This window comes from Spirillospora sp. NPDC048819, assembly GCF_040650055.1.
Classification (GTDB): domain Bacteria; phylum Actinomycetota; class Actinomycetes; order Streptosporangiales; family Streptosporangiaceae; genus Spirillospora.
Genome location: NZ_JBEZGN010000002.1, coordinates 113,120 through 340,070 on the forward strand (window position 1 = coordinate 113,120; position 226,951 = coordinate 340,070).

General features: G+C 72.2%; 210 protein-coding genes, 2 tRNA genes, 1 pseudogene and 2 riboswitches (2 of these 215 cut by a window edge). Of the genes and pseudogenes, 89 read left to right on the forward strand and 124 right to left on the reverse strand.

The genetic code is table 11. The annotated features are described in order from the left end of the window. Positions 1–362 carry the start of a lysophospholipid acyltransferase family protein gene (locus tag AB0C35_RS03610; protein ID WP_358450083.1) on the reverse strand. The gene continues 373 nt to the left of window position 1, outside the view, so only the first 362 of its 735 coding nucleotides appear in the window; the start codon lies at positions 360–362; the stop codon falls past the left edge of the window. A 378-nt stretch (positions 363–740) separates the two neighbouring features. On the opposite strand from AB0C35_RS03610, the gene AB0C35_RS03615 reads away from it, so the two are divergent. After that, positions 741–1,580, forward strand: coding sequence for a hypothetical protein (locus AB0C35_RS03615; RefSeq protein ID WP_358450085.1), 840 nt, complete (start codon positions 741–743; stop codon positions 1,578–1,580). On the opposite strand, the gene AB0C35_RS03620 is transcribed toward AB0C35_RS03615, so the two are convergent. From AB0C35_RS03620 to AB0C35_RS03645, 6 genes are all read right to left on the reverse strand, one after another. After that, positions 1,577–2,281: an endonuclease/exonuclease/phosphatase family protein gene (locus AB0C35_RS03620; RefSeq protein WP_358450087.1), complete on the reverse strand. Its 705-nt coding sequence runs from the start codon at positions 2,279–2,281 to the stop codon at positions 1,577–1,579. The two genes, AB0C35_RS03615 and AB0C35_RS03620, sit on opposite strands and share 4 nt — an antisense overlap. A gap of 3 nt (positions 2,282–2,284) precedes the next feature. Further along, complete coding sequence (locus AB0C35_RS03625; RefSeq protein WP_358450089.1) at positions 2,285–3,253, reverse strand: ROK family glucokinase; 969 nt, start codon at positions 3,251–3,253, stop codon at positions 2,285–2,287. 46 nt (positions 3,254–3,299) lie between these two features. After that, positions 3,300–3,800, reverse strand: a complete 501-nt coding sequence (locus AB0C35_RS03630; protein WP_358450091.1) for a hypothetical protein — start codon at positions 3,798–3,800, stop codon at positions 3,300–3,302. Positions 3,801–3,910: 110 nt separating this feature from the next. Next, positions 3,911–4,345, reverse strand: a complete 435-nt coding sequence (locus AB0C35_RS03635; RefSeq protein ID WP_358450093.1) for an SRPBCC family protein — start codon at positions 4,343–4,345, stop codon at positions 3,911–3,913. Between the two features lie 64 nt (positions 4,346–4,409). Continuing rightward, positions 4,410–5,177 (reverse strand): metallophosphoesterase, encoded by a 768-nt coding sequence (locus AB0C35_RS03640; protein WP_358450095.1) that lies wholly within the window; start codon positions 5,175–5,177, stop codon positions 4,410–4,412. Between the two features lie 83 nt (positions 5,178–5,260). Then, a complete protein-coding gene (locus tag AB0C35_RS03645) occupies positions 5,261–5,953 on the reverse strand; it encodes a copper homeostasis protein CutC (RefSeq protein WP_358450097.1) in 693 nt (230 codons plus the stop codon). A 229-nt stretch (positions 5,954–6,182) separates the two neighbouring features. On the opposite strand from AB0C35_RS03645, the gene AB0C35_RS03650 reads away from it, so the two are divergent. Next, entirely contained in the window at positions 6,183–7,985 is a 1,803-nt protein-coding gene (locus tag AB0C35_RS03650; protein ID WP_358450099.1) for an AMP-dependent synthetase/ligase, read from the forward strand. Between the two features lie 27 nt (positions 7,986–8,012). Here the strand turns inward: AB0C35_RS03650 and AB0C35_RS03655 are convergent, their stop codons facing one another. The 13 genes from AB0C35_RS03655 to AB0C35_RS03715 all read right to left on the reverse strand — a co-directional run bounded on the left by AB0C35_RS03655 (position 8,013) and on the right by AB0C35_RS03715 (position 24,524). Further along, entirely contained in the window at positions 8,013–8,672 is a 660-nt protein-coding gene (locus AB0C35_RS03655) for an NAD(P)H-binding protein (protein WP_358450101.1), read from the reverse strand. A gap of 152 nt (positions 8,673–8,824) precedes the next feature. Then, positions 8,825–10,351: a DUF1996 domain-containing protein gene (locus AB0C35_RS03660; RefSeq protein WP_358450103.1), complete on the reverse strand. Its 1,527-nt coding sequence runs from the start codon at positions 10,349–10,351 to the stop codon at positions 8,825–8,827. 35 nt (positions 10,352–10,386) lie between these two features. Beyond that, positions 10,387–11,019, reverse strand: a complete 633-nt coding sequence (locus AB0C35_RS03665) for a DUF4142 domain-containing protein (RefSeq protein ID WP_358450105.1) — start codon at positions 11,017–11,019, stop codon at positions 10,387–10,389. A gap of 146 nt (positions 11,020–11,165) precedes the next feature. Beyond that, positions 11,166–12,677 carry a ferredoxin gene (locus AB0C35_RS03670; protein ID WP_358450107.1) on the reverse strand — a complete coding sequence of 504 codons (1,512 nt, stop codon included), beginning with the start codon at positions 12,675–12,677 and terminating at the stop codon, positions 11,166–11,168. Next, positions 12,674–13,540 (reverse strand): hypothetical protein, encoded by an 867-nt coding sequence (locus AB0C35_RS03675; RefSeq protein WP_358451130.1) that lies wholly within the window; start codon positions 13,538–13,540, stop codon positions 12,674–12,676. Before AB0C35_RS03675 ends, AB0C35_RS03670 begins: the two co-directional genes overlap by 4 nt. Next, complete coding sequence (locus AB0C35_RS03680) at positions 13,521–15,668, reverse strand: peptidoglycan DD-metalloendopeptidase family protein (protein ID WP_358450109.1); 2,148 nt, start codon at positions 15,666–15,668, stop codon at positions 13,521–13,523. Before AB0C35_RS03680 ends, AB0C35_RS03675 begins: the two co-directional genes overlap by 20 nt. 346 nt (positions 15,669–16,014) lie before the next feature. After that, positions 16,015–17,556 carry a penicillin-binding transpeptidase domain-containing protein gene (locus AB0C35_RS03685; protein ID WP_358450111.1) on the reverse strand — a complete coding sequence of 514 codons (1,542 nt, stop codon included), beginning with the start codon at positions 17,554–17,556 and terminating at the stop codon, positions 16,015–16,017. Positions 17,557–18,157: 601 nt separating this feature from the next. After that, entirely contained in the window at positions 18,158–18,949 is a 792-nt protein-coding gene (locus AB0C35_RS03690) for a hypothetical protein (protein WP_358450113.1), read from the reverse strand. A gap of 17 nt (positions 18,950–18,966) precedes the next feature. Further along, positions 18,967–20,094, reverse strand: coding sequence for a glycosyltransferase family 4 protein (locus AB0C35_RS03695; protein ID WP_358450115.1), 1,128 nt, complete (start codon positions 20,092–20,094; stop codon positions 18,967–18,969). An 88-nt stretch (positions 20,095–20,182) separates the two neighbouring features. Continuing rightward, entirely contained in the window at positions 20,183–21,799 is a 1,617-nt protein-coding gene (locus AB0C35_RS03700) for a ubiquinol-cytochrome c reductase cytochrome b subunit (protein WP_358450117.1), read from the reverse strand. Then, complete coding sequence (locus AB0C35_RS03705; protein ID WP_358450119.1) at positions 21,796–22,911, reverse strand: Rieske 2Fe-2S domain-containing protein; 1,116 nt, start codon at positions 22,909–22,911, stop codon at positions 21,796–21,798. The genes AB0C35_RS03700 and AB0C35_RS03705 overlap by 4 nt, the downstream gene beginning before the upstream one ends. Next, positions 22,908–23,816, reverse strand: a complete 909-nt coding sequence (locus AB0C35_RS03710) for a cytochrome c (protein WP_358450121.1) — start codon at positions 23,814–23,816, stop codon at positions 22,908–22,910. The genes AB0C35_RS03705 and AB0C35_RS03710 overlap by 4 nt, the downstream gene beginning before the upstream one ends. Positions 23,817–23,867: 51 nt before the next feature. Next, positions 23,868–24,524, reverse strand: coding sequence for a heme-copper oxidase subunit III (locus AB0C35_RS03715; protein WP_358450123.1), 657 nt, complete (start codon positions 24,522–24,524; stop codon positions 23,868–23,870). A gap of 95 nt (positions 24,525–24,619) precedes the next feature. Here AB0C35_RS03715 and AB0C35_RS03720 point away from each other — a divergent pair, with 95 nt between their 5' ends. Then, complete coding sequence (locus tag AB0C35_RS03720; RefSeq protein WP_358450125.1) at positions 24,620–25,042, forward strand: hypothetical protein; 423 nt, start codon at positions 24,620–24,622, stop codon at positions 25,040–25,042. A 46-nt stretch (positions 25,043–25,088) separates the two neighbouring features. Continuing rightward, positions 25,089–26,135: an anthranilate phosphoribosyltransferase gene (gene trpD, locus AB0C35_RS03725; protein WP_358450126.1), complete on the forward strand. Its 1,047-nt coding sequence runs from the start codon at positions 25,089–25,091 to the stop codon at positions 26,133–26,135. A 295-nt stretch (positions 26,136–26,430) separates the two neighbouring features. On the opposite strand, the gene AB0C35_RS03730 is transcribed toward trpD, so the two are convergent. From AB0C35_RS03730 to AB0C35_RS03740, 3 genes are read right to left on the reverse strand one after another with little or no spacing between them, the layout of a single operon-like run. Then, entirely contained in the window at positions 26,431–26,718 is a 288-nt protein-coding gene (locus tag AB0C35_RS03730; protein WP_358450128.1) for an Lrp/AsnC ligand binding domain-containing protein, read from the reverse strand. Between the two features lie 47 nt (positions 26,719–26,765). Then, entirely contained in the window at positions 26,766–27,515 is a 750-nt protein-coding gene (locus tag AB0C35_RS03735) for a rhomboid family intramembrane serine protease (protein ID WP_358450130.1), read from the reverse strand. 44 nt (positions 27,516–27,559) lie between these two features. Beyond that, complete coding sequence (locus AB0C35_RS03740) at positions 27,560–29,359, reverse strand: DEDD exonuclease domain-containing protein (protein WP_358450132.1); 1,800 nt, start codon at positions 29,357–29,359, stop codon at positions 27,560–27,562. Between the two features lie 329 nt (positions 29,360–29,688). On the opposite strand from AB0C35_RS03740, the gene AB0C35_RS03745 reads away from it, so the two are divergent. From AB0C35_RS03745 to AB0C35_RS03765, 5 genes are all read left to right on the forward strand, one after another. Continuing rightward, positions 29,689–30,966 (forward strand): NYN domain-containing protein, encoded by a 1,278-nt coding sequence (locus AB0C35_RS03745; protein WP_358450134.1) that lies wholly within the window; start codon positions 29,689–29,691, stop codon positions 30,964–30,966. A gap of 188 nt (positions 30,967–31,154) precedes the next feature. Beyond that, positions 31,155–32,198, forward strand: a complete 1,044-nt coding sequence (locus AB0C35_RS03750; RefSeq protein ID WP_358450136.1) for an NlpC/P60 family protein — start codon at positions 31,155–31,157, stop codon at positions 32,196–32,198. Between the two features lie 500 nt (positions 32,199–32,698). Beyond that, a riboswitch (cyclic di-AMP (ydaO/yuaA leader) is annotated at positions 32,699–32,898 on the forward strand. 125 nt (positions 32,899–33,023) lie between these two features. Next, a riboswitch (cyclic di-AMP (ydaO/yuaA leader) is annotated at positions 33,024–33,191 on the forward strand. Between the two features lie 8 nt (positions 33,192–33,199). Next, positions 33,200–34,048, forward strand: a complete 849-nt coding sequence (locus tag AB0C35_RS03755; protein WP_358450138.1) for a CHAP domain-containing protein — start codon at positions 33,200–33,202, stop codon at positions 34,046–34,048. Between the two features lie 38 nt (positions 34,049–34,086). Next, the gene (locus AB0C35_RS03760) at positions 34,087–35,397 is read left to right on the forward strand and encodes a hypothetical protein (RefSeq protein WP_358450140.1); all 1,311 of its coding nucleotides are present in this window, start codon (positions 34,087–34,089) and stop codon (positions 35,395–35,397) included. Next, on the forward strand, positions 35,394–36,845 hold the full coding sequence (locus AB0C35_RS03765; protein ID WP_358450142.1) for a M48 family metallopeptidase: 1,452 nt from the start codon (positions 35,394–35,396) through the stop codon (positions 36,843–36,845). The genes AB0C35_RS03760 and AB0C35_RS03765 overlap by 4 nt, the downstream gene beginning before the upstream one ends. A gap of 29 nt (positions 36,846–36,874) precedes the next feature. Here AB0C35_RS03765 and AB0C35_RS03770 read toward each other — a convergent pair whose 3' ends face one another. The 4 genes from AB0C35_RS03770 to coxB form a co-directional block, all read right to left on the reverse strand. Beyond that, positions 36,875–38,158 carry an Ig-like domain-containing protein gene (locus AB0C35_RS03770; protein ID WP_358450144.1) on the reverse strand — a complete coding sequence of 428 codons (1,284 nt, stop codon included), beginning with the start codon at positions 38,156–38,158 and terminating at the stop codon, positions 36,875–36,877. Between the two features lie 135 nt (positions 38,159–38,293). Next, positions 38,294–38,704: a cytochrome c oxidase subunit 4 gene (locus AB0C35_RS03775; RefSeq protein WP_358450146.1), complete on the reverse strand. Its 411-nt coding sequence runs from the start codon at positions 38,702–38,704 to the stop codon at positions 38,294–38,296. Between the two features lie 3 nt (positions 38,705–38,707). Next, positions 38,708–40,375 (reverse strand): cytochrome c oxidase subunit I, encoded by a 1,668-nt coding sequence (gene ctaD / locus AB0C35_RS03780; protein WP_358450148.1) that lies wholly within the window; start codon positions 40,373–40,375, stop codon positions 38,708–38,710. Then, positions 40,372–41,076, reverse strand: coding sequence for a cytochrome c oxidase subunit II (gene coxB / locus AB0C35_RS03785; protein ID WP_358450150.1), 705 nt, complete (start codon positions 41,074–41,076; stop codon positions 40,372–40,374). The genes ctaD and coxB overlap by 4 nt, the downstream gene beginning before the upstream one ends. Before the next feature lie 249 nt (positions 41,077–41,325). Between coxB and AB0C35_RS03790 the strand changes: the two genes are divergently transcribed. After that, positions 41,326–42,504 (forward strand): cysteine desulfurase family protein, encoded by a 1,179-nt coding sequence (locus AB0C35_RS03790; protein WP_358450152.1) that lies wholly within the window; start codon positions 41,326–41,328, stop codon positions 42,502–42,504. Then, entirely contained in the window at positions 42,501–42,821 is a 321-nt protein-coding gene (locus AB0C35_RS03795; RefSeq protein WP_358450154.1) for a sulfurtransferase TusA family protein, read from the forward strand. The genes AB0C35_RS03790 and AB0C35_RS03795 overlap by 4 nt, the downstream gene beginning before the upstream one ends. Positions 42,822–42,926: 105 nt before the next feature. Here the strand turns inward: AB0C35_RS03795 and AB0C35_RS03800 are convergent, their stop codons facing one another. Continuing rightward, positions 42,927–43,913 (reverse strand): carbohydrate kinase family protein, encoded by a 987-nt coding sequence (locus AB0C35_RS03800; protein ID WP_358450156.1) that lies wholly within the window; start codon positions 43,911–43,913, stop codon positions 42,927–42,929. Between the two features lie 161 nt (positions 43,914–44,074). Continuing rightward, a complete protein-coding gene (locus AB0C35_RS03805; RefSeq protein ID WP_358450158.1) occupies positions 44,075–44,437 on the reverse strand; it encodes an iron-sulfur cluster assembly accessory protein in 363 nt (120 codons plus the stop codon). 239 nt (positions 44,438–44,676) lie between these two features. Here AB0C35_RS03805 and nadA point away from each other — a divergent pair, with 239 nt between their 5' ends. Next, complete coding sequence (nadA, locus tag AB0C35_RS03810) at positions 44,677–45,831, forward strand: quinolinate synthase NadA (protein ID WP_358450160.1); 1,155 nt, start codon at positions 44,677–44,679, stop codon at positions 45,829–45,831. Between the two features lie 30 nt (positions 45,832–45,861). On the opposite strand, the gene AB0C35_RS03815 is transcribed toward nadA, so the two are convergent. The 6 genes from AB0C35_RS03815 to AB0C35_RS03840 form a co-directional block, all read right to left on the reverse strand. Next, on the reverse strand, positions 45,862–46,461 hold the full coding sequence (locus AB0C35_RS03815) for a hypothetical protein (RefSeq protein WP_358450162.1): 600 nt from the start codon (positions 46,459–46,461) through the stop codon (positions 45,862–45,864). Between the two features lies 1 nt (position 46,462). Then, positions 46,463–47,377, reverse strand: coding sequence for a M48 family metalloprotease (locus tag AB0C35_RS03820; protein WP_358450164.1), 915 nt, complete (start codon positions 47,375–47,377; stop codon positions 46,463–46,465). Between the two features lie 85 nt (positions 47,378–47,462). Beyond that, positions 47,463–48,032, reverse strand: coding sequence for a hypothetical protein (locus AB0C35_RS03825; RefSeq protein WP_358450166.1), 570 nt, complete (start codon positions 48,030–48,032; stop codon positions 47,463–47,465). Between the two features lie 3 nt (positions 48,033–48,035). Next, complete coding sequence (gene htpX / locus AB0C35_RS03830; RefSeq protein ID WP_358450168.1) at positions 48,036–48,953, reverse strand: zinc metalloprotease HtpX; 918 nt, start codon at positions 48,951–48,953, stop codon at positions 48,036–48,038. A gap of 110 nt (positions 48,954–49,063) precedes the next feature. Then, entirely contained in the window at positions 49,064–49,342 is a 279-nt protein-coding gene (locus AB0C35_RS03835; RefSeq protein WP_358450170.1) for a hypothetical protein, read from the reverse strand. Beyond that, on the reverse strand, positions 49,339–50,142 hold the full coding sequence (locus AB0C35_RS03840) for a PspA/IM30 family protein (protein ID WP_358450172.1): 804 nt from the start codon (positions 50,140–50,142) through the stop codon (positions 49,339–49,341). The genes AB0C35_RS03835 and AB0C35_RS03840 overlap by 4 nt, the downstream gene beginning before the upstream one ends. A 133-nt stretch (positions 50,143–50,275) precedes the next feature. Between AB0C35_RS03840 and AB0C35_RS03845 the strand changes: the two genes are divergently transcribed. Next, positions 50,276–50,851 carry a DUF3043 domain-containing protein gene (locus AB0C35_RS03845; protein WP_358450174.1) on the forward strand — a complete coding sequence of 192 codons (576 nt, stop codon included), beginning with the start codon at positions 50,276–50,278 and terminating at the stop codon, positions 50,849–50,851. A gap of 102 nt (positions 50,852–50,953) precedes the next feature. Beyond that, positions 50,954–51,955, forward strand: a complete 1,002-nt coding sequence (locus tag AB0C35_RS03850; RefSeq protein WP_358450176.1) for an aldo/keto reductase family protein — start codon at positions 50,954–50,956, stop codon at positions 51,953–51,955. Between the two features lie 71 nt (positions 51,956–52,026). Here the strand turns inward: AB0C35_RS03850 and AB0C35_RS03855 are convergent, their stop codons facing one another. Further along, a complete protein-coding gene (locus AB0C35_RS03855) occupies positions 52,027–52,224 on the reverse strand; it encodes a hypothetical protein (protein WP_358450178.1) in 198 nt (65 codons plus the stop codon). Between the two features lie 53 nt (positions 52,225–52,277). After that, a complete protein-coding gene (locus AB0C35_RS03860) occupies positions 52,278–53,177 on the reverse strand; it encodes a thioredoxin domain-containing protein (RefSeq protein ID WP_358450180.1) in 900 nt (299 codons plus the stop codon). 65 nt (positions 53,178–53,242) lie between these two features. Here AB0C35_RS03860 and AB0C35_RS03865 point away from each other — a divergent pair, with 65 nt between their 5' ends. From AB0C35_RS03865 to lipB, 8 genes are all read left to right on the forward strand, one after another. Further along, positions 53,243–54,187 carry a bifunctional adenosylcobinamide kinase/adenosylcobinamide-phosphate guanylyltransferase gene (locus AB0C35_RS03865; RefSeq protein WP_358450182.1) on the forward strand — a complete coding sequence of 315 codons (945 nt, stop codon included), beginning with the start codon at positions 53,243–53,245 and terminating at the stop codon, positions 54,185–54,187. Next, entirely contained in the window at positions 54,184–54,951 is a 768-nt protein-coding gene (locus AB0C35_RS03870) for an adenosylcobinamide-GDP ribazoletransferase (RefSeq protein ID WP_358450184.1), read from the forward strand. The genes AB0C35_RS03865 and AB0C35_RS03870 overlap by 4 nt, the downstream gene beginning before the upstream one ends. Before the next feature lie 70 nt (positions 54,952–55,021). Continuing rightward, complete coding sequence (locus AB0C35_RS03875; RefSeq protein ID WP_358450186.1) at positions 55,022–56,512, forward strand: leucyl aminopeptidase; 1,491 nt, start codon at positions 55,022–55,024, stop codon at positions 56,510–56,512. Between the two features lie 135 nt (positions 56,513–56,647). Beyond that, positions 56,648–58,042: a dihydrolipoyl dehydrogenase gene (lpdA, locus tag AB0C35_RS03880; RefSeq protein WP_358450188.1), complete on the forward strand. Its 1,395-nt coding sequence runs from the start codon at positions 56,648–56,650 to the stop codon at positions 58,040–58,042. 35 nt (positions 58,043–58,077) lie between these two features. Then, on the forward strand, positions 58,078–59,562 hold the full coding sequence (gene sucB, locus AB0C35_RS03885; RefSeq protein ID WP_358450190.1) for a 2-oxoglutarate dehydrogenase, E2 component, dihydrolipoamide succinyltransferase: 1,485 nt from the start codon (positions 58,078–58,080) through the stop codon (positions 59,560–59,562). A 149-nt stretch (positions 59,563–59,711) separates the two neighbouring features. Continuing rightward, on the forward strand, positions 59,712–60,599 hold the full coding sequence (locus AB0C35_RS03890; protein WP_358450192.1) for a TIGR01777 family oxidoreductase: 888 nt from the start codon (positions 59,712–59,714) through the stop codon (positions 60,597–60,599). Positions 60,600–60,684: 85 nt separating this feature from the next. Then, positions 60,685–61,422 (forward strand): peptidase E, encoded by a 738-nt coding sequence (locus AB0C35_RS03895; RefSeq protein WP_358450194.1) that lies wholly within the window; start codon positions 60,685–60,687, stop codon positions 61,420–61,422. Between the two features lie 50 nt (positions 61,423–61,472). Next, a complete protein-coding gene (gene lipB / locus AB0C35_RS03900) occupies positions 61,473–62,165 on the forward strand; it encodes a lipoyl(octanoyl) transferase LipB (RefSeq protein WP_358450196.1) in 693 nt (230 codons plus the stop codon). Between the two features lie 32 nt (positions 62,166–62,197). Here lipB and AB0C35_RS03905 read toward each other — a convergent pair whose 3' ends face one another. Further along, entirely contained in the window at positions 62,198–62,707 is a 510-nt protein-coding gene (locus tag AB0C35_RS03905) for a DUF1877 family protein (protein ID WP_358450198.1), read from the reverse strand. A 216-nt stretch (positions 62,708–62,923) separates the two neighbouring features. Here AB0C35_RS03905 and lipA point away from each other — a divergent pair, with 216 nt between their 5' ends. Together lipA and AB0C35_RS03915 are read left to right on the forward strand one after the other, a co-directional pair. Then, a complete protein-coding gene (lipA, locus tag AB0C35_RS03910; RefSeq protein ID WP_358450200.1) occupies positions 62,924–63,853 on the forward strand; it encodes a lipoyl synthase in 930 nt (309 codons plus the stop codon). A 36-nt stretch (positions 63,854–63,889) separates the two neighbouring features. Beyond that, entirely contained in the window at positions 63,890–64,585 is a 696-nt protein-coding gene (locus AB0C35_RS03915; protein ID WP_358450202.1) for a DUF4191 domain-containing protein, read from the forward strand. 39 nt (positions 64,586–64,624) lie between these two features. On the opposite strand, the gene AB0C35_RS03920 is transcribed toward AB0C35_RS03915, so the two are convergent. Further along, positions 64,625–65,107, reverse strand: coding sequence for an RDD family protein (locus AB0C35_RS03920; protein WP_358450204.1), 483 nt, complete (start codon positions 65,105–65,107; stop codon positions 64,625–64,627). Between the two features lie 151 nt (positions 65,108–65,258). On the opposite strand from AB0C35_RS03920, the gene glnA reads away from it, so the two are divergent. Continuing rightward, positions 65,259–66,683, forward strand: coding sequence for a type I glutamate--ammonia ligase (gene glnA / locus AB0C35_RS03925; protein WP_358450206.1), 1,425 nt, complete (start codon positions 65,259–65,261; stop codon positions 66,681–66,683). Positions 66,684–66,838: 155 nt separating this feature from the next. Here the strand turns inward: glnA and AB0C35_RS03930 are convergent, their stop codons facing one another. From AB0C35_RS03930 to AB0C35_RS03955, 6 genes are all read right to left on the reverse strand, one after another. After that, on the reverse strand, positions 66,839–67,312 hold the full coding sequence (locus AB0C35_RS03930) for a hypothetical protein (protein ID WP_358450208.1): 474 nt from the start codon (positions 67,310–67,312) through the stop codon (positions 66,839–66,841). Between the two features lie 120 nt (positions 67,313–67,432). Then, a complete protein-coding gene (locus AB0C35_RS03935) occupies positions 67,433–69,610 on the reverse strand; it encodes a DUF6461 domain-containing protein (protein ID WP_358450210.1) in 2,178 nt (725 codons plus the stop codon). A gap of 210 nt (positions 69,611–69,820) precedes the next feature. Then, the gene (locus AB0C35_RS03940) at positions 69,821–70,597 is read right to left on the reverse strand and encodes a methyltransferase domain-containing protein (protein WP_358450212.1); all 777 of its coding nucleotides are present in this window, start codon (positions 70,595–70,597) and stop codon (positions 69,821–69,823) included. A 55-nt stretch (positions 70,598–70,652) separates the two neighbouring features. Further along, the gene (locus AB0C35_RS03945) at positions 70,653–71,738 is read right to left on the reverse strand and encodes a hypothetical protein (RefSeq protein ID WP_358450214.1); all 1,086 of its coding nucleotides are present in this window, start codon (positions 71,736–71,738) and stop codon (positions 70,653–70,655) included. An 89-nt stretch (positions 71,739–71,827) separates the two neighbouring features. After that, positions 71,828–72,019, reverse strand: coding sequence for a hypothetical protein (locus tag AB0C35_RS03950; protein ID WP_358450216.1), 192 nt, complete (start codon positions 72,017–72,019; stop codon positions 71,828–71,830). 21 nt (positions 72,020–72,040) lie between these two features. After that, a complete protein-coding gene (locus AB0C35_RS03955) occupies positions 72,041–72,619 on the reverse strand; it encodes a hypothetical protein (RefSeq protein ID WP_358450218.1) in 579 nt (192 codons plus the stop codon). A gap of 125 nt (positions 72,620–72,744) precedes the next feature. Here AB0C35_RS03955 and AB0C35_RS03960 point away from each other — a divergent pair, with 125 nt between their 5' ends. Further along, the gene (locus tag AB0C35_RS03960) at positions 72,745–74,883 is read left to right on the forward strand and encodes a DEAD/DEAH box helicase (RefSeq protein ID WP_358450220.1); all 2,139 of its coding nucleotides are present in this window, start codon (positions 72,745–72,747) and stop codon (positions 74,881–74,883) included. 71 nt (positions 74,884–74,954) lie between these two features. Further along, the gene (locus tag AB0C35_RS03965) at positions 74,955–75,347 is read left to right on the forward strand and encodes an OsmC family protein (protein WP_358450222.1); all 393 of its coding nucleotides are present in this window, start codon (positions 74,955–74,957) and stop codon (positions 75,345–75,347) included. Here the strand turns inward: AB0C35_RS03965 and AB0C35_RS03970 are convergent. After that, positions 75,344–76,915, reverse strand: a complete 1,572-nt coding sequence (locus AB0C35_RS03970) for an alpha/beta hydrolase (RefSeq protein WP_358450224.1) — start codon at positions 76,913–76,915, stop codon at positions 75,344–75,346. The two genes, AB0C35_RS03965 and AB0C35_RS03970, sit on opposite strands and share 4 nt — an antisense overlap. Positions 76,916–77,152: 237 nt before the next feature. Between AB0C35_RS03970 and AB0C35_RS03975 the strand changes: the two genes are divergently transcribed. Beyond that, positions 77,153–78,064: a phosphatase PAP2 family protein gene (locus AB0C35_RS03975; RefSeq protein WP_358450226.1), complete on the forward strand. Its 912-nt coding sequence runs from the start codon at positions 77,153–77,155 to the stop codon at positions 78,062–78,064. Positions 78,065–78,098: 34 nt separating this feature from the next. Here the strand turns inward: AB0C35_RS03975 and AB0C35_RS03980 are convergent, their stop codons facing one another. Then, complete coding sequence (locus AB0C35_RS03980) at positions 78,099–81,125, reverse strand: bifunctional [glutamine synthetase] adenylyltransferase/[glutamine synthetase]-adenylyl-L-tyrosine phosphorylase (RefSeq protein ID WP_358450228.1); 3,027 nt, start codon at positions 81,123–81,125, stop codon at positions 78,099–78,101. A gap of 82 nt (positions 81,126–81,207) precedes the next feature. Continuing rightward, positions 81,208–82,569: a glutamine synthetase family protein gene (locus AB0C35_RS03985; protein ID WP_358450230.1), complete on the reverse strand. Its 1,362-nt coding sequence runs from the start codon at positions 82,567–82,569 to the stop codon at positions 81,208–81,210. A gap of 322 nt (positions 82,570–82,891) precedes the next feature. Between AB0C35_RS03985 and AB0C35_RS03990 the strand changes: the two genes are divergently transcribed. Together AB0C35_RS03990 and AB0C35_RS03995 are read left to right on the forward strand one after the other, a co-directional pair. Continuing rightward, entirely contained in the window at positions 82,892–83,887 is a 996-nt protein-coding gene (locus tag AB0C35_RS03990) for a terpene synthase family protein (protein WP_358450232.1), read from the forward strand. 80 nt (positions 83,888–83,967) lie between these two features. Then, on the forward strand, positions 83,968–85,749 hold the full coding sequence (locus AB0C35_RS03995) for an NAD+ synthase (protein ID WP_358450234.1): 1,782 nt from the start codon (positions 83,968–83,970) through the stop codon (positions 85,747–85,749). Between the two features lie 10 nt (positions 85,750–85,759). On the opposite strand, the gene AB0C35_RS04000 is transcribed toward AB0C35_RS03995, so the two are convergent. The 3 genes from AB0C35_RS04000 to AB0C35_RS04010 all read right to left on the reverse strand — a co-directional run bounded on the left by AB0C35_RS04000 (position 85,760) and on the right by AB0C35_RS04010 (position 90,192). After that, positions 85,760–87,886, reverse strand: a complete 2,127-nt coding sequence (locus AB0C35_RS04000) for a SpoIIE family protein phosphatase (RefSeq protein WP_358450236.1) — start codon at positions 87,884–87,886, stop codon at positions 85,760–85,762. Positions 87,887–88,009: 123 nt separating this feature from the next. Continuing rightward, on the reverse strand, positions 88,010–88,612 hold the full coding sequence (locus tag AB0C35_RS04005) for a TetR/AcrR family transcriptional regulator (protein ID WP_358450238.1): 603 nt from the start codon (positions 88,610–88,612) through the stop codon (positions 88,010–88,012). Next, complete coding sequence (locus AB0C35_RS04010) at positions 88,609–90,192, reverse strand: MFS transporter (RefSeq protein ID WP_358450240.1); 1,584 nt, start codon at positions 90,190–90,192, stop codon at positions 88,609–88,611. Before AB0C35_RS04010 ends, AB0C35_RS04005 begins: the two co-directional genes overlap by 4 nt. Before the next feature lie 164 nt (positions 90,193–90,356). On the opposite strand from AB0C35_RS04010, the gene panB reads away from it, so the two are divergent. Beyond that, positions 90,357–91,208: a 3-methyl-2-oxobutanoate hydroxymethyltransferase gene (gene panB, locus AB0C35_RS04015; protein WP_358450242.1), complete on the forward strand. Its 852-nt coding sequence runs from the start codon at positions 90,357–90,359 to the stop codon at positions 91,206–91,208. Positions 91,209–91,289: 81 nt separating this feature from the next. Here panB and AB0C35_RS04020 read toward each other — a convergent pair whose 3' ends face one another. Further along, positions 91,290–92,378, reverse strand: coding sequence for an NAD-binding protein (locus AB0C35_RS04020; protein WP_358450244.1), 1,089 nt, complete (start codon positions 92,376–92,378; stop codon positions 91,290–91,292). Between the two features lie 26 nt (positions 92,379–92,404). Beyond that, positions 92,405–93,109, reverse strand: a complete 705-nt coding sequence (npdG, locus tag AB0C35_RS04025; RefSeq protein WP_358450246.1) for an NADPH-dependent F420 reductase — start codon at positions 93,107–93,109, stop codon at positions 92,405–92,407. Between the two features lie 100 nt (positions 93,110–93,209). Between npdG and AB0C35_RS04030 the strand changes: the two genes are divergently transcribed. Next, positions 93,210–93,797 (forward strand): hypothetical protein, encoded by a 588-nt coding sequence (locus tag AB0C35_RS04030; protein ID WP_358450248.1) that lies wholly within the window; start codon positions 93,210–93,212, stop codon positions 93,795–93,797. A gap of 25 nt (positions 93,798–93,822) precedes the next feature. On the opposite strand, the gene AB0C35_RS04035 is transcribed toward AB0C35_RS04030, so the two are convergent. Further along, positions 93,823–94,002 (reverse strand): hypothetical protein, encoded by a 180-nt coding sequence (locus AB0C35_RS04035; protein ID WP_358450250.1) that lies wholly within the window; start codon positions 94,000–94,002, stop codon positions 93,823–93,825. Positions 94,003–94,073: 71 nt separating this feature from the next. Here AB0C35_RS04035 and map point away from each other — a divergent pair, with 71 nt between their 5' ends. Genes map through AB0C35_RS04050 form a run of 3 tightly spaced genes read left to right on the forward strand, consistent with a single transcriptional unit; the run spans position 94,074 to position 96,704 of the window. Continuing rightward, on the forward strand, positions 94,074–94,925 hold the full coding sequence (gene map, locus AB0C35_RS04040) for a type I methionyl aminopeptidase (protein ID WP_358450252.1): 852 nt from the start codon (positions 94,074–94,076) through the stop codon (positions 94,923–94,925). 59 nt (positions 94,926–94,984) lie between these two features. Then, positions 94,985–95,674 carry a helix-hairpin-helix domain-containing protein gene (locus AB0C35_RS04045; protein WP_358450254.1) on the forward strand — a complete coding sequence of 230 codons (690 nt, stop codon included), beginning with the start codon at positions 94,985–94,987 and terminating at the stop codon, positions 95,672–95,674. A 19-nt stretch (positions 95,675–95,693) separates the two neighbouring features. Next, entirely contained in the window at positions 95,694–96,704 is a 1,011-nt protein-coding gene (locus tag AB0C35_RS04050; protein WP_358450256.1) for a DNA polymerase ligase N-terminal domain-containing protein, read from the forward strand. A gap of 12 nt (positions 96,705–96,716) precedes the next feature. Here the strand turns inward: AB0C35_RS04050 and AB0C35_RS04055 are convergent, their stop codons facing one another. Continuing rightward, a complete protein-coding gene (locus tag AB0C35_RS04055; protein ID WP_358450258.1) occupies positions 96,717–97,340 on the reverse strand; it encodes an NAD(P)H-binding protein in 624 nt (207 codons plus the stop codon). Positions 97,341–97,423: 83 nt separating this feature from the next. Here AB0C35_RS04055 and AB0C35_RS04060 point away from each other — a divergent pair, with 83 nt between their 5' ends. Together AB0C35_RS04060 and AB0C35_RS04065 are read left to right on the forward strand one after the other, a co-directional pair. Next, the gene (locus AB0C35_RS04060; protein WP_358450260.1) at positions 97,424–97,816 is read left to right on the forward strand and encodes a helix-turn-helix domain-containing protein; all 393 of its coding nucleotides are present in this window, start codon (positions 97,424–97,426) and stop codon (positions 97,814–97,816) included. A gap of 101 nt (positions 97,817–97,917) precedes the next feature. Continuing rightward, positions 97,918–98,634 (forward strand): metal-dependent hydrolase, encoded by a 717-nt coding sequence (locus AB0C35_RS04065; protein WP_358450262.1) that lies wholly within the window; start codon positions 97,918–97,920, stop codon positions 98,632–98,634. Positions 98,635–98,652: 18 nt separating this feature from the next. Here the strand turns inward: AB0C35_RS04065 and AB0C35_RS04070 are convergent, their stop codons facing one another. From AB0C35_RS04070 to AB0C35_RS04105, 8 genes and pseudogenes are all read right to left on the reverse strand, one after another. Continuing rightward, on the reverse strand, positions 98,653–99,750 hold the full coding sequence (locus tag AB0C35_RS04070) for a hypothetical protein (RefSeq protein WP_358450264.1): 1,098 nt from the start codon (positions 99,748–99,750) through the stop codon (positions 98,653–98,655). Between the two features lie 77 nt (positions 99,751–99,827). Next, complete coding sequence (locus tag AB0C35_RS04075; protein WP_358450266.1) at positions 99,828–100,484, reverse strand: response regulator transcription factor; 657 nt, start codon at positions 100,482–100,484, stop codon at positions 99,828–99,830. Then, positions 100,481–101,707, reverse strand: coding sequence for a histidine kinase (locus AB0C35_RS04080; protein ID WP_358450268.1), 1,227 nt, complete (start codon positions 101,705–101,707; stop codon positions 100,481–100,483). Before AB0C35_RS04080 ends, AB0C35_RS04075 begins: the two co-directional genes overlap by 4 nt. Positions 101,708–101,768: 61 nt before the next feature. Beyond that, on the reverse strand, positions 101,769–103,829 hold the full coding sequence (locus tag AB0C35_RS04085; RefSeq protein ID WP_358450270.1) for a cytochrome c oxidase assembly protein: 2,061 nt from the start codon (positions 103,827–103,829) through the stop codon (positions 101,769–101,771). Beyond that, positions 103,822–104,400, reverse strand: coding sequence for a copper resistance CopC family protein (locus AB0C35_RS04090; RefSeq protein WP_358450272.1), 579 nt, complete (start codon positions 104,398–104,400; stop codon positions 103,822–103,824). The genes AB0C35_RS04085 and AB0C35_RS04090 overlap by 8 nt, the downstream gene beginning before the upstream one ends. Positions 104,401–104,501: 101 nt before the next feature. After that, positions 104,502–105,599 carry a DUF5685 family protein gene (locus AB0C35_RS04095; protein ID WP_358450274.1) on the reverse strand — a complete coding sequence of 366 codons (1,098 nt, stop codon included), beginning with the start codon at positions 105,597–105,599 and terminating at the stop codon, positions 104,502–104,504. A 65-nt stretch (positions 105,600–105,664) separates the two neighbouring features. Next, a complete protein-coding gene (locus AB0C35_RS04100; RefSeq protein ID WP_358450276.1) occupies positions 105,665–106,963 on the reverse strand; it encodes a helix-turn-helix domain-containing protein in 1,299 nt (432 codons plus the stop codon). 14 nt (positions 106,964–106,977) lie between these two features. Beyond that, positions 106,978–107,322, reverse strand: a pseudogene (locus AB0C35_RS04105) (helix-turn-helix domain-containing protein); the annotation flags it as partial. Between the two features lie 244 nt (positions 107,323–107,566). On the opposite strand from AB0C35_RS04105, the gene AB0C35_RS04110 reads away from it, so the two are divergent. The 5 genes from AB0C35_RS04110 (at position 107,567) to AB0C35_RS04130 (ending at position 112,922) form a co-directional block, all read left to right on the forward strand. Continuing rightward, positions 107,567–109,012, forward strand: coding sequence for an NCS2 family permease (locus tag AB0C35_RS04110; protein ID WP_358450279.1), 1,446 nt, complete (start codon positions 107,567–107,569; stop codon positions 109,010–109,012). Between the two features lie 138 nt (positions 109,013–109,150). Then, the gene (locus AB0C35_RS04115) at positions 109,151–110,314 is read left to right on the forward strand and encodes a glycerate kinase (protein WP_358450282.1); all 1,164 of its coding nucleotides are present in this window, start codon (positions 109,151–109,153) and stop codon (positions 110,312–110,314) included. Positions 110,315–110,429: 115 nt separating this feature from the next. Continuing rightward, positions 110,430–111,239: an SAM-dependent methyltransferase gene (locus AB0C35_RS04120; RefSeq protein WP_358450284.1), complete on the forward strand. Its 810-nt coding sequence runs from the start codon at positions 110,430–110,432 to the stop codon at positions 111,237–111,239. A gap of 181 nt (positions 111,240–111,420) precedes the next feature. Beyond that, positions 111,421–112,536 carry an alanine dehydrogenase gene (ald, locus tag AB0C35_RS04125; RefSeq protein ID WP_358450286.1) on the forward strand — a complete coding sequence of 372 codons (1,116 nt, stop codon included), beginning with the start codon at positions 111,421–111,423 and terminating at the stop codon, positions 112,534–112,536. 86 nt (positions 112,537–112,622) lie between these two features. Continuing rightward, positions 112,623–112,922, forward strand: coding sequence for a metal-sensitive transcriptional regulator (locus tag AB0C35_RS04130; RefSeq protein WP_089312530.1), 300 nt, complete (start codon positions 112,623–112,625; stop codon positions 112,920–112,922). Positions 112,923–112,926: 4 nt separating this feature from the next. On the opposite strand, the gene AB0C35_RS04135 is transcribed toward AB0C35_RS04130, so the two are convergent. Continuing rightward, entirely contained in the window at positions 112,927–113,484 is a 558-nt protein-coding gene (locus AB0C35_RS04135; protein WP_358450289.1) for a MarR family winged helix-turn-helix transcriptional regulator, read from the reverse strand. A gap of 116 nt (positions 113,485–113,600) precedes the next feature. Here AB0C35_RS04135 and AB0C35_RS04140 point away from each other — a divergent pair, with 116 nt between their 5' ends. Beyond that, the gene (locus AB0C35_RS04140; protein ID WP_358450291.1) at positions 113,601–115,133 is read left to right on the forward strand and encodes a DHA2 family efflux MFS transporter permease subunit; all 1,533 of its coding nucleotides are present in this window, start codon (positions 113,601–113,603) and stop codon (positions 115,131–115,133) included. Between the two features lie 19 nt (positions 115,134–115,152). Here AB0C35_RS04140 and AB0C35_RS04145 read toward each other — a convergent pair whose 3' ends face one another. The 3 genes from AB0C35_RS04145 to ggt form a co-directional block, all read right to left on the reverse strand. Continuing rightward, positions 115,153–116,037: an oxygenase MpaB family protein gene (locus tag AB0C35_RS04145; protein WP_358450293.1), complete on the reverse strand. Its 885-nt coding sequence runs from the start codon at positions 116,035–116,037 to the stop codon at positions 115,153–115,155. 118 nt (positions 116,038–116,155) lie between these two features. After that, entirely contained in the window at positions 116,156–116,518 is a 363-nt protein-coding gene (cutA, locus tag AB0C35_RS04150) for a divalent-cation tolerance protein CutA (RefSeq protein WP_358450295.1), read from the reverse strand. 30 nt (positions 116,519–116,548) lie between these two features. After that, on the reverse strand, positions 116,549–118,432 hold the full coding sequence (gene ggt / locus AB0C35_RS04155; RefSeq protein WP_358450325.1) for a gamma-glutamyltransferase: 1,884 nt from the start codon (positions 118,430–118,432) through the stop codon (positions 116,549–116,551). A gap of 350 nt (positions 118,433–118,782) precedes the next feature. Between ggt and AB0C35_RS04160 the strand changes: the two genes are divergently transcribed. From AB0C35_RS04160 to AB0C35_RS04190, 7 genes are all read left to right on the forward strand, one after another. Then, positions 118,783–120,792: an amino acid permease gene (locus AB0C35_RS04160; RefSeq protein ID WP_358450327.1), complete on the forward strand. Its 2,010-nt coding sequence runs from the start codon at positions 118,783–118,785 to the stop codon at positions 120,790–120,792. 205 nt (positions 120,793–120,997) lie between these two features. After that, on the forward strand, positions 120,998–121,831 hold the full coding sequence (locus AB0C35_RS04165) for an NUDIX hydrolase (protein ID WP_358450330.1): 834 nt from the start codon (positions 120,998–121,000) through the stop codon (positions 121,829–121,831). Beyond that, positions 121,828–122,859, forward strand: a complete 1,032-nt coding sequence (locus tag AB0C35_RS04170) for a molecular chaperone DnaJ (RefSeq protein ID WP_358450332.1) — start codon at positions 121,828–121,830, stop codon at positions 122,857–122,859. The genes AB0C35_RS04165 and AB0C35_RS04170 overlap by 4 nt, the downstream gene beginning before the upstream one ends. 37 nt (positions 122,860–122,896) lie before the next feature. After that, a complete protein-coding gene (locus AB0C35_RS04175) occupies positions 122,897–123,868 on the forward strand; it encodes a hypothetical protein (protein ID WP_358450334.1) in 972 nt (323 codons plus the stop codon). Positions 123,869–123,872: 4 nt separating this feature from the next. Next, on the forward strand, positions 123,873–125,141 hold the full coding sequence (locus AB0C35_RS04180; protein WP_358450336.1) for an adenylosuccinate synthetase: 1,269 nt from the start codon (positions 123,873–123,875) through the stop codon (positions 125,139–125,141). A 44-nt stretch (positions 125,142–125,185) separates the two neighbouring features. Beyond that, the gene (locus AB0C35_RS04185) at positions 125,186–127,153 is read left to right on the forward strand and encodes a hypothetical protein (protein WP_358450338.1); all 1,968 of its coding nucleotides are present in this window, start codon (positions 125,186–125,188) and stop codon (positions 127,151–127,153) included. A 23-nt stretch (positions 127,154–127,176) separates the two neighbouring features. Beyond that, positions 127,177–127,881 (forward strand): 3-keto-5-aminohexanoate cleavage protein, encoded by a 705-nt coding sequence (locus AB0C35_RS04190; protein WP_358450340.1) that lies wholly within the window; start codon positions 127,177–127,179, stop codon positions 127,879–127,881. 22 nt (positions 127,882–127,903) lie between these two features. On the opposite strand, the gene AB0C35_RS04195 is transcribed toward AB0C35_RS04190, so the two are convergent. From AB0C35_RS04195 to AB0C35_RS04205, 3 genes are read right to left on the reverse strand one after another with little or no spacing between them, the layout of a single operon-like run. Continuing rightward, positions 127,904–128,515, reverse strand: a complete 612-nt coding sequence (locus AB0C35_RS04195; RefSeq protein ID WP_358450342.1) for a hypothetical protein — start codon at positions 128,513–128,515, stop codon at positions 127,904–127,906. Positions 128,516–128,557: 42 nt separating this feature from the next. After that, positions 128,558–130,168 (reverse strand): MFS transporter, encoded by a 1,611-nt coding sequence (locus AB0C35_RS04200; protein ID WP_358450344.1) that lies wholly within the window; start codon positions 130,166–130,168, stop codon positions 128,558–128,560. After that, on the reverse strand, positions 130,165–130,851 hold the full coding sequence (locus tag AB0C35_RS04205; protein WP_358450346.1) for an LppX_LprAFG lipoprotein: 687 nt from the start codon (positions 130,849–130,851) through the stop codon (positions 130,165–130,167). Before AB0C35_RS04205 ends, AB0C35_RS04200 begins: the two co-directional genes overlap by 4 nt. Positions 130,852–131,030: 179 nt before the next feature. Here AB0C35_RS04205 and AB0C35_RS04210 point away from each other — a divergent pair. Further along, positions 131,031–131,104: transfer RNA gene (locus AB0C35_RS04210), tRNA-Ile, on the forward strand. A gap of 582 nt (positions 131,105–131,686) precedes the next feature. On the opposite strand, the gene AB0C35_RS04215 is transcribed toward AB0C35_RS04210, so the two are convergent. Continuing rightward, positions 131,687–132,460 carry an enoyl-CoA hydratase-related protein gene (locus AB0C35_RS04215; RefSeq protein WP_358450348.1) on the reverse strand — a complete coding sequence of 258 codons (774 nt, stop codon included), beginning with the start codon at positions 132,458–132,460 and terminating at the stop codon, positions 131,687–131,689. A gap of 64 nt (positions 132,461–132,524) precedes the next feature. On the opposite strand from AB0C35_RS04215, the gene AB0C35_RS04220 reads away from it, so the two are divergent. The 8 genes from AB0C35_RS04220 (at position 132,525) to AB0C35_RS04255 (ending at position 139,544) form a co-directional block, all read left to right on the forward strand. After that, positions 132,525–132,917: a hypothetical protein gene (locus tag AB0C35_RS04220; protein WP_358450350.1), complete on the forward strand. Its 393-nt coding sequence runs from the start codon at positions 132,525–132,527 to the stop codon at positions 132,915–132,917. 16 nt (positions 132,918–132,933) lie between these two features. Beyond that, positions 132,934–133,227, forward strand: a complete 294-nt coding sequence (locus AB0C35_RS04225) for an MTH1187 family thiamine-binding protein (protein WP_358450352.1) — start codon at positions 132,934–132,936, stop codon at positions 133,225–133,227. Between the two features lie 436 nt (positions 133,228–133,663). Further along, the gene (locus AB0C35_RS04230; RefSeq protein WP_358450354.1) at positions 133,664–134,476 is read left to right on the forward strand and encodes an ABC transporter ATP-binding protein; all 813 of its coding nucleotides are present in this window, start codon (positions 133,664–133,666) and stop codon (positions 134,474–134,476) included. Continuing rightward, complete coding sequence (locus AB0C35_RS04235; RefSeq protein ID WP_358450356.1) at positions 134,473–135,279, forward strand: ABC transporter ATP-binding protein; 807 nt, start codon at positions 134,473–134,475, stop codon at positions 135,277–135,279. Before AB0C35_RS04230 ends, AB0C35_RS04235 begins: the two co-directional genes overlap by 4 nt. Then, entirely contained in the window at positions 135,276–136,166 is an 891-nt protein-coding gene (locus AB0C35_RS04240; RefSeq protein ID WP_358450358.1) for a branched-chain amino acid ABC transporter permease, read from the forward strand. The genes AB0C35_RS04235 and AB0C35_RS04240 overlap by 4 nt, the downstream gene beginning before the upstream one ends. Further along, positions 136,159–137,283: a branched-chain amino acid ABC transporter permease gene (locus tag AB0C35_RS04245; RefSeq protein ID WP_358450360.1), complete on the forward strand. Its 1,125-nt coding sequence runs from the start codon at positions 136,159–136,161 to the stop codon at positions 137,281–137,283. Before AB0C35_RS04240 ends, AB0C35_RS04245 begins: the two co-directional genes overlap by 8 nt. Further along, a complete protein-coding gene (locus AB0C35_RS04250; protein WP_358450362.1) occupies positions 137,280–138,548 on the forward strand; it encodes an ABC transporter substrate-binding protein in 1,269 nt (422 codons plus the stop codon). The genes AB0C35_RS04245 and AB0C35_RS04250 overlap by 4 nt, the downstream gene beginning before the upstream one ends. Positions 138,549–138,701: 153 nt before the next feature. Continuing rightward, on the forward strand, positions 138,702–139,544 hold the full coding sequence (locus tag AB0C35_RS04255; protein ID WP_358450364.1) for a siderophore-interacting protein: 843 nt from the start codon (positions 138,702–138,704) through the stop codon (positions 139,542–139,544). Positions 139,545–139,575: 31 nt separating this feature from the next. Here AB0C35_RS04255 and mnhG read toward each other — a convergent pair whose 3' ends face one another. The 6 genes from mnhG to mbhE are packed head-to-tail and all read right to left on the reverse strand — an operon-like array spanning position 139,576 to position 145,525. Further along, on the reverse strand, positions 139,576–139,905 hold the full coding sequence (gene mnhG, locus AB0C35_RS04260; protein WP_358450366.1) for a monovalent cation/H(+) antiporter subunit G: 330 nt from the start codon (positions 139,903–139,905) through the stop codon (positions 139,576–139,578). Beyond that, positions 139,902–140,168 carry a monovalent cation/H+ antiporter complex subunit F gene (locus AB0C35_RS04265; RefSeq protein ID WP_358450368.1) on the reverse strand — a complete coding sequence of 89 codons (267 nt, stop codon included), beginning with the start codon at positions 140,166–140,168 and terminating at the stop codon, positions 139,902–139,904. Before AB0C35_RS04265 ends, mnhG begins: the two co-directional genes overlap by 4 nt. Further along, the gene (locus tag AB0C35_RS04270; RefSeq protein ID WP_358450370.1) at positions 140,165–140,701 is read right to left on the reverse strand and encodes a Na+/H+ antiporter subunit E; all 537 of its coding nucleotides are present in this window, start codon (positions 140,699–140,701) and stop codon (positions 140,165–140,167) included. The genes AB0C35_RS04265 and AB0C35_RS04270 overlap by 4 nt, the downstream gene beginning before the upstream one ends. Next, a complete protein-coding gene (locus AB0C35_RS04275) occupies positions 140,698–142,218 on the reverse strand; it encodes a Na+/H+ antiporter subunit D (RefSeq protein WP_358450372.1) in 1,521 nt (506 codons plus the stop codon). Before AB0C35_RS04275 ends, AB0C35_RS04270 begins: the two co-directional genes overlap by 4 nt. After that, positions 142,215–142,670, reverse strand: coding sequence for a Na(+)/H(+) antiporter subunit C (locus tag AB0C35_RS04280; protein WP_358450374.1), 456 nt, complete (start codon positions 142,668–142,670; stop codon positions 142,215–142,217). Before AB0C35_RS04280 ends, AB0C35_RS04275 begins: the two co-directional genes overlap by 4 nt. Next, positions 142,667–145,525: a hydrogen gas-evolving membrane-bound hydrogenase subunit E gene (gene mbhE / locus AB0C35_RS04285; protein WP_358450376.1), complete on the reverse strand. Its 2,859-nt coding sequence runs from the start codon at positions 145,523–145,525 to the stop codon at positions 142,667–142,669. The genes AB0C35_RS04280 and mbhE overlap by 4 nt, the downstream gene beginning before the upstream one ends. Before the next feature lie 146 nt (positions 145,526–145,671). Between mbhE and AB0C35_RS04290 the strand changes: the two genes are divergently transcribed. Beyond that, positions 145,672–146,070: a peptidase inhibitor family I36 protein gene (locus tag AB0C35_RS04290; protein WP_358450378.1), complete on the forward strand. Its 399-nt coding sequence runs from the start codon at positions 145,672–145,674 to the stop codon at positions 146,068–146,070. Positions 146,071–146,122: 52 nt separating this feature from the next. Here AB0C35_RS04290 and AB0C35_RS04295 read toward each other — a convergent pair whose 3' ends face one another. After that, on the reverse strand, positions 146,123–146,890 hold the full coding sequence (locus tag AB0C35_RS04295; RefSeq protein WP_358450380.1) for an AfsR/SARP family transcriptional regulator: 768 nt from the start codon (positions 146,888–146,890) through the stop codon (positions 146,123–146,125). A gap of 164 nt (positions 146,891–147,054) precedes the next feature. Between AB0C35_RS04295 and AB0C35_RS04300 the strand changes: the two genes are divergently transcribed. Both AB0C35_RS04300 and AB0C35_RS04305 read left to right on the forward strand, forming a co-directional pair. Then, positions 147,055–147,294: a hypothetical protein gene (locus tag AB0C35_RS04300; protein WP_358450382.1), complete on the forward strand. Its 240-nt coding sequence runs from the start codon at positions 147,055–147,057 to the stop codon at positions 147,292–147,294. A gap of 808 nt (positions 147,295–148,102) precedes the next feature. Beyond that, positions 148,103–148,453: a hypothetical protein gene (locus tag AB0C35_RS04305; protein ID WP_358450384.1), complete on the forward strand. Its 351-nt coding sequence runs from the start codon at positions 148,103–148,105 to the stop codon at positions 148,451–148,453. Positions 148,454–148,589: 136 nt separating this feature from the next. On the opposite strand, the gene AB0C35_RS04310 is transcribed toward AB0C35_RS04305, so the two are convergent. Beyond that, a complete protein-coding gene (locus AB0C35_RS04310; protein WP_358450386.1) occupies positions 148,590–149,657 on the reverse strand; it encodes a hypothetical protein in 1,068 nt (355 codons plus the stop codon). A 604-nt stretch (positions 149,658–150,261) separates the two neighbouring features. On the opposite strand from AB0C35_RS04310, the gene AB0C35_RS04315 reads away from it, so the two are divergent. Beyond that, on the forward strand, positions 150,262–150,822 hold the full coding sequence (locus tag AB0C35_RS04315) for a tyrosine-type recombinase/integrase (RefSeq protein WP_358450388.1): 561 nt from the start codon (positions 150,262–150,264) through the stop codon (positions 150,820–150,822). A gap of 228 nt (positions 150,823–151,050) precedes the next feature. On the opposite strand, the gene AB0C35_RS04320 is transcribed toward AB0C35_RS04315, so the two are convergent. Beyond that, positions 151,051–151,123 (reverse strand) — tRNA-Asn (locus AB0C35_RS04320). Between the two features lie 141 nt (positions 151,124–151,264). On the opposite strand from AB0C35_RS04320, the gene AB0C35_RS04325 reads away from it, so the two are divergent. Beyond that, positions 151,265–151,531 (forward strand): YtxH domain-containing protein, encoded by a 267-nt coding sequence (locus AB0C35_RS04325; RefSeq protein WP_358450390.1) that lies wholly within the window; start codon positions 151,265–151,267, stop codon positions 151,529–151,531. On the opposite strand, the gene AB0C35_RS04330 is transcribed toward AB0C35_RS04325, so the two are convergent. Together AB0C35_RS04330 and AB0C35_RS04335 are read right to left on the reverse strand one after the other, a co-directional pair. After that, a complete protein-coding gene (locus tag AB0C35_RS04330) occupies positions 151,528–152,022 on the reverse strand; it encodes a hypothetical protein (RefSeq protein ID WP_358450392.1) in 495 nt (164 codons plus the stop codon). The two genes, AB0C35_RS04325 and AB0C35_RS04330, sit on opposite strands and share 4 nt — an antisense overlap. A 17-nt stretch (positions 152,023–152,039) precedes the next feature. Then, positions 152,040–153,359, reverse strand: coding sequence for a hypothetical protein (locus AB0C35_RS04335; RefSeq protein WP_358450394.1), 1,320 nt, complete (start codon positions 153,357–153,359; stop codon positions 152,040–152,042). A gap of 160 nt (positions 153,360–153,519) precedes the next feature. Between AB0C35_RS04335 and AB0C35_RS04340 the strand changes: the two genes are divergently transcribed. Then, positions 153,520–154,767: a transposase gene (locus AB0C35_RS04340; RefSeq protein WP_358450396.1), complete on the forward strand. Its 1,248-nt coding sequence runs from the start codon at positions 153,520–153,522 to the stop codon at positions 154,765–154,767. A gap of 117 nt (positions 154,768–154,884) precedes the next feature. Here the strand turns inward: AB0C35_RS04340 and AB0C35_RS04345 are convergent, their stop codons facing one another. The 8 genes from AB0C35_RS04345 to AB0C35_RS04380 form a co-directional block, all read right to left on the reverse strand. After that, complete coding sequence (locus AB0C35_RS04345; protein WP_358450398.1) at positions 154,885–155,682, reverse strand: HAD family hydrolase; 798 nt, start codon at positions 155,680–155,682, stop codon at positions 154,885–154,887. Next, positions 155,679–156,791, reverse strand: a complete 1,113-nt coding sequence (locus AB0C35_RS04350; RefSeq protein ID WP_358450400.1) for a cysteine protease StiP family protein — start codon at positions 156,789–156,791, stop codon at positions 155,679–155,681. The genes AB0C35_RS04345 and AB0C35_RS04350 overlap by 4 nt, the downstream gene beginning before the upstream one ends. After that, a complete protein-coding gene (locus tag AB0C35_RS04355; protein ID WP_358450402.1) occupies positions 156,788–158,167 on the reverse strand; it encodes a phosphoribosyltransferase family protein in 1,380 nt (459 codons plus the stop codon). The genes AB0C35_RS04350 and AB0C35_RS04355 overlap by 4 nt, the downstream gene beginning before the upstream one ends. After that, positions 158,164–159,321 carry an HpcH/HpaI aldolase/citrate lyase family protein gene (locus AB0C35_RS04360; RefSeq protein ID WP_358450404.1) on the reverse strand — a complete coding sequence of 386 codons (1,158 nt, stop codon included), beginning with the start codon at positions 159,319–159,321 and terminating at the stop codon, positions 158,164–158,166. Before AB0C35_RS04360 ends, AB0C35_RS04355 begins: the two co-directional genes overlap by 4 nt. 65 nt (positions 159,322–159,386) lie before the next feature. Continuing rightward, positions 159,387–159,965, reverse strand: coding sequence for a TerD family protein (locus AB0C35_RS04365; protein ID WP_358450406.1), 579 nt, complete (start codon positions 159,963–159,965; stop codon positions 159,387–159,389). Between the two features lie 43 nt (positions 159,966–160,008). Continuing rightward, complete coding sequence (locus tag AB0C35_RS04370) at positions 160,009–161,169, reverse strand: DUF475 domain-containing protein (RefSeq protein ID WP_358450408.1); 1,161 nt, start codon at positions 161,167–161,169, stop codon at positions 160,009–160,011. Positions 161,170–161,229: 60 nt separating this feature from the next. After that, positions 161,230–161,808, reverse strand: a complete 579-nt coding sequence (locus tag AB0C35_RS04375) for a TerD family protein (protein ID WP_358450410.1) — start codon at positions 161,806–161,808, stop codon at positions 161,230–161,232. Positions 161,809–161,914: 106 nt separating this feature from the next. Continuing rightward, positions 161,915–162,490 (reverse strand): TerD family protein, encoded by a 576-nt coding sequence (locus AB0C35_RS04380; protein ID WP_358450412.1) that lies wholly within the window; start codon positions 162,488–162,490, stop codon positions 161,915–161,917. Between the two features lie 175 nt (positions 162,491–162,665). Between AB0C35_RS04380 and AB0C35_RS04385 the strand changes: the two genes are divergently transcribed. After that, positions 162,666–163,907, forward strand: coding sequence for a molecular chaperone DnaJ (locus tag AB0C35_RS04385; protein WP_358450414.1), 1,242 nt, complete (start codon positions 162,666–162,668; stop codon positions 163,905–163,907). A 10-nt stretch (positions 163,908–163,917) separates the two neighbouring features. On the opposite strand, the gene AB0C35_RS04390 is transcribed toward AB0C35_RS04385, so the two are convergent. From AB0C35_RS04390 to dnaG, 3 genes are all read right to left on the reverse strand, one after another. Next, complete coding sequence (locus tag AB0C35_RS04390) at positions 163,918–164,382, reverse strand: heavy metal-binding domain-containing protein (RefSeq protein WP_358450416.1); 465 nt, start codon at positions 164,380–164,382, stop codon at positions 163,918–163,920. A 204-nt stretch (positions 164,383–164,586) separates the two neighbouring features. Continuing rightward, entirely contained in the window at positions 164,587–165,732 is a 1,146-nt protein-coding gene (gene rpoD / locus AB0C35_RS04395; protein WP_358451100.1) for an RNA polymerase sigma factor RpoD, read from the reverse strand. Between the two features lie 71 nt (positions 165,733–165,803). Then, entirely contained in the window at positions 165,804–167,756 is a 1,953-nt protein-coding gene (gene dnaG / locus AB0C35_RS04400) for a DNA primase (RefSeq protein ID WP_358450418.1), read from the reverse strand. 241 nt (positions 167,757–167,997) lie between these two features. Here dnaG and AB0C35_RS04405 point away from each other — a divergent pair, with 241 nt between their 5' ends. Beyond that, positions 167,998–169,269, forward strand: a complete 1,272-nt coding sequence (locus AB0C35_RS04405) for an ABC transporter ATP-binding protein (protein ID WP_358450420.1) — start codon at positions 167,998–168,000, stop codon at positions 169,267–169,269. A 13-nt stretch (positions 169,270–169,282) separates the two neighbouring features. Here AB0C35_RS04405 and AB0C35_RS04410 read toward each other — a convergent pair whose 3' ends face one another. Further along, a complete protein-coding gene (locus AB0C35_RS04410; protein WP_358450422.1) occupies positions 169,283–170,695 on the reverse strand; it encodes a PLP-dependent aminotransferase family protein in 1,413 nt (470 codons plus the stop codon). Positions 170,696–170,789: 94 nt separating this feature from the next. Between AB0C35_RS04410 and AB0C35_RS04415 the strand changes: the two genes are divergently transcribed. After that, on the forward strand, positions 170,790–171,395 hold the full coding sequence (locus AB0C35_RS04415; protein WP_358450424.1) for a TIGR03086 family metal-binding protein: 606 nt from the start codon (positions 170,790–170,792) through the stop codon (positions 171,393–171,395). A 4-nt stretch (positions 171,396–171,399) separates the two neighbouring features. On the opposite strand, the gene AB0C35_RS04420 is transcribed toward AB0C35_RS04415, so the two are convergent. Further along, positions 171,400–171,777 (reverse strand): MerR family transcriptional regulator, encoded by a 378-nt coding sequence (locus tag AB0C35_RS04420; RefSeq protein WP_358450426.1) that lies wholly within the window; start codon positions 171,775–171,777, stop codon positions 171,400–171,402. 140 nt (positions 171,778–171,917) lie between these two features. Between AB0C35_RS04420 and AB0C35_RS04425 the strand changes: the two genes are divergently transcribed. Further along, positions 171,918–172,796 carry an LLM class F420-dependent oxidoreductase gene (locus AB0C35_RS04425; RefSeq protein ID WP_358450428.1) on the forward strand — a complete coding sequence of 293 codons (879 nt, stop codon included), beginning with the start codon at positions 171,918–171,920 and terminating at the stop codon, positions 172,794–172,796. Between the two features lie 27 nt (positions 172,797–172,823). Here AB0C35_RS04425 and AB0C35_RS04430 read toward each other — a convergent pair whose 3' ends face one another. The 6 genes from AB0C35_RS04430 to ppdK form a co-directional block, all read right to left on the reverse strand. Then, the gene (locus tag AB0C35_RS04430) at positions 172,824–173,276 is read right to left on the reverse strand and encodes a GtrA family protein (RefSeq protein WP_358451102.1); all 453 of its coding nucleotides are present in this window, start codon (positions 173,274–173,276) and stop codon (positions 172,824–172,826) included. An 81-nt stretch (positions 173,277–173,357) separates the two neighbouring features. Beyond that, positions 173,358–174,569: an MFS transporter gene (locus AB0C35_RS04435; RefSeq protein ID WP_358450430.1), complete on the reverse strand. Its 1,212-nt coding sequence runs from the start codon at positions 174,567–174,569 to the stop codon at positions 173,358–173,360. Positions 174,570–174,642: 73 nt separating this feature from the next. Then, the gene (locus AB0C35_RS04440) at positions 174,643–175,869 is read right to left on the reverse strand and encodes an FAD-dependent oxidoreductase (RefSeq protein WP_358450431.1); all 1,227 of its coding nucleotides are present in this window, start codon (positions 175,867–175,869) and stop codon (positions 174,643–174,645) included. Between the two features lie 126 nt (positions 175,870–175,995). Then, positions 175,996–177,279 carry a deoxyguanosinetriphosphate triphosphohydrolase gene (locus tag AB0C35_RS04445; RefSeq protein WP_358450433.1) on the reverse strand — a complete coding sequence of 428 codons (1,284 nt, stop codon included), beginning with the start codon at positions 177,277–177,279 and terminating at the stop codon, positions 175,996–175,998. A 62-nt stretch (positions 177,280–177,341) separates the two neighbouring features. Then, positions 177,342–178,151 carry a YdcF family protein gene (locus tag AB0C35_RS04450; protein WP_358450435.1) on the reverse strand — a complete coding sequence of 270 codons (810 nt, stop codon included), beginning with the start codon at positions 178,149–178,151 and terminating at the stop codon, positions 177,342–177,344. Positions 178,152–178,286: 135 nt separating this feature from the next. After that, entirely contained in the window at positions 178,287–180,989 is a 2,703-nt protein-coding gene (ppdK, locus tag AB0C35_RS04455) for a pyruvate, phosphate dikinase (RefSeq protein ID WP_358450437.1), read from the reverse strand. 261 nt (positions 180,990–181,250) lie between these two features. Between ppdK and AB0C35_RS04460 the strand changes: the two genes are divergently transcribed. The 3 genes from AB0C35_RS04460 (at position 181,251) to AB0C35_RS04470 (ending at position 185,658) form a co-directional block, all read left to right on the forward strand. After that, positions 181,251–183,137 (forward strand): glycoside hydrolase family 15 protein, encoded by a 1,887-nt coding sequence (locus AB0C35_RS04460; protein WP_358450439.1) that lies wholly within the window; start codon positions 181,251–181,253, stop codon positions 183,135–183,137. Between the two features lie 114 nt (positions 183,138–183,251). Continuing rightward, positions 183,252–184,454: a septum formation family protein gene (locus tag AB0C35_RS04465; protein ID WP_358450441.1), complete on the forward strand. Its 1,203-nt coding sequence runs from the start codon at positions 183,252–183,254 to the stop codon at positions 184,452–184,454. A gap of 85 nt (positions 184,455–184,539) precedes the next feature. Beyond that, positions 184,540–185,658, forward strand: coding sequence for a septum formation family protein (locus AB0C35_RS04470; protein WP_358450443.1), 1,119 nt, complete (start codon positions 184,540–184,542; stop codon positions 185,656–185,658). 49 nt (positions 185,659–185,707) lie between these two features. Here AB0C35_RS04470 and secD read toward each other — a convergent pair whose 3' ends face one another. Together secD and AB0C35_RS04480 are read right to left on the reverse strand one after the other, a co-directional pair. Next, a complete protein-coding gene (gene secD / locus AB0C35_RS04475) occupies positions 185,708–187,987 on the reverse strand; it encodes a protein translocase subunit SecD (protein ID WP_358450445.1) in 2,280 nt (759 codons plus the stop codon). Between the two features lie 63 nt (positions 187,988–188,050). Next, complete coding sequence (locus AB0C35_RS04480) at positions 188,051–188,470, reverse strand: hypothetical protein (protein ID WP_358450447.1); 420 nt, start codon at positions 188,468–188,470, stop codon at positions 188,051–188,053. Positions 188,471–188,786: 316 nt separating this feature from the next. On the opposite strand from AB0C35_RS04480, the gene AB0C35_RS04485 reads away from it, so the two are divergent. Continuing rightward, positions 188,787–189,461, forward strand: coding sequence for a hypothetical protein (locus AB0C35_RS04485; protein ID WP_358450449.1), 675 nt, complete (start codon positions 188,787–188,789; stop codon positions 189,459–189,461). Positions 189,462–189,584: 123 nt separating this feature from the next. Here AB0C35_RS04485 and AB0C35_RS04490 read toward each other — a convergent pair whose 3' ends face one another. From AB0C35_RS04490 to AB0C35_RS04500, 3 genes are all read right to left on the reverse strand, one after another. After that, the gene (locus tag AB0C35_RS04490) at positions 189,585–190,973 is read right to left on the reverse strand and encodes a glycine--tRNA ligase (protein WP_358450451.1); all 1,389 of its coding nucleotides are present in this window, start codon (positions 190,971–190,973) and stop codon (positions 189,585–189,587) included. Between the two features lie 175 nt (positions 190,974–191,148). Next, positions 191,149–192,465 carry a DUF1906 domain-containing protein gene (locus AB0C35_RS04495; protein WP_358450453.1) on the reverse strand — a complete coding sequence of 439 codons (1,317 nt, stop codon included), beginning with the start codon at positions 192,463–192,465 and terminating at the stop codon, positions 191,149–191,151. 142 nt (positions 192,466–192,607) lie between these two features. Then, positions 192,608–192,892 (reverse strand): antibiotic biosynthesis monooxygenase family protein, encoded by a 285-nt coding sequence (locus AB0C35_RS04500; protein ID WP_358450455.1) that lies wholly within the window; start codon positions 192,890–192,892, stop codon positions 192,608–192,610. A gap of 78 nt (positions 192,893–192,970) precedes the next feature. Here AB0C35_RS04500 and AB0C35_RS04505 point away from each other — a divergent pair, with 78 nt between their 5' ends. The 7 genes from AB0C35_RS04505 to AB0C35_RS04535 all read left to right on the forward strand — a co-directional run bounded on the left by AB0C35_RS04505 (position 192,971) and on the right by AB0C35_RS04535 (position 198,688). Beyond that, positions 192,971–193,300 carry a DUF6703 family protein gene (locus tag AB0C35_RS04505; RefSeq protein ID WP_358450457.1) on the forward strand — a complete coding sequence of 110 codons (330 nt, stop codon included), beginning with the start codon at positions 192,971–192,973 and terminating at the stop codon, positions 193,298–193,300. A gap of 32 nt (positions 193,301–193,332) precedes the next feature. Beyond that, positions 193,333–194,313, forward strand: coding sequence for a metal ABC transporter substrate-binding protein (locus tag AB0C35_RS04510; RefSeq protein ID WP_358450459.1), 981 nt, complete (start codon positions 193,333–193,335; stop codon positions 194,311–194,313). After that, positions 194,310–195,059 carry a metal ABC transporter ATP-binding protein gene (locus tag AB0C35_RS04515; protein WP_358450461.1) on the forward strand — a complete coding sequence of 250 codons (750 nt, stop codon included), beginning with the start codon at positions 194,310–194,312 and terminating at the stop codon, positions 195,057–195,059. Before AB0C35_RS04510 ends, AB0C35_RS04515 begins: the two co-directional genes overlap by 4 nt. After that, entirely contained in the window at positions 195,056–195,961 is a 906-nt protein-coding gene (locus AB0C35_RS04520) for a metal ABC transporter permease (RefSeq protein WP_358450463.1), read from the forward strand. The genes AB0C35_RS04515 and AB0C35_RS04520 overlap by 4 nt, the downstream gene beginning before the upstream one ends. After that, positions 195,958–196,344: a transcriptional repressor gene (locus AB0C35_RS04525; protein WP_358450465.1), complete on the forward strand. Its 387-nt coding sequence runs from the start codon at positions 195,958–195,960 to the stop codon at positions 196,342–196,344. The genes AB0C35_RS04520 and AB0C35_RS04525 overlap by 4 nt, the downstream gene beginning before the upstream one ends. Positions 196,345–196,523: 179 nt before the next feature. Then, positions 196,524–198,137, forward strand: a complete 1,614-nt coding sequence (locus AB0C35_RS04530) for a M4 family metallopeptidase (protein ID WP_358450467.1) — start codon at positions 196,524–196,526, stop codon at positions 198,135–198,137. A 125-nt stretch (positions 198,138–198,262) separates the two neighbouring features. Further along, complete coding sequence (locus AB0C35_RS04535) at positions 198,263–198,688, forward strand: OsmC family protein (protein WP_358450469.1); 426 nt, start codon at positions 198,263–198,265, stop codon at positions 198,686–198,688. Positions 198,689–198,889: 201 nt separating this feature from the next. Here AB0C35_RS04535 and AB0C35_RS04540 read toward each other — a convergent pair whose 3' ends face one another. Then, entirely contained in the window at positions 198,890–199,696 is an 807-nt protein-coding gene (locus AB0C35_RS04540; RefSeq protein WP_358450471.1) for an isoprenyl transferase, read from the reverse strand. Beyond that, positions 199,693–200,490, reverse strand: a complete 798-nt coding sequence (gene recO / locus AB0C35_RS04545; protein ID WP_358450473.1) for a DNA repair protein RecO — start codon at positions 200,488–200,490, stop codon at positions 199,693–199,695. The genes AB0C35_RS04540 and recO overlap by 4 nt, the downstream gene beginning before the upstream one ends. A 311-nt stretch (positions 200,491–200,801) precedes the next feature. Between recO and AB0C35_RS04550 the strand changes: the two genes are divergently transcribed. Beyond that, entirely contained in the window at positions 200,802–201,053 is a 252-nt protein-coding gene (locus tag AB0C35_RS04550; RefSeq protein ID WP_358450475.1) for a protealysin inhibitor emfourin, read from the forward strand. Positions 201,054–201,176: 123 nt separating this feature from the next. Here AB0C35_RS04550 and leuA read toward each other — a convergent pair whose 3' ends face one another. The 3 genes from leuA to AB0C35_RS04565 form a co-directional block, all read right to left on the reverse strand. After that, the gene (gene leuA / locus AB0C35_RS04555; protein WP_358450477.1) at positions 201,177–202,889 is read right to left on the reverse strand and encodes a 2-isopropylmalate synthase; all 1,713 of its coding nucleotides are present in this window, start codon (positions 202,887–202,889) and stop codon (positions 201,177–201,179) included. A 245-nt stretch (positions 202,890–203,134) separates the two neighbouring features. Then, positions 203,135–203,911 carry a dimethylargininase gene (gene ddaH / locus AB0C35_RS04560; RefSeq protein ID WP_358450479.1) on the reverse strand — a complete coding sequence of 259 codons (777 nt, stop codon included), beginning with the start codon at positions 203,909–203,911 and terminating at the stop codon, positions 203,135–203,137. Between the two features lies 1 nt (position 203,912). Next, positions 203,913–204,524 carry a hypothetical protein gene (locus AB0C35_RS04565; RefSeq protein ID WP_358450481.1) on the reverse strand — a complete coding sequence of 204 codons (612 nt, stop codon included), beginning with the start codon at positions 204,522–204,524 and terminating at the stop codon, positions 203,913–203,915. Positions 204,525–204,624: 100 nt separating this feature from the next. Between AB0C35_RS04565 and AB0C35_RS04570 the strand changes: the two genes are divergently transcribed. Beyond that, a complete protein-coding gene (locus AB0C35_RS04570; RefSeq protein WP_358450483.1) occupies positions 204,625–205,401 on the forward strand; it encodes a hypothetical protein in 777 nt (258 codons plus the stop codon). On the opposite strand, the gene era is transcribed toward AB0C35_RS04570, so the two are convergent. Genes era through AB0C35_RS04585 form a run of 3 tightly spaced genes read right to left on the reverse strand, consistent with a single transcriptional unit; the run spans position 205,392 to position 211,899 of the window. Continuing rightward, positions 205,392–206,315, reverse strand: coding sequence for a GTPase Era (gene era, locus AB0C35_RS04575; protein WP_358450485.1), 924 nt, complete (start codon positions 206,313–206,315; stop codon positions 205,392–205,394). The genes AB0C35_RS04570 and era overlap by 10 nt on opposite strands. 43 nt (positions 206,316–206,358) lie before the next feature. Continuing rightward, complete coding sequence (locus AB0C35_RS04580) at positions 206,359–209,712, reverse strand: BTAD domain-containing putative transcriptional regulator (RefSeq protein WP_358450487.1); 3,354 nt, start codon at positions 209,710–209,712, stop codon at positions 206,359–206,361. A gap of 54 nt (positions 209,713–209,766) precedes the next feature. Then, positions 209,767–211,899 carry an MMPL family transporter gene (locus AB0C35_RS04585; RefSeq protein ID WP_358450489.1) on the reverse strand — a complete coding sequence of 711 codons (2,133 nt, stop codon included), beginning with the start codon at positions 211,897–211,899 and terminating at the stop codon, positions 209,767–209,769. 133 nt (positions 211,900–212,032) lie between these two features. Here AB0C35_RS04585 and AB0C35_RS04590 point away from each other — a divergent pair, with 133 nt between their 5' ends. Next, positions 212,033–212,362, forward strand: a complete 330-nt coding sequence (locus AB0C35_RS04590; RefSeq protein WP_358450491.1) for a cytidine deaminase — start codon at positions 212,033–212,035, stop codon at positions 212,360–212,362. A 47-nt stretch (positions 212,363–212,409) separates the two neighbouring features. On the opposite strand, the gene AB0C35_RS04595 is transcribed toward AB0C35_RS04590, so the two are convergent. From AB0C35_RS04595 to AB0C35_RS04610, 4 genes are all read right to left on the reverse strand, one after another. Next, complete coding sequence (locus tag AB0C35_RS04595) at positions 212,410–213,756, reverse strand: hemolysin family protein (protein WP_358450493.1); 1,347 nt, start codon at positions 213,754–213,756, stop codon at positions 212,410–212,412. A 1-nt stretch (position 213,757) separates the two neighbouring features. After that, on the reverse strand, positions 213,758–214,234 hold the full coding sequence (gene ybeY, locus AB0C35_RS04600; protein ID WP_358450496.1) for an rRNA maturation RNase YbeY: 477 nt from the start codon (positions 214,232–214,234) through the stop codon (positions 213,758–213,760). Beyond that, positions 214,234–215,208 carry a PhoH family protein gene (locus tag AB0C35_RS04605; protein WP_358451103.1) on the reverse strand — a complete coding sequence of 325 codons (975 nt, stop codon included), beginning with the start codon at positions 215,206–215,208 and terminating at the stop codon, positions 214,234–214,236. Before AB0C35_RS04605 ends, ybeY begins: the two co-directional genes overlap by 1 nt. Before the next feature lie 259 nt (positions 215,209–215,467). Further along, complete coding sequence (locus AB0C35_RS04610) at positions 215,468–215,812, reverse strand: histidine triad nucleotide-binding protein (RefSeq protein WP_358450499.1); 345 nt, start codon at positions 215,810–215,812, stop codon at positions 215,468–215,470. A gap of 348 nt (positions 215,813–216,160) precedes the next feature. Between AB0C35_RS04610 and AB0C35_RS04615 the strand changes: the two genes are divergently transcribed. Both AB0C35_RS04615 and AB0C35_RS04620 read left to right on the forward strand, forming a co-directional pair. Continuing rightward, positions 216,161–216,703: a SigE family RNA polymerase sigma factor gene (locus AB0C35_RS04615; RefSeq protein ID WP_358450502.1), complete on the forward strand. Its 543-nt coding sequence runs from the start codon at positions 216,161–216,163 to the stop codon at positions 216,701–216,703. Next, positions 216,700–217,413, forward strand: a complete 714-nt coding sequence (locus AB0C35_RS04620) for a hypothetical protein (protein WP_358450505.1) — start codon at positions 216,700–216,702, stop codon at positions 217,411–217,413. Before AB0C35_RS04615 ends, AB0C35_RS04620 begins: the two co-directional genes overlap by 4 nt. A gap of 28 nt (positions 217,414–217,441) precedes the next feature. Here the strand turns inward: AB0C35_RS04620 and AB0C35_RS04625 are convergent, their stop codons facing one another. The 3 genes from AB0C35_RS04625 to hrcA all read right to left on the reverse strand — a co-directional run bounded on the left by AB0C35_RS04625 (position 217,442) and on the right by hrcA (position 220,432). Further along, a complete protein-coding gene (locus tag AB0C35_RS04625; protein WP_358450508.1) occupies positions 217,442–218,173 on the reverse strand; it encodes a 16S rRNA (uracil(1498)-N(3))-methyltransferase in 732 nt (243 codons plus the stop codon). A 111-nt stretch (positions 218,174–218,284) separates the two neighbouring features. After that, complete coding sequence (gene dnaJ / locus AB0C35_RS04630) at positions 218,285–219,418, reverse strand: molecular chaperone DnaJ (RefSeq protein ID WP_358450511.1); 1,134 nt, start codon at positions 219,416–219,418, stop codon at positions 218,285–218,287. Then, complete coding sequence (gene hrcA / locus AB0C35_RS04635; RefSeq protein ID WP_358450514.1) at positions 219,419–220,432, reverse strand: heat-inducible transcriptional repressor HrcA; 1,014 nt, start codon at positions 220,430–220,432, stop codon at positions 219,419–219,421. 213 nt (positions 220,433–220,645) lie between these two features. On the opposite strand from hrcA, the gene AB0C35_RS04640 reads away from it, so the two are divergent. Continuing rightward, the gene (locus tag AB0C35_RS04640) at positions 220,646–221,473 is read left to right on the forward strand and encodes a DUF3097 domain-containing protein (RefSeq protein WP_358450517.1); all 828 of its coding nucleotides are present in this window, start codon (positions 220,646–220,648) and stop codon (positions 221,471–221,473) included. A gap of 16 nt (positions 221,474–221,489) precedes the next feature. Here AB0C35_RS04640 and hemW read toward each other — a convergent pair whose 3' ends face one another. Then, on the reverse strand, positions 221,490–222,698 hold the full coding sequence (gene hemW / locus AB0C35_RS04645) for a radical SAM family heme chaperone HemW (RefSeq protein ID WP_358450520.1): 1,209 nt from the start codon (positions 222,696–222,698) through the stop codon (positions 221,490–221,492). A gap of 30 nt (positions 222,699–222,728) precedes the next feature. Continuing rightward, entirely contained in the window at positions 222,729–223,178 is a 450-nt protein-coding gene (locus AB0C35_RS04650; RefSeq protein ID WP_358450523.1) for a hypothetical protein, read from the reverse strand. A gap of 354 nt (positions 223,179–223,532) precedes the next feature. Here AB0C35_RS04650 and AB0C35_RS04655 point away from each other — a divergent pair, with 354 nt between their 5' ends. The 3 genes from AB0C35_RS04655 (at position 223,533) to AB0C35_RS04665 (ending at position 226,563) form a co-directional block, all read left to right on the forward strand. Beyond that, on the forward strand, positions 223,533–224,414 hold the full coding sequence (locus AB0C35_RS04655) for a hypothetical protein (RefSeq protein ID WP_358450526.1): 882 nt from the start codon (positions 223,533–223,535) through the stop codon (positions 224,412–224,414). 77 nt (positions 224,415–224,491) lie between these two features. Continuing rightward, the gene (locus tag AB0C35_RS04660) at positions 224,492–225,904 is read left to right on the forward strand and encodes a hypothetical protein (protein ID WP_358450528.1); all 1,413 of its coding nucleotides are present in this window, start codon (positions 224,492–224,494) and stop codon (positions 225,902–225,904) included. A 143-nt stretch (positions 225,905–226,047) separates the two neighbouring features. Further along, positions 226,048–226,563, forward strand: a complete 516-nt coding sequence (locus AB0C35_RS04665) for a DUF4870 domain-containing protein (RefSeq protein WP_358450531.1) — start codon at positions 226,048–226,050, stop codon at positions 226,561–226,563. A 77-nt stretch (positions 226,564–226,640) separates the two neighbouring features. On the opposite strand, the gene lepA is transcribed toward AB0C35_RS04665, so the two are convergent. Next, a protein-coding gene (lepA, locus tag AB0C35_RS04670) for a translation elongation factor 4 (RefSeq protein ID WP_358450534.1) crosses the window boundary here: on the reverse strand, positions 226,641–226,951 show its end. 1,528 nt of this gene lie beyond the right edge of the window; the window shows 311 of its 1,839 coding nt (coding positions 1,529–1,839); its start codon lies off the right edge, out of view — the gene reads right to left on this strand; its stop codon occupies positions 226,641–226,643.

Here is a 226,951-nt window from a genome sequence, read left to right on the forward strand (position 1 = left end):
CCCTCCGGGTAGATGCCGAGCAGCTTGCCCTCCGCGAGGATGCGCAGCCCGGTCTGCAGCGCCGCCTCGGCCGCCGAGCCGCCCGTCCGGTCCACCGGGACCACGCCCACCCCGGTCATGAACGCCTTGCTGATCCAGCCCTTGATCCCCTTGCCGGTGAAGTACTCGCCCTTGCCGATGAAGAAGATCGGCCGCATCAGCGGCAGCGGCCCGAAGAAGTGGTCGGCGAACGACAGGTGGTTGCCCACCAGCAGCGCCGGACCCCGCTTGGGGACGTTCTTCATCCCCCGGTTCCGCGGCCACCATCCGAGGTACATGATGGGCGAGAGAACGATCCGGAGCAGGATCCAGAACCAGAGCATGCGGGACCTTCCTCGGACCGCGCGCCCTGGATGGGCACGACCGGTCCCTGCCGTCGAGAGATGATGGGACATCTTCCCACTCCCCGTCCCATCGATCTACCGGCCGGTACACCATCGGACGCGGGCGGCCCGGGCGGTCGCGCGCCGAAGCGATGCGGCGAGCGGCGGCCGAATGAACGTAGGCTCTTAACGTAAATCTCAATCGGGTGCGCCCGGGGGCTTGTCCCGGGCGGCGCAGCGAATACCGTGGGACACACGTTTCAGGGTGTCCGGAAGTGCCGCCGCGAGCCGGGGGCGCCACCGGGCACACGTCGTTGGGGGAGCGGAGGCCGTCATGCCGGTGCTGTCGGTCACGCCGGAGTCGAAGGAGCCGGCCCCGTGAATCGCCGTGGCAATGGACTGTCGGCCGACACCTACGCCCCGCTGGTCGACCTCGCCCCGCACCTCGCCGACGCGATGCTGGCGGCGCTCGGCGAGGCGGGCGTGGCGGCGTACGCGGCCTCGCCGTCCGACCTGCCCGACCTGTCCGACCCGCCCGGCGAACCCGTCGGCGGCGACGTCCTCGACCGGCTGTACGTCGACGTTGACATGAAACCCACCGCCGAGGGCATCCTGCGCGCCCACCTCGCCCGGCTGCGCGACACATCCGCCCGCGGCCAGGACGCCGAACGACCCGAAACCGACCTCGCCGCCCCCCGCGACGCCGCCGAGACGCGCGACGCCGCCGAGAACCAGGCCCCCGCCAAGGCCAGGGACGCCGACCTTCCCGCCGAACGCGACGAGGACGCCATCTGGGCCGAGATCGTCGCCGGCTTCGACTCCGGCCCCGAGGGCGACGACGTCCCCTGGCCCGACGAGGAGAACATCCGCGAGCCCGCCGACCCGCCGCGGGAGGGCGACGACCGCACCGGACGCCTCCCCCGCGCCCGCGTCATCAAGCCCGCCGAGACTCCGGACGTCCCCCCGGACGACGACGCGGACGGCCACTACATCCCCCCGCCGCCCCCGCCGCTGCCCAGCGCCGACCCCCTCACCAAGAGCGCCTGGGTCGCCCTGATCGGCGGGCCCGTCTACCTGCTCGCCACCGTCATCCTCGACTGGGAGGTCCCCGGCTGGGCCGCCTTCCTGGCCGTCGCCGCCTTCATCGGCGGCTTCGTCACCCTCGTCCTGCGCATGGGCGACGAGCCGAGAGATCCCGACGACGGCGCCGTCGTCTAAGGGAGTTCCAGGTCGGCCGTCAGGGGGCGGTGGTCCGTGGCCTTCACGTAGTCGTCCGTGGGGGCCGTGTCCGCTGTGGGGACTCCGCAGGCGGTTATGCCGACTCCGGGATCGGCGAAGACTGCGTCGATGCGTCTGCGGGGGTTGCGGGCGGAGAAGGTGAGTTCATCGCCCCTGGGGGCGGCCGTGTAGCCGTCCTGGAAGTGGTCGGTGAGGAGCGTCCACGATGGGCCACCGGGTTCCTCGTTGAAGTCGCCGGCAAGGACGACGGGGGCCCGGTAGCGGTCGCGGGCGCGGTCCAGGTGGGTGAGGATCTCGTGGACGTGGCGCAGGCGCGGCCCGTCCGACAGGTCCAGGTGGGTGCTCGCGGCGATGAGGCGGGTTCCGCCGGTCTCCAGGACGGCGATCGCCAGGGCGCGGCGGTGCAGGCCCGGATCGGGGGTGAGCAGGTGGAACTCGCGGGCCGCCCGGTGGACGTGCGGTGCGGCGAGGACGGCGAGGCCGCAGGCCCGCCGTCCCGCCGCGATCCGCAGCCCGCACGCTCGCGCCAGGCGGCGGCGCCGCAGACGCCAGGCCCAGAAGCGCGGGACCTCCTGCAGGCACGTCACGTCCGGGCCGATGGCGCGGACGACCCGGGCCACGGCGGCCGGGTCGTCGCGCAACGACCGGATGTTGTAGCTCAGCAGGCGGACGGAGGCCATGCGCTAGACGATGACGTCCTGGAGGGGGCGGACGCGGGCCAGGTCCGCGGCGCCGACGATGCCCGCCGCCGAGCCCAGCTCGGCGATGCGGATGTCGGGCAGGGGGCGGTGGCCGCGGCCGGTCAGGGCGTCCTCGAACGCCGAGCGGATCGGGTCGAGCAGCAGGTCGCCGGCGTCCGACAGGCCGCCGCCGATGATGAACGCGCCCGGGTCGAGGATCGCGCTGAGGTCGGCGAGGCCCTGGCCCGCCCAGTGCGCGATGGTCCGGAAGCACTCCAGGGCGGCCTTGTCGCCCTCGCGGGCCGCCTGCGACACCTCCGGCCCGCTGATGCCCTCGGGGCGGCCGTCGCCGAGCTCCAGCAGGCGTCCCGCCATCGCTGGCGCCACCCGGGCCAGGTCGCGGGCCTCGTGGACGAGGGCGTTGCCGCTGGCGTACTGCTCCCAGCAGCCGCGGTTGCCGCAGCCGCAGCGGCGGCCGTCCGGGACGACCCGGAAATGGCCCATCTCGGCGCCGATGCCGAAACGGCCCCGGTACAGCTCGCCGTTGATGATGATGCCGCCGCCGATGCCGGTGCCGAGCGCCACCAGGACGAGGAAGTTCTCGCCGCGGCCGGCGCCGAAGCGCGCCTCGCCCCAGGCGGTGGCGTTGCCGTCGTTCTCCACCACGACCGGCAGTCCGACGAGGCTCTCCACCTTCTCCTTGATCGGCTCGTCCCGCCAGGCGAGGTTCGGCGCGAACAGCACGGTGGAGCGGGTCTCGTCGACGAAGCCCGCGGTGCCGAGGCCGACCGCCGACACCTCTTCGAACTTGCCCGCCAGGAGGTCGACGACCTCGGCGATGGTCTCGGCGGTCTCCTTGGGGTTGGTCGACGGAGTCGGCCTGCGCACCTTCTCCAGAATCGTCCCCCGGTCGTCGACGACCCCTGCGGCGACCTTCGTGCCGCCCACATCCACGCCGATGGTCAGGGCCATGTACCCTTCCTCCTCCTCGCGCGCCCCGGCTGGAGCCTGTACCGCACTAACCGATGTCGGCGGGGCCGCCGCCCGTGGCGGCCGACCACGCATCACCCGTCTCCGGACGTTCCGACCGCTCGGACCTACCCGCCCGCGGGCTCTTCGACGCCTCCGGCGGCCGGTTCCGGCGCGCGCGCTCGGAACGCGCGCGCTCGGACGGCCCGCGCTCGGACGGCCCGCGGTCGGGCCGCGTGCGGTCGAACGCCGCCACCACGTCCAGTGCGGCGGCGAGCAGCGACTGGCCGGCCTCGTGCAGGTGCCGGCCGACGTCGCCGCCCGCCTCGCGCTTCATCGCGATCGCCCGGCAGACCGGGCAGTCGCGGCATTCGGGGGCGCCGGTGGCGATGCGCGGCTCCTCGGCGGTGGCCCGGCCCCACACGTCCTCGCCCGTGTCCCGGTCCCGGCCGCCGCCTCCGGCTCCGGCTCCGGCTCCGCTCACCCGCTTGATCAGCGTGTCGAAAAGCTTGGCCGCCTCGTCGAGGACGTCGCCCGGCTGCTCGCTCATGGGTCCATCTTCCATCGGTCGTCGGCGTGCACGGTATCGCTTCTTCGCCGTGTTCGGCGTTCGGCGCGGTGTCCGGCGTTCGGCTCGGTGTCCTGCCTTCGGCGCGGTGTTCAGCTCTCCACGTGGCGTTTGAGGCCCTTGAGCGCGGAGTCGATGATCCGCTTCTCGCCCTTGCGCTTCACCATGCCGATCAGCGGTATGCGGACGTCCACGGCGAGCTCGTAGGTCACCTCGGTGGATCCGTCCCGCTCGTCCAGGCTGTAGGAGCCGTGCAGGCCGGTGACGACAGAGCCCTCCTCCACCAGCTTCCACGTCACGCGGTCGTCGTCCTCCCAGGTGTAGGCGAGGCCGACGGTGTCGCTGAACGGGCCGCCGTCGAAGGTCAGCCTGGCGAGGGACGCGCGGCCGTCCTCGCCGGTCTCCTGGACGGTGAACCCGCGGATGCCGCTCGCCCACCCGGGGTACGCCTCAAGGTCGGCGATCACCGCCATGATCTCGGCCTTCCCGGCCTTGACCGTGATGGTGGAACTCGTGCGGTCCGCCATCTGCGTCTCCCTCCGGCTCTCGGTGAGCCCGCGCGCGGGCCCGCTGTCCTAGAGAAAGTATCTTTCACACCGTCAGTACGTGGGGCACGCCACGGGCCCGGAAGTGGCCCACGTTCACGCATTCGGTGCGGCCGATGCGCATCCGGCTCGCGAGCGGCTGATGGACGTGCCCGAACAGCACGTACCTCGGCTGGGCCCGGTGGATCGCGTCCAGGATCGCCCTGCTCCCGCGTTCGAACCGGCGCGCCACCGTGTCGTACAGCAGTTCGGGCACGTCGGGCGGGATGTGGCAGCACAGCACGTCCACCTCGCCGACGGCCTCGACCTTGGCGGCGTACGCGTCGTCGTCCAGTTCGTAGGGGGTGCGGTACTCGGTGCGCAGGCCCCCGCCGACGAACCCGAACCGGAGCCCGCCGATCTCTGTGGTCTCACCGTCCAGGACGTGGTGGCCCTCCCGGAGGTGCGCCCCCCACATGCGCGGGACGTCCACGTTGCCGTAGGTCAGGTACGCGGGGGTCGGCATGGCCGCGAACAGTTCGGCGTACTGCCGGTCGACCGCGCGTTCGATGTGCGGCCACGCGTCGCCGTCGAGGGACGCCCACAGCCCCCGGGAGAACTCGCGGGCCTCGTCGAAGCGCTTCTCGGTGCGCAGCGCGATGAAGCGGTCGGCGTTCTCCTGCCCGAACAGGTCGGCGAAGATCCCCTGCGCGTGGTCGTCGTAGTCGATGAACAGGATCAGGTCGCCCAGGCAGATGAGCACGTCCGCGCCGTCCGCCGCGCTCGCCAGCGCGTCCGCGCGGCCATGGACGTCGCTCACCACGTGGATCCTCATGAACCGACTCTAATAGGGCACACCGCCCGCCAGAACGGCCGGGTTGCGCGTCGATCGGGCGGGGCGCCGGGCCCCGGCCCCGGTCAGCCGGTCGCGGCCGACACCAGGGAGCGCCACTCGCTCACCAGGGCGGGGTCCACCGGGGCGTCCCAGGCGCCGTCCGGGCGGACGGCGGTGCCCACGTGGAACGCGGTGACGCCCGCGGCGGCGAGGAGCGCGACGTGCTTGCGGCGCAGCCCGCCCCCGGCCATGATCACCTTGGCGGAGTCCGGGTCCTCGGCGGCACGCCGGACGAGGACGTCCACCCCGGCGTCCACGCCGCGCGCGGACCCGGCCGTGAGAACGGTGTCGAGCCCGCCGCCGAGGCGCCGGACGGCGTCCCACGCGGCGCCGGGGTCGGCGGCGTGGTCGACCGCGCGGTGGAACGTCCAAGGCAGCGGGGCGGCGTCCGCGGCGAGTTTGCCGGTCGCGGCCACGTCGACGTGGCCGAACGAGTCGAGGAAGCCGAAGACGAACCCGTCCGCGCCCGCCTCCGCGAGGCCCGCGGCGGCGCGCCGCAGCCGGTCGAGCTCGAACCCGGTCGTGCGGAACCCGGCGTTGGCCCGCAGCATCACCCGCATCGGCAGGGTGGTGACCTTCCGCACCGCCTCGACCACGTCGGGATCGGGGGTGAGGCCGTCGGCGGCCATGTCGGCGACGACCTCGAGCCGGTCGGCGCCGCCGTCCTGCGCCGCCCGCGCGTCCTCGGCCGTCAGCGCGATCACTTCGAGCAGCATGGCGATCCCCCGGAACCCGTTCGTGTGCGACCGGCTCAAGCGTAGGCGACCCCGCGGCGGACGCCGCGGGTGACGGCCGGTCTTTGCCGTGCCGTTAACCCGGGGCCTCCGGGGAAGGCCAATAGGCAGACCTCCAGGGAAAATTCCCTACTGATGGGTATCATTCGTCTGCGGAGAAGCCTCCTGGGATTTCCCCGCCGACCTCGAAGACCGACTACAGGAGCAGGCCGTGCGCGAGTTCAGCGTTCCCGTGATGGTGGAGGTCCCCGACTCCGCCACCCTGACCGACGCGCCCTTCACCCGGGCCGCCGAGGATCCTGGCACGATCGTGGCGCGCCGCAAGAGCGGCTCGGGCGAGGAGGCGGCGTGGAGCGCCGTCACCGCAGCCGAGTTCGCGGCCGAGGTGACCGCCGTCGCCAAGGGCCTCACGGCCGCCGGGATCGAGCCCGGCGACCGGGTGTGCCTGCTGTCGCGGACCCGCTATGAGTGGACCGTTCTCGACTACGCGATCTGGACCGCCGGCGCGGTCTCGGTCCCCATCTACGAGACGTCCTCCCCCGAGCAGATCGAATGGATCGTCGGCGACTCCGGCGCGAAGGCCGTGTTCGCCGAGACGGACGCGCACACGGCCTCGGTCGAGGAGGTGCGGGAACGCCTCCCCGGCCTCGCGCACGTCTGGAACATCGACGCGGGCGGCGTCGACCAGGTCCGCGAACTCGGCGCCGGCACCGGGGACGACGTCGTCGAGGAGCGCCGCCGCTCCCGCACCGCCGCGGACCTCGCCACGCTCGTCTACACCTCCGGCACCACCGGACGCCCCAAGGGCTGCGAGATCACCCACGGAAACCTCGTGGCGACGGCCCGCAACGCCGTCCAGGGCGCGATCGCCGAGGTCGCCGTGGCGGGCAGCTCCACGCTGCTGTTCCTGCCGCTGGCGCACGTGTTCGCCCGGCTCATCCAGGTCGCCACGATCGAGGGCGGCATCGTCCTCGGGCACAGCGACATCCCGGACCTGCTGCCCGACCTCGCCTCCTTCCAGCCGACCTTCCTGCTGGCCGTCCCGCGCGTCTTCGAGAAGGTCTACAACGGCGCCGAGCAGAAGGCCGCGGCCGACGGCAAGGGCAAGATCTTCAAGGCGGCCGCCGAGACCGCGATCGCCTACAGCCGGGCGCTGGACGACGGCCGGCCGGGCCTCGGCCTCAAGGCGAAGCACAAGGTCTTCGACGTGCTGGTGTACGGCAAGCTGCGCGCGGCGGTCGGCGGCAAGGTGGAGTACGCGGTGTCCGGCGGGGCCGCGCTCGGCGAACGCCTCGGGCACTTCTTCCGCGGCGTCGGCATCACGATCCTGGAAGGCTACGGCCTCACCGAGACGACCGCCCCCGCCAGCGTCAACCGCCCCACCGCCCTCAAGATCGGCACCGTGGGGCAGCCGATCCCGGGCGTGGACATCCGCATCGCCGAGGACGGCGAGGTCCTCGTCCGCGGCATCAACATCCTGCGCGGCTACTGGAACAACGAGGCCGCCACCAAGGAGGCCCTGGAGGACGGCTGGCTCCACACCGGCGACCTCGGCTCCCTCGACGACGACGGGTTCCTGCGGATCACCGGCCGCAAGAAGGAGATCCTCGTGACCGCCGCGGGCAAGAACGTCGCGCCCGCCCCGCTGGAGGACAGGCTCCGCGCGCACCCGCTGATCAGCCAGTGCCTGGTCGTGGGCGACGGCCGCAAGTTCATCAGCGCCCTCGTCACGCTGGACGAGGAGGCCCTCGGCCCGTGGAAGGACCGGCACGGCAAGCCCGAGGCGATGACGGTGGACGAGCTGCGCCTCGATCCCGACGTCATCGCCGAGATCGAGGCCGCGGTCGCCGAGGCCAACAAGTCGGTCAGCCACGCCGAGGCGATCAAGAAGTACGTGATCCTCGGCGTGGACTTCACCGAGGCGGCCGGCCACATGACGCCGAGCCTGAAGGTCAAGCGCAACGTCGTGATGAAGGACTTCGCCGACGAGATCGAGTCGCTCTACACCGGCTGACCGGGGTGCGGGCCCGTCCTTCCCCGGTCAGCGCAACGCGTTGACGGCGTCCCCGATCGGGGTGTCGCCGTTGAGGAGGTCGAGCGTGCGGCGGCGGACGTCGCCGGCGTCGAGCAGCGCCACGATGACCGCCGCGACGTCGTCGCGAGTGACCGCGTCGTGCCCGATGGGCGGCTCGGCGAGCTTCACCCTGCCGGTGGGCGGGTCGTCGGTGAGGCGGCCCGGCCGCAGGATCAGCCAGTCGAGGGCGTCCCGTCGGCGCAGGTCGTCCTCAGCCTCGCCCTTGGCCCTGATGTAGGCCTCCCACACCTCGCCGCGGCCCGGCGCGGGCGGCTCCCCCGCGCCCATCGCGGAGATCTGCACGAAGCCGCGGACGCCCGCGCGCTCCGCCGCGTCCGCCGTCAGCACCGCCGCGGCCCGGTCGACGGTGTCCTTGCGCGCCGCGCCGCTGCCCGGCCCCGCCCCGGCGGCGAACACGACCGCGCCCGCCCCGGTCAGATGGCCGGCGATCTCGCCGGCGTCCGCCGACTCCAGGTCGCACACCGCCGGCTCGGCGCCGGTTTCCCGCACGTCCGCCGCGTGGCCGGGATTGCGGATCAGGCTCAGCACGGTGTCCCCCCGCGCGGCCGCCAGCCGCGACAGCCGCAGTGCGATCTTCCCGTGCCCGCCCGCGATCACGATGTTCATGTCCCCGATCGTACGGACTCCGGCTCCCGGAATCGCGCGGGCACGCGCGGGCGCGGCCGGTGAGGCGCCGCCGAAGGTCGAAGACGGCATCCTCACCGGCCGCGCGTCCGGGTCACCCCAGGGCGGTCCGGATCACCCGGACGTCAGATGGATCAGTAGTGACGCTTGGGCCGCGTCGTGGGCTGGGCGCCGCCGTCCTGGCCGCCGCCGTCCTGGCCATCGCCGTTCTGACCGCCGCCGCCGTTCTGCCCGCCGTCCTGGCCGCCGCCGCCCTGACCGCCACCGCCGTTCTGGCCGCCGCCCTGGCCGTTGATGGTGTTGACCGCCTGCTGCATCAGCTCTTCACCCATCACGTTGATGAAGTCGCCGTGGTCGGTCACCGGGTCGTGGCCCGACTCGGGGAAGCTGTCCAGCGCGAACGCCAGCGGCTCCGCGGGCACGTCGTAGGTCAGGGTCATCCGCAGCTGCGGCACGGCCTGCGTGCCCTCCGGGCAGGCGCCCGTCCGCTCGTCGGGGAAGGCGATGTGGTCGCGGTGGTTGGCGCTGTCGGTGTTCTGGCCGTCCCAGCAGCTCGGGAAGTTCAGCACGCGCGCGACCAGGCTGCCCTCCGGGCAGAGCGGGTACTTGTCGGTGAACGCCCGCTCCTCGAATCCCGTGCAGGTCCACAGCGCCTTCGCGTTCTGCAGGCCGTTCGTCACGGCCTTCGCGTCACCGGTGGCGACGCGGATGAACTGCGGCATCGCGGTCACCTGGCTGCGCGGGTTGCCCAGGAACTCCAGGCGCGCCTCCGTCGGCTCGACGATGCTGCCGATGTTGCCGTCGATCTGGCTCTGCTCGGCCCGCTCGGAGTCGTCCTGGCCCGCGCGGAGCCGCAGCACCGGCCAGAAGTAGGCCGACTTGTCGCCGTTCTCGCAGGTCGTCCCGGCCGCGGCGAACGTCTCGTCGGTCGAGAAGGCATCGGTGTCGAGGTTGCCGACGTAGTCGTGGATGTGGTGCGCGCCGTTCACGACGCCGGGCGCCGCGAGCACGTTGTCGGGGTTGCTGTGCGCCTGGCCCTCGTTCGTACCGCAGTCCACGCTGAAGACTCCGGTGGAGGCCTGCCGGGTGTTGCGCGGCTGCCGCACGCGCGGCGCCTGCTGGATCGGGACGAACTGGTCCGGCCTCAGCTCCGGGATCTCGACTTCCTGGCCGTCGCCCTGGTCGTTGCCCTGACCTTGGTCGTTGCCCTGGCCCTGGTCGTTACCTTGGCCCTGGTCGTTGCCCTGGCCCTGGCCGTTGTCCTGACCGTCGCCCATCTGGCCGTCGCCCGGCTGCTGGCCGCCGTCCTGCTGACCGCCGTCCTGCTGACCGCCGTCCTGCTGACCGCCGCCCGGCTGCTGGCCGCCGTCCTGCTGACCTCCGTCCGGCTGTTGACCGCCGTCCGGTTGCTGGCCGCCGTCTTGGCCGCCGTCCGGTTGCTGGCCGCCGTTCGGGTAGCCGGTCGGCGTGCCGCTGGGGGCGCCCGGGTCGTTGACATCGTTGAGATTTCCGCCGCCTTCGAGGTCCGAGCCGCCGGCGGCGGCCGGCGTGCTGCGGCCCGGCAGCGGGGCCGCGGTGCCACCGGGCGTCGTCTGACAGGCCGACGCGGCAAGGGCGAGCGCCGGAATGATCACGGCGAAGGCTTTTCTCTTGCTTCCCATGGAAAGGTACTCCCTTTTGCGGGGTGGGATGTACGTCATTTCAGAGCACGCCTGGGTACCAGGCCGGTGCTCTCCAGCAGCGACATGTGCGTGTTCACGAACTTCATGGAACGTTCGGCGAACGCACGGACCTCGCTGTTCTCGGACTGCGAGCGCACCTTGGCGATGACGGTGAAAACCGCCCCGTGCGCGGCGCGCAGCCGATGCACCCAGATCTTGTCGTAATCGGCGCCGAATTTGCCTGACATCTCTCTCAGCCAGGCCTTCTGGCTCCCGTTGGGCTCGTTCGGGAGGAGCACGCCGAGCCGCTCCGCGGTCGCGCGGGCGTCCGCGTCCAGCTGGACGTGCTGCTGCCAGATGATCTCGGCGACCTCCCTCACCCGAGGGCTGGAGGCACGCTGCTGTGCCTGCTGGCCTGCGGGGATCTCCCACAGGCCGGCCTGCCGCACCGCGACAAGCAACTTTCTGTCCAAAGTGCTCAGACGTCCCCAGCGAGTGTTCACGGTGCCACCGAGGTTCGCCGCGCCGCTGGCGGGGACGCCGACCGGGTTCATGACGACCGCGAAGGCGGCCCCCACGGCCGCCACGGCCGCCAGAATCAGCAGGGTGCGGCCCAGGCGAAGGCGTGGCAGCCTGCGCATTTCGGCGATTCCGTAGGATTTCCTCAAGGGAACTTCTTCCTCCTTTCGAGGATCTCTCGACGGACCCGGCGCGGGTTCTGTGGGAGATACGCGCCACGCGGGGTGCCGGGTTCAAGAGCGCTCATCGGATTTCCTGTTTCCACCCGTCCGAATTGGCCGGCCGGGGCCGGCCGTCAGCGTCTGGACGGGATGTCGGGGACGCCGTCGACGACGCGCAGCGCCAATGCGGGGCACATCGCGACCGCCTTCTGCACGTCCTTCTCCATCCAGGAGGGAATGTCGGTGCCGAGCACCACCGGGAAGCCGTATCGGTCGAGCTGGATCAGCTCGGGGACGATGTAGGCGCAAAGGCCGTGCCCGTCGCAGCGGCTCCAGTCGATCGCCACCCGGCCCTCCGAGCCGTCGGGCACCGGCAGCGGCAGGACCCCGTACGTCGACAGGTCGCAGCCGCCGCCCCACCGGTGGGCGTCGATGTCGGCGGCGAACGCCTCCATCGCCGAGAGGACGAACCTCGCGGTCCCGTCCGGATGGGTGCAGGCGCCCCGGCCCCGGCCGATGCCGGCGGCGCGGCGGACGTCCTCCACCGTCCCCGCCCCCTCGGTGAGGGAGTTGAGGGACCGCACGACGTCGGGCAGCCCGAGCCGGCACGGCCCGCACTGCCCGGCCGACTGCGCGGCCAGGTAGGAGGCGATCCGGGTGACCTCGCCGAGCGGGCAGGTGCCCTGGCTGAGCGGCAGGACGATCCCGGCGCCCACCGTCCCGCCGACCCGGCGCATCCCCGCGCGCGAGAGCACGGCCCGCGAGACCGCCGCGGGGCCGAGCCACATCCCGTGGTAGCCGCCGACGAGCACGCCCGGCGACGGCGGCACCTGGCAGTGGTCGAGCACGGCCTGGAGCGGCGTGCCGAGCGGCGCCTCCACGACCTGGGTGCCGCCGACGGTGAGCAGCGTGGTGCCCGGCTCCTCCTCCGTCCCGGCCGACGCGTACAGGTCGGAGCCGAGGGAGATGAGCACGGCGAGCTGCGCGAACGTCTCGGTGTTGGACAGCAGCGTCGGGTAGCCGTCGACGCCGGAGTCGGACGCGCGGACCTTGACGCCCGGCGGGATCGGCGTCTCCCCGTTGATCGCGCGGACCACCGCGCCGCTCTCCCCGGAGATGAACCGCTCGGTCAGCCGGACGACCCGCGCGGGCATCCGCCGCTCGCTGATCGCGGCGCGGACCGAGCGGGCGGCCTCGTCGTCCTCGACGGCCACGACGATCCGCTGGGTGCCGAGCGCGGACGCGGCGATCTGGGCGCCGTCGAGGACGAGGTGCGGCGCCCGTTCGAGCAGGACCTTGTCCTTGGCGCTGCCGGGCTCCCCCTCGGCGCCGTTCACCACGATGACGACGTCCTCGCTGGAGCCGCGTTCGCCGCCGCTCTCACCGGGCAGCAGCGCGGTCTGGTCGGCGGTCGGGTAGTTGACCCGCGCCGCCACGGCCATCAGCTTGCGGGCGAAAGGGAAGCCCGCGCCGCCGCGCCCCCTCAGGTCGACCTGCTCGCACATGCGGACGATGTCGTCCAGGTCCGGCGCGCGGAGCCTGCCGTGCACCGCGAGGTGCCGGTCGAGGTCCAGCCGGTCGAACCGGTCGAACCCGAGGGTGAGCCGCGGACCGCCGATGCCGGAGACGGTGACGGTCGACGTCATCGGTAGACCTCGGTGTCATTTCCGCCGCCGTACACGGGCATGCCGCGCGGGTCCTGGACGGTGCCGCGCGGGTCGTCGAGGCCGTCCAGGGGATCGGCCTCCCTGGCGCGGGCCGCCGCGGCGGCGCGGGCCTCCTCGTGCTCCATCGCCGCCATCGCGCGCCGGTCGCGGCGGCGTCCGGCGCCGTCCGGCCTGGAGAACGGATCGATCTCGTCGCCGGCCCGGTTGAGCTCCCGCGGCTTGACCACCACGATCAGGCGGGTCATCAGCGCGAGCACGACCAGCACCACGCTCATCACGTAGGAGAGCACGACCCAGTTCGCCGCGGCGCGCCCGGTGATGAGGCCGTGCACGATCGCGAACGGCCAGGCGACGTAGGCGAGGGCGTGGACCGACCGCCACACCCACGCCTTGCCGCCGAAGGCGAACCGCGACCGCAGCATCCCGGTGACGACGATGACGAGCATCAGGTCGAACGCGATCGTGCCGAGGCCGACCGCCCCGCCCGTCGGGACGACGATGTTGACGGGCAACGCGAGGCCGGCCATCACCTTCACCGACACGTGCGCGAACAGCATCGCCACCGAGATGATCGCGGACGCGCGGTGCAGGGCCTGCGCGAGCACCCGGTGCCGGATCTTCAGGATCAGGCGATCGGTGGCGAGCAGGCCGCTCATCACCGCGGTGGTCAGCGCCACGAGGGCGAAGACGCCGGCGAAGAAGTTGAGGAAGTACTGCACGTTCGCGACCGCGACGGCGCCCTGCGGGGTCGCCGCGCCGACGAGCACCAGCACCGCGCCGACGAGCACGAGGCGCAGCGCCCAGGTGGGGACCATGGGATCATCACTGTTGCGAATTCGCACCGCTCGGACTCCTCTTCTTGGTTGCGCCCGCCGCCGGGGCGGGGGGCGATCCGGCGCCGTTCTCCGGCCGGGCGCCTGGGGACGGCCGTGACGACGGAGGGTCGTCCGCCGCGGGGACCGCGCCGAGGTTGGCCAGCAGACCGCCGGGAAGCACCTGGAGAACACCGCGTTCGGCGAAGCCGAGGAGGGGGTTGGCCCGCTCCCGGAACGTCCAGCCGCCGATCTGCGCGCCGTCGAGCGGGATCGGCCCGCCGCCGCGGCGCAGCCCGAACCCGACCTCGGCGCGCGGCGGGGCCGCCCCGCCGCAGGGCCGTTCGGTACCGATGCGGCCGAGCGGGTCGCCCTGCCCGACGACGCCGCCGTCGCGCACCGCCGAGGCGCCGCGGAGCCGGTAGTAGGTGGTGGCGACGCCGCTCCCGTGGACGAGCATGACCATCGCGCCGCCGGCCGAGTCGGCGCAGAAGCGGTAGAGGCGGCCGTCGCCTGCCGCGAGGACGCGCCCGTCGCCGCCGGAGAACGCCAGCGAGCCCAGCGGGCGCGGGGAGTCGTCCGAGGTCGTCATCGACCAGACCTCGCCGGTCTTCCACGGCAGCATCAGACCGTCGCCGGCGCGGGAGCCGTTGACGAGCGCGGTGGCCTGCGCGGCGGTGAGCGCCCCGTAGCGGCGCAGGGCGCGCACCTCCGCCGCCGGCATGACCTTCGCGGGGGCGGCGCCGAGCAGCGCGTTGAACTCCGTCCCGCCCGAGAGCGCGACCTGCCACTCCTCGCCCGTCCAGCGGGCCGCGTAGAACGCCACTTCAGGGGTCGCGGTGCTGCCGGTGGGGACGGGGAGCGCGGTGGTGCCGAACACCCAGCTCTTGTCGGGGCTCGTCCGGGTCGCGTCCACGATCGGACGGCCCGCCGGCGGCGCGCCGTAGGCCTGCCGGGCGGCCGCGCCGCGCTCGTCGATGGTCAGCTCCCGCACCTGCGCGGCGAGCACCCCGAGGTTCGGGGGGGACGGCGCCGCGGGCGCGCCGCTCTGCCCGGGCTGCTGCGGCTGCCCCGGCTGCGGCGGCTGTGCCGGGTCGCCGCCGGGCTTCGGCGGCGTGATCGCGCGCTGCGACCCGGCGGGGCCGGACGTCCCGCCGATGGGCCCGCCCTCCAGCAGCGCACGCTCGGCGATGCCGAGCAGGGACAGCCCGACGGCGGTGGACAGCACGATCGCGCCGATGCTCATCCGGTCAGTGGGGCGCCGCCCGCGCCGCGGCGTCGCCTTCGGCCCCGGCCGCGGCGTCGCCGGGCGCCGCGACGGCGGACCGGCCGGCTGCCGCGACCTGGCGGCCCGCTGCGGGGGACGTTCCTCCACGCGCCGCTGGGAACGTGACCGTTCCGTGCGCCGCGACCGCCCGCCGCGCGGCTGGAACTCGCGAGACCGGTCCCGGCCGCCGGTGCCGAACCCTTCGGTGCGCGCGTCGAACCGTTCCGTGCGCGGGTCGGACCGCTCGGCCCGTGCATCGAACCGCTCGGCCCGGGCGTCGAACTGGCGGGTCCGGGCGTCTGGCGGGACGTTGCGGGGGCCGAACTGGCGGGTCCGCTCGTCGGATCGGCCGTTCCGGGCGTCGAACTGGCGGGTCCGCGCATCAGGTGGGTCGTTGCGGGCATCGAACTGGCGGGTCCGCGCATCAGGTGGGTCGTTGCGGGGGCCGAACTGGCGGGTCCGCGCATCGGGCGGGTCGTTGCGAGGGCCGAACTGCCTCGTCCGGGCCTCGGGCCGGCCGTTCCGCGCGTCGAACTGGCGGGTCCGCGCATCGGACCCGTCGTCCCGGGGACGGTCGTCCCTGTCCCTGGGAGGCCTGTTCCGTGCGCCGAACTGGTCTTCCGTGCGCTTGCGGGACCGCTTGGCGCGGGCCTCGTGCCGCTTCATCTCGCGCCGGCTCGGCCCGCGGCGGGACGATCGCCGTCCGCGCTCGGTGCCGTCCGGCTGCTCGGACCACCAGGACCCTTCGGGCCACTGCGGCCGCGGCTGCGGCTCGTCGGACCATGTCCCCGGAAGGGGCTCAGGTCTCGACGAGGGACGCGCGGGCGTCTCGGCCCACGGTGAAGCATGCGTGTTGTTCCGGGACGCATGCCCGATATCGCGTCGCGCCATGCCCTCTCCTGTGGAGGAGACGGAGGGCTCGGCGAACGCCGGTCGGCTCCGGACCGCCCGGCTCGTCACCCGGCGGCCTTCCCGCTGAGACATCGGGGATCGCGGCGCGGGAGCCCGCTCGCTCCCACCGCGTTCCCCGAACGGATTCTTGACGAACCCGCTCGATCACTCCGGGAGCATACGCCCCATGAGTCACTCGTTGCGCGTTAGTGCCAAAAATCCGTACGGACCTTATCCCACGGCCCTTCTGCTCTCCCCGGGAGTACGCAAGGACGCCGCGGCACGTTCACGATGAGGCTCACTTTTTCGGACGTCCGCCCGCGAGGCCCGGCGCCCCGGGCACCGGTCAGCGGACGGCCTTCAGGAAGCGGGCGGCGAGCGGCGCCGCCACCTTCGGGCCCGAGCCCCCCGCCTCGACGAAGACCGAGAAGGCGAGATCGTCGCGGTACCCGATGAACCAGGCGTGCGACCGCCCGCCGCCGAACTCGGCCGTGCCCGTCTTGCCCGCCGTCCCGGCCGGCAGCCCGGCGCCCGCGGCGGTGCCGCCGGTGACCACGGCCCGCATCAGCGTGCCGAGCGCGGAGGCCGCGGGCACCCGGCGGGGTTCCGGCGTCGCTCCCCCGCCCTCGCGGATCAGCTTCGGCGCGAGCAGCCGCGGCGCCCGCCACGAGCCGTCCGCCACGGCCGCGGCGGCCGACGCCATCAGCAGCGGGCTCGCCTGGACGCGGCCCTGCCCGATCCCGGCCTCGGCCAGCTCCGCACCGCCCCGCGGGTCCGGGAAGTTCCCCTGCGCGGCGTCCACCCCCGGTGCGATCCGCGTGCCGAATCCGAAGCGCCGGGCGCTCGCCGCCAGCTTCGCCGCGCCGAGCCGCTCGACCGCGAGCCGCGCGAAGGTGGTGTTGCAGGACGCGGCGAACGCGTCCCGCAGCGTCGTCCGCCCGAGCGCGTGGTCCTCGTCGTTGTGGATCGTGCGCTGCGCGGTGACCACCGAGGCGGGGCAGTCGACACCGGTCCCAGGACCGGCGCCGTCCGCGATCAGCGCGCCCGCGACCACCACCTTGAACGTCGAGCCGGGCGGGTAGAGGCCGAGGAACGCGCCGAGGCCGCCGAGCCCGTCGGCCACCGCGAGGACCTCCCCGCTGGACGGGCGGACGGCGATGACCGCGGCCCGGCCCGACGTGGACGCGGCGGCCGCCTTCTCCGCCGCAGCCTGCACGCGCCGGTCCAGGGTCGTGCGGATCTTCTCGCCCTTCTCCACCCCGAACAGCTTCACGCGCTGCGGCGCTCCGCCGTCGTCGCGCAGCTCGATCGCCCATCCGGTCTGCTCGTCCTCCCTGCCGAGCCGGTCGGTGATCCCGGCGAGGTAGGGCGCGAGCGGTCCGTCCTCCGGCAGCGCCCCGCCGTCCCGCGCGACCAGCGTGACGGCGGGGACCCGCACCTGCCGCAGCGTCCACCGCCCCGCGCCCTTCAACCCCGGGTACAGCGTGCCGGGCGACCACAGCACCCGCCACCGTCCGTCCACCCGCCCGAGCCGCAGCCGCGACGTGAACGACCAGCTCCCGTGCCCGGCGACCGACCGGGTGACGGTGAAGCCCGCCTGCGCGGCGCCCTGCCCGGAGCGCACGACGGGACGCGGCTCCAGGGCGATGCTGTTGATCATGAGGCCGCGGGACAGCGCGCGGTGCTGCGCGGCGAAGTCGGGAGGCGGGTCGGCGACGAACTCGCGCATCTCCTCCAGATCCCCCTCGCTCCAGGCCGCGAAGTACCCGGCCGCGACCTCGCCGGCGTCGCCGCCACGTCCGTTCCCCAGTGCCCAGCCCGCCGTGAGCCCGGCCACCAGGACGGCCGCCAGCACCCCCGCCAGCACCACAAGGCCCTTCGACCGCATGCGCCCTCCTCCGCCCGCCCAGACGATGATCATCCCAATGCCGGATAGCGCCGTACATGCCGATGAACACGTACTTTCTGGCCAAATGTGGCGATGGGCTTAGCGATGACTGATCCGCCCCTTAAGTGCGCTTTAACGGGGACGCCAGGACCACTGACGGCCCCTACCTTCGGAAATGTCCACGACCGCGGACACATGCGGCAGGAGGTGCCCCGGATGAGTCGATCACCGCGACAGGGATCAGCCCAGGGGTGGCCCACCCCTCCCGCCCATCCGCGGACAGGCACTCTGTTCATGGCGTTTTCCTCCTCCTTCGGGCCTTGGCGGCCCTCAATCGTCGGGAAACGCGTGCGATCGCTGCATCGCTCCGACTCGCCTTACGGCTCGCTGCGCGATCAGGTTTCTCGCAAGCTCGAAACCTGCCTTCGGACGCGATCGCGACGATTTTGGTCGTTGCGTGGTTGCGGCGGTGGCCGGTGCGTCGCATCCGACGCCTCTTCAGGGCCGGGGTTGCACTCCCCGCAGACGACCGGTCCCCGGGACGGGACCCCGCCTACGGCGCGGGGGCGGGGTCCCGACCGGGGACCGGTTTCGCACACCGTCAGCGCGTCCAGGGGAGGCGGACGGCCTCCAGATCCGGGTCGGTCAGGACGGCGTCGACGAGCGCGGTGGGGCCGACGACCTTCGTCCCCCACAGGTCCCAGTCGCAGTAGACGACCCAGGAGCGGTCCTCCGCCCACAGGTCGGACGGGCAGCTCGACATCGCCGGATGGTCGTACAGGGCGGCCGCGTCGCCGAGCCGTCCCGCGAAGACCGTCTCGTCGTCCCAGTCGGCGGTGACGAGCGGGCAGTAGTACGCCAGGCACCGGGTACCCGAGCCGGACGGGCTGTGCCGCAGCAGCACCCCGATCAGCCGGTGCCAGCCCTCCCGGTCGAGGCAGCCCTCCGCGGGCGGCTGGATCGCCGCCGACCAGCTCCCCGCGGGATGCCCCTGCCGCAGGCAGCGGTTGCCGGGCAGCTCCCCCTCCGGGACGGCCTGCTCGCCGAAGCCGCGCGCGAGCTCCTTCCAGCGCAGCCGCCGCCACCCCGTGCCAGGATCGCCGCTGCGGCCGAGGTCGGTGCCGGTGACGATCGCGCCCTCCAGCAGGTCGCCCACATCGCCGGGCACGTCACCGGCCGCGTCGGTCAGGCCCGCCGCGGTCACGGACTGGTGGACATCGTCGTGGGTCGTGGTGACCAGCCCCTCCTCCCACGCGTACATCGCGTGGAGGAGCCAGACGGAGTCGGGGCGGCGCGGCGGCTCGAAGCCGGAATAGCAGTGGTCGGGATCCAGATCGTGCAGCCACCGGGCGGCCTCCCCGGGAACGCGGGCCCATGCGTCCTCGATGTCCATAGCCGAATCTTGCCATCTCAGGACGCGATCAGCCCGTCGAGGCGGGTGGCCTGGACCTCCCAGCGCCACTCGCGCTCCACCCAGGCGCGGCCCTTCTCGCCCATCGCGCGGGCACGGCCGGGGTCCGTGAGAAGCCCGGTGAGCGCCCCGGCGACGCGGGCGACCGAACGGCCGGGCACGACGATCCCGGTCTCGCCGTCCAGCACCGCGTCGGGCGCGCCGCCGGAGTCGCCCGCCACCACCGGCAGCCCGGTCGCCGACGCCTCCAGGTAGACGATCCCGAGCCCCTCCACGTCCAGGCCGCGGCGGCGGGTGCGGCACGGCATCGCGAACACGTCCCCCGCGTCGTAGTGGGCGGGCAGTTCCTCCCACGGGACGCCGCCGGTGAACACGACCGACCCGCCCACCCCGAGCGACGCGGCGAGGCGTTCCAGATCAGCCCGGTACGGCCCGCCGCCGACGATCAGCAGCACGGCGTCCGGCACCGACCGCAGAACGTGCCGCCAGGCGTGGATGAGGGCGTCCTGCCCCTTGCGCGGCACCAGCCGGGAGACGCAGACGGCCACGGGACGGTCCGCCAGGCGATGCCGTGCCCGGATCTCCGCGCCGCCGGCGCCCGCGCGGAAGAGCTTCTCGTCGACGCCGGGCGCGAGCCGCGCCATCCGCGCCGCGGCGTCCGGCGACAGCGCCCGCGCCATCCGGGACCGCGTGTACTCGCCCAGGTAGGTCAGCACGTCCACGTCGTCGCCGATGCGCCCGAGGAGGCCGCGGGCGACCGGCAGCGACGCCCAGCCCGCCTCGTGCCCGTGGGTGATGCCGACGAGCCGCCCGGCGCCGCGCCGCCGCAGCGCCGGGGCCAGCAGCCCCAGCGGCGCCGCCGCGCCGAACACCACCGAGTCGCAGCCCTCCGCGCGCAGCACGTCCGCCGCCCGGCGCAGAACGCCCGGTTCCGGCAGCATCAGCGAACCCGGATGCCGGACGACCGGGAACGGCTGCGCCGCGTCGAACTCCGCGGCGCCCTTCCATGCCGGGGCGTAGACGACCACCGAGCCGGGCGGGCGCCGCACCGCGAGGCCGTGCACGAACGCCTGGATGCCGCCCGGACGGGGCGGGAAGTCGTTGGTGACGAACAGCGTCTTGGTCATCGCCGGCCAGCATACGGACCCGGCGGGTACGCGAAGGGCCCGGCACCGCCGTGACGGTGCCGGGCCCTTCCGAGGCCGGGATGCCAGGTCAGCGCTTGACCTGCTCCGCGTCCTTGCCGCTCTCGATCGCCTCGTGCTCGCCGTGCTCCTCGACGGGAATGTCGTCGAAGGTCCACGCGCGGTTCAGCCGAGAGCGCAGGTGCCCGATCGGGCCCTTGGCGGCGGGGATGCCCTGGGCGTCCCGGTCGGGCGCCCCGGGCCGGGCGTTCTCCTTGGACAGCAGAACGGCCATCTCCTCCTCGCGCGCCGGTTCGTGCCGCTCGGAGTACTTCCCGTCCGGCGACATGAGGATCACGCCGCTCTCCACGCCGTGCCCGACGATGCCGGCGTCCTTGCGCTGCAGGCCGAGGCAGACCCGCTTGGTGATGATGAACGCCAGGACCGGGCCGAGGAAGAACATGACGCGGAAGAACCAGGTCGTGGCGAACAGCGAGATGTGGAACCGCTCGGCGAGGATGTCGTTCGCGCCGGCGAGCCACAGCAGTCCGTAGAACGTCACCGCGGCCATGCCGGTCGCGGTGCGGACCGGGGCGTTGCGCGGCCGGTCGTTGACGTGGTGCTGCCGCTTGTCGCCCGTCACCCACGCCTCGATGAACGGCCACAGGGCCGCGCCGGTCATGATGATGCCGAGCGGACCCAGGGCGGGGATCAGCACGCTCAGGCTGAGCGTGTGGCCCCAGGCGTTGATCTCCCAGGCGGGCATGATCCGCAGCGAGCCCTCGAGGAAGCCCATGTACCAGTCCGGCTGGGAACCGGACGAGATGGCCCCGGGATCGTACGGCCCGTACAGCCAGACCGGGTTGATCTGCAGGAACGCGCCGAACAGCGCGCACACGCCGAAGGTGAACAGGAAGTAGGCGCCCGTCTTGGCCATGAACACCGGGTAGAACGGGTAGCCGTACACCTGCTTCTCGGTCTGGTTCTTGACCGGCATCGCGGTGTGCTTCTGATGCCACATGATCATCATGTGCGCGGTGATCAGGCCGAGCAGCAGGCCAGGGATCAGCAGGATGTGCAGCATGTACAGCCGCGGGACGATGTCCTGGCCGGGGAACTCGCCGCCGAACAGGAACATGTAGACGTAGGTCCCGACGACGGGGACCGACTCCGCCACGCCCTGGGTGATCCGCAGGCCGGTTCCGGACAGCAGGTCGTCCGGCAGCGAGTAGCCGAACAGGCCCTCCAGGATGCCGAGGGTGAACATGCCGAGGCCGATGAGCCAGTTCAGCTCGCGCGGCTTGCGGTAGGCGCCGGTGAAGAACACCCGCAGCATGTGCGCCAGGATCGACGCCATGAACAGGATCGCCGCCCAGTGGTGGATCTGCCGCATCAGCAGGCCGCCGCGGACGTCGAAGCTGATGTGCAACGTCGAGGCGTACGCCTCGGACATCGTCACGCCCTGCAGGTTCTTGTACGAACCGTCGTACACGACCTCCACCATGCTCGGCTTGAACCAGAGCGTCAGGAACGTCCCGGTCAGCAGCAGGATGATGAAGGAGTACAGGGCGATCTCGCCCAGCATGAACGACCAGTGGTCGGGAAAGACCTTCTTGACGTTCCGCCTGAAGAAAGTGGTGGACCCTAGGCGTTCGTCGATGAAGCCGAGCGTGCCCTCGACGGCCTTCGGAGCCGTGGTGTCGCTCATCCGCGCTCCCAGAAGCTCGGTCCGACGGGCTCGTGATAGTCGCTCGTCGCGATGATGTACCCGTCCTCCACGCTCAGCGGCAACTGCGGCAGCGGCCGCGCCGCGGGGCCGAAGATGACCTTCGCCGCGTCCGTGGCGTCGAACGTGGACTGGTGGCACGGGCACAGGATGTGGTGCGTGGTCTGCTCGTACAGGGCGGCTGGGCAGCCGACGTGCGTGCACACCTTGGAGTACGCCACGACCCCGTTGATGTGCCAGTTGCCGCGGCCCTCGGCGGGCTTGAACAGGGCCTCGGGGACGTTGATCAGGATCGTGACCGCCTTGGCGGCCTCCGTCAGCACCTGGTCGTGGGGAACGTGCTCCTCAAGACCCTCGGGCAGGACGGTGATCATGCTGCCGGGCTCGGCGAAGTCGCTGACCCGCAGCGGCTTGTGGGTGCCGTCCACCACCAGGCGGACGCCCTTCTTGCCCTCTTCCTTCGCCCGCTCGACGGCGTCGGCCCAGTAGGTGCTGCGGAGCCTCTTCTCCGGCAGCGGCCCGAGGTCGCGCAGCAGCACCAGCGGGGCCAGGCCGAGCGGCGCGGCGGCCAGCAGCAGCGTGCGCCGCAGCAGCGGCCGCTTGGTGATGCCGCTGTCCTCGGCGCCCTCGACGAAGTCCCTGGCGAAGGCGGCCCGGCTCTCCTCGTCGGAGGCCAGCTCGTGACGCTCCTGGACGATCGGCTTGCTGGTCATCAGCCGCCGCACCCAGATGGTCACGCCGATGGCCATCGCGAGGAACGCCACCGCCATCGTCCCGCCGAGCCAGAAGTTGGACTCGCGGGCGTCCAGGACGCCGTGCATGCCGCCGTCGCGGCCGCTCCAGCCGATGAAGTACGCGATGAACGTCACGCTGGCGGCGAACGCGAGCAGGAAGAACGCCGCGACGATCCGCTCGGCCCGCTTGGCCGACGCCTCGTCGAGCTGCTCCCCCACGCCCGCGGGCGCCGAGATGTCGTCCTCGGCGAGGAGGGCCTTCTCCTTCGCCGGGGAGGGGGTGCCGATCACGCGTTCGGGCCGGCCGCCCTCCTCGCGCGGGTCCGTCGAGCCCGCGCTCTCCTTGTTGTCGTCGCTCATGACTTCTTCAGCTTCTTCGGCTTCTTCGCGGTGATCCACATGGCGGCCAGCACCAGCAGGCCGAGCCCGACGATCCAGCCGGCCAGGCCCTCGCTCACCGGGCCGATGCGGCCGAGGCCGTTACCGCCCGGGTTCGGCTCGCTGCGCACGTCGACCAGGTAGGCGATGATCGCCCGCTTGTCCTCCGGCGTGAGCGTGGTGTCGTTGAACACCGGCATCGCCTGCGGCCCGGTCAGCATGGCCTCGTACATCTGGGTGGGCGTGACGTCCCCCGTCAGCGGGGGCGCGTACTTGCCGCCGGTCAGCGCGCCGCCCTGGCCGGTGAAGTTGTGGCACTGGGCGCAGTTGGTCCGGAACAGCTTGCCGCCGAGCGCGACGTCACCGCCCTCGGGGTCGACGGCCGACGCCGGCGGAACCTCAGGGCCGCCGCCCAGCGACTGGATGTAGGCGTTCAGGTCGTTGACGTTCTTCTGCGCCCGGGCGACCTGCTCCTCGGCCTCCCGCCGCTTCTCCGGCTCCTCGTAGTCGGTCTTGATCGAGGTGTTGAAGGCGGGGATCGGCTCCTTGCGCGGCACCTGTGCGCCAGGATTCATCGCGGGCATCCGGCCCGTGGTGACCTGGAAGTCGACGGAGGCCGCGCCCACGCCGATCAGGCTGGGCGCGATCGGATTGCCGTCGGCGTCCTTGGAGCCCTGAGCGTTCGGCCCGTGGCAGCTCGCGCAGTTCTGCAGGAACAGCGCCTCGCCGTTCTTCAGGTCCTGCGCGGCCTGGGCGCTGCTCTGCGCCTCGGCGCGGTCGGTCTTCGGCGAGAAGCCGGCGTAGATGACGCCGATCGCCGCCAGGGCCGCCAGCACGACGGCGTAGCCCGCCCACGGGCGCCGTCGCCATGCGGTGATCCTTTTCACGGAAATCCCCGTTCGGGTCATGTCTTCTGGTTGGTCAGGGTCGTCGGGCGGTCACAGGTCGAGCAGGTAGACGACCGAGAACAGGCCGATCCACACCACGTCGACGAAATGCCAGTAGTAGGACACGACGATCGCGCTCGTCGCCTGCTCGTGCGTCCACCGCTTCGCGGCGAAGGTACGCCCGAGGATGAACAGGAACGCGACGAGGCCGCCGATGACGTGCAGGCCGTGGAAGCCGGTCGCCAGGTAGAAGACCGACCCGTAGGCCGACGACGAGAAGGTCAGCCCGTCGTGGGTCACCAGGTTGTAGTACTCGTATCCCTGGCCGGCCACGAAGTAGGCGCCCATGAGGAACGTGAGCACGTACCACTCGCGCAGCCCCCAGCGCCGGAAGTTCAGCAGGCTGCCGTCACGGCCCACCTTGCCGGCCTCCGCCTTGAACACCCCGATCTGGCACGTCACCGAGGACAGCACCAGGACGGTGGTGTTCAACGCCGAAAGCGGCAGGTCTAGCGGGGCGCCCGGCCAAGCGTCTTGCCCGGACTGGCCGATCGTCACAGAGCGGATCGTGAAGAACATCGCGAACAGCGCCGCGAAGAACATCAGCTCGGACGACAGCCAAACGATCGTCCCCACGCTGACCAGATTGGGACGGTTCGCCCGTGCGTGAGGTGTTGTCTCTATGGCGGAAGCTGTCACGGGCGACATTATTGCGCCCCCATCCCGTGAGTGACGCATGACCCCCCTTCTAGGGGGTTCCCGAGCGTGTCCCCCGCGCTCCCGACCCGGTAGCCTTCACGTCCATGAGCACCGTCCCGGAGGGCCCGATGAAGGTTCTCGTCTACAGCGACGACGCGAACACCCGCGCACAGATCCGGATGGCGATCGGGCGCCGCCCCGCCGCCGGCCTCCCGAAGGTCGAGTTCGTCGAGCGGGCGACGCAGCCCGCCCTCGTCGAGCGGCTCGACGAGGGCGACATCGACGTCCTGATCGTGGACGGCGAGGCGCAGCCCGCGGGCGGCCTCGGCGTCTGCCGGCAGGCCAAGGACGAGGTGTACGACTGCCCGCCCGTCCTCGCCGTCATCGGCCGCCGCGACGACGGCTGGCTCGCGACCTGGTCCCGCGCCGACGCCGTGGTGAGCCTGCCGCTCGACCCGATGGCCGTCGCCAAGGCCGTCGCGGACCTGATGCGCAAGCGCATCGAGACCCGCCTGCCGGTCCTGTGACCCGCCGACCCGCCCAGCCCGTCAACCGATCGACGCTGTAGGGGACATGGACGCGCGCACAACCTGGCCCGCACTCCTCAACGCCCTGCTCTCGGGCGAATCGCTGTCCAGCGAGGAGACCTCCTGGGCCATGAACAGCATCATGGCCGGTGAGGCCACCGACGTGCAGATCGCGGGCTTCGCGGTCGCGCTGCGCGCCAAGGGCGAGACGGTCGAAGAGGTCACCGGCCTCGCCGACGGCATGATGGACAACGCCACGCCCGTGGACGTGCCGGGCCCCATCGCCGACCTCGTCGGGACGGGCGGCGACCGGGCGCACACGGTCAACATCTCCACGATGGCGGCCGTCGTCGCCGCCGCCTCCGGCGTCCGGGTCGTCAAGCACGGCAACCGGGCGGCGTCGTCGTCGTGCGGCGCCGCGGACCTGCTGGAGAACCTCGGCGTCGCCATCGACCTGTCCCCCCGGGCCACCGAGCGGGTCGCGGAGGAACTCGGCATCGCCTTCTGCTTCGCGCCGCTGTACCACCCGGCGTTCAGGCACACCGCCAAACCGCGCAGCGAGCTCGGCACGCCGACGGTGTTCAACTTCCTCGGCCCGCTGACGAACCCGGCGCGTCCCACCTCGCAGGCCGTCGGGGTGTTCCACCCGCGGATGGCGGGCGTCGTCGCCGGCGTGTTCGCCGCCCGCGGCTGCTCGTCGCTGGTGTTCCGCGGCGACGACGGCCTCGACGAGCTGACGACCACCGGCACCTCGACGGTGTGGGTCGTCCGCGACGGGACGGCGACGGAGACGACGTTCGACCCGTCCGACCTCGGCATCCCGCCGGCCGACGCGGAGGACCTGCGCGGCGCCGGCCCGGACTTCAACGGCCGGGTGGCCCGCGAGACGTTCGCCGGGCGGCCGGGCCCCGTCCGCGACATGGTGCTGCTGAACGCCGCCGCGCTCATCACGGCCTACGACGGCGCGCCGGCCGTCGGCGAGCTCACCGAGGCTCTGCGGGACGGCTACGAGCGCGCCGCGGCCGCCGTCGACTCCGGCGCGGCGAGCACACTCCTGGACCGCTGGATCGACCTCTCCCAGAGGCTCGTTTAACCCAGGGGGGCGACCCCCTGGAACCCCCGTTGCGAGCCGGTCGATCCTCACGACACGGTTTCGGTTTGTTGTGACCGTCTCGGTCTGCTTCGTGTCGCTGCGGTCGCCCGGCTCGGCGGGTTGTGCGACCTCCGGCGCTGGGGCGCCTCCGGCCGCACAACCCGTGCTCCCGGGACTGGGGTCACACCTAAGTCCCGTGCTCCGGTGGCTGGGGTCGCGCCCAAGTCCCGTGTTCCGGGGGCTGGGGTTGCGCCCAAGTCGGCCTTGCGTCGAGAGGCTCTGGCGAGTGTTGCTGTCAGTCGGCGTTGGGGAGGCCTAGGGCGAAGGCCTGCTCTAGGTCGTGTTGGGAGTAGGTGCGGAATGCGATGTGGGTCTCGGTGCCGAGGACGCCCGGAACCTTGTTCAGGCGGCCCGGGATGACGTCGTTCAGCTCATCGTGGCGGCCCACACGGACCATCGCCATCAGGTCGTGCTCCCCGGTGATGGAGTAGACCTCGCTGACGCCGTCCAGGGCGGCGATCGTCTCGGCCACCTCGTGGATGCGCGCGACGTCGGCCTTGACGAACACGATCGCAGTGACCACTTCACCCTCCCCTGAGATTGCGACGCTCCGACCCTACCGGGCGCCGGTCAGCCGCGGCTCAGCGCGGCGAGGCGGCCGGCCGCGCCGGCCCGGCGGGCGAGAAGCGCGAACACCACCCCGGCGACGAAACCGTAGATGTGCGCCGTGTAGGCCACGTTGCTCGTCTCGTCGCCCAGAGACAGCCACTGCAGGACGAACCAGTACCCGAGCACCACCCACACCGGCAGCCGGATCACGATGATCGGCGGCACGAAGCTGACGACGCGGCCGCGGGGGTTGAGGATCACGTAGGCGCCCATCACCCCGGCGATGGCGCCGGACGCGCCGATGAGCGGGACGATGGAGTCCGGTGTGGTCCAGGCGAAGCCGTAGACGGCCGCGAGCCCGAAGACCAGGTAGCTGAACAGGTAGCGCCATCGTCCGAGCCGGTCCTCGACGCCCATCCCGACGACGAACAGCGCGACCAGGTTGCCGAGCAGGTGCAGCGCCCCCGAGTGCAGGAACATCGAGGTGAACGCCGCCGTCCAGGGCGCCTTGTCGAAGCCCGCGGGCCCGCACTGGCGCACGATTTCGGCCGGCATCGGCTGCTGGTCGCCGGTCGTCAGCTCCTTGGGGACGGCGCCGTACTCGTAGGTGAAGTGCGCGGCCTTGCACTCGCGGACCCGGTCCTCGCCGTACCAGGTGGCGAAGTTCGACATGGGGGTGAGCAGGAACACCACCACGTTGGCCGCGACCAGCAGGTACGTCACCCACGGGACGCGCCGCGCCGGCTGGCTGTCGTAGAGGGGCAGGGCCATGCGTGGGTTTCGTCCTCTCCGAGCGCCGGGCTTGCCCGATCACCTTAGCGGCGGCCGGGTCTGGAAGTGGACGGCTCCCGGCGCTCGTACGTCCTGTCGTAGGCGCGGTCGATCAGCTCGCGCAGGCCCTCGGCGCCGTGCGCGGGGCACGTCCAGGCGCCGTCGACCTCGACCAGGCGGACACCGGGCAGATCGAGCCACCGCAGCACGCACTCCATCTCCTCCGCCGTGGCGCCCGCCGAGGGCGGCTCGCCGAGCGCGACGCCGCCGGGCGCCTCGCCGCCGGGCGGGAAGACGGTCTCGGCGGTCGCGATGAGCGCGTCGACGTAGGGGCGGGGGTGGGCGCGGGGCGGAACGGTCCCGGCGGCGGCGAGCCGCCCGTAGCGCACGACCGACAGCTCCCAGCCGCCGTCGAAGCCGGGGCGGGCGGCCACCAGCTCGGGGAGCCGGGCCAGCGCGGCGAGCCGCTGCCCGCGCGCGGCGGCGCGGACGAACGCGGCGAGCCGGTCGCGCTGGGCGGCGGCCTCCTCGTAGCGCAGTTCGGAGGCGAGCCGGTCGATGCGCACCTGGGCGGCGGCCACGACGGGACGCACGTCGCCCTCCATCACCGCACGCGCCGTCCCGACGTGGACGGCGTAGGCGTCGGCGGACTCGCGGCCGTCGCAGGGCGCGCCGCAGCGGCCGATCTCGGCGAGCGCGCACGCGCGGGCACGGCCGCGCTCGATCAGCCGGAGCGTGAGCCGCTGGGTGCACTGGCGCAGCGGGACGGCCTCGTGCAGCGCCGCCCGCGCCTCCTCGGCCTGCCGGCGGGAGGAGATCGGCCCGAGGTAGCGGGCACCGTCGGTGCGGCACTCGCGGACGATGGACAGCCGCGGGAACGGCTCCACCGTCAGCTTCAGCCAGATCGCCCGCTCGGGGAACTTGGAGCGGCGGTTGTAGCGGGGCTTGTGCTCGGCGATCAGCCGCAGCTCGCGTACCTCGGCCTCCAGCCCGGTGGCGCACTCGATCGTGCGGACGTTCTCGGCGAGGCCGACCATCTCCCGGACGCGCCACCGCGTCTCCGAGCCGGTGAAGTAGCTGCGCACCCGCGAGCGCAGGTCGCCGCTCTTGCCGACGTAGAGCGCCTCGCCGGAGGCGTCCTCGAACAGGTAGACGCCGGGGGTGCTCGGGACGTCGTCGGCGAGGTGGCGTTTGCGGCGCTGCTCGGGCGTGGGGGCCTTGGCGAAGCCGCGCATCTCTTCGAGCGTGGTGACGTTGAAGGAGCCGAGCCGCTCGATCAGGCCGTGCAGGACCTCCACGGTGGCGCGGGCGTCGGCGAGCGCCCGGTGCGTCGGCTCGGTGGAGGTGCGGAAGAAGCGCGCGAGGGTGCCGAGCTTGCAGTTGGGCACCTCGTCCTTGGACAGGACGCGGCGAGCGAGGTCGACGGTGTCGACGACGGGGAAGGCGGGCCAGGCGTAGCCGTGCCCGGCGCAGGCGGCCTTGAGGAAGCCGATGTCGAACGAGGCGTTGTGCGCGACGAGCACGCAGCCGCGCGCGAACTCCAGGAACGCGGGCAGCACCGACTCGATGCGCGGCGCGGCCGTCACCATCGACGTGGTGATGCCGGTCAGCGCGGTGATGAACGGCGGGACGGGCCCGCCGGGGTCGACCAGCGTGCCGAGTTCGCCGAGGTCCTCTCCGCCGCGGACCTTGACCGCGCCGATCTCGGTGATGGCGGAGTCGGCGGCCGAGCCGCCCGTGGTCTCCAGGTCGACCACCACGAAGGTGACCTCGGACAATGGCGTGCCGAGGTCGTCCAGAGTTCCCTGGACTCCGGCCCCCTGGACACCGTGCGCAGCCGTCATGTGCGCGACCGTAGAGGACGCCACCGACAGAAGCCCGGCCCGCTAGGGTTGAGGGGCGCCGGCACGTCCCGCCGGGCAGGGGGCCGCGGGACGGCCCGGGGGGAGCCGGCGTGATCCGTCCGATCACACGTTCGCGCTGGTTAAGGTGCGGGCGGCTCGGGAAGACACAGAGCCCACCGGCGGCGAAGCCCGGAAGGAGCGGGATCATCGACAGCGGCCCCGAAGCGACCCCCGGTTGCGAAGAATCCGCAGAGCGGCCGCGTCGATCCGAGGGGACCGACCCTCCGCCCCGCCGGGAGACGCGGCTGAGCAGGCCGCTTCCCGAAGCCGTGCGGCAGAGCGTCGTCGAGGTCGCCGCCGAGCTGATCGGGGCGCTGCCCCCCGACGAGGTTCCCGCCCCGCTGCGCCGGTTCGCGCGGTTCGAGCGCCGCAAGCGCGCCAAGCTCGCCGGGCAGCACATCGCGGCGGTGCTGGAGAAGGACTCCGCCTTCCGGCGGCGCGTCGCCGAACCGCTGCGCGAGGCGCAGGCCGACCTGGTGGAGGCGGTGGAGGCCGGGGACGTGCCGCCGGCGGCCGATCCGGTGCGGGTCGCGGTGCTGGCCTACCTGCTGCGTCCCGAGGGCTGGACGGACCTCGTCGAGTCCGCGCGCGAGGAGCTGGACCGCTCCGCGACGGCGTCGGAGGAGGAGGCCGCCGAGCGCCGCGTCGCCGCGCTCAAGGACGAACTGGCCGCCGCCCGCAGCGCCCGCGGCGCCGAGGTGGACCGGCTGCGCGCCGAGCTGCGCGAGACCAAGGCCGAGGTGGCGGAGCTGCGCCGCAAGCTGCATGAGGCGCGCACGAGGTTCCGGGCCGCGGAGGACCGCGCCGCCGCGGTCGCGGCCGAGGCCGAGCGCGAGCAGGCGGCGGCCCGCGAGTCGACGGCCGCGTCCGAGAAGGAGCTGCGCAGGCTGCGCGCCCGCGCCGTGCAGGCCGAGGCAGCCGCCGAAGCCGCCAAGCGCGCCGCGCGGGAGGGGCGCAACGTCGACGACGTCCGGCTGCGGATGCTGCTCGACACGCTCCTGGACGCGGCGCAGGGCGTCCGCCGGGAGCTGGCGCTGCCCTCCACCATCGGCCGTCCCGCGGACGCGGTCGGCGGCCTGGAGCCCGACCGGCAGGCGCACCGCGCGCTGCCCGGCCGGGCGCTGTCCGACAGCGACCCGCAGCTGCTCGACCGGCTGCTGACCCTGCCTCGGGTGCACCTCATCGTGGACGGCTACAACGTCACCAAGACCGGGTACGGGGAGCTGCCGCTGGCGGACCAGCGCAGCCGGCTGCTGTCGGGGCTCGGCGGGCTCGTCGCGCAGACCCGCGCGGAGGTGACGTGCGTGTTCGACGGCGCGGAGCTGGACGCGCCGGTGGCCATCGCGGCGCCGCGCGGTGTCCGGGTGCTGTTCAGCCGTCCCGGGCAGACCGCCGACGAGCTGATCGGCGAGCTGGTCCGGGCGGAGCCGCAGGGCCGCGCGGTGGTGGTGGTCTCCTCCGACCGGGAGGTCGCCGACGCGGCGCGGCGCGCCGATGCCCGGCCCTGCCCGTCCACGCTGCTGCTGCGCCGCCTCGGCCGTTCCTAGCCCGCCCGGCGCGCGGCGGCGGCCATGACACCGCGATGAGGCGTTCCTCGCACTCCGTGATCTTGCCGACACGGATAGCGCATCATTTCGAATGAAGCACGCCAAAGAGTGATGAACCGGTTGTGACGGTTGTTGCGTATCGCTAATGTCATCCGCTGATGTCGTGGACGAGAGGGGCGAAACCGACCGTGGCCAATGATCTCATCGGGGAAGCGGCGCACGAGCGCGACCGGCGAGGGGGTTCGGCCAAAAGAGGCGCCTCCCGCCGCCTGGCGGCCGTCGCGTGCCTGACGCTGACGGTCTCCCTCGCGTCTCCCCCGGTGGTGGCGCACGCCGACCCCGAGCCGACCAGGGCACAGGTCCAGAAGAAGCTCGACAAGCTCGCCGAGCAGATGGACCAGAAGGTCGAGAAGTTCAACCAGCTCAACGAGAAGCTCAAGATCGCCAAGAAGAAGTACCAGGTCGCGAGCAAGTCGAGCAAGCAGGAGCAGGCCGCCTTCGAGGAGCAGCGCTCCAAGATCGCCCAGATGGCCGCCGCCGCCTACAAGAACGGCGACACGACCAACGTCACCGGCTTCGTCGGCACCGGCGACCCGCAGGCGATCCTGGACCAGGCCGCCGTCTTCTCGCACCTGTCGCAGGAGCGCAGCTCCCAGCTCAGCCAGTTCCTGGCGACCGCCCAGCGGCTCCGCCGCGAGGAGGCGCAGGCCAAGGCCGCCTACGAGGAGGTCAACGCCAAGACCACGGAGCTGAAGGAGCAGAAGAAGAAGCTCGACAAGGAGGTCGCCAAGCAGAAGGCCCTGCTGCGGCGGCTCGGCGGCGGAACCTCGTCCGGCGGCTCGGGCGGCGTCGGCGGCACCTACAACGGCCCGGCCAGCGGCCCGGCCCGCGCGGCGCTCGACTTCGCCTACGCGCAGCTCGGCAAGCCGTACTCCTACGGCGCCGAAGGCCCGAACTCCTACGACTGCTCCGGCCTGACGATGAAGGCGTGGGCCGCGGCGGGCGTCGGCATCACCCGCACCACCAACTCCCAGTACGCCGCCACCAAGCGGGTGGCCAAGAGCAACCTGCAGCCCGGCGACCTGGTGTTCTTCAGCGGCCTCGGCCACGTCGGCCTGTACGTGGGCGGCGGCAAGATGATCCACGCCCCCCGCACGGGGAAGAACGTGGAGGTCGTGAGCATCACCTCGGGCTACTACCTGAGCAATTACTACGGCGCGGGGCGCCCCTGACGCCCCGCCCCGGAGCGCCCGCGACGGGCGTGACGGAGCTCTTCTCGACAACGGACCAGGCTTGACCTGGTCCGTTGTTGATTTTGGGGGGGTTTGCCATCTGTTGGGGCTTTGGTACGTTGTCACCACTCACGACGCCCTCCAGACGCCGTGACCCCGAGGCGCCCACCAGGCGCAACGGCCCCACGCGGCACATCCAGCTGCCGCGTGACGGCGGCGCGAGCCACGTGCCGCTCCCCCCGGCGGCACGATCCACGCGCCGCCGCCGGCACCCGAAGGGTGCCGCAGACGGTCTCACAGCAGACCCGGCCGGTCCGGCCCCACCGTGCGCACGCCCGCAGCGTGCATGGCGCTGAGAGCGCTGCCACGGCGGATTCCACGGGCCAGGCCCAGGACGGTCCCCGCAAACGGGCCGCCGTCCGCACGCACAACATCAGGCGCCGCTCTTTCGCACGCGGGAGACAGGTCCCGCGCTCGGGCCCCATCACGCCCCCAGGATCGCAGCGGCAGCGCCGAATCCGCCGACGCGCGGAACCGGGGACCCACATCCGCCGGAGTCCAGGGACCGTCCCTGGACGGGCATTCCGGCACCCGGGGTGAATCGGTGCGTCTCTCGCCACCGAACGGTGAGAGCCCGCCGTAGGGCCACTTCCACGCCCGAACCCGTCAGCTAACCCGGTAGGCGTCTGGAAGAAGAAGGAGTGAAACCCGCAGCGTTACCTGGGCGTGGCCGCCCGAGTGCGGCCACGCCCTGCTCTCCCCTTCACTCCGTGCGGGCGCCCCCGCCCGGCGGAGCCCCCCATCCGAACCGGCGCGCCCGCCCCCGGGCCGCCACCGCCGAGTCCGCGGTTCACCCTGCCCAGACGCGCGGGGAACGCGGAGCCGGGGACCCACTGTGTCCTTTCGGGGTGAATCGGCCTGCCCAGCAGGCCGTAGGGCGGCTTCCACGCCCGAACCCGTCAGCTAACCCGGTAGGCGGCATGGAAGTCAGGAGATCCCCCGTGCCAGGCACGCATCGCAGAAAGTCACCGGGCAAGCACCGCAAACCCGGCACCTTCGCCATCACCTGGCGGACGACCGGCGGCGTGATCGTCGGCGCCGCCGTACTCGGCACCGCCGCCGCCACCGCGCAGGCGTCGGTCCTGCCGTTCGCCGCCGCTCCCACCCACGCCACCGCCGCCGGCCCGGCCGCCGGCGAGGACTCGGGCAAGTCCGGGTCCGGTTCCAAGTCCTCGTCCAAGGACAGGTCCGACTCCAAGGACGAGAAGCGGAACAAGTCCGGCAAGGGCGGCGAGGAAGGCGAGCGCCCCGAAAAGAACGAGCCGAAGCCCGACGCTCCCAAGAAGCCGTCCGAGGAGTCGCGGCCCACCGCCGACGAGGCCATCAAGCTCGCCAAATCGCAGGTCGGCATCACCGAGGACGGCAGCGGCGAGACCAAGTTCAACAAGTGGTACGTCGAATCCACCCGGGCCGAGGAGACCGTCGCACGCGACGGCGGCTCCGTTCAGGCGTACGACGACGCCGCATGGTGCGACATGTTCATCTCATGGATCGGCGAGCAGATCGGCCTCAGCGATCAGTTCGGCAGCGACGCCTGGACCGTCGCCCACGCCGAGTGGTTCCGGGACCAGGGGCGCTGGGGCAGCGAGCCCAAGCCAGGCGCGATCGTCTTCTACGCCTGGAACGGCGGCAAGGACATCAGCGACATCGTCCACGTCGGCATGGTGACCAAGAAGATCGACGACGGCACCATCGAGGCGGTCGAAGGGAACACCGACAACGCCGTCCGGGTCAGGGAACGCTCGACCGGCACCGTCGTCGGCTACGGCTACCCCGAGTACAAGTCCTGACGTCCCTCCTCCTCCGCCGGCTGCATAGGATCACGCGCATGGAGGACGGTCCCGGGCAGGCCGGACACGGCGGCCCCGTCACGCGCCGCAGGGCACTCGCCCTGGGCGCGGGCGGGGCCGCCGTGCTGCTGGGCGCCGGCGCGGGGCTCCTCGGCACGCGTTCCGGCGACGACGGGACGCCGGACGCCCGCGCGACCCCACCGGCCGACGCGGCGCAGGCCGCCGGATCGTTCAGCCCCGCTGACGCCGTCACCGTCCTCGCCAACCGCGCTCGGGCGGTGCGGAACGGAGACCGGACCGCCTTCCTCGCGACGGTCGCCACCGCGCCCGCCGCGTTCCAGGACGTCCAGTCCCGCCTGTACGGCAATCTCCGCAAGCTCCCGCTGGACGGCTGGGAGGAACGTGCCATCGCCACCCAGACGATGGACGAGAAGAAAGGTGTCGCGGTCATCCGCATGGAGGTGCGCTCCAGGTTGCGGGGGTTCGACCGGGGCGATGTCGTCCGCACCCGCTACCTGACGCTCGCCCTTAGCTCCGGCAGCTGGACGATCGTCGGCGACGGGTCCGCCCGCGGATTCGAGGACGACGCCGCCATCTGGGACGGCGGCCCCCTGACGGTGGTCAGGGGCCGCGCGAGCCTCGTCATCGGCGACCCCACGACCACCGGGGCCCCCGGCCTGGAAGAGATCGCGAAGCGCCTGGACGCGGCCGTCCCCGTCGTCACCGGCGTCGTCGGCCGGGGTTGGGCGCGGCGGGTCGTCGCGCTCGTGCCCGCCGACGCGGCCCTCGCCTCCGCGCTCGCCGGTCCGGATCAGAGCCTCGGCGACATCGCCGCCCTCGCCACCGTCACGCCGTCCGCGGACGGCGGCCGCGGCCAGGACCGTGTCGTCATCTCCCCCGGCACCTTCGGCCGCCTCAACGAACTCGGACGCGACGTCGTCCTGACCCACGAGCTGACCCATGTCGCCACCGGCGGCGCCCGCGACCGCACGACCCCGCTGTGGCTGATCGAGGGCTTCGCGGACTATGTCGGCTACCTCCGGGCCGATGTCGGCGTCCGGTCGGCGGCCGGCGAACTGCGCCTCGAAGTGGCCGCGGGACGGGTCCCCTCCGGGCTGCCCGCCGCGGACGCGTTCTCCGGCGGCTCCGCACGCCTCTCACAGTCCTACCAGGAGGCCTGGCTCGCCTGCCGTATGATCGCCGGCCGGTACGGTGAGGCGACGCTCGTGCGGCTCTACCGGACCGCCGGGCGCGTCCCGGAGGCCACCGCCCTGCGCGACGTGCTGGGACTCACCCGGGACCGCTTCACCGCCCTATGGCGCGACTACCTGAAGAGGGAGCTCACATGAGCGAGGCGGAGGCCGGCGCGAAGCCGGCCGAGCCCGGCGCCCGCCGGGACGGTGAGGCCGGTGGCATGCGGCGGCCCCGGGTCGCCGCCGCCGTCGCCGCCGCCGTGCTGTTCGCCGCGCTCGGCGCCGTCATCGCGCTGAGCACGCCGTGGAACCCGCTGCCCGACCATGTCCCGGGCGGGCAGGTGGAGCCCGATCCGGCGCTGGACTTCTCCCCCGCCGAGATCGCCCGCTCCCAGGCGTTCGACTCGGCCATCAACCCGCCCGCCTACGCCGGCCTCCTCACCGGCCTGGCGCTGATCCTCGCGCTGGGTCTCACCCCGCTGGGCGCACGGTTCATCGGCCGGGTCACCGCCCGCACCCGGCGGCCCCGCCGTTCGAGGGGGGACGACCCCACGCATCCGAAGCGCCTGCGGCACTGGTCGTTGAGAGTCGTCCTCGGAGCGGTCGCCTTGACGACGCTGCTGCGCGTCGCCGGGCTCCCGTTCGACATCTGGGGCGAGTCGGTGCTGCGCCGGTACGGGCTGTCGACGCAGAGCTGGCCCGCGTGGCTCGTGGACCAGCTCAAGTCCCTCGGCGTCACCTGGGTCATCTACACGGTCGCCCTGCTGCTCCTGTACGCGGTCGTGCGCCGCTTCCCGCGCTACTGGTGGACGGGCGCCGCCGCCGGCGGGTTCCTCCTCGTCGTCCTGGTCTCGTTCATCTACCCGATCGCCGTCGAACCCGTCTTCAACAAGTTCCACTCGCTGGAGCAGGGTCGCCTGCGCAGCGACCTTCTGGCGATGGCCGAACGGGACGGCGTGCCCGTCGAGGACGTCCTCGTCGCCGACGCCTCCCGCAGGACGACGGCGCTCAACGCCTACGTGTCCGGATTCGGCTCCACGCGCCGCATCGTCCTGTACGACACGCTGCTGAAGTCGCCGCCCGCGCGGATCGAGTCGATCGTCGGGCACGAACTCGGCCACGCCAAGCGCAACGACGTCCTGTGGGGCACGCTCGTGGGCGCGCTCGGCGTCGCCGGGTCCATGTGCCTGCTGCACCTCCTGATGACCTCTCCGCGCCTCCTGCGCCGCGCGGGAGTCGCCTCCGCCGCGCCGCCGGGACGGCTCCCCGGCGCCGGGGCGGCGGACCCGCGGTCCATCGCGCTCGTCCTCGCGCTCATCGCGGCGGGGACGCAGATCAGCGCTCCCGTCCAGAATCTCGTCAGCCGGCAGATCGAGACCCGGGCGGACGTGCACGCGCTGAACCTCACCCGCGACCCGTCCACGTTCGTGTCGATGCAGCACGAGCTGTCGGTGCGCAACATCTCCGACCTGGACCCCGACGCCCTTGAGCACCTGCTGTGGCTGAGCCACCCACCGGGCCCCGAAAGGATCGCCATGGCCCGCGAGTGGGCGCGCGTCAACCACGTTCAGGAGCCGCCGCCGCTGGAGACGCGGGCGGACTGACGGCAGGGGCGGCCGGGGGACGCCGGCCGTCAGTCGCCTTCCGCCTGCTGCCCGTCCTGCCCGGTCCCGGCTCGCCCGTCCTGGCCCGCGGACACCGTCGAGGCGTCCTTCTGCGGCGCCGTCTTGACCGGCCGCTTCAGGGCGCTGCCCTTCACCCAGTCCTTCCAGCCGAGCTGCCAGTAACCCCAGCCGTTGTCCGGTTCGAGCTCCCGGTCCGATCCGGTCACCACCACCGGGTCGCCGCGCTGGGTGAGGTTGAAGAACCACTTCGCGTTGGACGGGCTGATGTTGATGCAGCCGTGGCTGACGTTCTCGCTGCCCTGGCTGCCGACCGACCAGGGCGCGCTGTGGACGTACTCGCCGCTGTCGGAGATCCGCACGGACTTGTACACGGTCAGGCTGTAGCCGCCGGGGCTCCCGGGGCTGATCCCCATCCACGCGGACGTCATGACGGTGGGGTCCTCCTTCGACATCGTCAGGTGGACGCCGTTGGTGGTGGTGTACTTGCGGGCCCCTCCCTTGCCCATGCTGGTCGGGATGGTCCGGACCTTCTTGCCGTTGACCTTCACGACCATCTTGTGGGTGTCCTCGCCCACGGTGGAGACCTGCGAGTCACCGACCTTGAAGCCGAGGGAGTAGTTCTTCCCGCCGTACATGTCGCCGCCGGTCCGCACACCGCTGAGGTGGGCCTTGAACGTCACCTCGGTGTGGGCGGGCCAGTACTCCTTCGTCCGGAACACGACCTCCTGGTCGCCGAACCAGTGCCAGGCGCCCTCGACGGCCTTGTCGGACCGCACCTCCAACGCCCGCTCGACGGCCGCCCTGTCCTTCACGGGGCTGTCGAACTGCATGATGATGGGCATCCCGACGCCGACGGTCTCCTCGTTGCGCGGCGCCTCGATCTTCACCTCGTTCGTCTTCCCGACCTCGGCCGTGGTGAAGCGGCTCCGGACCGTCCGGGTCCTGCCGTCGTCGCCGAGCGCCGTCGCGTCGACCGTGTAGGCCGCCCCCGGCGTCAGTGTCCAGCGTGAGCGCCACCGGGTCCGCTCGGCGTTCAGGTCTCCCTCGACCTCGCCGCTCCCCGTAGACACCGTCACGTTCTCGATGGTGCCGCCGTGCGCCTGGACGGCGATCGGGTTCTCGGGCCCGAGCCCGCTCCCGCCGCCGACGGGCGACACGGTCAGCCGCACGTCCGTGCCGTCGCGCTCATCGCTCCCCGAGCATGCCGCGGCCCCCGCCACCATGCTCGCGCCGACGAGCACGGCGGCCGCGCGCCGTCCCCGGTCTCCCGGTCCTGAGCCACCCACCCGCATGTGGTCCCCCCCGGTCGTCGCACTGGGCGATCGGTCCGCCTGCCCAGCCCGGTCGCTGGAGCGGCGCCCAGTATGCGAAAGGGCCGGTACCCGCAAAAAAGCGGACACCGGCCCCCGATGGGGTTCTTTTACTGATCAGTGGGCGAAATGACCCCGGTAGTACTCGAAGACGAGACCGATCGTCGACAGAATCGCCGCCGCCACCCCGAGGATGAACAGCCACCAGCCGAACACGATGCCGAGCACCACAGCCGCAGCGGACAGCCCGATGTACAGCGGCCACCAGCTGTGCGGGCTGAAGAAGCCCAGCTCGCCGGCCGCGTCGGCGATGTTGCCCTGCGGGTCGTCCTCGTACAGCGGCCCTCGGTTGGCGCGCTCAAGGCGCCGGACCGTGAAGTGGACGTAGAACCCGATGAGCCCGGCGAGGCCGACGGCAAGGCCCAGCGCCGTGGTGCCCGTCCAGTCCCCGGACCAGAGCCAGTAGACGACGTCGGTGACGAGGAAGAACAGCGCGGACCCGTAGAACATGAACGCTTGGACGCGCATCGGCTACTCCCCCTTCGTCCCGGCCAGTTCGCCCTGCGCACCCACGTGCGGGTGGTGCAGGTCGAACGCCGGCCGCTCGGAACGGATCTTCGGAATGGAGTTGAAGTTGTGCCGCGGGGGCGGGCACGACGTCGCCCACTCCAGCGAGGAACCGTACCCCCAGGGGTCGTCGACCTCGACCCGCTTGCCCCGCTTCCACGTGATGTAGACGTTGTAGAAGAACGGCAGCATGGAGATGCCCAGCAGGAACGAGAAGACTGTGGAGACCTCGTTCAGCGCCTGGAACTCCGCGGCGTAGTCGGCGTACCGGCGCGGCATGCCCGCGGCGCCCAGCCAGTGCTGGACGAGGAACGTGCCGTGGAAGCCGATGAACAGCATCCAGAAGTGGATGTGGCCGAGCCGGTCGTTCAGCATCTTCCCGGTCCACTTCGGCCACCAGAAGTAGAAGCCCGCGAACATCGCGAACACCACCGTGCCGAACACGACGTAGTGGAAGTGCGCCACCACGAAGTAGGTGTCCGACACCTGGAAGTCCATCGGCGGCGACGCCAGGATGACGCCGGTCAGCCCGCCGAACAGGAACGTCACCAGGAAGCCCAGCGACCAGAGCATCGGCGACTCGAACGTCAGTTGTCCTCGCCAGATCGTCCCCACCCAGTTGAAGAACTTCACCCCCGTGGGCACGGCGATGAGGAACGACATGAAGGAGAAGAACGGCAGCAGCACCTGGCCGGTCACGAACATGTGGTGCGCCCACACGGTGACGGAAAGGCCCGTGATGCTGATGGTCGCGAAGACCAGGCCGACATAGCCGAAGACCGGTTTGCGGCTGAACACCGGGAGGATCTCCGTCACGATGCCGAAGAAGGGCAACGCGATGATGTAGACCTCCGGATGCCCGAAGAACCAGAACAGGTGCTGCCAGAGCAACGCGCCGCCGTGCGAGGCGTCGAAGATGTGCGCGCCCAGCTTGCGGTCGGCCTCCAGCGCCAGCAGCGCCGCCGCCAGGACCGGGAACGCCAGCAGAACCAGGATGGAGGTCAGCAGGGCGTTCCAGGTGAAGATCGGCATCCGGAACATCGTCATGCCGGGCGCGCGCATGCACAGGATCGTGGTGATGAAGTTGACCGCGCCCAGGATGGTGCCGAAGCCCGACATCGCCAGGCCCATCACCCACAGGTCGCCGCCGATGCCCGGGGAGCGCACCGCGTCCGACAGAGGTGCGTAGCCGGTCCAGCCGAAGCTGGCCGCGCCGTCCGGGGTGAGGAAGCCCGACAGGGCGATCAGGCTGCCGAACAGGAAGAACCAGTACGCCAGCATGTTCATCCGCGGGAACGCCACGTCGGGCGCGCCGATCTGCAGCGGCATGACGACGTTCGTGAAACCGGCGAACAGCGGCGTCGCGAACATCAGCAGCATGATGGTGCCGTGCATCGTGAACATCTGGTTGAACTGCTCGTTGCTGACGACCTGCAGACCCGGCTCGAACAGCTCGGCGCGCATCACCATGGCGAGCACGCCGCCGAACAGGAACATGAAGAACGACGTGATCAGGTAGAGGTAGCCGATCACCTTGTGGTCGGTGGACGACAACCAGGAGGCGAGGACGCGCCCCTTGCTCGTCCGCGGCGCGGCGATCGGCGCGCTCGGTGCGTGACTCGTCGTGGTCACTGCCCACCTCCCGCGGCCAGGGCGGCCTTCGAATCGGCGATGAACTTGTCGTACTGCTCGGGCGTCACGACCTTCAGCTGGAACAGCATCCGGCTGTGGTCGACGCCGCAGAGTTCGGCGCAGCGGCCCTCGTAGGTGCCGAGCTTGGTCGCCGTGAACTCGAACTCGTTGACGTAGCCCGGCATGACGTCCTTCTTGTAGATCAGCGCCGGCACCCAGAACGAGTGGATCACGTCATTGGCGTGCAGCCGCACGCGGATCGTCTCGCCCGAGGGGATCGTCATCACCGGCTTGCCGGGGGCGGGGCCGTTCGGCGCCACGGGCTGGCCGACGACGGTCGCGACCGTCGCCTCCTTGCCCGAGGCGTCCTTCTCCTTGTAGTCGAACTGCCAGCTCCACTGGAACCCGGTCACGTCGACGACGACCGAGGGGTTGTCGGTGGTCTTCTCGACGAAGTTCTCATCGCGGGCGGTGAAGTAGAACAGGACCGCGATGATGACGAACGGGACCGCCGTGTAGAGGATCTCGATCGGCATGTTGTAGCGGACCTGCGGCGGCAGATCGTCGGAGCGCTTGCGGTGGAACAGCACCGCCCAGATGATCAGGCCCCAGACGACGCCCCCGACCGCGAACGCCGCGATCCAGGAGCCCTGCCACAGCTGCAGCATGCGTTCGCCCTGGATGCTGATCGGCTCGGGCATGCCTAGGCGGCTGCCGCTGCACGCAGTGGTCGACAGGGCCAGCAGCCCTAGCGCACCGGCACTTTTCAATGCGCGGCGACTGCGCACAGGCGTACGCCGCTCCCTAGAGCGGGTCGGACTCACGGAATGCCTTCCCCACGGATGAAGCCCGGCCTGCCGGGCGGAGAGATCAGTTGTTACACGTGTGGTGGACACACTAGCGCTAGGGTCGCCCGACCCCCCGATCGGGTGCCCGGTTAGTGTTTGCGCGTGGCCGATCCCAGCGCACAGGTCGCCTACTTCGACGCCGCGTCCACCGAGCCGCCGCACCCGGCCGCCCGGTCGGCGCTGCTGGAAGCCCTGGACGCCGCCTGGGCGGACCCCGCCCGCCTCTACGGGCCGGCCCGGAGCACCCGCGTCCTGCTCGACCGCGCCCGCGCGCGTGTGGCCGCGGTCCTCGGCGCCCGCCCGGACGAGGTGTCGTTCACGTCATCGGGAACCCAGGCGGTGCATCTGGCGGTCCTCGGGGGCCTCCGGGCGCGTCGCCGGGTCGGCCGGCATCTGGTGGTCGGCGCCGTGGAGCACTCCAGCGTGCTGCACGCCGCGGAGGCGCACGAGCGCGACGGCGGCGAGGTGACGATCGTCGGCGTCGGCCGCACGGGCCGCGTCGACCCGGAGGAGTTCGCCGCCGCGCTGCGCCCGGACACCGCGCTCGCGTGCCTGCAGTCGGCCAACCACGAGGTCGGCACCGTCCAGCCCGTCGCCGAGGCCGCCGCGGCGTGCCGCGCGGCCGGGGTGCCGCTGTTCGTCGACGCCGCGCAGTCCCTCGGCCGGGACGACGTCCCGTCCGGCTGGTCGTTCCTCGCCGGGAGCGCCCACAAGTGGGGCGGCCCCGCCGGCGTCGGCGTGTTCGCCGTCCGCAAGGGCACCCGGTGGCGCTCCCCGCTGCCGGACGACGAGCGGGAGCGGCGCCGCGTCCCCGGGTTCGAGAACGTCCCCGGCATCGTGGCGGCGGCCGCGGCGCTGGAGGCGTACCGTGCGGACATGGCGGCCGACGCGCCCCGCGTCTCCGCGCTCGTGGACCGCATCCGCTCCGAGGTCCCGCGGACGGTCCCCGACGTCGAGGTGGTGGGCGACCCGGTCCGGCGGCTGCCGCACCTGGTGACGTTCTCGTGCCTGTACGTGGAGGGCGAGGCGCTGCTGACCGAACTCGACCGGCTGGGTTTCGCGGTTTCGTCCGGTAGCTCGTGCACGGCGGATACGCTGCGTCCCAGTCACGTGCTGGAGGCGATGGGAGTGATTACCCACGGGAACGTGCGGGTATCGCTGCCGCGTGGCGTCGGCTCGGCGGACGTCGACCGGTTCCTCGCCGAGCTTCCGGGCGCCGTCGCCCGCCTCCGCGGGGCGGCGATGAACACGTTCGAGACAGGGAGGCGGTCGCGCCCATGAGGTTCCGAGGCCGCACCAAGGGCGGGACGTCCCCCGGCGACGCGTCGCCGTCCCCCGCCGAGTCCCCTCCCGCGCCGGCCGGTCCGCCGCCCGTGCTCGTCATCGACGCGCTCGGCCGCAAATGCCCGATCCCGATCATCATGCTGGCCGAGCGGATCCGGGAGGTCCCGGTCGGGCAGGTCGTCGCCGTCCTCGCCGACGACGCCGCCGCCCGCACCGACGTCCCCGCCTGGTGCCGCATGAAGTCGCAGGACTTCGTCTGGGAGGAGACCCTCCAGCAGGGCGGCTGGGGCTTCCACATCCGGCGCACCTACTAGGGCGCACGTACTGGGACGCACGTACTGGGGAGCACCGGCGAGAACGCCGGAAGACACTGAGGGCCGCGCCGGGGGGCGCGGCCCTTTGACGTGGGGTATGTGCGGCTACGGGTTGGGGCAGGTGATGTGGGGGGCGATCTCGTCGGCGGCGGCGGAGCCGTAGGCGGCGGAGAAGCGGTCGAGGAACGCCTGCCGGGACAGGGTGTACTCCTGCGGACCGGCGGCTTCGAGGGCGTGCGCGGCGATGGCGTTGCCGACCTGCGCGGCGCGTTCGAGCGGGAGCCCCCAGGCGGTGGCCGTCAGGAAGCCGGCGCGGAAGGCGTCGCCGACACCGGTCGGGTCGACGATGTCGTCGACCTGGAGGCAGGGGACGTGCACGCCCTCCTCGCCCTCGCGGTCGATGACGACGCCCTTGGCGCCGAGCGTGGTGATGCGGACGCCGACGCGGGAGAGGATCTCCTCGCCGCTCCAGCCCGTCTTCTCCTCGGCGAGGGCCTTCTCGTACTCGTTGGTGAACAGGTACGCGGCGCCGTCGATGAGGCGGCGGACGTCGGGGCCGTCCATGCGGGCGAGCTGCTGGGACGGGTCCGCGGCGAACGGGATGGCGCGGGTGCGGCACTCGTCGGTGTGCCGGAGCATCGCGTCGGGGTCGTTGGGGCTGACGACGACGAGGTCGAGGCCGCCGACGCGGTCGGCGACGGGCTTGAGCTCGATGGAGCGGGCCTCGCTCATCGCGCCGGCGTAGAACGTGGCGATCTGGTTCTGTTCCTGGTCGGTGGTGCACAGGAACCGGGCGGTGTGGTGGATCTCGGACACGTGCACGGACGCGGTGTCGACCGCGTGCCGTTCGAGCCAGGAGCGGTAGTCGGCGAAGTCGTCGCCGACCGAGCCGACGAGGATCGAGGCCTTGCCGAGGCTGCCCATGCCGAAGCAGATGTTGGCGGCGATCCCGCCCCGGCGTATCTCCAGCTCGTCCACCAGGAAGGACAGCGACACCCGGGCGAGCTGGTCGGGCAGGAGCTGGTCGGTGAATCTCCCGGGGAAGGTCATCAGATGGTCGGTCGCGATGGAGCCTGTCACGGCGATGCGCACGGAGTCGCTCTCCTCGTCGTGGTCGTCCGGCTGTTCACCGGCTGTTTCGAACCCGGCAAGAGTACTTCCCCATCGCCCGGTAGATCACCGCCGGAGGGTCGCGGGCAACCGGAAAGAGGCGGCCGGGCTAGGTGTCCCGGCCGCCTCTCGCTCGGCTTCGCTCAGTTGAAGGAGTCGCCGCAGGCGCACGAGCCGCCCGCGTTCGGGTTGTCGATCGTGAAGCCCTGCTTCTCGATCGAGTCGACGAAGTCGATGACGGCGCCGCCGAGGTAGGGGGCGCTCATCCGGTCGACGCGCACGGCCAGGCCGTCGAAGTCCTGGATCTGGTCGCCGTCCTGCTCCCGCTCGTCGAAGAAGAGCTGGTAGATCAGGCCGGAGCAGCCGCCCGGCTGCACGGCGACACGCAGCGCAAGGTCATCGCGGCCCTCCTGCTCGAGCAGGCCCCTGGCCTTCTCGGCGGCGGCGTCGGTGAGGACGACGCCCTGCTGCGTGGTCTCCTGCGTGGTCTCGCCTGAAACCGTCATGTGTGTCAGCTCCCGGGTCTCGCTGCGCCGCGCGAGGCGGCGGACTGTCGCTTGTCCTCGAGGACGTCGTACGCCTCTTCCCGTAGGACAACGTACCTCGCCACATGGCCATTCCGCTCCTCGGCCATGTTTAACGCCAGGGGACGGTGCGTTCTACGTCACATCACGGCCGGGCCGTGGATGTGCCATCATTAGTCGTCAAAGCGACGATAAGCCCTCCGTCGCGAAGGGAGACCGCCGTGACCACCCCGGTAAGTGACCTTCCGCTGCTGCTGCTCGGCAGCGGCGCCGACCCCGCCACCGAACGCGGCGTCGACTGCCCCGGCGAGCTGCCGCCGGCCTCCGACCCGGCGCTGGTCGAGCGGGCCCGCGCCGCCAAGGCCGCCCTCGGCGAGAAGGTCTTCGTGCTCGGCCACCACTACCAGCGCGACGAGGTGATCCAGTTCGCCGACGTCACCGGCGACTCGTTCAAGCTGGCCCAGAAGGCGGCGGCCCGCCCCGATGCGCCCTACATCGTGTTCTGCGGCGTCCACTTCATGGCGGAGTCGGCCGACATCCTCACCGCCGGCCACCAGCGGGTCATCCTTCCCGACCTCGGCGCCGGCTGCTCGATGGCCGACATGGCCACCTTCGACCAGGTCGAGGAGTGCTGGGACGTCCTGGAGGACGCCGGTGTCGCCGACGACGTGGTCCCGGTCACGTACATGAACTCCTCGGCGGACATCAAGGCGTTCGTCGGGCGGCACGGCGGCGTGGTGTGCACCTCGTCCAACGCCAAGCGCGCCCTGGACTGGGCCTACGCCAGGGGAAAGAAGGTCCTGTTCCTGCCCGACCAGCACCTCGGCCGCAACACCGCCGTCCTGGACATGGGCTTCTCGCTGGACGACTGCGTCGTCTACAGCCCGCACCGCCGCGAGGGCGGCCTGGCCCCGCAGCAGCTCCGCGACGCCAAGATGATCCTCTGGCGCGGCCACTGCTCGGTGCACGGCCGGTTCACCACGGAGGCGGTGGACGAGGTCAGGAAGCGCGTCCCCGGCGTGAACGTCCTGGTGCACCCGGAGTGCCGGCACGAGGTCGTCACGGCCGCGGACCAGATCGGCTCGACCGAGTACATCATCAAGACGATCGAGGCCGCCGAGCCCGGCTCGTCCTGGGCCATCGGCACCGAACTGAACCTCGTCCGGCGGCTGGCGAACGCCCACCCGGACAAGAACGTCATGTTCCTCGACAAGGCCGTCTGCTACTGCTCGACGATGAACCGCATCGACCTGCCGCACCTCGTGCTGTCACTGGAGTCGCTGGTTCGCGGCGACGTGGAGAACGTCATCGAGGTGGACGAGGAGACGGCGCACCACGCCCGCGCGGCCCTCGACCGGATGCTCGCCCTTCCCTGACGAGTCCCTGACGAGGGGCGTGAGGGCGGGTCACAGGCCGGGGGCGTCCCAGACGGGGAACCACCGGCCGGTGTCCGGCTCCATGGCCAGCTCACCGGCGAGCGCGTCGCGGACGCGCATCTCCACCGTGTTGTTGCGGCGGCGGCGCGCCCCCGGCTCGCCGGGCGGGCGGGGAGCGAACGGGTAGAACGTCCCCCGGCCGGGCGAATGGACCAGCAGAAGCCGCTGCGGCTCGTCCCCCCGGCGGAAACCGGCGACCGAGCACAGCAGGTAGGGCCCGTACCCGGCGCCGGTCAGCGTGGAGCCGACCATGTGCAGGTCGGCGATCAGCCGGTCGAACGCGTCCGGCGGGCGGGTCACGTGCGCCCATCCCCAGCCGTGCGGGCCGGCGCTCAGGCCCGTCTCGCGGGTCCCGTCGCCGCGCAGCAGCCGGACGACGTCCCGCTGCGCACTGCCGAACGCGCCGAACGGCCCGCCCTCGACGAGGCGGTGGCAGACCGCGCCGGTGCCGTCCGGGGCGAAGCCCGTCGCGGCCTCGAGCGCCGGCGCGGCGGCGGGCAGGTCGAACAGCCGGTCCAGGTCGGGCAGGCCGGGCGCGGGACGGCCGAGCAGCCCGTCCAGGATCCCCATGTCAGCCGCCGCCCGTGAGCCGCCAGGAGATGGCCGACAACCGTTCCCTGCGCCGCTCCAGGGGCGGATGGCTGGACAGCAGGCCGTCCACGCCGCCGCTCGCCCCGACCACGCACAGGGCGCTCACCGGCCGCAGCGCGCGCAGATCGCGCGGGGACGCGTCCCGCAGCCCGTCACTGATCTTGCCGAGCGCGGACGCGAGATCGGTGGGACGCCCGGTCAGCAGCGCGCCCGTGGAGTCGGCGCACAGTTCCCGGTGCCGCGACAGCGCGAGCCCGACCAGCGTGCCGACGCCGTGCAGCACCGCCGCCGCCACCCCGAGCGGCAGCAGGACCACCCCGCCGGCCATGGCCGCGGCGCGTCCGGCGCCGTACCTGTCGCGGCCGGTGATGAGGCCCGTCCACCAGCCGAGGAACAGGCCGGCGCACAGGCCGGGGAACGCGGCGATCGCCCCGACGAGCACGTCCCGGTTGGCGACGTGCGCGGTCTCGTGGGCGAGGACGGCGGCGAGCTCGGCCGGTTCGAGGCGGGCGCGCAGCCCGTCGGTGACGCACACCACCGCTGAGCCGGGGCCCGACCCGGCGGCGAACGCGTTGGGCATGTCGAGGGCGGAGACGGCGAGGCGGGGCTTGGGCAGGCCGGACGACATGCACAGCCGGTCCAGGACGGCGTGCAGCTCCGGCTCCTCGTCGGCGGCCACCAGGCGGGCGTCCATCGCGTACAGGGCCAGCCGGTCCGCCGACCGCACCGAGACGACCGCGATGGCCACCGCCACGGCCGCCGCGGCCGCGCCCCAGACCGGACCGGCCAGGAACGCGGGCAGCACGGCGGCCGTGTACACGAGCGCGACCAGGACGGCCGTGGCGAGCATCCGCCAGGTCAGCCCAGAGTCGGGTGCGTCACGGGAGGGCGCCATGGCCCGACGCTAGAGCGGCTTCGGGTGACGGTAAGCGTCTCATGACACAAATCCAGGTCACGAGCCGGTGACGACTTGCCGTGGATCACAGGCCGGGCGCGCCCCAGACCGGGAACCAGCGGCCGAGATCGTCCTCGAACGGCAGGTCGGCGCCGACCGCGCCGCGCACCTGCAGTTCCAGCGCGTTGTCGCGTTTGTCGCCCGGGAGGGGGGCGAACGGGTAGAACGTCCCGCGCTTGTAGAGGTACACGAGCGCGAGGCGCTGCCCGTCGGGGCCGCGGAATCCGGCGAGGGAGCACAGCAGATGCGGGCCGAACCCGCCGGACTCCAGCGTCGCGTTCACCGCGTGCAGGTCGGTGACGAGGTCGGGCAGCTCCTCCGGCCGGTGCGTGGCGAGCAGCCACGTGTAGCCGTAGGTGTCGGTGCTGACCTCGACCGAGGGGCCCTCGTCGGCGTCGAGCAGTTCCCGGACGTCGCTCTGCAGCCGCGCGAACGCGCCGCCCTCCGCGGCGCGGAAACACACCGAGCCGAGCCCGGTCGGGGTGAACCCCGTCGCCGCCTCCAGCGTGAGGGCGGCCGTCGACAGCCCGAACAGCCGGTCGAGGTCGGGTTTGACCGGCTTGGACCGGCCGAGCAGCGTGTCCAGGAAACCCACGGATCAGACTCCCCTGCTGAGCTGGTCGGAGATCTTCGAGAGCTGGGCGAGCCGCTTGTCCAGCGTCGGGTGGGTGGAGAACAGCGACGAGACGCTGAAGCCCTTGCCGAACGCCGGGGTGAAGAAGAACGCGTTGAACGCCTGCGCGGACCGCAGGTCCTTCGTCGGGATGCGCGCGATCTCCCCGTGCACCTTGGTCAGCGCGCTGGCCAGGGCCGAGGGACGGCCGGTCAGCAGCGCGGCGGCCCGGTCGGCCGACAGTTCGCGGTAGCGCGACAGCGCCCGGGTGAGCATGAAGCTGATCGCGTAGGCCAGGGCGCTCGCCCCGACCACGGCCAGCAGGATCAGCCCGGTGTTCTGGTCGTTGCTGCGGCGCCCGAAGCCGCCCCACAGGCCGAAGTGCAGGCCGAACCGGGTGATCATGCCGGCGCAGATGCCGAGGAACGAGGCGATCGTCATGACCGCGACGTCCTTGTGGGCGACGTGCGCCATCTCGTGGGCGAGCACGCCCTCCAGTTCGACGGGGTCGAGCCGGCGCAGCAGCCCCGTGGTGACGCAGACGACGGCCTTCTTCTGGTTGCGGCCGGTGGCGAACGCGTTCGGCACGTCGGTGTCGGCGATCGCCACCCTCGGCTTGGGGGCGTCCGACATCGCGCAGATCCGGTCGATGACGCCGTGCAGTTCGGGCGCCTCCTCCGGGGAGACGACCCGGCCGTGCATGGCGAACAGCGTCATCTTGTCGGAGAAGAAGTACTGGGCGAGCAGGAACAGGCCCGCCACGGCCAGCGCGACAAAGGCCCATTCAGGCACGAAGACGAAGAAAGCCCCCACGAAGACGACGTAGACCAGCCCCAGCAGGAACATCGTCACGAGCATTCGCGACGTCAGCCCCCGGTCGGAGGCATAACGCGTTCTGGCCATGCGGCCACCCCCTGTGGTTCCCCGATTCGTTATTCACTTGTCATAACGCGTGAAACCACGGTTTTGTGCCCGACTGTCCAATTCAGACGGCCCCGCGGGGTCTCACGCGCTCAGTCGGGAATCAGCCCCTCGTCCCCCAGCATCGAACGCACCTCGTCGATGTGCGCGTCCGCCGGGGGGAGGATCAGCTCGGACGGCGCCAGGCTGTCCGGCGGAAGAGGCTTGCCCACCTTGCGGACGTTCTCCAGCAGCGCGTTCAGCGCGGAGCGGAAGCTCGTCTCGTCGCCCGACTCGATCGCCGACTCGAGTTCGGCGTCGAGCGTGTTCAGTGCGGACAGCTCCTCGTCCGCCACGTCGAGCTGGCCCTCCCCCATCAGGCGGACGATCACTGGGCACCCCCGGGATTGTTCGGCCACTGGGCCTGCTGGGGGGAGTCCTGCTGCTGCGGCTGCGCGGTCGGCGTGCCCTGGTTGAGCTCCTTGGGCGCCGGACCTTGGCCGAGTTCGGCCTTGAGCCGCTCCAGCTCCATGTCGACGCCGGGGCCGGAGCCCATCCGGTCGAGCTCGGCCTGGATGTCGTCCTTCGGACCGGAGAAGTCCTCCAGGGCGCCGGAGGCCAGCAGCTCGTCGATCGCGCCGGCGCGCGCCTTCATGGTGTCGGTCTTCTCCTCGGCGCGCTGGATCGCCAGCCCCACGTCGCCCATCTCCTCGGAGATGCCGGAGAACGCCTCGTTGATCTTCGTCTGCGCCTCGGCGGCGGTGTAGGTCGCCTTGATCGTCTCCTTGCGGGTCCGGAAGGAGTCGACCTTGGCCTGCAGCCGCTGCGAGGCGAGCGTGAGCTTCTCCTCCTCGCCCTGCAGCTGCTGGTACTGGGCGCGCAGGTCGTTCAGCTGGCCCTCCAGCCCGGACCTGCGGGTCAGGGCCTCGCGGGCGAGGTCCTCGCGGCCCACCTGCAGCGCCTTCTTGCCCTGGTCGGTCAGCTTGCCCTGCTGCTGTTCCAATTGGTTGATCTGCAGCTCGAGACGCTTGCGCGAGGTGGCGACGTCGGCGACCCCGCGACGGACCTTCTGCAGCATCTCCAGCTGTCGCTGGTAGGAGTAATCGAGGGTCTCGCGAGGATCCTCGGCCCGGTCAAGCGCCTTGTTGGCCTTGGCCTTGAAGATCATCGACATTCGTTTCATCACGCTCATCGCGCGGCGCCGGTCCCTTCGTGCTGTCGCCTCAGTCGCAAACTGGGCTCAATGACCACTGCTGGGGTTCTTATCACCCTACGCGTTAACGCGCGAGGCAGCCACGATGTTCGCAGCCCGGTAGGCTGATCCCGTGTTCAAGCGTCGTACCCAGGAGGCCCCGGCGAATCCTCCTCAGGTAGTAAAGCCGGGAGGCAAGGGCCGCCCCACGCCCAAGCGCGCGGAGGCCGAGAAGCGGCGCCGGCAGCCGATCACCGCCCCGGCCACCCGCAAGGAGGCCTACAAGAAGCTGCGGGAGAAGCAGGCCGCCGACCGCGCCAAGGTCCGCGCGGGCATGGCCAAGGGCAGCGAGGAGCACCTGCTCAAGCGGGACAAGGGCCCCGTGCGCAAGCTCGCCCGCAACTACGTCGACTCGCGCCGCACGGTCGGCTCCTACCTGATGTACGGCATGTTCGCGATCGTGCTGCTGAGCATGCTCCCGATCCCCGTCGCGCGGCTGCTGGTGCTGTTCGCGCCGCCGGTGCTGCTCCTGGCGGTGTTCGCCGAGGGCATCATGCTGAGCCGCGGCATCAAGAGGCTGGCCGCCGAGCGCTACCCCGAAGAGAACGCCAAGGGCGTCGGGATGTACGCGGCAATGCGCGCCATGCAGATCCGCCGGCTGCGCATCCCGAACCCGCAACTGAAGGTCGGCGAGAAGGAGAGGGTCTGACCGGACGGCTCGCGACGCCGTCCGGAACCAGTCCCCCCGGTCTGCCCTGTGTGCGGCTTCCGCCATGGGATTCTCGATCAACGGCGGGCTAGGGTCGGGGCCATGGAGTTCCGAAACCTGGGCCGGAGCGGTCTGAAGATCAGCGAGATCGCGTACGGCAACTGGCTCACCCACGGCTCCCAGGTCGAGGAGGACGCGGCGCGCGCATGCGTGCGTGCGGCCCTCGACGAGGGGATCACCACCTTCGACACCGCGGACGTCTACGCCGGGACGCGCGCCGAGGAGGTCCTCGGACGCGCGCTCAAGGGGCAGCGCCGCGAGGGGCTGGAGATCTTCACCAAGGTCTACTGGCCCACCGGCCCCGGCAGGAACGACCGGGGGCTGTCCCGCAAGCACATCATGGAGTCGATCAACGGCTCGCTGCGCCGTCTCGGGACCGACTACGTGGACCTCTACCAGGCCCACCGGTTCGACTACGAGTCGCCGCTGGAGGAGACGCTGCGGGCGTTCGACGACCTCGTCCGGCAGGGCAAGGTCCTCTACGTCGGGGTGTCGGAGTGGCGCGCCGACCAGATCGAGAGCGCCCTCAAGATCGCCGACGAGATGGGCTTCGACCGGATCATCTCCAGCCAGCCGCAGTACTCGATGCTGTGGCGGGTCATCGAGGAGGAGATCGTTCCGCTGTGCGAGCAGGAGGGCATCGGCCAGATCGTCTGGTCGCCGATCGCGCAGGGCGTCCTGACCGGCAAGTACAAGCCGGGGCGGCCGCTGCCCGAGGGGTCGCGCGCCACCGACGACAAGGGCGGCGCCGACATGATCAAGCGCTACCTGGACGACGACCTGCTGACCCGCGTCCAGGACCTGGAGCCGATCGCGGCCGACCTCGGGCTGTCGATGGCGCAGCTCGCCATCGCCTGGACGCTGCAGAACCCGAACGTGGCGGCGGCGATCGTGGGCGCGAGCCGCCCCGAGCAGGTCGCCGACAACGCGAAGGCCGCCGGGGTTCAGCTGGACGGCGACGTGATGAAGCGGATCGACGACATCCTCGACCCGGTCGTCATCCGCGACCCGGGCAAGACCGTCAGCCCCCGCCGGCGCCCCTGATCGGCCCGCCGGACACGGACGCGAAGGGCCGCGGAGCCTCCAGCCCCGCGGCCCGGCCGCGCATCCAGGTGTCACTCAGGGTCGTGCAGACTCATCTCGTAGACCAGAGACTCGCCGTCCAGCAAGGCCACCTTGTCGACCTCGTCGGCGCGCAGCCCCCGCCAGTTCTCCCCCAGCCAGCTCTCCGCGTCCGCCTGGGTGGAGAAGGTCTCCTCCGACATGCCGACCGTGCGCCCGTCGGCCTTCTCCAAACGCCAGCTCCACGCCATCGCGTTCGACCTCCCTCGTCGCGGTGAGACTAGCCGCGCCGTGCCCGCTCGGCTCACGACGCGGCCTCGATGGCGCGGCGCATCGCCTCCGGGCTCTCGATCTCGGACGAGCTGAGCGTGCGGCCGTTCACCTGGACGCTCGGCGTGCCCCGGACGCCGGACGATATGTAGCCCTTGCTGACCGTCTTCACGCTCTCGGCGTAGCGCTGCTCCTTGACGCACGACGAGAAGTCGCCGTCGGCCGTCACGAGGTCCGCCGCGTAAACGAGGAGGCTCTCCGTCGAGTATCCCGGCGTGTTGAGGCTCGCCGGCTGGTGGGCGTACAGGGCGTCCTGGTACGACAGCCAGCGGGCGCCGTCGCCGACGCAGCGCAGCGCGGACGCCGCCCGGAGGGAGTTGCCGTACGCAGGCTGGGTGCTCTGGCCGAAGATGACCATCGGGCGGAACACGACCTTGGCCTGTCCGGAGACCGCCAGCTCCTTGAGCATGGGGTCGTTCTTGCGGTCGAAATCGCCGCAGTGCGGGCAGGCGAAGTCCTCGTAGACCTCGACGACCGGTGACGTGACTCCCGGACGGGCCATGGCCAGGGCGCCGTCGGGGAGCGGCGTGGCCTCCGCGCCACCGGCGATCTTTCCGACCGTCAGCTCGACATCGCCACCGCCACCGCCGCCGCCGTCGTCACCCTGGACGACCAAGACGGCGGCCACGACCAGCACCACGACCAGCACCAGGCCGCCGGCGGCCAGCGCGATCACCAGACCGGCGGCGCCGCCCTTGCCCCGGGGAGGGGGCGGCGGCCCGAACGGGCCGGGCGGGCCGGGCTGCCAGCCGGAGCCTCCCGGCGGCGGGCCACCGGGAGGCGGGCCGCCGGGCGGGCCGGGCGGGGGCCCGTAGGGCGGTTGCGCTCCCGGGCCCGGCGAGCCCGGCCATGGTGCGTTCGGGGGATTGCCCACCGGGGCCTCCTAGACGGGGGACGTCGTGATCCTTCCAGGAGCGTAATCGTAGAGTTCCGGGCACGATGAACATCGAGCTTCGCGGCATCGCCGCCCCGGAGGGCTGGCCCGCACCGGGGTGCCGCTGCGCGTCCTGCAACCGGCTGCGCGCCGCCGGCGTCCGGTACGAACCGGCCAGTGTCGTCATCGACGGCGTACCGCTGGAGGCCTGCCCGCGGACTGACGTGCCCGGCGGATTCGAGGTTCGCGCCCCGCACGGGCAGCGGGCGCTGGTGGCGGCCGGGCCGGGGGCCAGGCCGGAGCCCTCCGCCGGGGCCGAGTACGACGCCGTCCTGCTGGACCTGGCCGGTTCCCCGGAACACCTCGGCCACCTTCGCCGCACCGGAGCGGCGACGTCCAGGACGGAGGTGGTGGCGATCCACGTGGACCACCGCATCTCGTCACCGGCCGAACTGGAACGCCGTATGGCCTTCTGGAACCGCCCCCGGCACGGCCCGCACCGGACCCTTCTTCTGGGCGGGGCGCGGTCGGGCAAGTCCGCCGAGGCGGAACTCCGCCTGGCCGCCTGCCCCGATGTGCTCTACGCCGCGACCGGGCCGGTCAGCGACGACGACCCGGAATGGAGGGAACGCGTCGCCGCCCACCGGCTCCGCCGTCCCGCGTGGTGGCGCACCGTCGAAACGACCGACCTGGTGGACGTCCTGGAGTCCGAGACGGGCGCGGTCCTGGTGGACGGCATCGGCACTTGGCTCACCGCGGCGATCGACGAGGCCGCCGCATGGGACGACCCCGCCCTGGCACAGCCGTCCCTGGACGATCTGGTCACTGCGTGGCGCGGCACGCGGGCGCGCGTGGTCGCCGTGAGCGACGAGGTCGGCCTGTCGCTGGTGCCGGCGACGCCGTCCGGACGGGCGTTCCGCGACATGCTCGGCCGCCTCAACCAGCGGCTCGCGGCCGAGTCCGAGGAGACGGCGCTGGTCGTGGCGGGCCGCGTCACGGAGCTCGGATGATCGCCGGTCTGCGGCTGGCCGTCACGCTGCTCACGGTCGTCCCGCTCGGGACGGACCGGGTCGACCGGGGCACCGCCCGCGCGGCCATGCTGCTCGCCCCGGCGGCCGGCCTGATCACCGGCGGCGCCGCCGCGCTGGTCCTGCTGGCGGGCGGCCTGCTCGGCCTGCCCGTTCTCCCGGCGGCGGCCCTCGCGGTGGCCGCCACGGCGGCCGTCACCCGGGCCCTGCACCTGGACGGCCTGGCCGACCTCGCCGACGGGCTGGGCAGCGGTCGTCCCGCCGCGGAGGCCATGGCGATCATGAAGCGGTCCGACATCGGCCCGTTCGGCGTCGTCACCCTGCTGCTGACCCTGCTGATCCAGGTCACCGCCCTGGCCGCTGCGCCGCATCCCGCCGTCGCCGTGCTCATCGCGGCGGTCGCCGGCCGGCTGGCGCTCCCCTGGGCCTGCCGCACCGGTGTCCCCTCCGCCCGCCCCGGCGGCCTCGGCGCCCTCGTGGCCGGCACGGTGCCCGTCCGCGCCGCGGCGGCCTCCACGGCCGCGGTCCTCGCCGGCGCCGCGGCCGCCGGGACGGCCGCCGGGGGTCTCGGCGGGGCGCTCCACGCCCTCGCGGCGGTGGCCGCAGCCCTGGTCGCGGCCCTGCTCCTGCTCCGCCACGCCGTGCGCCGCCTGGGCGGTGTGACCGGCGACGTCCTTGGCGCCCTGGTCGAGATCGCGGGCACGACCGCCTTGATCGTCCTGGCCGCCGTCCCGCCGGGCGGCTGAGCCCCAGGGCCGGGCAACGCTTGATCCAAAAGGACGAAACCGGTCACCGGGACGACTAACATCGTGCTACGTGACGACCATCAGCCTTGACAGCGCAGCCCTGGCCAGCATCGACGTCGACGCGATCGTGATCGGCGTCGCCCCCGCCGAGACGGGCCCCGCGCCTGCCGCCGGCGCCGAGGACCTCGACCGCGCGCTGGACGGGCGGCTGACGGAGGCGCTGGGCGCGCTGGGCGCCACCGGCAAGGCCGGGGAGATCACCAAGCTGCCCGCGCTCGGCGCCGTCACCGCCAAGGTCATCGTCGCCGCCGGGCTGGGCGAGGCGCCCACCGCCGAGGACGTGCGCCGCGCCGCCGGAGCCGCCGTCCGCTCCCTCGCGGGCACCGCCAGGGTCGCCGTCGCGCTGCCCGGCGGGTCCGCCGAGGACGTCGAGGCCGTCGCGCTGGGCGCGCTGCTCGGCGCCTACTCCTTCGACTCCTACCGCACCGGCGACGAGCACAAGAGCCCGGTCGAGGAGATCCGCCTGGTCTCCGCCGCGGCGGAGGACGGCGGCGCGGAGGCGGCCGTGGAGCGCGCGCGGACCCTCGCCGCCTCGGTCAAGCTGGTCCGCGACCTAGTCAACACCCCGCCGTCCCACCTGACCCCCGAGGACCTCGCCGGCGAGGCCGAGCGGGTCGCCGGGGAGACCGGCCTGTCCATCGAGGTGCTGGACGAGAAGGGCCTCGTCGAAGGCGGCTACGGCGGCATCGCGGGCGTCGGGCAGGGCTCGGTCAACCCGCCGCGGCTCGTCCGCCTCTCCTACACGCACCCGGAGGCGTCCAAGACCCTCGCCCTGGTCGGCAAGGGCATCACGTTCGACTCCGGCGGCCTGTCCCTCAAGCCCGCAGAGGCCATGGACTGGATGAAGTCCGACATGGGCGGCGCGGCGGCGGTGCTCGGCGCGCTGTCGGCCATCGCCGCGCTCGGCCCCGCGGTCAACGTGGTCGGTTACCTGGCCATCGCGGAGAACATGCCGAGCGGCACCGCCCAGCGACCGTCCGACGTCCTGCGCATCTACGGCGGCAAGACCGTCGAGGTCCTCAACACCGACGCCGAGGGACGCCTCGTCCTGGCCGACGCCCTCGTCCGCGCGGGCGAGGACTCCCCCGACCTGATCGTGGACGTGGCCACGCTGACCGGCGCGCAACTCGTCGCGCTCGGCACCCGGACCACCGGGGTCATGGCCAACGACGACGACGTCCGTGAGAAGGTGGTCGCGGCGGCCGAGCGCGCCGGGGAACCGTCGTGGGGCATGCCCCTTCCGGCGGAGCTGCGCAAGGGCCTCGACTCGGCGGTCGCCGACATCGCCAACATCAGCGGAGAGCGGTGGGGCGGCATGCTCGTCGCCGGGACCTTCCTCAAGGAGTTCGTGCCGGACGGCGTCAAGTGGGCCCACCTCGACATCGCCGGACCGTCCTTCAACAAGGGCGAGCCCTACGGCTACACCCCGAAGGGCGGCACGGGCGCCGCGGCCCGGACGCTCGTCCAGATCGCCGAGGACGTCGCCGCGGGAATTCTGTAGGGGGCCTGCCCGCTTTCCGGGTGGAGAACAGAATAGATTTTCTCGTGGCGGTGGGGGCCCGGAACCCGGTGCGCCCCGCCCCGCCCAGGGCGCCCCGAACCACGCGGCGCCACAACCGGGGAAAGGGAGCGACCAGTGGCCAACAGCGGCCCCTTCGACATCGTCGTCCTAGGTGCCGGCAGCGGCGGTTACGCGTGCGCGCTGCGCGCCGCCGAGCTCGGCAAGTCCGTCGCGCTCATCGAGCGGGACGAGTCCCTCGGCGGGACATGCCTCAACCGCGGCTGCATCCCCACCAAGGCGCTGCTGCACGCGGCAGAGGTGGCGGACCAGTCGCGCGAAGCCGCGACGTTCGGTGTGAAGACCACATTCGAGGGCATCGACGTCGCCGGCGTGAACGCCTACAAGGACAAGGTCGTCACGACGACCGTGAAGGGCCTCACCGGGCTGATCAAGGCCCGGGGCATCGAGGTCGTGCACGGCGCCGGGCGGCTCACCGGCCCGACCACGGTCGAGGTCACCACCGCCGACGGGCAGGCCCGGACGATCGAGGGACGGCACCTCGTACTCGGCACCGGATCGGAGCCGAAGACCCTGCCCGGCCTGGAGATCGACGGCGAGCGGATCATCTCCAGCGACCACGCGCTGCGGCTCGACCGCGTCCCGGGCTCGGTCGTCATCCTCGGCGGCGGCGTGATCGGCGTCGAGTTCGCCAGCGTCTGGCGCTCGTTCGGGGCCGAGGTCACCGTCGTGGAGGCTCTCCCGCATCTGCTGCCGCTTGAGGAGGAGTCCAGCTCCAAGCGGCTGGAGCGCGCGTTCCGCAAGCGCGGCATCAAGTTCGAGACCGGCACCCGCTTCGAGAGCGTCAAGACGACGCAGGGCGGCATCGCCGTCACCCTTGAGGGCGGCAAGACGGTCGACGCCGAGCTGCTGCTGGTGGCGGTGGGCCGCGCCCCGGTCTCCGACGGGATCGGCCTGGCCGAGGCCGGCGTCGAGACCGAGCGCGGGTTCGTCAAGGTCGACGAGTACTGCCGGACGAACGTCCCCACGATCTCGGCGGTCGGGGACCTGATCCCGTCGCCGCAGCTCGCCCACGTCGGCTTCGCCGAGGGAATCCTCGTCGCCGAGCGGCTCGCGGGCCTCACCCCGCCGCCGATCGACTACGACGGCGTCCCCCGCATCACCTACTCGGCTCCCGAGGTGGCCTCGGTCGGCATCACCTCCGCCGTGGCCAGGGAACGCGGCTACGAGATCAAGGAGGTCACCTACGACCTCGCGGGCAACCCCAAGAGCAAGATCCTGGGGACGCAGGGCGAGGTGAAGGTGATCGCGGCCGTGGACGGTCCCGTCCTCGGTCTCCACATGGTCGGCGCCCGCGTCGGCGAGCTCATCGCGGAGGGCCAGCTCATCTACAACTGGGAGGCCCTGCCGGGCGAGGTCGCCCAGCTGATCCACCCCCACCCGACCCAGTCCGAGGCGGTCGGCGAGGCACTTCTCGCCCTCGCCGGCAAACCACTGCACGTGCACGGCTGAACGCCGCACAAGTATTCCGAAGGAGTCGCTGAGACATGCCGGTCTCCGTCACCATGCCCCAGCTCGGCGAGAGCGTCACCGAGGGCACCGTCACCCGCTGGCTCAAGAAGGAGGGCGAGCGCGTCGAGACCGACGAGCCGCTCCTGGAAGTGTCGACCGACAAGGTCGACACCGAGATCCCGTCGCCCGCCTCGGGCGTCCTGACCAGCATCACCGTCGCCGAGGACGAGACCGTCGAGGTCGGCGCCGAACTGGCCGTCATCGGGGACGAGGGCGAGGCGCCGTCCGGCGGCGGCGCCCCCGCCGCCGGGGAGCAGGAGGCCCCGGCGCCGCAGGCCCCCGCCGAGGACGCGCCCGCCGCGCAGCAGGCCCCGCCGCCCGCCGCCTGGCCGCCGCCCGCGCAGGAGCAGCCGCCCGCGCCGCCGACCCCGGCGCCCGCCCCGGCCCAGCAGGCCCCGCCGCCCGCCGCGCCGCAGCCGGCCCCGGCGGCGCAGCAGCCGTCCGCGCCCGCCCCGGCGGGTGCGCCGGCCGGTGAGGGCCCGTACGTCACGCCGCTGGTGCGCAAGCTCGCCGCCGAGCACAGCGTGGACCTGTCCACGGTCAAGGGCACCGGCGTCGGCGGCCGCATCCGCAAGCAGGACGTCCTGGAGGCGGCCCGCGCCGCGCAGGAGGCGGCCCGGCAGGCGCCCCCGGCACCGGCTCCGGCTCCGGCCGCGGCACCGGCCGCTCCGCAGGTCCCCGGCGGCCGGCACGCCGCACCGGCGCCCGCCGGCGCCCCCGCCGAGCAGCTCGCGCTGCGCGGCCGCACCGAGAAGATGTCGCGCATGCGGCAGACGATCGCGCGCCGCATGGTGGAGTCGCTGCAGGTCTCCGCGCAGCTCACCACCGTCGTCGAGGTGGACATCACCAAGATCGCGCGGCTGCGGGAGCAGGCCAAGGCCGACTTCCAGGCCCGCGAGGGCGTCAAGCTGTCGTTCCTGCCGTTCTTCGCGATGGCGACGGTCGAGGCGCTCAAGGCGCACCCGAAGATGAACGCGCTCATCAACGGTGAGACCAACGAGGTCACCTACCACGAGGTGGAGAACCTCAGCATCGCGGTGGACGTGCCAGAGCGGGGCCTGATGGTCCCGGTCGTGCACAACGCGGGCCAGCTCAACCTGGGCGGTCTCGCGCAGCGCATCGCCGACCTCGCCGAGCGCACCCGCGCCGGCAAGGTGAGCCCGGACGAGCTGGCAGGCGGCACGTTCACGCTGACCAACACCGGCAGCCGAGGCGCGCTGTTCGACACCCCGATCCTCAACCAGCCGCAGGTCGGCATGCTCGGCACCGGCGCCGTCGTCAAGCGTCCCGCCGTCATCGACGACCCGGACCTGGGCGAGGTCATCGCGGTGCGCTCGATGGTCTACCTGGCGCTGACCTACGACCACCGGCTGATCGACGGCGCGGACGCCGCGCGCTTCCTCGCCACGATCAAGCACCGCCTGGAGGAGGGCAACTTCGAGGCCGACCTCGGCCTCTGACCGTTCCCCGCGGACCCCGGTCCGCCCGACGACCCGGGACCCCGCCGCGCCACCGGCCGGCGGGGTCCCGGCGCGTGGGGGTCCGTGAAAACCCGGGACCGGCTGAGAATCTCAGCATTCGGTGGCGTCGTCCGCCTAGGGTGGAGGACATGAGGGTCACCGTCACGGGCTCGTCGGGCCTCATCGGCTCGGCGCTGGTGCAGTCGCTGCGGGAGGACGGACACGACGTGGTCCGGCTGATACGGCGGGAGCCGTCCGGACCCGGCGAGGCCCGCTGGTCCCCCGCCGACGGGTGCGTCGAGGCGGCGGCGCTGGACGGCACGGACGCGGTGGTGCACCTGGCGGGCGCCGGGATCGGCGCCCGGCCGTGGACGAAGGCGTACAAGCGGAAGATCAGGGACAGCCGGGTGATCGGCACCCGGACGATCGCGGAGGCGATCGCGGCGGCCGGGCCGAGGCCGCCGGTGCTGGTCTGCGGGTCCGCGATCGGGTTCTACGGCGACACCGGGGGCCGGGAGGTCGACGAGAAGGACCCCGCGGGGCGCGGCTTCCTGGCGAACCTCGTCCGCGACTGGGAGGCCGCCGCGGCGCCCGCGAAGGAGGCGGGCGTCCGGGTCGTCCACCCGCGCACGGGCGTCGTCCTCACCCGCGAGGGCGGGATGCTGGGCCGCACGCTGCCGCTGTTCCGGTTCGGGCTGGGCGGCAGGCTCGGCACGGGCGGGCAGTGGATGAGCTGGATCTCCATGGCCGACCAGATCGCGGCGCTGCGGTTCCTCATCGACCACGAGATCGCCGGGCCGGTCAACCTGACCGCGCCGAACCCGGTGACCAACGAGACCTACGCGAGGACGCTCGGCCGTCTCCTGCACCGCCCGACGCGGCTGACCGTCCCCGCGTTCGCGCTGCGGGCGGCGCTGCGCGAGTTCGCCGGCGAGGGGCCGCTGGTCAGCCAGCGGGTTCTGCCGCGGCGGCTGGAGGAGGCCGGGTTCCGGTTCGCGCACCAGGACCTCGACTCCGCTCTGCGCGCCGTCCTGTGAGTCCCAAGAAACGTCAAAGTCCCGGCCGATCCCGTTCGGTAGCCATACGGTGACATTGAGACAGCTTGGCCAAAGAGGAGGGTGAATGAGCACCGACGGACAGCCGCACATCCTCGCGATCGGCGGGGGCACCTTCGTGCCCGACGGCCGGGAGGGGCTCGAACCGAGCCCGCTGCTGCGCTACGCGTTCGACCTGACCGGCCAGGACCGGCCGAGAGTCTGCTTCATGACGACGGCGATGGGCGACGGCGACCAGTACATCGCGCGCTCCTACGCCGCGTTCTCCTCGATGGACGCCGAGGTCAGCCATCTGGCGCTGTTCCCGATGCCGAACGTCGCCGACGTCCGCGCGCACCTGCTCACCCAGGACCTCATCTACGTGTCCGGTGGCAGCGTGGCGAACCTGCTGGCCCTGTGGCGGCTGCACGGTCTCGACGAGATCCTGCGGGAGGCATGGCAGGAGGGCGTGGTGCTGTCGGGGCAGAGCGCGGGCGCGCTGTGCTGGCACGTCGGCGGCAACACCGACTCGTTCGGCCCGCAGCTCCGCCCGCTGACCGACGGCCTGGGCTTCCTGCCGTTCTCGTGCGGCGTGCACTACGACAGCGACCCGCAGCGCCGCCCGCTGCTGCAGCAGCTCGTCGGCGAGGGGACCCTGCCCGGCGGGTACGCGGCCGACGAGTCCGTGGCGCTGCACTACGTGGGCACCGAGTTCGTCCAGGCCGTCTCGTACCGGCGCGAGGCCGGCGCCTACCGCGTCGAGCCGGACGGGCCGGGGACGGCGAAGGAGCACCGGCTGGAGCCCCGCCTGCTCGCCGCCCTCTGAAGTCCCGCCGCCCGCGAGGACGGCCGCCGTGAAGGCTTAAGCTTGCTCGTGTGAGCGATGTGGACGTACGCGAGCTGGTGGTGGTGCACGCGGGGTTCGGCACGGCGGCCGTCCCCTACGAGGACGGGTGGGAGCTGCAGAAGCGCACCCACGCGCTGCGGGTGGACGACGCCATCGCCGACACCGTCCTGCTGCTGGAGCATCAGCCGGTCTACACGGCGGGCAAGCGCACCGAGCCGCTCGACCGCCCCTTCGGCGACCCGGGCGCCCCGGTCATCGACGTCGACCGCGGCGGCAAGATCACCTGGCATGGTCCGGGGCAGCTCACCGGCTACCCGATCGTCCGGCTGCCCGACCCGAAGGACGTGGTCGGGTACGTGCGGCTGCTGGAGCGGATGATGATGGACGTCTGCGCCGAACTCGGCCTGGAGACCGTCACCGTCGAGGGGCACAGCGGCCTGTGGGTGCCCGGGTCCCCGAACCGCAAGATCGGCTCCATCGGGATCCGGGTGGCGCGGGGCGTGACGATGCACGGGTTCATGCTCAACTGCGACAACGACATGGGCTGGTTCGACAAGATCGTCCCCTGCGGGATCCGGGACGTCGGGTCGACCAGCCTCAGCCGCGAACTCGGCCGGGACGTCCCGGTCGCCGGGGTCGTCCCGCTGGTCGAGCGGCACCTGTCCGCGGCGCTCGGCGCGGCGGAGACGCTCCACCGCACCACGGCACAGCTCGGAGTCTGAGGGGCCGCCCCCGGGGGACCGGCCCTTGGGGATCAGCCTTCGGGGGCCATCACCTTGTAGACGGCCTGCCCCTCGGCGGCGGCGGCCGTGAAGAACTCCCCCAGCCCCTTGTAGGCGGGCTTGAAGAGCTTGTCGCGGGCGGCGGCGTCGAGCCTGCCGGCGTCCTGGACCCCGGCCTTGCCCATCGCCGCCGGGTCGTACCGCCCGGCGACCTTCGCGAACGGCGTCGAGGCCAGATGGTCGGCGGTGGGCTTGACCCGGTCCGGGGCGAGGTAGATCACGTCCATGCCGAGTTCGTCGGCGCCGTCCTCGGTGAGCAGCCGCCCCCCGCACACGACGTCGGCCTCGGGCTGCCGCCCCTCCCACGGGTCGCCGGTGACGAGGTAGTGCATCGCCTGCCACGCCCAGCCGAGATCGAACAGTTCCGCCGCGCCGCGACGGCGCCAGTCGGCGGTACCGAAGATGTGGCGGGCGATCCGGCCGGGATCCGGCTCCGCCTCCAGCACCGGCGGCACCCTGAGGTACGACATTGCCAGACCCACTGCGGTCCTCCTGCTAACGCTGTTGCGTGACGACAGGGAGTCACCCTAGAGAGATCCTCTGTTGGACATGGCGGAAACACGCGAATCCGCGAGGTGAACGGGGTACTGTCATGCGTTCGAGATCGCTCCGATACGCCTTTGAGCCCCGCCCCGCCGCCCCGGCCCCGGCGGCGGCCGGTGTGCCGCCACCGTAGATCGCGACGTACGCTGGGTCCCGTGACGACGGTGACACCTGACGGACGCAAGCTCCTGCGCATCGAGGCTCGCAACAGCGAGACCCCGATCGAGCGCAAGCCCGAATGGATCAAGACCCGGCTGAAGATGGGCCCGCAGTACCGCGAGCTCAGCGGCCTGGTGAAGTCCGAGGGCCTGCACACCGTGTGCCAGGAGGCCGGCTGCCCCAACATCTTCGAATGCTGGGAGGACCGGGAGGCCACATTCCTGATCGGCGGCGACCAGTGCACCCGGCGCTGCGACTTCTGCCAGATCGACACCGGTAAGCCCACCGCGCTCGACCGGGACGAGCCGCGCCGCGTCGCCGAGTCCGTGGCCACGATGGGCCTGAAGTACGCCACCGTCACCGGCGTCGCCCGCGACGACCTGGAGGACGGCGGCGCCTGGCTGTACGCCGAGACCGTCCGGCAGATCCACGCGGCGATCCCCGGCTGCGGCGTCGAACTGCTGATCCCCGACTTCAACGCCGTCCCCGAGCAGCTCACCGAGGTCTTCTCGTCCCGCCCGGAGGTCCTGGCGCACAACGTGGAGACCGTCCCGCGGATCTTCAAGCGGATCCGGCCCGGGTTCCGCTACGACCGTTCCCTCGACGTCCTCACCATGGCGCGCGAGGACGGCCTGGTCACCAAGTCCAACCTGATCCTCGGCATGGGCGAGACCCGCGAGGAGGTCTCGCAGGCCCTGCGCGACCTGCACGCGGCCGGCTGCGAGCTGATCACGATCACCCAGTATCTGCGGCCGAGCGCCCGCCACCACCCGGTGGAGCGGTGGGTGAAGCCCGAGGAGTTCGTCGAGTTGTCGGCCGAGGCCGAGGAGATCGGCTTCGCGGGCGTCATGTCGGGGCCGCTGGTCCGTTCCAGCTACCGCGCGGGCCGCCTGTACAAGCAGGCGATCGAGGCGCGGGAGGGCTGAACGCGCGAACGTCGCGACACCACTATCCTTGGACTTATGTCGAAGAAGCCCACGGACGGGGCCCAGGAGCGTCCGGGCCGCCTCAAGCAGATCCGCATGGTCGCCCAGGTGCTCCGCCAGGCCGACCCGAAGGCCCTGCCGATCGTGTTCGCCTCGGCGATCGCCGCCATGGTCGTCGTCATCCTCATCGGGTGGATCGTCGGCCAGCTGTGGTTCTTCCTCCCGCTGGGCGTCATGGCCGGACTGGCCGTCGGCATGATCGTCTTCGGTCAGCTGGCGCAGCGCGCCCAGTACAAGGTGATCGCCGGGCAGCCGGGCGCCGCCGCCGCGATCCTGAAGAACATGCGCGGCAATTGGACGGTCACCGAGGCGGTCAGCGGCAACCGCAACCTCGACATGGTGCACCGCGCGGTCGGCCGTCCCGGAGTGGTGCTGGTGTCGGAGGGGCCCCGCAACCGCGTCGGCCCACTGCTCGGCGCCGAGAAGAAGCGCCTCTCCCGTGCCGCGCAGCAGGTGCCGATCTACGACGTGCAGGTCGGCGACGACGACGGCCAGATCCCGGTCGACAAGCTGCAGCGCCACCTGATGAAGCTGCCCCGCAACCTGAACAAGGGCCAGGTGAGCGAGCTGAACGACCGGCTCCAGGCGCTCCCCCGGTCGATGCAGATGCCGAAGGGCCCGATCCCCAAGGGCGCGAAGATGCCCAAGGGCCCCAAGCCCAAGATGCGCTGAGAAAAGCGCCCCCGGCCGGGGCGCTTCTTCGTGCGCGGCTCAGATGTTGACGACGACCGTGTTGCTGGCGCGGTCGTGCAGGCCCCGGTAGTCCCGGTCCCAGATCAGCGCGGGGACGACCAGCAGCAGCAGGAGCGTCCTGGCCAGCGCCCAGCCGAGCCCGACGGGCCGCCCGTCCAGGCGTGCGACGTGGATGCCGCACAGCCGCTTGCCGATCGTCGTGCCGAGGAGCGCGGTCAGCACCCACACCTGGATCCCGAAGACGATCAGGGTCCACATGCTGCGCTGCGACGGGTCCCACCCGAACGAACGCGCCAGCAGGCTCGCCACCAGCATCGACAGTCCCCAGTCGACGAACAGCGCGACGAGCCGCCGCCCGTAGGACGCGACGGCGCCGCTGCCCTTGTCCGGGAGGCCGAGCCGCGCACCGGGCTCACCGAGATCGGCTCCGGCCGACCGCGCCCCGCTCAGCCACGTCTGCGTCCACCGCGGCCCGCCGGCCTTCGCCTTGCCACTGCCCATGCCCTCTAAGCTATCCCGTCCCTCCGCGGGCCCGGACCCGGCTCCCGGAGGCGCGGCGTGACGCGTAACACAGCGGAAACATATGAGACACGGCCGGGAAACGGCGCCGCCATAGCCTGCCAGAAGCCAAGTAGCGCCCCAAGGAGGCTGGATGTTCAGCAGCGCCGAAGAGGTCCTGAGCTACATCAGGAACGAAGGTGTGCGATTCGTCGACTGCCGGTTCGTGGACCTGCCGGGCAAGATGCAGCACTTCACGTTCCCCGTCGAGAGCTTCGGCGAGAGCGTCTTCACCGAGGGGCTGATGTTCGACGGCTCGTCGGTCCGCGGTTTCCAGGAGATCCACGAGTCGGACATGCTCCTGCTCCCGGACCCGTCCACCGCCGTCGTCGACCCGTTCCGCCGGCACAAGACCCTGAACCTGAACTTCTTCGTCCACGACCCGCTGACCGGCGAGCCCTACAGCCGCGACCCGCGCAACGTGGCCAAGAAGGCGCAGGACTACCTGCGCGGCACCGGCATCGCCGACACCTGCTACTTCGGCCCCGAGGCCGAGTTCTACATCTTCGACGACGTCCGGTTCGAGACGAAGCAGAACGCCGGCTACTACTACCTCGACTCGGTCGAGGGCGCCTGGAACACCGGCCGCGAGGAGCCCGGCGGCAACCTCGGCGCCAAGCCCCCCTACAAGGGCGGCTACTTCCCCGTCCCGCCGATGGACCACTACACCGACCTGCGTTCGGAGATGGTCGCCCAGCTCCTCGACGTCGGCATCCACGTCGAGATGCAGCACCACGAGGTCGGCACCGCCGGCCAGGCCGAGATCGACTTCCGCTTCGACACGCTGCTGAAGACGGCCGACCAGCTCATGCTCTACAAGTACATCGTCAAGAACGTCGCGCGGGACGCCGGCAAGACCGTGACCTTCATGCCGAAGCCGATCTTCGGCGACAACGGCTCCGGCATGCACTGCCACCAGTCCCTCTGGAAGGACGGCTCACCGCTGTTCTACGACGAGGTCGGCTACGCGGGCCTGTCCGACAACGCCCGCTACTACATCGGCGGCCTGCTCAAGCACGCCCCGTCCCTGCTGGCCTTCACGAACCCGACGGTCAACAGCTACCACCGCCTCGTCCCCGGCTTCGAGGCCCCGGTCAACCTGGTCTACTCCCAGCGCAACCGCTCCGCCTGCATCCGCATCCCGATCACCGGCTCGAACCCGAAGGCCAAGCGCGTCGAGTTCCGAGTCCCGGACCCGTCCTGCAACCCCTACCTGGCGTTCTCCGCGATGCTGATGGCCGGCCTGGACGGCATCAAGAACAAGATCGAGCCCGCGGAGCCGGTCGACAAGGACCTCTACGAACTCCCGCCCGAGGAGGCCCGCGCCATCCCGCAGGTCCCCGGCTCGCTGCCCGAGGTCCTCGCGGCCCTGGAAGCCGACCACGACTACCTCCTCGAAGGCGGCGTCTTCACCCCGGACCTCATCGAGACCTGGATCACGATGAAGAACGAGTTCGAGATCGACCCCATCCGCCTCCGCCCCCACCCCCACGAATTCGAGCTCTATTACGACATCTGAGTTCGGCGGCGCAGGGGCCCGGCGGCATGATCACCGCCGGGCCCCTGCGGCGGTGTAGGCCTCGTACCACCAGCGGGCCCAGGCGGTACGAGGCCGCCCTGACCGTCGGCGCCGTCATCCCAACAAACTCGTGCCGCATGAGAGAGCTGGGCTGGTCAGGCGGGGATCCAGTCCTCGGTGGCGCGGTGTCGTCCCAGGCCCACCGCGGCGAACTCGTCGAACTCGCGGCCGGCGTCTGCTCCGAGCTGTCGGAGTGCTTGCGAGATGGGACTGCCGAGCTTGGAGAACGGCTCATCCTCTGGCGTGTGCAGCGGCCCGAAGACCAAATGTCCCCCGTCCCAGACGGCGGCATGCTGTTCGCCGGTTCCGCCGAAGTAGTCCGCCTCGGCATACGCGACGGGGCCGGCGTGTGACCAGGCGGCCAGGGTGCGGTCGAAGCCGCCCGGCAGCATCGGGAAGCCCGGCAGCCGATCGGCGGCGGGGTCGCCGACCGCGTCGAACAGGTCGTCGGTGACCGGCAGCAGGGCGAGGCCCTGCCGCAGCGCGGCGAGCCTCGCATGGGCGAGTCCATCGGTGGCCGACCGCAGAATCTCCGCATTCGCGATGACCGCTCGCAGTACATAACCCATATCGCTCCCCTCGGGACGCTCCGCGGCATTATCGGCGCCGCGTCCCCGCTCGACCGGCCCGAAGTCTCATTCGCTGCTATTCGCCCGTATCCCGCGCTGCTCTTGAAATGGTGGGGCCCGTCATGGCGTTTCGGGTGCGGTGATCCTGGCCTGGGCGTCGTTGATCAGGTTCGCCGCGTGCGGGCCGGCGGCGAAGCGGGCGGCGTCGATGGTGTCGGCGGCTGCGGCGAGCGGGTCGGGGTTGGTGGCGCGGTGCAGGGCGAGCCAGGCCCACGGGTGTTCGCCGTCGCTGAGCTGCGAGCGGCGGGCGCGCAGGTGCGCGTCCGGGGTCAGGGTGCGGGCGGCGAGGCTGGCGGTGATGTCGGGGTCTTCGCCGAGCCCCGCGTAGCGTGCCGCCTGTGCGGCGGCCCACCAGGCCAGGTCCCGCAGCGTTGGTTCGGGCAGGGCGGTCAGTGCTTCGGCGGCGTGGCCGAGCGAGCCGCCGGGCTGCGGCCGGTGCGGGTACAGCGTCGGCAGGTCCGGCACGATCCGGAAACCGATGTCGGCGGCCTCCATGCGGGCCAGATCTTCGGCGGTCATGCCGTGGCCGGTGAACCGCTGCACCGCGAGCAGGCCCATCATGTTCGTGCGGCGGTGGTGGTCGGCGAAGTCGAGGCCGGCGAGCGCCGCGGTGATCTGTGGTGGCGCATCGAGGTCACCGAAGGGCTCCGCGGCGAACAGGACTTCGCCGTGCTCGGCGAACGACAGCCGGGTCACCGCGTTGACGTTCCAGTACATGCTGGCGGTTCGCCCGCCGGCGGATGCCCGGGTCAGCACGGGTTCGGTCGAGCCCTGCCAGCCGTTGTACTCGACGGCGAGGACGGCGCCGCCGACGTCCAGCACCGCGACCCATGGATCGATCGACTGCCGGTGCAGCAGGTCCTCGCCGATGGCCCGCAGCGACTCCGGCCGGGCCGGGTCCGCGTTGAAGGCGCGCAGCACGTCGGCGGCGTCCGCCCCGGTCACCACCGTGACCGTCGCGGCCTCGGACAGGGTGCTGTGTTGCAGCCACCGGTAGGCGGCTTCGGGGAGTTCCGGCCGTGCCGGCTCCGGTTCGCCGCGCAGCCGGTGGCCGAGCCGGTCGGTGCGGGCGTGCACGGTCTCGGGCGCGGCGGGCGCCTGCCACACCACCAGTTCGTAGGACTCGGTTCCATCGTTGACGTCGCGACCGCGGGCGTGGACCCGCAGCCGGTAGTCGCCCGGCCAGGGCGGGGTGATGCCGCGCAGGTGCGGCTCGACCGCCCGGGATCCGACCACCGAGGCGCCGCCGGCGACCGTCCGCCAGCTGACCTCGACGATCTCCTCCCAGCCGGTCGCGACATCCGGCGGTGGCTCGTCCAGGATGCTCACCAGAATCCGGACGTGTCCGTCCTCAACCCCGGTGCGGATCACCGCACCGCCCGGAACGACCGCGACCAGCCCATTGCCGCTGAAGTCGGCCTCCGGGACGCCGCCTTCCTCCAGCAACGCGAACCGGTGCCCCGACACCGGTGCCCGCCCGCTGGACCGGAGGGGCAGCCGGTACTCCTCCCGGGCTTTGGCGAGCACCGCGCCGGCGTAGCCGGGGGGCATCGGTGCTTCGCGGAGCAGCAACACCGCGGTGCCGATCGCGACGCCGAGCACCGCCGGGGGCTCGGCGGCCCAGGGCTGAATGCCCACCCGGTCCAAGACGGCGGCGGCGGTGGACACGGCCAGCGCCAGCTGTGCCGCGCCATGCGCGGCGGCCACCCCCGGCTCGTCGTTGATCCCGGGATTCACCGCCAGGAGGGAGGCCACGCGCGGGTGGGCGGCCAGCCGGCGGGCCAGCGCGGCGACCAGCGGCACCGCTCCCGGACGGATCTGGTCCAGCATGGCCGCCCCGTTGACCGCCTCGCTCGTCCCGGCCGCCCTGATCACGGCGAAGCTGCCGGTGAACGGCTCCTCCAGAAAGCCGGTCAGGTCCGGGACGCCGGCCGTGTCCAGCTCCGGGACGGTCAGTTCCAGCGCGCCGAGCAGGCGTTCGACCAGCAGCGGCGGCAGCGAGCCGAGCGCGTCCCGCACCGACGAATCGTCCGGCACCGGCAGTCCGCCGGAGTAAAGCTGCGCCACAGCCTGGTGCCCGACGGCCGATCCGCGGATCGGCCACGTGCCGTCGGCGATGGCCCTCAGCCGGCCGAGCTCGGCCGCCGGCACCTTCGGAATGCGGGCGACGACCAGCGGCATCGCCGCGGCCACCGGCCCGGCCAACTCCTCCAGGACCGCATCGGAAACGTCGACCACAGCACCCCGTCCGCCAATACCTATAAGACGGACGAAACTCTAGCCGCCGACATAGCCTCCTGTTGTCACAACAGATGCCAACGCGGACAGGGTCGGAGCGGCGCCTCTCTCCTCAACCGCTTCCGGTTCCATTCCATCCCGAATATCTGCCGGCGAACCGCGCGTTCACCGGCACGAATGCGTGACCTTCCGTCGGCGAATCACGCCGGGTCAATTTCCCTGCACTTCGTAGAACGAGTCGACGGCCGGCTGGCCGGTGTAGTTCGGCCCGGCTCGATCATCGGCTCCGAGATAGCGGTAGGAGAGCCGGACCTCCCCACCGCCATGACGCGAGATCCGGCGGCGGGCGGCGTCGTAGACGAACCCCTGCCGGCGCAGTTCGGCGGTGAGCCGGCGACCGGCCGGCGCTCCGTCCGCGCGGCGGATCGAATGGGCGTCGAAATTGGCGGCGATGAGCCCGTCCTCGGCCAGCCAGGCGGCGGCGCGCGTCAGAGCGCCGAGCTTGTCGCCGACATAGTGCAGCCCGTGTACGCACGTGATCAGGTCGAACCTGCCGTCGGGAACCCATTCGGTCACAGAGCCGGTGACCAGACGCAGTAGCGGCGGGACGGGACCCGTCACGAAGTGGTCGACCAGGTCAAGTCCGACGATCTCGACCCGTCCCGCCATATTCCGGTCGGCGAGGAGCCGAGCGGCCTCTGCCAGGGCGCGTCCACTCCCACAGCACAGGTCCAGCCACCGCACAGGGGCCGACCGCGCGCTGCGGTCCGTTAGTTCCGCCATGATGTCCAGGCCGAGCTCACGGCCATAACCGTTCGAGCCGCTGAGCGACCGCTCGCGATTCATCGCGCAGTTCGCCACTACCGCCGAACTCTCCAGGGCATCATCGTCCAGCAACCACGTCACCTGAGCATTGTGAGCCACGCACGCCGCGACCGGCACCGTTGTCGTAGCGGCACGGCGATGCGGCGGCGCGCCGCTTCGCATACTTCTGAGTGAATTTTCCCTGGTCGTCGAGCTCCGGGGCGTCGGCAAAGAATTTCTAGACTGCGTAGGGGTCCCAGTGGGCGGCGTAGCGCAGCAGCGAGCGGGCCAGGTGTGGGTGAGCCGCCGCCCACCGGGTATCGAACAGGAACCACTGATCGAAACCGAAGAAGCCGTCGATGTACCGGGCGACCTGCGTGATGTGGACATCCAACCGGGTCAGGGAGTCGGCGTGCCGCGTCGGGCGAAGCATGTCCAGCATCTCGCCGTGGATCGCCTCATGCGTGAGCGGCCGGTCGATGCCGGCGGGCGACGGGGCGTATCCGGCCAGCCGGGCGTAGCGCTCCATCGCCGGGCCGATGTCGTCCTCGCCGGGAGCGACCAGTGCCCGCAGCAGCCGGGCGTCGTGCGGCCAGCGGTGGGTGCCGGGACCGTCGGCGCCCCGCAATCGGGCGGCGAGATCCGGCAGGCGCAGACCGGGGAAGACCAGGGCGCCGACCAGGTTCAGGTTCCTATCGACGTCGGGCGATTCCCAGCACAGGCGAACCGAGAAGACCGACTCGGGCCCCGGAGGGGCAAGCCGGACGGTACGGACCGGTACGCCAGGGCTGAAGACCGCACCGGACGCGACGGCACCGGCGGGCAGCGGCCAAGTGTCGTGCAGCAGGAACGCGAGCCGATCGGGTGAGGCGGCGGCGCTCTCGTCATCGATGAAGTAGTAGGCGAGATCCACCTCGTCGTCATCGGTGCGCACTCTCAGGGCATGCTCGCCGAGCCGGATGAAGTCGGCGTCCCCCTCGACCCACAGGTGCTCGTGCAGCAGCTCGCGCAGTTCGTCAATAGTCTGCGGCTCGGGCAGGTTTCGCTTCTGGGCCTCGTCGAAGATCGAGTCGAGGCCGTAGACATCGCCGCCCAGCTCGCCGTCGATCCAGGCTCTCGGATCGTCACGGTTCCAGCCGCGGCGGAACCAACCGAGCACGGTTGCGTCGGACACCGTGACCACCCGCTTACTGAACGGCGATTCCTCCCGCCACCGAGACACGAAATACACGCGCCTGACTCTAGACCGGCGATCCGTCTCGAGTTGATTGTGCGCAGGCAACCGGCCACGACCGGCCGAGAGAATGGCGGGCAGCCGCCGCACCCCGCTCGAACCGGACCGTGGCGGTGCCCGGTCCCCCGATCCGCACCTTCATCGGCACCAGCAAGCGACCAGCGGCTAGAAAAGGATGTTCAGCGTTGATGTCGTGTGGGTTCGAATTCAGTGCGGGCGGCGAGTCTGCGCTGGTTGTCCTTCGCCCGCTGTTCGGTGCGGTCGGGCATGGTGACATGGTCGATCTCGGTGTCCGGATCGAAGTCGGGGTAGGCGGCGGCCAGCGCAGGACGGATCGACTCCAGGTGGGCGCCACGGTTGAGCAGCCGCATCGTCCATCGGGAGAGGGGCAGTCACTCCAGTTCGGGCCAATGCGCGGTGCCGTACAACGGCAGGACGCCTTTGGAGCCGCCGCGCGCGCTGGTCGGCGCAAGGCGTGCGCGCAGGACGCGGAGTCGCTCTTCGTACGGCGGCGCGCCATCGGCTTCCGCCAGTTGCAGGTATACGTGGACGTTCCTGCGGTACGGGTCGAACCAGGCGCCATCGACGTCCTGGCCGTCCTCCCTCCTCCTCGCCAGCAGGTCCTCGATCAACCCGGTGAGTGCGGCGGCCACGCCACCCTCGGGGTACACGAACTCGTCGTCGATCGTCCAGTGGACGGTCTGCCACCGTTCGGGTGAGCCGACGGGCTCCGTCAGCCAGCACAGCACCCCGCCGACCGAGTCCGATCCCCACAACACCAGTCCCCCGGGCTCCGGGTGAACGGGGTGCGGGCATTTCTCGCCGTCGTCCTGGAGAAGCAACCGCTTGTCCTTCAGCCACCCGCGGCCTTTATTGATCATCTCTTCAAGGTCGAAGCAGGAGAACTCATCGCAGAACGCGCCGCGCCCGTACCGCCGGGCGAGCTCGACGAACTCGAAGGGCAGGGTCACCCCGGATTGTCCGCCGACGTCAGCGCCTGCGTGAAACCTTGTCCCGCTGGATCGTGCCCCCTCGGGCGGGGCGCAGAATTTCGGGGGCTGGCATCATGTCCGGGGCGATGTGGTTGAGGAGCGGGATGGCGTACGACCCCAAGGACGTCCTGCGGGACGGGAACTCCCTGCTGGGTGCCGCGCGTCAGCTGCTGGCCGACCACGACCGGGCGCTCGCGGAGGTGCAGCGGGGGCTGGCGCCGCTGCGGGCCGAGGCCGCGCGGGGGCAGCTCGCGTCGATCCCGGTGGAGCGGCTGAAGGACGTCACCGGCGGGCGGCTGCGTGTCGGCGCGCTGGAGAAGGCGGGGTTCGCGACCGTCGCGGACGTTCTGGGGACGACCCGGTACCGGCTGCAGCTCGTGCCGGGGATCGGGCCGCAGACCGCGGCGCAGGTGCATGCGGCGGCGGGCAGCCTGGCTGAGGCGGCGGAGCGGTCGGCCGGGATACGGGTCGACCTGGAGCGGCAGGACGACGTGACGACGCCGCTGGTCATCGCGCTGCATCGGCTGGTGAACGCCGGGCCGGACGTTCCGCGCGCCCGCGCGGCGGCGGAGCGGCTGGCGGAGCGGCTCGGCCCGCTGACGCATGATGCCCGGCCGGCGGGATCGTGGTGGCGGAGGTTGTTCGCGCGGCCGGCCAAGCGGGAGCGTGCGGAGAAGGCGCTGACCGAGCTGGCGCAGGCCGTGGAGGCCGAGGGCTCGCGGGACACCGGACTGCTGATGTCGCAGGCGTCGGTCGATCTGCTGCGGCCGGCCGTCTCGGCGGACGAGGCGTGGATCGATTTCGAGCTGCGCGCGTCCGACTACCAGACCCTCCTGGCGGAGCTGGCGTCCTTGGAGCCCGCGCGGGAGGCCGCCGAGGGGTTCGTCCCGAGTGATCTGGCCGCCCGGGTCAAAGCGCAGCCGCTCGACGACACCTACCGGCGGGTCTCGCTGCGCGGGTACCAGTCGTTCGGGGCCCGGTTCGCGCTCGTCCAGCAGCGGGTGATCATCGGGGACGAGATGGGGCTCGGGAAGACGATCCAGGCGATCGCGGCGATCGCCCATCTGCGGGCCGAGGGCGGGACGCATTTCGTGGTGGCGTGCCCGGCGAGCGTGCTGATCAACTGGGTGCGCGAGATCGAGGCGCGCAGCACGATTCCCGCGCATCCGCTGCACGGCCCGGGCCGCGACGACGCGCTGGCCAAGTTCGTCGCCGACGGCGGTATCGGGGTCACGACCTTCGCCACGCTGCCCATGCTGGACGTCCCCCTCGACGTCGACGTGACGATGTTCGTGGTGGACGAGGCCCACTACGCCAAGAACCACGAGACCCGGCGCGCCAAGACCGTCGCGTCGTGGTGCCGCCGGGTGGACCGGGTGCTGTTCCTCACGGGAACGCCGATGGAGAACCGCGTCGAGGAGTTCCGCAGCCTGGTCGCGCACCTGCGGCCGGAGGTGGCGAAGCAGGTCAGCCCGGGCGAGGCGGTGCTCGGTGCGCAGGCGTTCCGGTCGGCGGTCGCTCCCGTCTACCTGCGGCGCAACCAGAAGGACGTGCTGGTGGAGCTGCCGGAGGTCGTGCACGTGGACGAGCTGGAGGAGTTCAGCGCGGCCGACGGGGCGGCCTACCGGCGGGCGGTGGCGGCCGGCAACTTCATGGCGATGCGCCGCGCCGCGTACGCCGTCCCGAAGAAGTCCGCCAAGCTCGACCGGCTGCTGGAGCTGGTCGAGGAGGCCGAGGCGAACGAGCTGAAGGTCGTGGTGTTCTCCTACTTCCGGGACGTGCTGGCCGCCGTCGAGGCCGCGCTCGGGCCGGACGCGCACGGGCCGCTCTCGGGCGACGTCCCGCCGGCGCGACGCCAGGAGGTGGTGGACGAGTTCACCGCCGCCCCCGGGCACGCCGTCCTGCTCGCCCAGATCCAGGCGGGCGGGGTCGGCCTCAATCTCCAGGCGGCGTCGGTGGTGATCCTGTGCGAGCCGCAGGTCAAGCCGACCATGGAGACGCAGGCGGTCGCCCGCGCCCACCGGATGGGCCAGGTGCGGACCGTGCAGGTGCACCGCCTGCTCACACCCGACAGCGTGGACGAGCGGATGCTGAAGATCCTGCGCACCAAGACCAGGCTGTTCGACCAGTACGCGCGGCGCAGCGACCTGGCGGAGCAGACCCCGGACGCGACCGACATCTCCGAGCAGACCCTCGCCCGCCAGATCGTCGCAGAGGAGCAGGAGCGCCTCGGCACGTCCTGAGCCCTGGGAAGAACGGCACCGGAGTCGCTGTTCACGTGAGCGGAGACCAGGACGATCAAAGGGGATGTGTCATGGCCGAGGTCAGGGTGGAGCGCACCGCAGATGGTTTCCAGGCCGTCAACGGCCGGGGCGCGGCGGTCGCCATCGGGGACTCCGGCACCGAGGGGGTGTTCACGCCGGTGGAGCTGCTGCTGGCGGCGCTCGGCGGGTGTGAGCTGGTCACCGTGGAGCCCCTGACCGCGCAGCGCGGGCACCGGATGGCGCGGCTCGCCGCGACCGTCCAGGCCGACAAGGTCGCGACGAGCACGCTGGGCACGATCACGGTCACCTATGACGTTGAGCTGCCCGACGGCGACGACAAGGCCGAGGACGTGCTGAAGTCCGTGGCCGCGCGGGTGCACGAGAGGTACTGCACGGTCGGCAACGCCCTCCGCGAGCCGATGAAGGTGGAGCAGGTCGTCTAGTCGCAGGTCGTGCCGGCGGCCGGGACTCGTCCGCGCAGGAGGTAGGCGTTCACGGTCTTGCGGACGCACGGGTCGCCGGTGTCGTAGGCGCCGTGGCCCTCCCCGTCGAGGGTGAGGAGCGTCGCCCGCCCGCCCAGTTCCCTGGTGAGGGCGGGGGCCCACGCGTAGGGGGTGGCCGGGTCGCCGGTGTTGCCCACGACGAGGATCGGCGCGGCGGACGGGGCGGACACCTCGCGGGCCGCGTCGTCGCCCGGCACCGGCCAGCCCGTGCATTGCAGCAGGCCCCACGCCATGGAGGTCCCGAAGATCGGTGAGGCGTTGCGGAACTTCGGCAGGAGCCGCCGGACGTCGGACGGGCTGTGGCGGTCGGTGCCGTCCGCGCAGGTGATCGCCGTGTTGGCGGCGGCGAGGTTGGTGTAGGTCCCGTCCTCGTTGCGGCCGTTCTGGACGTCGGCGAGCATGAGCAGCAGCGACCCGTCGCGGCGCTTGACCGCGTCGACGAGGCCCTGCGCGAGGTACGGCCAGGCGCTGCGCGAGTACAGCGCGGCGGCCACACCGGAGGTGCCGAGGCTCTGGGTCAGCCTGCGGTCGCCGGACGTGGGCAGGGGTTTCCGGTCGAGGCCGTCCAGGATCCGTCCGATGGACTTCACGACGGACGGGCCGTCGGCGCCCAGTGGGCAGTGCTTCCTGCCGAGCCGTGCGCAGGCGTCGCCGAAGTCGCGGAGGGCGCGCTGGAACGCGGCGGCCTGCTGGAGGGCGAGGTCCGCGCTGCCGATCCCGGTGTCGACGGCGGCGTCGAGGACGGCGCGTCCGACCTTGTCCGGGAACTGGTGCGCGTAGGCGCCGCCGAGCCAGGTGCCGTAGGAGACCCCGAAGTAGTGGAGTTTCCGTTCGCCGAGGGCGATGCGGATCATTTCCATGTCGCGGGCCGCGTTGAGGGTGCCGACATGAGGCAGGAGTTCGCCGGAGCGGGCCTCGCACCCTTGCACGTAAGCGGCGCGGCCGTCGATGTACGCCTTCTCCTCGGCGGCGGTGTCGGGGCTGTCGTCGCGGGCGGTGATCTTGTCCATGCGCCGGTCGCCGACGCAGGTCACGGGGGCGCTGCGGCCGACGCCGCGGGGGTCGAACGCGACGAGGTCGTAGCGGGTGCCGAGCTCGGCGTACTGGTCCGCGACCTGGGCGAGCGTGTCGACGCCGTCGCCGCCGGGTCCGCCGAAGTTGAACAGCAGCGAGCCGATGCGGTGCCGCCGGTCGGTCGCGGGGATCTTGATCAGCGCGATGCCGATCTTCTCGCCGGCGGGTCGCGCGTAGTCGAGGGGCACCTTCAGGGTCGCGCAGCGGAAGGCGTCCGGTGGCGTCTCGGTGTCCGCCGGCGGTTCCGGGAGGCCGGTGCAGCGCTTCCAGTCCGGTGGACGGACGGCGGCGCGGTGCACGCTCACCGCCGCGGCGGGCGTCGTCGTCTCCGTGCGCTGCACGGACGTCCCACCGAGGCAGGAGATCAGTCCGGAAACGGCCAGCGCACCCGCGCCGACCAGCAATGTGCCAGGTATCGCCCTGTGATGGGCCATTCGTCCCCCCGTTCGTTTCACGGGGGGTGACCGGGACCTACCCAGAGCCTCCTATGCTGACTCACGATCAACTTCAGAGGCTCCACGCGCGGGGGGAGGAGCAGAGGGGGAGGCAACCCCCGGGTCTCTCCCCCGAAAGTCCGGATACCGCATCAGGGTCGTACTACTCAAGTCTGAGATGAAGACCATTCGCCGCGGTGATCACAGTCAGGGGGCCGTGCGGCAAAGATAGGTACCATGGCTCAAACCGCCCCCCCAGCAGCCCGCCGAGGCCAGGCCGCCGAGGCCAGGCAGGGCGAGCAGCGAAAGCCGGCCGCGACGATGCGGCGCAGGGTGCTCGCCGCACCTCCGGTGTGGCGTGAGCTTCTCCTGGTCGTTCTCTTCTATACCGGATATACGCTGACGCGCATCGTTCTGGTTCAAGACGGGACGGGGCCGGCGTTCGCGCACGCCGACCAGATCCTGAACGTGGAGCGGGCCCTGGGGCTGGACGTCGAGCTTTACCTCAATGAGACGCTGCTGGCGATCCCCTGGCTGGCGCGCACGGCCAACGTCTTCTACGCCACGATGCACTTCATCGTGACGCTCGCCGTGGTCATCTGGCTGTACCGCTACCGGCCGCAGCACTACCGGTGGCTCCGCACGTCGATCATGGTGGCCACCGGTGTCGCGCTGATCGGGTTCTGGCTGTACCCGCTGGCGCCGCCGAGGTTCCTGCACAGCGAGGGTTTCGTCGACCCGGTGACCGCGCTGCACTCGCTCGGCCTGTACGCCAGCGACGCCTCGGGGACCCTCACCAACCAGTACGCGGCGATGCCGTCGATGCACGCGGGATGGGCCCTTTGGTGCGGGGTCATCCTGGTCAAGCTGGCCTCGCAGAAATGGGCCAAAGCTCTCGGCGCCCTGTATCCCGCGACGACCGTCGTGGTGATCCTTTCCACCGCCAACCACTACGTCCTGGACGCCGTGGCCGGGATCGCGCTGGTCAGCGGCGCGCTGTGGGTGTCGTGGGTGCTCTACATGCGGTGCCCGAAACCGCTCCTCGTCGCGCGGGCCCGCGCGTCCCACCGCCTTGCGCAGCGCACCAGCCGCCGCCCGAGCGGATCCGCGGCCGGCTCCGCCGCCACCCGGTGCGCCGGACGCACCTGACCCTCGCGTACTCCCCTGGTAGTACACCGGCCGGTCACTCCGCGCCGTAGAACACGCGGTCGACGACCGCGCGGGCGCGGCGGGTGTGGCGGCGGTGATCCTCCAGAAGGTCTCCCGCCCCCGGATAGCCGAGGACGCGGGTGACGGCGCTGCGCTCCCGGTGATGGTCGGTGGGCAGCAGGTCCGACGCGCGGCCCCGCACCAGCATGATCGCGCCCCGGATGCGGGTCGCCAGGCACCACGCCTCTTCGAGGACGGCGGCGTCCTCGGCGTCCAGGAGGCGGGCGCCGACCGCCGCGTCCAGCGCGTCCAGGGTGCGGGTGGTGCGCAGGCCGGGGATCTCGTGCGCGTGCCTGAGCTGCAGGAGCTGCGCGACCCACTCGACGTCGGCGAGGCCGCCGGGGCCGAGCTTGGTGTGCAGCCGCCGCTCGACGCCGCGCGGGAGCCGCTCGGACTCCATCCGGGCCTTCAGCCGCCGGATCTGCCGGACGGCCGCGTCGTCGACGCCGTCCTCCGGCCAGCGGACCGGGTCGATCAGGGCGCGGAACCGGTCGCGCAGTCCCGCGTCGCCGATCAGCGGGTCGGCGCGCAGCAGCGCCTGCGCCTCCCAGGGCTCCGACCAGCGGGCGTAGTAGGCGGCGTAGGACGCCAGCGTGCGGACCAGCGGGCCCTGCCGGCCCTCCGGCCGCAGGTTCGGGTCGATCTCCAGCGGCGGGTCCGGGGCGGGCAGCGCGAGGAGCCGGCGCAGTTCCTCGGCGACGGCGTGGGCGGCGCGCCCGGCCGCCCGCTCGTCCGCGCCGGGCAGCGGGTCGTGGACGAACATCACGTCGGCGTCGCTGCCGTAGCCGAGTTCGTGGCCGCCGAACCGGCCCATCGCGACGACCGCCATCCGGGTCGGCAGCGGCTCCCCCGCCGCCGCCTCGATCTTGTTGGCGGCGGCGCGGAGCGCGGCCTCGACGGTGACGGTGGCGATGCCGGTGAGGGCCTCCCCGACCGTCCGGACGTCCGCCATCCCGAGCAGGTCGGCGACCGCGACGCGGAACAGCTCCCGGCGGCGCAGCCCCCGCACCACCCCCACCGCCTCCTCCGCCGACGCCGTGTCCTCGGTGTAGCGGCGTACCGCGGCCAGGGCCTCCGAGCGGAGGGCTTCGAAGGGACGCGGGGCCAGGTCGGCGTCGCTGCCGAGGATCGCGACCGCCTCGGGGGCGCGCAGCAGCAGGTCGGTGGCGTAGCGGCTGGATCCGAGCACCCAGGCCATCCGCTCGGCGACCGTCACCTCGTCGCGCAGCAGCCGCAGATACCAGGGGGTGGTGCCGAGCGCGTCGCTGACCTGCCGGAAGCCGAGCAGGCCCGCGTCCGGGTCGGGCGCGTCGGCGAACCAGCCGAGCATGACCGGCAGCAGCGTCCGCTGGATCGCGGCGCGCCGCGACACCCCGGAGGTCAGCGCCTCGATGTGGCGGAGCGCGCCCGCCGGGTCGGCGTAGCCGAGGGCCTCCAGCCGGGTGCGGGCGGCCTCGGGGGTGAGCCGGGCCTCCTCTCCCGGCAGCCGCGCCACGGCCCGCAGCAGCGGCCGGTAGAACAGCTTCTCGTGGATGCGGCGGACCTCGCGTGCGTGCCGCCGCCACAGCGCGGTGAACTCCCCGACCGGGTCGGTGCGCAGGCCGAGGGCCCGGCCGAGGCGGCGCAGGCCGTCCTCGTCGCCGGGGACGAGATGGGTGCGGCGGAGCCGGTGCAACTGGACGAGGTGCTCCACCCGCCGCAGGAACCGGTACGCGGAGGCCAGCGCCGCCGCGTCGTCGCGTCCGACGTACCCGCCCTGCGACAGGTCGGCGAGGGCGTCCAGCGTGGTCGGGCTGCGGAGCGTCTCGTCCGCGCGGCCGTGGACGAGCTGGAGCAGCTGCACCGAGAACTCGACGTCCCGCAGCCCGCCGGGGCCGAGCTTGAGCTGGCGTTCGGAATCGGCGGTCCGCTGGTTCAGGTCGGCCTCGACGCGGCGCCGCATGGCCTGGACGTCCTCGACGAAGCTCTCCCCCTCGGCGGCCTTCCACACGATCGGGGTGATGGTGTCCAGGTACCGGGCGCCGAGGCCCGCGTCGCCGGCGACGGGACGGGCCTTCAGCAGCGCCTGGAACTCCCACGTCTTGGCCCAGCGCTCGTAGTAGGCGCGGTGGCTGGCGAGGGTCCGCACGAGCGGCCCGGCCTTGCCCTCGGGCCGCAGCGCCGCGTCCACCTCCCAGAGCGAGCCCTCCTCGGTGCTGGACGAGCAGGCCCGCATCATCGCCGACGCCAGCCGCGCCGCGGTGCGCAGCGCGGCGTCCTCGGGCTCGCCCTCGCGCGCTTCGGCGACGAAGATCACGTCGACGTCGCTGACGTAGTTCAGCTCGCCTCCCCCGCACTTGCCCATGCCGATGACGGCGAGCCGGCACGCCCCGTGCCCGGGGACCTCGGCGCGGCCGACGGCGAGGCCCGCCTCCAGCGCGGCGGCGGCGAGGCCGGCCAGCTCGGCGGCGACGTCGGCGACGTCGGCGACGCCGATCAGGTCGCGTCCCGCCAGGGCGAGGAGCCGCCTGCGGTACGCGACGCGCAGCGCGACGAGGGGCTCGGGGCCGGATCCGGACGCGACGGGCTCCGCGGCGGCCGGGTCCGCGCCGACGGCGGCCAGCAGGTCGTCGCGGGCGCTCCCGGCGGGCGGGCCCGCGCCGTCGCGCAGCACCGCCCAGTGGTCCGGATGGCGGGCCAGATGGTCGCCGAGCGCGGCGCTGACCCCGAGGACGGCGGTGAGCCGCTCCCGGGTGCCGGGCTCTCCGGCCAGGGCCTCCCGCAGCTCGCCGCCGGCACCGTGCTCGGAGGCGGCGGCGAGGAGGCGGAGCAGCCCGTCCAGCGCCAGGTCGGGGTCGGCGGTGCCGCCGAGGGCGTCGAGCAGGTCGTCGCCGACGCGGGCGCCGGTGTCCCGCTCGGCCTCAACGAGGAGCCGTTCGGCGCGGGCCACGTCGGTGAAGCCGAGCCTCGCCAGGCGCCCGGCGAGGGAGGGACGGCGGTCGGGAGTCCAGGACTCGGTCACAGGCTCCACCGTATTCCGACAGGGCACCGAGCGGAGCTCGTCCGTCGGATGGCGGCGGGTGGGGGTGGGGGCTGGAGGACGGTTAGAGGACCGCCAGCAGCCGCTTGCGCTCGAACTCGGTCACCTGGCGCCGGTAGTCCTCCCATTCCTGGCGCTTGTTGCGGAGGAAGAAGTCGAAGACGTGCTCGCCGAGGACGTCGGCCATCAGCTCGCTGCGCTCCATCGCGTGGATGGCGTCGTCCAGGTCCTGCGGGAGCGGCTCGATGCCGAGGGCGCGGCGCTCGGCCACGGTGAGCGCCCACACGTCGTCCTCCGCGCCCGGCGGCAGCTCGTAGCCCTCCTCGATGCCCTTCAGCCCGGCGCCGAGGATCGCCGCGAACGCCAGGTAGGGGTTCGCGGCCGTGTCCAGCGACCGGAACTCGATGCGGGTCGAGTGGCCCTTGTGCGGCTTGTACATCGGGACGCGGACGAGGGCGGACCGGTTGTTGTGGCCCCAGCAGATGTAGGACGGGGCCTCTCCCCCGGCGCCCGCGGCGGAGCCGACGTTGCCCCACAGCCGCTTGTAGGAGTTGACCCACTGGTTGCACACCGCGGTGATCTCCGCGGAGTGGCGCAGGAGCCCGGCGATGAACGCCCGCCCGACCTTGGACAGCTTGAACTCCGCGCCCGGCTCGTAGAAGGCGTTGCGGTCGCCTTCGAACAGCGACATGTGGGTGTGCATGCCCGAGCCGGGGTGCTCGGTGAACGGCTTCGGCATGAAGGACGCGTGGACGCCCTGCTCCAGCGCGACCTCCTTCATCACCAGCCGGAACGTCATGATGTTGTCGGCGGTGGTGAGCGCGTCGGCGTATCGGAGGTCGATCTCCTGCTGGCCGGGGGCGCCCTCGTGGTGGCTGTACTCCACCGAGATGCCCATCGCCTCCAGCATCATGATCGCGTTGCGGCGGAAGTCGTGCGCGGCGCTGTGCGGGGTGTGGTCGAAGTAGCCGCCGGAGTCGGCGGGCTCGGGCTCGCGGCCGTCCTCCGGCTTGTCGTTGAGGAGGAAGAACTCGATCTCGGGGTGGGTGTAGAAGGTGAACCCGAGGTCGGCGGCCCGCGACAGCGCCCGCTTGAGGACGTAGCGGGGGTCGGCGAAGCTCGGCGTCCCGTCCGGCATGAGGATGTCGCAGAACATCCGGCCCACGCCGGGCGACTCCGACCGCCACGGCAGCACCTGGAACGTGGACGGGTCCGGCTTGGCGATCATGTCGGCCTCGTACACGCGCGCGAAGCCCTCGATCGCCGACCCGTCGAACCCGATGCCCTCACCGAAGGCGCCCTCCAGCTCGGCCGGGGCGACGGCCACGGACTTCAGGAAGCCGAGCACGTCGGTGAACCACAGCCGGATGAAGCGGATGTCGCGCTCCTCCAGCGTGCGGAGCACGAACTCCTGCTGACGGTCCAAAGCCTTCTCCCTCGGTACTGCCCTGCAGATGACCTTGCCGTTGACCTTGCCGGTGCAGGGCCGGCAACGCGTGCCGACCGCGCTCGCCGGTCCGGCCACGCTTGCAGTATGCCCGGCCGCTGTTACCGCGACGTTACGCGTCCGGCACCGCTGAACGGAACATATCCGACTCCCCGGCCTTCCCGGTCCCGGGACGGCGGGCGGGGCACGCCCATGACGGACCCGCGCATCGGTTTCCCGAAACTTGACGTGGCGATCATGCTCGCTCTACGCAGTGATCATTAGCGTGGACGGGGTCGTGGACATCTCTCTTCTTCTCTCGATGACCGACCGGGTGCCCGCGCTGGCCACCCCGTCGGCCATGCATCCGGAGTCGTGGCAGCTGTGCGCGCAGGTGGAGACCTGGGCACGCGGCCGGGGCCTGGTGCTCGGAGATCCGGACACCTCGCCGCTCGGCCGGGCCCGCTGCGAGCGGCTCGCGGCGCGGGTCTTCCCCACCGCCGACCTGGCCGCCGTGGACCTGTTCGCCCGCTGGCTGACGTGGTCGCTCGCCCTGGACGACACCATGGACCATCCGCCGCTCGCCGACAGCGGCAGCGCCGTCCACGGGCTGTACGACGACCTGCTGCGCGCGATGCGGCGCGGCCATGCCCGGCCGGGGGCGCGGCCGCTGGAGTCGGCGCTGGTGGAGCTGTGGCACAGCACGTCCAAGGGCATGAGCCGCGACTGGCGCCGCCGGTTCATGCTGCAGCTGGAGGCGCACCGGGACGGCTGCGCCGAGGAGTCGGTCAACCGCCGCATCCGGCACGTCCCGACGGAGGCGGAGTACGCGCCGCTGCGCCGCCGGGCGTGCGGGCCGTTCCTGTACGACCTGATCGAGCCCGTCCTCGGCGTCGAGCTGCCCGCCCGGCTGCTGCGCACACCGCGGTGGAAGACGCTCGCCAACAGCGTCGCCGACGTGGTGGCCTGGTCCAACGACCTCGCCTCCCACGATCTGGAGTCGGCCCGCGGCGACGTCCACGACCTGCCCGCCGTCCTCACCAGTGCGCACGGGCTGGACCCGGCGCTGGCCGCGGCCGCGGTCGCCGACCGGATCGCGGACCGGATCGAGGAGGCCTGGACGGCGGCGCGCCGGCTCCCGGAGATGCTCGACCGGCTGGAGCTCACCGTCGCGCAGCGCGCCGCCGCCGCCCAGGTCGTCAAGGTGCTGCTGGACACGCCGCGCGCCCATGTGGACTGGCTGGCCGAGTCGGGCCGCTACGAGGCGGGCACGGGCGCGGCTCCGCTGCGCCTGGACGCCCTCGCCTCACTCCGGTGATCATCAACCGTCGGGACACGCCCCGTGCGTACTTTTCGTCATAGTGACGAAACTGGGGCCGGACACTTATCCTTGGGACCGTGGCACAGCTCAGGATCGCGCTCGCGCAGGTGAACTCGACCGTCGGCGACCTCGACGGCAACGCCGACAAGATCGTCGACTGGGTCCGGCGCGCCGCCGGCGCGAACGCGCACCTGGTCGCCTTCCCCGAGATGATGCTGACCGGCTACCCGGTGGAGGACCTCGCGCTGCGCGCGTCCTTCGTCGAGGCGTCCCAGCGCGCCCTCGACCGCCTCGCCCGCAGGCTCGCCGACGAGGGTCTCGGCGACGTGCCCGTCGTCACCGGCTACCTCGACCGCCGGCCGGTCGGGCTCGTCCGGTCCGGGCAGCCCGCCGGGGCGCCGCTCAACGCCGCCGCGTGGCTGCACGGCGGGGAGGTCCTGGTGCGGTCGGCCAAGCACCACCTGCCCAACTACGGCGTGTTCGACGAGTACCGGATCTTCGTGCGCGGCGACCGGCTGCCCGTCGTCCGCGTCCACGGCGTCGACGTCGCCACCGCCGTCTGCGAGGACCTCTGGCAGGACGGCGGCCCCGTCAGCGCCACCACCGCCTCGGGCGCCGGGCTGCTGCTCGCGATCAACGCCTCACCGTACGAGCGCGACAAGGACGACGCCCGCCTCGACCTGTGCGCCCGGCGCGCCCGCGAGGCCGGCTGCGCCCTCGCCTACGTCAACATGGTCGGCGGCCAGGACGAGCTGGTCTTCGACGGCGACTCCGTCATCGTCGGCGCCGACGGGTCGCTCCTCGCCCGCGCCCCCCGCTTCGTCGAGCACCTCCTCGTCGCCGACCTCGCGCTCCCCGCCGCCACCTCCGCCGGCCGGGACCGCACCCCGGTGGACGCCCTGGACGGCACCACGATCACCATCGACCGGCACGTCCTGTCGACCGCTCCCCTGCCGGCCTATCCGGTCGAGCCGCAGACCGTCGCCGAGCCGCTGGACGACCTCGCCGAGGTGTACGCGGCGCTCGTGCTCGGCACCCGCGACTACGTCCGCAAGAACGGGTTCCGCTCCGTCGTCCTCGGCCTGTCCGGCGGCATCGACTCCGCCCTCGTCGCCACCATCGCCTCCGACGCCATCGGCCCGGAGAACGTGCACGCCATCCTGCTGCCGAGCCGCCACTCCTCCGAGGGTTCGGTCGTCGATGCCGAGGACCTCGTCAAACGGCAGGGCGTCAACTCCCGCATCGTGCCCATCGCCGGGATGGTCGAGGCGTTCGAGGCGCAGCTCGACCTGCACGGCCTCGCCGCCGAGAACCTCCAGGCCCGCATCCGCGCCAACATCTGGATGGGCCTGTCGAACGAGCACGGCCACCTCGTCCTGACCGGCGGCAACAAGAGCGAACTCGCCACCGGCTACTCCACCCTCTACGGCGACTCCGCCGGGGGTTTCGCCCCCATCAAGGACGTCTTCAAACTCACCGTGTGGGAACTCGCCCGCTGGCGCAACGCGCAGGCCGGCGTCGACCTGCCGTTCCTGCACCCGTTCGCGGAGGAGCCGATCCCCGAGGCCGTCATCAAGAAGGAGCCGTCCGCCGAACTGCGCCCCGGCCAGCGCGACGTCGACAGCCTGCCGCCGTACACCGACCTCGACCCGGTGCTGACCGACTACGTCGAACGCGACATGGGACGCGACGCCCTGGTCTCCGCGGGCCACGACCCCGCGCTCGTCGACCGCGTCATCCGCATGGTCGACATCGCCGAGTACAAGCGGCGCCAGTACCCGCCCGGCCCCAAGATCACCCCGAAGAACTTCGGCCGGGACCGCCGCCTGCCCATCACCAACCGCTGGCGCGAGAGGTAGCCGCCCCGGCCTACTCGCGGTGGTGGTTCTCGCCGGGCCAGGTTTCGCCGGGCCAGCCGGAGACCTGTTCCGAGGCGTCGGGGTCGACGCCGGGGACGATCTGCTCGCACCAGACGACCTTGCCCGCGGCGGTGCGGCGGGTGCCCCAGCGGTGCGCGAGCTGGCTGACGACGAGGAGGCCGCGGCCGTTCTCGTCGTCGTCCTCGGCGCGGCGCAGTCGGGGCAGGGCGGCGGACCGGTCCAGGACCTCGCAGACCAGGGTGCGCTCCAGCAGGAGGCGCAGCTCGATCGGGCCGGGCGCGTAGCGCAGCGCGTTGGTGATCAGCTCGGACGCCAGCAGTTCGGTGGTGTACTCCAGCTCCTCCAGGCCCCACTCCCCCAGCCGGGTGCGGACGAGGCCGCGGGCGCGGCGGACGGCGGCCGGGTCGGCGGGCAGGGTCCAGGAGGCGTGGCGGTCCTCGGGGATGCGGCGCAGGCGCGCGATGAGGACGGCGATGTCGTCGCGGTGCTGGTCGGCGTACACGCCGGCGAGGGTGGCCTTGGCGAGGTCCTCCATCGGGCGGTCGACGGAGTCCGGGCCGAAGATCTTCTGGAGGCGGGCGAGGCCGTCGTCGATGTCGCGGCCGCGGTTCTCGACGAGGCCGTCGGTGTAGATGACGAAGAGGCTGCCGTCCTCGACGGTGAACTCGCGGCTCTCGATGGCGGCGCCGCCGGCGACGCCGAGCGGCGGCGCGGGCGGGACCTGCAGGTACTCGTTGTCTCCGGCGGGGCCGGCCAGCAGCGGCGGCAGATGCCCGGCGGAGGCGATCTCGATGGTGCCGGTGGTCGCGTCGTACACGGCGTACACGCAGGTGGCGAAGTGCGGTTCCTGCTCGCCCAGCTCGATCATCAGCTCGTGCATGACGTGCAGCGCGTCGGCGGGCGGCAGTTCCAGGTTGGCGAGGGTGTGGAGCGCGGTGCGCAGCCGTCCCATGGTGACGGCGGCGCGGACGCCGTGCCCGGCGACGTCGCCGACGATGAGGGCGACGCGGGCGCCGGGCAGCGCGATCGACTCGTACCAGTCGCCGCCGACCTCGACGAGCTTGCTGCCGGGCAGGTAGCGGTGCCTGACCTCGACCGACGACGGCGCCGACAGCCGGTTCGGGAGCAGGCTGCGCTGAAGCGCGAGCGCGGTGGCGCGCTCACGGCTGAACAGCCGGGCGTTGTCGATGACGATCGCGGCGCGGGCGGCGAACTCCATGCCGATCTCGACGTCGTAGGCGTCGAACTTGCGGAACCCGGGGACGCGGGTGCAGGCGATGAACCCGAGCAGGGTGTCGCGGGCGATCATCGGGAGCAGCACCATCGACACGTCCGACAGCAACTCGCCCACCGGGCCGCGCCGCCACAGCCGGGCGATCTCGGACGCCGCGCCCAGGTCGATGTTCGGCAGGTGGACGGGACGGGCCGTCTCCATGACCTGGCGGTACGGGGTGCCCTCCGGGAAGACGAGCACCTCGCCGACGGGGAACGTGGACGTCCACGCCGCGTTGCCGTCGTCGGAGGTGACGGCGATGCGGCGCAGCACCGCCGAGCCGGACTCGCTGTGCACCTCGTCGGCGGCGACCAGGCTCTCCAGCACCAGCACCGAGGCGACGTTGCAGTAGTGCGGGACGACGACCTCGACGAGGCCGCGGGCGGACTGGTCGAGGTCGAGGGACGCGCCGAACCGGGTGACCTGGTCGTCCATCAGCGCGCGGCGCATGAGGGCCGGGTCCTGGTAGCGCTCGCTCGGCGGCAGCGCGACCCGGACGTACAGCAGGGCGGAGGGCGCCGAACCCGGGTCGCCGACCATCGGCTGCGCGGTCAGCACCGCGTCGGCGGACGTGCCGTCGCCGCGCAGCACGGTCATGACGCCGTTGCGCTCCTGGCCGACGTCGTTCGCTTCGAGGAGGGCCTCCAGCTCGGCCTTCGCCTCGTCCCCCACCAGGTCGGTCGCGGGACGGCCGATCAGGTCCTGGGGGGCGCGGCCGAGCACGGCCCGGGCGTTCGGCCCGCACTGCACGATCCGCCGGGAACCGTCGATGCCCAGGACAAGGGTCCGGGACGCGGAATCGGTGGCGGGCGCATCGCCTCGCGGCGCCATCACTGATCTCACCTGACGCGCTCCAGACAGCCGGTCGTCTTCGCACTACCCAGCGACAGTATGGGGCATGACACCGTTTCGAGGGGAGAAGATCACGCTTACCAGGCCGAAAACCATTCGGCATTTGCCCCCATATCAGTCCCGGACGGCCCCGATCCCCTTCAAGAGGGTGTCCACGACGGCGTCGGCGTAGCCCTCGGGGACCGGCTCCCGCAGCCTCCTCGGCGTCAGGGAGCCGACGAGCATCGACATCGCGACCTCCACGTCGAGGTCCGCGCGCAGTTCGCCTTCGGCGACGCCGCGCCGCAGAACGTCGCGGACGATCGCGCGCCGCGGCTCGATGATGTTCTGCTTGTAGCGGGCGTACAGCTCGGGGTGCTTCTCCGCGCTGCCGACCACGTTCCAGAAGCACCGGGAGTGGCGGCGTCCCCGCTCGGCGGCGAGCGCGCGGGCGATCTCGAGGAGGTCCTCCCGGACGGACGCGCCGGACGGCTCGGGCAGCGGGGCCTTCGCCGTGCCCAGCGCGTCCACGATCAGCGCCTCCTTGCTGGGCCAGCGCCGGTAGATGGTGGTCTTGCCGACGCCGGCGCGGGCGGCGACCGCCTCGATGGAGACGCCCGCCACGCCCGACTCCCTGGCGAGGAGGTCGAGGGTCGCCTCGATGATGGCCTTCTCGGCCCGCTCGCTGCGGGGCCGTCCCGGCGCCCGGGTGCTCTTGGTCACGGCTCGCTCGCTCACACGCCGGCCTTCTCCTGCCGCCGCGGCGCGGCCGGTTCCACGGCGGGCGCAGGGCCCGGCGCGGGGGCGGGGGCGGCGCGTCCCGGCATCCACTTGAAGACGACCAGGGCGCCGAGGAAGGCGATGACGGCGGCGGCCGCGGACGCGGTGTGCATGGCGTGCACGAACGCGGCGTTGGCGGGTTCGATGAGGCCCTGCCCGGCGGCGCCCATCTGGGCGGCGACGCCGTGCGCGCCCTCGATGGACTCGCCGGCGGCCTCCCGGACGCCGGCGGGCAGCGCGGCGAGGTCGCCGTGCAGGTCGCGGCGGTAGACCGACGCGACGACGGAGCCGAGGACGGCGACGCCCATCGCGACCGCGACCTGCCGGGCGACGTTGTTGATGGCCGACCCTGCGCCCGCCTTCTCGCGGGGCAGCGCGGACATGACCGACTCGGTGGCGGGCGGCATCACGTTGGCCATCCCGGCGCCCTGCACGAAGAAGATCACGCCGAGGATCCACATCGGGGTGTCGGTGCCGATGAACCGGTAGCTCGCCAGCGCGCCGGCGACCAGCAGCAGCCCGGTCGTGCAGACGGCCTTGGCGCCGAAGCGGCGGACCATGAGGGCGCTGCGCGCGGAGAAGGCGAGCTGGGCCGCCGCGAACGGCAGGAGCATCGCGCCCGCCGCGAGCGGGGCCATGCCGCGCACCGACTGCATGTAGAAGTTGGCGAAGAAGAACACGCCGGACGCCGCGAAGAAGCACAGCGCGATGGACGCGACGGCGGCCGACAGCCGCGGGTCCCTGAACAGCCGGACGTCGAAGGCCGGGGAGTCGCTGCGGGCCTCGTGCAGGACGAACAGCGCGAGGACGGCGAAGCCCGCGAGGATCGGGCCGACCACGGGCAGCCCGAGCCAGTTCCCGGTCTCGCCGCCGCGGATGATGCCGTACGACAGGACGACCAGGCCGACGACTGACAACAGCACGCCGAGCGGGTCGAGCCGGCCCGGCTTCGGGTTGCGCGAATCGGGCACCAGGAACACCATCAGTGCGATGCCGACGGCGATGACCGGCACGTTGACGAGGAAGACCGAGCCCCACCAGAAGTGGGCGAGCAGCAGGCCGCCGGTGAGCGGGCCGATGGCGACGCCGAGCCCGACGGCGCCGGCCCAGATGCCGATGGCGCGGGCGCGCTCGTGCGGTTCGAAGACGTTGGTGATGATGGACAGCGTCTGCGGCATGACCGCGGCGCCGCCGAGGCCCATCAGGGCGCGGGCGTAGATGAGCTGGTCCGGGGTCTGCGCGTACGCCGACACCAGGGAGGCGAGCGCGAACACCGCCATCCCGCCGATCAGCACCCGCTTGCGGCCGATCCGGTCGCCGATCACGCCGAAGGTGAACAGGAGGCCCGCGAAGACCAGCGTGTAGGAGTTGATGGACCACTCGAGCTCGCTCTGCGTCGCGCCGAGGCCCTTGACCGGGTCGGCGATGGTCTTCAGCGCGACGTTGAGGATGGTGTTGTCGAGCACCACCACCAGCAGGCTCATGGTCAGCACGCCGAGGATGTACCAGCGGCGCCGCTGGATCGTGGGGGAGTCCATGTAGATACGCAACGGTACCGTTTCGGAATCCATTCCCGCCGGGGCGACGTGTGGGGGACGTCACCGTCCGGGAATGGCGGGGGCTACCAGAATCGTTTTCGAAGTGGCACGATCGGTTCCGTCTGGGTACGCCACCGTGGCGCCTCAAGACCGGAGGTTCTCGCATGTCTTCTTCTGTCGCACCCCCAGCACAGCCGACCGCACTCTACGGCGGTACGAGCGGGCGGAGGGTCACCGTACGCGACATCGCGGCCGCGAAGCAGCGGCACGAGAAGTGGCCGATGCTCACCGCCTACGACGCGCTCACCGCGCGGATCTTCGACGAGGCCGGCATCCCCGTGCTGCTCGTCGGCGACTCCGCCGCGATGGTCGTGTACGGCTACGACTCGACCATCCCCGTCACCGTCGACGACCTGATCCCGCTCACCGCGGCCGTCGTCCGCGGCTCCAAGCGCGCCATGGTCGTCGCCGACCTGCCGTTCGGCTCGTACCAGACGGGCGTGCCCGAGGCGCTGTCGGCCGCCACCCGGTTCCTCAAGGAGACCGGCGCGCACGCGGTCAAGCTGGAGGGCGGCCGCCGGATCATCCCGCAGGCCGAGGCGATGGTCTCCGCCGGCATCCCGGTGATGGGCCACCTCGGCCTCACCCCGCAGTCGGTGAACGTGTTCGGCGGCTACCGGGTGCAGGGCCGCGGCCAGGACGGCGACGAGCTGATGGCGGACGCGAAGGCCCTCGAGGCGGCCGGCGCGTTCTCGGTCGTGCTCGAATGCGTCCCCGAGGACCTCGCCGCCCGCGTCACCTCGTCGCTGTCCATCCCGACGATCGGCATCGGCGGCGGCAACCAGACCGACGCGCAGGTCCTCGTCTGGCAGGACATGGCCGGGCTCACCCCGCACACCGCGAAGTTCGTCAAGAAGTTCGCCGACATGAACGGCCTGCTCAGCGAGGCCGCGCGCAGCTACGCGGAAGAGGTCGTGAGCGGCGCCTACCCGGCGGCCGAGCACAGCTACCACTAGATCCCGGCCGCTACCCGGTCCCGCCCCCCGCGGCGGCGGGGCCGGTCCGGCGGACGCGAGGGGCGGCGGACCCCCGGACCGTCAGGAACCGTTCTCGCGGCGGCCGGTGTCGCGCGCCTCGGATTCGCCGGCCTCGGGCGACGCCCGCCGCCCGCGCTGGGAGCGCACCACGATCAGCCGGTCGCCGGTGCGGAGTTCCGCGCATTCGGGGTGGTCGAACGGCAGCAGCCGGCCGTCCCGCACCACCGAGAGCACCGGCTCGCGCACCGCCCCGGCGGGGCCGCCGGCCTCGTCCGGGCGCACCTCGCGCTCCGCCAGGTCGAGGCCGCTGCCCTGGTCGAGCAGGTCCTCGATGACCTGGCTGACGTTCGGCTGGCTGGTGGACACGCCGAGCAGCCGCCCGGCCGCCTCCGAGGACGTCACCACGTGGTCGGCGCCGGACTGCCGCAGCAGCGGGACGTTCTCGGACTCGCGCACCGACGCCTGGATGCCGGCGTGCGGGTTGAGCTGCCGCGCCGTCAGGGTGACCAGCACGGCCGTGTCGTCGCGGGCGCTGGCGACCACGATCTCCCGGGCCCGCTGCACCGCCGCCTGTTTCAGCACCGAGTTGCGGGTGGCGTCCCCGACGACGCCGACGAACCCGGCCTCCGCCGCCTCGGCCACCACGCGCGGGTCCGGGTCCACGACGACGATCGACTCCCGGCTGACGCCGGTGCTGAGCAGGGTCTTGATGGCGCTGCGGCCCTTCGTGCCGTAGCCGGCCACCACGATGTGGTCGCGCACGCGTGTCCTCCAGCGGGCCTTGCGCCAGTCTTCGCGGGTACGTTCCGCCAGCACCTCAAGGGTCGTGCCCACGAGGACGATGAGGAACAGCACCCGCGCGGGCGTGATGAAGAGGATGTTGACGAGCCGGGCGGATTCGCTGACCGGCGTGATGTCGCCGTAGCCGGTGGTCGAGATGGTCACCGTGGCGTAGTAGAAGGCGTCCAGCAGCGAAAGCGTCTCGTCCGCGCCGTCGCGGTATCCCTCGCGGTCGGCGTACACCGCGGCCACGGTCCCGAAGAGCAGCAGCAGGGCGAAGCCGACCCGCTTGGCGACGGCGCGCAGCGGCCCCGTCCGGGCCGAGGGCAGCAGGACGAGCGGCCCTTTCGCCGCTTCCGGATCGTTCACCATCGGCACCGTACCGGGTCGGACGATCAGACGTCGGTGATGCGCAGCCCCGCGTGCGCCTTGTAGCGGCGGTTCATCGAGATGAGGTTGGCGGTGAACGCCTCGATCTGGCCGGCGTTGTGCAGCCTGCCGCCGTAGACGCCGCGCATGCCGGGTATCCGGCCGGCCAGGGCCTGGACGAGGTCGGTCGCCTCCCGGTCGTTGCCGAGGACGAGCACGTCCAGTTCCATCTCGTCCACCCCGGGGTCGAGCAGCAGCTTCGCCGAGACGTGGTGGAACGCGGCGACGACGCGGCTGCCGGTCAGGACGGCGGCGGCCTGCTCCGCGGCGCTGCCCTCCTCGACGGGCAGCGCGAACGCGCCCTTGCCCTTCTCGAAGCCGAGCGGGTTCACGCAGTCGACGACGATCTTGCCGGCCAGCTCGTCGCGCAGCGACTCCAGCGTGGCCTTGTGGCCCTCCCACGGCACCGCGACGATCACGATGTCGGACCCCCCGGCGGCGACCGGGTTCTCGGCGCCGGACACGGGGAGGCCCTCGCGCTCGCCGGCGAGGTCGTCGGCGGCCTGCTGGGCGCGCTCGGCCTTCCGCGACCCGATCGTCACCCGGTGGCCGGCGAGCGCGAACCGGCGCGCGAGACCCTTGCCCTGGTCCCCCGTGCCGCCGAGGATGCCGATCGACAGGCCGCTCGCGTCGGGGAGGTCATAGGGCGTCTTCTGCTGCTGCTCAGTCATGCGGCCGAGTCTGCCAGGCGGCCGTCCGGGCGCCGCGCCCCGGGCTCCCACATCGCGGAACCGCCCCGTCCCCGGCGCCCGGTTGCGGCACCATGGTCCCGTGGACGCCGAGCAGATCACCATGTTGCGCGAGGTGCTGTCGGCCACGGGCTGGCTGGAGCGGACCCGGGAGTTCGGCCGCGCGCTCCGGGTCACGTCCCGGACCCCGGGCGGGCTCCTGCTGGTCGGCACGCCCGGCGACGACCCGTGGCATCTCGCGGCCCACCTGGACGACGAGAGCCGCCTCGCCGACGTCCCCGGCCTGGCGCCGACGCTGGTGCGCTGGCGACCGCCCCCGGACGCGCCCGCTCATCTGAAGATCGGCCTGGAGCGGCTCGAAGCGGCACGGCGCGGCGAGACGCTGTTCGTCGTCGCCGAGGAGGACGCGCCCGTCCCGCTGCTGGAGCGGGTGGACGACGCGCGCCGCACGGGGGCGACCGTCCTCGCCCTGGAGGGCGGCGACCGCGAGCTCCGCGGCCTCGCCCACGAGGCGCTGACCGTCCCGCCGCAGGAGGCGCTCCTGTCGTTCGACGGCGCGCAGCACCTGGTCAGCGCGGCGGCGGGCGAGGAGCCCGCGAGGAGTCCCCGCGGGCTCCGGCGCCGCCTCGCCCGGCTGCTCGACACGGTGTCGGGCCCGACGATCGACTGACCTGGCCAGCCGGTCGGCCGGCCGGCTAGTCGTCCCCGTTCTTCTTGCGCCACGTCTCGTTGCGCTCGCGCGCCAGGGCGAGGGCGCCCTCCGCCGCGCTCTCGGACTCGTACGGGCCCATCCGGTCCTTTCCGGGGCAGCCGGGCCCGTGCTCGACCTCCATGTGCTTCAGGCAGAACCACCAGTCACCGTCGTCACCGGCCATCGGCGCTCCTCTCGAATGTGCGCTCGGCATGGGATTCGTTGCCGCGATCGCGCTGACTACACTCCATCACTATGACGACCCAGCTACTCCGGCCCGGACACGTTTCCCCCATGCGCAAGGTCCCGTCGAGCATTCCGCGTCCGGAGTACGTGGGGAAGAAGCGGCCCAGGACCGGTGAGCCCGACGTCAAGACGCCCGAGATCATCGAGAGGATGCGGGTGGCGGGGAAGATCGCCGCGCAGGCGCTGCAGGAGGTCGGCAGGCACGTCCGGCCGGGCGTCACGACCGACGAGCTCGACGTCGTCGGGCACGAGTTCATGCTCGACCACGGCGCCTACCCGTCCACGCTCGGCTACCGCGGATTCCCTAAGTCGCTGTGCACCTCGATCAACGAGGTGATCTGCCACGGCATCCCGGACGACACCGTCCTGCGCGACGGCGACATCGTCAACGTCGACATCACCGCGTTCATCGACGGCGTCCACGGCGACACCGACGCGACGTTCCTGTGCGGCGACGTGGACGAGGAGTCGCGGCTGCTGGTGGAACGCACCCACGAGGCGGCCATGCGGGGCATCCGCGCGGTCAAGCCGGGCCGGGCGCTGAACGTGATCGGGCGGGTCATCGAGTCCTACGCCAAGCGGTTCGGGTACGGGGTCGTCCGCGACTTCACCGGCCACGGGATCGGCACGACGTTCCACTCCGGCCTGGTCGTCCCGCACTACGACGACCCGGGCGCCACGACGATCATCGAGCCGGGGATGACGTTCACGGTCGAGCCGATGCTGACGCTCGGCACCCACGAGTACGACATCTGGAAGGACGGCTGGACGGTCGTCACCAAGGACCGCAAGCGCACCGCCCAGTTCGAGCACACCCTGCTGGTGACCGAGGACGGCCACGAAATCCTCACCCTGCCGTGACGAACCTCTTGATCTAGAGTCCGATTCGCCCCTTTATCCGGCCGGGAGACTCTCCAGAGATGAACGCCCCAGCGCCGTACGAGCCGCGGGTTCCGTCCGACAGCATGCCGCCGGGGCGCGCGGCGCTGAGCGTGACGTGGGCGGCGCTGCCGTTCCTGACTCTCGGCTATGCCACGCCGTTCACGTTCGCCGCGGCGGCGCTGTGGCGGCGGAGCCTGCATCTGCTGGTGTCCACGGCGGCCTACCTCGGGGTGTTCGCGGTGATGCTGTACCTGCTGCCCGGCATGGACGAGGACGACGGCACCGAACGCACGGTCGGGGTGCTGCTGTTCGTCCTCGCGGTGGTGGGCTGCGCGCACGCCTTCATCATCCGCCGCCGCGTCTTCGACCCGCACGGGCTGTCCGCGGTCGACAACGAGGCCGTCGTGGAGCGGGTCAAGCGGCAGCGGCTGCTGCGGGACAAGGCGCGGGAACTGGCGGCGGACGACCCCGGCCTCGCCAAGGAGCTGCGGATCGGCCGTCCCGACCTCCCGCGCCAGTACAACGACGGCGGGCTGGTCGACGTCAACCACGCCCCGGCGGAGGCGCTGACCCTGCTGCCCGGCATCACCCCGGACCTCGCGGCGAAGATCGAGCGGGTGCGGGCCGAGACGGGCGGGTTCATGTCCGCGGAGGAGCTGTCCGCGGTGGCGGGCCTGCCGGCGGACCTCACCGGCGAGGTCGCCGACTACGCCGTCTTCATCCGCTGATCGCGGGTACGAACCGGGCGTGACCCCTGCGAAGCGCAAGAGCGACGACCGGCTGGCGGAGTACCGCGGCAAGCGCGACGCGAAACGGACGCCGGAGCCCGTTCCCGAGAAGAGGGCGCTGCCGCACGGCGACGACGACACGTTCGTCGTCCAGGAGCACCATGCGAGCAGCCTGCACTGGGACCTGCGGTTCGAACGCGACGGGGTGCTGGTCTCGTGGGCCGTCCCGAAGGGCCTGCCGTGGAGCCCGGAGACCAACCACCTCGCCGTGCACACCGAGGACCATCCGCTGGAGTACGCCGCCTTCGAGGGCGACATCCCGAAGGACGAGTACGGCGGCGGCAAGGTGATCCTCTGGGATCGCGGGACCTACGAGACGGAGAAGTGGTCCGAGCGCGAGGTGAAGGTCGTCATCCACGGCTCGCGGGTCTCCGGCCGCTACGTGCTGTTCAGGACGCACGGCAGGAACTGGATGATCCACCGGATGGACCCGCCCGCCGACCCCGACGCCGAGCCGCTGCCGGAGTCGCTGCGGCCCATGCGCCCGGTGGAGAAGGCCCGGCTGCCGCGCGACCAGGACGCGTGGGGGTTCGAGTTCGCGTGGGGCGGCCGGCGGACGGCCGCCTACGTCGAGGGCGGCCGGACCCGGTTCACCGACGACCGGGCCCGCCCCGTCGACGGGCCGGGCGGGATGGGGTCCCGGCTCGGCGCCGCGCTCGGCGCCCGGCCCGCGCTGCTGGACGGTGAGCTGGCCGTCCTCGACGGCCGCGAGACCTACATGATCTACGACGTGCTGCATTTGGACGGGCGGCCGCTGCTCGGCGTCCCGTACCGGGAGCGCCGGGAGACCCTCGACGACCTCGGCCTGTCGGGGCCGCGGTGGCAGACGGCCCCGTGGTTCCCCGGCGACGGCGACGCCGTCCGCGCGGCGGCGCGCGAGCAGGGCCTGCCGGGCGTCGTCGCCAAGCGCCTGGACTCCCCGTACGAGCCGGGCGAGGAGTCCGGCGCCTGGCGCTTCGTCCCGTCCTGACCTGGCGGTGACCTAGTAGGCGACCGTGATCCTCCGGCGGACGGCGTCGTCCTTCTCGAGCTCGTCGACCAGCGCGATGGCGTAGTCCTCGGCGCTGATGGCGCTGTTGCCGTCGGCGTCGGCGAGAAGCCGGTCTCCGCCCAGGCGGAACGCACCGGTGCGGTCGCCGGGCTCGATGACGGCCGCGGGCGAGATGTAGGTCCAGTCGAGGTCGCCGGCCTCGGCCCGGACGACGCCGAGCTGCTCCGCCGCCGCGAGCGCCTCGTTCTTGTACATGGCGGGGAAGCCGGGCGTGTCCACGAGCCGGACGCCGGGAGCGGCCTCCAGGCTTCCCGCGCCGCCCACCACGATCAGCCGGCGGACGCCCGCCCGTCGCAGCCCGTCGAGCACGCCCCGCGTGATGGCCAGCAGCGGGCCGGTCGTCTCCGACCCGTCGCGGGGCGGCGGGACCGACAGCACCGCGGCGTCGTGGCCCTCGGCGAGCGCGGCGATCGCCTCGGTGTCGCCGGCCTCGGCCTTGGCCGTGCCCTCGTTCCCGCTTCGGGTGACGCCGGTGACCTCATGGCCGCGCCGGCGCGCCTCGTCCGCGATCCGCCGCCCGATCATCCCGGTCGCTCCGATCAGCAGAACTCTCACATGCCCTCCTAGAACGCTGTCGGCAGGACGGTATCCGTTGGATACTGGTTACTTCAACGTTCCATTGGTACCCTCTGGAAATCATGAAGGGTGACGCGTTCGACCCCGGCTGCCCGACCCGGCTCGTCCTGGACCGCATCGGCGACAAATGGTCCGTGCTGGTGGTGCTCAGCCTGATCGACGGGCCGCGCCGCTTCACGCGGATCCGCGACATGATCGGCGGCGTCACCCCCAAGGTCCTGACCCAGACCCTCCGCGCGATGGAACGCGACGGCCTCCTCAGCCGGGAGGTCTTCGCCGAGGTTCCGCCCCGGGTCGAATACACGCTGACGCCCCTGGGCCGCTCCCTGCGAACCCCGATCGAGGCCATCACGGAATGGGCCGAGGAGAACGTCGAAGCCGTCGTCGAGGCCCGGGACCGGCACACCGCCCGAAGCGGAACCGGGGCGGGGTTTCCCGCATCCAAACGGACGTAGCGCCCGGTTCGGCGCGTCGCCGCTGAAAACGATCAGTAGCGGGCTAGAGTCCCGCTCTGGAACCGGGCGGCGGGACGCGCTGGAAGGCGGGGGAACGGCACATGATGGGCAAGACGCACGCCCTCAGCGGCGCGCTGGTGTGGCTGGCGGCCGTGCCGGTGCTCGCCCAGGAGCGGCTGCTCGGCGACTACGCGGTGTCGCTGTCGGTGGAGCAGGTCGCGGCGGGCGCCGTGGTGTGCGCGGGAGCCGCGCTCCTGCCCGACATCGACCACCACAACGGCCGCATCGCCAACACGTTCGGGCCCATCACCGGCCACATGTGCAAATGGATCGGGAAGATCTCGGGCGGGCACCGGCAGGCGACCCACTCGATCCTGTTCGCCGTGGGCATCGGCTGGACGATGGACATCCTCGCCACCCACTACGTCTACGCCTGGTGGGCCTGCCTGTTCATGATCGTCGGCCTGGGGCTGCGCGGCGTCGGCCTGGACTTCGAGGGCAAGGAGCCCCAGTCGGCGCTGGCCGACTGCGCGCTCGCCCTCATCGCCGTCTGGCTCATGCACAAGATCGACATGAGCTTCGTGGGGTTCGCGGTCACGCTCGGATGCCTGGCGCACGTCGCCGGCGACTGCCTGACACCGCGAGGATGCCCGGTGTTCTGGCCGCTGCCGTGGCGGATCGACGTCCCCGTCGTCCCGAGGACGGACGGCAAGGTGGAGCGCTTCGTGGTGATGCCCGTCCTCACCCTCGGGATCGCCGTCCTCGCCGTCCGCTCGGTCCTCGGCGACGTCACGACCGAGTGGCTGACCCGGGGCTGACCCGGGGATGACCCGGTCTCAGTAGCGGGTCACCAGGGCGATGCGGCCGTGGTCGACCAGGAAGCCGTCCGAGACGAACGTGACTTCCCCGCCGTACTCCAGCGTCGTCTCGATGACGTCGTCCACGGCGTCGTCGACGACGTCCGCGCCCCTCAGGACGCCGGGCATGCCGTCCACCGGGACGAGTTCGCCGCGGGACTTCACCGCGGGCGCGTAGTAGCCGCGCTCGACGACCAGGTGCTCGCCGCGCCCCTCCTCGACCAGCCGGGTGACCTCGCAGAGGCCGCCCGCGTACCGCTGGATGCTGCGCGCGGCCTCCAGTTCGGACAGCACGGCCACCTCGCGGAGGTCCTCGTAGGCGGCGAGCGCCGGGCGGGCCGCCTCGGCGAGGGTGCTGGGCGCGGCGCCCTCGAAACTGCCGTCGACGCGTCCCGCCACGACCGTGTGCTGGCCCGCCACCTCGTCGAACAGCGCCTGGTGCCGGGTGACGCCGGCGATGATCAGGGGCCGGCGGTCCCGCGCGAGGATCCGGTCGACGGCGTTCGCCACGTCCCGGACGGCCTGCCGGTGGCGTTCCCCGTCGCCGCCCCGCGCGCCGCGCCGCGACTGCCTCCCCGAGCCCGCCTCGTCGATCGGCTCCGGTGCGGCGGGGAAGCCGCCGCCGATGTGCTCGGTCAGGTCGCCGTCGTGGCCGCTCCACAGCCGCGTCCGCTGGTCCGACAGGGACAGCAGCCAGTAGCGGGGGGCGCGCGTGAAGTCGGCGACGAGGTCGCGGGTGGCGAAGCCTGTGTCGACGACCACCCGCTCGTCCACGGGCTGGCCGATCGTGAACGCGTGGTGCTCCCCGTCGGGCGCGGCGAACAGCACCAGCCCGTCGGAGGCGTGCCGCAGGTCGACCTCGCCCGCGGCGCGCTCCAGGCCGCGGACGACGTGGTCGGCGGCGTCGGGCGCCACCCGGTCGTCGTCGTGCAGCCGCCGCCGCACCTCCGCCAGCAGGTTGCGCAGACGGATCGGGTCCTGCCGGTTCTCCGGGAGGGACCTGTGCGTCGGCATCAGCACCGACACCGCAGGGTAGGTCCTCGGCTTGCGCAGTTCGGACAGCGTCGCGGCGTCCATGATCCCCCGATCGTCGGCCTTCTTCGATTCTGTCTCTTTTGTAGCTACTCGCAGGTAAACGAGGCGTAAGGACCGGTCTAGCCCGGCGTGATGAAGGCCGTCTCGTACGCGAGGATCACCGCCTGGGTGCGGTCGCGGGCCTGGAGCTTGGCCAGGATGTTCCCCACGTGCGTCTTCACCGTCTGCGGGCTCACGAACAGCTCCCGGGCGATCTCGGCGTTCGAGCGTCCCTTGGCCATCAGCCGCAGGACGTCCCCCTCCCGCTCGGTCAGCTGGTCATGCCAGCGCGCCCCGCCGGTCCCTCCGCCGGACGTGCCGTGCAGGGCGGCCAGTTCCCGGATCGCCGCGGGGAACAGCAGGCTGTCGCCGTGCGCGACCATCCGGATCGCCTGCAGGATCTCCTCCGGCCGGGTCCGCTTGAGCAGGAAGCCGTTCGCGCCCGCCTTCAGCGCGTCGTAGACGTACTCGTCGTTCTCGAAGGTGGTGACGACGATGATCCGGGGCGGCTCCGGCACCGTTTCCAGGATGTGGCGGGTCGCCTGGATGCCGTCGAGCCGGGGCATCCGCACGTCCATCAGGATCACGTCGGGACGCAGCCGGTTCACCTCGCCCGGCACCTCCGACCCATCGGACGCCTCGCCGACCACGGTCAGGTCGTCCTCGGCGTTGATGATGGCGGCGAGACCCGCCCGGATCAGCCGCTCGTCGTCGACCAGCAGAACCTTGATCGTCATGTTCCGGACCTTAGCGGCAGCGACACGTGGAAACGCCAGAGATCCCCGTCCGGCCCGGCGGTCATCTCGCCGCGCAGCACGGTGACGCGTTCGCGGACGCCGCCGAGGCCGCGCCCCCCGCCGTGGTCGGCGCCGTCCCCGTGCAGCGCGCCGATCGGGTTGCTCATCTCCATCTCCAGCCTCTCCCCCTCGACCCCGAGCCGCAGCCGCACCGGCACCTTCCCGGCGTGCCGCAGGGCGTTCGTCAGCCCCTCCTGGACGATCCGGTACGTCTCGCGCGACACCGCGGCCGGGATGCGCTCCACCTCGGGGCCGATCTCCGCGTCGAGCCTCACCCCGGCGATCCTCGTCTGCTCCAGAAGCCGCCCGAGATCCTTCAGGGTGGCCTGCGGCGCGGGAGGAGACGCGTCCTCGCGCAGCAGCCCCAGCACGTGGTCGAGGTCCTCCAGCGCGGCGCGGGCCGAATCCTCGATCGCGCCGAGCGCCTCCCGGGCGAACGCGGGGTCGCTGTCGAGCACCCGTCCCGCCGCCCCGGCCTGCAGCGTCACCACGCTCAGCGCGTGCCCCACCGAGTCGTGCAACTCCCTGGCCAGCCGGTTGCGTTCGGCCAGCTTGACGGCCTTGGCCTCCATGTCGGCGAGCCGCTCGGCGGCGGACGGCCCGAGCAGCCACGGCGCCAGCCGGGACAGCAGCGTGCCCGCACCCACGATCAGAGCGAGCAGCACCGCCAGCGACGCCAGCCCGATCGGCGGCGCGGGCCACTGGTGCCAGGTGTCGTGCAGCCCCACCGACTCCAGGAACTGGGCGTCCCAGCTCACCACCGGCGCGGCGATCATCACGAACGCGAACGGCGGCACCGCCAGGCTCAGCCCGCTGATCACCACGCCCACCGCCAGGTGCAGGCTGAACCACGCGCCGGCGCGGATCCGGCTCTCCCACGACCGCGCGGCCCCGGGTACGAGCGCGGCGGCCGGCCCCCTGAGCAGCTCCTTGGCGAGGGACCCCTCCAGCAGCCGCACCGTCGGCACGAGCCCGGTCACGAACGTCGCCGCCGCAGGGAGGAAGAGCAGCGACACCACGAACATGACCGCGACGTTGCCGATCACCGCCGGGACGAGGGTGATCCCCAGGAACCAGTACGGCATCAGCAGCGCGCCCCCCACCACCAGGTGGGACCAGCGCCGCCAGGTCGTCCGGTCGATCACCGGCCGCAGCAAACGCATCACACCCCCGATCCTGGCAGACCGGGCCGCCCGCCCCCTCCCCCGCGAGAGGGAGCCGGGGTCACGTGCGTTTGCCCTGCTCCTCGGCGGCCCTGTCGCGTTCGGCGAGTTCGGCCAGGCGGGCGTTGTAGGCGGCCAGCTCGTCGTCCTCCGGGCGGCCGCCGGGCTGCGCGGCCCGGTCGGCCTTGCGGTCCAGGCGGCGTGCCTGCCGCTGGTCGTCGAAGAACCACTGGAACGCCAGGACGAGCAGCACGATGAACGTCGGGATCTCGCCGAAGGCCCACGCGATCGCGCCGCCGGTGTGCTGGTCGTGCAGGACCGTGGTGCCCCACGGCGGGTCGACGGAGGCGTACCAGCCGCGGGCGAGCGCCTGGCTCATGTTCATCAGGGCGATCCCGAAGAACGCGTGGAACGGCATCGTGACGAACAGGAGGAGGAGGCGGCCCGGGTAGGGCAGCTTCTTCGGCGCGGGGTCGACGCCGAGCAGCACCCAGAAGAACAGGAACCCGGCGGCCAGGAAGTGCGTCATCATCGCGATGTGGCCGAGATGGTTGCGCATCGCGGCCTCGAACAGCGGCGTGAAGTACAGCGTGAACGTGCTCGCCACGAAGATGACCGTCGCGACCGCCGGATGCGCGATGACCGTGAGGTACCGGCTGTGCATCATCGCCGTCAGCCATTCGCGGGGGCCGCGGTCGCCGCGGATCCGAGCGGGCTTGAGGGCGCGCAGCGCCAGCGTCACCGGCGCGCCGACGACCAGGAAGATCGGCGTCAGCATGTTCAGCACCATGTGCTGCGCCATGTGCACGCTGAACAGGATCGGCGCGTACTTGGCGACGCCGGTCTGGGTGACGGCCACGATGCTCAGCAGGCCGACGAACCAGGACACGGTGCGGATCATCGGCCAGGCGTCCCCCCGTGCGCGCAGCCGGAGGACGGCGCCGAGGTAGAGGCCGCCGAACACGATGACCAGGACGGCGAAGAAGAGGTCGAACTGCCACAGGGTCGCCAGCCGGACGGGGGTGACCTCGGGGGGCATCTCGAAGCCGAGCAGCGACTTGATCGCGCTCTCCGGGGCGGCCGGCGGGGGCGGCGCGGTGCTGGCCAGCGCGACGGCGAGCCCCATGGTGGCGGCCATCACGGCCGCCTCGACGGACGCGAACCTGGTGAACGACCACGGCTTGCGGTCGGCGAGGGCCGGCAGGGTGCGGGTCCGGTGCCACCAGCCGAACCAGCCGAGCACGCAGAACAGGACGATCTTGCCCAGGGCGAGCCTGCCGTAGTTGGTCTCGACCAGCTCCACCGGATCGGGAAGGCGCGCGATCACGTTCACCAGGCCGCTGACGCCGACGGTGATGAAGCACCACAGCGCCATCCGGCTGAACCGGTCCGCCATGAGCGGCAGCCGGTCGCGCCGGAGCAGGGCGTGGACGCCGACGATGGCGAGCCCGCCGACCCAGGGGGCGACCGCGGCGACGTGCAGGGCCACCCCGGTCGTCGCGACGGCGTGGTTGGCGGCGGACGCCGAGTGCCCGGTCAGCGGCGCCGGCAGCAGCGCGATCCCCGCCATCGCGAGCAGCCCGAACGCGGCGGCGGGCGTGGTGGTGGTGCGGGCCAGCAGGGCCACGACCACGGCGAGCAGCACCACGATCATGAGGGCGGTGCCCTGCGGCAGCGAGCCGACATAGCTGCTCAGCTCACTGCCGGTGAGGACCTGCTGCACCGGCTGGCCGAGGACGTCCGCGACGGTGAACACGAGGGTGGCCGCCGCGGCGACCGCCCAGCCGGCGGCGAGCCAGGACGCGGCGAGCAGGTAGCCGACCGCGTCCTTGGAGAGCCGGACGGCACCGGACCCGGCGGGCCGGCCGGAGCCGCGCCCGCCCTCGACCGGCAGGAACGCGGCGGCGGCCAGCAGGGCGCCGACGGTCAGTGCGGACAGCAGGTCCATCGCCGTCCGGGAGGCGGGCAGGCCCCACCGGGTGAGGGCGCCCGCGTCCCCGAGGCCGGGGATGACCTTCTCGGCGACCGAACCGCCGAGGACCAACCCGGCCACCAGGACGGCGGCGGCCGCGGCCACCGCGATGACGGCGGCCCGCCAGACGCCGAGACTCTGCCTATTCACGTCCGGTTTCCGCCTGGTACTTGCGCTGGGCCCGGAACACGATGCCGAGGCCGATGCCGATGCCCGCCGCCAGCCCGGCGACGATCAGCACCCACAGCACCGCCCCGGAACCGGACTCCTCCTGCCCGGCGGCCGGCTGCGGATTCGCCTCGGCCGGCTGCTCGCCGGCGGCGGCGTCCGCGAGCGCCCCGCCGGTCGCGGTGAACGTCACGTCGTCGCTCTCGATGGGGTGCCCGTCCTCGCCGACGATCCGGTAGGCCACCGTGTAGGACCCGGCGGGCAGCACGCCCGACAGCTTCTGCGTGACCGTCGTCCCCGAGCGTTCGGCGGCGCCCGCCTGGAACGTCTTGCCGCCGCCGTCCCTGACGATGACCTCGGCGACCCTGACCTCGTCGCTGAAGACCAGTTTCACCTCGGTGACCGACCCCGCCGACGCGCCCTTCGCGGGCGTGCTGCCGACCAGCCGGGGATGGGCCAGGGCGGGGGGCGCCGCGGCGACGGCGATCAGCGCGGCGAGGACGGCGACGAATCCGAGACCGCGCAGGGGCCGGCGAAGCGTGGGGATTTTCATGGATGGCCGGGTTCTCTAGAGAGTCGGAGGAGCTCTCCCCACCCTACTGAGCCGCCGATGATGGCACATCCCGGGTTCCACCGAGCATCACGGACGAGCCTTCAGCTGCAGTCGCAACAACAGCAGTCGCAGTCGCCGCAGCAGCAGCAGTCGCAGTCACTGCAGCAGCTTCCGTCGCCGCAGTCGCCGTGCCGGGAGCACCAGCACCGGTCCCCGCACGACTGGCCGTGGTGCTCGCTCCACTCGGGCTGGAAGACCCCGCAGGTGACGCAGACGATCGTCCCGGTGAAGCACGGGACCGGCCACCCGGGACGCGGGCGCCGCGGCCCGTGCCCCGGCCCGCTCGCGGGGTCGGCGAAGACCCGGTCGACCGAGCGGCGCACCTCGCGGTCCAGCAGCGCCCGGACGAGCCGCGGCCTCTCCATCTCCAGGTCGGCGAGGGCGAGCCGCAGCCCGTGCAGCGCGTCGCCGGCGTACCGGCGGGCCTCGTCAGGGGTGGTGCCGGTGGCGATGAGCGGGTTGTACGCGCCCGCCGCGGTGTCGTCGGCGAGGTCCTCGACGGCGTCGATGAGGTGTGCGAGGCGGCCGAAGTAGCGTCCCGCCTCCGCCAGGGTCTCCGCGTTGCCCTCCTTGCCGGCGATGACGGCCGTGTGGGCGAACACGGCGGCGACGGCGGTCTCGGTGGGCCGGGTCAGGTCGAGCAGGCCGAGCCCCGGGGCCGCTTCCAGCGCGGGCTGCCGGGCGACGGCCTCGCGCAGCACGGACGGGTCGAAGCCCACCGCGGCTCCGGTGCGCTCGCCGGCGGCGTCCCAGCGCCCGGCCATCCGTCCCGCCGCGGCGGCGACGAGGCGCCGGGAGTACGGCCCGTCGCCGTCCGCCACATGGTCGCGGGCCTTGCCCGCCGCGAGCAGCAGCGACGCGGCGGCGGCGAGCTGCGCGCCCTGCGCCTTCGCCGTCACGACCTCGGCGGTCTTCAGGCCGCGCAGCGCGCACGGGCCGGCCTTGCGGCGCGGGGACAGCGCCGGAGACTGCGCCTCCGCCAGCACCGACACCAGAAGCCCGTCATAGTTGGTGACCAGCCGCGCGGCCTGGCCGTGCTCGGCCCGCAACGTCAGGCACAGGCCGCACAGGTGCGCCAGCCAGTCCTTGAACAGGTTCCCGCACAGGACATGCCGGCACGGCCTCACGACACCGAACATCCAGGCTCCCCATCTCAGGCGACCGCAGCACTATTCATGACGCGGGAGCGCCCGGGATGGTTCGCCTATACCCCGACGCAGGTCAGGGCGCGGCGGTAGGCGGCCATCCGGGGCTCCTCGGCGGCGCCCGTCTCGGCCAGCACCTCGGCGAGGTCGAACCACGCCTGCGCGGCCTCCCGGGAGGACTCCATCTCCTCCAGGCAGGTGGCGGCCCGGGTCAGCACCTCGACGGCGCGGTCGCGGCGGCCGAGCCGCACCGACGCCTCGCCGAGCACGGTCAGCGCACCGGCGGCGGCGCGGCGCGGCGCGTCCCCCAGCAGGTCGAGGGCCTCCTCCGCGAGCCGCACCGCCTCGGCGGGACGGCCGAGCACGGTCTCGGCGCGGGCCAGCTCCGTCAGGCACCAGGCGACGTCGATCTCCCCGGACGAGCTGGCGTTGATCTCGCCGCGGACCCGGGTGAGCAGCTCGCGGGCCCTGGCGGCCTGGTCGGGCCGGGCGCGCAGCAGCAGCCCCGCGTAGCTGACGCGGAGCCGGTTGAGGTTGCGGGGGTCCTCGCCGTCGCCGGCAAGCATCAGCGCCCGCTCGGCCAGAGCGACGCCGTCCTCGTACTCGCCGCGGATCTCGGCGACGTAGGCCGCCTCCCAGTAGGCGACCATCCGGGCGCGGGAACTGCCGATCCGCTCCGCCCGCTCGACGAGCTGGGCGGCGAGCTGGCGGGCGCGGACGAGGTCGCCGCGCTCGATGAACGCGGCGAGCAGCGCCGCGCCGAGATGCACGGCGGCGTCGGTGGAGTCGGCGCCGGTCGCGATCAGATGCCGCAGCGCGCTCTCGGCGGCCTGCACGCCGGCGCTGATGTCACCGCGCTCGCGCAGGCAGCGGCTCAGCGCCACGTGCACCTTCGCCCAGTGGTCGAGGTCGGTCTCGGCGGACGCCTGGTCGGTCAGCTCCGACAGCCCGGCGATCGCCTCCTCCAGCTCGCCCGCGGCCTCCAGCGCGAGGGCGTGCCCCCACCGCGCCTGGTGCAGCATCTCCGGCAGCGCCACCGCGTCGGCGCTGGCGAGGACCTCGGCGAACCGGGCCCGCGCCTCCGCCGCCGCGCCGTTGCTCAACGCGATCTCGGCGTAGTCGAGCGTGACGCGCAGCTCGTCCACGACGTCCTCGCTGACACCGCTCACGAGATAGGTCGCCGAGCAGTTCAGCTTCGCCGCGAGCAGCTCGACCACGCTCGGGGCGGGCACGCGCTTGTCGCTCTCGATCAGCGAGATGTAGCTGTCGGACAGCTCGGGGAAGGCGAGCTGCGCCTGGCTCACGCCCTGCCGGATCCGCAGGGCGCGGATGCGCTGCCCCAGTGTCTCCCGATCCATCGTGTGACCACCGCCTACAAGTGTTCCCGCGAGAAGGGGGCTTCCCGCTGAAGGGTGCTCGCCGGCTGCGTCGCGCGCAGGGCGAGGAAGAAGTCAACTCTGTCCTCAAGTGTGCCGAGGTCCCGGCCGGTCAGGTCCTCGATTCGCCGGATTCGGTACCGAAGTGTGTTCACATGGACGTGCAGCCGTGTAGCGCTGCGGCTCCAGGACCCGGAGCAGGCGAGGAAGACCTCCAGCGTGTGCAGGAGCTCGGCCTGCCGGCTGCTGTCGTACTCCTCCAGCGGCCCGAGCATCCGGGCGCGGAACGACGAGCGCGTCCCCTCCGGGACCGATGCCAGCAGCCGCGCATAGGAGTCGAGGCCGTCCATCTCGGCCGAGTCTCGCATTCGCACCCGGGCAGGCTATAGCGGACCCGTCGCCGCCGTCACGCTGCGGAAGCCGGGAATCACATGTCGATACCGGCCGTCCGGCGGTGCCCTCCCGCGCCCGCGGCCGTGCCCGTACCGCGCCCGCGGCGGTGCCGGTGCGGGACGTCCGGGACCGGGACGGTTACCCTGTGCACGCCGTTTCCAAGACCATGCTGCTGAATGCGGAGCACCCGTCATGTCCGAGACCAACGCCGCCACGACCGACGATTCGCCGCCGGCGGGCGGGCGCGGGCCGCTGGAGCGGCTGTTCGACCTCACCGGGCGCGGGACGACCGTGTCCCGCGAACTGCGCGGCGGCGTCACCACGTTCTTCGCAATGGCCTACATCATCCTGCTGAACCCGATCATCCTCGGCGGGGCGAAGGACGTCACCGGCGCGACGCTGTCGATCCCGCAGCTGACCACGATGACGGCGCTGTCCGCGGCGATCGCCACGGTGATCATGGGCCTGGTCGGGAACGCGCCGCTCGCGCTCGCCGCCGGGCTCGGCATCAACGCGGTCGTGGCGTTCCAGGCGGCCCCGGTGATGACCTGGCCGCAGGCGATGGGCCTGGTGGTGATCGAGGGCGCGGTCATCGTGGTGCTGGCGCTCACCGGGATCCGCGAGCGGATCATGAACTCGATCCCGCTGGCGCTCAAGCACGCGATCGCGGTCGGCATCGGCCTGTTCATCGCACTGGTCGGGCTGTACGACGCCGGCTTCGTCACCTCCAGCGCGACGAGCCCGCCCCTCTCGCTCGGCACGGGCGGCCAGTTGGAGACCTGGCCGGCGCTGGTGTTCGGGCTCACCCTGCTGCTGATGATCATCCTGTACGTGCGGCGGGTGCCCGGCGCGATCCTGATCAGCATCATCGTCGGCACGATCGGCGCCGTGATCATCCAGGAGAGCGAGGCGGTCAAGGAGGGCGGCTGGGGCGTGGTCACCCCGAGCATGCCCGACAGCCTGTTCGCGATGCCCGACTTCGGGCTGTTCGGGGAGTTCGACCTGTTCGGCGGCTTCGCCGAGGCCGGGATCATCACCGCGCTGGTCGTGCTGTTCACGCTCGTGCTGTCGGGGTTCTTCGACGCGATGGGCACGATCCTCGGGGTCAGCGACGAGGCGGGCCTGCTGAACGAGAAGGGCGAGGTGCCCAAGCTCGGCCGGATCCTGTCGGTGGACGGCGTGTCCGCCGCGTTCGGCGGCGTGACCAGCTCGTCCGCGAACACGGTGTTCGTGGAGTCGGCGGCCGGGGTCGGCGAGGGCGCCCGGACGGGACTGGCCAACATCGCGACCGGCGCGCTGTTCGCCGTGACGCTGTTCCTCACCCCGCTCGCCGCGACGGTGCCCGCGCAGGCCGCCGCGCCGGCGCTGGTCGTCGTCGGAGCGCTGATGATGACGCAGGTCGCCAAGGTGAACTGGGACGACCTCGAGATCACCATCCCGGCGTTCCTGACCATCGTGCTGATGCCGTTCACCTTCTCGATCACGATCGGGATCGGCGGCGGGATGGTGAGCTACGCGCTGATCAAGCTGGCCCGGGGCAAGTTGCGCGAGGTGTCGATCTGGCTGTGGCCCGTGGTGGCGCTGTTCCTGGTGTTCTTCCTGATCCACCCGATCGAGCAGTGGCTGGGCGTGCGCTGACCGCCACCGCGCGCCACCGGCGCGCCCGGGTCTTGCCGCATTTGAAAGTTTCGGACACGCGTGCGGGTGTTAAAAAGTGCCGCCATGGCGTAAGCAGAAGGTAGGGCCTTACCCCCCGGCGTGAAAGGCGTGGCTGTGGTGTCCGCGGACTCTCTCCCCCACCCGTCTCCGCCAGGTCACGTCCTGCTGGCGCCTGACAGGTTCCCGGGAGCGCTGACCGCGGCGCAGGCGGCACGGCACCTCGCGGCCGGGCTGCGCCGCGCCCGCCCCGGCGTGCCGCTGGTGGAGCTGCCGGTGGCCGACGGCGGGGAGGGCACCGTCGACGCGGCGGTGGCGGCCGGATGGCGGCGGGTCGAGGTCGAGGTGTGCGGGCCGACGGGCCGTCCCGTCACCGCGCGGCTGGCGGTGGACGGCCGCAGCGCGGTGGTGGAGCTCGCCGAGGCGTCCGGCGTGCGCCGGCTGCCCGGCGGCAAGCCGCGCCCGCTGGTCGCCTCCAGCCTCGGGACGGGGCAGCTGATCGCGCACGCGGTGCGGCTCGGCGCCCGCCGGATCGTGCTCGGCCTCGGCGGCGGCGCCTGCACCGACGGCGGCGCGGGCCTGGTGCAGGGGCTCGGCGGGCGGCTGCTGGACGCGCTCGGCAAGGACCTGCCGCCCGGCGGGGCGGCGCTGCGCTCCCTGCACGCCCTCGACCTGCGCGGACTGCCGGACATGTCCGGCATCGAGGTGGTGGTGGCGGGCGACTCCGCGGGGCCGCTGCTCGGCCGCACCGGCGCCGCCGCCGTGGACGGGCCGCGGCGCGGCGCCGGCCGCGACGAGGTGCGGCTGCTGGACGCCGGCCTGCGCCGCTGGGCCGACCTGGCGGAGGCGGCGTCCCGGACGGCGGCCCGCGACCTGCCGGGCGCCGGGACGTCGGGCGGCGTCGGGTTCGCCGCGCTCGCCTTCCTCGGCGCGACGATCGAGCCCGGCGCAGCGCTGATGCTCGACCTGCTGGGCTTCGCCGAGAAGGCGCGGGGCGCGCACCTGGTCGTCACCGGCGAGGGCTCGCTCGACACCCGCTCGCTGCGCGGCACCGCGCCGATCGGCGTCGCCCGCGCCGCCGCCCGCGCGGGCGCGCCCGTCGTCGCGGTCGCCGGGCGGCGCGGCCTCACCGGCGAGCAGCTCCGGAAGGCGCGCATCCAGGCGGCGTACGCGCTGGCCGACATCGAGCCCGACGCCGAGCGCCGCGTCCGCCGGGCCGGTCCGCTGCTGGAGCAGCTGACGGTCGCGATCGCCGACGAGTGGCTTCCCCCGGCACGCCCCTAGATCGGATCGCTCCAACGAACATTCGCCACTTCGATGACGGAGAACCGGTCAGGCGTTTACCATCTACGGGGCGGCGGAACCTGAGAACTCAACAGCGGCGTGAGGCGGACACGGCATGGCCGAAGAGCAGTACGACTGGGCTTCACTGGGCATCGACACCACCAAGCCGAGCATCGCCCGGACGTACGACGTGGTACTCAGGGGCAAGGACAACTTCGAGGTCGACCGCGCCTTCGTGGCCGAGATCGTCAAGATCATCCCGGAGATCTACGACGTCGCCACCTACAACCGCGAGATACTCGGCCGCGGCGTCCGGTACCTGGCCGGGGAGGCGGGCCTGCGCCAGTTCCTCGACCTCGGGTCCGGGCTGCCAACAGTGCAGAACACCCACCAGGTCGCACAGGCCACCGCGCCCGGCACGCGGGTGGTGTACGTCGACAACGACCCGATCGTCCTCGCGCACGGGCGGGCGCTGCTCGCCGAGAACGCGAGCACGACGGTCGTCACCGCCGACCTCCGGCAGCCGGAGGAGATCCTCGCGCACAAGGACGTGCGCCGGCTGATCGACTTCGATGAGCCCGTCGGGGTGATGCTGGTCGGCATCCTGCACCACCTGCACGACGACGAGGGCCCCCAGCGGATCGTGCAGACGCTGATGGACGCCGTGCCGTCCGGCAGCCACCTCTTCGTCACGGCCTTCTGCGCGTCCAGCCAGGAGGCGGTGGACGCCGAGGCGCAGTACCAGGGGCTGCTCGGCACAGGGCGGTTCCGCACGCCCGAGGAGATCACCCGCTACTTCGACGGCCTGGAACTCCTCGACCCCGGGCTCGTCCCGCTGCCGCTGTGGCGGCCCGACGAGGACGTCCCGGACGAGCTGACCGTCGGCCAGCGCCTCATGTACGGGGGCATCGCCCGCAAGCCGTAGCGCGCACGGGACTCCGGCGCCTCTCGCATGGTGCCGCCTTACACGGGTCGTCTTCTTACATGGGTCGCCTTACACAGTGTCGCCGAAAAGGCCGATGCCTTGACATGCTGACCGTGGCCTGAGGGAGCTCCGCGCCGCACGCTGGAGGCGTACGCCCGTCGGCGTTGACGGAGGAGCTCCCGTGAAGATCGGCGTCCCGCGCGAGGTCAAGAACCACGAGTACCGGGTGGCCATCGCCCCGGCGGGAGTGCACGAGTTCACCCGGCACGGGCACGAGGTGTTCGTCGAGCGGGGCGCCGGGCTCGGATCGGCGATCCCCGACGACGACTACGCCGCCGCCGGCGCGAAGATCCTCGACGGCCCGGACGAGGTCTGGGCCGAAGGAGAGCTGATCCTCAAGGTCAAGGAGCCGGTCGCGTCCGAGTACCACCGGATGCGCGCCGGCCAGGTCCTGTTCGCCTACCTGCACCTGGCCGCGTCCCGCGAGTGCACCGAGGCGCTGCTGGCCGCCGGCGTCACCGCGGTCGCGTACGAGACCGTCCAGCTGCCCGACCGGTCCCTGCCGCTGCTGGCCCCCATGTCCGAGGTCGCCGGGCGGCTCGCCCCGCAGGTCGGCGCCTACAACCTGATGGCCTCCAACGGCGGCCGCGGCGTCCTGCCGGGCGGTGTCCCCGGCGTCGCCCCGGCCCGGGTCGTCGTCATCGGCGGCGGCGTCTCCGGCCTGAACGCGGCGCAGATCGCCGTCGGCATGGGCGCGGACGTGACGGTCCTGGACGTGGACATCGAGCGCCTGCGCCACATCGACGCCATCTACCAGGGCCGCCTCCGCACCCTGGTGTCCAGCGCCTACACCGTCGAGCAGCAGGCCCGCGCCGCCGATCTGGTCATCGGCGCGGTGCTGATCCCCGGCGCCAGGGCGCCCAAGCTCATCTCCGGGGAACTCGTCGCGGGCATGAAGTCCGGTTCCGTCCTCGTCGACATCGCGATCGACCAGGGCGGCTGCTTCGAGGACTCCCGCCCCACCACGCACGCCGACCCGACCTACCGGGTGCACGACTCGACGTTCTACTGCGTGGCGAACATGCCGGGGGCCGTCCCCAACACGTCCACCCACGCCCTCACCGGCGTCACGCTGCCCTACGCCGTGCAGATCGCCGACAAGGGCTGGCGCCGCGCCCTGGAGAGCGACGGCGCCCTCGCCCGCGGTCTCAACACCCACGCGGGCGTCCTCGTCTACGACCACGTCGCCGCCGCCCACGGCCTTCCGCACACCCCGCTCGCCTCGATCTTGGACTGACCGCGCGAGCGCATAGGGTACCCATGAGGGGAAGTCCCCCCCAGGGGTACCCGGGCGTGCGCCCTCGGAAGATTGTGAGGACGGAGATGGCGACCAGCGAGACCCCCACCCGCGGCTATACCGCCACCAAGGACCAGCTGCAGACCCGGCTGGCCCGGATCGAGGGGCAGGTGCGCGGCATCGACCGGATGGTCGAGGAGGACCGCTACTGCATCGACATCCTCACGCAGATCAGCGCCGTCCAGGCGGCGCTGGACAAGGTGGCGCTCGGCCTGCTCGACGGGCATGTGCGGCACTGCGTGGCCGAGGGCGCCGAGGAGGGCAAGGGGGAGGCGATGTCCACCGAGCTGATGGCGGCCGTGGGCCGTCTGATGCGCCGAGGCTGACGGGTCACGCGCCGGTCCGCGCGCCCCCCGGGCCGTGCCCGTCGAACGGGTCGTCCGGGCCGTGCGGGCCGGTGGCCTCGATGCAGTCGACCAGGGTCCGCCAGCCGTGCAGGAAGTGCGCCCGCTCGACGGGGCCGAGCGTCTCCAGGGTCATCCGGAGGGGGCGCAGCCGGCGCCAGGCGAACCGCTCGATCGTCTCGCGGTGTGCCTCGTCCAGGCTGACGATCATGCGCCGGCGGTCCCGCTCGTCCGGGCGCCGCTCGACGAACCCGCCGCGCTGCAGTTCCCCGACGAGCTGGCTGACCGTGGCGGGGTTGAGCGCCATCTGCCGGGCGAGGACGCCGACGGGCGCGGGGCCGTGCAGGACGAGCGCCATCAGCGCGGTCATGTGCCGGGGGCCCAGCCCGGCGGCCTTCACCCGGCCGACGAGTTCCCCGCCTTCCCCGCCCTCCCCGTGTGCGCCCGGTCCCTTGATGCCGCGGAACAACCGCCCCATGAGCTGGAGCAGCATCTCCAGGTCGGCGTCGATCGACGCGTCGGCGGGGCGCGAATTCTCGGACATACCTTGAAGTTCAACATATTTCGTGGTGCACTGCAAATACCTTGAACTTCAAGACGTTTCAGATTTCCACGAGCGGGGACACGGGGCAACCGGGACCTCGGGGCAAGGGGGCGACCATGACCGAAGGACCGTCCACCAAGGTGGCGCCGCCCGGCGGCGCCTCCCGCGACGGCCGCCTCGACCGGCAGATCATCCTGCTCGGCCTGGTGATCGTGTCGGGCAACGTGATGGCCATCCTGGACACCACGATCATCAACGTCGCGCTGGAGACGCTCGGGCGCGACTTCTCCACCGGCCTGTCGACGATCCAGTGGGTCATCACCGGCTACATGCTCGCCATGGCCACCGTCATCCCCCTCACCGGCTGGGCCATCGACCGGTTCGGCGGACGGCGCGTGTGGATGACGTCGATCGTGCTGTTCGTCATCGGCTCCGGCCTGTCCGGCGCCGCCTGGAACATCGAGTCCCTGATCGTCTTCCGGGTGCTGCAGGGCCTCGGCGGCGGCATGCTGATGCCGACCGGCATGGCCATCCTGACGATGGCGGCCGGAGCGCACCGGCTTGGCCGGATCATGAGCATCATCGGCGTCCCGATGCTGCTCGGGCCGGTTCTCGGCCCGGTGCTCGGCGGCTGGCTGATCGAGGACGTCGACTGGCGCTGGATCTTCTTCGTCAACCTGCCGGTCGGCGTGCTCGCCCTCGCGCTGGCCTGGTGGAAGGTGCCGCGCGGCCGCGGCGAGCACACCGCCTCGGCGCTCGACTGGCGCGGCCTGGTCCTGCTGCCGCCCGGGTTCGTGCTGCTGATCTACGGCCTGTCGACGGCGTCCAGCAGCGGCGGGTTCGGGGAACCGGCCACGATCGCCTGGCTGGCCGGCGGCGTGGTCATGGTGGGGCTGTTCGCGCTGCACAGCCTGCGGCTGCGGGAACGCTCCCTGATCGACGTGCGGCTGTTCACCGACCGGACGTTCGCGACGGCGGCCGCGGCGGTGTTCTTCATCGGCATCGCGCTGATGGGCTCCATGCTCCTGATCCCGCTCTACTACCAGATCGGGCGCGGCGAGGGCGCCTTCGCGGCGGGCCTGCTGCTGGCGCCGCAGGGCCTCGGAGCCGCGATGGCGATGCCGCTCGCCGGCGTGATCACCGACAAGTTCGGCGCCGGGCGGATCGTCCCCGTCGGCATCACGCTGCTGGTGCTCGGCACCGTCCCGTTCGCCGTCGTGGACGCGGACACGTCCTACTGGGTGCTCGGCGTCGCGCTCTGGGTGCGGGGCCTCGGGCTCGGCTGCACGATGATGCCGACGATGTCGGCCGCGCTGACGACGCTGAGCCGCGCGGCGGTGTCGCGGGCCAGCAGCACCCTGAACATCATCGTCCAGCTCGGCGGGTCGGTCGGGACGGCGCTGCTGGCCGTCGTCCTGGCCCGCGAGATCGGCGACCGGATCCCGCAGGCGGCCGGGGGCGGCATGGGCGGCATGGGCCAGATCCCGGAACGGGCCCGCGAGCAGGTCGCGCCGCAATTGGCGGAGGCGTTCGGGTACACGTTCTGGGTCGCGCTCGCCCTGACCGCCGTGCTGATCGTCCCGGCGCTGCTGCTCCCCCGGCACGCCGCGCAGGCCGGCGACGCGCCGGACGCGCCGCCGATGGGGTGACCCGCGCGGTCCCGGAGGGTCAGGACGCGATCGACCAGGTGGCCAGGTCCGCCTCGTGCTGGCGCGTGAGGCGCCTGGCCCGCTGGGCGTCCGGGGAGTAGCGGAACCGCTCGGGGACGACCTGCGAGGTGCGGTACAGGCCCTTGAGCGTCAGCGTGGCGGCCAGGTCGGACGTGGGCAGCCCCGGCAGCCCGTACATGCGGCGGGCCCAGCGCGGCAACGTCGAGACGACCAGCGTCCCGAGGCCGGGGGCGGCGAGCTTCAGCGGCAGCATCTTGCGCGGGACGGCGGGGTTGAACATGCGCCGCAGTCCGTCGCGGGCCTCCCGGCACGCCCAGATCCGCCGCCGCATCTCCTCGTAGTACTCCTTCATCTCCGCGACCGTGCCGGGCACGTCCGCGGGGTCGAGGCCGACGACGGCGGCCGCGCGGCGCTGCTCGTCCACGAAGGCGTCGGCGTCGGCCGCGGTCAGCGGCACGCCGGCGCGGCGCGCCACGTCCAGGTAGGAGTCGACCTCGCCCATGTGGACCCAGAGCAGGTTCTCCGGGTCGTCGATCGCGAACGTCTCACCGGTGCGCATGTCGAGGCCGGTCAGCTTGGAGTGCAGCTTGCGGACCCTGCGGCCCACCCGCTCGACCTCGGCCTCCGTCCCGTAGGTGCGGACGCGGACGAACTCGACCGTCCGGCCGAGCCGCGCCCAGGCCGCGGCCGGGTCCATGAGCTCGGAGTTCTGCGCGGTGCCCCACATCGACCGCGGATGCAGGCCCTGCAGCAGCAGCGCCCGGATCCCGCCGATGATCAGCACGGGCTCGCCCATGACCCGCCAGGTCACCGAGCCGGGCCCGAACAGCCCGTGGTCCGTGCGCTCCCGTGTGCGGAGGGATGAGCCCACCTCGTCGTGCACGTCGTACCGCCTTCCGTCGCCGCGGCCGGTACACCACCCCGGCCGGGTAACCGGAAACTTACCCCGACTTGACGCACATCACACGATCAGCCCTGCTCATCGTCGGTTTCGCGGGCGGTCAGTCCTGGTCGTCGTCGGCGATGGCCTCGTCGCGTTCGTCCGGCTCGGTCTGCTCGGTGACCCAGGCGAGGTAGTCCATGCTGCCGGCGACCACCGGCGTCGCGATGATCTCCGGGGTGTCGTAGGAGTGGCCCTCGGTGATCAGGGAGGCCAGCTCGTCGAAGCGGTCGGCGGAGGTCTTGAACAGCACCATCCACTCCTCCGCCGACTCGATCTCGTCCTCCCACCAGTAGGTGCTGGCGATCGGGCCGATCAGCTGGGCGCACGCCGCGAGCCGCTCGGCGACCGCGGCCTTGGCCAGCTCGGCCGCCTCGGCGCGGGAGTCGGTCGTGGTCGTCACCTGGACGTATGCGTGGGCCATGGCACGACTCCTTCCCTCTCCGGGCACCGGCTACCGCCGGACCGGACGGACGACGAGGGCGCTGCCGCCGCCCCGCCGCGTCGGTTCCGCCACCGCCTGGACCAGGCCGGGCCGCAGGATCTCCAGGCCCGTGGCCGCGCCGATCACGCCCGCCGGCGGGCCCGGGAAGACCTCCAGGCGGTGTCCGCGCGCGGCCAGGGCGGCGCCGTAGGCGTCGATGAAGGCCTGCTCGGCGAACACCTGCGGGGTGTTGCGCTGCGTCGCGCGCGGGGCGTTGAGCGCGGCGGGCAGGTCCATCCCGAGATCGATGCGGTTGATCAGGATCTGCAGGACGGTCGTGATGATGGTCGATCCGCCGGGCGTGCCGAGGGCCAGCTTCGGGCGCCCGTCCTTGAGCACGAGCGTCGGGGACATGCTGCTGCGCGGGCGCTTGTGGGGGCCGGGCACGTTCGGGTCGGGCGCCTCCCCGGGCCCGGGCGGCCGGAAGGAGAAGTCGGTCAGCTGGTTGTTGAGCAGGAACCCGCGTCCGGGGACGGTGATGCCGCTGCCGCCGAACTGCTCGATGGACAGCGTGTAGGACGCGACGTTGCCCCACTTGTCCGCGACGACGAGGTGGGTGGTCTGCGGGCCCTCGGGCGCCAGGGCCCGGGTCCGGGTGCGCGGCGGGACGCACGGCCGGTAGTCGCCGTCGGGCGAACCGGCTGCGACGGGCGCGGCGGCGGCCCGGTCCGGGTCGATCAGGCAGGCGCGCTCGCCGGCGAAGCCGGACGACAGCAGTTCGGCCACGGGCACGTCCACCTTGTCGGCGTCGCCCAGGTAGCGGCCCCGGTCGGCGTAGGCGAGCTTGGTCGCCTCCAGGTAGTGGTGCAGGGCCGCGGCCGGGTCGCGCTCGTCGAGCCGGAAGTTGCCCAGGATGTTGAGGGTCTCCCCGATCGTCGTGCCTCCGGACGACGACGGCGGCATGCCGTACACGTCCATCCCCCGGTAGGAGACGTGCGTGGGCTCGCGGAGCAGGGCGCGGTAGGCGGCCAGGTCGCGGGGCCTCATCAGGCCGGGGCGGACATCGCGGGTCGCGTCCGGGTCCACCGGCGGGTCGGCGACCGTCCGCGCGATCTCCTTGCCGAGCCGCCCCTCGTAGAACCAGTCGGTGCCGCGTCTGGCCAGCTCACGGTAGGTGTCGGCGAGGTCGGGGTTGCGGAACAGCGACCCTACGGCGGGGACCCGCCCGTCCGGCAGGAACAGCTCGCGGGTCGGGACGATGTCGCGGAAGCGCGCCGCGTTCATCGCGGTCTGGTCGTGGAACTCGCGGTCGACGACGAAGCCGCGGTCGGCGACCCTGATCGCCGGGCGCAGCAGGCGGCCGAGGTCGCGCGTGCCGAAGCGGCGCAGGGCGAGATCCCACTGGGCGAGCGTGCCGGGCACGCCGACGCCGAGCCCGCTGGTGACGGCCTGGTCGAACGGGAGCGGCTCGCCGGTGGCGGGGTCGATGAAGGAGTCCTCCCGCATCAGCTTCGGCGCGATCTCGCGGCCGTCCAGGGCGTGGACGCGGCGCTTCTCCGCGTCGTAGTAGGTGATGTAGCCTCCGCCGCCGATCGCCGCCACGTACGGCTCGGTGACGCCGAGGGTGGCCCCGGCGGCGACGGCCGCGTCCATCGCGTTGCCGCCGCGCCTGAGCACCTCCAGCGCCGTCCGGCTGGCGTCCGGGTCGACCGTCGACACCGCCCCGCCGTACCCGGTCGCGACGGGCTGTTTGGCCGGGGGTCCCGGATGGCCCGGTGCGGCCGGAGGCGCGGCGGGCGCGGCGGCGGCAGCGGGGACGGTCAGGGACGCGGCGGTGGCGATCGCGGCCACGAGGGCCGTGCGGCGCCGGGCCCGGGGCGCGGGCGGCTTCGAGGACGACGGGGAGCGGAGCACCGGACCTCCAGCGGTTGAACGCGGCGTCCCCACGGTGCCATTGATCTTCGTCCGGCGCCAGCATCAAAGATCGTAAAGCGCTTTCTCTATTAGCGGTCCCGCGAATTTCGGCCGGAACGATCCATGCGAAACTGATTCGGTGTTCGCCCAGCGTGAGGAAGGGGCTGCACCACGTCGCCACCGGGCGGCTACCAGGCGGTTTGTCATTTTCCGCCAACGGATCGCCGGCACCCATCCCCGGAGAAACGTTGCGATTATGGTCGTACCTGGTGAATTCTTAGGGACTTCGGCAAACCACCATCACCTCGCGATCAGCGGCGCGGGTTCATCAGGCCTGGGGGGACGAACCTATGACCTGGGACGTGCGCGTGCGCAACAACATGTTCCGGCGGCTGCCGGTGGAGCGGGCGACCGGAAGGCTCTACGGCGGCCGGCACCGGCTCCGCGTGGTCTACCGGACCCGCGATCTCGTCGTGCTCGGCCTCGGCGTCATGATCGGCTCCGGCATCTTCAAGATCGCCGGTGAGCAGGCGGCCGCGACCGCCGGACCCGGCGTGCTCGTGTCGTTCCTCATCGCGGGGGGCGTGTGCCTGCTGGTCGCGCTCGCCTTCGCCGAGCTGTCCTCGATCATCCCGGTGGCGGGCAGCGCCTACTCCTTCAGCTATGTCGCGTTCGGCGAGGTGTGGGCGTGGATCGTCGGCTGGGCGCTGGTGATGGAGCTGCTGCTGGCGGCGTCGGTGCTGGCCCGGGTCTGGTCGCTGTACGCGACGCAGGCGCTGAACGACTTCGGGGTGCCGGTCCCCGCGTGGCTCGGCGATCTGATCGGCCAGCAGAAGGGCCCCGACCTCTTCGCCCTCCTCATCCTGCTGCTCGTCGTCCTGATGCTCGCCACCGGCAGCCGGATGAGCCTGAAGACGCTGTGGTTCATGGTGATGGCCAAGGTCATCGTGATCGGGCTCGTCATCGCCACCGGGCTGAAGTTCTTCAGCGGCGGCAACCTCACCCCGTTCCTGCCGCCCGCGCGGCCGGCGCCCGAGGCCGACCAGACGGTGCTGGACGCCATGCTCGGCGCGCTCGGCGGCGGGACCCCGGAGGTGTTCGGGGTGTGGGGGCTCTTCGCGGCGGCCCCGGCCATCGCGTTCGCCTACATCGGATTCGACCTCATCGCGACCTCCTCCGAGGAGACCGAGGACGCACCCCGCAAGGTGCCGCGCGGCATCATCACGGCCCTGCTCACCGCCGTGGTGCTGTACGCGGCCGTGGCGGTCGCGCTGGTCGGCATGGTCGGGATGGACGGCTTCGCCAAGCTCGATCCGGACAAGCTGCTGATCGCCGCGGCGTTCGACTCGGTCGGCGCGGGAGCGATGGGCAAGCTCGTCGACGTGGGCGTGGTGCTCGCCCTGACGACCGTCATCCTCGTCGTGCTGATCAGCCTGACCCGGGTGATCTTCTCGATGTCGCGCGACGGGCTGCTGCCGCGGCCGCTGGCCTCCATGAGCCGCTACAAGGTGCCGTCCCGCGCCACGCTGCTGGCGGGCGGCGCGGCGGTGGTGACGTCGCAGACGATCGACGTGCTCACGCTGGAGCAGCTCGTGGTGATGGGGACGCTGTTCGCGTTCCTGTTCGTCCCGGCCGCCGTGCTGGCGCTGCGCCGCTCCCAGCCCGACCTGCACCGCCCGTTCCGCGTGCCGGTGGCGCCGCTCACCGCCGCGGTGGCGATGTTCGCGGTCGGCTGGCTGATGGTGAACCTGAAGGTCCAGACGTGGGGCTACTTCGCGATCTGGATGGTCGCCGGGCTGCTGCTGTACCTGGTCTACGGGCGCCGCAAGAGCCAGATGAAGCTTCTGCTGGACGAGCCTCCGCCCGAGCGTCCGGTCGCCGCCCGGCTGGCCGCGCCGCCGCCCGGCGGCGGTCCGTTCGTCCCGCCTCCCCCCGGCGGCCAGGTCGCGCCCTACCCGCCCGGCGGGGTGCCGGCCGCCGAGTACCCGGGTCCGCAGGGGACGGGATCGTGGCCGGGCGACATGCGTTCCGGGCCGGTGAACCCGGAGAGCCCCTACCCGACGGGCCGGTACTCGACGGGGCGGCAGCCGACCGGCCAGTTCGCCCGGGAGCCGAGCCGTCCCGAGCCGTCCGGCCCGCCGGCCGACCCGTACGCCGTCGACCCGGGCGTCCCCGATCCGTACGCGCCCGGCCCGTACGGTTCCGATCGCTACGGCCCGGGCCCGTACGGCTCCGACGACCGCTACGGATCCGACCCGTACGCCTCGGATCCCTACGAGTCCGGCCCGCCCGAGGGCCGGTGGCCCAATGACGGGGAGCACCAGGAACCGCCGCCCGGAGGCGGACGGCACCGCCGCTGACGGGCCGTTTTCCGAAATTTCCGATTTGTAGAGTTCCGCCGAACGACGAGGGCGCCGCTCCCATCCGGGGGCGGCGCCCTCGTCTCGCGTCCGGGAGAGCCGGCGAAGGGCTGGACAACGGCGGCGGTCCGGGTTAAGTTACCCTCATATCGAGATGAACTCAGATTGAGACTTACTCAGAACGAGATCGACAGGAGGGGCGCGGATGTCCCCGGACCCGAGGCGCGACGAGAGCGAGTTCCTCGCGAACTACGACCCGCGCGACTACGACCCGGTCGCCGTGACGGTGGACGTGGTCGCCCTCACCATCCGCGACGGCGCGCTGCACGTCCTGCTGGTGCGGCGCGGAGCCGCCCCGTACGAAGGGATGTGGGCGCTGCCCGGCGGATTCGTCCAGGCGGGCGGGCCGCTCCAGGGCACCGGCGCCGAGGATCTGCCCGACGCCGCGGTGCGGGAACTCGCCGAGGAGACCGGCCTCAGTGCCAAGGGAGGCGTGCTCGGCCGCGTCCACCTGGAGCAGCTCGGCACGTACGGCTCCCCCGGCCGCGACCCGCGCATGCGCGTCATCTCCGTCGCCCACCTCGCGTTCGCTCCGGAGCTGCCGGACCCCGAGGCGGGCGGCGACGCGGCCGACGCGGCGTGGGTCCCGGTGGACGCGCTCGGCCTGGCCGAGTCCGGCGACCAGCGTCCGGGCACCACCCGCCGCCTGGCGTTCGACCACGCGCGCATCCTGTCGGACGGGCTGGAGCGGGCGCGCGGGAAGCTGGAGTACACCCCGCTCGCCACGGCCTTCTGCGGGGGCGAGTTCACCATCCCCGAGCTGCGCTCGGTCTACGAGGCGGTGTGGGGCGAGGAGCTGCACGCCGGCAACTTCCACCGCAAGGTCCTGTCGGTGCCCGGGTTCGTGGAGAGCACCGGCGCGACGTCCGACCGCGGCGGCCGGCGCGGCGGCCCCCGGCCCCGGCTCTACCGGGCGGGCGACGCCCGCCTCCTGCATCCCGCGCTGCTGCGGCCGAGCAGGGAGGAAGAGATCAGATGAGCGGCATGGACCTGGACGACGCGCTGGCGCGGCTCGACCGGGCGCGCGTCCCCGCGGACCTGTTCGGCGACGACGACGCAGAGGCGACGCGGCGCTACCGGCGGCTGGCACGGCTCGTCCACCCGGACGCGACCGGCGGCCGCACCCGCGACGCGTTCATCAGGCTGAACGCGCTCTGGCGCACCTACAACCGGGACGACGCCACCCTGATCACCACGCGCCGCCACGCGTACCGGCTCGGCGGCGACCCGGTCGGCGGCGACCTGGCCGAGCTGTACGCGGCGCGCCCGGACGACGGCGGACGTGCGGTGCTGCTGAAGATGCCGCGCGATCCCCGCGACGGGGACCTGCTCGAACGCGAGGCCGTGGCGCTCCGCCAGCTCCCCAAGGACGGCGACGGGAGGTTCCTGCCGTACGTCCCGCGGCTGGTCGAGTCGTTCCGGCACCGGGACGCGTCGAGCGGGGCGCAGCGGCGGGTCAACGTGGTCGCCGCGCTGGACGGGTTCCACACCCTGACCGCGGTCGGGAAGGCCTTCCCCGGCGGCGTCGACCCGCGCGACGCGGCCTGGATGTGGCGGCGGCTGCTGGTCGGCCTGGGGTTCGCCCACCGCGCGGGCGTCCTGCACGGCGCGGTCCTCCCCGACCACGTGATGATCCATCCGGAGGAGCACGGCCTGGTCCTGGTCGACTGGTGCTACTCCGTTCCGGGCTGCTACGCGGCCACCGATCCGAGCGGCCGCGTGCCGGCGATGGTGGACCGCCACGCTGACCTGTACCCGCCCGAGGTGCCGGGACGGCGGCCGGCGAGCCCGGCCACCGACATCTACATGGCCACCCGGTGCATGACCCGGCTGATGGGCGACAGGGCGCCCAAGGCGATGCGCTCGTTCGCCCGCGGCTGCCTGCTGGCGGCGCAGAACCGCCGCCCGTCCGACGCCTGGCGGCTGCTGGCCGAGCTGGACGAGCTGCTGGACGGGCTCTACGGCCGGCGGCGCTTCCGCCCGTTCCACATGCCCCTCCCCCACTGAGACCCGAGACACCCCTCCCACACCGAAGGAGACGATCATGGGAAGCGGAAACTGGTCCACCGACGTCTACGCCGCGCGGGCGAGCTACCGCGCGTCCACCGGCGCCAGCGCGTTCGCCTACTCCGACGGCGGCGCCACCACCGTCCACCCCGACCTCGACCCGCGCGGCGTGACCGCCCGGGAGAGCCGGGACTCGGGCGACCACCCGGAGTCGCTCGCGATCGGCGTCCTGTTCGACGTGACCGGCTCGATGGGGCACGTCCCGCGGACGCTGCAGACCAAGCTCCCCGACCTGCTCGGGCTGCTGCTGCGCAAGGGATACGCCGAGCACCCGCACATCCTGTTCGGCGCGGTCGGCGACGCGACCTGCGACCGGGCGCCGCTGCAGATCGGGCAGTTCGAGGCCGACAACCGGATGGACGACGACCTCGGCAAGATCCTGCTCGAAGGCGGGGGCGGCGGCCAGATGCGCGAGTCGTACGAGCTGGCCATGTACTTCATGGCCCGGCACACCTCGATCGACTGCTTCGACAAGCGCGGCAGGCGCGGCTACCTGTTCATGATCGGCGACGAGCTGGCCTACCCGAAGGTCAAGCGCGGCGAGGTCGCGAAGGTCATCGGGGACGACCTGGACGAGGACGTCCCCGTCGAGGCGATCGTCCGCGAACTGCAGCGCAGGTACGAGGTGTACTTCATCATCCCGGAGGGCGCCCACCACTCCGGCAGCCGCGAGCTGCGGGACTTCTGGCGGGGGCTGCTCGGCCAGAACGTCCTGCACCTGGACGATCTCGACGCGGTCTGCGAGACGATCGCGCTGACCGTCGGGCTCGCCGAGGACGCCATCGACCTCGACGAGGGCCTGGGGCATCTGGCGGAGGCGGGCTCGGACGCGGGCGCGTCGGTGTCGCGGGCGCTGGCCCCGCTGGACGCGTCCCGCGCACCGGTCGCGGTGTCGTCCACGCCGCCCGGCCTGGACGCCTCCGGACCGTCCGCGACGACCCGGCTCTGAACCCATGGGACACGTGATCGTCGTCGACCTCGGCTTCGGGGACGCGGGCAAGGGCACGGTCGTCGACCACCTCTGCTCGTCGTCCCCGGTCGCGGCGGTCGTCCGGTTCAACGGCGGCGCGCAGGCGGCGCACAACGTCGTCGCCACCGACGGGAGGCACCACACGTTCGCGCAGTTCGGCTCGGGGACGTTCACGCCGGGCGTCCGGACGCACCTGTCGCGGTTCATGCTCGTCGACCCGCTCGCCCTCGCCGCCGAGGCCGATCACCTGCGGGCCCTCGGCGTGCGCGACGCGCTCGACCGGCTGACCGTCGACCGGGACGCCCTGCTGACGACGCCGTACCACCGGGCCGCCAACCGCGCGCGGGAGTCGGCGCGCGGCGCGGCCCGGCACGGGTCGTGCGGGATGGGCATCGGCGAGACGGCGTCCTACGCCCTGGCGCACGACGACGCGCCGCGCGCGGGCGACTGCCTGTCGCCCGCGCGGCTGCGGCACCGGCTGACCGCCCTCCGGGACTGGTACCGCGACACCTTCCCGTCCGGCGAGGACGTCCCGGAGGCCGATGCCTGCGCCGACGCCTTCGCCGCGTTCGGCGCGAGGGTCGCGATCGTCGGCGCCGGCCATCTCCACGGGCTCCTGCGGGCGGGCAGCGTGGTGTTCGAAGGCGCTCAGGGCGTCCTGCTGGACGAGTGGCACGGCTTCCACCCGTTCACGACCTGGTCGACGACCACGTTCGCCAACGCCGAGACGCTGCTGGCCGAGGCGGGCGAGTCCGCGGCGCGGCTCGGGGTGCTGCGCGCGTACGCGACCCGCCACGGCCCCGGCCCGTTCGTCACCGAGGACGCGGCGCTCACGGCGGACCTCCCCGACCCGCACAACGGCACGGGACGCTGGCAGGGCGCGTTCCGCGTCGGCCACCTCGACGCCGTCGCGCTCCGGTACGCCCTGGACGTGGCCGGCGGCGTGGACGGCCTGGCGGTCACGCATCTGGACGTCGCGGGGGCGCGTCCCGACCTGCGCATCTGCCTGGCCTACGAGATGGGCGGGGACCGGGTCGGGCGGCTGGAGACCGGGCCGCCCGACCTGGACCGCCAGGCCGATCTCACCCGCCGCCTGTTCACGGCGCGTCCCGTCTACGCGCCGCTCGGCCGCCCGGTGGAGACGATCGAGGACGCGCTCCGGACCCCGGTCGTCCTGCGCTCCCACGGGCCCACCTCGGCCGCGAAGCGGACTGGCCACCTTCGGACGCCCATTGACCTCAGCGTCCGCTGAGAACAAGATCTCGATCAACGTCGCGGATCTTCCGGAGGTGGACGTTGCGTCTCCCCCAGCGCACTCTCTCGGCCTTCGCGGCACTCGCCGCGTCCCTCGCGCTCCTGGCCGTCCCACCCGCCGCGACGCCCGCCGCTGCCGAGACCGCGCCCGGCTGCGATCCCATCGACCCGGCCGCGTGCCTGCTGCCGTTCCCGAACGACTGGCACACGGTGCCCGACGCCGGGACCCCGACGGGCCGCCGCGTCCATATGCGCACGACGCTGAAGAACGCGCTCGGGATCCCGGTGTCGCCAGGCGAGTGGAACCGCGCGGACGGCTTCTCCCCCGGATCGATGCTGCTGAGCCGCGTCCCCGGCCTCGACCTGACCCGCACCGGCGCGGCGCCGATCACCGACATCGGCGCCTCGCTCCGCGACGACGCGCCCATCGTCATCGTGGACACCGCGACCGGCGAACGCCAGCCGTACTGGGCGGAGCTGGACGCCAACGCGCCGGACGACCGCAAGGCGCTGATCATCCGCCCGGCCCGCAACTTCCGCGAAGGCCACCACTACGCCGTCGCGCTCCGGAACCTGCGCGACGCGGCCGGGAACCCGATCGGGCCGAACGATGCGTTCGCGAAGATCCTCGGGCCGGCGCTGCCGTCCGGCGACCCGCTCCACGAACGGCAGCGGGACACGCGGAAGGTCCTCGCGGCCCTCGAACGGCACGGGGTGGGCCGCGACGGCCTCTACCTCGCGTGGGACTTCACCGTCGCGAGCCGGCAGAGCCTCGCCGGGCCCGTGCTCCACATGCGCGACGAGGCGCTCGCGAGGCTCGGCGACCGCTCCCCGTCGTTCTTCGTGACGCAGGTGACCGACGCCGTCGACGACAAGATCGCCCGCGAGGTCCGGGGAGTCGTCTGGGCGCCTAGCTACCTCGACCAGTACGGCGGCCTGCCCGGATCGTCGCTGCACCGCGGGCGGGACGGAAAGCCGGAGCAGCTGCCCGGCAACTCCCAGGCCGTGCCGTTCCAGTGCGAGATCCCGAGATCGGCGTTCACGGAACCGGCCCGTCCCGCCCTCTACGGGCACGGCCTGCTCGGCAGCGAGGACGAGGTCGACGCCGGCAACGTCAAGTCCATGGCGGCCGAGCACGGCTTCATGTTCTGCGCGACCAAGTGGATCGGCATGTCCGAGGAGGACGTCCCGAACGTCGTCACGGCGCTCGCCGACCTCACCCGCTTCCGGACGGTCGCCGACCGCACCCAGCAGGGCTTCCTGAACTTCATCTTCCTCGGCCGCGCCATGACCCGCGGCTTCGCCCGCCACAAGGCGTTCCAGGACGGCGCCGGCGCGTCCCTGATCGACACCGGCGCCGAGCTGACCTTCGACGGCAACAGCCAGGGCGGCATCATGGGCGGCGCGCTCACCGCCGTGTCGCCCGACATCCGCCGCGCCGTCCTCGGCGTCCCCGCGATGAACTACAGCACGCTGCTCAACCGCAGCTCCGACTTCCCCCAGTACGGGCAGGTCCTCGACCTGTTCTACCCCGACAAGCTCGACCAGCAGATCGGCATCGCGCTGATCCAGATGCTGTGGGACCGCGGCGAGGCGAACGGCTACGCCTGGCACATGACCGGCGATCCGCTGCCGGGCACACCGAAGCACCGTGTCCTGATGCACGTCGCCTTCGGCGACCACCAGGTCGCGCCCGTGGCGGCGGAGGTCCAGGCCCGCACGATCGGCGCCCGGATCCACGCCCCGGCCGTCCGGCCCGGCCGCAAACCCGACAAGGTCCCGTACTGGGGCATCCCGACGTTCGGCTCGTCCCACGACGGTTCCGCGATGGTCGTGTGGGACAGCGGCTCACCGCACCCGCCCCTCACCAACACCCCGCCGACCGAAGGCCGCGACCCGCACTCCGACCCTCGCAACGACGCCGACGCCCGCAGGCAGAAGGCGATCTTCCTCAAGACCGGCACTGTACAGGACGTGTGCGGGGGCGGACCCTGCGTGACAACGCCCTGACCAGCACTGAGATGATCGGGAACATGCTCCAGGTCTGCCCGAACGGAAGCCGGACCGAGGGCGTGCCGGTCTCACCGGAGGAGATCGCCGCCGCGGTCCGGTCCGCCGCCGACGTCGGCGCGCAGGACGCCCACCTGCACCCGAAAGACGACGCGGGCGCCGACACCCTGGACGCGTCCCGTGTCGCCGCAGCCGTCTCCGCCGTCCGCGCGTCCACCCCGTCGATCGGCGTGGGGGTGACCACGGGCGCGTGGACGGCGCCCGACCCGGTCGAGCGCGCCGCGCTGATCCGCTCCTGGACGGTCGTGCCCGACCACGCGTCGGTGAACTTCCACGAGCCGGGCGCCGAACTGGTCGCCGAGGCCCTCTTCGAGCGCGGCGTCGCCGTCGAGGCGGGCGTCTTCTCCAGCACCGACGCCGCCGAGCGGTTCCTGCGCTGGCCGCACGCCCACCACGTCCTGCGGATCCTCGCCGAGGTCACCGACACCGATCCGGAGACCGCGACCGGCTCGGCCAAGGCGCTCCTGCGCGACCTCGGCACTCGGCACGGCCGCCCCGTCCTCCTGCACGGCGAGGACGGCGGCACCTGGCCCGTTCTGCGCCTCGCCGTCCGGCTGAACCTCGACGTCCGCATCGGCCTGGAGGACACCCTCACCCTGCCCGACGGGGCCCCCGCCGCCGACAACGCCGCCCTGATCCAGACGGCTCGCGCCCTCCTCAACCCGTGACGGGCGCGCACCCGCGCCGGCGTCAGGAACGGGGATTGTGGCCCGCGTCGGCGTCCATCCGGGCCCAGTCGGCCTCCCACATGCGGTCGCGGTGCCGGTCGCAGCGGCGGCGGACGAAGATGTACGTCACCAGGATGGGCAGCCCGCAGCCGAGGACGGCCGCCGCCCCCGCGTAGGCGGCGTCGGTCACCGTGCGGCTGTGCGGGCGGGGCCGGACCGCCGGGTTCCCGTCGCGGTCGACCCAGATCTTCCGTTGAGCGCCGACCTTGGCGTCCTTCCAGCTCGGCAGGGTCCCGACGCGGGGCTCGCCGTTCTCGCCCGGCCAGGTGGCGTGGACGGTCTCATGGATGTAGCGGTCGCCCGAACCGGGGCCGCCCGTCGCGGTCACCGTGGCGACGACCTGGTGGCGGTTCGCCCGCTCGGCGTCCTCAGCGCGGACGCCGGCCTCGTAGGACCACGACGCGGCCCAGGCGGCCAGCGGCGGCGCGATACCGAGAAGCAGCACGAGCAGCGCGAGGGCGATCGCCCGCTGGACGCGGTCCACCCGCCGCCTCAGCTCGCTGCGTTCCAGGCCGAGCCGCCGGCGCAGCCTGGTGAGCGGCGTGCCGCCGCGGCCGATACCGGACCTGCGCATCTGCGTCACCTCCCCGGGGAGTGCCCTCCCGGCAAGAGGCCTTTAGCCTTCTTTTCCCAGGATATTCCCGAGTCCGTTGATCGGCACGTGGCCTGTGGCCGAATCCTTTCCCGGTTCGCGCCCGGTATGCCGGAATGGTGTCCGATTTTGGCCATCGTCCGGATTCTGGTCCTGGTCCCGGCGGCCCCCGCCCCCGGCCGCCAGCGCGAGGAGAGCGCCGACGACGCACATCCCGGCGGTGATCCAGAAGATCTCCTGGTATTCGGTGCGCAGCGCGTCCTCCACGGCCGCCTTGTAGACCTTCATCTGCCGCGCGAACTCGTCGTCCGACATCAGGAACGGCAGCGGCGGCTTCAAGTCGGCGGTCAGCGCGTGGAAACGGTAGAACCCCCACGCCGACAAGGCGGAGATCCCCAGCAGCATCCCCATCATCCGCGCCACCACCACCGCCGCCGACGCGACACCGTGCCGCCCCGCCGGCACGAACCTCAGCACCGCCGACGACACCGGCGCGATCACCAGGCCGAGACCGAGGCCGGTGACCACGAGATCGACGTCCATCCGCGGCAGCGGCCCGTACGAGGCGCTCGCCAGATCCGCCGGCCACGCCGCGATCAGCAGATAGCCCACGGCCGACACCGCCATGCCCGCCGCCATCGGCCACCGCTCACCGAACCGCCTGGCGATCACGCCCCCCGCCACCGCCGCGACCGGCAGCGCGACAAGGAACCTGGTGAGCAGCAGAGCGCCCTCCGTCGCGTCCTTGTCCAGGACCGTCTGCGCCACCAGAACGACGTCCACGAGCGTCACCATCAGCGCCGCACCCGACAGCAGGCTCACACCCAGCGTCGCCAGCAGCGGCCCCCGCCGCACACCCGACAGGTCCAGCAGCCGCGTCCTCGCCTTGACCTCCCAGAGCACGAACACCACGAGGACGACGGCTCCCGCGATCAGCACCGGCGGGCCCCACGGCGGCAGCGCCGACTCCTGCGGCTCCGGGTTGTAGACACCGGCGACCAGCAGCCCCAGCCCCAACGCCAGCAGCAGCCCGCCCACCACGTCCACGCCGGGCCGCGGCCCGTCTCCGCGCCCGCCCGGCACCGCGAACTGAACGGCGGCCATCGCCACCAGCACCAGCGGAAGATTGATCCAGAAGATCGCCCGCCAGTCCAGCACCGCCGCGATGCCCGCCCCGTACAGCGGGCCCAGCACACTCCCCAGCTCCTGCGCCGCGCCCACCGCGCCCAGGACCACCGGCCGCTGCCGCTCCTCCCACAGGTCACCGGCCAGCGCCATCGTCACCGGCAGCAGCGCGCCGCCCGCGACGCCCTGCACCACCCGCCCCGCCGTCAGCAGCGGCACACCCCCCGCCAGCGCCGTGACGACCGAGCCCACCGCGAAGAACACCAGGCACGCCTGCAGCAGCGGCCGCCGCCCGAACCGGTCCGACAACTGCCCGAGCAGCGGCATCGCCGCCACATACCCCAGCAGGAACCCGGTCAGGACGGGCGTCACCCGCTCCAGCCGGTTGATCGGGATCTTGAGGTCCTCGACCACCGGCACCAGGATCGTCGTGACGACATAGGCGTCCAGCGCGGCCAGCAGCACCACCGCGCCGCCGGCCCCGATCGCGACCCGGCGACGCCGCCTCACTTCGGCGCGCTGATCTCGTACGGGGCGTCGAACTCGGTGAACGAGATCACCACCGCACCCTTGTTCTCAGGGAACGCACCGCGAACCTTCACCAGGCGATGGTCGGCCTTGCTCACCCAGACCTGACCCTCCAGATCCGCGTTGATCCCCGGGATGAGACCCGAAATCTGCGCCTTCGGGAGCTTCGCCCCCACCCGGTAGGTCTCCTTGCCGTCCACCTTCTCCACCGCCTGCGGCTCCGGCGTCGCCGCCGACGACAGCAGCTTCGAGATCCCACGCTCCGGATCCAGCACCGCCGACGGGTCGTACATGCTCGCCGCCAGCGCCTTCGGCACCTTGCGCCACCCGCCCGTCCCCGCGTCCAGGTAAATGCTCTCCCCGACCGCGACGACCTTCATCTCGACGTTCTGGCCCTGCTGCTCGACCGTCAGCGTCCCCTCCGCGTCACCGCCCCGCAGCAGCTTCATATCGCCGCCCTTCACGATGACGGGAGTCTCCCCCTCCGACTCCACCGTGAACGCCACGCTCTTCAAATTCCCCATCGCCTGCGCGGCCTGCCGCAGCGTCTGCGCGGCGTCGAAATCCGCCTTCCCGGCGGGCTCGTCCGATCCGCCCCCGCTGCACGCACCGGTCGAAACCAGCGCCAGCAACACGGAAACGAGGACGAGGATGCGTCTGGACATACGCGGGACCCTACCGACGGGTACCCGCACCCGTCACTCGGTAACAGGTATGACATCGCCCCACCCGAAGTACGACCCGCCGACGACGCCGCACCTCACTTTTCCTGTGGCAGCCGCGGTTTCCCCGCCGCTAAGATGACACCCGGGCAACGCCCCCACCGTCTACCGGGGGACGCCTCGGGGCGGTAGCTCAGCTGGTCAGAGCAGGAGACTCATAATCTCCCAGTCGCGGGTTCGAGTCCCGCCCGCCCTACAGAGTTGGGCGAAGTGTGTCCGCTGGGGGGCGCGGACCGGGACTCTTCCGTCATGTCGACCCGGGGGGCGACCCCCGGACCCCCGATGTGGGGGCTCCGCCCCCACGCCCCCTGTCGGCTCAGGTCACCGCACAAGTCACCGCCGGCCCGGGGCTGGACATGGGGCTCCGCCCCTCGCCCCCTGCTAGCTCTGGTCACTGCACAAGACATCGCCCGCCCGGGGTGGTGGGGCTCCGCCCCTCGCCCCTGCCAGCTCAAGTCACCGCACAAGTCACCGCCGGCCCGGGGCTAGACCATGGGGGCCTCCGCCCCTGGCCCCTGCCAACTCGGGTCGCTGCACAAGACACCGCCCGCCCGGGGTGGTGGGGCTCCGCCCCTCGCCCCTGTCGGCTCAAGTCACCGCGCAAGACACCGCCGGCCCTGGGCCTAGACCATGGGGGCCTCCGCCCCTCGCCCCTGTCGGCTCAGGTCGCTGCACAAGTCACCGCCCGCCTGGGGTGGGGCTTGGCCCCTTCACCCGGTCAGGTCGGGTCGTTGTCCAGGTCGGTGGGCCGTGGGGGGTGGTTCTTGTGTCTCTTGGGTTAGGCGGGCCAGGTGGGGTGGCGTTTTTCTAGGAAGGCCGTCATGCCCTCCTGGGCTTCGGGGGTCTGGCTGGAGGCGGCCATCACCTCGATCGCGTAGGTGTAGGCGTCCTGTTCGGGGCGGTCGAACTGCGCGTACATCGCTTGTTTGCCCAGGGCCTTGCTGCGGGGGCTGCCCTGGGTGGCGCGCAGCAGGAGTTCGTGGGTGGCCTTTTCGAGCTCGTCGTCGGGCACGGCGTAGTTGATCAGGCCCCAATCGGCGGCGGTGGCGGCGTCGAAGACCTCGCCCGTGAGAGCCATCTCGGCGGCGCGTTTGCGTCCGACGTTGTGGGCGATCGCTACCAGGGGCGTGTGGCAGAACCAGCCGCCCTTGCCGCCCGGCGCGGCGAAACCGGCGCTCTCGGCCGCGACGGCGAGGTCGCAGCTCGCCACGAGCTGGCAGCCGGCGGCGGTGGCGAGGCCGTGCACCCGGGCGACCACCACCTGCGGGACGGACTGGATCGTCCGCATCAGCTCGGCGCACACCTGGAGAAGGTCGCGGACGTCGGCGTGGGACGCCCCGGCCATGTCGGCGAAATCGTGGCCCGCCGAGAAGACCGGGCCGTTCGCGGCCAGGATCAGACCGCGGGCGTCGGTGCCGCCGGCCTCGCGGAACGCGTCGGTCAGCGCGAGGAGGAAGGCGCGGGACAGCGCGTTACGGCGGCGCGGCCGGTTCATCGTGATCGTGGTGAACGCTCCGTCGCGGTGGAGCAGGACGTCGTTGTCTTCGCTCATGCTCCCGACGTTACGTCAGACCCTCGTCGTACGGTGGGCGGGTCCGCTGACGCGCCGAGGGGGTATGGCCTTGAAGCTGCTCACCGCCACCAACTCCAGCCAGGGATTCCGCGACAACGACTTCGACTGGTGCGTCGAAGGGGAGCTCGTCCACATCGGGATGGTGTGCGCCCGCGACCGCGACGACCCGGACGGCGGGTGCGGATGCGGCCGCTCGTTCGCCGGGCTCAACTCGCACCGCGCCACGACGACCGCCATGGTCAGGGAAGTACCGGGATTCACGAGCGACGACTATGTGCTGGCGATCAGGTCCAGCCTTGAGCAGCAGGGCTGCGACCCCACGTACGCCGAGCACGAGGCGGCGCTGCTGTGGTGCCTGGTGCGCGACTGGCCGGTGGGCGTGATCGTCGAGCGGCGGCTGGATGAGATCGTGGTACGGCAGGTCCTGCAGCCCTGACCACGGGAGGTCCACGATGCTCGTCGCGTTCTCGGTGACCCCGCTCGGCGCGGGCGAGGAGGTCGGTGAACTCGTCGCGGAGGCGGTCCGGGTGGTGCGCGAAAGCGGCCTGCCCAACCGCACCGACGCGATGTTCACCACGATCGAGGGCGAGTGGGACGAGGTGATGGCCGTGGTGAAGGCCGCTACCGACGCGGTCGCGGCGCGGGCGCCCCGGGTGGGCCTCGTCGTCAAGGCCGACATCCGCCCCGGCGTGACGGGCGCCCTCGACGCCAAGGTCGAGTCGGTCGAGCGCCACCTCGCTCCCTAGGAGGCCGCCGGACGGCCACATTCGGTCACTCCGCCGCCGAGCTGTGGTCGTAACGCCCGCATGCGGGCTGTAGACCGCTTTCTCAGCGGTCGATCTGCCGGATCGGGGCGCGTGCGATCGCGCCTGCTGACTCTGGCGACGTCGGCGCCGATGGTCACGATGTTCCTCGCGGTGTGTGACCGCAGCCGGAAAACGGCCCTCGTTCCGTTCCTGATGCCTTCGTTGCGGGGCGGCAGTGCCGGTGAACAATCGCTCGCCGCGCACAACGGGAGGCCGAAACGCCGCCCGAATCCTCCGGCGGGGCGGCCTGCGCTGTGCTCGCCACACAACCCGAACGGCGTTCGATTGGACGCCCGCCACGTCTTGCCCGCGGCCCATGGACGCAGGTCGGCGGCCCGTGCTGGGGTGCCAGCCACACGAGAATGTGGAGGCGTGCATGGCGAACGGGACCCTCGCGGTCCGTGATCTGTCGGTGAGCTACGGCCGGGCCGTGCGGGCCCTGCGCGGGGTGTCGCTCGACGTCCCGGCGGGCTCTGTCACGGCGGTGCTCGGCGCGAACGGGGCGGGCAAGTCGACGCTTCTCCGGGCGATCTCGGGGACGCTCCCGTTCCACCGCGGCGCGGTGGACACGGGCACAGTGCGGCTGGGCGACAGGTCCCTGATCGGCCTGCACCCGGCGACCGTGGTGGCCGCCGGGGTGGTGCAGGTGCCGGAGGGGCGGCGGGTGTTCGGCCGGCTCAGCGTCGAGGAGAACCTGCGGGCCGGCGCGCTCGGCGCGCCCAGCCGGTCCGAGGCCGCCAAGGCGCACGGGCGGGTGCTGGAACTGTTCCCGGTGCTGGCGGAGCGGGCCCGGCAGCGGGCCGGGCTGCTGTCGGGCGGGGAGCAGCAGATGCTCGCGATCGGGCGGGCCCTCATGGCGTGCCCGTCGGTGCTGCTGCTGGACGAGCCGACGCTCGGCCTCGCGCCGCTGATGGCCGAGCGGATCGCCGACACCGTCCGGGAGATCAACCTCCAGGGCACGGCGATCCTGCTGATCGAGCAGAACGCCGCCCTGGCGCTGGAGCTGTCGTCGGCGGCGCATGTGCTGGAGGTCGGTGCGGTCGCCCTGCACGGCCCGTCTGCCGAGCTCGCCGGCAGCGACGAGATCAGGCGCCGCTACCTCGGCGTCGGCGAGGAGATCGCCGGCGACGAGGAGGGCGGCACCGGCAAGGACGTTCCGCCGCCTGCGCTGGAGAGGTGGACGGGATGAGCGAACTGGTCGTCAGCGGGCTCACGGTGAGGTTCGCCGGGCTCACGGCGCTGGACGACGTCGGCTTCACGGTCGCGCCCGGCAGCGTCCACGCGGTCATCGGGCCGAACGGCGCGGGCAAGTCGACGTGCTTCAACGTCCTGTCCGGGGTGTACCGGGCGAGCGAGGGCAGCGTCCGGTTCGGCGGGGCGGAGCTGACCTCGCTGGCGCCGCACCGGATCGCGGCGCTGGGCATCGCCCGCACGTTCCAGAACATCGCGCTGTCGCGGTACCAGTCCACCGAGGACAACCTGATGCTCGGGCGGCACCGCCTCACCCGCGCCGGGTTCGCGTCCGCGGGCCTGCGGATGCCGTGGGCGCGCCGCGAGGACGCGCGGCACCGGGCACGGGTCCGCGACATCGCCCGGTTCGTGGGCGTGGACGAGCATCTCGGCGCCCCCGTCGGGATGCTGCCCTACGGCGTCCAGAAGCGGGTGGAGCTGGCCCGCGCGCTGGCGATGGAGCCCCGGCTGCTGCTCCTGGACGAGCCCGTGGCCGGGATGAACGGCGGTGAACGGCGGCGGATGGCCGAGGTCATCGCCCGCGCCCGCACCGACCTCGGCGTCTCGGTCCTGCTGGTCGAGCACGACATGGGGATGGTCATGCGGCTGGCCGACGAGGTCACCGTCCTGGACTTCGGCAGGCGCATCGCGGGCGGCGACCCGGCGCGGGTCCAGCGCGACCCGGCCGTGATCCGCGCCTATCTCGGCGCCGCGCACGTCCCGGCGGCGCCCTCCCACGCGGACCCGGAAGGAAATCCTTGAGCACGTTCATCGAGCTGGTGGTCAACGGGGTCTCGGCGGGAGCGGTGTACGCGCTCATCGCCCTCGGCTTCGTGATCATCTTCAAGGCCACCGAGGTGGTCAACTTCGCGCACGCGTCGCTGCTGCTGGCCGGCGGCTTCGTGACGGCCGTGCTGCACGACGACATCGGCTTCCTGCCGGCCCTGGCCGCGGGCATCGCCGCGGCGGCGGCCGCGGGCGTGCTGATCGAGGTGCTGGTGCTGCGGCGCGCACGGGTGGAGAACCACGCGGTGCTCGCGATCGTGACGATCGGCGTCGACATCGTGATGACGACCGAGCTGACGCGGCGGATCGGCACGCAGGTCCTCTCGCTCGGCGACCCCTGGCAGAACAAGATCGTGTACGTGGGCGGGGTGGGCATCGCCCAGACGCGCATCGCCGCGTTCGCCGTCGCGGCCGTCATCATCGCGGCGTTCCTGCTGGCGTTCCGCTTCACGTCGTGGGGCGTGGCGATGCGGGCGGCGGCCGAGGACGGCGAGACGGCGTCGCTGATGGGCATCCGGCTGACGCGGGTCTCGCTGGCGGCGTGGGCGATCGCGGGCGCGCTGGCGGCCGTCGCGGCGCTGTTCCTGACGGTGTTCCCCACGCCGGGGCTGGACCGCAGCACGTCGTTCGCGGCGATGAAGGCGTTCCCCGCCGCGATCCTCGGCGGGCTCGACTCCACGACCGGGGCGCTGGTCGGCGGGCTCATCGTCGGGCTCACCGAGTCGCTCGTGACCGGCTACCAGGGCGACCTGACGTTCCTGGGCCGCGGCATCGGCGGTGTGGCGCCGTTCCTGGTGATGCTCGCCGTGCTGCTGGTCCGGCCCGCCGGGCTGTTCGGGACGAGGGAGCTGTCGCGTGTCTGAACGTCCGTCCGTCCTTCGCTTCTTCGGGCCGGGACGCAGGTGGATCATTGCCGCGGCCGTCCTGGTCATGCTCCTGCCGCCCTTCTACCTGGACGCGTTCTGGCTGCTGACGGGCCTGTTCGCGATGTCGGCGGCGATCGGCGCGATCGGCCTGAACCTGCTGACGGGGTCCACCGGGCAGCTGTCGATGGGGCACGCGTTCTTCCTCGCCGTCGGCGCCTACGGGTACGTGTACCTGGCGTCCGGCTCCGAGGACGGCATGGTGGGCCTCGGGCTGCCGACGCCGCTGGCGTTCGTCGGCGCCGTGGTCCTCGCCGGGATCGCGGGCGGGCTGTTCAGCCCCATCGCCGGACGGCTGCGCGGCGTCTACCTCGGCATCGCCTCCCTCGCGCTGATCTTCATCGGCCAGCATGTGCTGTTCAACGCCGAGAGCGTCACCGGCGGCTTCAACGGCCGCGACGTCCCGCCGCTGGAGATCTTCGGGTTCCGGTTCGACGACTCCGCCGGGGTGGTGCTGTTCAACGTGCCGCTGGGCGCGGTGGAACGGCTGTGGTTCCTCGGCCTCGCGCTGCTGATCCCGGCGGCGTGGATCGCGCGCGGCATCCTGCGCGGCCGGCCCGGACGGGCGATGAACACGATCCGCGACCACGAGGTGGCGGCGGCCGTCATGGGGGTGCCGGTGGCGCGTTACCGGGCCGGCGTGTTCGTGCTGTCGTCGATGTACGCGGGCGCGGCCGGGGGGCTGCTGGCGCTGGCGTTCCAGCGGACCGTCCCCGACTACTTCGGGATGTTCCTGGCCCTGGACTACCTCGCCATGATCGTCATCGGCGGGCTGGGCAGCGTCGCCGGGGCGGTCGCGGGCGCGGTGTTCGTGTCCGTCCTGCCGCAGCTCCTCACCCGCTTCGGCGACGACCTGCCGCTCGTCGCCACCCCGGGCTCCGGCGGGGTCTCCCCCGCCGAGGCGGCCCGGATCCTGTACGGCGCCGCCGTCGTCGCCGTCGTCCTGTTCCTTCCCCGCGGCCTGGCCGGGATATGGCCGTGGCTGCGCGCCGCGGCGTCGCGGCGCCGGGCCGCCCGACCCCTCACCCGACTCGAGAAAGAGGAGCAACTGGTATGAAGCGAATGGCGCGCGTCACGGCGGTCGCCGCCCTGGCGCTGGCACTGCCGCTGAGCATGGCGTCCGGCTGCAGCAAGAAGGCGGCCGGCGGCCCGGGTGAGACCGGCGCCGACGGCGTGAAGCAGGGCACCGGCGTCACCGACAAGAAGATCAGCGTCGGGATCGAGACGGACATGACCGGGGTGTACGCGCCGCTCGGCAAGAGCCTCACCCAGGCGCAGCAGCTGTACTTCGAGCAGGTGAACGCGCAGGGCGGCATCTGCGGGCGCACGGTCGAGCTCGTCGTCCGCGACCACGGGTACGACGTGCAGAAGGCCGTGGCCGCCTACAGCGAGCTGCAGGGCAGCGTCATCGGCCTCGCGCAGTTCGTCGGGTCGCCGATGGTGACGGCGCTCGGTGACCGCATCAAGAACGACAAGATGTTCGTCATCCCGAACGCGTGGGCGACGACCCTGCTGGGCAACCAGTACATCCAGGTCACCGGCACCACCTACGACATCGACATGATCAACGCCTTGGACTTCCTGGCCGAGGAGAAGGGGATCAAGAAGGGCGACAAGATCGGGCACGTGTACTTCGAAGGCGACTACGGCGAGAGCGCGCTCGCCGGGTCGAAGTACGCGGCCGGCGAGCTCGGCCTCACGATCGTCGAGCAGAAGATCAAGGCGACCGACAACGACATGACCGCGCAGGTCTCGGCGCTGAAGAACGCCGGGGTGACGGCGATCCTGATGAGCGCGGGCCCCAAGCAGTCGGCGTCGCTCGCGGGCGTCGCCCGGTCCAAGGGCCTGATGGTGCCGATCGTGGCGAGCAACTCCGGGTTCTCCCCGCAGCTGCTGAAGACCCCCGCGGCGCCCGCGCTGCTCAAGGGCTTCTACCTCGCCACCGCCGGCGCGCCGATCTCGTCCGACCTGGCGCCGGTCAAGAAGCTGGCGGACGACTACGCGAAGAAGTTCCCGGGGCAGCCGCTGGACAGCGCGGTCGTCAACGGCCACACCAGCGCGGTGATCTTCGCGGACGCGCTGAAGAAGGCGTGCGAGGCCAAGGACCTCACCAGGGACGGCGTGATCAAGGCGCACCGGTCCACGACCACCTACGACGGCGGCTACGGGACGCCGATGGACTTCTCGAAGGTGGACGAGCCGGGCACCCGCAAGACCTACATCCTGCGGACGGACGCCAAGGCGCTCGGCGGCATGGTCGTCGAGCGGGAGGCCACGGCGTCCAAGGAGGCCGAGTCGTACAAGGTCCCGGCTGGCAAGTAACCGGCCCCGCTCTTCGCTGATCTGCGGCGTGTCACCCCTCAGGGAGTGGCACGCCGCAGATCAGCGTTTTGATCGGAATTAGGTTAGGTTAACCTAAGTAGCGATCAAGCCCGCAGCGGGGTCACCGCCGTTGATTCATGGAGTACGCCCGGCATGCCGAAACCGTCCCACCCCTACGCGTTCTTCGACCTGCACGTCCTGCGGGCCGAACGGCTCGGACCGTCCATGGTGCGGGTCACCTTCGGAGGCGCGTCCCTGAACGGCGCGGCCGAAACGGCGTTCGTCTCCGCCGGGCGTGACCAGCGCATCAAGCTGTTCCTCCCGCACCCGCACCAGGACGCGCCCATCATGCCGGACAACAACGACGGCGAAACCTGGTTCGCCGACTGGCGGGCCCTGGACCCGGCCGAACGCGGGATCATGCGCTCCTACACCGTCCGCGACCACCGCCCCGGCGAACTCGACGTCGACTTCGCCCTGCACACCGAGGGCTCCTCCGGCCCGGCGGCCACCTGGGCCGAGGCGGCCCGTCCCGGCGACCGCGTCACCATTCTCGGCCCGACCGGTTCCGACAACGGCGGCTACGACTTCCGCCCGCCGCCCGGGAGCCCCGTGCTGATCGCGGGCGACCTGACCGCGCTGCCCGCCATCGCCGGGAGCCTCGCCTGGCTGCCCGCCGGAACGTCCGCCCAGGTCTGGATCGACGTCCCGCACCCCGGCGACCGGCAGGACCTGCCCACCGCCGCCGACGCGGAGATCACCTGGGTCTCCCCCGGCGGCCTGCTGGACGCCCTCCGCGCCGCCGACGTCCCCGCCGACGCCTACGCCTGGATCGCGGGCGAGTCGGCCCTGGTCAAAGCGCTCCGCCGGCACCTGGTCGGCGAACGCGGCCTGAACCGCCGCACGGTCACCTTCTCCGGCTACTGGCGCCGCGGCGCCACCGAGGAGGACCTCCTCGCCGAGTCCGTCGCCGAGACCACCCCCACCGAGACGTGAGGCCCCGTCGGCGTCATCCGGGCGGGGCGGATCAGCTCCCCTGGCCGGCGTCGTCCACGGTGAGGGTGGCGCGGTCGATCACGCCGGCGCGGTAGGCGGCGCCGCCGATGGTCTGGGCGGTGATCGGCGCGGTGAGCAGTTGGAAGAACGCGACCAGGATCAGCGGGGTGACGGCCGAGACGGAGCCGGCCTGGGCCGCCACCCCGGCGAGGATCAGCAGCAGCCCGATCGTCTGCGGCTTCGTCGCCGCGTGCAGCCGGGTGTGCAGGTCGGGGAACCGGAGGGCGCCCAGGGCGCCGAGGGCGGAGAAGACGGCGCCCGCGGGCAGCAGGACGGCGGTGGCGACGTCGCCGGCGCTCATGTGCGCTCCCCCCAGGCCCCGGCCAGGCGGGCGGCGCTGACCGAGCCCACGAAGCCCAGCATCGACACGACCAGCAGAAGCGTCGCGTACGCGGGTTCGCCCCAGTACGCCGAGTGGACGGCGATGCCGCTGACCAGCAGGACGGCCATGACGTCCAGCGACATGATGCGGTCGAAACTGGACGGGCCGCGTACCAGCCGCGCGGCCGTCATCAGGAACGCGGCGCCCAGCAGCGCCATGGTCAGGATGTAGACGGTGTTCATCGAGGCTCCTCCGGTGGTGGTGCGTCCTCCCACGTCACGAACGCGCGCATCAATCTCTCCTCCGTGCGGATCACGCCTGCCCGAGCCGAGTCGGCCTGCTGCGGACCGTGGACCGGCATGGCGTGGATGCGCAGGATGCCCCGCTCCAGCTCCAGGTCGATCAGGATCGTGCCGGGACGCAGGGAGATGCTGGTCGTGACCCCCAGCAGGATGATGTCCGAGCGGGACCGCATGTCCACGTCGATGATGGCGCTGCGCACCTGCCGCGGCCGGTACAGCGCGTGCCATCCGATGACCACGCTCGACGCCAGCAGGTCCCAGGCGAACTCGGCGATGGCCATGGCGAGGCGCAGCGGCCGTATGCGCCGGACGAGCGGTACCGCGGGCAGCCGGCTCATCGCGTAGACGCCGGCGACGACGACGGCGCCGCCGGTCACGGTGAGCACGTCGGCCCGTCCCCACAGCAGCAGCCAGATCCCGAGCAGCCACACTCCCATGAACAGGCGGGAGGCGACGTGGCGGGAGCCGTTCAAGGCCGCCCTCCGTCCAGCACGGCGTTCCGGTACACCGCCGGGTCCAGCAGGTCGGCGGCGGCGCGGTGGCTCCAGGACGCCAGCGGCCCCGCGAACACGGCGATGAGCAGGCCCCCGGCGACCAGGACGACGGTCACGGTCCCCATGAGCCGCGTGCTTCCCTCCGTGTAGGACCCGGCGGCGGGGGGTTCGCCGGCCTCCTCCGGGCGGGGACGCCAGAACCCGAGCGTCCATATCCGCGACATCGCCATCAGCGTGAGCAGGCTCGCCAGCACCGCCACGGCCGTGACGGCGTAGGCGACGTGTCGTCCCTCACCCAGGCCCGCCTGGAACAGCGCGAGCTTGGCGATGAAACCCGAGGACGGCGGCATCCCGCTCACGCTCATGGCGGGAATGAAGAACATCACGGCGATGAAGGGCGACAGGCGCGCCAGGCCGCCGAGACGGCGCAGCGACGTCTCCCCGGTGCGTCCCTGCATCAGGTCGCTGACCAGGAACAGCGTCGCCTGCACGACGATGTGGTGGGCGAGGTAGAGGATCGCTCCGGTGAGGCCGGCGACGCTGTACAGCCCGAGGCCGAACAGCATGTAGCCGATGTGTCCCACCAGGATGAAGGAGAACACCCGGTGGATGTCGTCGTGGGTCAGCGCGCCGAGCGTGCCGGCGAGCATCGTCGCGGCGGCGAGGACGAGCATGATCCACGACACCTGGTCACGCGGGAAGAGCAGCGTCTCCACCCGGATGAGCGCGTAGATGGCGGCCTTGGTCAGCAGTGCCGCGAAGACGGCCGTGACCTTGGTGAGGGCGGCCGGGTAGCTGTCGGGCAGCCACAGGTGCATCGGGGCGATGGCGCCCTTGATTCCGAACACGACGAGGAACAGCAGCCCGAGCGCCGTGCGGGTCCCCTCGGGCAGGTCCGCGACGCGCTCGGACAGGCCGGCGAGGTTCACCGAGCCCGTCGCGGCGTAGGTCAGGCCGATCGCGGCGAGGAACAGGATCGACGACATGAGGCTGACGACGGTGTAGGTCATGCCGGCCTGGAGCCGTTCCGCCGTCGGGCTGAGCGTCATCAGCACGTAACTCGACGCCAGCATGATCTCGAACGCGACGAAGAGGTTGAACAGGTCGCCGGCGAGGAAGATCAGGCTGACCCCGGCGGTCAGCGTGAGGTACGCCGGGTAGAACACGCCCGGCTCGTGCCCTCCCATGCCTCCGGCGCCCTCCGCCACGGCGTGCAGCATGATCGCCAGCAGCACGCCGATGGACACCACGAGCAGCAGCGCCGACAGCCGGTCCGCGACGAGGGTGATGCCGAGCGGCGCGGCGAAGCCCCCCATCTGGACGGCGATCACGCCGTCGCGGGCCACGGCCGCCATCAGCGCGCCGGCGGCGGCCAGCGACGCCGTGACGGCCAGCGGGGCGAGGATCCGCAGCCAGGTCTCCCGGCGGCGGCTGATCATCGTGAGCGCGGACCCCAGCAGCAGCAGGACGAACGGCAGCGGAACGAGGACGCTCATGCGCCGCCCCTCGTCTCGCCGTCCCCGCGCCCGGCGCCCTCCTGGTCGGCGTCCTCGTCGAACGGGTCGGCATCGTCGCCCCAGGCCTCAGCGAGGCGCTCGGCATGGATCCGGCGGTCCTCGACGTCGTCGCGCACCTCGTCCTCCCCCAGGAGCATCCGGCTGCGGAACGCCAGGGCCAGCAGGAACGCCGTCACCCCGAAGGTGATCACGATCGCGGTGAGCACCATGGCCTGCGGCAGAGGGTCGGCCATCGGCCGTTCGGACTCCCTGCCGAGCAGCGGCGGGGAACCGGCCGCCCCGCCCGCCAGGAGAAGGAGCAGGTTGGCGCCGTGCCCGAGCAGCATGAAGCCGATCACGATCCGGACCAGGGACCGCTGCATCAGCATGTTGAAGCCCGCCGCGAACAGCACCGCGGAGGCCAGGATGAGGACGAGAGCGGGCCCCGTCATGGTCGCGCTCCCTCCGCCGTGTCGTTCTCGTCCGGAACGTCCTCTTCCAGGACGTTCTCGTCGAGGCTCGCGCCGAGCGTGGTGAGGATCGTCAGCACCAGCCCGAGCACCAGCAGGTACACCCCGACGTCGAAGAACAGGCTCGTCGGGACCTTGACGTCGCCGATCACGGGCGGCGCGGCGTGCAGGACCTCGCTCTTCAGGAAGGCCCCGTCCCCCGCCCCGCCGAACGTCCACCCGGCCACCCCCGTGGCGACCGCCAGCCCGAGCCCGCCGCCGAGCAGGACGCCGGGACGCACGGGCATCGCGGCCGCCAGTTCACGCCGCCCGCCCGGCAGGTAGCGCAGGACGTAGGCCATGGCCGCCACGAGGCCTGCCACGAACCCGCCGCCGGGACGGTTGTGCCCCGCGATGAGCAGGTAGACGGAGAACACCAGGATCGCGGGGCCGAGCAGGCGCGCCGCGGCCGCCGCCGGCACCATCGGCGCGCCGCCGAGCGCCGGGCGGCCGGAGGTCGCGAGCCAGCTTCTCCCGCCGCCGGGCTCCCCTCCCGCCTCGCCGCCGGCGGGCTCCTCACCGGGCGGGCGCGGGACGCGGCGGCGTCCGCTGAGCACCAGCCCGATGACGCCCATGGAGGCCACGGCCACCACCGTGATCTCGCCGAGGGTGTCCAGGGCCCGCGCCTCGACGAGGATCATGTTGACGACGTTGTCGGCCCCCTCCTTCGCGGCGAGTTCGGCGTAGCCGGGACCGGTCGGCCTGATGCGGCGGCTCAGCACCGCCACCACCAGGAACATCGCGATCAATGCGCCCAGTCCGACGCTGATCAGGGCGGTCGCGACCCTGGCGGACGGCTTGCGCCGGCGTGGCGGGAACCGTTCCGGGAGCCGCCGCAGCACCAGCACGAGGGTGATCAGCAGGAGCGTCTCCACGACGAGGTGCGTGAGCGCGAGGTCCGGCGCGCCCTGCGCCACGAAGAGCCCGCCGATCGCGTAGCCGACCCCGGCCATCAGCAGCGCCGCCGACAGCCTGCGGCGGGCCAGCATCGCCGCGATCCCGCAGACGATCACGATCAGGCCCAGGACGGTCTGCACCGGATCGTCCCAGCCGTGCAGGACGTAGTCCGCGACGTCGGGGCTCCCCTTGTCCGTCATCCCCGCGATGAGCGCCGAGCCGGGCACCACGAGCACCGTCGTCCCGATCACGCCGAGGTAGACGGGGAGCGACCCGGCCTGGAGCCGCTTGGTGACCGCGTGCGCCCCCACGAGGACCGAGCGGACCACGCCGTTGTAGCCCCGCTGACTGTCCGGGACGGGCCACCGCATCGGCTCGGCCGGATACGACCGGCCGAAGAGGAGGAACAGCCCGGCACCGGCCGCGATGGCGAGCGCGGACAGCGCGATCGGGAGCCCGAGCCCATGCCAGAGGGCGAGTTCGTAGCCGGTGTCCCCGCCCAGCGTGTTCGCGTACGGCGCGACCATCGTCTGAACCGGCCCCGAAAGGAACCCCAGGGCGAACCCCGCGGCGGCGGGAACCGCCACCGGCACGGCCATCCCCCACGGGTCCGCCGCCCGCGCGCCGTCCCCGCCACCGGCGAAGGCGGCATGCAGGAACCGCGCACCGTAAGCCGTGGTCAGTGCCGCCCCCGCCACCACACCGGCGAGGACGACGGCGTCCATCCCCCCGTGCGCGAAGGCCTTGACCGCGGCCTCCTTCGCCACGAACCCCAGGAACGGCGGCAGGCCGATCATCGACGCGACCGCCGCCGTCGCCGCGACCGCCGTCACGGGCAGCCGCCGCCCCATCCCGGACAGCTCGCCGGCGCGGCGCGTCCCGGCCTCGTGCTCGACGACGCCGGCCGCCAGGAACAGCGGCGCCTTGAACAGGCCGTGGGCCAGCAGCAGCGCGGTCCCCGCCAGCGCCGCCGTCCGGGTCCCGTTCCCGAGCAGGACCATCAGGAAGCCGAGCTGGCTCACGGTCCCGTAGGCGAGCAGCGCTTTCAGGTCGTCTTGCCGGAGCGCGACGACACCGCCGGCGATCAGGCTCACCAGCCCCACGCCGATCACCGCGGGCCGCCACAGGCCCGTGTCGGCGAACGCGGGCGTCAGCCGCGCCACCAGGTAGACGCCCGCCTTCACCATGGCGGCGGCGTGCAGGTAGGCGCTCACCGGCGTGGGCGCCACCATCGCGGCGGGCAGCCACGCGTGCAGCGGCATCTGCGCCGACTTGGCGAACGCGCCCAGCAGCACCAGCACCAAGCCCGCCTCGGCCGCCGCCCCGCCCGGCGGTTCGGCGAGCAGCGCCGAGATCCGGTAGGTCCCGGCGGCCTGCCCGAGCAGCACGAACCCGGCGAGCATGACCAGCCCGAACGCGGTCGTCATCAGCAGCGCCTGGGTCGCCGCACGCCGGTCCTCGGCCCGCTCGGGGCGGGTCGTGCCGATCAGGATGAAGGAGCTGAGGGTGGTCAGCTCCCAGAACACGTAGAGGACGAGCAGGTTGTCGGCGAGCACCAGCCCGGTCATCGCCCCGGCGAACGCGACGAGCGTCCCGATCATCAGCCGTTCGGAACCCTCGAAGTACCAGCCCGCGTAGCACAGCGCGACGGCGCCCACGCCTCCGACCAGCAGCAGCATGACGATGGACAGCGCGTCCATCCGGAAGTCGAGCACGAGGCCGAGATCGGCGGCCCACACGAGCTCCGCCGTGAGGTCGTCCCCGCCCGCCCGCGTCGCGGCCCACACCGCCGTCGCCGCGGGAAGCACCGCCGCCGCGCACGCCATCAGACGCCGGTGGCGTCCCAGCGCCCAGGGGACGGCGACCGCCGCGACGGCATAGGCCAGAACAAGCGTCACCATGCCGCCCGCAGCCCCCCTCCACCAAGGCACGCACAAGCCGATCTACCCGGCCAGCGCCCGCGAAACGGCGGGTTGAACGACGCGATAAGGGCCCGATAACGGACCGCCCTAGCGTTCCCCGCGTCAGCCGAGAGAACGGGGAGGAAATGAACAGGATCCAGACCGGACTGCTCGCCGGGGCCGTGATGGCGGGGGTCACCACCGCCGCGATACCGTCGGCCGCCCTGGCCTCCGCCACGACCGCCGCGAACGCGTCCTGCCCGAAGGGCGACGTGTGCGTGTGGAGCGGCCGGAACGCCACGGGCGTCCGATGCAACTGGAGCGGCGACGACCCCGACTGGCAGGGCGGGTCCGTCCAGTGCAGGCCGCACGGCTTCAGGGTCAACACCGTCTGGAACAACGGATACACCAGCCACCCGTACAACAAGGTGAAGTTCTACCGGTACGCCGGCTACCGAGGCCAGATCGCCGACCCGCTGCCGGTCACGTCGGGGCCGCTCAACGCGGCCGACCTCGTCATGCGCTCACACCAGTGGTCGAGGTAGGCGGGCGAACGGGGCCGCCGGGCGTTTCACCCGCCCGGCGGCCTTCCCCCGTTCAGGGGTCGTCGCGCAGGACGGCCGTGTGGACGTCCCGCAGTTCGCGTCCCGGCCGCAGCCCGAGTTCCTCGTCCAGGCGCCGCCGCCCGTCGTGGTAGACGTCGAGCGCCTCACCGCGGCGTCCCGCCCGCGCCAGGGCCACCATCAGCAGAGCCCGGAGCCGTTCGCGGTACGGATGCTCCGCCACCGGCACCATCAGTTCACCGACGAGTTCATGGTGGCGGCCGAGCGCCAGTTCCACCCGCGCGGACTCCTCGACGGCGGTCAGCCGCAGCTCCTCCCATCGCAGTGCGCCGGCGGCGATGACGGGCCTGTCGAGTCCGGCGAGGACCGGCCCGTCCCACAGCGCGAGCGCACCGCGGAACCCGTCCGAGGCACGGGCGAGCCTGCCCGCCGCGACGTCGCGGCGCGCCCCGGCGATCAACCGCTCCGCCGCGCGGGCGTCGATCACGCCGGAGACCCGGTACCCCGGCGGGACCGTGTCGATCACATGCCCTGCGCAGCCCGCGCACCGGAACGCGCGGCGCAGCCCGGACACGGCCATGGCGATCTGCGTGCGGGCGGACGCGGGAGGTCCGCCGGGCCAGACGACGTCCACCAGCCGGTCCACGGGCACCGTCCGGTCCATCTCCAGCAGCAGCGCCGCCAGCACCAGCCGTGCCCGGCCGCCACCGAGATCGACCGGCCGCTCCCCCACGCCGGCCCGCAGCGGCCCCAGGATCCTGAACATCACGCGGTCCGTCACCGGGCGTGTCACCCCTTCCATGCCGGTCTCCGTGGACGGTCGCGGGGTGTTCGCCGGTGGTCCGGCGTGCGGGGATCTACCCCCGGAAACGGGGAGGCACAGCCGCCCGCCGTTCTGATCCGTTCAGAACGGGCCGGCACCTGCGGGTGACCGCGGCGATTACGAGCACCGCCACGACGACCACGGTGACCACGGACCCGGCCACCGCGTACCGGCGGAGCCGTCCGGGCGAGCCGGCGAGAGGCGGCGCTTCACCGGCGATGAGCCTCCAGTGCCGGACCCATCTGGCGGTCTCGTCATCGACGTCCGCCCAGTCCCGGTACCGCAAGCACGCCTCGACGAACCGTTCCGTCGCCGTCTCCGGCGGCCTGGTCAGCGGATTCCTGCCGATGAGACCGGACACGGCCGCCGGCGAGAGGCCATGACAACGCCCACACAGGGCACGGTATTTAGGTCTACCTGACCACGCGTACAGCGCCCGGAGCCTATCGATGAACTCCGGCCATGAGGTCGCGTCTTCGGGAGCGGGCGGGGGGCACGAAACAGCGGGCAAGGCACCCTCCTGCGGTCGAGCGGAGCCACACCCATTGTGACAACAGAACTACACTGCGTTCCACACCCGAACCACCCCAGCAAGCCCACCCCCAACACACACCCACAGGCCCCAACACAAAAATCCCGCCCCGAAAGGGGCGGGTGGGCGGGGGATGGCGGCGGCACGGGGGGCTCCGGGGGGGGTCGCCCCCCGGACTAGCAGACGGGAGCGATCCCGGCGAAGCCGAGCGAAGCTCGTCGAGTAGGAGGAGCCGATCGCTCCCGCGACCGGACTCGAACCAGTCGAACACCCGTTCCCCCTGGCAACCGGCCCCACGAACCAGGTACTACACGACCATCGGCGTCCACCGGCCGCCCGAACGCAGCACCGATCGAATTCGTCCTGACCGACGCCGAGCACAAGGCCACCGACAGCAACCGGGTCCGGCGCGCCCTGACCGCCTACCAGCAGGCCGCAACCCGCTACGAAGGCGTCCGCACCCACCTCGCCGACCTCCGCAACCGCGCCACCGCCCCGGACACCTGACCAGCCAACGGGCCTGACCAGCCGCCAGAACCCGGACCAGCCATAGGCCGGTCCGGGTCTTGTTTTGCCTCCCACGTCCCACAAGCCCCCGGCGACCCCGTCAGCAGCCTGGCGCGGGCGCGCTCCATCCCCCGACTCAGGGAAGCACCGTCATGTCCAACCCGCAGAACCTTCCGCCCGTCGAGCAATGGCCGATGGTCACCCCGCCCGACTGCCCCCTGTGCCAGCGCCCCGCTGACGCGGTGTGGATCGGGCCCGCCACCTATCGGGACGGCACCGAGGTCAACGTCTGGCGCTGTCGCGCCTGCCGCCACGACTGGCACATCCCCACCCACCACCGGCCGGTCCTGAACGGCCCCGACTGCCCGTACTGCCTCACCCAGGACACCTGCTGGGCCGCACTCGCACCCGACGTGCCCGGCGACCTGTGGACCTGCGACAACGGCCACGAGTTCATCCTCACCCCGGAGGGGCTGATCATCCTCCCTGAGGAGGCTGGATGAACTCGACCATCCCCACGCCGCCCGCACGACCGCCTGACCGGGCGGTTGGTGGGTGCAGCTCTTGGACCGGGACCTGTCTGTCTGGTGCAGGCGACCGCTGCTGAAGAGCTGCACTCGGCGTCCCCATGGAGCGGGTTCAGTCGAGGCGCTGTGCGGCGGCGGCGCGGACCTCGGACGTTTCCATAGGGTCGTCGCGCAGGAAGCGCAGGCGTGCGCAGGTGGGATCGGTGAGCTGGACGTGGGCGGCGGCCAGTTCCCGGACGTCGGCCTCGCAGTCCCACAGTCCCTCGGACAACTGCCAAGGAGGCTCTCCCGGGGATGCGAACGCCATGAGCGCCTTGAGGACGGCAGCACGTTCGTAGGTGTGAGGGGAGAACCACAGTCGCTTCAGCCGCGGCACGATCTGTGCCGCCCGATCGCCTCCGATGCGGGTCAGCCCCGCGATCAGGTCCCGGTAGCACCGGCTGAGGCCCCCATCGCGCGTACGCACGCGGTCCACCGCCTCCAGCAAGGCGGGAACATCGCGCTCGTCGCCCGCCCTGGCCACAACCCAGACGGAGAGCCAGTACTGAGGGTGATCAGGTATCGCTGCCCACCGGCGGGCCTGCGCCAGTTCAGGATCTGCAGTCGGCTCGGGCAGCAGGCGGGCGGTGGCTTTCCGGGCGTCCTCGATCGCTGCTGCGATGCGCTCGTCGTGCTCGGCCCACCGTGTCCACGGCAAGGACCTGCACAGGATCAGGTGGCGGTCGACAGTGGCGATGCGGTCCCGCAAACGCGGATACAGATCGTCCCAGAACTCGGCGTCCCAACCGGAGCCCGCCATGTGCAGGGCTTGGAGCCAGTGCGGGCCTTGGATGATGTGGCGGCGCACACCGTCGACCGCCTGGCGGTTTCCGACGCGGCCGAGGACCTCCAGCACCTCCAGGGTCAGGGCCGCGCCGTTCTCGTCGTCCTCGGGTGGGGCCTGATCCAGCACGGCCAGGAGGCGGTCGATCGGGATCTCCAGGTCACAGACCAGACGAGCCAGATAGACGGCACGCTCATCGACGTCCCACGACCAGCGGTGGTCGCGCCGCAGGCAGGACAGCACCGCTTCAACGGCGGCGGGATCGGCCATCGCTTCGATCACACCGCGGCCCATCCCGCGTTGAAGGGCACCCAGCAGAGTGTTGGGGTGGGCGTAGAAGTCTTCTTCGTCATCCATCGCCCAGCAGCCTGCCCAGCCGGCCTGCCCAGCGCGAACTATTTTGGGCGAGGCTCGTTCTCGAGAGACCCGTCCGCCCAGCTCACAAGCTCCCTGCAAAGGAGCTGCACCCATGCCCGATCACCGCCCCGGCGCGGATGGCCGGTCGGGCCCAGCGCGCCGAGGCGGCCTGTGAAGCCAGGGCGACGGCTGCGCCGGGCGGCGCGGTCCCGGCGTCGGCCCGGAGAATTCGGTTCGAAGGACCTGCCGCGGCTGACCGGGATCTTGGCCGTCGCTACCGTGCGGGCCGGGCTGCCCCTGGGCGGCGAGCCGCTGAAGATGGCGGGCCCCCGCTTGCGCGGCGGCGGCCTGCGCATTCCGGTGTTGGGCGCGACGCAACGTCGCCACTGCGTCAGCCAACTGCGTCAGGCTGCCAAGCAGCCGCAGCCACGCGGCGCTGTCTCGGTGTTGTGGCCCGGCCGCGGCCAGCAGGCGCGCCGCACGCCGTAGCCGCACCCCGGCCGTAGAAGGCGGCGGGACCCGCGCGTACGGGCGGCGGGCAGCTCGGTCATACAGGTCAGCTGCCTGCCGTAGCCGGGCGTTTGGGTGGGCCCGGACAGAGGAGATGCGGGCGCTCCGCTGGTCTCACGTCGTCGCGTACGACGCCGAGCGCCAGGTGTGGCTGCCGGTCGACAAGGCCGGATGGGAACACCGGGAGTTCGCTGTGTACGTATGGCGGGCGGACCGCCACGGCGAGGACACCAAGACCGAGAGGTCGCGGCGTAGCCTCAAGCTCCCGGCCAGGTGCGTCTCAGCTCTCCATGAACTCTACAGCGCACAGGCAGGCGCCCTCCTGGACGCCGGGGGCGACTTCCCTCCCCCTCCTGACCGTCTCGTCTTCCCCAAGCCCGATGGGCGTATGCAGGGGCCGATGGACGTGCTCCGGGCCTTCCGGAAGGTGGCTGATCGCGCTGGTCTGGACGGCTCGGAGTGGACGACCCGGGAGTTGCGGCACACCTTTGTGTCCCTGCTGTCGGACAACGAGATGCCGATCAAGGACATCGCGCGGCTGGTCGGCCATAGCAGCACCCGCGTCACGGAGACGGTTTACCGGCACCAGCTGCGGCCCGTCCTGGAGAGTGGCGCCACACAGATGGACCGCATCTTCCCCGGGGATGCCTCATGAGGATGCCAGCGGACGAGGTCCGCCCATGCCGACCGAGGCTCGTCAACTGACTGGCGAAGCGAGCACGATGGGGGCCATGGGTCGTTCCCATCGGCCTGATCCTGAATGGCTCACTTATGCAGAGATTGGTGGGCCCTGGTCAGGCACTTGGTCAGGCAGCGGTGGGGAAGGTTCGTTCCGGCGCGGCCAGACGGGGCCTGACCTGCGGCTTTTTAGCACCAAGAGAGGCTCCCGCGACTGGACTCGAACCAGTAACCTGCCGGTTAACAGCCGGCTGCTCTGCCAATTGAGCTACGCGGGATCGTTGGTCCGGCGGGGCGGTGGGCCCCTGCTGGCGCCCCTAGGTTAGCGCATGTCGGGGGTTGCTCGCGCACGGTTATGGGTTGGGGCGGCGTTGGCGGGTATGGGGGTGTCACGAATCCGCCGTCGGTTGGAGTTGGGCATGAAGACTCGCATGATGTTCATGGCAGGGGCCGCGATCGGTTACGTCCTGGGGACGAAGGCCGGGCGTGAGCGGTACGAGCAGATCAAGAGGCTGTCGCAGCAGATGTCGGAGAACCCGAACGTGCAGGAGGCGGCGGGGAAGATCCGGGCGAAGGGCGAGGAGTTCGCCGGCAAGGCGGGGCATCTGAAGGAGCGGGTGCCACAGCAGGTGCCGGGGCGCCACAAGGCTTCGGAGGAGCAGCCTCCGCAGGTGTACCCCAGTTAGAGGCCGGTCTGGCGGCGCAGGTCTTCGAGGACGTGTTCGGCTTGGGCTCGCAGGCCCGGGTCGGCGGGGTCGAGTCCTGCCTCGAAGACGAAGGTCCAGCGCACGTCGCCGCCTGTGGTGGGGCGCCGGCCGGCGATGCGGACTTTTCCGCCGCCGGGGAGTACGGCGTGGTGGCTGACGGCGATGGTGGCGGTGACGCGTTCCCGGACGGTTTCGGGGACGGAGCCGGGTTCGGTGAGCCGGACGTGGTGTTCGGCGCCTGTGGACGTCTCCTGGACGTCGAGGCTGCCGTCCTTCCAGGTGGCGTGGTCGACGCGTTCCCAGGGGATGCGGGTGTATCCGCCTTCGGGCGTGGGCAGGTGCAGCGCGGTGGTGGTGGCGGTCACGTGGGAGCCGCCGCGGGTGGGGGCGGCGGCGAGGACGCGTTCGCCCCGTTCGAGCGTGAGCGCGGCGCGGACCGCTGCGGGCAGGGAACCACGGCGTAGGCGCATGCCCCCACGGTAGGCGATCAGGCGGCCTGGGGGGCTCGGCGGGCTCCGAGCAGGTCGAGGACGAGCGCCGCGGACCAGGCGTAGTCGTGGCTGCCGCGGCCGGTGCCGTCGAACGGGTCGAAGAATTCGCGGAAGCCGGATTGGCGGACGAGCCGCATGGTGGAGCCGTAGAGCAGGTCGGCGACGACGGGGAGGCCGTGTCCGAGTGCGCCGTACCAGACGAGCCAGTTGGTGCTGATCCAGGTGGGGCCGCGCCAGTAGCCGCCGCGGTCGAACGCGGGCGCCTGGATGTCGCAGGTGGGGACGGGGTATCCGGCGGCGCCGGCGAACCGCGCCGACAGGAGCAGGTCGACGAGGTTGCGGACGATCGGGGCGGGCAGTTCGGGGTCGAGGAGGGGGCCGAACGCGCCGACGGTGACGACGGGCAGGAGGCGGTCGTCGCGCAGGTCGCGGGCGCGGAAGCAGCCGGTTTCGGGGTCCCAGAGCCGTTCGAGCAGGGCGCAGTGGATGCGCTGCGCGCGTTCGCGGTGCGGGACGGGATCGGCGCCGACGATTTCGGAGATTTCGGCGAGGGCGTGGGTGGAGGCCAGGTAGGTGGCGTTGACGAGGGGGTCTTCGACGGCGAACGGGTGCGCTTCGCGGAGGTAGCCGGGGTGGTAGCCGGCTTCGCGCATGAGGGCGACGAGCCAGACGTAGCGTTCGTAGTCTTCGCCGGTCGGCAGCGTGTGGGTGCGTTGCGCGGGGGCGTAGGCGGTGGGCGGGAGCTGGAGGGCGCCGAGGGGGCGGTCCCAGGCGGGGCTGTTGTCGAGGCCCGATTCCCATGGGTGGCAGATCGCGATGAGGCCGCTGGAGTCGAGGTCGCGGGCGCGGGCGAGGTAGCGGTGCTGGGCGGTCAGCATGGGGTGCAGCCGGGTGAGGAAGGCGCGGCTGGCGTCTGCGTCGGCGGCGCATTCGTGGAGGCGGAGGGCGGCGAGGGCGTGCAGCGGCGGCTGGGTGAGGCCGGAGGTGTGCACGCCGGGGGGCGCGTCCGGCTGGTGTTCGCTGCGCCACAGTTCGGGGCCGGGGAAGTACGCGTGCCGGGCGAGGGTGGTGTCGAACACGATGTGCGGGAGCATCCCGTCGGCCCATTGGCCGCGGAACAGCGAGAGCAGTTCGGCTTCGGCGCGGTCGTGGCGGTGGCGGGCGAGGCCCATGCTGATGAACGCCGAGTCCCAGCTCCACTGGTGCGGGTAGAGGCCGGGCGACGCCGCTGTGGCCGTACCGGTCCAGTTCGCATCGAGAACCCTGGCCGCGGCCTTCCACAGCGCGGTCTCATCGCCGGTCAGACGGGAGCTCATGTGTTCAGGGGGCTTCCAGCGAGGAACTCCGCCCCTTCAGGGCGGGAGGAATCGCTTCTGGTGCATCGCGGCGCGTCGGCGCAGCCGGAGACGGCGAGTGGGTGACATGCAGGTCATACACCGCCGTGAGTGATCGTGGTTGCGTTGAATGATTCCGTCGGTGCATACCACTACGGTCGTGGCCGTGAAGATCGTGGTGAAGGTGAAGCTGCTGCCGTCGCCCGAGCAGGCGGCGACGATGGCGGCGACCCTGCACGCGGTGAATACCGCCGCGAGCCACGTGTCGGCCACCGCGTTCGACCGGTTCGGGCTCAAGGGCCGGGTGTTCGACCTGCGCCGCGCCTGCTACGGCGACCTCAAGGCCGCCGGACTGGGTGCACAAGCGGCCCAGCACGTGATCAAACGCGTCGTTGACGCTTACACCACGCTGCGCGGCCAGATCAAGGCCGGGCGGCTGGGCGGGGCGGACTCGCCGCGCCGGATCAAGGCCACCTCCAAGCCGATCGTTTTTCGGCCGGATGCGGCGCACACTTATGACGACCGCAACCTGTCGTGGCAGGTCGACGCCCGCACCGTGTCGATCTGGACTTTGCAGGGCCGGATGAAGGACGTGGCGTTCACCGGTTCGCCCACGCAGCTCAAGACTCTCGCAGAGCACCGCCAGGGCGAATCGGACCTGCTCTACCGGGGCGGGAAGTGGTTCTTGGTCGCCACCTGCGACATCCCCGAGAAGCCGCTCAACAGCGACCCGCGCGACTGGATCGGCGTGGACCGCGGGATCGCCAACCTCGCCTCCACCTCCGATGGCGTCAACCATCAGGGCCGGGGGCTGGAGCGCTACCGGCGGCACATGGCGCGGGTGCGGGCCGAGTTGCAGGCCAAGCACACTCGGTCGGCCAAGCGCAAGCTGAAGAAGAGGGCGCGCCGGGAGACCCGGCACGCCACCCACATCAACCATGCCATCGCAAAGACGGTGGTGGCCGATGCCGAACGCACCGGTCGCGGGATCGCCCTCGAAAAGCTCGACGGCATCCGTGATCGGATAAGGGTTCCACGGCACCAGCGGGCCACCCATTCGTCCTGGCCGTTCCACCAACTCGGAGAATTCCTCGGCTACAAAGCCCTCCGCGCGGGCGTACCGGTGATCGAGGTGGACGCGCACTACACCTCCCAGACCTGCCCGCGCTGCGGGCACAGGTCCCGCAAGAACCGTCCCACCCGGGATGACTTCTCGTGCGTCGTGTGCGGGCTCGCTGGCCCCGCCGACCACATCGCCGCCGTGAACGTCCAAAGACGCGCACGAACGGCGAGGGTGCTCGTCAACGCGCCCCATGCGACCGTGTCACCGTCCTCTCCGTCAGGGGCAGTCACGAGTTGCAAGCCCGGCCCTTCAAGGCCGGGTCGTTGACGGTGTCCTCCTCCTGAGCTGGGAGGCCCTACGGTGATTGTGACCCCGGAAGGCCGCCGCTGCGACCCCCTTGGGTTCGTCGCTTGCCAACGGCGTCCGGGGTCGGGCCGTGATTTTTCACGCGTGTTCCAGCAGCCAGTCCGCGATCTCCTGCCCGGCGAGGATTCCGCGTGCGGTGGTGACGGTCGTGGACGGGGACGTCCAGCCGGTGTCGTGCAGTTCGCCGTGGGCGGGGCGGATGGACAGGTCGGCGGCTTCGAGGAGTTCGATGTCCAGGAGCGAGTCGCCGGCGGCCAGCGTTGTGGACGCGCCCGTCCGGTGGGCGACCTCCGCGGCGGCGGCGGCCTTGGTCAGGCACGCGGGCAGGCAGTACACCTTGCGGCCTTGCAGGGACGTCCGCCAGCCGCGTTCGGCGCACCATCCGGTGAGGTCGTCCACCCATCCGGACGGCAGCGAGGCCCGGTCGACGACCGTGTAGGCGAACAGGCCGGACGCGTCGCGCCGCTTGAGGACGAAGTCGCCGCCGGTCCGGACGAGGTGTTCCCGGATCTCCGCGAGCGGCGCGCTTCCGTCGGCGACGCGTGTCCGGACGGACGCCGCCCATTCCGGGTCGTCGACGCCGTTCACGAGGAGGTGCCCGCCGTTCGCGGTGACGGCGTACTCGGCCGGCTTCTCCAGCAGCTGGACGCGCCGGTACTGCTCCGGTGTGCGCGTCGTCGTGGGGACGAACGCCGCGGCCGTCGAGAGGGCCTCCAGCGTGCGCGCAGACGCCTCGGTCATGTAGGAGAGCGGCGCGCCTTGGTAGAACTCCACGCACAGCAGGCGCGGCATCGTCTCGTCTGGCCCGTCCAAGGCGAACGCGGCGGTGGAGTAGATGAGCGTGCGGTCGAGGTCGGCGCACACCAGGACGGTCACTGGACGGCTCCCTTGCCGAACCGGGGGTGGATGAATCCCATGCAGGCGTAGGGGAACCGGCCGGGTTCGACGTCGACGACGGGGACTCCGCGTTCGCCTGCGAGGAGCCTGATGTGCGACACCTCGGGACCGGCGTCGGCCCGCACGAGCACCTTCCACGGGACGCGGCGCAGCAGAACCCGGGTGGTCTCCCCGATCCCCGGCTTGACGAGGTTCAGGTCGTCGATCCCGTCGGCGGCGGCGCAGCGGCGGACGGCCTCCCACCCGGACCAGTCGGGTGCGCGGTCGGCGGCGCGATGGCCGGGCAGGTCCTTCGCGACCCGCTCGGCGACGTCCCCGAACCGGGCGCACACGGCGTCGAGGAACACGGCGGACACGTCGTCGCCGGCCAGGCCGGCGTAGAACTTGGCGCCGTGGAAGTCTCCGGGGCCGATGAGGTCGGCGTTCAGGACGGTACGGCTCACCAGCCCGGACACTGTCGAGTTGAGGCAGGCGGACGGGATCAGGAAGTCGTCGCGGGTCCCGTACAGCGACGTGCACCGCCCCGGGTCGGCCAGGACGGCGAGGTCGGCGGGAAACGGGTGCGCGGCCAGCGCGGCGGTCAGTTCCCGCGTGATCGCGCCCTTGCCCGTCCAGCCGTCGACGAACATCACCGACGCCGGGTCGTGGTGCTCGGCGAGGTACCGCAGCGCCACGGTGTCGATGCCGCGCGCCCGGACGATGCTGACCGCGTAGTGCGGCAGGTCCAGGCCGTGCGCGAACCGCGCCCAGCGCCGCATGAGGATGCCGACCGGCGTCCCCGCGCGGGCCAGCGACGCCAGGACGGCGTCCGGGCCGCGTTCGGCGAGGATCATCTCGGTGACGAGCCCGGTCGCGTACGCGATCCGCTCGGCGGACGCCTCCAGCGCCCGGTGGAACAGCCGCCGGTACTCCGGGCCGGGCTGGTACTCCACCGGCAGCGACTCGGCGTAGTGGGCGCGGCCCGCCTGGATCGCCGCCTCACGCTCCTCGGTGGGCGCTTCGAGCCGCACCTGCGAGAGGTCCTTGAGCAGCCAGGTGACGTCCTCCGCCGGGTAGCTGCCGAAAGACGGTCCGTGCAGCGGTTTCATGTGCCCCTCCTGGCGGGGACCGCCGCGACCAGGACGGGTGCGAGCGTGCGCAGGCGCTCAAGGAGCCCGCCCGCGAGCGCCGAGGTGTCACCGATGTCGTCCACCACGAACACGATCCTGTCGAAGCCGTTCCGTTCCGACGCCGGGGAGACGTTGTAGGCGTACCGCTCCCCCGGCCCGTCGGCGGGGTCGTCGTGCGCCTGGAACGCCAGGCGCGTCCTGATCGCGTAGCCGGGGTCGTCGACGGCGAGCACCGGCGAACGGGTCGTCGTCGAGTACCGGACGTCCACGCCCGGCAGCGCGTCGGCGAGCGCCTCGGCGAGCCGCAGCGGCGCGTACATCAGCTCCTCGAACCCGAGGACGAGGACGCGGGAGGGGCCGTTCCCGAGCCCGGCCGCCGTGGCGTCGGCCATCCGCGCCAGGTCCTTCTCCAGCCGGGTCCGGTGCTCGGGCAGGAACCCGTGGCGTCCTCCGTCCGGGAGCCCCGTGGGCCATTCCAGGCCGAGCCGGGACACCGCGAACGTGGCCGCCGCCTCGTGCGCGGGCGTCGCACGGGCGGAAAGGTCGGCGACGAGCGCCTCCCCCGTCTCCAGGATGTCTTCGGGGAGGTCGACGTGGCCTCCGGCGAGGGCCACGGCGTCGATGCGGGTCCCCAGCCGGGCGGCGAGTTCGTCCATCCGGGCCCGGTCGGCGGGGCCGCGCAGGTCGACCAGGGCGGCAAGGACGTAATGGTCCCTGGGACGGGCGGTGTGCAGGGCCGCAATGGTGTTCAGCACCGTCCGGCCGGTGGAGAGCTCGTCGTCCACCAGCACCATGGGCACATCACGGTCGAGGGCGGCGGAGTCGGCGGGCAGCAGCAGATGGCTCGTGGCGTGACTGTGCTCCTCCTCGAACCCTCCGTACATGGCAAAGCCCGCGACGGGACGGCGTGTGGAGTGCAGGTAGTAGGCGCCTCCCAGAGCGTCCGCCACCGAATGCCCCAAGGCCGTGGCGGTCTCCGCGTAACCCAGGACTATGGCGTCCACGGGCGTCTGGGGCGCGCGCAGAAGGTCGCGCAGACCCGCCGCCCTACCCGGCACTCCCCGAAGAGCATCAGGGAGAAGAGACCCAGGCTGGGACGGCTCCTCACCGCGCAGGCGCGCGCGCACAAGCTCCCCCAGCAGAAGCCCCGACCCGTACACGAGCCGCGGGTCGGTCGGGACGTGCTTGCCCAGCACCGCCGAGACCAGCAGGTGCGCACGGCGCGGATTGCGCCGCACGGCCAGCCCGACGAGATCCGCGAGCCCGACGCCCACCGGACGCGGGCCGTCCGTGAGCCGCACCCCGAGACGGGACGCCACCCACGAACCGGGCCAGCCGGGAGGGAGGGCGGTCACCGGCTGCCCGCCGCTTCCAGCAGCTCGACGAACGTGACGTCCTCCGCCGCCACCCCGAACACCCGGGCGCGCAGCATCAGCCGCTGCGCCCACGCGCGGTGCGGCTTGGCCTCGTTCATCTTGTTGGCGTACGCGCTGGCCATCGCCCCTCCCCCGGAGACACCGAGAATGTCGGCCGCGTCGCAGTACTCCTCGTGCGTCACCACCGACAGGGCGTGCACCGCCGCCACATGGCTCGGATGTATCACCGTCTTGCCGATGAGGCCGTTCGCCTTGTCCAGGTGCACCTCGCGGATCAGCCCGTCCAGATCGGACGTGATCAGCCGCTGCCGGAGCGGCGCAGCCCGCTGCGCCTCGAACGGCGACTGCCGAAGCTGCGGCTTGAACATCCGCTCCCCCGCCGAGAAGTACTCCCACACCGGCCCGGTCACCACGTAGCCGGTGCCGTCCGCCCGGCCGAGAATGTTGACCACGTCGCAGATCACACCCGCGACGGGCCGGATGTCGTAGATCGTCAGGTCCGGCGGGCGGCGCAGCCCGTACGCCGCGGACATGTCCGTCGCCCCGATCCGCACGGCCAGGATCCGCGGCCGGTGCTTGGCGAGCAACCGCGCCACATCGTGCAGCATTTCCGTCCGGGACTCGGCGTACACCGCCTCCGGGCTCTCGATCACCGGCATCGCCAGCAGCCGCAGCCCCGTCCGGGCGGCCGCGTCCTCCAGCGCGTCCAGGAACGCTCCACCCGACGCCGCCGTGAACTTCGGCAGCACGAACCCCGTCACCAGCGCGGCGGCGTCGCCGAGACGGCCGATCAGGTCGCCGATCTGCCCGGGGTCGCGGACCCGGACGAACAGCAGCGGCACGTCCGCGTCACGTTCATGCAGCGCCCGCACCTGCGCCACCAGGTTCGACTCCCCGGCCGCGACCTCGTCGTCGCCGATCGCGTCCTCCAGGCACAGGACCATGCTCATCACGCCGCGGCGCGCCGCCCGCTCGACGTCGTCGGCGATCGCGGGCCGGGTGGACGGGCTGTACAGCGTCGCCCCCAGCGCCACGGCCAGCACCCCCGGATCGTCATGCCGGTCGAACGTCCGCGGGTGCCGGTGGAACAGAAGCTTGCGACGCGCGGCGTCGATGTGGTCGAAATGCCGCATGGACGCCCCGTCAGACCCGCCGGGTCATGAGATCGGGCACCGGATCATCGGGCCGGGGCCCCGCGTCACAGGTGCGCCGACACTGCGGGCAGCAGATGCTGGAACGTCCGGCCCGTCGCGGTCGCGCCGATCGCCGTCATCGACCAGCCGTCGCCGTCCCGCGACACCTTCGCCATGATCTGCGCGTTGTGCTGCCCGGCGCCGCTCAGGTCGTAGCGCGCGATCTCCTGGCCGGTGCTCTCGTCCACCAGCCGGCAGAACGCGTTCGCGATCTGCGTGAAGTCCTGGCCGGTGAAGGAGTTCACCGTGAACACCAGCTGGGTGACGTTGGGCGGGACGCCCTGCAGGTCGACGTTGATGACCTCGTCGTCGCCCTCGCCCTCGCCGGTCAGGTTGTCGCCGGTGTGCAGGACCGAGCCGTCCTTGCTGCGCAGCTGCCGGAACCACACCTGGTCGGCGAGGTTCCCGCTGGCGTCGAACAGCAGGCAGGACGCGTCCAGGTCGATGTTCTGGGGCTTGCCCTTGCCGAACAGGCCCTTCTTGGCGACGGCGTCCCAGCCGAGGCCCATCTTGACCCGGGAGAGCGTTCCCCCGCCGGGTTTGGCCAGCGAGACCTTCTGGCCCTTCTGCAGCGAGATGGACATCGTTCGGCTCCTTCGATGATCGATGCTGTCGCGAGGTGGAAGGTCAGACCTTGCTGGAGTGGAGCTCCTTGTCGCCCTCCCCGGACGCCTCCTCGGACGGTTCCCCGTCCTCTCCGCGGTTGCGGAGGATGGAGCTGGCGAACGCGGCGATGATCAGCCCGGCGCCGAGCCCGCCGGTGATCCACTCGGGGACGTGGTGGCCGATGCTGATCAGCATGCAGACCGCGAGCGCCCCGATCGCCCAGTGCGCGCCGTGCTCCAGGTACACGTACTCGTGCAGCGTGCCCTTGCGGACCAGGAACACCGTCAGCGACCGGATGTACATGGCGCCGATGCCGAGGCCCAGCGCGATGACGATCGGGTCGGTGCTGATCGCGAACGCGCCGATGACGCCGTCGAAGCTGAACGACGCGTCCAGCACCTCCAGGTACAGGAAGAGGAAGAACCCGGCCTTGCCGGTGGCCAGCGCCAGATTGCTCGGCCCGCCGCGTCCCCGCCCGGCGTCCTGCAGGGCTTCCCGCGCGGTCACCTCGGCGCCGTCGGCGCCGGCCTCCTCCGCCTCGTCGTCCTCGCCGGGTTCGCTCGCCTCGGAGAACAGCTCGCCGAGCCCGTTGACCAGGATGTAGGTCACCATTCCGAGCACACCGGCGATCATGACGGTGCCCGGGTCGTCGGCGGCCAGCCACGCCACGAACGACAGCGAGCCGCCCGCGACGACCACGGCCAGCTGGTCCAGCCTGCCGATCCGGGCGAGCGGCCGCTCCAGCCACGGGAGCCACTTGTCGGCGCGCTCCTCGAACACGAAGTTCAGGAACAGCATCATCAGGAACATGCCGCCGAACGCCGCGATCGTCGGGTAGGCGTCGTTCATCAGGTCGTGGTAGCGGTCCGAGTCGTTGAGCGCCAGGTCGAACGCCTCGATCGGGCCCAGCTGGGCGGTGAGCCCCACGATCAGCAACGGGAAGACCAGCCGCATGCCGAACACCGCGATCGCGATGCCGATCGTCAGGAAGATCTTCTGCCAGAAGGGGCTCATCCGATCGAGCACCTTGGCGTTGACCACGGCGTTGTCGAACGACAGCGAGATCTCGAGGACGGCCAGCACGGCGACCAGGGCCAGCCCGGTCGGCCCGCCGTAGAGCATGGCGAGGAGCAGGCCGACGGCCGTGACGCCGAAGGACCACCCGAAGGTGCGAAGAATCATGCGCGTATTTCTGCTAGAGAGGTCGGCCGGACGTGGCGGCCGGGATGCGGGGAGCCGGCCTCAGCCGACGTTCACGCCGAAGTCCATGGCGATGCCGGCCAAACCCGAGGCGTACCCCTGGCCGACGGCCCTGAACTTCCATTCGCCGCTGTGCCGGTAAAGCTCCCCGAACACCATGGCCGTCTCCGTGGAGGCGTCCTCGGTGAGGTCGAAGCGCGCCAGCTCGTTGCCGTCGTTCCGGTTGACGATCCGGATGAAGGCGTTGCGGACCTGGCCGAAGCTCTGCTGCCGGTTGTCGGCGTCGTAGATCGAGACGGGGAACACGATGCGCTCGCACTCGGCCGGCACCCCGTTGAGGTCGACGTTGATGGACTCGTCGTCGCCCTCGCCCTCACCGGTCAGGTTGTCGCCGGTGTGCTCGACCGAGCCGTCCGGGCTCTTCAGGTTGTTGAAGAACACGAAGTGGTGGTCGGACATGACCTTGCCCGTGCCGGCGAGCATCAGCGCGGACGCGTCCAGGTCGAAGTCGGCGCCCGTGGTGGCGCGGACGTCCCAGCCGAGCCCTACGGTGACGGCGGTGAGGTTGGGCGCGGCCTTCGTCAGTGAGACGTTGCCGCCCTTGGCGAGTGATACTCCCATGTCCGGGCCACTCCCTTCCCTGTGAAGCCTGATCCCTGGCTGAGGATCCTACTGAGACCTTTGATCCCGGTGCCCCCGGCCTTCGCGGGCACCGCGTCCGCGGCCGTCAGAGATTGACGCCGAAGTCCATGGCGATGCCGGCCAGACCTGAGGCATAACCCTGGCCGACCGCCCGGAATTTCCACTCCGCCCCGGAACGGTACAACTCACCGAAGACCATCGCGGTCTCCATGGACGCGTCCTCGGACAGGTCGTAGCGCGCCATCTCCGAGCCGTCCCCCTGGTTCAGCACGCGGATGTAGGCGTTGCGGACCTGCCCGAAGTTCTGGCCGCGGCTGTCGGCGTCGTAGATCGACACGGCGAAGGCCACCCGCTCGGCGGCGGCCGGCATCGCGCCGAAGTTGATCTGGAGCTGCTCGTCGTCGCCCTCGCCGACACCGGTGGTGTTGTCGCCGCTGTGCGCGACCGCGCCGTCCGGAGTGCGGAGATTATTGAAGAACACGAAGTGCTGGTCGGTGATGATCTTGCCGGAGGCGTCCAGGACCATCGCGGAGGCGTCCAGGTCGAAGTCGGTGCCCGTGGTGGTGCGGAGGTCCCAGCCGAGACCGACCGTCACCGCGGTCAGCCCAGGTGCCTGCTTGGTGAGCGAGACGTTGCCGCCCTTGCTGAGACTGACACCCACGGTAGGCCTCCAAGATCGCATGGCATGGCGGACGCCGGCGCGGCGCCCAGACATATCGACGCTGCAGCGATGCTATCCGTTCCCTCCTCGGCGGACGCATTGCACGAGACCCGAGCCCACCGCGCAAAACACGGCCCATCTGCGCCAGACTGGGCAGGGACGAAGGGAGGCTGCCTTGCGGGGAGCGGGCGACCAGCGGCGCCGTGGCAGAGGGGCGCAGGCGGCGGCCGGTGCCATCGAGGCCAGGGAGGCGGCGTCGACCGCCTTCTACGACATGGACCAGGCACAGAAGTTCATCGACGGCCGCGTTACCGTGTTCGAGGATCTGGACGCCAAGGCCGCCGAGCCGGTCCGCCGGGAGTTCACCGGGCTGGCCGAGTCCGCCGACGCCGCCGCCCACGCGTACATCACCGTCCTGGACGCGCACGACCTCGATGACCAGGACCGGTCACCGGCCGAGTACGACGCGGCGCGGCGCGCGTTCGTGGCGTCCACCGAGCGGCTGCAGCAGCTCACCCGGAACCTGAACGGTTTCGCCGAGCGGCTCTCCCAGCGGATGTCCCGGCTGGAGGCCGCCCTCGACCAGCTCCCGCCCCGGCTGACCGCCGCACGCGACTCCGTCATCGCCGCAGACGCCGCCGTGGCCGCCGCCAGGGAGGCCGGGATGGACGCCTCCGACCCGGAGGCGGAACTGGCCCGGGCCAAGGAGATCCTGGCCCAGCTCAGCTCCCAGGGGCTCGGCGGGTTCGGCCTGGACGGGGCGATGCGCAAGGCCGACGAGGTCCGCGAGATCGCCGAGCGGGCGCGGGAGGCCGCCGCCGAACTGCCGCAGATGGCGCAGAAGGTCCGCAACTCACTCGCCTCCGTCCGGACCCGGGTGGACGTCGTCGCGAACCGCGTCGGACCGGTCAGGGAGGCGATGCGGGTCCTGCTGCGCGGCTACTCGCAGGCGTGCTGGCAGGACCTGAAGGGCGCGCCGGAGTCGATCGAGGCGGCCGCGACCCGGGCCCGCGAGCGGCTGAACGAGGCGTCCGCGCACACCGCCCGCGCCGAGTGGAAGCAGGCGCAGCAGGCGCTCACCGCGGCCCGCACCGAGCTGAACGCGGCCGACCGGCGCGCCGGGCAGGTCACCGGGCGGGTCGAGGAGCTGAAGGCCGTCGCCGCCGACCCGGCCGCACCGGCGGAGCGCGTCCAGTTCACCGTGCGGGACGCGCAGCGGCTCGCCATGGCCCAGCCGGGCGGGCCCGCACCCCAGCACGTCCGCGTCCTCGACTCGCTCGTCGAACGCCTGGAGAACGCGCCGAAGCGCCTCACCGGCGCCCACCCGGACTACTGGGCCTACCTGCAGGAACTCGAATCCATCAAGACCGCCGCCGGCGACGTCGTCACCAGGATCCGCGCCGAACGCGCGGGCTGACCGCGCCGGTTCAGCGGGGGCGGTCCTGCAGGCCCATGGTGAGGTTGCGGGCGGCCATCGGGGGGCCGCCCGCCTGCGGGTCGCCGTAGGGCGGCATCTGGCCCTGCTGCTGGGGGTGCGGCTGGTGCTGGGGCGCCTGGTCGCGGGCCTGCTGCGCGGGCTCCGCCCAGACGGCCGTGCCGTACGCGCAGACCTCGACGCCGCCGCCGACCGCGGCGGTGTCGAAACGCATGCCGACCACCGTGTTCGCCCCCTTGTGGCGCGCCTCCTCGCGCAGCCGGTCCACCGCCTCGCGGCGGGCGGCGGCGAGGCCGGCCGACGGCTGCTCCCCCGTCACCCGGAAGGTGGCGCTGCTCCCGCCGTGCCCGGGCTGCGGCGCACCGCCCTGGTCGGCCCGCACGGCCGAACCGAGAACCTCCCCGAGCACGCTTCTGATCTCGTACCCCGCCACGCCGTCAGTCGTCACGATCAGCATGACCACCACGGTAGATCAGGTCCCGGACGAAATGCGCCGCAAATGCCGACACAAGGCGCAGTCTTGCCGAAGCCGGGCTAACCGCGGCCGCGTCCGCCGGCATGCGACCGCCGGCATGCGACCGCCCTCCCGGCGGTACGGCCGGGAGGGCGTCGCGATGCGGCGCACCGCCTCTGTCAGGCCGGCCCCATGGAGGGCCGGCGTTCACTCCAGATACTCCCTCAGCATCTGGGCGCGTGACGGGTGGCGGAGTTTCGCCAGGGTCTTCGACTCGATCTGGCGGATCCGCTCCCTGGTCACGCCGAACTCCCGGCCGACCTCCTCCAGGGTGCGCGGGTGGCCGTCGGTCAGGCCGAAGCGCAGCTGGATGATGCGCTGCTCCCGTTCCGACAGCGTGCCCAGGATGTCCTCCAGCTGGTCCTGCAGAAGGATGAACGCCGCGGCCTCGATCGGCACGACGGCGTCCGCGTCCTCGATGAAGTCGCCGAGATCGGAGTCTTCCTCGCCGATCGGCGACTGCAGCGAGACCGGTTCCTGCGCGATCCGCTGGATCTCGATGACCCGGACGGGCGACAGGCCCATCTCCAGTCCGATCTCCTCGGGGGTGGGTTCACGGCCGAAGTCCTGGTGCATCTGCCGCTGCACCCGGACCAGCTTGTTGATCGTCTCGACCATGTGCACCGGGATCCGGATCGTCCTGGCCTGGTCGGCGATCGCCCGGGTGATCGCCTGCCGGATCCACCAGGTGGCGTAGGTCGAGAACTTGAACCCCTTGGTGTAGTCGAATTTCTCGACCGCACGGATCAGTCCGAGATTTCCCTCCTGAATCAGGTCGAGGAAGAGCATTCCCCGGCCCACGTAGCGTTTCGCGATCGAGACCACCAGGCGCAGGTTGGCCTCGATCAGGCGTTGCTTCGCCCGCGCACCCTCGCGGGAGAGCAGTTCGAGGTCGAGGAGTTCACCGCGGGCGAGGACGGCGGTACGCGCCATCTTCTCCTCAGCGAACAGTCCCGCCTCGATCGATTTCGCGAGTTCTACTTCATCTTCTGCCGTGAGAAGCGGTACGCGACCGATCTCTCTCAGGTAGATCCGAACCAGGTCGCTCGTCGGCGCCCGCTTGCCGAGGTCACCCTCGTCCGCTCGCGTGACGTCCTCGGTCTCCTGTTGAGACTCGAGGACCTCCACCCCCTGCTCTGCGAGCATCCGGACGACCCTTTCCAGGGAGTCGTCCGGCAAGTCCGAGCGATCGAGCGCGGCAGCGACGTCCTCGACGGTCACACCGCCGCGTTCTCTGCCACGTGCGACGAGGTCCGCCACCTGATCAACCGATGGCGCCTCGCTTGGCAGCACCGAAGGGCCCACGGGGACAGTCTGCGTCAAACCGGGCCTAGATCACAGGACCCATTTTGCGGTCTCTTGACTTACTGTGATCCAAGCCCTCGCTCCCGCAACACCCGTCTCTGCTGCTCAAGTGCGACAAGATCGCCGAAGAGCCGGCGGTACTCGTCGGGGGCCTCGACCGGATTCAGCCGCCCGAGTTTAGATTTCGCATCGGCGATCATGCGGGTGAGCTGGCGTTCCTGTATTCGGGCGAGCAGTTCAACGGCATAACGGTCGTCCGATTCCTGGGCGGACCGGGTCGGCTCCACACCGAGCTTCGTGATCAGGTCTCTGACCTGGTCGTTCGGCGCCAGCTCCAGGAGGCCCGCGACCCATTCGGCGACACCGCCCGCGGCCGCCACGCCGCCCGCCTCCGCGATGACCGCGCGCACCGCGACGTGCGGCGGCGCGATGAACGCCTCGGCCGGGACCTCGTCGAACACCGGCCCGACCACCGCCGGGCGCTGGACGGCCAGTTTCAGCAGCTCCCGCTCCCGCTGCACCTCGGGATCGTTCGGGTCGAACGCGGGCCGGTCGGGGACCGCACGGCCGTCCCGCCCGTTCTCGTCCCGCCCGTTGCCGGCCTGCCCGTTGCCGGCCCGCCCGTTGGCAGCCCGCCCGTTGCCGGTGCGGCCGTTGCCGCCCTGGGGGCGGCCGTGCTTGCGGGCCGCCAGCTCGCGGACGCGGCGCAGCACGAACTGCTCGTCCATGATGCCGAGCCAGCGGTCCAGGTTGACCGCGTACATGTGGCGGCGCGACCGGTCCTTGATGGCGGCGACGACCGGGGCCGCGGCGTCCAGCGCGCTCAGCCGGCCCTCGACGGTGTCGAGGTCGTGCTGCTCGATCGCGCTGCGCACCGCGAACTCGAAGAGCGGCAGCCGGGAGGCGACCAGGTCGCGCACCGCCGCGTCGCCGTGCCGGATCCGCAGGTCGCACGGGTCGAGCCCGTCCGGCTGGATGGCCACGAAGGTCTGCGAGACGAACTTCTGCTCGTCGTCGAACGCGCGCAGCGCCGCCTTGCGCCCGGCCGCGTCGCCGTCGAAGGTGAAGATCACCTCGCCGCGGAACTCGTCCTGGTCCATCAGGAGCCGGCGCAGCACCTTGATGTGCTCGTCGCCGAACGCCGTCCCGGACGTCGCGATCGCCGTCGGGACGCCCGCCAGGTGGCAGGCCATCACGTCGGTGTAGCCCTCGACCACCACGGCCTGCCGCCGCCGCGCGATCTCCTTCTTCGCCAGGTCGGCCCCGTACAGCACCGAGCCCTTGTGGAAGAGCGGCGATTCGGGGGTGTTGAGGTACTTGGGGCCGTCGTCGTCCTCGTAGAGCTTGCGGGCGCCGAACCCGATGACGTCGCCGCTCAGGTCGCGGATCGGCCACATCAGCCGGCCGCGGAACCTGTCCATCGGGCCGCGCCGGCCCTCCTTGGCGAGCCCGCCGGCGATGATGTCGCGGTCGGCGAAGCCGCGTCCGCGCAGATGCCTGACCAGGCCCTCCCATTCGCGGGGCGCGAACCCCACGCCGAAGTGGGCGGCGTCGGCGGCCTCGAAGCCGCGCTCGGACAGGAACTTGCGGCCGATCGCCCCTTCGGGGGAGTTCAGCTGATCGGTGTAGAACTCGGCGGCGGCCTTGTGCGCCTCGATCAGCCGGGCGCGCTGCCCGGAGTCCTGGCGGGGGCCGCGCCCGCCGCCCTCCTCGTAGCGCAACTGGAGGCCGGCCTGGGCGGCGAGCCGCTCCACCGCCTCGGAGAAGGGCAGGTGCTCCATCTCCTGGACGAACTTGATGACGTCGCCGCCCGCCTCGCAGCCGAAGCAGAAGTACAGCCCGCGCGAGGGCGTCACGTTGAACGACGGCGACTTCTCCTCGTGGAACGGGCACAGGCCTTTGAGGTTGCCGCCGCCCGCGCTGCGGAGCTGCAGGTACTCGCCGATCACGTCGGCGATGGACGAGCGCTCCCGCACGAGTGCGATGTCCTCATTGCGAATACGGCCTGCCACGACGAAGGAGTCTACGGCGGGACCCCGACATCACGCGCGCCGCACCCGAACCGGTCTGGATCGCGGCCTCGCGCCCCGGACGCCGCGGAGCCTGGATCCTCCTGTGGTGACCGAAATTCCGCGTCCGGTGGCCGAACTCGGCCGGATCGGCGGCCGGTAAGACCGGATTTACTCTGGACAACCTGCAGCATCACGCGATGTGATGACAAATCGAGATTTTGCTCACACCCAGGCGGACCGGATGACGGATGTTGTGCTCGACGGCGTCGACAAGGTGTACCCGGGCGGGCACGTCGCCGTCCGGAATGTCCGGCTGCGTATCAACGAGGGCGAACTGTTCGTGCTGCTCGGCCCCTCCGGGTGCGGCAAGTCGACCATCCTGCGCATGATCGCCGGGCTGGAGGAGATCACCGGCGGCGACCTGTGGCTGAACGGATCGGTCGCCAACGAGCTGCCGCCGCGCGAGCGGAACGTGGCGATGGTCTTCCAGGAGGGCGCGCTCTACCCGCACCGCACGGTCAAGGGGAACATGATGTTCCCGCTGGAGGTGTCGGGCGACGACCGCGCCGAGGCCAGCGCCAAGGTCGTCGAACTGGCGCGGGCGCTCGGCATCAACACCATGATCGACCGGCTGCCGCGCACCCTGTCGGGCGGCCAGCGGCAGCGGGCCGCGATCGGCCGGGCGCTGATCCGCGAGCCGTCGCTGTTCCTGATGGACGAGCCGCTGTCGAGCCTGGACGCGGGGCTGCGCACCGAACTGCGCGTCGAGATCGCCGCGCTGGTGCGCTCCACCGGCACCACCACCGTCTACGTCACCCACGACCAGGTCGAGGCCATGACCATGGCCGACCGGATGGCGGTGCTGCGGGACGGTGTGCTGGAGGACGTCGGCAACCCCGAGCAGATCTACGAGGACCCGGCGACGGTGTTCGTGGCCGCGTTCCTCAGCTCGCCGCCGATCAACCTGCTGCACGCCACCCTGTGGGCCGTCGAGGGCGAGGGACTGCTGCTCGACTTCGGCCCGCAGCGGCTGAGCGTCCCGTGGAACGATCCCCGGGCGTCGTCGCTGATCAGCCACCACGGCCAGACCGTGATCGTGGGGATCCGCCCGGACACGCTGATGCCGATCGCGCCGGGCGCGCCGGCGCCGCACGGGACCGTGCTGTCCGGCCAGGTCCGCGCGCTGGAGTTCCACGGCCACGAGTGGCTCGCCTACGCCGAGGCGGGCATCCCCACCATCGACGCGACCGAGGTGGGACGGCCGCCGCAGCCCGAGACGGTCGAGCCCGAGCGGCCCGGCCTCGGCGACCGGCTGCGGTCGATGCTCGGCCGCCCGGTCCACGAGGAGCCGGTCGAGGAGCACGCGGGCCACCACCGCCGCTCCGACCTGGTGTTCCGCATCGCGCCCGGCAACCGCCCGAACCGCGGCGACCACGTCGCGCTGAGGATCGACCTGAGCCGCGTCCTGTTCTTCGGCGCCGACGGCCACCGCGTCACACCCGTCCACCGATAGCGCCCCCGGCCGCTCAGGCGGCGACGAACCGGCGCAGCCGGCGGAGTCCTTCGCCGATCTCGGGCACCGTGGCGGCGCCGTAGCCGAAGACCAGGCCCCGGACCGGCGGGCCGGTCACGGCGAACTCCGACAGCGCGAACAGCCCGACCCCCGCGGCCAGCGCGTTCCGGGCGATCGCGGCGTCGTCGGTCCCGCCGGGGAGGGTGGCGCTCAGGTGCAGCCCGGCCGCCGACGGGACGAGCGCCAGCCCGTCTCCCGCCAGCCCGGCGACCAGCTCGGCGACGCGTTCGTGCCGGGCCCCGTACTCGCGGCGCGACCTGCGGATGTGCCGGGCGAGCAGCCCCTCGTCGATGAACCGGGCGAGCGCGGCCTGCTCCGGCAGCCCGGCATGCCAGGAGGAGACGTAGCGCGCCATCCGGAACGCGCGGTGCAGCGACGGCGGCGCCACGAGGAACCCCAGCCGCAGCACCGGGCGCATGATCTTGGAGAAGGTGCCGGTGTACAGGACGCGGCCGTCCTCGTCGAGGCTCTGGAGCGGCTCGATCGGGCGCCCGCCGTACCGGTACTCGGTGTCGTAGTCGTCCTCGACGATCACCACGTCCCGCCGCCGGGCCCAGTCGAGCAGGGCCCGGCGGCGGGGCAGCGACATGGGCATGCCGAGCGGGAACTGGTGGGACGGCGTGACGTAGACGGCCCGCGCCTCGTCCGGCAGCGCGTCCACCCGCAGCCCCTCGGCGTCGACCGGCACGCCCCGCACCCGCATCCCGGCCGCGGTCAGCAGCATCCGCACGGGCGGGTATCCGGGGTCCTCGACGGCCACGACGTCGCCCGGTTCGAGCAGGACGCGGACGATCAGGTCCATGGCCTGCTGGACACCGGAGGTGACGACGACGTCGCCGCCGCCCGCCCGCACGGACCGCGAGACGCCCACATGCCTGGCGATGGCCTCGCGCAGCGCGGGCAGCCCCGCCGGGTCGCCCGCGGACGCGGGGTCGCCGAGCGCCGACGGCCGCAGCAGCCCCGCCGTGATGCGCCGCCACGCCTCGTACGGGAACAGCCGCACATCGGGCAGGCCGACGCGGAAGTCCCAGGTGATCCCCGGCATCCGCGGGGGCCAGACGGAGACCTCGTCCCACACGTCCCGGGGCCGCAGCGGCGACGCGGACGGCGCGCCGCGCGGGGCGGACCCCGCCTCCCGGACGTAGGTGCCCGCCCCGATCCGGCTCGTCAGGAACCCTTCGGCGGCGAGCCGGTCGTAGGCGACGCCGACCGTGTTGCGGGAGATCGACAGCCGTCTCGCCAGTTCCCTGCTCGGCGGGAGCGCCTCCCCCGCGCGGAGCCGCCCGTCCAGGATCGCGGCGCGCAGCTGCCGGTAGATCTGCCCGGCGAGGTCCCGGCGTCCCACCAGGCTCACGTGAAGATCCATGGCTTCTCCCCGCCGCCGCACAAGAATCGGCTCAGTCATTCTCCATGATTTTGGACCTTCTCCTGGTCCTCTGGGGCTCCGTAGCGTGGACGGCATGAACCCGCTGACCGAACTTCTCACCACCGACCTCCGTCCCCTGGACCGGAGGGCGGCCGATCTTTACCTCGCCACCGTCGCGCAGGTGAAGCCGGACGCACTGACCCTGCCCACGCCGTGCCCCGACTGGACGCTGCACGGCCTCCTGCGCCACCAGGTCAGCCAGGACGAGGGCTTCGCCGCCGCGGCCCGCGGCGACGGGGCCCGGCTCTCCGCCTGGCGCGGCGGCGACCTGGGCGACGATCCCCACGCCGCCTCCCGCGCCTCCGCCGACCTGGTGGCGCGCGCCTTCGCCGAAACGCCCCTCGACGCCGAACTCGTCCTGCCCGAGATCCGCGACGGGGGCGCCTTCCCGGCCGCGCTGGCGATCAGCTTCCACCTGGTCGACCTGGTCGTCCACGCGTGGGACGTCGCGGTCACCATCGGTGTCCCGTGGGAGCCCGCCGAGGACCTCCTCAGCGCGTCCCTCAAGGTCGCCGCCATCGTCCCCGACGACGGCCGGGGCCCCGGCGAGTCGTTCGCCCCGAAACGGGCCGCCGCGGCGGACGCGGCCCCCGGGGACCGCCTTCTGACGCTCCTGGGCCGTTCCCCGTCCCGGCGCTGAGCCGTCAGGCGGGCAGGCCCTCGCAGGCCACGCCGCTGTAGAGGCGGATCTTCCACTGGATGTGCTCCTGCTGCTCGCGCAGCCTGGTGATCTGCTCGTCCACCCGGCGGTCGTGGTCCTGCAGCAGTTCGAGCCGCTCCTGCACCGTCTCGTCGCCGCCGCGGGCGAGTTCGGTGTAGCGGAGCATCTCGGCGATCGGCATGCCGGTCTCGCGCAGGCACCGCAGCATCCCGAGCCATTGCAGGTCGTCGTCGCAGAACACACGCCGTCCCGACGCGTTCCGCGCGATGCCGGGAAGGAGCCCGATCTTCTCGTAGTACCGCAGCGTGTCGATGCTGAAGCCGCTCTTCTCGGCGGTCTCGGCTGGAGAATAGGCGCTCACGCCCTCCAGGATTTCATCTGGAGTGCACTCCAGGTCAACGCCCCCTTGCCTGCGCCGCGTTTGACCTGGAGCGCGCTCAAGGCCGCACAGTGGGAAAACCGCGGGGTGAACCCGGACACGAGAAACGAGAAGGATCTGCCATGCGCGTTGGACTCCAGATTCCCAGCTTCACCTTTCCCGGCGGCCCCGAGCAGATCGGCCCGGTCTACGGCCGCATCGCCCGGGAGGCCGACCAGGCGGGGCTGCATTCGCTGTGGGTGATGGACCACTTCTTCCAGATCGGCATGGTGGGCGCCCCGGAGGAGCCGATGCTGGAGGGCTACTCCGCGCTCGCCTACGCCGCCGCGCTGACCGAGCGGATCACGCTCGGGACGATGGTCACCGGCGTGACGTACCGGCATCCCGGCATCCTGGTCAAGACCGTGACCACGCTGGACGTGCTGTCGGGCGGACGCGCCTGGCTGGGCATCGGCGCGGCCTGGTACGAGGAGGAGTCGCGGGGCCTCGGCGTCGCGTTCCCGCCCACGGCGGAGCGGTTCGAGCGGCTGGAGGAGACGCTGCAGATCGCCCACCGGATGTGGAAGGGCGACGAGTCGGCGTTCGAGGGCGGGCACTTCACACTGGAGCGGCCGCTGAACTCGCCGCCCGCGCTGCGGAGGCCGCATCCGCCGATTTTGATCGGCGGTGGCGGGGAGCAGAAGACGCTGCGCTTCGTCGCCAGGTACGCCGACGCGTGCAACCTGTTCGACGGCGCCGAACTGCCGCGCAAGCTGGACGTGCTGCGCGGGCACTGCGAGCGCGAGGGACGCGACTACGCCGAGATCGAGAAGACCTCGCTGGGCCACTTCGGCGCCACGCCGTCGGTGGACGAGGCCGTGGACGCCGTCGGGCGTCTCGCGGAGCGCGGCATCGACCACGCGATCTTCTCCCAGGGCACCGGCCAGGACCTGGCGGGCGTCCTCGGCGAGGCCCTGGCACAGACCGAGAAGATCGTCCCGGCCGGACGCGCGGCGGGATGACCTGCCGTCCCGTCCGCGATCAGGTGATCAGGCGGCCGCCGGGGTGAACACCCACTTCTTGTACGACCAGTAGCGGAACGCGGCACCGAACGCGACGCCCGCCAGCAGCCCGGCGTTGTAGGCGACTCCGCCGTGGAGCCCGAGGGTGTAGTAGGTGAAGCCGGTGCACAGCACCTGGATGAGCAGCCCGACGCCGTTCAGCGCGAAGAAGATCGCGACCTCGCGGCCGGAGCCGTTGCTGTCGCGGTGGCGGAACACCCAGAACCGGTTGAGCAGGTAGGAGGCCAGTGTGGACACCACGGTCGGCACGACGACGCTCGTGACGGGGCTGCCGCCGAGCAGGGCGCGCATGAGGTTGGCGCCGAGGATCATGATCAGCGTGCCGACGACTCCCACGAAGCCGAAGCTGAGCAGCTCGCTCAGGAATGTTCGGTACGCCTGGGCGGACCCGACCGTTTTGACCGGTCTTGACCGCTGCATGGTGCTCACTCGCCCAGACCTTACCTGAGTAGGACATATGCGAACGGCCCAACCCCGCCAAAAGATCATCACCGCGGCGGCTCAGCGCTCCGCCGGGACGGCGGCAGAGGAGGTCGCCGGGGCCAGCAGGACGATCAGCCCGACCAGCCCGACCGGGACGGCCAGCGCCCACGCGAGCCCCACGCCCTGCGCGGCGAAGCCGATGACGGGCGGGCCGCCGAGCAGCCCCAGGTAGCCGACCCCGGTGACCCGCGAGATCCCGGCCGCGGCGGGGACGCCGGGGATGTTCCCGGCGGCGCTGAACGTGACGGGCGCCACGACGGCGACGCCGAGGCCGAACACCGTGAAACCGAGGACGGCGGCCGCCGGGTGCCCGGCGGCGAGCCCGAACCCGAGCCCCACCGCGGCGACCAGCGACCCGGCCCGCAGCACCGGGACGGGACCGAACCGCGCGACGACCCGGTCACCGGCGAGCCGGCCGGCGGTCATCGCCACCGCGCATCCGGCGTAGCCGAGGCCGGCGAAGCCGGGACCGGTCCCGAGGTCCTCCCGCAGGTAGATCGCGCTCCAGTCGGCCATGGCGCCCTCGCCGACGAACGAGCACAGCCCGATGACCCCGAGCATGACCAGCAGCCAACGGGACGACGATCCGCCGGCGGCGGGGGCGGCGGCGGCACGTTCGCCGGGGCCGGCATGCTCCGCGAGTCCGGGGAGGGCGTCGGCGGAGCGGTCCAGCAGATCACGGCAGCCGACCGCCAGCAGCGCCGTCAGCACCGCGGCCGCTGCCGCCAGATGCAGCGGGACGGGGACGCCGGCGTACGCCGCACCGGAGCCGGCCAGGGCGGCCAGCAGCGCCCCGATGCTGTAAGCGCCGTGCAGGCCCGACATCAGCGGCCGCCCGTAGCCGCGCTCGACGGCCACGCCCTGGGCGTTCATCGCCACGTCCATCAGGCCCAGCGAGGCGCCGAGCAGCAGCAGGGCGAAGATCAGCGCGCCGAGGTTCCAGGCGAAGCCCAGCGGGATCAGCGACACCGCGCCCGCGATCCCGGCGGCGATCGTCGTCGCCCGGCTGCCCCACCGCGCGACGATCCGCCCCGCGAAGCGCACCGCGGCCACGACGCCGATGGGCGCGCCCAGCAGGGCGACGCCCATCGACCCCTCGCTCAGCCCGAGGTGCTCCTTGATCTGCGGGATGCGGACGACCCAGGCGGCGGCCAGCAGCCCGTGGACGGTGAACGCCACCGTGACGGCGATCCGTGCCCGGCCCAGCGTCGCGATCTTGTCCGTCACCACTCAGCAGACTGTACGTGCCCGACGCGCGCGGCGGTCCCGGAGCCGGGCTGCCGGTCACCGCCGCATCGCGGGCTCAGCCGAGCCCGGCGAGCGGCACACCGGGGTCGGCCAGGCGGGCGGCGTCCACCGGGCTCCCGGAGCGGATCAGCGCCTGGACGTCCCCGGTGACGTCCCACACGTTGACGTTCATCCCGGCGACGACCCGGCCGCCGGACAGCCAGAACGCGACGAACTCCCGGGACGCGACGTCCCCCCGGTACACGACCTCGTCGTACTCCCCCGGCGACGCGGTGCCGGACATCTCCATGCCGAGGTCGTACTGGTCGCTGAAGAAGTACGGGATGCGGTCGTAGGCGACGTCCTGCCCGAGCATCGCGCGGGCCGCGGCGGGCCCGGAGTTCAGCGCGTTCGCCCAGTGCTCCACCCGGATGCGGCGGCCCAGCAGCGGGTTGTAGGCGTTGGCGACGTCCCCGGCCGCGAAGACGTCGGGGTCGGACGTGCGCAGCGACTGGTCGACGAGGATCCCGTCGGAGACCTCCAGCCCGGCCTCCTCGGCGAGCCGGGTGTTGGGCCGGACCCCGATGCCGACGATCACGACGTCCGCGGGGATCTCGGCGCCGCCGGAGGTGACGACCGCCGACACCTGCCCGGCGCCCCAGAACCCGGCGACGCCCTGGTCGAGGCGCAGGTCGACGCCGTGCGCGCGGTGCAGGTCGCCGAACATCCCGCCGAGCTCGGGGCCCATGGCGGCGTGCAGCGGCGTCGGCTCCGGGTCGATGATCGTCACGTCGTTGCCGTAGGAGCGGGCGGCGGCGGCCGTCTCCAGCCCGATCCAGCCCGCCCCGGCCACCACGACCCGGCGGCCGCCGGGCGCGAGGGCCTGTTTCAGCGCCGCCGAGTCCGCCATCGTCCGCAGGTAGTGGATGCCCTGCAGCTTGGAGCCGGGCACGTCCAGCCGCCGCGGGGACGCCCCGGTCGCCAGCAGCAGCCTGGTGTACCCGATCGGCTCCTTCGTGGACAGGCGCACCTCGTGCGCGTCCCGGTCGACCGAGGCGACGGAGGCGCCCAGCCGCAGCTCCACGTCGTGCTTGTCGTACCAGTCCGACTCGTGGACGTGGGCCTTCTCGCGCGGCTCCTTGTCCAGCAGGAACCCCTTGGACAGCGGAGGCCGCTCGTACGGCCGCTCGATCTCGTCCCCGAAGAGCAGCACTCTGCCCGCGAAGCCCTCCTCGCGGAGCGTCTCCGCCGCCTTGGCACCCGCCAGGCTGGCACCGACGATGACGAACGTCTCCTCGGGCATGACAACCTCCTGTAGTCGACCTGTAGCTATCCCTACAGCGGCGTCTGTAACGAGACAAGGGTCATCGATGCGCGCGTCGAGGCATATTCCGCTCAGAGGCCGGCCCGCGGACCACGCGGGCGGCGATCAGGAACCGACGTCCAGCAGGCGGTGCCGCGCCATTGCGGACACATCGGTCAGCGAGGCGACCTGGTCGATGACGGCGCGGAGCCGGCCCGCGTCGTCGCCGGCGTCCTCGAACGCGGCGCGGAAGCCGGGTTCGAGGGTGCCGGGCGCGCCGGCGAGCGTCATCTCGGCCAGCTCGGTGATCAGGGTCCGCTGCCGGGCCCTGATCTCCTCGTGGCTGATCCACACGTAGTGCGCGGTGATCCCCTTGAGCAGGGCGTTCTCCAGCCGCTGCGCGCGCGGGACGATCAGCTCCGCCGCGTACCGGGTCAGCGGGCGGTCCCCGTAGGCCTCCCGGGTGGCGGTCTCGGCGGCCATGCAGAACCGCCCGATCAGCGTGCTGGTGAGGTTCTTGAGGGCGGCCAGGCTCCGCGGCGTGCCGTCGTAGCGGTCGGGCCAGTACGGCTCGGCGAGCAGCACGGCGAAGCGCTCCTCCAGCTCGGGCAGGTCGGCGTCGGGGCAGTACAGCTTGATCGCGGTGGCGGCGACGAGGCGGCGCTCGGCGGGGTCGGCGAGGCGGGCGAAGTCGATGTGCCCGGCGACCAGCGCGTCCTCCAGGTCGTGGACGGAGTAGGCGACGTCGTCGCTCCAGTCCATGACCTGCGCCTCGAAGCACGTCCGCCCCGGTTCGACGCCCTCGCGGACCCAGCGCGCGACGTCCGTGTCGTCGTCGTACACGCCGAATTTCCCGTTGACCGCGGCCGCCTGCGGCCACGGGTACTTCATCGCGGCGTCCAGCGCGGCGCGGGTCAGGTTGAGGCCGACGCTGCGGCCGTGCAGGGGCGGGCCGTCCAGCGCGAACGACTTCGGCTCCAGGCGGGTCAGGATACGCAGGCTCTGCGCGTTGCCCTCGAAGCCGCCGCAGTCGCGCGCGACGATGTCGAGCGCGAACTCGCCGTTGTGCCCGAACGGCGGATGCCCGATGTCGTGGGACAGGCACGCCGCCTCCACCAGATCGGGGTCGCAGCCGAGGGACTTGCCCAGCTCACGGCCGACCTGGGCGCATTCGAGCGAGTGGGTCAGCCGGGTGCGCAGGCTCTGCACGGTGTCGGCGCCGGCGTCCGCGCCCGGCGAGGCGACCTGCGTCTTGGCGGCCAGCCGCCGCAGGGCCGCGCTGTGCAGGACGCGGGCGCGGTCGCGTTCGAACGCCGTCCGGTCGCGCCGCTTGGCGGGCTCGGGCGCCCAGCGTTCCCTGTCGTGAGCGGAGTAGGGGCCGGAGTCGCCGTGAATCGGGTTGATCGTCATGTCCCTATCCAGGGTATGCGTGCAGGGTGACGTCCCGTTGACCTTTGGGCGGGCCCGGGGTGTCAGCGGGACGGCGGCGGGCCGGACGACGGCGCCGGCGACGAGGGCTGCGGCGTCCCGGACGGGTCGATGTGGATGCGCTTGACGGTCTCGCTCGGCGGCTGGACGCTCTTGCCCAGCAGCACGTACGACAGGTACGCCCCGGTCTCCCGGACGATGTAGTCGAACTGGGTCTCGCGCGTCTGGACGCTGGGGCCGCTGCGGGTCGGCGAGGCGGCCGCCTCGATGCCGCTGTCCTCGGCCATCTTCTTCGACCGCAGCCCGTGCCACGGATCGGTGACGATCACGGCGGACGACCATCCGTGCCGGTCGAACTCCCTGCCGACGGCCCGCATGCTCTCCAGCGTGTCCCGCCCGACGGGCACCGCGAAGACCTTGGCCGCGGGCACCCCGCCCTTCTCGATCAGCCAGGTGCGGCCGGAGCCGGCCTCGGTGTAGTTGTCGCCGGGGGCCTTGCCGCCGACGGTGACGATGGCGGGCGCGACACCGTCGCGGTAGAGGTCCAGGGCGTGCTGGAGCCGCCACTTCAGCGTCGGGGACGGAACCCCGTTGTACTGCGCGGCGCCGAGAACGATGATCGCGTCGGAGCGGGGCCGCTCGTCCTGGCGGGCCTGGTGCCAGATCCGCGTCCCGACGGTGAGGGGCGTCAGCACGGCGATCGCGAGCAGCCCGAGGACGACGCTCATCGGGATCGTGAACCAGAGCGGCCGCCTGCGCCCGCGGCGCGGCCGCTCCTCGGGCTCGGGCTCGTCCGGCTCGTCGGGCTCGTGGCCCTCGGTCTGGGGTTGCGGCAATTCCTCTTCCAACGTCATCGGTTCGACCACGTTAGTTAGATGGCTCGCGGAGCGCCCGAGGTTCGCTGCGGCGGCGTGTCCGCCGTCCCGGCTCCGTCCCGGCGGCCGGTCCCCGCGCACGGCGGTGTGCGGGGACCGGCCGCGGCGACGGTGTCAGCGGCTGTCGCCGCCCCCGGACGAACCGCCCGCCGCCACGATCGCGGCGCGGCCGGCCTCCAGCCGGGCGACGGGTATGCGGAACGGCGAGCAGGACACGTAGTCGAGTCCGACCTCGTGGCAGAAGTGCACCGAATCGGGGTCGCCGCCGTGCTCGCCGCAGATGCCGAGCTTGATGCCGGGTCGCGCCTTGCGGCCCTCCTCGGCGGCGATGCGGACGAGCCGCCCCACCCCGTCGCGGTCGAGGGTCTCGAACGGCGACACCCCGAAGATCCCGAGTTCCAGGTAGCGGCCGAAGAACGCGGCCTCGACGTCGTCGCGGGAGAAGCCCCAGGTCGTCTGGGTGAGGTCGTTGGTTCCGAAGGAGAAGAACTCGGCGGCCTCGGCGATCTGGCCGGCGGTCAGCGCGGCACGCGGCAGCTCGATCATGGTGCCGATCAGCGCCGGGACGTCGACCCCGGTGGCCTCCCTGACGCCGTCCAGGATGGCGCGGGCCTCGTCGCGGACGGCCTCCAGCTCCTGCACGGCGCCGACGAGCGGGATCATGATCTCGGGACGCGGATCGCCGCCCGCGCGGCGCCGCGCCGCCGCGGCCTCGGCGATCGCGCGGACCTGCATTCCGAACAGTCCCGGAATCGCCAAACCGAGCCGCACGCCGCGCAGGCCCAGCATAGGGTTCTGCTCGTGCAGTCGGTTGACTGCTTCGAGCAGTCTCCGGTCCTTGTCGTCCGCGTCGTCGCCCGCGAGCGCGACCCTGACCGACAGCTCGGTGATGTCGGGGAGGAATTCGTGCAGCGGCGGGTCGATCAGCCGGATCGTGACCGGCAGTCCGTCCATGGCCTCGAAGATGCCCTCGAAGTCGCTCCTCTGCAGCGGCTCCAGCGCGTCCAGCGCGGCCTGCCGCTCCGTGCCGTTCCCGGCGAGGACGAGCTTCTCGATGAGCTGCCGCCGGTCGCCGAGGAACATGTGCTCGGTGCGGCACAGCCCGATGCCGGCGGCGCCGAACCGGCGGGCCCGCGCGGAGTCCCCGGGGTTGTCGGAGTTCGCGCGGACCTTCAGCGCGGCCCGCGAGTCGGCGTGCCGCATGATGCGGTCGACGGCCTTGACGAGGTCGCCGCCCTCCTCGACGCTCAGCTCGCCCTCGAAGTACCGGACGACGGGCGAGTCCTCGACGGGTACCTCGCCGAGGTACACGTCCCCGGACGTCCCGTCGATCGAGATGACGTCGCCTTCGCCGACCGTCACATCGCCGGGCGCGGTGAAATGCCCGTTCTTGACGTCGACGTCCAGCTCCTCGGCGCCGCAGACGCAGGTCTTGCCCATGCCGCGGGCGACGACGGCGGCGTGCGAGGTCTTGCCGCCGCGGGACGTCAGGACGCCCCTGGCCGCGACCATGCCGGCGAGGTCGTCCGGGTTGGTCTCGCGGCGGACGAGGATCACGTCCTCGCCCTTTTCCGCGAGCTCCACGGCGCGCTCGGAGGTGAACACCACCTTGCCGACGGCCGCGCCGGGCGAGGCGTTCATGCCCTTCGTCAGCTTCCGGACGCCGTCGACCCGGCTGGCGAAGCGGGGGAACATGAGCTGGGCGAGCTGGTCGCCGGTCACGCGGCGGGCGGCCTCGTCCACGTCGATGAGCCCCTGGTCGAGGAGCTGGCAGGCGATGCGGAACGCCGCGCCGGCGGTCCGCTTGCCGACCCGGGTCTGCAGCATCCACAGCTTCCCGCGCTCGATCGTGAACTCGATGTCGCACATGTCGCGGTAGTGGTTCTCCAGCGTCTCCATGATCTCGAGAAGCCGGTCGTAGGACGCCTTGTCGATCCGCTCCAGGTCCTTCAGCGGGACGGTGTTGCGGATGCCGGCGACGACGTCCTCGCCCTGGGCGTTCTGCAGGTAGTCGCCGTAGATGCCCTGCTGCCCGGACGCGGGGTCGCGGGTGAAGGCGACGCCCGTCCCGGACTCCATGCCCATGTTGCCGAACACCATCGAGCAGATGTTGACGGCGGTGCCGAGGTCGACGGGGATGCGCTCCTGGCGGCGGTACAGGACCGCGCGGGGCGCGTTCCAGGAGTCGAACACCGCCTCGACGGCCAGGTCCATCTGCTCGCGCGGGTCGGCCGGGAAGTCCCTGCCGGCCTGTTCTCGGACGATCTCCTTGAAGCGGCCGACCAGCCCCTGGAAGTCCTCGGCGGTGAGGTCGACGTCGTCGTCGCTGCCGCGGGCCCGCTTGACGTCCTCGACGGCCTCCTCGAACAGGTCGCCGTCGATGTCCAGGACGGTCTTGCCGAACATCTGGATCAGCCGGCGGTAGGAGTCCCAGGCGAACCGCTCGTCCCCCGCCTGCGCGGCCAGACCGTGCACGGACTCGTCGTTCAACCCGACGTTGAGGACGGTCTCCATCATGCCCGGCATGCTGAACTTGGCGCCGGAACGCACGCTGACCAGGAGCGGGTCGTCGCTCTGGCCGAGCTTCTTGCCCATCGCGGACTCGAGTGCGGCCAGGTGCGCGTTCACCTCGTCCGCCAGCCCCTCGGGCGGGTTTCCGTGCTCGAGGTAGTACCGGCAGGCCTCCGCGGTGATCGTGAACCCGGGAGGCACGGGCAGTCCGAGGTTGGTCATCTCGGCCAGGTTGGCGCCCTTGCCGCCCAGCAGATCCTTGAGGTCCTTGTTTCCCTCAGTGAAGTCGTACACGAACTTCGGCACGGGGAGCTCCTTTTCGCTCCGGTTCCACCCAGTGGCAGGTCCGGCCCCGCCGCGGCGGGGCGCGGCATCGCGTTCCCGCAGGCGGCGGCGGGTCCGCTGCCCTGTTTGCCGGGACTGTACCCGCGCCGTCCGGCCTTGCTCGGCGCCCGGTGGCCCAAGGGACGTTCTCCCAGGTCAATGGCCAGATAGTGGTCTATTCCAATGGGTACCCGGCGTACCCACCGCAAGGGAGAGGTAATGATGGATCAAGGAGGTGACGTTGTGAGGCCGAAGGTCGCAGGCGGCCGGGCGGGAGACCCGTTCGCCCCCATCGCCGATTACGGGTTCCTGTCCGACTGCGAGACGACCGCGCTGGTCGCGCCCAGCGGGAACATCGAGTGGATGTGCCTGCCCAAGATGGACTCGCCCAGCGTGTTCGGGTCGATCCTGGACCGTGACGCCGGGTACTTCCGGGTCGGCCCGGCGGGCGTAGAGGTGCCCGCCGCACAGCGCTACATCCCCGGCACCATGGTGATGGAGACCACGTGGTGGGTGCACGGGGGCTGGCTGGTGGTGACGGACGCGCTGCTGATGGGGCCGTGGCACCACGAGACGGAGCGGTCCCACACGCACCGCAGGGCCCCGACCGACTACGACGCCGACCACGTCCTGCTCCGGATGGTGCGGTGCGTGAACGGCCAGGTCCAGGTCCGGCTCGACTGCATGCCGGTGTTCGACTACGGCCAGACGCCCGCGCGCTGGGAGCACACCGGCGCCGGGTACCACGAGGCCGTCGCGCGCGGGAACGGCATCGGGCTGCGGCTCAGCACCGACATGAACGTCGGGTTCGAGGGGTCGCTCGCGACGTCCCGGACGCTGCTGAAGCAGGGCGAGTCCCGGTTCGTCGCGCTGTCGTGGAGTGAGCACGCGGCGCCCGCGTCCTACGAGGAGGCGAACGAGCGGCTCGTCTGGACGGTGCACCACTGGCAGCACTGGCTGGACCGGGGCCGCTTCCCCGACCACCCGTGGCGCAGCCACCTGCAGCGCAGCGCCCTCACGCTCAAGGGCCTGACGTTCGCGCCGTCCGGCGCGGTGGCGGCCGCGGCGACGACGTCGCTGCCGGAGGCCCCCGGCGGCGACCGGAACTGGGACTACCGCTACACCTGGATCCGCGACTCCACGATGGCGCTGTGGGCGTTCTACACGCTCGGCTACGACTGGGAGGCCAACGACTTCTTCTACTTCATCACCGACGTCGCCGAGGCCGCCGAGGGCAAGCTGCAGATCATGTACGGGCTGGACGGCCGGGAGGAGCTGCCCGAGTCCACGCTGGACCACCTCACCGGCTACGGCAACGCGCGTCCCGTCCGCATCGGCAACGAGGCGTACATGCAGGCGCAGCACGACGTGTGGGGCGCGATCATCGCGTCCATCTACCTGTTCGTGCGCAAACGCGACCGGCTCGACGACCGGCTATGGAAGATCATCATCAAGCAGGTCGAGGACGCCCTCGCCAACTGGCGGACCCCGGACTGCGGCATGTGGGAGGTGCGCGGCGAGCCGCAGCACTTCACCTCGTCCAAGATCTTCTGCTGGGTGGCGGCCGACCGCGGCGCCCGCCTCGCCCGCGTCCGCGGCGACCAGGACCGGGCCCGGCGCTGGCAGGCCGCCGCCGACGAGATCCACGCCGACGTGATGGCGAACGCGCTGGACGAGCGCGGCGTCTTCACCGCGCACTACGGCGCCTCGACACTGGACGCCTCGGCGCTGCTGATCCCGCTGCTCGGCTTCCTGCCCGCCGACGACAAGCGCATCCGCGAGACGGTCCTCGCCATCGCCGACGAGCTGTCGGAGGACGACCTCGTCCTGCGCTACCGGGCCGCGGAGACCGACGACGGGTTCGAGTCGGAGGAGGGCACCTTCACGATCTGCTCGTTCTGGCTGGTCAGCACGCTGGTGATGATCGGGGAGCTGGACCGGGCGCGTGCCCTGTGCGAGAAGCTGCTGTCCTACGCCAGCCCGCTGCAGTTGTACTCGGAGGAGATCGACCCGCACACCGGGCGCCATCTCGGCAACTTCCCGCAGGCGTTCACCCACCTCGCTCTGATCAACGCGGTCATGCAGGTGATCAGGGCGGAGAACAACGAACCCCAGCCGCCCCTGGCCTGACCTTCGCCGCCGTGGCCGGGCCGCAGCCCCGGCCACGGCGTCCCGTGATCACAAGTTGGCGACATCCGCCGGAAATGCCTCGCTTGGAGAGAATTTCACGCCTACTGTTCCGCCGTGACCACGCCACCACCGGCTGACGACGTCCCAGACGACCCCCGGCCGGCCACCGAATGGGCCCCGCCCGACGCGCCGGCACCGGACGACAAGGCCCCGCCCGGCGCACCGGCACCGGACGAGCACGCACCCCCCGCCGCCGAACCCGTGCACGCCGGGTCACCGGTGTGGGGCGCGCCCCCCGGCGTCCACAGGCCATCGCACCCGGCCGCCCCCGCCAGGACGAACCGGCTCGCCATCGTCGCGCTCGTCACCGGGCTCCTCGGCCTGGTCCTGTTCGCGGTCGGCTTCGCCATCGCCGCGCTCGTGCAGGCCGGGCGCCGTGGCGAGAAGGGCAAGGGCCTGGCCATCGGCGGGATCGCGGCATCGGCGGTCTGGGTCGTCGCCGGCGTGGTCGTCGCGGCCCTGACCGTGACCTCCGTGTTCTCGGTGGACCGCGACGACGAGGGCCGCGTCACCAAGAGCGGCAAGGTACTGGCATCGACCTTGCGGGCCGGTGACTGCTTCGTCGGCACCGCAACCGATGGCACCGTCCTCGTGACCGCGCTGCCATGCACCCAGCCCCACGACAGCGAGGTCATCGCCACCTCGACACTCCCCCGGGAGCCGTACCCGGGCGACGAGAACGTCGAGGCCCAGGTGGACCTGCTGTGCGGCGAGCGGGCCCGCTACCTGCAGAAGAGCCGTCACTTCCGGGACCTGCGCTACTACAACCTGATGCCCGACGAGCTGACCTGGGCGGACGACGACCGCAAGGCGACGTGCACCGTGCACTACATCGGCCCGGGAACGCTCACGTCACCGCTGGTGGCGACCGTGGACGACCGCCTCAAGACCTTCAAGGACCTCGCGGTGGGCGACTGCCTCAAGAACTGGACGACGGACAGTCCCGTCTTTCCCGTCGTCTCCTGCACTGAATCGCATGAATTGCAGGTGTACGCCACCTTCCAGGCGCCGATGGGCGGGTCCTATGCCCCCGGCGACTATCCGCCCTACCCCGGCGAGGAGAAGATCCAGAAGCAGGCGAGCCGCGGCTGCGAGAAGCGCGCGGTGAAGCTCTTCAAGAAGCATCCGCCGCGGGTGCCGGTCGACGGGCGGTTCGTGTGGCCGAAGGAACTGGACTGGTACAGCGGCGACACGCAGATCGTCTGTCTGGTCACGGGCGTGGAGGGGCCGTTGAAGCGGTCGGTGGTACCGCACTGAGGCCGTGACGACCGCATTGATTACAGATTGGCGACATCCGCCGGAAATGCCCCTTTAGTCGAGAGTTTCGGCCTACCGTTCCGCCGTGACAACGCCACCCCCTGCTGACAACGACCCTGAACCGGCCGGCGGATGGGCCCTGCCCGGCGCGCCGCCACCTGCCGGGCCCACCGGACCAATGCCCGCCGGCCCGCCGATGCGGGAGGCCCCTCCCCCTCCCGGCGGGCCGCCGCCGATGGGGCTGTCCGTCCGGACGAACCGGCTCGCGATCGCCGCGCTCGTCACCGGGCTCCTCGGCCTGGTCCTGCTCGCGGTGGGCCTCGCCATCGCGGCGCTCATCCAGGCCGGGCGCCGCGGGGAGACGGGCAAGGGCCTGGCGGTCGGCGGCCTCGTCGCGTCCGCCGTCTGGACCGTGGCCGGGGCGGTCGCCGTCGTCGCGTTCCTGGGTTCGCTGGTCAGCGCCGAACGCGACGGCTTCGGAAATGTCACCGATAAGGACAAGGTGCTGGCCGCGATGCTGCGGGTCGGCGACTGCTTCAACGGGTTCGAGGGAGACCGCATAGCGCCCCTCGTCACGGCGCTGCCCTGCACGCAGCCGCATGAGGGCGAGGCCGTCGCCAAGCTACAACTGTCCGGCGATGAGTACCCCGGCGATGGCGAGATCAGGTCGCAGGCGAACGACGCCTGCGATCGGAAGACCCTCCAGCTTTGGAAGAGCCGATACGCCAGAGATCTGGTCGCCTACAACATTACGCCGACCCGGTCGACCTGGGATACCGGGGACCGTGAGCTGTTCTGCCTGCTGCGCTATACCGGCTCTGGAACGCTCACCTCACCGCTCGCCCAGACCCTGGACCCTGACCTGAGGTTCTGGTACGAACTGGCTCCCGGGGACTGCCTCGGGAAGTGGGACGAGGAGGCTTGGGCGCAGCGCCTCCTCTCCTGCACCGAACCGCACTGGAATCTGGTGTTCGCGACCTTCACACTGAAGGCAGGCCCATATCCGGGGCAGAAGGCGGCGGACCGGAAGGCGGAACGTGGCTGCGAAAAACGGTGGCAGACGGTTTTCCGCGGGCACCCGTCGCCGGACCTGATCGGGTGGTCCTTCCCCGAGAAGAGCGAGTGGGACACCGGGCACCGCACGATCGTCTGCTTCGGCAAAAGCGAGGACCGTCCCATGAAGAAGTCGATGCTGCCGCGCTGACCCCCGCGGTGGGCCCCCGGCATGCGACGCCGTGGGCCCACCGCTCGGGCTAGACGACCGCGCCCGAACTGTCGGACGTGCGGTGGACCGGCTTCTTCGGCTTGTCCTTCGGCTGCGGCGGCGGGGCCTTCGCGAAGCGCTCCAGGACGATCGCCATCGGCGTCGCGGTGAACACGCTGGAGTACGTCCCGACGACGATGCCGATCAGCAGCGCGATGGCGAAGTCCGTCAGCGAGTCACCGCCGAGGAAGGCCAGCGCACCCAGGATGAACAGCGCGCCCATACCGGTGTTGATCGTCCGCGGGACGGTCTGCAGGGTGCCCCGGTTCGCGATGTCGGCGAACCGGCCCTTGGGGTTGGAGCCCCACAGTTCCCGGACGCGGTCGAACACGACGACCGAGTCGTTCACCGAGTAACCGATGATCGTGAGCAGCGCGGCGAGGAAGACGCCGTCGATCGGTTTGCCGAGCCAGGCGAAGACGCCGGTGACGATCATGATGTCGTGGAACATCGCGACCACCGCGCCGGCCGCGAACGTCCAGCGGAACCTGATCGTCAGGTAGGCCAGCTGCGCGAGCAGGGCGAGGCCGAGGGCGATCAGCGCCTTCTGCCGCAGTTCGTCGCCGAGGCTGGGGCCGATCAGCTCGTCGCGTTCCTTGGTGGCCCCGCCGCCCTTCTCGGCCAGGGCCTCCTGGATGTTCTTCACGTCCGCGTTGGTGAGGTCGGAGGTCCGGACGGAGATGTCGTCCTCCCCCGAGGTCTGCACGATGGCCCGCGGGAATCCGGCGTCGGAGACGGCGGAGCGGGCGTCGTCGATGTCGACGGGACGGCTCGTGGAGTACTCGACGATGCGTCCGCCGGTGAACTCCACTCCGAAGTTGAGTCCCTGGATGAAGATCCCGGCCGCGGCGGCGACGATGGCGAACCCGGAGATGCCGAGCCAGAGCCGCCGGCGTTTCATCAGGTCGGGGCCGCTCTCCTCCAGCCACCGCCGGATGCGCCCGGCACCGCTGAGACCGCCCGCCCTGCCCTTGGTGAGCTTGGGGAAGCGCGCGGCGGCGGCGTCGGTGAGGACGCGGCTCACCAGCATCGCGGAGATGAGGGAGCCGATCACACCGATGGTGAGGGTGACACCGAAGCCCTTCACCGGCCCGGAGGCGAGGAAGAACAGCAGCGCGCCGGCGAGCAGCGTGGTGACGGCGGTGTCGGCGATCGCCGACCAGGCCTTGTTGAACCCGGTGGCCAGCGCCGTCCGCGCCCGGCGGCTCGGATGGTCGGATATCTCTTCTCGTGCGCGTTCGAAGGCGAGCACGTTCGCGTCGATCGCCATGCCGATGGCCAGGACGAACCCGGCCAGGCCGGGCAAGGTCAGCGTCGCTCCGATCGCGACGAGGGCGCCGTAGGAGATCAGCGCGTACCCGGCCAGCGCGACGGTCGCGAGCAGGCCGACGAGGCGGTAGACCGCGATGATGAACAGCCCGGTCAGGATGATGCCGATGACCGCGGCCTTGGCGCTGGCGTCGATCGCCTCGTCGCCCAGCGTCGGGCCGACCACCCGCTGCTCGATGATCTTCACGGGCACCGGGAGCGCGCCGCCCTCGATGAGGGCCGCGAGGTCCTTGGCCTCCTCGGGGCTGAAGTCCCCGGTGATCTGGGTCGATCCGCCGGTGATCCCGACGCCGCAGGGCACGCTCTGGGTGACCTGCGGTGAGGAGATCACCTTGCCGTCCAGGACGATCGCGATCCGCCGGTCGTCGCCGGTCGCGCAGGCGGCCTTGGCGGTCAGCTTCTCCCAGGTGGAGCCGCCTTTGCCCTTGAAGTCGACGTTGACGGCCCAGCCGCCGAGGTTCTGCGGATCGTAGGAGGCGCTCGCCTCGCCGATCCCCTCGCCGGTGAGCGCGGCGGGCCCGATGAGGATCTGCTGCCCGCTCTCGTCCGGGATGAGCTTCTGGCCCTTCTTCTCGTCGGGCTTGCCGGTGTTGACGAGCACCGGATGCGCGGTGAGCTGGGCGGTCTTGCCGATCGCCTCGGTCGCCCGGGTCGGGTCCTGGACGTCGGGCAGTTCGACGATGATCCGCCGGTCGCCGGACCGGGTGATCGACGACTCGGCCACGCCGAGGGCGTCGATGCGGCGGCGCAGCACTTCCAGGGCGCGGTCGGTGGACTCCCGGTCGGCCTTCACCGTCGGCGAGTTCTGCGTCTGGAGAACGATCTGGGTGCCGCCGCGCAGGTCGAGGCCGAGGCGGGCTTCTTGGGTAAAGGCGAAGTAGAAGGATGTGGCGAGCACGGCGAGTGCCAGTACCGCCCGCACCATGTTGGCGCGGTTCAAAGGGAGACCTCCACACGGGGATTCGGTGCCGCACCGGCAGGCGCGGAACCGCGGACGAAAGACTCAGACCCGTGTGGGCGCGGGCGGCGCGCGTCCGCGCGGCACGCCTTTCATCACACCCGGCGTGGTGCGGGCGGTGGCGGGGAGCCGCACGACGCGCGCGGCCGGCGGCCGGACGTCGATGCCGGGGGCGGGGAGCGTGGCCGGGGCGGGGTGGGCGTCGGGCGCGGCCGCCGCGACGACCTGCCGGGCCGCCACGGTGGTCACGGTCAGCGCCTGGCCGCCCGGCCGCGGCTTGGCGGACGTGCGGCTCCGGGTGGAGGTGTGCTCGGCCACCCAGGTCCGGACACCGGTGATCGTCCCGGTCGCGGACGTCCCGCCCTGCGTACCGGACCCGGCGGGCCCGGCCATGAACCCGAGGAACCCCAGGGCGACGACGAGCAGCCGCGCGAGGGGGAGGGACGGACGATGCAGTTCGCGCATCCCGCTCCTCCCTCGGCCCGTGGTCGTCGTTCCCGCCCACGATGCCGGTGCGGCGGCGAACGGTCCAGTCAAACTAACGCAGGTTCAGATTACGGGAGAGCGGTTCGCGTTTCGTCGTCGAAACACGGAGGCGACGCTCCGTCAAGTGACCCAGCGTGACAGTGCCGTTGCCCGGGCCGTCCCAGGGCCCGTACCAGCAGACACCGGCCGGTGTCCCAAACCGGCCAGGCCGCAATCGGCCTGGACCCATTGCCGGGGCCGCAAAAGCGAATTACTTTCGCGTACGCCCACCCCGAACCGGACAGAGGAGTATCCGGTGGCACGTATCAGACAGACCGCAATCATCGGGACCGCCGCCCTGGCCGTCCTCGCCGCGAGCGCCGTCCCCGCCGCGGCCGCGACCACGACCATCCGCGCGGGCTCGGCCACCGCGGCCGCCTACGGCGGCGCCGTCCAGGCGTCGCTGCTCGGCACCGCGACCGTCTCCACCTCGATCGGCAGCGGTTCCTGCGACGAGTCGGAGATGACCGGGTCCATCAACTCCGACGGCACGAACCTCACCATCGACGCCGCGTCCTTCACCGGCGCCGGCGGCGGACCCTGCTCAGGCAGCACCAGCTCCACGATCACCGCCATCGAGCTGCCCTGGACGGGCGGCAGCGTCGCCTACGACGCGAACCACACCAACGGCCGTGACGCCTCCGTCACCATCTCGAACTTCAAGGTCCGGGCCGTCGTGGACCTGTTCGGCGGCATCACCTGCGAGTTCGGCGGCACACTCACCGCCAACGGCTACAACGGCGACAACGCCTCACGTCCCGACACGGGCAACGGCGAGGCGCAGGTCGGCGTGCAGGGAGCCGAAGTCAGCAAGACCGGCGGAAGCTTCTTCTGCCCGGGAACCGCCACGGTCACCGCCACCTACGAACTGCTCGGCGAGAGCTCCGCCGGGTCCGGCACGTTCGACCAGTCCCTCTACGTGACGGGCTGACGCTCCCAGAAGGAACGCTCCCGAGAAGAACGCCCCCGACAGTGGACATGCTCCCAGAGGTGCTCCCATGAAGCGGGCCGCCCCCCAAGCCGGGGGGCGGCCCGTAGCGGTGTCCGCGCGGCGTCAGCAGCCGACGAGCTGCGCGGCGAGGAACGCCTCGACCTGGCTCAGCCCGATGCGCTCCTGGCTCATCGTGTCGCGCTCCCGTATGGTCACCGCGTCGTCGTCCAGGGTGTCGAAGTCGACGGTGACGCAGAACGGCGTGCCGATCTCGTCCTGGCGGCGGTAGCGGCGGCCGATGGCGCCCGCGTCGTCGAAGTCGACGTTCCAGTTGCGGCGCAGCTGCGCGGCGAGGTCGCGGGCCTTCGGCGACAGGTCGGCGTTGCGCGACAGCGGCAGCACCGCGACCTTGACCGGGGCGAGCCGGCGGTCGAGCCGCATGACCGTGCGCTTCTCCAGCTTGCCCTTGGCGTTGGGCGCCTCGTCCTCGGCGTAGGCGTCCATCATGAACGTCAGCGTGCAGCGGTCGACGCCCGCCGCCGGCTCGATCACGTAGGGGACGTAGCGCTCACCGGACTCCTGGTCGAAGAACGACAGGTCGGCGCCGGACGCCTTGGAGTGCGTCGACAGGTCGTAGTCGGTGCGGTTGGCGACGCCCTCCAGCTCGCCCCACTCGCCGCCGACGAAGTCGAACTTGTACTCCACGTCGACGGTGCGCTTGGAGTAGTGCGACAGCTTCTCCTGCGGGTGCTCGTACAGCCGGAGGTTGTCCTTGCGGATGCCGAGGTCGACGTACCACTGCAGGCGCTCGTCGATCCAGTACTGGTGCCAGTCCTCGTCGCTGCCGGGCTTGACGAAGAACTCCATCTCCATCTGCTCGAACTCGCGGGTCCGGAAGATGAAGTTGCCGGGCGTGATCTCGTTGCGGAACGACTTGCCGATCTGCCCGATGCCGAACGGCACCTTGCGGCGCGCGGACTGCTGGACGTTCAGGTAGTTGATGAAGATGCCCTGCGCCGTCTCGGGACGCAGGTAGGCCAGGCCCGACTCGTCCTCGACGGGGCCGAGGTAGGTCTTGAGGAGGCCGTTGAACATCTTCGGCTCGGTGAACGACCCCTTGACGCCGCAGTTCGGGCAGCCGACGTCGGCCAGGCCGTTCGCCGGCGGGCGGCCGTGCTTCTCCTCGTAGGCCTCCTCCAGGTGGTCGGCCCGGAAGCGCTTGTGGCAGGACTGGCACTCGGTGAGCGGGTCGACGAACGCCTGGACGTGGCCGCTGGCCTCCCAGACCTCGCGCGCCAGGATGACGCACGAGTCGATGCCGACGACGTCGTCACGGCCCTGCACCATGGACTTCCACCACTGGCGCTTGACGTTGTTCTTCAGCTCGACGCCGAGCGGCCCGTAGTCCCAGGACGCGCGGAGCCCGCCGTAGATCTCGCTCGACGGGTAGACCAGGCCCCGCCGTTTGGCGAGGTTGACGATCGTGTCCAGCACATCGGAACGGCGTGCCATGAAAGATTCTCCATCCGGCTGGCGGTCGGCGGGACAGTGAGTGCGCCCCGGTCCCGCGACGGCGGCGGGCGGCGGCGAGTGTGATCCCCGGTGATGGTGCCCTGCGGCGCGGCCTTTCGCCGGCGCACGCGAGCATCCCCAGCTTAGGGCACCTTAGCGGCTGGTAGGTGAAGGCTCAGTAGACGCGGCCGTCGACGATGTTGCTGTCGATGGTGAGGGTCACGCCGCCGTGCTGCTCCCTGTGGTCGCCCCGGTACTGCTTGATGCGGCGGTGCGGGTGCCACCAGTGGTCCGGGATGTAGCGGTCTCCGTACACCTCGGCCTTGCCGTTCCAGTGGGCGAACCAGATGGCGACGGGCTTGCTGATCCCGGTGGCGCGGCCCACGTCGCGGATGCCGGACTTGACGCTGCTGTAGAGGCAGGGCGTGTACCCGACCTTTTTCAGCTTGCGGACCCAGTTGTCCACGAACCGCAGGACGGCGTCCCTGCAGCGGGGTTTCCCGATGTCGTACGCCTCCATGTCGAGGTAGATCGGCGCACCCTCGGGGATGCCGAGCGCCTTGGCCTTGCGGGCGGCGTCCACCGCGGCCTTCCGGCCCTGCTTCGCGGCGTTCTTGGCGGTGAAGCGCTGCGGACGGCTGCCGCAGGGGGCCTGCAGGCCGACGTAGGTGGGCGTGATGCGGTAGCCCATCTCGCGGACCTCGCGCACCCACGCCCTGGTGAGGTTGGGCTGCGCGCAGCCGCGGGCCGCGCCGCCGATGTAGATGTTGGTGACCTCGAACGAGGGCCGCCACGCATTCATGGTCGCCAGGGACGGGGCCGTGCAGGTGTCGAAGCCCTTGCCCCGCACCCATTTCTTGTCCTGGGCGGTGGGTGCGGTCGCCTCGGGCGGGACGGGTGTCTCGCGCCTGAAGTCCGTCCTGGACGGCTCGGGCGGGTGCGGCCCGGCGGACCATTTCTTGGTCACCTGGGCTCCGCGCAGCACCCGCTGGAGCCGCGCGGGGTCCGTCCCGTACACGCCGGTGATCGTCACGCCGGCCCTGGGGAGCGCGAGGCTCATCTCGTGGTCGACGGTCGGCGTGATCCTGAGCGTGGCGAGCTCGTCGCCGCGCACGGCGGTCCGCGACGCCGGGTCGACGCCGGCGGGCTGGACGTGGACGGCCTCGGTGCGGCCGACGATGCGGGCCGGGCAGTCGGGCTGCGGTCCCGGGCGGCCGAGGTAGATGGCGCGCCGGTCGTAGCGGACGCAGCGGGCCGGGTCCTGGTCGAGCCGGTGGACCTCCCATCCGGCCGGGACGGGGATGCGCAGCCCCCGGTACTCGACGACGCGGGGGCCGCGCGGCCCGGCCGCGTTCCCCGCCGGCGCGGCGTGACGGGTCAGCGCGGGCGCCGGTCCGGGCGCGGGCCGCGCGGCCGCCGTCCCTAGAACGGCGAGGACGGGCGTGGCCGCCACCCCGCAAAGGACGGTGCCGAACAGGGCGACATGGCGCATCTTCTCCCCCGGAAGGCCACAGGATCCCCCGGGCGGTCGTCTCCCGGAGGGCCACTGCATGATCGTGACGCGGCAAAGATGACCTTGGCCGGGGAGGTGAAACCGGGACGGACGCTTCTTGCCGCATCCTTGACCCGCGGGATCAGGCCGAGCTGACGACCTCGTAGGCGCCGGGTTCGTCCACGGCCATGGCGGCCAAGGGCATGAACAGCAGCCGCACCTCGTACACGCCGAGCGCGCGGCGGTAGTGCCCGGCGCCGTCCCATTCGGTGACCAGGGCCCACAGCCCCGGGTCGTCGACGGTCCTGCCGAGCCGGCCGGAGCGGAAGCCGGGGCTCGCCGACAGCGCGTTCAGCACGGCGGTCATGTCCTCGGCGAAGCCGCCGGAGTCCTCGGCCGGCACCCGGTACCGGGTTATCGCGATCATCGGTCAATCCTGGCAGTGAATCCGCCGTGACGCGTCCGGCCGTCCCTGCGGCGAAGCGGGTTCGGTTACGTTGGGCACGTGAATGCGCGAGGTGAGCGGCCCGGAGCACAGGGCACCGGGAGCGGCGGGATGCGCACGGCGGTCGAGCGGTGGAGCGCGGCGCCGGTGGTGTTCCTGCACCGGCTTCCGCGGTGGACGCTGCTCGTGGCGGTGTTCCTGCTGCTGGTGATCGGCATGGCCGGGAGCGGCTGGGTGGCGGCCGCCGGGCTGCTGGTGCTGGCGGCGGTGCTGGCCTGGTTCGGCTACCTGAACTGGCCCGTGCTCGACGGTTCGGGAAGAATCCTGCGGGTCGTCGCGCTGGTGGTTCTGGTGGGATTCGCGGTGGGACGCGCCCTTGAGCGGTTTTGACAACCATTTTCATCTTCGTCCATAATCGCGATGTGCCCCGCTTCGGTGACCTCCCCCGCCCGCGTCGCCGGCAGCGTCGCCGGCCCGGCGCCCTCCCCGCGACGGCGCTGGCCCTCGCCGGGCTGGCGGCGGCGCTGACGGGCTGCGCCGACCCGGACGCCGGCGTCCCGCCCGGCAAGACCGTCGTGATCGCGTCGTTCTACCCGGTGGCCTGGCTGGCCGGGGAGGTCGGCGGTGACGACGTCTTCGTGCGGACGCTCACCCAACCCGGGGCCGAGCCGCACGACCTGGAACTGACCGCCCGGCAGGTCGCGAACGTCGTGGACGCCGACTTCGCCGTCTACGTCGGGGGCGTCCAGCCGGCCGTGGACGAGGCCGTCCGGCGCCATGCCGAGGGCAAGTCCCTCGACGCCGCGAGTGTGGTGAAGACGCTGCCGCCGCCGGACGAGACCGACGACGAAGAGGCGCACGACGGCGTCCGGCACGAAGAGGCGGACTACGATCCGCACATCTGGCTCGACCCGAGCCGCATGGCCGCGGTCGCGACCGCCCTCGGCGACCGGCTCGCGGCCGCCGATCCCGCCCACGCGTCCGGCCACCGGGAGCGCGCCCGATCCACCGCCGCCGCGCTGACCGCCCTCGACCGCGCGTTCCGCGGCGGCCTGCGGACCTGCGAGCGGCGGGAGATCATCACCGCGCACGCCGCGTTCGGCTACTTGGCCGACCGCTACGGGCTGCGGCAGATCGCGGTCGCCGGCGTCGACCCGGCCGCCGAGCCCTCCCCGCGGCGGATGGCCGACCTGACGCGGCGGGTCTCCTCCACCGGCGCGACCACGGTCTTCACCGAGACGCTGGTCAGCCCGAAGGTCGCCGAGGCCCTGGCCCGGGAGGCGGGCGTGCGGACCGCCGTGCTGGACCCGATCGAGGGCATCGAGGACGGCTCACCCGACGACTACATGACGATCATGCAGCGGAACCTGCGGACGCTGCGTCCCGCGCTGGAGTGCACATGAAGGACCGGCCGAACCTCCCGCCATCCGCGGCGCCCACCGCGGCGCCGTTCACGGTGGACGGCGCGTTCGTCCGGCGCGACGGCCGCGACGTCCTCGCCGGCATCGACCTGCGGGTCGACTCCGGCGACGTGCTCGCCGTCCTCGGGCCGAACGGCGCGGGCAAGTCCACGCTGGTCAAGGCGCTGCTCGGGCTCGTCCCCCTGTCGGCCGGCCGGACCGAGATCTACGGCGAGCCGCCCGCCCGGTTCCGCGCCTGGAAGCGGATCGGGTACGTCCCGCAGCGGCTGCCGATGGGCGGCGGCGTGCCGGCGACCGTCCGGGAGGTCGTGGCGTCCGGGCGGGTGGCCCGGACGTCCCGGTGGCGGCCCGCGCTGTTCAACGACCGGGCCGCCGACCGGGCGGCCGTGGACCGCGCCCTGAAGACGGTGGGCCTCACCGGCCACGCGCGCGACTCGGCGCACCTGCTGTCGGGCGGGGAGCAGCAGCGGGTGCTGATCGCCCGCGCCCTCGCCGGCGAACCGGACGTGTTCGTGATGGACGAGCCCACCGCGGGCGTGGACGCGCGCAGCCAGGCCGCGCTCGCGTCGGCGCTGCACGAGCTGGCCGGCGCCGGGCGCACCGTGGTCCTGGTGACGCACGAGCCGGGCCCGCTGGAGCCGCTCATCACCCGCACGCTCGAACTGGGGCAAGGCCGGATCGTCCGCGAGAGCACGGTGGAGAGCACCGCGATGGGGAGGCCCGCGTGAGCGAGATGCTGCAGTACGACTACATGCGCATCGCCCTGGCCATGGCGGTGCTCATCGGGCTGGCCGCCCCGGCCGTGGGAACGTTCCTCGTCCAGCGCAAGCTGTCGCTGCTCGGCGACGGCATCGGGCACATCGCGCTGACCGGCATCGGGCTGGGACTGCTCACGAGCACCTCCCCCGTCCTCGGCGCGCTGGTGGTGTCGGTCCTCGGCGCGGTGGCGATCGAGGTCCTGCGCGCCCGCAGCCGCAGCGGCGCCGACGTCGCGCTCGCCCTGCTGTTCTACGGCGGGCTCGCCGGCGGCGTGATCCTCACCAGCGCGAACGGCGGCAGCGGGACGAGCCTGCACGCGTACCTGTTCGGCTCGATCACCAGCGTGACCGCCACCGACCTGTACATGATCGCGGGGCTGGCCGCCGCGGTGCTCGGCATCGTCGCGCTGTTCGGCCGCGAGCTGTTCCTGCTGTGCCAGGACGAGGAGGTGGCGCGGGCGGCCGGGCTGCCCGTCCGGTTCCTCAGCGTGCTGATCGCCGCGACCGCCGCGGTCACCGTCGTGATCTCGATGCGCGCGATCGGGCTGCTCCTGGTCAGCGCCCTGATGATCGTTCCGGTGGCGGCGGCGCAGCAGCTCACCCGCGGATTCCGGGGGACGATGCTGGTGGCGATGGCGGCCGGTGTACTGTCGGCCGTGTCGGGCCTGGCGGGCTCCTTCCAGTACGATCTGCCCCCGGGCCCCTCGATCGTGCTGCTGGCGCTCGCGCTGTTCATGGCCGCGGTCGCCGGGGGCTCGGTGGTGCGTCGCAGGCGTGCGCGGTCCGCCACGGCCGGGGACACCGTCCCCGCCACGGCCGGGTCCGGCGCCGAGACGCGGGTGGACGCCGAGGCGGAGGTGCTACGGGGATGACGACGGCCCGCCGGAACGCGGTTCGGCAGGTGCTGGCCGGCTGCGAGGGCTTCCGCAGCGCTCAGGACATCTACGCCGACCTGCGCGCGGACGGCTCCAAGATCGGCCTCACCACGGTGTACCGGGCGCTGCAGGCGCTCAGCGACGCCGGCGAGGTCGACGTCCTGCGCACCGACGAGGGCGAGGCCGTGTACCGCGCCTGCCGCACCGAGGAGCACCACCATCACCTCGTCTGCCGCGACTGCGGCCGGACGGTGGAGGTCGAGGGCCCGGCCGTCGAGCGGTGGGCGGACGCCATCGCCGCCGAGCACGGTTTCGCCGACATAACGCACACGGTCGAGGTGTTCGGCACCTGCGCCGAGTGCACCGCGAAGCGCCGCTGACACGGTCTTTCGCGACATCGGGCGCGAAACAAGGCGCGTAGTTCACACGCGCTGTAGGCAATCCTTGGCAAATTGCCATATCTACTTCCGAGTAGCCCTATGTCATAAATGTCCCCGTCGCCACGGCAGGCCCGACCCCGGGCCCCGGGGGTGCGTGGCGCCCGCACGAGAGGGCGTTCATGACAAGACGGGCGTTCACCAGCCGAAGGATCGTGCTCCTGGCCTCGGCGACCTTGCTCGCGACCGCCGGCACCACAGTGCCCGCGTCCGCGGGGCAGGCACCGTCCCCACCCGACCCGCGCAAGGCCGCGGAGCGTGCGCTCGGCGCGCTCACCGCCCGCGGCGCCGAGCAGAGCGGCGGGGACGGGCAGGCGTTCAAGGTCGTCCGGGTCACGATGGACCGCGACGGCACCTCCCACACCCGGATGGTCCGCACCTACAAGAACCTGCCGGTGCTGGGCGGCGACATCGTCGTCCACCAGAGCGCGTCCGGCGCGTGGCGCGGCAGCAGCGGCACCCTCGCCAAGGCGCCGGCCGACTCCCGCCCGGAGGTCCCCGCCAAGACCGCCGAGAAGCGCGCCGTCACCAAGAAGCGCAAGGCCGAAGGCTCCCCCGAACTCGTCGTCGAGGCCCGCACGGCCGACCACAAGCCCCGCCTCGCCTGGAGGGTCCAGACCGTCGGCAGGCAGGCCGACGGGACGCCCAGCCGCATCCTCACGTCCGTGGACGCCGCCACAGGCAAGATCCTCCTGCGCGAGGAGACCATCCACACCGAGGCGGGCGACGGCAAGTCCCTCTACACCGGGACCGTCCCGCTGGAGACGACGGCGTCCGGCGGCGCCTTCCAGCTGAAGGACCCGGCCCGCGGCAACACCTACACCGGGGACGCCGAGAACGAGACCGACCTCTGCTTCCTCATCTGGTGCTTCTACCGGGCCCCGGCGACGCTGTTCACCGACGCCGACAACCACTGGGGCAGCGGCACCACCGCCGACCGCGCCACCGTCGCCGTCGACGCGCAGTTCGGCACCGCCATGACGTGGGACTTCTACAAGAACGTCTTCGGCCGCAACGGCATCGCCGACGACGGCAAGGGATCGTTCAACCGCGTCCACTACGGCGACGGCTACGCCAACGCGTTCTGGGACCCCTCGTGCTTCTGCATGACGTACGGCGACGGTGACGGCGTCAACCTCGGCCCGCTCACGTCCCTGGACGTGGCCGCGCACGAGATGAGCCACGGCGTGACCACCTCCACCGCGAACCTCACCTACAGCGGCGAGTCCGGCGGGCTCAACGAGGCGACGTCCGACATCATGGCCGCCGCCGTCGAGTTCTACGCGAACAACACCGCCGACGTGGGCGACTACCTGGTCGGCGAGAAGATCGTCCTGCCCGGCTTCGGCAGCCTCGCCCTGCGCTTCATGGACAGGCCGAGCAGGGACGGCAACTCCGCCGACTCCTGGTCGTCCAACACCAAGAACCTCGACGTGCACTACTCGTCGGGCGTCGGCAACCACTTCTTCTACCTGCTGGCCGAGGGCAGCGGCGCGAAGACCATCAACGGCGTCTCCTATGACAGCCCCACGTCCAACGGCTCCACGATCACCGGCATCGGCCGGGACGCCGCCGTCCAGATCTGGTACCGGGCGCTGACCACGTACATGACGTCCTCGACCAACTACCAGGGCGCGCGCACCGCGACCCTGAACGCGGCCACGGACCTCTACGGCGCGGGCAGCACCCAGTACAACACGGTGGCCGCCGCCTGGTCCGCCGTGAACGTCAACTAGCCCCCGAGGGCCAGAGCCCCTGTTCCGGGGAAGGGAAGCCCCGCGTCCGCGGCCGATCTGACACGCGGACGCGGGGCTTCCCGGGGTCGTGACCCGGCCGGGTCCGGCCATGGGAGGATCGGGGCATGGCTACGACACGTACCGCAAACGCGCACTGGGAAGGGCCGCTCACCAGCGGCCAGGGGACCGTCTCGCTGGACTCCTCGAAGCTCGGCACCTACGACGTGACCTGGGCATCGCGGTCCGAGGAGCCGGGCGGGAAGACGAGCCCGGAGGAGCTCATCGCCGCCGCGCACTCCACCTGCTACTCGATGGCGCTCTCGCACGCCCTCGCCGGCGCGGGGACGCCGCCGGAGAAGGTGGACACCAAGGCCGAGGTCACCTTCCAGCCCGGTGAGGGCATCACCGGCATCCACCTGACCGTCCGGGCCGGCGTGCCCGGCCTGTCCCCGGCCGACTTCGAGAAGGCCGCCCAGGACGCCAAGACCAACTGCCCCGTCAGCAAGGCCCTCACCGGCACCAACATCACCCTCGACGCCGCGCTCGTTTAGCAGTTCCCTTGGCGGTCGGGCCCTGAAGGCCCTCCCTTCGGCGGGAACTGCGGGTGCGATCGCTGCATCGCTCCGGCTCGCCTTGCGGCTCGCTGCGCGATCAGGTTTCTCGCTTCGCTGGAAACCTGCCTTCGGACGCGATCGCGACTGTTGGGGTCGTCGCGGGGTTGCGGCGATGGCTGAGGTCGCGGGTCAGGGGGTTCAGGCGCCTTGGGGCGTCTGGGCCCCCACGGGGGCGTTGGGGACTGCGCCGCCGTATCTGCGGTCTCTCGAGGCGTACAGTTCGCACGCGTGCCAGAGGTGGCGGCGGTCGAAGTCCGGCCAGAGCGTGTCGAGGAAGACCATCTCCGCGTACGCCGACTGCCAGATCAGGAAGTTGGACGTGCGCTGCTCCCCCGACGAGCGCAGGAACAGGTCCACGTCCGGGATGCCGGGCTCGTCCAGGTAGCGGGCGAAGACCTTCTCGGTGATCTTGTCGGGGTTGAGCCTGCCGTCGCGGACGTCCCTGGCGATCGCCGCCGCCGCGTCCGCGATCTCGGCGCGGCCGCCGTAGTTCACGCAGAACTGCAGGGTGAGGACGTCGTTGTGGCGCGTCATCTCCTCGGCCGTCTCCAGCTCCTTGATGACGCTGCGCCACAGCCGCGGCCGCCGGCCCGCCCACCGGACCCGGACGCCCATCGAGTGGAGCTGGTCGCGGCGGCGGCGGATCACGTCCCGGTTGAAGCCCATGAGGAAGCGCACCTCGTCCGGCGAGCGCTTCCAGTTCTCGGTGGAGAACGCGTACGCCGACAGGTAGGGGACGCCGAGCTCGATCGCCCCCATGATGACGTCGAAGAGCGAGTCCTCGCCGCGCTTGTGCCCTTCGGTGCGCGGCAGCCCGCGCTCCTTGGCCCACCGGCCGTTGCCGTCCATGACGATGGCGACGTGCCGCGGCACCAGGTCCGCGGGGATCGGGGGCGGCGCGGCACCGTCCCGATGCGGATCCGGCGGCGATACGGCCCTGCTCACACTCTCTCCCTGGTGGTGTCGTCCCCGGTGGTCCGGGTGTCCGCGGCGTCTTCGTTGGACCCCGTGTCGCGCTCGACATGGCGCAGGGACCGGATCCCGTGCTCCAGATGCCACTGGAGGTAGGCGGCCACCAGGCCGCTGGTCTCCATCCGGTGGCGCTGCTCGCTGCCGTCGGCGTACTCCCAGTCGCCGCGCAGCAGCGCCAGCATCAGCGCGAACGTCGGCGGGGCGGGGGTCGCGGCGCCCGGCCGGCGGCAGTTCGCGCAGACCGCGCCGCCCGCCGCGATCGCGAACCCGCGCAGCCCGCCGCGGGTGCCGCAGCGGCAGCACTCGTCGAGCGCGGGGGCCCAGCCCGCGACCGACAGCGAGCGCAGCAGGAACGCGTCGAGGACGAGCCGCGGGTCATGGGTGCGTTCGGCGAGCGTGCGCAGCCCGCCGACCAGGAGCAGGAACTGCCGCAGCGCGGGCTCGCCCTCCTCGGCCGTGAGCCTCTCCGCGGTCTCTAGCATCGCCGTCCCCGCCGTGTAGCGGGGATAGTCGGTGACCAGCGCCTCCCCGTACGGGCGCAGCGTCTCGGCCTGCGTGATCAGGTCGAGGGAGCGCCGCTCGTACAGTTGGAGGTCCACGTGGGTGAACGGCTCCAGCCGCGCCCCGAAGCGGGACCTGGTCTTGCGGACCCCCTTCGCGGCGGCGCGGATCCGGCCGGTGCGCCGGGTCAGCACCGTCACGATGCGGTCGGCCTCGCCCAGCTTCTGGGTGCGCAGGACGATGCCTTCATCGCGGTAAAGGGTCACCCGTTCATTCTGACGCACGCCACCCGATGCCTCGGTGCCACGGCGGGCATCTGCCCAGGATCTCCGCAACTCCCCCGGACGGTAGCACTACGCTGGATAACAATTACATACCGTGACCGGATTCGGCCGTAGTGTCCTGCCGAAAGTTGTGGCTCGAACCACTCGAAGCTGGCAGCGTTGTGCCATGAGATTCCACATCGTGCCGCCGCACATGCTGGAGCGCATCGCCCGTGACGAGGAACCGCCCGGCCGGACCGCGGTCCGGGCTCGCACGGGAGGAGATGTCCCCATGGAGGCGAACGGATAGCGAAGTGAGAGTGAAAGTCGTCCGCAGCGGAGGATTCGCGGGGATCGAACGCCGCGCCGAGTCCGACAGCGCCAGCGACCCCATGCTGGCAAGGCTCGTCGGCCGCGTCGACCTGAACACGGTCCCGCCGCCGGGCCGAATCCCCGACCAGTTCCTGTACGAAATCGACATCGACGGCGACCGGACCACCGTCGGCGAGGCCCAGCTCCACGGCCCCCTCCGCGAACTGGTCCACCACGTCCTGGGCCGCGCCTGATCGCTGAGCGGCCCCCCGGCCGTGCGGCGCTGCCCTCTCCGCTCGCCGCGGGGACGCGCCGCGCCGGACCCGGGCGCCGCGGGCACCGGTGATGCCCGGGCGCCCCCGGTCGGGCTCGGGCGCTCAGCTGCCCTGCGCGCGGGCGACCCGGTTCACCGCGGACAGGATCGCCTTGAGGGACGCGGTGACGATGTTGCCGTCGATGCCCACGCCCCACACGGACGTGCCGTCCACGTCGCACTCGACGTAGGCGGCTGCGCGCGCGTCGCCGCCCGCGCTCATCGCATGCTCGGCGTAGTCCAGGACGTGGACGTTGACGCCGACCGTGGCGAGGGCGTCCTCGAACGCTGAGACGGGGCCGTTGCCGACGCCCTCGATCTCGCGGATCTCGCCGTCGACGCGAATGTCGCAGCTGATCGCGTCCTTCTCGTCCACCCGCGAGGTCGTGCGGTGCGCCAGCAGCCCGGCGCGCGGACCGCCCGTGAGGAACTCGCTCTGGAAGATGTCCCACATGCGCTCGGCGGTGACCTCGCCGCCCTCGCTGTCGGTGTGCTCCTGGACGACGCGGGAGAACTCGATCTGCAGCCGGCGCGGCAGCTCCAGAGAGTGCTCGGTCTTCATGATGTAGGAGACGCCGCCCTTGCCGGACTGGCTGTTGACCCGGATCACGGCCTCGTAGGTGCGGCCGACGTCGTGCGGGTCGATCGGCAGGTACGGGACCTCCCAGCGGTGCTCGGCGACCGGCACCCCGGCGGCCTCGGCGTCCACGCCCAGGTGGGCGAAGCCCTTGTTGATGGCGTCCTGGTGGGAACCGGAGAACGCGGTGTAGACCAGGTCGCCGCCGTAGGGGTGGCGCTCGTGGACGGGCAGCTGGTTGCAGTACTCGACCGTCCGGCGGATCTCGTCGATGTCGGAGAAGTCGATCTGCGGGTCGACGCCCTGGGTGAACAGGTTCAGGCCCAGCGTGACCAGGCAGACGTTGCCGGTGCGCTCGCCGTTGCCGAACAGGCAGCCCTCGATGCGGTCGGCGCCCGCCATGTAGCCCAGCTCGGCGGCGGCGACGGCGGTGCCGCGGTCGTTGTGCGGGTGCAGCGACAGGATGACGGAGTCCCGGTGGGCCAGGTTCCGGTTCATCCACTCGATCTGGTCGGCGTACACGTTCGGCGTGGCCATCTCGACCGTCGCCGGCAGGTTGACGATGACCTTCTTGTCCGGGGTGGGCTTCCACACGTCGTTGACGGCGTTGCAGACCTCGACGGCGTACTCCAGCTCGGTGCCGGTGAACGACTCGGGCGAGTACTGGAAGAAGATCTCGGTGTCGCCCATGTCCTCGGCGAGCTTGGCGCACAGCTTGGCGCCCTCGACGGCGATCGCGGTGATGCCTTCGCGGTCCTGCTCGAACACCACGCGGCGCTGGAGCGTGCTGGTGGAGTTGTACAGGTGGACGATCGCCCGCTTCGCGCCGCGCACCGACTCGAAGGTCCGCTCGATCAGCTCCGGGCGGGCCTGCGTCAGCACCTGGATCACGACGTCATCGGGGACGCGGTCCTCTTCGATGATCTGCCGGACGAAGTCGTAGTCGGTCTGGCTCGCGGCCGGGAAGCCGACCTCGATCTCCTTGTAGCCCATCCGTACCAGCAGCTCGAACATCCGCAGCTTGCGGTCGGCGTCCATCGGGTCGATCAGGGCCTGGTTGCCGTCCCGCAGGTCGACCGCGCACCAGCGCGGCGCCTCGGTGATGACCGCGTCCGGCCAGGTCCGGTCGGTGATCTTGATCGGGGCGAAGGGACGGTAGCGCTGGACGGGCATACCGGAGGACTGCTGTTGCGGATACATCCGAATGAGAACCTTCTGCTCGAACCTCGCGGCCGACATGCACGACGCAGTCCCGCAGCGAGGGAGCCGGCCTGTTTACTGGCCCCCGCTGCGGCCGCTAAGGAGGAGCAGCTCACGCAACACGTTCGCCAAGTTAACAGATGCCATCCGTGTTACGGAAACCGACGTCCGGATGCTGAGACAACGGGGACCTCTTCCGTCTCAGGGGAACGCCGCCGCGCGCCGGTGAAATTCCCGGCGCCCGGTCAGGGGACGAGGACGGACAGGCAGGTCACGCAGCCGTCGAGCGCCTCGAACTCGCTGATGTCCACGCTCGTGACGCGCAGCCCGTCGGCGGCGAGGCCGGCCGCGGTGCGCGGCGCGGACGCCGACATCAGGACGTGGCCGGGCCCGATCACCACCACGTGGGCGCCCGCCGGCTCCCGCGGGACCCGCAGGCACGGCAGCACCGCGGTGTCCACCATCTCCGGCACGCCGATCAGCCCGCCGTCCGGCAGCGCCGTCATCGCCGACTTCAGGTGCAGGCAGCCGCGGACGTCCACCGGGACGACCTTGCGCCCGCCCAGCAGATGGGCGAGCTGGCAGATGCCCTCCTCGTTCGTCCGGGCGCCGCGCCCCACGTACACGGTGTCGCCGACCTGCAGCACGTCACCGCCGTCCAGGGTGCCCGGCTCCTTGATCCGCTCGACCCGCAGGCCGAGCTCGCGCGCCGCCTGCTCCGCGCCCGGCAGCTCGCCCCTGCGGCGCCTCTCGCCGGACCGGGCGACGACGGCGACGTCGCCGCAGACGACCAGCGCGTCCTCGACGAACGCGGCGTCGGGCTGGTCGTCGGCGGCCGCGACGGCCCGCACCCGCCAGCCGGCCGACCGCAGCGCCTCGACGTAGGCCTCGTGCTGGCGCGCGGCGAGCGCGGCGTCCACGGGGCGGCGGGAGGCATGGGTGACGATCCCCTCGGCCAGCCGCGGGCCGGGGGGCCGGACCAGCGCCCTCCCGGGGGCGTCCCTGCCGGCGACGGGGCCCATGTCAGCGGGACGCTCCCTCGGTGGTCACGATCACGCCGAGCGCGTAGGCGGGGGACATGCCGAGCAGGTCCGCGATGCCGTGCAGTTCCTGCCGCTCCCCGTCGCCGAGCGGGCCGTCCGCCAGCCCGATCCGGACGGCCTGCGCGAGGAACCACTCCTTGGCCTCCACGGCGAGATGGGCCCCGGCCCGGACGATCTCCCGCTCCAGGAACGTGCGGCGCAGCGCGAGGTCGGCGTTCACGGCCGTCCCGTCGAACTCGGGCTCGCCGTAGCCGACCACCGTGTCGATGGCGCGTGCGCGGGCCACCGGGTCGGCGGGGTCGCCGGCGCGCAGCACCAGGGCCGCCGCCGCGCGCATGCCCGTGGCGAGGGCCTCGGCCATCTGCTCGGCGGTCGGCGTCCGCAGCGCCGAGACGGGGAAGCGGCCGCGGCACGTCCGGCACTCCACGGCCTGCCCGAGCCGCCAGAGCGGCACCAGCGGGACGAAGAACATCGAGAACCAGCGGCGTCCGGCGCGCCTGCGGAAGGCACGGTCGCCCCCGCAGTTCGGGCAGTGGAACGTCCCTTCGCCGACGGTACGGAACACCGCCGTCAGGCCGAAAACGAGCAACACCGCGGTTCTCCTCCCATAACGGACTTCGTTCCAAACTACCGATCCATGCGCCCCGACGTGGCCGTACGGGCAATGCCGTTCCTGCATTTACGCTGGGTCCATGACCGGTGACCTGGGTTCCGAGGCGGGCCGCGAGCGGTCGCGCCCGTCCTTCCTGCCGCCCGTCGACGGCTACCCGCCGCCCCCGGACGGCGCCTGGGAACCCGCCCCCGACGCGACGGCCGGGCAGCCGCGGCACGGCGCCGCCTGGACCTTCTCCACGATCGTCGCGGCGGCGGCGCTGCTGGTGTCGGCGTTCCTGCCGTGGGCGCACGCGCAGATCATCATCGAGCTGTTCGGGCGGCCGATCGGCCGCGACCTCGGGAGCCTGGCGGGCATCGACGCCGACACCATGGTCGTCGCCGTCCCGGTGCTGGCGGTGGCCGCGATCGCGCTGGCCTTCTGGGACCTGATCGGACGGGACGCGCGGATCGGCGCGCTCGCCGCGATCCCCGGGACGCTCGCCCTGCTCGTCTGCGGGGTCTTCGTCCTGCGGCTCGACGACGTCGGCGACAATCTGCCCCGGACCGGCCTCGACTTCGGCTACCAGATCACCGTCCGCTACGGCTGGTACCTGACCGTCGTCACGGCCCTGCTGGTGGTCGCGTTCAGCCTGGCCCGGCCCGTCGCCGAGCGGGTGTCCAAGCCCCGGCGGGGGCCGGATGTGAACGAGGGGCGATCCCCGTACGCCGATGAGCAGTACGGCGGCCAGTGGCAGTACACCGACGAGCGGTACGCGGCCGACCCGTACGCCGTCTGGCCGGAGGAAGACCAGGCGTGGGGCCGCCGGGACCGGGACGCGCCGGCCGGGGACGACCCCGGAAGGGATCAGTCGTAGAACCCGAGCCGGCGGAGCTGCTTGGGGTCGCGCTGCCAGTCCTTGAGGACGCTGACGCGCAGGTCGAGGAAGACCCTGGTGCCGAGCAGCGCCTCGATCTGCCGCCGTGCCGCCGCGCCCACCTCGCGGAGCCGCGACCCCTTGTGCCCGATGATGATGCCCTTCTGGCTGGAGCGCTCGACGAACAGGTGCGCGTAGATGTCGACGAGGTCGTCGCGGCCTTCCCGCGGGACCATCTCGTCCACCACCACGGCGATCGAGTGGGGCAGCTCGTCGCGGACGCCCTCCAGCGCGGCCTCGCGGATCAGTTCGCCGACGAGGAGCTGTTCGGGCTCGTCGGTGAGGTCGTCCTCCGGGTAGAGCGGCATGCCGCCCGGCAGGTGGGAGATCAGCAGGTCGCCGACCAGGCCGACCTGGAAGCCGGTTTCGGCGGAGCACGGCACGATGTCGGCGAACTCGCCGAGCCGGCCGACCGCGAGGAGCTGCTCGGCCACCCGCTCGGGCGGGGCGAGGTCGGTCTTGGTCACGATCGCGACGACCGGGGTCTTCTTCACGGCCGCGAGCTCCCGGGCGATGTACTTGTCGCCGGGCCCGACGGGCTGGTCGGCGGGGACGCAGAACCCGATCGCGTCCACCTCGGTGAGCGTGGACCGGACGAGGCTGTCGAGCCGTTCGCCCAGCAGCGTCTTGGGCTTGTGGAGGCCAGGCGTGTCGACGACGACGAGCTGCGCGTCCGGCCGGTGCACGATCCCGCGGATGGCCCGCCGCGTCGTCTGCGGGCGGCTGCTGGTGATCGCCACCTTGGTCCCGACCAGGGCGTTCATCAGGGTCGACTTGCCGACGTTGGGCCGCCCGATGAAACAGGCGAACCCCGACCGATACCCCTCGCGCGTCCCGCTCTCCACCGTCGTCACCCACCAATTGTCGCCTACCCGGCCGGGCGGACGGCACGTCCTCTCACGCGGCGGGGTTGCCGAGGGCGGTGAGGGCCTCCCGCGCATGGGCGGTCCATACGGGGGCGGCGAGGATCCCGGCCACCTCGGCGGCCGTCCGGTAGTGGGCGGCGGCGGTCTGGGCGGGGCGGCCCAGGAAGACGGCCAGGTCGCCGAGAGTCTGGGCGACGGGCCCGGTCGTCGCGACGGCGGTGGCGCCGCCGGTGACGTGGCGTTCGTAGGGCAGCAGGGCCGTGTAGACCTCGGCGGCCAGTTCGCGGTCGCCGAGCGCGATGGCGCGGCGGCCCCGGATGGACATGGCGAGGTCGAAGAAGTAGTCGCGGCGGACGGGGCCCGCGCCGGCCACCGCCCGGCGGGCCTCGGCGGTGCGGCCGCGGGCGATCAGCGAGAGGGCGAGGATGTCGGCGGTCGCGGCGACGTGCGGCCACTGCTCGTGCAGCCAGGCGGCCTCGTCCAGCATCTCGCCGGCCCTGCCCTGGACGAGGCGCAGGCAGAAGACGCCGAAGAAGGCCATGCCGCGCTCGCTGCTCCAGATGCCCGTCCGGCCGATGGACTCGCCGACCTCGACGTAGGCGCGTTCGGCCTGCTCGTAGCGGGCCTCGAAGGCATGGACGAGGCCGTCGTACCAGCGTGCGATCAGGCCGAGGAGCGGCAGCCCGTACTGGTCGGCGAGCCGGCTGCCCTCCCGCAGATGGCGCTGGGCCTCGTCGAGGTCGAGCGCGGCGACGGACACCTGCTGGAGCTGGAGGTGCGCCAGGACGGTGTAGGCGCCGAGGTCGTTCCGGGTGGCGAGGTCGAGGAGTTCGGCGGCGAGCCGCCGCCGCTCGCCGAGGCCGTCCGCGGTCCGGTAGGCGTTGAGGTAGCGGCCGTTGAGCGCGACCGCGAGCAGTTCGGGGACGCCCAGCTCGCGGGCCGTCGCCACCGCCTCGTCGGCCGCGACGGCGCCGCGGTCGTCCTGCCCGCCCTCCATTTCGATCGCGAGGCTGGTGAGCAGGCGGACGCGCAGTTCGTCCTCGTCGCCGGGAAGCCCCGCGAGGGCCTCGTCGGTGGCGTCGATGACGTCGCGGTCGACGGTCCCGTACTCGCGGCTGGTCCAGAGCGTGGGGACGTCGAAGCTGACGATGACGCGGGCGAGGAGCCGGACGTCGCCGAACGTGCGGGCCTCGGCGATGGCGCGCAGCCGCCGGGCCCGGGCCTTGACGACGTCGCCGGCGAGCCCGGACGCCCGGATCGCGGCGACCTCGGTCTCCAGCCGTTCACGGGTCCCGGCGGGGCCGGCGGCGCGCAGCGTCTCGGCGGCCCGCACCCACAGGTCGGCGGCCAGGCGGTGGGCGAAGCGCGCCTCGGCGGCCTCCGCGGCCAGCCTCGCGTACCGGACGGCCTTGGCCGGGTCCGCGCCCGATTCGAAGTAGTGGTGGGCGATCGCGGCGACCTCGTCGGGAGTGTGCCGTTCGAGCGCGGCGGCGACGCGGCCGTGCAGCCGGGTGCGGCGGGCCCGCGAGATCCCGTCGTAGAGGGTGTCGCGGACGAGGGCGTGCGCGAACCGCATCCGGCCGGGCGCGGGCTCGGTGACCAGGCCGCTGCCGAGACCGGCCTCGACGGCGTCGATCACCGTGTCCTCGTCCCCGGCCAGGTCGGTCAGGACGTCCAGGCCGGCGTCGCGGCCGATGACGGCCGCATCGCGCAGGACGGTCTGGACCGGCCCGGGCAGCCGGGCGATGCGGCGGCGCAGCACGTCCCCGACCCCGGCGGGCACCCGCCGCGTCGCGGCGGGCAGGCCCTCGGCGTCCAGGAGCCGGGCGGTCTCCCGGGTGAAGAACGGGTTGCCGCCGGTCCGCTCGGCGATCGCGGACAGTTCCGCGTCGCCGACGCCGGTGGCGCAGGTGCCGCGGACGAGGGTCGCGACCTCGGCCGCCGACAGCCCGCCGAGTTCGATCCGCGCCGGCTCGTACCGGGCGAGGGCGGCCAGCGCCGCCGCGAGCCTCTCGGGGACCTCCGTCTGGCGGAACGTGGCCACCAGCAGGACGGGACCGTCCCGCAGCCGCCCGGCGAGGCGGATGAGGAGGGCGAGGGTCTCCTCGTCCGCCCAGTGCAGATCGTCCAGGACGAGCAGGAGCGGCGCCGTGTCCGCGACGCCGGTGAGGTAGTCGCCGACGGCCAGGTGGAGCCGGAACCGGCCCGTGCTGACGTCGGCGCCGCCGGGTCCGGTGACGGCGTCGTCCAGCAGCGGCCCGAGGCGGCCGGCGAGTTCGGCGGCGGGCGGCGCGGCGGCGGCCAGCCCGCGCAGCAGTTCGGCCCAGGGCCAGGCTGCGGGTGCTCCCCCGGTCTCCGGCGCCCGGCCCCACGCGCACGTCCAGCCGCGCTCGGCGAGGCCGCGCGCGAACCGTTCGGCGAGCGCCGTCTTGCCCATGCCCGCGTCGCCGCCGACGAGGACTACGCCGCCTCGCCCTTTGGCTGCGTCTGCGGCCGCGTCGTCCAGCCGGGCGAGTTCCTCGACGCGTCCCACGAAGGCGGGCTGCTCCTGCGCGGGGTCGGGCGCCAGCCGCAGGACGGGACGCCCGCGGCGGGACTCGGCCTCGCCCAGGTCGGGCGACTGGGTCAGGATGTCGGTTTCGAGGCGGCGCAGAGCCGGGCCGGGGTCGACGCCGAGTTCCTCGGCGAGGGTCGCGCGGGCGCGGCGGAGGGCGGCGAGCGCGTCGCCCTGCCGCCCGGCGCGGTAGAGGGCCAGGGCCAGCAGCCGCCACGCCTCCTCGCGCAGCGGGTTCGCGGCGGCGTGGGCCTCCAGGTCGGGGACGGCCTCGGCGGCGGACGCGAGCAGCCGGCCCCCGCCCTTCAGCATCGCCTCGGCGCGACGCTCGACGGCGAGGCGGCGGCGCTCGTCCAGCCGGGCGGCCTCGGCGGCGGCCCACGGCAGGCCGGCGAACTCTGCGTAGGCGGGGCCGCGCCACTCGGCGAGCGCCGCCTCCGCGCGGCGGCGGGCCTCGGGCGGGTCGGCCTCCAGCAGCCCGGCGGCCTCGTCGATCAGCGCGTCGAACCGCCACGCGTCGACGCTCGTGTCCGGCAGCCGGAGGGCGTACCCCGGCGGCTCGGTGACCAGGATCCGCGCCGGCGTGCGCGGCGGGCGGCCCGGTTCGAGGGCGCGGCGCAGGTGGGACACGAACGACTGGAGGCCGGCGGCGGCGCGGGGCGGGGCCGTCCCCGCCCACAGGTCGTCGACGAGCCGGTCGGCCGTCACCATCGCGCCCCGCGCGGCGACGAGCCGCGCGAGGACGGAGCGCTGCCGTGGACCGCCGAGGTCGGCGGGCTCCCCCGCCACCTCGGCTCCGAAGGCCCCGAGAACGCGTACGACAGGCGGCATGTCCCGATCAGCCTAACCGGGACATGCCGGACTGCCGCGGTCACTCCCCCGCCGTCACACCCGGCCGAGTTCCGGCTCCCGCTCGGCCACCGCCGCGGGCTCGGCTCCGCCGTGCGCGCCGATGTCCGGAAGGACGCGCGCGAGGGGCCGCGGCAGCCACCAGTTCGCCCGTCCGAGCAGCGACATCGTGGCGGGCACCAGCACCAGCCGGACGACCGTCGCGTCCAGCGCCACCGCGACCGCGAGCCCCACCCCCATCTGCTTGATCACCAGTCCGGGGTCCGCGGCGAACCCGAGGAACACCGCCACCATGATCAGCGCCGCGCTGGAGATGACCCGCCCGGTCGCCGCGAGGCCGATGGACACCGAGCCGCGCGCGTCGCCGCTGCGCAGCCACTCCTCCCTGACCCGCGACAGCAGGAAGACCTCGTAGTCCATCGACACGCCGAACAGGACCGCGAACATCAGCAGCAGGATGAAGCTCGACACCGGGACGCTGTGCGGGAGCCCGAGCGCCTCCGCGCCCCATCCCCACTGGAACACGGCCGTGAGCACCCCGTACGCGGCGCCGATCGACAGCAGGTTCATCACCGCCGCCTTCAGCGGCGCCAGCAGCGACCTGAACACGAGCATCAGCATGATGAACGAGGTGGCGACGACCACGCCGATCACGGGCCACAGCCGCTCCGACAGCATCCGGGACAGGTCCACGTACGCCGCGGTCAGCCCGGTGATCTCCGCGCCCGGCGGCAGCACGTCCGCGCGGATCCGGTCGACGAGCCCCGTCACCCGCTCGTCCTGCGGCCCGTACTCAGGCGTGACCATGATCACTGCGGCGTCCCGCCCGGGGGACGGCACGGGCTCGGCGACGGCCGTGACGCCGGCGGTCCCGGCGAGCGAGTCCCGCAGGCCGGGCAGGGCGCCGGGGTCCACCTTCGTCAGGTCGACCGCGACGACCAGCGGCCCGTTGGCGCCGTCCCCGTACCCCTCGGCGACCAGGTCGTAGGCCTGCCGGACGGTGTTGGACGTCGGCTGGCTGCTGGAGTCGCTCGGCCACGTGCGCATGCCGAGCGCGGGCGCGGCCAGCGCGAGCATCAGCACGGACGCGGCCAGCAGCCACGGCCACGGGTGCCGCCCGACGTGCTCGGCCCACCGCCGGATCCGCGGCGACTCCACCGTGATCTTCGCGCCTGCGGCCCGGTCGCGGCGGCGCAGCACCCGGCGCCCGGCCAGGCCCAGCACCGCCGGAAGCAGCGTGACCGCGCTCAGCACCGTCGCCGCGACGACGAGCCCGGTGGTGAAGCCCATCGTCATGAAGACCGGGATCCGCGACAGCACCAGCCCGCACAGCGCCAGCAGCACCGTGGAACCCGCGAAGATCACCGACTGGCCGGCGGTCGCGTTCGCGCGTCCCACCGACTCGGGGACGCTGAGCCCCGCGGCCATGCCCTCCCGGTGCCGGGTCAGGATGAACAGGGCGTAGTCGATGCCGACGCCCAGCCCGACCATGGTGGCCAGCGTCGGCGCCGTGGTCGCCACATCGGTGAACGCCGCCAGCAGCGTGATCCCCGACACCCCGGCGCCGAGCCCGGCGAGCGCCACCACCAGCGGCAGCCCCGCCGCCACGACCGACCCGAAGGCCAGCAGCAGGATCACCAGCGCCGCCCCGACCCCGATCGCCTCGGCGACACCGCCCGGCGCCGTGACGTTCTCCGGCACCTGGCCGCCGAACTCCACCTGGTAGCCCGCCGCGTCCAGGTTCCGCGTCGCCGACTCCAGCAGGTCGAGCGTCGGCTTCGGCTCCAGGTCCGTCACCGGCACCGAGTACCGGACGGTCATCAGCGCCGTCGCCCCGTCCGGGCTCGGCCGCGCCGGCTCGACCACGCTGACGTGCGGCAGCTCACGCAGTTCCCCCGCCGCCTGCGCCAGCGCCGCCCGGTCGACCGTCCCTGACTCCGCGTGCACCACGACCCTGGCGTCCGCGCCCGACAACGCGGGGAAGCGCTCCTCCAGCAGGTCGGTGGCCTCCTGCGACCCCGTCCCCTCAAGCGTGTAGTTGTCGTGCAGGGCACCGCCGGCGACGCCCGCAAGACCGGCCACCGCCGCGACGAGCACCGCCCAGACGACGATGAACCGCCACGGGCGCAAGGCCGCGGCCCTGCCCAGGCGGTAAAGCAATCGGGACATCATTTCTCCCCCAGAACGGCGTTGTCCGACGTTCCGAGCATCACGCGCGCCCCTTGCCGCCCACTTGGCAGTGACTTGCGGGGCAGCCCACGCGGCCGCAAGTCCCGTTCCCGATGCCCGTACGCTGGGGGACGTGAGCGAGCTGAACGCCGAGGACGCGAAGATCATCACCCTGGCCAGGTCGGCCAGGGCCCGCACGAACGCCGCCGAGGGCGCCGCCGTGCGCGACGAGACGGGCCGCACCTACTCCGCCACGAGCGTGGACCTGCCGTCCCTGAAACTCTCCGCCCTCAAGGTCGCCGTGGCGATGGCCGTCTCCAGCGGCGCCGAAGACCTGGAGGCCGCCGCCGTCGTCACCACCGGCACCCCCGCCCCCGCCGACGTGACCGCCGTCCGGGACCTCGGCCCCAAGGCCCCCGTCCTGGTGGCCGCCCCCGACGGCACCGTCCAGGCAACTCTCTGACCAACCGGTCCACTGACAACCGGTCCACTGACCAACCGGGCCTCTGACTAGCCGGTCCGGTCGGGACCCCCGGCGTCCGCCGCGTCGGCCGTGGACGCGCCCAGGCGCCTCACCAGGACGGTGCCGACGCGGTTGCGGCGGCCGGCGATGGTCTCGGCCTTGAGGGACAGGACGGGGCCGCCCTCGTGGCCGTCGGCGGCGCCGGAACCGACCTCCGCGGTGGAACCCTCGATCGGGACGCGCCCCAGGGCGTGGGCGAGCAGGCCGCCGACGGTCTCGACCTCCTCGACGTCCATCTCCACGCCGAACAGTTCGGCGAGGTCCTCGACGGGGAGGCGGGCGGTGACGCGGGCGGCGCCGTCCGGGAGCCAGGTGACCGGCGGGGTCTCCCGGTCGTACTCGTCGGTGATCTCCCCGACGATCTCCTCCAGGATGTCCTCGATGGTGACCAGGCCCGCGGTGCCGCCGTACTCGTCGATGACGACCGCGAGGTGGATCTGCCGGGCCTGCATCTCGCGCAGCAGCTCGTCGATCGGCTTGCTGTCGGGCACATAGGTGGCGGGCCGCATGACCGAGGCGACGGTCTCGACCGACTCGCCCTCCCGGTGCTCCTGGCTGCGGCGGGCGACGTCCTTGAGGTAGGCGATGCCGACGACGTCGTCCTCGTTCTCGCCGACGACGGGGATGCGGGAGAAGCCGCTGCGCAGCGCGAGCGTCATCGCCTGCCGGAGCGTCTTGCCGCGCTCGATGAACACGATGTCGGTGCGCGGCACCATCACCTCGCGGACGAGGGTGTCGCCCAGCTCGAACACCGAATGGATCATCTCCCGCTCGACCGGCTCGATCAGGCTGCGCTGCTCGGCCAGGTCGACCAGGTCGCGCAGCTCCGCCTCGGAGGCGAACGGGCCCTCCCGGAACCCCCGGCCGGGGGTGAGGGCGTTGCCGAGCGCGATCAGCAGCCGGGGCAGCGGCCCGAACACCCTCGTCACCGGATGGATCACCGCGGCGCCGGCCAGCGCGATCCGGTCGGCGTGCTGGATGCCGAGCGTGCGGGGCCCGACGCCGATCACCACATAGCTGATCACGATCATGACGGCGGCGGCGGTGACGTAGGCGCGCCACGTCTCGTCCAGCCAGGAGATGCACAGGTCCGCGACGATCACGGTGGCGACCAGCTCGCAGGCGATGCGGAGCAGCAGGACCATGTTGACGTAGCGGGCCGGGTCGGCGACGACCTCGGCCAGCCGCCGCGAGCCGCGCCGCCCTTCGCGGACGATCTCCTCGACGGTGACGCGCGACACCCGGGCGAGCGCCGCCTCGGTGCCGGCCAGCAGGCCCGCCATGAAGACCAGGCCCACCGCCAGGGCGGACAGCCAGGCCTGCGTGGTGTTCACCTCAGCCGCCGCGTTTCTCCCGCCAGGAGGTCAGGAGCTCGGCCTGCAGGCCGAACATCTCCCGGTGCTCCTCCGGCTCGGCGTGGTCGTAGCCGAGGAGGTGCAGGATGCCGTGCGCGCACAGCAGCTCCAGCTCGTCCCCGGTGCCGTGCCCGGCCTCCCGCGCCTGCCGTTCGGCCACGGCCGGGCACAGGACGACGTCGCCGAGCAGGCCGGGATCGGTCTCGCCGTCCTCGTCGGCGCGGCCGGACATGTGGCCGGGGCGCAGCTCGTCCATGGGGAACGACAGCACGTCCGTCGGGCCGGGCTCGTCCATCCACTTCTCGTGCAGCTCCGCCATCGCGGCCTCGTCGACCAGCAGGACCGACAGCTCCGCCAGCGGGTGGACGCGCATGCCGTCCAGGACGTGCCGGGACAGGTCGGCGATGGCCCGCTCGTCGACCGGGACGCCCGACTCGTTCAGCACCTCGATGCTCACTACCGCCCCCGCTTGCGCCCGCCACGGCCCGCCGCGCCCGGCTGGAACTCCGGCACCTGCTTCTCGTCGTGCCGGTTGTAGGCGTCGACGATGTCGGTGACCAGCTTGTGCCGGACGACGTCGCGGCTGTCGAGGCGGCAGAAGTGGATGTCCTCGACGCCGTCCAGGATTTCCTGGACGACGCGCAGCCCGCTCAGATGCCCGTTCGGCAGGTCGACCTGGGTGACGTCCCCGGTCACCACGACCTTCGACCCGAACCCGAGCCGGGTGAGGAACATCTTCATCTGCTCGGGCGAGGTGTTCTGCGCCTCGTCCAGGATGATGAACGAGTCGTTCAGCGTCCGGCCGCGCATGTAGGCCAGCGGGGCGACCTCGATGGTGCCGGCGGCCATCAGGCGGGGGATCGAGTCGGGGTCGACCATGTCGTGCAGCGCGTCGTACAGCGGCCGCAGGTACGGGTCGATCTTCTCGTAGAGCGTGCCGGGCAGGAACCCGAGCCGCTCCCCCGCCTCCACGGCGGGCCGCGTCAGGATGATCCGGTTGACCTGCTTGTCCTGCAGCGCGCGGACGGCCTTCGCCATTGCCAGGTACGTCTTGCCGGTGCCGGCGGGACCGATCCCGAACACGATCGTGTGCTTGTCGATCGCGTCGACGTAGCGGCGCTGGTTCAGCGTCTTCGGGCGGATCGTGCGGCCCCGGCTGGACAGCACGTCCAGCGTCAGGACCTCGGCGGGACGGGCGTCGCCCTCGCCGCGCAGCATCGCCAGGCTGCGCTCGACCGCGTCGGGGGTGAGCTGGGTGCCGCCCTTCAGCAGGTCGAGCATCTCGGTGAACAGCCGGGAGACCAGGTCGGTCTCGCTCTCCGGGCCCGTCACGGTGATCTCGTTGCCGCGGACGTGGATGTCGATGCCGTCGCCGAACGCCTGCTCTATCGCGTGGAGCAGCTCGTCCCGGGAGCCCAGCAGGCTGACCATCGAATGGTCGTCCGGCACCACGATCTTGATTTGGGAGTGCGAGCCTGTCCGGTCGTCGCGTCCCGTGCGCGTTGACCTCGTGTGAGTTGATTCGACCATCAGCCGGGCCTTGCGGCCTCTCGGACCTGCCTTCTGTCTGCTCCGGGTGTCCAGGTGTACCGGTTCCATGGTACTGGCCGCCCCTGGAACCACGCGGATGGTTTTCGCCGGGGTGGGCACCGGGCGGCCGGAGCGGCCTGGGCGGCGGCGGCCGGGACGGTCAGCCGGGCGGCCAGTTGAGGCCGCGGCCGCCGAGCACGTGCGCGTGCACGTGGAACACGGTCTGCCCGGCCTGCGCGCCGGTGTTGAACACGACCCGGTAGCCGGCCTCGGCGATGCCCTCGTCCACCGCGACCTGGTGGGCCTCGCCCACGAGTTCGGCGAGCAGTTCGGCGTCGTCGGCGGCGAGCCCGCTGACGGTCGGGTGGTGCGCCCTCGGGATCACCAGCACGTGCGTGGGCGCCTGCGGGTTGATGTCGCGGAACGCCACCGTGCCCGCCGACTCCCGGACGATCTTGGCGGGCACGTCCCCGGAAACGATCTTGCAGAACAGGCAGTCGGTCATCCCTCTCCCCTCGCAGGCGGCCCGTGACCGCCCCGGAATCCTATCGAGACCCGTGCGGGCATGGCTCGCGGCGGCCCGCACTCGATAGGGTTTTCGCCGATCGACCTTCCATTGCGGTCGGCATTCCGACCGCCTACTGGTTAAGGTTGTCAGCTCAGGGCGTACCCCCCGGTTCGCAAGGCATTGCGACGCGCCCGGACCGGGCCGGGCACGCCCGATCCACGTCGTTCCGATGGCGACCGTACGAATGAACGGCCGGGGGACGGCAAAGGCGGCGGATAGGTGACCGAGGCAAACCAGGACATGCCCTTTCGTAAACCGAACGACGAGGGTGCGCGTCCAACTGACGTGACCGAGACCCTCGTGGCCAGGGGCACGGCGGGGGCGGTGGCCGCCGCCTGGGACGCCGATCAGGCGGTGACCGCGCTCTACAGCGCCAACTACCGCTCGCTGGTAAGACTCGCCGCCATGCTCGTCCGGGACGCCGGGACGGCCGAAGAGGTCGTCCAGGACGCGTTCGTCGCGATGCACGGCGGGTGGCGCCGGCTGCGCGACCCGGACAAGGCCCTGTCGTACCTGCGCCAGTCGGTGGTCAACCGGTCGCGATCGGTGCTCCGGCACCGCGCCGTCGTCGAGAAGTACGCCCCGAAGGGCCTGCCCGACGCGCCGAGCGCGGAGGCCGGGGCCATCGGGGAGCTGGAACGCTCGGCGGTCATCGACGCGCTGTCCCGGCTTCCCGCCCGCCAGCGGGAGGCGCTCGTCCTTCGCTACTACGCCGATCTGTCCGAAGCGGAGATCGCCAACGCGATGGGCATCTCCCGCGGCGCCGTGAAGAGCCATACGGCGCGCGGGATGACCTCGCTACGCAACGTCCTGGAGCAGTTCTCATGACCACCGACCCCCACGACGAGCACGGGGAGATCCTCCGCCGTGCCCTGAACGCGGAGGCGGACTCGGTCAACCCCGCAGGCGACGGCCTGGAACGCATCCGGGCCCGCATAGCCGACGGCTCCGGCCGCCGGTTCGGTCTCGGACGCATCGGTCTCGCGCGCTTCGGGCTCGGGTTCGACCGGTTCACCGTCAACTGGGCGCGTCCCGTCCTCGCCGTGGCCGCCGCCGTGGCGGTCGCCGGGCTCGGCGTGACCGCGCCGCAGACCATCGATCTCATCCAGCAGTCCGTGGGCAGCAACGGCCCCTCCGGCGAGGGCAGGAACAACACCTCCGGCGACCACACCGACGCCCAGGGGAACCCGGAGTTCCCCGGCCCGCCGTCGGCGGGCGGCACCGCGTCCGACGCCCCGAGCGCCTCGCAGACGCCGTCGTCGACCACCTCGCCGGGACTGTCTTCCTGCAGCATCCCGCCGCCGCCCGGCACCCCCACGGCCGCCGCGTCACCCAGCCCGCAGCCCGCGACCACGCCCGCCGCCACGCCGTGCCCGGGCGGGACGCCGTCGCAGAAGCCGACCACGTCGCCGTCGCCGCCGACGTCCACCTCGCCCGACCCGGACGAGCCCACCAACGCGCCGACGTCGCCCTCGACGAGCGAGTCCGCCAAGACCACCGATCAGGGCGCCGCGGGAGCCGCGGCCTCCACCCCCTGACCGGCCGGCCCTCCCCTCACGGGCGGGCCTACCAGCGGCCGGTGGCCGCCATCAGCACCGCGGCGGCCGCCACCCCGGCCGTCGACGTGCGCAGGACCGTCGGACCGAGGCGCACCGGGCGCCCGCCGGCCGCGGTGAACCCCTCCAGTTCGTCTTCGGTGATGCCGCCCTCGGGCCCCACCACCACGACGATCTCGCCCTCCGCGGGCGGTTCCAGGGCGCTGAGCCGCACACCGGCCTCTTCGTGCAGGACGACGGCGAGGGACGCCGCGGTGATCCGCGCGACGACGTCATCGGTGGACGCAAGCCCGGCGATCTCGGGCAGCAGGCTGCGCCTGGCCTGCTTGCCGGCCTCGCGGGCGGCGCCGCGCCAGCGTCCGAGGGCCTTCTCCCGGCGCTCGGGGCGCCACTGCGTGATGCAGCGGGCCGCCGACCACGGGACGATCTCGTCCACCCCGGCCTCGGTCATCGTCTCGACCGCCAGCTCGCCCCGGTCGCCCTTCGGGAGCGCCTGGACGACCACGATGCGGGGCGACGGCGGCGGCCGCCGGTGCCGGGCCAGCACGTCCAGGGTCAGGGACGCGCGGTCCGCGGCGGTGACGACGCATTCGGCCAGCAGCCCCTCGCCGTCGGTCAGGTCGACGCGCTCACCGGGCCGCAGCCGCCGCACGGCCGCGGCGTGCCGCCCCTCGGGGCCGTCCAGGACGACGCTGCCGCGCTCCAGCGCGTCCGTCCCGGCGAGGAAGACCGGCGGGCTCACGCGCGCACTCCGTGAGGGGCTTCGCCCATGTCAGTCCCCCGACCCACGATGCTCCGAGTCATGTTCCGGATCGCCGCGGCGGCCCTCGTCGTAGGCCGCCGCCACTGCTCTTCAGTGCTGGTTGAAGACGTCCTTGAGCCGCGAGAACACGCCGCGCTGACCCGGCGCGAACTTGCCGGGCGGACGCTCCTCGCCGCGCAGCACCGCCAGGCGCCGCAGCAACTCCTCCTGCTCCTCGTCGAGCCGGTTCGGCGTCTCCACGTTCACGTGGATCATCAGGTCGCCGCGGCCGCTCTCGTTCAGGTGCCGCACACCCCGGTTGTAGAGCGTGATGACCTGCCCCGACTGCGTGCCGGGCTTGATGTCGACGCTCTCGGCGGCGTCCAGGGTCTCGATCGTGACGCTGGTGCCGAGCGCCGCCGCCGTCATCGGGATCTCGACCGTGCAGTGCAGGTCGTCGCCCTCCCGCTCGAAGATCGGGTGCGGCTTCTCCACGATCTCCAGGAACAGGTCGCCGGGCGGGCCGCCGCCGGGACCGACCTCGCCCTCGCCGGCGAGCTGGATGTGGATGCCGTTCTCCACCCCGGCCGGGATCTTGACCTTGACGGTCCGCCGGGTGCGGACCCGCCCGTCGCCCGAGCACTCGGTGCACGGGTTGCGGATCACCGAGCCGAACCCGCCGCAGGCCGGGCAGGGCCGGGCCGTCATGACCTGGCCGAGGAACGAGCGCTGCACCTGCTGCACCTCGCCGCGCCCGTGGCACGTCTCACACGTGTCCGGGTGGGTGCCGGGCGCGCAGCCCGACCCCTCGCAGGCGGCGCAGGCGACCGCGGTGTCGATGGACAGCTCGCGGGTCGTGCCGAACGCCGTCTCGCTCAGGTCGAGCTCCACCCGCAGCGTCGCGTTGCGGCCGCGCCGCGCCCGCGACCGCGGGCCCCGGGACGTCGCCGTGCCGAAGAAGGCGTCCATGATGTCGCTGAACGGGAACCCGGCACCGCCGAACCCGCCGGCGCCGCCCGCGGCCGCGGACGCGAACGGGTCCGCGCCGAGGTCGTACATCTCGCGCTTCTTCGGGTCGGAGAGCACCTCGTACGCCTGGGTGATCTCTTTGAACCTGTCCTGGGTCTCCGGATCCGGGTTGACGTCCGGGTGGAGCTCCCGCGCGAGCCGGCGATAGGCCTTCTTGACCTCGTCGGCGCTGGCGTCCCGCCGGACGCCCAGGGTCGCGTAGTAGTCGTTGGCCACTTACGACCCCGCCAGGATCTGTCCCACGTAGCGTGCCACTGCCCGTACCGCTCCCATCGTGCTGGGGTAATCCATGCGTGTAGGCCCGAGCACACCCAGCCGGGCCAGAGTGAGGTCGCCCACGCCGTAGTCGGCGGCGACGACCGAAGTCGATCGGAGCCCCAGGTCGGGGTTCTCGGTGCCGATCCGCACCGTAACTGTAGAGGAATCGCCGGTCTCGCCGAGCAGCCGCATCAAGATGACCTGCTCCTCGAGCGCGACGAGGACCTCCCGCAGGCTGGGCGAGAAGTCCACGGCGGCGAGGTTGGCCGCACCGGCGAAGACGATCTTCTCCTCATGCTTTTCGACGAGCGTCTCCAGGAGCACCGACAGCACCGCCGCCGCGAGCGGCCGGTCCGCCTGGACCACCTTCTCGGGCAGGTCCGCCACCGCCGTCGGGACGTCACCGAGGCCGAGCCCGTCCAGGCACGTGTTGAGCAACGCCCGCAGGTGCCCGATCGATTCCTCGGAGACGGTGCCGCTGGTCTCGATGACCCGCTGCTCCACCCGCCCCGTGTTCGTGATCAGGACGAGCAGCAGCCGGCCCTCGGCGACCGGCACCAGCTCGACGTGCCGCACCGACGAGCGCGTCAGCGACGGGTACTGCACGACGGCGACCTGCCGGGTGAGCTGCGCGAGCAGCCGCACCGTCCGCCCGACGACGTCGTCGAGGTCGTAGGCGCCGGACAGGAACGTCTCGATCGCGCGGCGTTCGGCGACCGACAGCGGCTTGATCGTGGACAGCCGGTCGACGAACAGCCGGTAGCCCTTGTCGGTGGGGACGCGGCCGGCACTGGTGTGCGGCTGGGCGATGTACCCCTGCTCCTCCAGCACCGCCATGTCGTTGCGGATGGTGGCGGAGGACACGCCGAGGTTGTGCCGGTCCACCAGCGTCTTGGACCCCACCGGCTCGTTGGTGGAGACATAGTCCTCGACTATGGCGCGCAGGACCGCGAGTTTACGGTCGTCCAGCACCGTGTCACCTCCTTCGTCCCCGTCCATGGGCCCCCGATCGTCCGCACCGCACTGCTGGCACTCATTGCTCCCGAGTGCCAAGTGTACGACCCGCGGGGGCACTCTGGAGTGCCCGCGCGCACCCCCGTACGGCTGCGCGATCCTACCCGTATCGGACGGCGCCGCCACGCCGAGGGACGAGGGACGACGGCGCGCGGGCGTCCCGCCGGGTTAATGTGCGGACCCGTGCGGAGTAAGAAATACGGAAACGACGTGCTGGCCGGCGACTGGCGCAGGCCCCGCAAGGGCCTGATCCCCGAGGTCCCGGCCGAGCCGGGTCTGGTCGCCGAGGACCCCGCTAGCGGATTCTGCGGCGCCGTCGTCGGCTGCGACAAGTTCGGCGTCACCCTCGAAGACCGGTTCGGCAAGCGGCGCGTGTTCCCGCTGGAGAACGCGGGCTTCCTCATCGACGGCGAGCCCGTGACGCTCGTCCGGCCGGAGGCCGCGCCCAGAGGGCCGGCCCGTTCCGCGTCGGGCTCGATCGCCGTCGAGGGGGTGCGGGCCCGGGTGGCGAAGGAGAGCCGCATCTACGTGGAGGGCGTTCACGACGCCGAGCTGGTCGAGAAGATCTGGGGCCACGACCTGCGGGTCGAGGGCGTCGTCGTGGAGTACCTCGAAGGCGTGGACGACCTGCCCGCCATCGTCGAGGAGTTCGACCCCGGTGAGGAGCGCCGCCTCGGGGTCCTCGTCGACCATCTCGTGGAGGGCTCCAAGGAGTCCCGGATCGCCGCCCGGGTCTCGTCCCCACACGTCCTGATCACCGGACACCCGTTCATCGACATCTGGGAGGCCGTCAAGCCCGCCTCCGTCGGCATCCGCGCCTGGCCGCGCATCCCGCGCGGCATCCCCTGGAAGGACGGCGTCGTCGCCGAACTCGGCTGGGGCGACGACACGGGCGCGGCCTGGAAGCGAATCCTGGGCTCGGTCAACTCCTACACGGACCTGGAACCGGCCCTCCTGGGCCGCGTGGAGGAACTCATCGACTTCGTCACGGTCCCCTAGGTCAGATCGCGGACGACTAGGTCAGATCGCGGACGACGGCGTCCCCCAGAAGCCGTCCGCGCAGAGTCAGGACCGCGCGGCCCGCCTCGTACGGGCCGGGCTCGATCAGCCCGCCGTCGACGGCCCGCCGGACGGCCTTGTCGTCCAGCAGCCCGGCGGGGCAGCCCTGGGCGAGCCGCAGTTCGAGCATGATCCGCTCGATGCGCCGGTCCTCCTCGCCCAGGACCTCCCTGGCGTGCGCCGGGGTGGCGCCCTCCGCGAGACGCGCGGCGTACGCGGCGGGATGCTTGACGTTCCACCAGCGGGTCCCGCCGACGTGGCTGTGCGCGCCGGGTCCGACGCCCCACCAGTCGGCGCCCGTCCAATAGAGCATGTTGTGCCGGCAGGCGGCGCCGGGGTCGGCGGCCCAGTTGGAGATCTCGTACCAGTGCAGGCCGTGCGCGCTCAGCATCTCGTCGGCGATCAGGTAGCGGTCGGCCATGGCGTCGTCGTCGGGCGCCGTCAGCTCCCCCCGCCTCACCTGCGCCGCAAGCCGGGTGCCCTCCTCGACGATGAGCGCGTAGGCCGACACGTGGTCGGGTTCCGCGGCGAGGGCCGACTCCAGTGAGGCCCTCCAGTCGTCGTGGGTCTCCCCCGGCGTCCCGTAGATGAGGTCGAGATTGACGTGCTCGAACCCCGCCTTACGTGTCCACTCCACCACCTGCGGGACACGCCCTGGCGTATGGCTGCGCTCCAGGACGGCCAGAACGTGCTCGCGCGCGCTCTGCATGCCGTAGGAGATCCGCGTGAACCCGACTTCCCGCAATCGGGCCACATACGCCTCGTCCACGGATTCGGGATTTGCCTCCGTGGTGACCTCCGCGCCCGCCGCAAGCCCGAACTCGGCGTCGATCGCATCGAGAACACGGCCCAGATCGTCCGCCGGCAGCAGAGTCGGTGTGCCACCGCCCACGAAGACCGTCTCGACGGGCAGTTCCGCGTCGCCCAGCACCCGCCGGGCCAACCTCACCTCACCGATGGCGGTGTCGGCGTAGGAATCGCGTTCGGCGCCCGGCCCGAGCTCCGTCGCCGTGTACGTGTTGAAGTCGCAGTATCCGCACCGCGTCACGCAGAACGGCACATGCACGTAGAACGCGAACGGACGCGTCCCCAATCCCTCCAGGGCGCCGGCGGGCAACGCCCCATCAGCGGGCACGGGATCACCATCAGGCAGCGTGGAAGGCACCCTTCCAGTCTGCCCGGCCCAAGCCCCTGCTCAGTCCGCCGAGTCTTCGCGGAGCCTGTCTCGGAGCCAGTCGGGGATGTGCTCTTCGCTGCGGGGAAACCGGTCGAGGTCCAGGGCATAGGCGGACGGGGTGAGCGGCGGGGTGAAGTCGGGCTCGCCGTCGTAGTCGAATTCGGCGCTGAAATGCCCCGAGCGCTCGATCTGCAGCCGTGCGGTGAACCACGCGCCTTTGCCGCGCCGGTACATGACGCGCCGGAGCTCGTCCATCTTCCCCACGGCCTGCCCGGGAGGCATGGCCTTGTGGCGCTCGCCGTCCGGCCCCTCGACCTCGAAGGAGGCACTGTCGATGCCGACCGTGGCGCAGAACTCGAAGTCGAGCCGCTCCCAGCCCGACGGGGCGGCGGACCGCAGCGCGCGGACGGCGCCGTTCACCGTCTCCCGCTCCTTCGGAGAACGCAGAACCTGCTCGGGGTGGGTCACGCTACCTCCGGGAGGTCGTCAGATCGGTTGACCGGCACGCTACCCGTCCGACCGTACCGACTTGCGCACCGCGAGAAAGCGCAGCGCCCACCGTGTCGCGCATCACGGACGCAAACCGCGGCGGCCGCTCATCATGACACCGGCACCCGCGCACGCACATCGGCGACCGTCCGCGGCGACCCCGGCCGCCGCCCCGGCCACGCGACCGCCCCGGGTCTCGCGATCGCGTCCGAAGGCAGATTCGAGCATGCGAGAATCTGATCGCGCAGCGAGCCGAAAGGCGAGTCGGAGCGATGCAGCGATCGCACGCATTTCCCGACGATGGAGGGCCGCCGGGCCCGAAGAAGGAGGGAAATGCAATCGAACGCGGCGCCGGCTCGGGTGGTGCTGTGCGGTGAGCCTGAGGGCTGGCACTACGTGGTGGTGGACGCCTCGGGCGCCGAGCGGCGCTCCGAGTTCGCCGGGGCGGGCACGCGCTGGCAGACGGGCGCGGGGTCCGGGCCGGAGCCGGCGTGGTGGCGGCGGAGGCTCTCCGAGACGGCCGAGGGGCTGCGGGAGGTGGTCGCGGAGCGGCTGACCGACGCGACGTTCCGCGAACTGGGCGTCGAGACCGTCATCACCTGGTTCGCGGTGGACGAACCCGTCACGTGGGAGGGGCTCGTCACGCTGCGGGAGGCGGACCCGGCGCGGTTCCCCGGCCGGGTGGCGCCGTTCGTGATCACGCTGGAGCCGGGGCGCGGGGCGCTGCTGCCGGACGCGAGCCTGCTGTTCTCCACTCGGGCGCCGGACGCCTGGACGACTCTCGCCGCGGTGGCCGAGCGCTGCGGCACCCGCCCGCCGAAGTCGTCGTTCCTGTGCGGGTGGGCGGGTCACCGCAGCGTGCGCGTCGGGCGGGGGACGCTGGCGCTGTCCACGGGCCGGGGCGAGGACGGCGTGGAGCGGCTCGCGGAGATCTGCGCGACGCGGCCCGCCGGCTGGAGCGGCAACCCGGAGATGCGCCTGCGGTTCGACGGCGTCGACCTGCTCGACGAGCCCGCCGAGGACGTGGTCGCGCTGCTGGGCGAGCTCGGGCACGAGGTCGTGCGGCGGGGGCGGACGGCCCGGCTCGCCGTGTCGGGTCTCACTCTTTACGCGCCCGATGCGGCCGACGCCGCCGCGGAGCGGTTCACCGGCGTGTCCCTGCGGCCGCCGGCCACGCCGGCGCGGCTGCCGAGGCCGCTGCGGACGCGGGCCTGACGGACACACGAACCCGACACCCACGGGCGACCGGGGCGTCACCGGATCGCGACCCGGCCGGTCTAGATTCCGCGATCATGAGAAGCCGTGCGCGTCATGCCGTGCTCGCCTTGACCGGCGCCGCCCTCGCCGGTGCTCCCCTCACCGCCGCCGTCTCCCCCGCCGCCGCCGCGCAGCCGGGCACGATCATCGTCGAGCGCGGTGGTCCCGCCCGGTCGGTGCCGTTCACCGCGGCGCGGGACGGGGAGGCCGTGATCTCCTTCGCCGCGTCCGCTCCGGGCGTCTCCTGGGCCCGTGAGGGCGCCGAGTCCGCCGTCGTGTCGATCGCGGTGGACGGACGCCATGTGACCGATGTCGTCGTCCCGTCGTCGGAGCCGGTGGCCCGCAGCTTCGGGCTCGGGCACGTCCGGGAGGGCGCGCACGAGGTGACGCTGCGGTTCGCCCAGGGCAGCGCCCCGGCCGCCCGCAGCGTCGCCCTCGGCGCCACCAGCGTCCGGATGCCCACCACGGAGGCGACGGCCCTGCGGCACGCGCCCATCGTCGTCGGGCGGACGGGATGGCCGTTCGGCGACCCGTACCAGAACGCGACCACCGACACCCCGCTGATCGCCTGGCACGAGACGCGGCCCGCCGGCACTCCCGGGCACCGGGTCATCGAGTACTCGATGGTGTGGAGCAACGAGGACGGCGGCACCGACACGCCCGCGCTGATGGCGCGCTGGGGCCGCACGACCGACATCGAGTGGGTGTACCGGGTCGAGGTGGACGCGTCCGGGCGGCGCGTGGACGGCACCGCGGTCTACCAGGCGCCGCTGCACCTGACGTTCCAGTTCACCGGCCGCTTCGAGGGTGATCACCCGGTGCTGCAGACGTGCACGCAGAACAACAACCTGTGCGACGTCGTCTCGCCCGACCCGCCGCTGCGCTTCCTGCTCGACGCCTCCGGGACCCGTCCGGAGGGGCGCGCCCGCGAGGCCGTCATGGATCGTGAGCCGTGGACGTACCGTGTCGCGGCCCAGGAGATGGTGCGCGAGGGGAAGATCGAGAACCCGTCCGATCCGGCGACGCGGGAGGTCGGCGACCAGCGCACGTACCTGTTCGCCGAGTTCGCCAAGTCGACCGGTGCGGCGACCGCGTGGGGGTCGGCGCCGGGTGTGGCGCTCGGCGTCCGGCTCAAGTCCGATCCGTCCACGCTCTACCGCTCCGACCACGATCAGCCCACCTGGTCGATCGACCGGGACGGCGCCGTCGCCACCACCGTCGAACTGCCGGAGGGGACGGCGGTGTCCGACATCGCGGTGATCGAGGCGATCCGCCGTCCGACGGGGTTCGGCGACAACGGCGCACCGGCCACGGTCACGTCGGTCAACCGCGGGTTCTTCCTGGACGAGTCGTACCTCCCGCAGCCGTCGTCCATCGAATGGCGGGGGTCGGTGACGCTCACCCGGGAGAAGCCGTCGGCCGTCCTCTGGAGTCCCGGACTCGCGTGATCCCGGCCCGGTGGCGCGAAACGGCCACCGGGCGGGCGGAAGCGGGAACCCGTGCGAACTCCCGGCGCGTCCTAAGAGTCATACACTTCGCCAATAGGTCGCATAGCGAACGCGCAGAGCGAACTTAGGAGAGGACTTCCGCCATGGCCTACGGGCCTCCCCCGTCGCCCGGCCAGGGGCAGCCGCAGCAGGCCCCGTGGCAGCAGCCTGGAAACGTCTGGCAGCAGCCCCAGCAGCAGCCACCGCAGCAGCAGGCCGGTCCGGCCTGGCAGCAGCAGCCCCAGCAGCCGAGCGGGGGCACCGCCCAGATGCCCGGTCACTACGGCCCCGTCTCCGACGACGAGAAGACGTGGTCGCTCATGGCGTACGTGGGCCAGTTCCTCATCGGCGCGATCGCGCCGGCCATCGTCTACGTCGGCAAGGCGCGCTCGCCGTTCGTCCGCCGGCACGCCGCCCAGGGCCTCAACATGGGCCTCGCGGCCATCGCCGTGTGGATCGTCGGCGGACTGCTGTCCCTGGCCGTCGAGGTGCTGATCTGGCTGCCGCTGGGCTTCACGGCCGCCGTGATGTTCTTCCTCGTCTACGCGGGGAGGGCCGCCAATCGCGGCGAGTTCCGGCGGGTGCCGCCCGTGGTCGCCTGGCCCCTGCTGAAGAAATAAGTCCGTGCCGAGGGGCCCGGCGCGAAGCCGGGCCGCCTGCGGGCTGAAGCCGGGTTACTTCCGGGCGTGAAACCGGGTCACTTGCGGCCCTTGTCGGCGGGCTCGCCGCCACTGGTGGACAGCGCCGCGACGAAGGCCTCCTGCGGGACGTCCACCCGCCCGATGGTCTTCATCCGCTTCTTGCCCTCCTTCTGCCTCTCCAGCAGCTTGCGCTTGCGGGAGATGTCGCCGCCGTAGCACTTGGCGAGGACGTCCTTGCGGATGGCGCGGATGTTCTCACGGGCGATGATCCGGGCGCCGACCGCCGCCTGGATGGGCACCTCGTACTGCTGCCGCGGGATGAGCTCCTTGAGCTTGGACGTCATCATCAGCCCGTACTCGCGCGACT

Bases quoted from the DNA above. Each gene is read 5' to 3' on its own strand.
- AB0C35_RS03620 (WP_358450087.1), bottom strand. From the start codon at position 2,281: ATGGCCTCCGTCCGCCTGCTGAGCTACAACATCCGGTCGTTGCGCGAC.
- AB0C35_RS03625 (WP_358450089.1), bottom strand. From the start codon at position 3,253: ATGGCCCTGACCATCGGCGTGGATGTGGGCGGCACGAAGGTCGCCGCA.
- AB0C35_RS03630 (WP_358450091.1), bottom strand. From the start codon at position 3,800: ATGAGCGAGCAGCCGGGCGACGTCCTCGACGAGGCGGCCAAGCTTTTC.
- AB0C35_RS03635 (WP_358450093.1), bottom strand. From the start codon at position 4,345: ATGGCGGACCGCACGAGTTCCACCATCACGGTCAAGGCCGGGAAGGCC.
- AB0C35_RS03640 (WP_358450095.1), bottom strand. From the start codon at position 5,177: ATGAGGATCCACGTGGTGAGCGACGTCCATGGCCGCGCGGACGCGCTG.
- AB0C35_RS03645 (WP_358450097.1), bottom strand. From the start codon at position 5,953: ATGCTGCTCGAAGTGATCGCGCTGACGGCCGAGGACGCGCGGGCGGCG.
- AB0C35_RS03655 (WP_358450101.1), bottom strand. From the start codon at position 8,672: ATGAACATCGTGATCGCGGGCGGGCACGGGAAGATCGCACTGCGGCTG.
- AB0C35_RS03660 (WP_358450103.1), bottom strand. From the start codon at position 10,351: ATGGGAAGCAAGAGAAAAGCCTTCGCCGTGATCATTCCGGCGCTCGCC.
- AB0C35_RS03670 (WP_358450107.1), bottom strand. From the start codon at position 12,677: ATGACGTCGACCGTCACCGTCTCCGGCATCGGCGGTCCGCGGCTCACC.
- AB0C35_RS03680 (WP_358450109.1), bottom strand. From the start codon at position 15,668: ATGGCGCGACGCGATATCGGGCATGCGTCCCGGAACAACACGCATGCT.
- AB0C35_RS03685 (WP_358450111.1), bottom strand. From the start codon at position 17,556: ATGCGGTCGAAGGGCCTTGTGGTGCTGGCGGGGGTGCTGGCGGCCGTC.
- AB0C35_RS03690 (WP_358450113.1), bottom strand. From the start codon at position 18,949: ATGGACATCGAGGACGCATGGGCCCGCGTTCCCGGGGAGGCCGCCCGG.
- AB0C35_RS03695 (WP_358450115.1), bottom strand. From the start codon at position 20,094: ATGACCAAGACGCTGTTCGTCACCAACGACTTCCCGCCCCGTCCGGGC.
- AB0C35_RS03700 (WP_358450117.1), bottom strand. From the start codon at position 21,799: ATGAGCGACACCACGGCTCCGAAGGCCGTCGAGGGCACGCTCGGCTTC.
- AB0C35_RS03705 (WP_358450119.1), bottom strand. From the start codon at position 22,911: ATGAGCGACGACAACAAGGAGAGCGCGGGCTCGACGGACCCGCGCGAG.
- AB0C35_RS03715 (WP_358450123.1), bottom strand. From the start codon at position 24,524: ATGTCGCCCGTGACAGCTTCCGCCATAGAGACAACACCTCACGCACGG.
- AB0C35_RS03720 (WP_358450125.1), top strand. From the start codon at position 24,620: ATGAGCACCGTCCCGGAGGGCCCGATGAAGGTTCTCGTCTACAGCGAC.
- trpD (WP_358450126.1), top strand. From the start codon at position 25,089: ATGGACGCGCGCACAACCTGGCCCGCACTCCTCAACGCCCTGCTCTCG.
- AB0C35_RS03735 (WP_358450130.1), bottom strand. From the start codon at position 27,515: ATGGCCCTGCCCCTCTACGACAGCCAGCCGGCGCGGCGCGTCCCGTGG.
- AB0C35_RS03740 (WP_358450132.1), bottom strand. From the start codon at position 29,359: ATGACGGCTGCGCACGGTGTCCAGGGGGCCGGAGTCCAGGGAACTCTG.
- AB0C35_RS03760 (WP_358450140.1), top strand. From the start codon at position 34,087: ATGGAGGACGGTCCCGGGCAGGCCGGACACGGCGGCCCCGTCACGCGC.
- AB0C35_RS03765 (WP_358450142.1), top strand. From the start codon at position 35,394: ATGAGCGAGGCGGAGGCCGGCGCGAAGCCGGCCGAGCCCGGCGCCCGC.
- AB0C35_RS03770 (WP_358450144.1), bottom strand. From the start codon at position 38,158: ATGCGGGTGGGTGGCTCAGGACCGGGAGACCGGGGACGGCGCGCGGCC.
- AB0C35_RS03775 (WP_358450146.1), bottom strand. From the start codon at position 38,704: ATGCGCGTCCAAGCGTTCATGTTCTACGGGTCCGCGCTGTTCTTCCTC.
- coxB (WP_358450150.1), bottom strand. From the start codon at position 41,076: ATGCCCGAGCCGATCAGCATCCAGGGCGAACGCATGCTGCAGCTGTGG.
- AB0C35_RS03795 (WP_358450154.1), top strand. From the start codon at position 42,501: ATGAGGTTCCGAGGCCGCACCAAGGGCGGGACGTCCCCCGGCGACGCG.
- AB0C35_RS03805 (WP_358450158.1), bottom strand. From the start codon at position 44,437: ATGACGGTTTCAGGCGAGACCACGCAGGAGACCACGCAGCAGGGCGTC.
- AB0C35_RS03815 (WP_358450162.1), bottom strand. From the start codon at position 46,461: ATGGGGATCCTGGACGGGCTGCTCGGCCGTCCCGCGCCCGGCCTGCCC.
- AB0C35_RS03820 (WP_358450164.1), bottom strand. From the start codon at position 47,377: ATGGCGCCCTCCCGTGACGCACCCGACTCTGGGCTGACCTGGCGGATG.
- htpX (WP_358450168.1), bottom strand. From the start codon at position 48,953: ATGGCCAGAACGCGTTATGCCTCCGACCGGGGGCTGACGTCGCGAATG.
- AB0C35_RS03840 (WP_358450172.1), bottom strand. From the start codon at position 50,142: ATGAGCGTGATGAAACGAATGTCGATGATCTTCAAGGCCAAGGCCAAC.
- AB0C35_RS03850 (WP_358450176.1), top strand. From the start codon at position 50,954: ATGGAGTTCCGAAACCTGGGCCGGAGCGGTCTGAAGATCAGCGAGATC.
- AB0C35_RS03855 (WP_358450178.1), bottom strand. From the start codon at position 52,224: ATGGCGTGGAGCTGGCGTTTGGAGAAGGCCGACGGGCGCACGGTCGGC.
- AB0C35_RS03865 (WP_358450182.1), top strand. From the start codon at position 53,243: ATGAACATCGAGCTTCGCGGCATCGCCGCCCCGGAGGGCTGGCCCGCA.
- AB0C35_RS03870 (WP_358450184.1), top strand. From the start codon at position 54,184: ATGATCGCCGGTCTGCGGCTGGCCGTCACGCTGCTCACGGTCGTCCCG.
- sucB (WP_358450190.1), top strand. From the start codon at position 58,078: ATGCCGGTCTCCGTCACCATGCCCCAGCTCGGCGAGAGCGTCACCGAG.
- AB0C35_RS03890 (WP_358450192.1), top strand. From the start codon at position 59,712: ATGAGGGTCACCGTCACGGGCTCGTCGGGCCTCATCGGCTCGGCGCTG.
- AB0C35_RS03895 (WP_358450194.1), top strand. From the start codon at position 60,685: ATGAGCACCGACGGACAGCCGCACATCCTCGCGATCGGCGGGGGCACC.
- AB0C35_RS03915 (WP_358450202.1), top strand. From the start codon at position 63,890: ATGTCGAAGAAGCCCACGGACGGGGCCCAGGAGCGTCCGGGCCGCCTC.
- AB0C35_RS03920 (WP_358450204.1), bottom strand. From the start codon at position 65,107: ATGGGCAGTGGCAAGGCGAAGGCCGGCGGGCCGCGGTGGACGCAGACG.
- glnA (WP_358450206.1), top strand. From the start codon at position 65,259: ATGTTCAGCAGCGCCGAAGAGGTCCTGAGCTACATCAGGAACGAAGGT.
- AB0C35_RS03930 (WP_358450208.1), bottom strand. From the start codon at position 67,312: ATGGGTTATGTACTGCGAGCGGTCATCGCGAATGCGGAGATTCTGCGG.
- AB0C35_RS03940 (WP_358450212.1), bottom strand. From the start codon at position 70,597: ATGCGAAGCGGCGCGCCGCCGCATCGCCGTGCCGCTACGACAACGGTG.
- AB0C35_RS03950 (WP_358450216.1), bottom strand. From the start codon at position 72,019: ATGCGGCTGCTCAACCGTGGCGCCCACCTGGAGTCGATCCGTCCTGCG.
- AB0C35_RS03960 (WP_358450220.1), top strand. From the start codon at position 72,745: ATGGCGTACGACCCCAAGGACGTCCTGCGGGACGGGAACTCCCTGCTG.
- AB0C35_RS03965 (WP_358450222.1), top strand. From the start codon at position 74,955: ATGGCCGAGGTCAGGGTGGAGCGCACCGCAGATGGTTTCCAGGCCGTC.
- AB0C35_RS03970 (WP_358450224.1), bottom strand. From the start codon at position 76,915: ATGGCCCATCACAGGGCGATACCTGGCACATTGCTGGTCGGCGCGGGT.
- AB0C35_RS03975 (WP_358450226.1), top strand. From the start codon at position 77,153: ATGGCTCAAACCGCCCCCCCAGCAGCCCGCCGAGGCCAGGCCGCCGAG.
- AB0C35_RS03990 (WP_358450232.1), top strand. From the start codon at position 82,892: ATGACCGACCGGGTGCCCGCGCTGGCCACCCCGTCGGCCATGCATCCG.
- AB0C35_RS04010 (WP_358450240.1), bottom strand. From the start codon at position 90,192: ATGGACTCCCCCACGATCCAGCGGCGCCGCTGGTACATCCTCGGCGTG.
- panB (WP_358450242.1), top strand. From the start codon at position 90,357: ATGTCTTCTTCTGTCGCACCCCCAGCACAGCCGACCGCACTCTACGGC.
- npdG (WP_358450246.1), bottom strand. From the start codon at position 93,109: ATGACTGAGCAGCAGCAGAAGACGCCCTATGACCTCCCCGACGCGAGC.
- AB0C35_RS04035 (WP_358450250.1), bottom strand. From the start codon at position 94,002: ATGGCCGGTGACGACGGTGACTGGTGGTTCTGCCTGAAGCACATGGAG.
- map (WP_358450252.1), top strand. From the start codon at position 94,074: ATGACGACCCAGCTACTCCGGCCCGGACACGTTTCCCCCATGCGCAAG.
- AB0C35_RS04045 (WP_358450254.1), top strand. From the start codon at position 94,985: ATGAACGCCCCAGCGCCGTACGAGCCGCGGGTTCCGTCCGACAGCATG.
- AB0C35_RS04060 (WP_358450260.1), top strand. From the start codon at position 97,424: ATGAAGGGTGACGCGTTCGACCCCGGCTGCCCGACCCGGCTCGTCCTG.
- AB0C35_RS04065 (WP_358450262.1), top strand. From the start codon at position 97,918: ATGATGGGCAAGACGCACGCCCTCAGCGGCGCGCTGGTGTGGCTGGCG.
- AB0C35_RS04070 (WP_358450264.1), bottom strand. From the start codon at position 99,750: ATGGACGCCGCGACGCTGTCCGAACTGCGCAAGCCGAGGACCTACCCT.
- AB0C35_RS04075 (WP_358450266.1), bottom strand. From the start codon at position 100,484: ATGACGATCAAGGTTCTGCTGGTCGACGACGAGCGGCTGATCCGGGCG.
- AB0C35_RS04080 (WP_358450268.1), bottom strand. From the start codon at position 101,707: ATGCGTTTGCTGCGGCCGGTGATCGACCGGACGACCTGGCGGCGCTGG.
- AB0C35_RS04090 (WP_358450272.1), bottom strand. From the start codon at position 104,400: ATGAAAATCCCCACGCTTCGCCGGCCCCTGCGCGGTCTCGGATTCGTC.
- AB0C35_RS04095 (WP_358450274.1), bottom strand. From the start codon at position 105,599: ATGTTCGGTGTCGTGAGGCCGTGCCGGCATGTCCTGTGCGGGAACCTG.
- AB0C35_RS04100 (WP_358450276.1), bottom strand. From the start codon at position 106,963: ATGGATCGGGAGACACTGGGGCAGCGCATCCGCGCCCTGCGGATCCGG.
- AB0C35_RS04110 (WP_358450279.1), top strand. From the start codon at position 107,567: ATGTCCGAGACCAACGCCGCCACGACCGACGATTCGCCGCCGGCGGGC.
- AB0C35_RS04120 (WP_358450284.1), top strand. From the start codon at position 110,430: ATGGCCGAAGAGCAGTACGACTGGGCTTCACTGGGCATCGACACCACC.
- AB0C35_RS04130 (WP_089312530.1), top strand. From the start codon at position 112,623: ATGGCGACCAGCGAGACCCCCACCCGCGGCTATACCGCCACCAAGGAC.
- AB0C35_RS04135 (WP_358450289.1), bottom strand. From the start codon at position 113,484: ATGTCCGAGAATTCGCGCCCCGCCGACGCGTCGATCGACGCCGACCTG.
- AB0C35_RS04140 (WP_358450291.1), top strand. From the start codon at position 113,601: ATGACCGAAGGACCGTCCACCAAGGTGGCGCCGCCCGGCGGCGCCTCC.
- cutA (WP_358450295.1), bottom strand. From the start codon at position 116,518: ATGGCCCACGCATACGTCCAGGTGACGACCACGACCGACTCCCGCGCC.
- AB0C35_RS04160 (WP_358450327.1), top strand. From the start codon at position 118,783: ATGACCTGGGACGTGCGCGTGCGCAACAACATGTTCCGGCGGCTGCCG.
- AB0C35_RS04165 (WP_358450330.1), top strand. From the start codon at position 120,998: ATGTCCCCGGACCCGAGGCGCGACGAGAGCGAGTTCCTCGCGAACTAC.
- AB0C35_RS04170 (WP_358450332.1), top strand. From the start codon at position 121,828: ATGAGCGGCATGGACCTGGACGACGCGCTGGCGCGGCTCGACCGGGCG.
- AB0C35_RS04175 (WP_358450334.1), top strand. From the start codon at position 122,897: ATGGGAAGCGGAAACTGGTCCACCGACGTCTACGCCGCGCGGGCGAGC.
- AB0C35_RS04180 (WP_358450336.1), top strand. From the start codon at position 123,873: ATGGGACACGTGATCGTCGTCGACCTCGGCTTCGGGGACGCGGGCAAG.
- AB0C35_RS04190 (WP_358450340.1), top strand. From the start codon at position 127,177: ATGCTCCAGGTCTGCCCGAACGGAAGCCGGACCGAGGGCGTGCCGGTC.
- AB0C35_RS04195 (WP_358450342.1), bottom strand. From the start codon at position 128,515: ATGCGCAGGTCCGGTATCGGCCGCGGCGGCACGCCGCTCACCAGGCTG.
- AB0C35_RS04205 (WP_358450346.1), bottom strand. From the start codon at position 130,851: ATGTCCAGACGCATCCTCGTCCTCGTTTCCGTGTTGCTGGCGCTGGTT.
- AB0C35_RS04215 (WP_358450348.1), bottom strand. From the start codon at position 132,460: ATGAGCGAAGACAACGACGTCCTGCTCCACCGCGACGGAGCGTTCACC.
- AB0C35_RS04220 (WP_358450350.1), top strand. From the start codon at position 132,525: ATGGCCTTGAAGCTGCTCACCGCCACCAACTCCAGCCAGGGATTCCGC.
- AB0C35_RS04225 (WP_358450352.1), top strand. From the start codon at position 132,934: ATGCTCGTCGCGTTCTCGGTGACCCCGCTCGGCGCGGGCGAGGAGGTC.
- AB0C35_RS04230 (WP_358450354.1), top strand. From the start codon at position 133,664: ATGGCGAACGGGACCCTCGCGGTCCGTGATCTGTCGGTGAGCTACGGC.
- AB0C35_RS04235 (WP_358450356.1), top strand. From the start codon at position 134,473: ATGAGCGAACTGGTCGTCAGCGGGCTCACGGTGAGGTTCGCCGGGCTC.
- AB0C35_RS04250 (WP_358450362.1), top strand. From the start codon at position 137,280: ATGAAGCGAATGGCGCGCGTCACGGCGGTCGCCGCCCTGGCGCTGGCA.
- AB0C35_RS04255 (WP_358450364.1), top strand. From the start codon at position 138,702: ATGCCGAAACCGTCCCACCCCTACGCGTTCTTCGACCTGCACGTCCTG.
- mnhG (WP_358450366.1), bottom strand. From the start codon at position 139,905: ATGAGCGCCGGCGACGTCGCCACCGCCGTCCTGCTGCCCGCGGGCGCC.
- AB0C35_RS04265 (WP_358450368.1), bottom strand. From the start codon at position 140,168: ATGAACACCGTCTACATCCTGACCATGGCGCTGCTGGGCGCCGCGTTC.
- AB0C35_RS04275 (WP_358450372.1), bottom strand. From the start codon at position 142,218: ATGAGCGTCCTCGTTCCGCTGCCGTTCGTCCTGCTGCTGCTGGGGTCC.
- AB0C35_RS04280 (WP_358450374.1), bottom strand. From the start codon at position 142,670: ATGACGGGGCCCGCTCTCGTCCTCATCCTGGCCTCCGCGGTGCTGTTC.
- mbhE (WP_358450376.1), bottom strand. From the start codon at position 145,525: ATGGTGACGCTTGTTCTGGCCTATGCCGTCGCGGCGGTCGCCGTCCCC.
- AB0C35_RS04290 (WP_358450378.1), top strand. From the start codon at position 145,672: ATGAACAGGATCCAGACCGGACTGCTCGCCGGGGCCGTGATGGCGGGG.
- AB0C35_RS04295 (WP_358450380.1), bottom strand. From the start codon at position 146,890: ATGGAAGGGGTGACACGCCCGGTGACGGACCGCGTGATGTTCAGGATC.
- AB0C35_RS04305 (WP_358450384.1), top strand. From the start codon at position 148,103: ATGTCCAACCCGCAGAACCTTCCGCCCGTCGAGCAATGGCCGATGGTC.
- AB0C35_RS04310 (WP_358450386.1), bottom strand. From the start codon at position 149,657: ATGGATGACGAAGAAGACTTCTACGCCCACCCCAACACTCTGCTGGGT.
- AB0C35_RS04315 (WP_358450388.1), top strand. From the start codon at position 150,262: ATGCGGGCGCTCCGCTGGTCTCACGTCGTCGCGTACGACGCCGAGCGC.
- AB0C35_RS04325 (WP_358450390.1), top strand. From the start codon at position 151,265: ATGAAGACTCGCATGATGTTCATGGCAGGGGCCGCGATCGGTTACGTC.
- AB0C35_RS04330 (WP_358450392.1), bottom strand. From the start codon at position 152,022: ATGCGCCTACGCCGTGGTTCCCTGCCCGCAGCGGTCCGCGCCGCGCTC.
- AB0C35_RS04335 (WP_358450394.1), bottom strand. From the start codon at position 153,359: ATGAGCTCCCGTCTGACCGGCGATGAGACCGCGCTGTGGAAGGCCGCG.
- AB0C35_RS04350 (WP_358450400.1), bottom strand. From the start codon at position 156,791: ATGAAACCGCTGCACGGACCGTCTTTCGGCAGCTACCCGGCGGAGGAC.
- AB0C35_RS04360 (WP_358450404.1), bottom strand. From the start codon at position 159,321: ATGCGGCATTTCGACCACATCGACGCCGCGCGTCGCAAGCTTCTGTTC.
- AB0C35_RS04365 (WP_358450406.1), bottom strand. From the start codon at position 159,965: ATGTCCATCTCGCTGCAGAAGGGCCAGAAGGTCTCGCTGGCCAAACCC.
- AB0C35_RS04370 (WP_358450408.1), bottom strand. From the start codon at position 161,169: ATGATTCTTCGCACCTTCGGGTGGTCCTTCGGCGTCACGGCCGTCGGC.
- AB0C35_RS04375 (WP_358450410.1), bottom strand. From the start codon at position 161,808: ATGGGAGTATCACTCGCCAAGGGCGGCAACGTCTCACTGACGAAGGCC.
- AB0C35_RS04390 (WP_358450416.1), bottom strand. From the start codon at position 164,382: ATGCTGATCGTGACGACTGACGGCGTGGCGGGGTACGAGATCAGAAGC.
- AB0C35_RS04405 (WP_358450420.1), top strand. From the start codon at position 167,998: ATGACGGATGTTGTGCTCGACGGCGTCGACAAGGTGTACCCGGGCGGG.
- AB0C35_RS04410 (WP_358450422.1), bottom strand. From the start codon at position 170,695: ATGGATCTTCACGTGAGCCTGGTGGGACGCCGGGACCTCGCCGGGCAG.
- AB0C35_RS04415 (WP_358450424.1), top strand. From the start codon at position 170,790: ATGAACCCGCTGACCGAACTTCTCACCACCGACCTCCGTCCCCTGGAC.
- AB0C35_RS04425 (WP_358450428.1), top strand. From the start codon at position 171,918: ATGCGCGTTGGACTCCAGATTCCCAGCTTCACCTTTCCCGGCGGCCCC.
- AB0C35_RS04430 (WP_358451102.1), bottom strand. From the start codon at position 173,276: ATGCAGCGGTCAAGACCGGTCAAAACGGTCGGGTCCGCCCAGGCGTAC.
- AB0C35_RS04440 (WP_358450431.1), bottom strand. From the start codon at position 175,869: ATGCCCGAGGAGACGTTCGTCATCGTCGGTGCCAGCCTGGCGGGTGCC.
- AB0C35_RS04445 (WP_358450433.1), bottom strand. From the start codon at position 177,279: ATGACGATCAACCCGATTCACGGCGACTCCGGCCCCTACTCCGCTCAC.
- AB0C35_RS04450 (WP_358450435.1), bottom strand. From the start codon at position 178,151: ATGACGTTGGAAGAGGAATTGCCGCAACCCCAGACCGAGGGCCACGAG.
- AB0C35_RS04480 (WP_358450447.1), bottom strand. From the start codon at position 188,470: ATGCGCGAACTGCATCGTCCGTCCCTCCCCCTCGCGCGGCTGCTCGTC.
- AB0C35_RS04490 (WP_358450451.1), bottom strand. From the start codon at position 190,973: ATGGCACGCCGTTCCGATGTGCTGGACACGATCGTCAACCTCGCCAAA.
- AB0C35_RS04495 (WP_358450453.1), bottom strand. From the start codon at position 192,465: ATGCGCCATGTCGCCCTGTTCGGCACCGTCCTTTGCGGGGTGGCGGCC.
- AB0C35_RS04500 (WP_358450455.1), bottom strand. From the start codon at position 192,892: ATGATCGCGATAACCCGGTACCGGGTGCCGGCCGAGGACTCCGGCGGC.
- AB0C35_RS04515 (WP_358450461.1), top strand. From the start codon at position 194,310: ATGAAGGACCGGCCGAACCTCCCGCCATCCGCGGCGCCCACCGCGGCG.
- AB0C35_RS04525 (WP_358450465.1), top strand. From the start codon at position 195,958: ATGACGACGGCCCGCCGGAACGCGGTTCGGCAGGTGCTGGCCGGCTGC.
- AB0C35_RS04530 (WP_358450467.1), top strand. From the start codon at position 196,524: ATGACAAGACGGGCGTTCACCAGCCGAAGGATCGTGCTCCTGGCCTCG.
- AB0C35_RS04535 (WP_358450469.1), top strand. From the start codon at position 198,263: ATGGCTACGACACGTACCGCAAACGCGCACTGGGAAGGGCCGCTCACC.
- leuA (WP_358450477.1), bottom strand. From the start codon at position 202,889: ATGTATCCGCAACAGCAGTCCTCCGGTATGCCCGTCCAGCGCTACCGT.
- ddaH (WP_358450479.1), bottom strand. From the start codon at position 203,911: ATGGGCCCCGTCGCCGGCAGGGACGCCCCCGGGAGGGCGCTGGTCCGG.
- AB0C35_RS04570 (WP_358450483.1), top strand. From the start codon at position 204,625: ATGACCGGTGACCTGGGTTCCGAGGCGGGCCGCGAGCGGTCGCGCCCG.
- AB0C35_RS04580 (WP_358450487.1), bottom strand. From the start codon at position 209,712: ATGCCGCCTGTCGTACGCGTTCTCGGGGCCTTCGGAGCCGAGGTGGCG.
- AB0C35_RS04585 (WP_358450489.1), bottom strand. From the start codon at position 211,899: ATGTCCCGATTGCTTTACCGCCTGGGCAGGGCCGCGGCCTTGCGCCCG.
- AB0C35_RS04605 (WP_358451103.1), bottom strand. From the start codon at position 215,208: ATGGTCAGCCTGCTGGGCTCCCGGGACGAGCTGCTCCACGCGATAGAG.
- AB0C35_RS04610 (WP_358450499.1), bottom strand. From the start codon at position 215,812: ATGACCGACTGCCTGTTCTGCAAGATCGTTTCCGGGGACGTGCCCGCC.
- AB0C35_RS04620 (WP_358450505.1), top strand. From the start codon at position 216,700: ATGACCACCGACCCCCACGACGAGCACGGGGAGATCCTCCGCCGTGCC.
- AB0C35_RS04640 (WP_358450517.1), top strand. From the start codon at position 220,646: ATGTGCGGACCCGTGCGGAGTAAGAAATACGGAAACGACGTGCTGGCC.
- AB0C35_RS04655 (WP_358450526.1), top strand. From the start codon at position 223,533: ATGCAATCGAACGCGGCGCCGGCTCGGGTGGTGCTGTGCGGTGAGCCT.
- AB0C35_RS04660 (WP_358450528.1), top strand. From the start codon at position 224,492: ATGAGAAGCCGTGCGCGTCATGCCGTGCTCGCCTTGACCGGCGCCGCC.
- AB0C35_RS04665 (WP_358450531.1), top strand. From the start codon at position 226,048: ATGGCCTACGGGCCTCCCCCGTCGCCCGGCCAGGGGCAGCCGCAGCAG.